The sequence below is a fragment of the Vicingus serpentipes genome (assembly GCF_007993035.1).
GTDB lineage: Bacteria > Bacteroidota > Bacteroidia > Flavobacteriales_E > Vicingaceae > Vicingus > Vicingus serpentipes.
Genome location: NZ_VOOS01000006.1, coordinates 1 through 221,077, shown reverse-complemented (window position 1 = coordinate 221,077; position 221,077 = coordinate 1). Strand labels below are relative to the sequence as shown.

Sequence of the window (221,077 nt, the reverse complement as noted above, 5' to 3'; positions counted from 1 at the left end):
GATATTACATGGAGCACAAGCCGTTCCGATAACAACAGAGTCTCTTGCTGGGCATCCATTTGCATCAATAATATCTAAAACATAAGTTCCTTGGCATAAGCCAGTAATATTTGGAGTACCTTGCCCTCCTCCAGGAGCAGGCAACCAGGTATAAGAAGCTATAGGAAGAGCTGCATTATTAAAAGTAGCAGACGCTGTTCCATCACATGCGCCACAGTTTTCAATTGTAGAATTGAAATTAATTGTTGGCTGATCTAAAATAGTCATTGGAAGCGTATCATGAACAAGCGTTCCACAAACATCATAAGATAAAATGATATTCATAGTTTCAGTTCCTTCAACCAAACCATCAGCAAATGGAGAAATTGTTATAGAAGTTGTTGATGGCCCAGCTGGTAAATTGTAACTACCTGGAGTAACAAAATCAACCCCATTAGTCGCCGAACCTGTTGTAGTGATATTAACGGTTGTAGCTACTGCAAAATTGGCTATTATCTCAAAACTGGCATCAATACAATTTTCGGCAGCTTCAACTACAATTGGATTTAAAGTCGCATCACTATTTGGACAAACCAATCCTTCAAAATCTAGGAAAACACCTGAATCATAATTACAATCTCCAGCATCAGCAATGATTAATTTCATATGATAGGTTTGACATTGAACAACAGGCATTGTTGCAGTAATTGCTGTTGTTAACCCATCATACTCAGTATTTGTTCCTCCAGTATTATCTACATAGTATCCTGCATTAGACCCATTATTAACGTTATCAATAGAAACAGGAGTAGTAGTACCAGGAATTAAAGCTACGTTCTCCGAATTATAATTTCCCCCTCCTGGATTAGGACCAGTAAGAAAAAAACCGAAAGCATCATTATATGAACCCCCAACAAATTCGGGGTACTCTTCTGAAGCAAAAACATAATCTAAAGTTAGAATATCACATTGTGGAATTACATCAAATTCCAACATACAAACATCTTGATTTGCCTGGGGCTCAATAGCTGTTAAATCAGGATCAGAAGCAGAAGTTCCTGGACAAGCACCAGTACCACTACCTATATTGGGACCAGTTGCCATAGTTGCATCACCTGTAGTTAATAATATACCCTCTGACAGCCCTAAACTTCCAGCTCCGCCGGTAAATGTAGCATAAGCCCCTGTTGGACAGGTTAATGTCGGATTTGAAATAATCACTCCAGGACCAGAAATAGCTGTTATTAAATCAGCTGCTGTTACAGCAGTATTAGCTACTACTTGAGCATTCATATTTATTGATATGAATAACGAGAAGAATAGAATATAATATCTTTTAAAAACCATGTTTTTTTTTTTGCTGAATAAAGTAAAATCTTTTATAAACTTAACAATTAAGACGACGAAGATAAACTTTAGTTGCCTTAGTTTTATTAAAATAATACTGTTAACTCTTTTTGGATTATAAGTGTAAAGTCAAACAAAGTCCTACTATTTTTATAAAAAAATTAAATCGAGGAAAAATGACTAAAAAAATTCTAATAGGCTTGTTTGTATTATTAGTAGGAGTTATCGTTATTCTCTCATACAATTTCTATAAAAATGTTAAAGCTCCAATTGCGACAAACACAATAAATGCAATCCCTCAAAATGCAGCCTTAATTATTCAGGAATCCAATTTTAAAAAATTTTTTAATCGATTAAGTTCTACTAGTATTATATGGGAAGAGCTAATACATAATACTCAAAATATTAATCAGCTTAATGAACAAATACAGTTTTTTGATTCCTTAATAAGCAATAATAAAATAGAACAACTTATTAAAAACAAACCAATAACAGCTTCTATCCATTTAGCAGGAGCAAAAAATTATAATTTTATTTTTTACACATCAACAATTACTAATATTAGTGAAGATAAATTTATTCAAGAACTAAAAACAATAACTAAATCAAATCCTGAAACAAGAATTTATGAAAATGTTACTATTTATAATTTCCCTGTTAAAGGAAAACAAAAAATATCATTGATTTACCAAAACAATATAATTGCTTTTAGTTATAGCACTATTTTAATAGAAGATGTGATAAGACAACTTTCTTCTGACAACTCTTTACTAGACAACTATTCTTTTAATAAAACAATAAGTACTTCAGGAAAAGTTGAAGATGGAAATGTATTTATAAACCATAAATATTTTCAAAAATTACCTAGCCTTATTTTAAATAAACAAATTAAAGATTACTCAAAAACTTTTGAGGACTATGCAATATGGAGTGCTTTCGATGTAACTCTTAAAAATAATTCTATTGCTTTAAATGGGTTTACATTAGCGACAGATACAAACAACAACTATTTAAATTTATTTAAACATCAAAAACCTCAAGAAATTGAAATTTTAGATGTAATTCCTAACAACACAGCTCTTTTATGCTATTATAGCTTTAGTAATGCTAAACAATTTTTTATTGATCGTAAAACTTTATTAAAAGCAAACAATCATTTTTTTAATTACCAAAAATATTTAGACCAACAGACAGAGACTTTCGGCATTGATTTAGAAGAAGAGTTTTTATCATACATTGGCAATGAAATTTCTTCTGTAATTATCGAGCCTATTAATGAAGATTTTACTGATGAAAAATACATTATAATTCATTTAAATGATACTGAGAAAGCATTAGGATCTCTAGAAAATATTGCAACAAAAACAAATGCGGATTATTCCATTACTGATTATAATGACTATAAAATAAATAAAATTGGAATTAAGAAGCTCTTTACCAACTTATTTGGCAAACCATTTCATGATATTAACCAACCATATTTCACATTAATTGGAGATTACCTTGTTTTTGGAAATTCAGAAAATGCCATTAAAAGTTATATTAATAAAATAGTTACCGAAAAAACACTCGGAAACGATGAAAACTTCATAGTTTTTAAAGATAATTTATCTTCTAGCTCAAGCATATTTATATACAACAATATAGCTCGTTCTGTAAATTTATACCCTCGCTTTTTAGCAGATGATTTTGCAAATAGTACTTTAGAAAAAACCGATCTTTTAAGAAAATTTGAAGCTGTTGCAATTCAAGTAAGCGCCAGTAAAAACGATTTATACTACAATAACATTTACCTAAAATACAATCCAGTATACAAACAAGACACAAGAACAGTTTGGGAAACAAAATTGGACACTATTGTTAAAGCTAAACCACAAATAATGGTAAACCATACAAACAATACTAAAGAAATTATTGTTCAAGATTTAAGCAATAAAATTTACCTAATCAGTAATACGGGAAAAACACTTTGGTCTAAACAATTATCAGAAAAAATTATTGGAAAAATTCATCAAGTTGATGTTTACAAAAACAATAAATTACAATACTTGTTTAATACCGAAACTAAAATTTACCTAATAGATAGAAATGGTAATAACGTAGAAAAATTCCCTGTAAAACTAAAAGCGAAAGCTACCAATGGAATAAGTCCATTAGATTATAGCAATAATAAAAACTATAGATTATTAATAGGCTGCGACAATAATATGATTTACAATTACGATATTAATGGAAGCCTTGTGTCAGGATGGGAATACCAACCAACCAATGGATATGCAAAAACTAATATCTGGCATTTTGCATTAAACAATAAAGACTACATCGTAATTCCTTTGAACAATGGCGAAGTAAAAATTGTAGAACGTTCAGGAAAAGATAGAATTAAACTAACGAATGTGCTACCTAAAAATTCTACTAATCTGAGCTTAACATTAAACAATGATTTAAAAAACTGCTACATTACAACCATTGATACTCTAGGCAATGTAATTAAGCTTAGGCTAAACGACAAATTAGAGAATACTAGTATTTCTGGTATTCCAAAAAATACATTTTTTAGTTATGCTAATATTAATAGCGATAACAAAAATGAATATATTTTCGCATATGAAAATACTCTTCAAATATTTGATTCAGAAAAAAACAAAATTGTTAACATAGAAACTGAAGATGTCATTACTGAAAACCCATTATTTTTTAAAATGCCCAATAAATCAAAAAAAATAGGCATTGTTACAGCAAATAATATATACTTATTTGATGAAACTGGAATTATTCAAAATAACTTCCCGCTTACAGGTTCAACTTTGTTTAGTATTAGCGATTTAAATAACGATAACACTTCAAACTTAGTTGTTGCTGATAAAGATATTTTATACATGTATAACCTTGAGTAATTATATATTTTTAACATTAAACAACACCCCTGTTTCATTTATGTTTTATTTTATGAGTTCCTTTGCTATGTTATTTTCTATTAAATGAAACCTAGCTCAGCGTTAAAGCATAACTTTTTATTTTTATTATTCGCTTTATTTTTTTTTAGTGATAGCTTTTCTCAAGTGAAAAAAGAAAACAAGTTACTAATTGGAAGACTTGAATTATCTGATAAAAATTACAAAGCTTCCATAGAACATTTTAATCTTTCTATACAAAATGAGCCATTAAATTATGAGCCTTATTACTATCGTGCTATTGCTAAAATAGAATTAGGCGATTTGCTTGGTGCAGAAAAGGATCTTAACAAAGCAATTGAATTAGAACCTCGAAACATCGATTTATACATTTTAAGAGGTGCTGTTCTAGATAGATTAGTTAAGCCTGAAGAAGCTTTCCAAAACTTTGAAAAAGCAATAGAAATCAACAATAAAAATCCAGACATCTATATTAATAGATCAATATTATATAGCAATTTACAAGAACACGAAAAGGCGATTGCTGATTGTGAATTAGCATTTAAATATAAATCAAAAAAAGAACTCATCTATATTATCAGAGGTATGTCATTAATTGGATTAAAAAAATACCGTGCTGCTATTAATGATTTTAATGTTGTTATTGAAAACAACCCTTACAATGCAACCAACTATGTAAGAAGAGCTACAGCAATGTTCTATCTAGAGAAATATGACTCTTCTTTAATTGACATCAACCATGCACTTCATATTGATCCAAAAAACTCATATGCCTATTTTCAGAGGGGCATCATTAACAAAAAACAAAACAATGAGGATAAAGCTATAGAAGATTTAACTAAAGTAATTGAACTACAACCAAACTCTTCTACTGCTTATTATAATCGAGCTTTGATTTATGGGGATAAAGAGAATCTAAAAGCCGCATTAAATGACTACAACAAAGTGTTAACCTTAAACAACAAAAATATTCTTGCTTATTTCAATAGAGCAATTACCCTCCAAAGGTTAAAACAAACAAAAGAAGCAAGAAAAGATATTGAAAAAACAATCGAACTTTACCCTGACTTTGTTGATGCATATAAAGTTAGAGCGTCAATTAAACAAGAAGCAGGGGATTATTATGGTGCTGAACAAGATTTACAAACTGCTGCAATAATTAATGAAAGTAAACTCAATTATTCTGACAGCTTAAAACAGGTTGAAGAACTTTTCATTGCCAGAGTCACCTCTTTTAGTAGTGGAAACTCAAATACTGCAAGTAACTCATCTTCAAAAATAAACGACATTTCTCTCTCTCCAGCTTATGGATTAAGCTTAATTCCTACTCAAAAAGAACGACACATTATAGATTCTTGGAATAAGATTAATAAATCTTTCACTTCTTACTACTTATATTATTTAGATGATGAAGATGTTGTATTAGCCAATACTCAAAATTCAGTTTTAGAAAATATTAATAAACAATTAACTAAAGCTCCAAACAATGCAGAGTTATATTTAAAAAGAGCAATTGTTTACACCTCATTAAACCAATTTGATAGAGCTATCTTAGATTTAAATAAATCGATTTCTTTAGACCCCACAAATTACATTACTTACTTTTCAAGAGCTACTATGATTTATAGCATTATTAAATCATTAAATGAAACTGAAAACTCAAATTATTCGCTTGACATGGTAATTAACGACTATGATAGATGCCTTAACGAAAACCCTAATTTTAGTTACGCCTATTTTAATCGAGGAAATCTAAGGTGCCAAAAAGAAGATTACATTGGAGCTATTGAAGATTATAGTGAAGCAATAAAAGTTTCAAATAGTTTTTCTGAAGCTTACCTAAATAGAGCTTTAATCCTATTAATATTAGACAATAAAGAGCAAGCCTGTATTGATTTAAGCAAGTCTGGAGAGCTAGGAAATATAAGTGTATATGAAGTTATTGCAAAGTATTGCAATCAATAATTATATTTTAATACACATTACCAATATATCATCAATTTGCTCGTGATCTCCCATCCATTTCAACAATTCATCTCTTAACCTCTCTTTCTGATAACTTGGTGTTTCTGTATAAATATCTATAAATACTTCTTTAAGTCTTTTGTTCATGTATTTTTTCCCTTTTGGACCTCCAAACTGATCTGGATATCCATCAGAGAACATATAAAACATATCCTCTTTCTTTATTTCAAAGCGATTTAATTCATAATCAAAATCTGTTGGAGCACTTCCCCCAATTGGCTGTCTACTACCTTTCAATTCATGCAATTCATTATCTCTAATGTAAATTAAAGGTCGAAAAGCACCAGCGTACTCAACTACATTTTCATCTAAATCAAAACAGCAAATTGAGATATCCATTCCATCGCGACTTTCACTATCTACATCTTCTTGCTTTAAAACTTTTTTAATGGCAATGTTCAGTTCTTGTAAAATACGATCTGGAGAAGTAATCTTATTTTCGATTATTATTTGATTTAAATTATTTACCCCAATCATACTCATAAAAGCACCCGGAACACCATGACCTGTACAATCTGCAGCAGCAAAAATCAATTTATTTCCAATACGTTCATACCAATAAAAATCACCAGAAACTACATCTTTTGGCATATACAATACTGAAACACTCTCTTTTAATTCCTCAAGTTTTGCTGCTTTAGGCAAAATAGCATCTTGTATTTTCTTAGCGTAATTAATACTATCAGTTATATTTTTGTTAGCAACCTCAATTACCGTCTTCTGATGTGCTAACTCTGTATTTACTGACTCTACCTTTTCTTTTTCTTCTCTTAACTCTTTTGTTCTTTCTTCAACTTTATTTGTAAGTATAATCTGAGTCTTCTTAAGGTTCCTAGTTCTAACAACAATAATTAAATAACCTACTAATAAAATAATTAAAATTGAAGAAGCATAAAACCAATTGGTCTTCCACCATGGTGGATTTATTTGAAATGAAAAATCAACTTCTGTTTCCACCCATACACCATCACTATTTTGGGCTTTTAATTTAAATACATAATCTCCATGAGGGATTGCCGTATAAACTGCTTTTCTATCTTTAGTTATTGGCAACCAATTTTCGTCTAAACCTTCAAGCTTATATTGATATTGAACCTCTTGAGGATTAGTAAGAGAGACTCCAACATATTCAAAAATTAAGTTATTATTATTGTAGGTCAACTCCAACTTTGATGGAATATTAGTTTCAACATTTAAACTATCGGTATAATTATCCCAACTAACACTTTCAAAATTTAATTTAATATTGTTTAACGATAAATTAGGAGGAATCTCATTGACTTTATCATTTTCTAAATGGTAAGTATAAAGACCATTTATTGTCCCAAATAGCATTTCATTTTTTCTATTTCTAAAAACAGTATTTAAATTACATTCTACACCGTTAAAGCCTTCGTTTTTACCATAGCTTCTAACTTCTATCTTGTTTAAATTATTATTCCAATGCTGATAAGCACTCTCCAAGCTAAGTCTATCTAATCCTTTGTTTGTACCTAACCACACGTTCCCCTTGCCATCTAACTCCATTAAATAAATATTCTCTGACGTCAATCCATCTTCCTCTGTTATCTTTTTAAAATCTTTACCATTATAGAGATAAGCTCCCTCACTAGTTCCTATCCATAAATTATTCTTTGAATCAATGGTAAAACTTCTTGCTTTATCACAATCTATACCTTCTTCTTTTGATAAAAATTTAAATCTATTGTTTTGATATTGATAAACTCCTTTATTTGACGCTAAAAACAAAGCTCCTCTATATTGTATTATATCATAAACAAATTCTTTAGGGGAATTTACAACAGATTTTAAAGAGTCGTTTTTTAAAACATAAAAACCCGTTTTACCTCCAACATACAACTTGTTTTTTAATCGATAAGTACAAAATATATCTTCATTTTTAATATTTTCATCAGAAAAAGGGATGAATTCAATTTTATCATTCATCATTGAATAAAGACCAATATTAGTCCCCAATAAAATTTTATTTTTAAATTCATTAAAATGATAAACAATGCTAAACCCTAAGTCTTTAGCTTTTAAAGTTTTTATCGTTTTATTTTTATCAATAATATTAATTCCACGGCCATAGCCAATATATAAATTGCTTTTTTCATCTTCATAAACAGCTCTTATATAGTTATCTATAATTCCATTATTTACATCATAATAAGTAAATACCGGATTAAATTTTACCATACCAGCACCTAATGAACCCATCCATAAATTTGATTCTGTATCTGTAAATACTGCCCAAATTTTTTGATAATCAAATCCATTTTCTTGACTTATCCATTCTGTTTTATGAGTTTCAATATCTAAAAGATATAATTGCTTATTTAAGGCCCCAAATATTAACTTATCTTTATATAAACTTGAAGATGTAAAAGTTAAATGAGAACCTTCAATTTTTGGGAGCTTAATAAATTGAACACTATCTTCAACAATTAGGTTAAGACCATCTAGAGAACCTACAAAAATCTCTCCTTCTTTTCCCTCTATAATGGTTTTAATATAATTTGAAGACAATCCATTTTTAGTTGAATAATTTTCAACGTTATTCTTTGTGTCAATTTTAAAAACACCATTATTTTTAGTTCCAACCCATAAATTTTCATTTACATCAGAAGAGATACAATTTATAAAAGAACCATTTAATATTTCATTAGGGGTGTTGTAAAATTCAATTGAATCTAGAGATAAATTATATTTATATAATCCTTGTGCTGAGCCAAACCAAACATCTCCATTTTTAGGATTAGCATATGTGTAATAAAATGATTTACCAATAAAATAATTCCTTTTAACATTGGTAACATATTCATTTAATTCTGAAATTCCATTTCGTGTTGCCGTCCAAACATTACCATCATTATCTTTAGTAACTGACATAACAACATTATTAGCCAATCCATGCTTCTCTTTTATTGATTTAAAAGAATAACCATCATAAACACCTAGGCCTCCTCCATTTGTTCCATATAATAAACAACCATTATTTGCCTGTGATATTGACAGCACATCTGATTGCTCCAGACCTTGAGCGACATTATAATTAGAAAAATTATAGGTCTGGGCAATAGAAGTTGATACTTGAAGCATCAACAATAAAAGAAAGCTTATAAAAAATAAAATCTTACGCATTAGATTGTAAATATAAAAAAAAAGCCCCAACAGAAACTGTTGGGGCTTTTATAATATCAATAATTTATTGTTTAATTACCTTCTTAATAATATAATCATTGCCTTGACTAATTCTTACAAAGTAAATACCCTGATTATAATTTGTTAAATCTATTGGATATTTATTAACTCCTGAAGAAGCTTTGTAAACATTATTAAAAATTGTTTCACCAATAACATTTGTTACAACTAAACTAACTTCAACTGCATCACTTGTTTCAACAACTAAATTAACCAACCCTCTTGTTGGGTTAGGAAGTAAGTTATAACTTAAGTTTTGGTTGTTTTTAATATCCACACTTGTAAAAATGTCTTCTAAAACAATATAAACTCCAACTGAATCTACATAAAAATTAAGTGAATCTAAAGCTCCATCTCCAGGATTAATTGTTAGGGTATAAATTGAATCATTTGGTAATCCAGGAATATCAGCTCTAACAATAAATGTAGCATTATTATTTAACCCTGTAAATTCGTAATAACCAGTTGGATCTGTTGTAGTTGAACTAATAGCTCCACCTGGCGATTGTTCAACTGTAATATCTATATCCCCAATTGGATCTCCAGGAGCAAGTTTATTTGTTGGATTGAACCCAAAATACTCATACACATAACCGTTACATGTCCAAGTTCCTGTTTGAGGAACTGCTTGATATAAACCAAAGTCAAAAGACGTAGAGTTATTACTGCAATCAATCATAACAACTTCTGCACTATCCCATTGAGCTTTACTTCCAAAGCTATTATAGTAAGTCTTAATTAAGTCAGGATATTTGGATTGCATTGGCTCAGCCTTTATAATATAATTACCTGCTGGAAGAAAATCAAAACGATAATAACCGAACACATCTGATAAGACTGTATCATATACAGAATATTGACCTGGAGCAGGATCGAATTTATAAAGGGTAACCAAAACACTATCAGCAGGATTAGATCCAACTGGATCCATTATGTATCCATCTACTTTTAATTCGCAACTACAATATTTACTACTTGTATAATCTACAATTGAGTCTGAGATTACTCCTAATGTTCCTGTTACTGGTGTAACATCTAAAACAGTGTCAATTATACTAAATGTTGTATAAGTTAAATTAACAATATCAGAAATTGTAGCCTCTCCTTCAAAACCACAATGAGAACTAATAGAATTATCAGTTTTAATTAAATTAACCCCTCCTTGAGCTCCATTTGGATAATATGACATTAAAAATCCACCATCATTATTCAAAACAACATCTTGAAAAGTTAAATCATTAAATCCATCATCAACAGACTTCCCTTGTATAAAATTACCTTGTAAATCTAACTCGTAAAAAATTCCTCTTTGAATTTCATAATTTTCCTCTTGATAAACAACAATAGTATTGTTCTTAGAAATAAAGGCTTTTTTTGGATTAAAATCAATAAAATCTGCATTATAACCTTTTACCCAATCAACATTACCAGTAGAAATATCTATACTAGCAACTCCAAGATCATTGTAAAAAGTTTTATTATTATAATATCTAAAGGTTATAATTGCAGTTTGATCATCAACAATATTTACAATAATATTTTGAAAAGCACTACCTAAGTCTGCAATACTATCAAAGTGAATAGCATTATTCCAAATTATATCACCATTTTGATCAAGGTTAGCAACAGTTACAAAATGATCCCATGTTTGAGGATCCCCTTTACCCTGACCGCTCATTTTATTATTAATTCCGTTTCCTGCTACAATGTAATTACCATTAGTAGTTTGAGAAATAGAACTAAAAGAGAATTCAGCAGTATCTTTATCTGCATACCATTTACTCCACTCTAAATTTCCTGAAAGGTCAGTTTTATAAATAAAGCCATATGCATTACTTAAACTATTACCATTAAAATCAAAAATTTCTCCAGATAAAACATAACCACCGTCATTAGTTTGAATTACGTTTTTTGTAGTAGTTCTAATTGAATCAATAGAATAGAATTGATTCCAATCTACTTGACCAATATTATTTACATGATAAATAAATGGCTGATCATTATTATTTAAATTCACTCCCGTAGCTTCAGCATATCCAACCATACCATCTGATGCTTCTACAACACCAAAATTGCTTGATAAAAAACCAGGAGAAAAAGGCTCTTGAAAATATAAAATAGTATCCCAAAGCATACCACCTTGAAAGTCTACTTTACTAATATAATGTTTCATTTCATAAGAAGAATCGTCATACAATGCACCTATAAAATATCCATCTGACACACTACTATTTGAATTAGCTAAATGATAGTAACCGTAAAAAACAGGACTTTCTGGCGGCATTAATGAATCTATAAACGTAATGTACTTTTCTTGAGAAAACCCCAGTAATTGACCAATTGCAAAAACTGTAAGAAGTAAACTTTTTTTCATAATGAATATTTTATTGATATAATTTAGCCGTAAAAATAGGTAAAATAAATTTAAATGATAAAATTTTATTCCCCAACTATTTTACCAATAATTTTTGGCTATACATTTGATTTTCAGAACTTGCCGTAACAAGATAAACTCCTGAATTTAATGAATAATCTATTGGAATTGCTGTCAAAACGCCATCTTCAATATTTAGTATTACTTTAGAAAAAAACTCTTGTCCTTTAGCATCCCTCAACACAACAAGTATCTTTTCTTCAAATATATCATCAAAGCTAATCTTAACTTCTTCTCCTCTTCTTACTGGATTTGGGAACAAACTAATGCTTCCATCTTTATAATTTTTCACATACTTAACGGGCACAATATCTGAGTATGAGTAGTTACCATCAAAATCAGTTTGCTTCAAACGATAATAGGACACACCTTTAAAAGGAGAATAATCGGAATCAAAATACTCTATAAAAACATTACTATTTCCTGCACCAGAAACAGCATTTAACACTTCCCAACTTTTAGCATCTTTACTTTTTTCAATTGTAAAAAAATCATTATTTACCTCAGCTGCTGTAATCCACTTTAAATCAACTTTATCATCATTAGTGTTAGCTTCAAAACTTACTAATCTTATTGGCAAAACACCTCCACTAGTATATGTTAGAGGCCCTTCTTTTGCTCCATCAGCAGCAGTCCAAACTTCATTACCTCCTATCTCCAAATAATTAGAACTACCTCCCCCACTTCCTGGATAAATGGTTGCATCAGGTTTAAGTTCGAATGAAGACCCATCAGCAAGCTTTAACTTTACTCCATTCTTAAATTGTACTTGGCCATACACAACTATAGTTATTGGCCCACAACTAACCAAATCTGTTTGTGAATCTATATAAATACTATCAGTTGCAAGTATGGTTATAGTTGTGGGGCAACTTGGATTTGTGGGTGGCGCAGATTCTGGACTACAACTCCAAGAAGAAGCATCGTCCCATTGACCACCTCCTGTACCATTAGAGGTGCAGTCAGAATAAGCGATTTGAAACGATAAAATGACTATTAAAAATGTAAATATTTTACTCATTAATTAACATATACGAAAAAGTAAAACAACAAGTTGCTTTAGTAACAAACAATAAATATATAAATTTCTTTATACAATTTGATTATAATTAATTTTGAAAATTAATGAGTCTGAATAATATCATAAAAAACTTACCCAACAAACCTGGTGTTTATCAGTATTATAATACAGAGGGTATTATTCTTTATGTAGGTAAAGCTAAAAACTTAAAAAAAAGAGTAACCTCTTATTTTACTAAAAACCATGAAAATGGTAAAACAGCTATTTTAGTTCGACAAATTGCTGACATAAAAATAATTGTTGTTGAAACAGAGATTGAAGCCCTACTTTTAGAAAATAACCTCATTAAAAAATATCAACCGAAGTACAACATTTTACTAAAAGATGATAAAACTTACCCATGGATTTGTATTAAAAATGAACGCTTTCCAAGAATTTTCTCTACCAGAAATATAATAAGAGATGGTTCCGAATATTTTGGTCCATATGCATCGGTTAGAATGATGAATACAATCTTGGATTTAATTAGACAACTTTATCCTATTCGAAATTGTAACTACAATTTATCGGAAGAAAATATTGCAAACGAAAAGTTTAAAGTTTGCTTAGAATATCATATTGGAAACTGTAAAGGTCCATGTATCGATGAGCAATCAGAAGATGACTACAACACCTCAATAAACGAAATTAAAAATATCATTAAAGGAAATATTAACAGTGTTACAAAACACCTTAAACCTTTAATGAAAGAATATGCTGACAAACTACAATTTGAAAAAGCGCAACAGATAAAAGAGAAAATTGAAACACTAGAAAATTACCAAAGCAAATCCGTTGTAGTAAGTCCAACAATTAATGATGTAGATGTTTTTTCTATTATTAGTGATGAAAAATATGGCTTCGTAAACTATTTAAAAGTAATAAATGGAGCAATTATTCAAGGGCACACCATTGAATTAAAAAAGAAATTGGATGAAACAGATGACGAATTACTTCAGATAGGAATTGCTGAATTAAGAGTCCGATTTGATAGTGAGTCGAAAGAAGTAATCGTACCTTTTAAACCCGACTTAGCTGATGAAAACATCAAGTTTACTGTACCTCAGCGAGGAGATAAAAAACAATTATTAGACCTCTCTGAGCGAAATGCCAAGTACTTCCGTTTAGAAAGAAACAAACAAAAAGCAAATGTAAATCCTACCAAACATTCTGACAGAATTTTGGAACGAATGCAAAAAGATTTACGAATGCCAGTTAAACCAGTTCATATTGAATGTTTTGACAACTCAAACATTCAAGGAACAAACCCGGTAGCAGCATGTGTGGTATTTAAAGATGCCAAACCTAGCAAACGAGATTATCGCCATTTTAACATAAAAACTGTTGAAGGACCAGATGATTTTGCGAGCATGGAAGAGGTTGTTTACCGAAGATATAAAAGATTGTTAGATGAGGATGAACCCTTACCTCAGCTAATAATAATTGATGGAGGAAAAGGACAATTGAGTTCTGCTTTAAAAAGCTTAGACAAACTAAATTTACGAGGAAAAATTACCATTATTGGTATTGCTAAAAAGCTAGAAGAAATCTATTTTCCTGGTGATTCTATTCCTTTGTATATTGATAAAAAATCGGAATCACTTAAAGTAATCCAATATTTAAGAAACGAAGCGCATCGTTTTGGAATTACTCACCACAGAAACAAAAGAAGTAAAGCTGCTATTACTTCTGAATTAGATAAAATTGAAGGCATAGGTTTTAAAACTGCACAACAATTACTCTGGAAATTTAAATCTGTTGCCCGCATAAAAAAAGCAACTTTAAAAGAATTAGAAACAGCAGTAAACAAGCAAAGAGCAAAAATTGTATTTGATCACTTTAGTAATGATTAAAGAAAATATTGAAGGTTTATTAAACCATTTTCATATTATCATTAAATAAAAAAGCCCAACTCAATGAGTTGGGCTTTTTTATTAGAATTAACTATACTTCAATTATTTTACCAGTTGCTTAGTAGATGGTTTAAACTTAGTTAATACTATTCCGTCTACAGCAGCTTCATATTCTTCCATAGTAGGCGTTCTACCTAAAATTGTTGATAAAACAACAACTGGAGTAGATGACAATAAAGACTCCCCTTTCTTCTCTCCAGAATCTTTAACGACTCTTCCTTGAAATAAACGAGTAGAAGTTGCCATTACAGTATCTCCTGGTTCAGCCTTTTCTTGGTTACCCATACAAAGGTTACAGCCAGGGCGCTCCAAGTACATCATGTTTTCATATTTTGTACGAGCAGATCCTTTTGGCGCATTGTCATCAAACTCAAATCCTGAATATTTTGCCAATACCTCCCAATCGCCTTCAGCTTTTAACTCATCAACAATATTATAAGTTGGAGGAGCTACCACTAATGGTGCTTTAAATTCAACTTTACCTTGTTGCTCTTCAATATTCTTTAGCATTTGAGCTAAAATTTGCATATCTCCTTTGTGTACCATACATGATCCAACAAAACCTAAATCAACTTTTTTAGTTCCCCCATAAAAAGATAAAGGTCTAATAGTGTCGTGTGTATAACGCTTAGAAACATCTTCATTATTTACATCTGGATCTGCAATCATTGGCTCTGCAATTTCATCTAAATCAATTACTACTTCAGCATGATATTTAGCATTAGCATCAGGTCTTAAAGCTGGGTTTTCGCCTGATTTAATTTCAGCAATTCTCTTATTTGCTTTATTAATTAATCCTTGTAAAACTTGCTTATCGTTATCCATGCCTTTATCAATCATTATTTGGATACGACCTTTTGCAATTTCTAATGATTCAATCAGTGTCTCGTCTTCCGAAATACAAATTGAAGCCTTAGCTTTCATCTCTGCAGTCCAATCAGTAAATGTAAATGCTTGGTCAGCCTCAAGTGTTCCAAGATGAACCTCAATAATTCTTCCTTGGAAAACATTTTCTCCACCAAACTGTTTTAACATCTGTTGTTGAGTTGCATGAACCACATCTCTAAAATCCATAAAGCTTCTCATATCTCCTTTAAAAGTAACTTTTACTGATTCAGGTATTGGCATAGTAGCCTCACCTGTTGCTAGTGCTAAAGCAACCGTTCCTGAATCTGCTCCAAAAGCAACTCCTTTAGACATACGTGTATGTGAATCTCCTCCGATGATAACATCCCAATCATCAACTGCTAAATCGTTTAATACCTTGTGAATAACATCTGTCATTGCGTGGTATTTACCTTTAGGGTCACGACCTGTAATCAAACCAAAGTCATTCATAAATTTCATCAACCTTGGAATATTAGCTTTAGACTTATCATCCCAAACCGAAGCAGTATGACATCCAGATTGGTAACCAGCATCAACAATTGGAGAAATAACAGTAGCAGCCATCATTTCTAGTTCTTGAGAAGTCATTAATCCTGTTGTATCTTGCGAACCTACAATATTAACTTCAACACGTACATCAGAACCTGAATGTAGCGTTTTCCCTGGAGTTGTTCCTACAGCATTTTTATTAAATATTTTTTCTACTGCTGTCAATCCTTGACCATCAACAGAAATCTCTTTTGAAGCAGCATAAACTTGAGGCACATCAATTCCTAAAGCTTTACATGCAAATGTTTGTACTTTTTTACCGAAAACAACAGCGTAAGAACCTCCAGCTTTCATAAACTCCATTTTCTGAGGAGTAAATGCAGCAGAAATATCTTTTAATTCTTTATCTCCGTTATAAAGTTTCTTAGTTTTTGTGTTGATTGTTAAAACAGTTCCTGTCTCAACAGAATATTCTTGTTTTAAAACTGGTTCGCCATCTTCATCAACAATAGTTTTCCCATCAGCATCTTTTTGCTTTACCCAGTTTTTAAGGTCTAAACCTATTCCTCCTGTCACACCAACTGTAGTTAAGAAAATTGGTGAAATCCCATTTGTTCCCGCAATTACAGGCGCAATATTTATAAATGGAACATAAGGACTAGCTTTAACACCTGTCCAAAGCGCTACATTATTTACTCCCGACATTCTTGAAGACCCAACCCCCATTGTTCCTTTTTCTGCAATTAACATTACACGTTTATCTGGATGTTTTTCCTTTAATGCCAATAATTCATTTTGCATATCTTTATTATGCTCAAATAAACATTGTCCGTGTAACTCTCTATCAGACCTTGAATGTGCATCACCTCCTGGAGAAAGTAAATCTGTTGAAATATCTCCGACTCCAGCAATATAAGTTACTACATCAATTTTCTCTTCAAGTTCTGGTAATTTTGTAAAGAACTCTGCATTTGCATAACTCTCAATAATATCTTTTGAAATAGGGCATCCTTGCTTATACGCACCCTCTAATCGCTCTAAATCTGCTTCGTATAAAAATACTTGTGTTTTTAACACTTTTGCTGCCTCTTGAGCAATAGCAATATCATTACCATCAATCACTAAGTCTAATAACACCTTAATTGATGGGCCTCCTTTCATATGTGACAACTGCTCAAAAGCAGATGCTGGAGTAATTTCTTCAACAACAGATTCTCCAAGAATAATTTCTTTTAAGAATTTAGCTTTCACTTCTGCAGCACTTGTAGTTCCTGGTAAAACGTTGTAAATAAAAAAGTTTAAAGATTCTGCTCTATATTCATTATTTACATCTTTAATTTGAGCAATAATTTCGCTTAATAATTCAGCAGCATCAACTGGTTTAGGTTGAAGTCCTTGTAGTTTCCGAAATTCAATTTCTTTTAGATAATCTTGATACATATTCATAATAATACGTTTAAGTGATTAATAAATAAATTTAATAAACACAGCTTATTATGGATAAATACTCTTACCAACTTCACATTATCCCAGATAGGATATCCCAACTTGCTGTTTCGAGACACGAAATTAAGAGTTCTTAAACTTTTTCACAAATTTAAAGCTTGTTAAAATTTAGCGCTTTGCTATCAATTTTATCATTTTTATCAAACCAATTCATTTTCAAATCTTTAAACTTATATTTGATTATTAATCAAAAACAATAAACATGAAATATTTTTCAATTATTTTAATTGCAGCAATTGGTTTTGTTAGCTGTAGTAAAGATGACTCTCCCTCTCCAACAGTTACTCCAACTACATCAACTCAAAGCGGGCCTAATTTGATATTTAAACTATATTTTGATTCAACACTCGCTCGATTAGATAATTTAGGTAACCCATCAACAATTCCTACAGGTAATTCAGCACAATCTCCTGTTTTCCATAAAATGAGTGCTCATTACATTGAATTTGCTCCAGATAGCTTAACAGCTTTAGGAAATGGAGAAATTGTTTATCATGGCGCTGAAACATCTATCGGAGGATCTGATGCAGTAGATTTTAGTCAAGCAAGAACAAAAGGTCAAGGAGAAGTGTTCTATACCATTCCTCTTTCTCAAGTATCTGCTGGAACATACAAATGGTTAAGGGTTTCTTTAACTTACCAGAACTACGACATCAAATTTTTAGTTCCTGGATTTGGATTACAAACTGGTAGGCTAGCTTCATTCGTTGGTTTTAATACTTATATTACTAGCTATGTAATAAATTCTGAAAACATAAGTGTAAATGGAAATAAGCTACAAGGATATTGGGGATTTGAAACAAATGTATTAGGCAATACTTATATTAGTGAAGGCCAATCTCTAGGAACAACTGTTCCAAATCCAATTTCAAACACTTCCCCTATTCCTTCAGGAAGCTGTGTTGTAACTGGTAATTTTCCGACTCCATTAACTATTTCGGGAAACGAAACAACAGACATTACCGTTAACATTAATTTATCTACCAATAATAGTTTTGAATGGAGAGACATCAATAATGATGGTTACTTTGAACCATCAGATGGAGTTAATCCTGGAGACACAGTTGTTGACATGGGGCTTAGAGGATTATTCCCAACTTATCAATAAAATAAAATCTAAAATATTATCGGCAAATGCCTGCTAAAATAGCAGGCATTTTTTATTACTTTTGCCCTTCAAAAAATTACTAAAATGTATAGATCGCATACTAACGGAGAGTTAAGAATAGAAGATATCAATAAAGAAGTTACACTTTGTGGATGGGTACAGAAATCAAGAGAAATGGGTGCTATGACCTTTGTTGATTTAAGAGACCGTTATGGAATAACTCAATTAGTATGTGGTGAAGAACTTTTAAAAATAGCTAAAGATTTAGGAAGAGAAGATGTAATTCAAGTTACAGGAAAAGTAATTGAACGTGAAAGTAAAAACAAAAACATCCCAACAGGTGAAATTGAAATAGCTGTTCAGTCTATAACTGTTTTAAACAAAAGTAAAACCCCTCCTTTTACGATTGAGGATAATACTGATGGTGGTGAAGAGTTGCGTATGCAATATCGCTATTTAGATTTAAGAAGAAAACCACTTCAAGAAGCTTTAAAATTAAGACATAAACTATCTATAGAAATTAGAAAATATTTAGATAGCATTAATTTTTTTGAAATTGAGACTCCTTATTTAATCAAATCTACACCTGAAGGAGCTAGAGATTTTGTGGTGCCTAGCAGAATGAATCCTAACCAGTTTTATGCTTTACCTCAATCTCCACAAACATTCAAACAACTTTTAATGGTTAGTGGTTATGACCGTTATTATCAAATAGTTCGTTGTTTTAGAGATGAAGATTTAAGAGCTGATCGTCAACCAGAGTTTACTCAAATTGACTGTGAAATGGCTTTTGTAGATCAGGAAGATATTTTGAACACTTTTGAGGCAATGATGGTTCATTTGTTTCAAATAACAAAAGGTATTGAATTTGATTCATTCCCACGAATGAGCTATGCTGATGCAATGGAAAATTATGGTTGCGACAAACCAGACATTCGATTTGGAATGACATTCAACTATATAAACGAAGTTGTTAAAAATAAAGGTTTCGCAATTTTTGATGACGCAGAAAGTGTTATAGCTATTGTTGCTGAAGATTGCTCAACATATACTCGAAAAGAGTTAGACAAATTAGTTGATTTTGTAAAACGTCCACAAATTGGTGCTAAAGGATTAATCTATGTAAAATGCAATGAAGATGGCACTTTCAAATCATCAGTAGATAAATTTTACAGTGAAGAAGATTTAAAAGCTTGGGCAGACAAGTGTGGTGCTAAAGCTGGTGATTTAATTTTAGTATTAAGTGGTGATAAAACAGCTACTCAAAACCAAATGAACACTTTACGTTTACACTTAGGAAATGAACTAGGATTACGTAACCCTAATATTTATGCTCCGTTATGGGTTTATGATTTCCCTCTTTTAGAATGGGATGAAGAAAGTGGTCGTTATCACGCAATGCACCACCCTTTTACCTCTCCTAAAAAAGAAGATATTGGACTACTAGATACTGACCCAGGAAAAGTAAGAGCTAATGCTTACGATTTAGTATTAAACGGAACTGAGATTGGTGGTGGCTCAATTCGTATTCATGATAGGGCTGTACAATCAAGAATGTTTGATTTATTAGGGTTTAGCAAAGATGAAGCACAAGCACAATTTGGCTTTTTAATGAATGCCTTTGAATATGGTGCTCCTCCTCATGGTGGAATTGCTTTAGGATTTGATAGACTTTGTGCTTTATTCGGTGGCCAAGAAACAATCAGAGATTTTATCGCATTTCCTAAAAACAATAATGGTAGAGATGTGATGATTGATTCTCCTTCTCCAATCAGTAAAGAACAATTAGAAGAATTAAATATTGATATTATAAAAAAAGAGGTAGTTTAAACACCTCTTTTTTACCAAAATGAGCTTTTACAAATAGCTATGAAAACTAAAAAACCTACTTTATTTAATAAATACGGAAGAGAAGAACTAGAAAAGGAAATTCAAAACGAATCGTTTAAAAGAATTACGGTTTCTCTTTATAGGTATGTTGACATAAAAAATCCTCAAATTTTTAGAGATGAACTTTTCACTAAGTGGATTGAGTTAAATGTAAGAGGAAGAATTTATATTGCTCACGAAGGTATAAACGCTCAGTTTTCAGTCCCCGAACCAAACTGGGAAAAATTTACACGCTCATTAGAAGATTACGATTACCTAAAAGATGTCCCTCTTAAAATTGCTGTTGAGGATGATGGAAAGTCATTTTTAAAGTTAACTATTAAAGTTAGAAAGAAGATTTTAGCAGACGGGATGGATGACAATAGTTACGACACATCCAATGTTGGCAAACATTTAACTGCATCTGAATGGAATAAATACATGGACGACCCTAACACTATTGTTGTTGACGTTAGAAATCATTATGAGCATGAAATTGGACATTTTAAAGGTGCCCTTTGTGCAGAATCAGATACATTTAGAGAGGATCTACCTAAAATTAAAGAAAAACTTAAAGGCAATGAAGACAAAAAAATTCTACTTTATTGTACTGGCGGAATTCGTTGCGAAAAAACAAGTGCATTTTTAAGACATGAAGGATTTCAAGATGTAAATCAATTACACGGAGGTATTATTGATTATGCGCGTCAAATAGATAAAGAAGGTCTAGAAAGTAAATTTATTGGGAAAAATTTTGTGTTTGATGAAAGAAGAGGAGAACGAATTTCTGATGATATTATTAGCTCTTGCCACCAATGTGGAGAACCTTGCGATGACCACACTAATTGCGAATATTTAGATTGCAACATGCTTTTCATACAATGTAGCAATTGTAAAGAAGAACATGAAGGATGTTGCTCTGAAGAATGTAAAACAATAATAAAACTACCTATAGAAGAACAGCAAAAAATTAGAGCTGAAAGAGAAAAGAAAGGGCTAATGGGGTACAAAAAGAGTTTAAGACCTAAAAAGATTACCAAAAACTAATCCGTCAGGATTTATCCAAACAAAAATCATATTTACTTTTATTGTTTTCCATTAATTTTGTCTTTTAATTTATTTAATTGATGAATAAAAAAATTGAATTAATGGCTCCTGCTGGAGGCTTTGAAGCCCTTCAAGCAGCTTTAGACAATGGTGCTGACTCTGTTTATTTTGGTGTGGACCAATTAAACATGCGTGCCAGAGCTACTATGAATTTTACTTTAGGTGACTTAGAAGAAATTTCAAAAAGATGTAGTGAAAGAGGTGTTAAAACTTACCTCACTTTAAACACGATTGTTTATGACCACGATCTATCTATCGTAAAAACAGTTGTAAATAGAGTTAAAGAAACAGGCATTACAGCAATTATCGCTTCAGACCAAGCAGTAATTGGCTATGCCCGTTCACAAAATGTTGAAGTACACATCTCTACTCAAGTAAACATAACCAACATTGAAACAGTTAGATTCTATTCTTTGTTTGCTGACGTTATGGTTCTTTCTAGAGAATTAAGTTTACGTCAAATAAAATCAATATGTGAAGGGGTTGAAAAAGATAATATTTGTGGCCCAAATGGTAAACAAGTAGAAATTGAAGTTTTTGGTCATGGAGCATTATGCATGGCTGTTTCTGGAAAGTGCTATTTGAGTTTACACACTCAAAATTCCTCTGCAAATAGAGGGGCATGCAATCAAAACTGTAGAAAACAATATAAAGTTATTGACTTAGAAGACGGACATGAATTAGAAATTGACAACGAATATATTATGTCTCCAAAAGATTTGTGCACAATCAACTTCTTAGATGAATTAATTAATTCTGGCATTTCTGTATTAAAAATTGAAGGACGAGGCCGAGCTCCTGAATACGTTGCAACGGTAATTAAATGCTACAGAGAAGCAATAGATGCAGTACAAGACAACTCTTACTCAGAAGAAAAAGTAGCAGAATGGATGGCAAGGCTTGGAACTGTTTACAACAGAGGTTTCTGGGGTGGTTATTATTTAGGTCAAGAATTAGGCGAATGGACCAATAAATCAGGTTCATCCGCAACACAAAAAAAAGTATATATTGGAAAAGGTGAGCATTATTTTCCTAAACCAAAAATTGGTCAATTTAAATTGGAATCGCATTCTTTGAAAATTGGAGATAAAATATTAGTTACAGGACCAACAACTGGGGCTGTAGAAACAGAAATAACTAGTTTAATGACCGACGACAAACAAGTTGAAGAAGCTTTTAAAGGTCAAGAAATTACTTTTCCAATAGATTATACTATTCGTTCATCTGATAAACTTTATAAACTTGTCGAGGCATAGTCCTAATCAAATAGTAGTAATTTCGCATCTCAGAAAAAGGTGTATTGGATGCAATTATTGTGTTGAATTTGCTCCAGAGAGATGGCGTATGTCTAAAAAAGACGGAAAAGTAACCATGATTGGAGGGGATGAAAAAAAAGGGATATTTACAGTTCGAGTTACTGAAGACGAATATGATAATAATGCAAAAGCAGCACATGCATGCCCTATGAATATTATTCAAATAAAAGTACTCTAACACTGTTAAAAGCTTTTAAATAGAAGTCAGTTATTCTCCCTATTTTATTATTTTTGCTGAAAATATAAAATTATGTCAGAAACCATTTTAGTAATTGGATCATCAGGTCAAATCGGTACAGAATTAGTAGAAGAACTTCGAAATCAATTTGGTAATGATAAAGTAATTGCATCAGACATAAAAGAACCCCAAAATGTTCAAAATGGTCCATTTGAAGTTTTAGACATATTAAACAAAGAACAACTTTTAAAAATTGTTGAAAAACACAATGTAAAAGAAATATACCTTCTTGCTGCTCTTTTATCAGCCACAGCCGAAAAAAATCCTGAATTTGCATGGGAGTTAAATATGAATAGCTTATTCAACGTCCTTAATCTAGCAAAAGATGGTATTATCAAAAAAATATTCTGGCCAAGTTCAATTGCCGTATTTGGACCAACTACTCCAAGAGAAAATACTCCTCAATACACAATAATGGAACCATCTACTGTTTATGGCATTAGTAAACAAGCTGGAGAAAGATGGTGTGAATACTACAACGAAAAATATGGAGTTGATGTTAGAAGCATTCGTTACCCAGGCTTAATTGGATATAAATCGCTTCCAGGAGGAGGAACTACAGATTATGCAGTAGATATTTTTCATCAAGCAATTAAGCATCAAAAATATGAGTGCTTTTTAAACAAAAGCACAAGATTACCAATGATGTATATGGCTGACGCAATTAAAGCTACTATCCAAATTATGCAAGCTCCTTCGGAAAACATTAAAATTCGGTCGAGTTATAACTTAGCTGGAATTAGTTTTAACCCTGAAGATATTTCAAGCGAAATAAAAAAATATATTCCTTCATTTTCTATCTCTTATAAAGAAGATTTTCGACAAAAAATTGCAGATTCATGGCCTCAATCTATTGATGATACTAATTCCAAAAAAGATTGGAATTGGTATCCAGAATATAATTTGGAATCCATGTCTGCAGACATGATAAAAAACTTAAAAAACATTGTAACCTAAAATAGTAAAGCAACGTAATATGTAATTAGTTCGTCTTTATCGAATATATATTACTATTTAGCTAAAACATATAAAACTTTAAAAGTTAATTTTTTATATTTATTTTTGTAAATTCAAGTTACCATTTAGAATGAAAAAATTAATATACATTATAATCCTAATTTTTATTTGCAGTATTAGCACTGCTCAATCTTTCGAGGTGAGTAACGGTGATACCATCAACATGATTGATGAGAACAATTTAAAACAAGGATTTTGGCGAATTTTCGGTAAAATGAAAAAATTACCTGGCTATGAACCTGACCAAGTAGTCGAAGAAGGAAATTATGAAAGCAGTAGAAAGCAAGGTATTTGGAAATTTTTCTTTGCTAATGGTAAAGTAAAAAGTGAAATTGCATATGTAAATAGTAGACCAAATGGTTATTATAAAACATATTACGAAAACGGTCAATTAGAAGAAGAAGGAGCTTGGAAAAACAACAGAAATACTGGTCAATTCAAGCGATTCCATGAAAACGGACAGCTTGCTCAAGCTTTTACTTTTAATGAAACGGGAAAAAGAGATGGTAAGCAAGAATATTACTATGAAAATGGCCAATTAATGATTGAAGGAAATTGGGCTGGGGGAAAAGAAGATGGTGTTATTACAGAATACTTTGAAAATGGAGATATTAAAGCCAAAAAAGCTTTTAATGGAGGTACTATTGACGTAGCAAACACTCAAACTTTCGAACCAAAAAATCCAATTAAAGATACTGAAGCTGAAGAATTAGCTAAAGCTCCGGTTGAAGTTGTTAAAGTATCTTCTGAAGATAAAGTAAATATGGGAATTTTTGATGGTAATGGTGAACACACTATGTATAACCAAAACAAACAAATTTCTAAATCTGGATTTTTCAAAAACTATAGATTAATGGAAGGACAATTATATCTTTATGATGAAAATGGAATTTTATTAAAAATTAAAAAATTCAAATCAGGAAGATATATTGGAGATGCTCCACTTCCTAAAGAATAAAAAAACATTAATAATAAATAAAAACCCAACAAGAAATCTTGTTGGGTTTTTTATTTTGATTAAAATGAAAAATCTATTTTTACAAAATAAATACGTTTAAAACATGTTATCATCAAATCTTCACTTATACAATAGCCTGACAGGAAAAAAAGAAAAATTTACACCTATCAATCCTCCTCACGTTGGAATGTATGTTTGTGGACCTACAGTTTATAGTGATGCTCACTTAGGAAATATCCGTACATTTTTAACTTTTGACATTGTTTATCGATATTTAATTCACTTGGGCTATAATGTTAGATATGTAAGAAATATAACAGATGTAGGACACCTAATTGATGATGCTGATGAAGGAGAAGATAAAATAGAAAAAAGAGCTAGATTGGAAAAAATTGAACCTATGGAGATAGTTCAAAAATATACAAATGGGTTTCATTCTACTACAAATTTATTCAATTTAATTCCGCCTAGTATAGAACCTACTGCAACTGCTCATATTATTGAACAAATAGAAATGATTCAACAAATTATTGACAATGGCTTTGGATATGAAGTTAATGGTTCTGTTTATTTTGATGTAAAAAAATACAGCTCAACTCATAATTACGGAGAACTTTCTGGAAGAAAAATAGATGAACTATTAGAACAAACCAGAGAAAATTTAGAAGGCGGAAATGAAAAACGTTTTTTTGCTGATTTTGCAATATGGAAAAAAGCAAGTAAAGAAACTATAATGAAATGGAATTCTCCATGGGGAATTGGAGTTCCTGGATGGCATTTAGAGTGTTCTGTAATGAGCACCAAATATTTGGGTAAAGAATTTGACATTCATGGCGGAGGTATGGATTTGAAATTTCCTCATCACGAATGTGAAATTGCACAATCTGTTGGAGCAGATGGAATTAACCCAGTAAAATATTGGATGCATGGAAATATGCTTACAGTTAATGGATCGAAAATGAGTAAATCATTAGGAAATTCTTTTCTCCCAATGGAACTTATTACCGGGAAGCACCCTTTATTAGACAAAGGTTATTCTCCAATGACTGTTCGCTTCTTCTTTCTTCAGGCTAACTATAGAAGCACTGTTGATTTTTCAAACGAAGCACTTCAAGCATCTGAAAAAGGATTAAAACGATTAATGATTGCTATTGAAAATCTTGATCGAATAAAAGCTTCAAACAACTCTTCTATAGAGATAGATACTATTATAGCAAATTGTAAAAAAAGTATGGATGATGATTTTAATACTCCAATTACAATTGCAAACATGTTTGATGGCGTAAAAACAATCAATCTGTTAATTGAAGAAAAAGAAACTATTACCAAAAGTGATTTAGAAAAATTAAAAAATCACTTTCACACTTTCGTTTTCGAAATTTTAGGTTTGAAAAATGAAGAAATAAATTCTAATTCAGATATAGCAGATAGTGTTATGGAAGTAGTATTAAATCTAAGAAAAAATGCTAAAGAAAATAAAGATTATGCTACAGCTGATTTTATTAGAGATGAATTAGGAAAAATTAACATCACCATAAAAGACAATCCTGAAGGTTCAATTTGGAATTATGAAAAATAAATTATTAATTATCATCTCGACTTCTATTATTTTATTTGGTTGTGAAGGAGATAAAAAGAAAAAAGAAACAATAGTAGAAACTGAAAAGCCTATTGAAAAAAAACCAATTATTGCTCCTGATTTCAACTCAGATTCAGCATACTTTTATGTTCAACAACAAGTAGATTTTGGCCCACGATTTCCAAATAATGAAGCTCATGGTAAATGTGCTGACTTTTTAAAAGACAAACTATCTAGTTTTGGGTTGAATTCATTTATTCAAACTGGAAAAGCAACTACATTTAATAAAAAAGCAATAACCATAAAAAATATTATTGGAGAATTTAAACCTGAATTAGAACGAAGAATTTTATTATTCGCTCATTGGGATAGTCGTCCTTTTGCAGATCAAGACTCTAAAGATATGACTAAACCTATTTTGGGAGCTAATGATGGAGCTAGTGGTGTTGGAATTTTACTTGAAGTTGCAAGACAATTAACCATACAAAATCCAAATATTGGAGTAGATATTATATTTTTTGATGCAGAAGATTACGGTGAACCATCATCTGGAATGACAACACAATACAATGGTGATTCTTGGTGTTTGGGCTCTCAATATTGGGCTAAAAACCCACATAAACCAAACTATAAAGCTGAATATGGAATCCTATTAGACATGGTTGGTTCAGCAAATGCTAACTTTACTCAAGAGGCAATATCTATGAATTATGCGCCAAATATTGTTAGAAAAGTTTGGGGCAAAGCTTCAGAACTAGGTCACGGAAATCATTTTGTAAGTCAGCAATTTGGTTTTCAAGTTACTGATGATCATAAATACATAAACGAAATCGCTAACATTCCGAGTATAGACATTATTCATTTCGATAGAAACACAGGAAGCTTTCATCATTCTTGGCATACACACAATGATAACATGGATGTAATAGACAAAAACACCCTTAAAGCAGTTGGTGAAACCCTTCTGGGCGTGATTTTAGATGAGAATAAATAATCCAATATTTAAAGTTGTAAGTATTAATATATTATAATATATTTGCATCAACCTAACTAATAAATAAAAAAAATGAAAAAATTACTTACAATGTTGATGGTAGCAGGTATCTTTAGTCTTGTTGCTTGTGGACCATCTGAAGAAGAAAAAGCTGCTGCTGAAGCAGAAGCTGCTGCAATGGTAGAAGAAATGATGGGTAGCATGGAAGAAGCAATAGAAGAAGTTGCTACTGAAGAAGTTGCTACTGAAGAAGTTGTTGAAGAAGAAGCTACTGAAGAAGAAGCTACTGAAGAAGAAGCTACTGAAGAAGAAGCTCACGAAGATCATGCACACTAATAAACAGTAATCAATAACCTAATAATAATAAACTTAATCAAAATGAAAAAGTTACTTACAATGTTAATGGTAGCAGGTATTTTTAGCCTTGTTGCTTGTGGACCATCTGAAGAAGAAAAAGCTGCTGCTGAAGCAGAAGCTGCTGCTGCTGTAAATGAGTTATTTGACTCAATGGAAGAAGCAATCGAAGAAGAAACTGCTGAAGTAGAAGCTACTGAAGAAGCTACTGAAGAAGTTGTTGCTGAAGAAGCTACTGAAGAAGCTGCTGCTGAGGAAACTCACGAAGAAGAAGCTCACTAATTTATATTAGTAGAAATAAAAAAGGGTAGAACTTAGTTCTACCCTTTTTTATTTCTTTAAATTTTACCTAAACGACCTCCGCAACAACAAAAGTACTACCTCCAACAAAAATTAAATCATTTTCAAGAGCTTCTTTTTTTGCAACATTTAACGCATTTATTACAGATTCACATTTTACATACTTTAGTTTTTTTGCTTTAAATAAAATTTCTAATTCATCAATAGCTAAGGCTCTTGGAATTTTAGCTTGACACAAATAGTAAGTAGCTGATTTTGGCAATAAATCTAATATGTTATCTACAGATTTGTCATTAACTACTCCAAAAACAAAGTGTAGGTTATTATAAGTTGTTTTATTCAATTGTAACACTATTTCTTTAACTCCTGCTTCATTATGTCCTGTATCGCAAATTATAAGTGGAGAATGGCTTATTGTTTGCCAGCGACCTAACAAGCCAGTATTTTTAACTACATTTTCTAAACCTCTCTCAATATTTTCAATAGCTATTTTCCACCCTATTTTCTTTAATTCAGCTAAGGTTGCTAAAACTGTTTTAACATTCTTTTTTTGATATTCCCCTTTTAAACTGGTTGCAATGCTATTCTTTATTTCATTATCAGCAAAATAGATAGGTGTAACTTTTTCTTTTGCTGTATCAACAAAAACATTTTTTACTTCATCTTGCGTCTCCCCTATAACTACGGGTATATTATTTTTAATAATCCCTGCTTTTTCGAATGCAATTTTAGGTAGAGTGTCTCCTAAAAATTGAGTATGATCAATTCCTATATTAGTAATTACTGAAACTTCAGGTTTAACTACATTCGTTGAATCCAATCTACCTCCTAGCCCTGTTTCTATAATTGCAATATCAACTTTATTTTTGGCAAAATAATAGAACGCTAAACCAACAGTCCATTCAAAAAATGAAAGGTTAATTTTTTCAAAACGAGACTTATATTCTTCTACAAAAAGAACTACATCCTCTTCACTAATCATTTCTCCATTAATCTTTATTCGCTCTCTAAAATCTTTTAAATGCGGAGAAGTATATAACCCAACCTTATAATCAGCTTCTTGCATAACTGAAGCCAACATATGTGAAGTAGATCCTTTACCGTTAGTCCCGGCAATATGAACACTTTTAAACTGATCTTGAGGGTTTCCTAGAAGAGCACAAAGCTTTATGGTGTTATCTAAGTCTACTTTATAAGCAGCATTACCAATTCTTTGATACATTGGCAACTGACTGAATAAATAATCGAGTGTTTCTTGATAGGTCATTAATTCAATATGAAAACAAATGTCATTTGCCCTTTTTGGTCTCCAATTAAATCTGGTTTTGCATTAAATTTTGTTTTTAATGCCGCATCTAATGCCTTTTTATACAACAAAGGACTTGTTGTTGTTGAACCTCTACCACCTGGAGTAGCTTTTATTACTTTTCCTGTTTTATCTACTACGATATCAACTACCACTTTGCCCTGCTCTTGAGAGTTATCATTAATTTTAGGTGTGCTTAACATACTTCTGCCTGCCAAAGAATAACTTACTCCATTACCAATTCCTCCACCTGTATGATTTGAACTATTTGGATCTCCATCTAAACTTCCTTGGTCTCCAGGATTTCCTGTTTCTCCTTCATTTGCATTACTTGATGAGCTATTGTTATTAAAGGCATTTAAGGCTTCTGATAAATTTTGAGATGTAGATTGCTCTTCAACTACCGTTTCAGATTCTTGAGTAGTATTCTCACTTGCATTTACATTTATTGTTTCTGTTGTATTTTGAGTAACCACTTGTTCTTCAGCAATATTAGAAGCAGTTGTTGTTTCAGCTTCAACATTTTCTTTTTCTATGTTTTCTGAAGTTTCAGTTGGGTTTTCTGGCTGAACATCTCCTGAACCTTCATCACTAGTCCCAAAGTTTATTGTTATTCCCTCCTCTGGAGGTGGAGGGTCTGGATAAGCCATTCCAACAAATAAAAATAACAAGAGTAATAGCGTATGAAACAAAATTGTTACAATTAAGCCTTTTCTACTATTATTATCTTGAATAACTTCCATTTAGTTTATAGATGCAGATATATTAGTTTTCCATAAAATTACTGTGGAGCAGTAGCTAATACTAACTTATATTTGTTTCTATTAGCAATATCCATTACTTTCACCGCTTCTTCTATAGGAACACTTTTCTCAACATGCAATATTATTCCTGGATCAACTTCGCCAACCAGCATTTGTTTTAAATTGGGCTCAATTTGATCAAAGCTTACTGCATCTTGATTAATGAAATATTGAAAATCTTTCGTTATTGAAACAGATACCGTTTGTTTACTTAGCGTTTTACTTGAACTTTTAGGCAAAAGTAACTTTAATGCATTTGGACTAATTAAGGTTGACGTAATAACAAAAAATATTAATAACAAAAACACTATGTCGGTCATACTCGACATATTAAAATTAGTACTTACTTTATTTTTTGATCGAATTGCCATTATACTGCAGGTTCATGTAAAATATCTAAAAATTCGGTTGTTCTAGCTTCCATAATGAAAACAATTTTTTCCATTTTAGCAACCAGTAAGTTATATCCTATATAGGCAACAATTCCAACTATAAGTCCTGCAACAGTTGTAACCATAGCAGTATAAATTCCTTCTGAAAGCATTTCTACGTCAATATTTCCACCAGCTGACGCCATTTTATGAAACACCATAATCATTCCTATTACAGTTCCTAAAAAACCTATCATAGGAGCTGCACCTGAAATTGTAGCAAGGGTTGATAAATTCTTTTCGAGTTTATTCAGTTCTAATTTTGCAGTATTTTCAACTGCAGTACCAATATCACTTAAGGGTTTTCCTATTCTACTAATTCCTTTTTCTATCATCTTTGCAACTGGAGAAGAATTGCTCTTGCATAAACTCTGTGCAGCATCTATCTTTCCATCCAAAATAAAGTCTTTGATTTGATTCATAAAATTTGCATCTTCTTTACTTGCTTTTTTAATTGACAAATAGCGCTCAACAATAATATAAACTGCTAATATCGAAAGAATTAATAGCGCAATCATAATAATTGCCCCTCCCACACCTCCTGAACTTACAAGCTGCCAAATAGTTAGTGTTTTTTCTTCTGAAACTACATTTTCTACTTCATTTAAAGCAGGAGTTCCAGCAACATTTATTTGTAATAAAAAGTTAGATAACATAATTATTTATTTAAATACTAAGCTAAAATACGATTATGGATGCTTTCGAAAATTGACCTCTCTTGAAATTGTAAACAGTAAAATGTTAGCTTTATTGTTTATTATACAAAGTAATTGAATTACTTGTTCTTATTTACATTAAAGCGCTTAGCTACAAAAAATTTAACATTACTAGTACTTGGACTAATATCGTATTGATTAAATTCAATATCAGCAGTTCTAATATATGAAGTAAATCCTGACAAGAAGTGCTTCCCCTCATACCCTGAAGCTACTCTTAAAGTTAAACGGGAAACTACTCCTGATTTTGTATCATTTTCACCATCACTATTAAATACTTTTAAATTTTTAGCCCCAAAACCTGGAGCTAATGATAGATTTATGAAGAATTTTTTCCAAAAAACTAAAGTATAAGTATAGCCAAAAGAAACCCCAAAGCTACTTGATGAAAAGGCCTTAATATCAAATGAATCAATAACATTTTTTGGTAAGTCCTTTGGAATAAAACTAGTTATAGAGTCCCTATCATAAGCTCCTTCTTCAAAACCTGCATAATCTAAACTATAATAGCCTCCAACCAAAAAACTACCTGCACTTTTCTTTTGCACAGTATTTCTAACATAAGCAGCTTTATACGAAAACTTTTTATGATTGAAAAAATAGTAACCTCCGACACCTAACGACGCAGATTGCATATATGGTAGTTGAGGAAACTCTTCTTTATCCCAAGTAGTAAATGCAGATGGATTTTCTAAATAAAACCCTTGATAATTTTGAAAAATAGCATCTACTCCAAACCTATTAGTATAAATATTAAATTGAGCATCAAACCTTCGGGTTTGACCATATTTTGAATTGCTCTCTGAACTACTAGGTAATCCAAAAGCTAAAGAAAGTCCAAACCATTTATAATTAACTCCTCCTCCCAAACTCGTTGTTGCTGCAGGAGCAAACTTTGCTTTTTGATTACTATTATTATTTATAATTTGAAGCTTATTAGATTTAATTGTAGTACCAAATTTCAACAATAATTTCTCAGGGTATTCTGTATAATAATCATTTATATCAGTTGAATCTGTAGTTAAAGTGAAATCGACTTGAGAATAACCCAAATTAATTAAACTAAAAATTAAAGTTAAAAGAAGAGTAATTCTTTTTATCATCTAAACAAGTACATTTTTCCAAGACCTTTCTTAAAGTAATTATCAGCACTTGTATCTCTATGATCAATATTATCTGAATCAATTTTTGTAAATACTTTATACAAGTATAATCCATTAGCTAATCTATCTCCATAAGTATCTGTTCCGTCCCAGGTAAATTCACTAATATTTCTACCTATTCTAATAGGACCAAATTCATCTTTATGAATTTCTCTTACTACTTTACCTGTAATGGTCATTATTTGTATTTTAAAAACTGTAGGAATTTCACTTCCTGTTAACGTAAAAACAAACTTAGTTGCAGTGGAAAAAGGATTTGGATAGTTTAAAATATTTGTAATGCTTGACTGATTAACAACTTCAAAATCGATAGTATAATCGACTCTTCCTGATTGATTGTCTGACTTATCATTTGCTTGTACTCTCAACTTATAAGTACCATCAACCGGAAAATCGCCTGGAAATATTATTTTAGATTTATTTTTAGGTAATGATGCTGGAATAAAACTCATTTTTTGAACACCTGACTGGTTAAAGTAAATTCGTTTTTCGCCATCACTTGGTCTTGTTAAATAAACAGAATAATCAGTTGTATCATCTAAGGCTAAATATTGATTTTCATCGGTTAGTTCTATTACTATTTCTGATTTTGGCGAAACAATATCTCCATTTAAAATATGAACACCATCGAAAGTAACATCTAAAATTGGATTAACATTATCCCTTCCCACATAAAAAGGAATTTCTGCAACATTATTAAAATGGTATTTTTCTAATTGATCATTATTTGGGTTTACATCTACCAATAACTTGTTCAAGCCTTGAAATCCAATTGTCGAAAACTGAATAGAAGCAATAATAACACTATCAACCAAAAGTGGTTTTTGTCTAGGATATGGTAAAGTATGAATATTATTATTTCTATCTAAAACGGAAAATGATATTAATAAACTATCCATATCAACATCACTAATATTTTTTATAACTATACTTAATTGTATATTTTCTCCTTCTTGAACAGTATCGTTATAAAACTGAAAATATATTTTAGGATCTAAAGCAGCTTCTGGAATATCGGCATAAGTAACTTGCCATCTATTTAATTGAGGAGCGGTATATAAAGAATCATCTGATAAAAATGCATTCAGTCTTAAATAAGGATAAACCGATGCATCTACATTGTCATTAATCAAAATATCTGAAGAGTCAGTTGGCAAGTTATTAATTAATAGTGTTTCATTACCTGCATTATCAACTCCAAAAACATTTAAAATAGAACTATCTTTTGATGGATATTCTAAATTATTTACTCTCCATGATAATGAGTCCCAACTTGTTGCTGGACCAAATGTTTCAGAATAAATATTAGCATAATTCGACGTGGTTGTTATTGTTTTATTTAACGTCATATAGTCTTGCTCTGTAGAGTCAGCTATTATTTCAATAGCTGAAGCTGGATTACCTTTTTGAGCAAATAAAATAAATGCCAAACTATCTTGTATTGCAGGCAAATTTATGGCTCCTAAATTCTGAAAGGCAGTTCTAACATCATTTGGTAAAGTAGCATAACTTGAAAATCCCGTTGAGTAAAAAGACCAAATAGCAACATAATTATTCTGAGGAATACTATCATTTAGCATATTAGCCAATGCCGTCATTTGAACAGGATCATTTTGTCTAAAAATAAAAAACCCAGGTTTTGTAATTCCATAATTCACATGCCCAAAATCCCTCTCATCTGATCGCCAATAATCAACAGACAAAGAATCCATAACAGCAACATGAATTGAACTGCTAGCCAACCACCCATTATTTCCAATTGTAAATCCATCAATTTTATAACCTATATCCCAAAATTCACTTAGTCCATTGGCCACCTTTGTTGTTACCTTTAATTCTTTAATATTGGGAACAAATTCAAATCTTCTTGTTGATCTATTATGTTTTAAAAATTGAAATTCGTCAGGTTCAAATTGAAAAAAATGTGCTTGCCCCCATCCAGATTTATCTTTAATATATTGAAATGACATCTTTCGCCAGCCATAACCAGTTGCATCAACAGAATCTTTTCCTACTCTCCAAAAATAAACTGTACTATCTGACATATTTTGCAATAAACTTGGCGACCATGATATTATACCCCCAGACTGATTTATGATTGTACTTTGCTTTAAAGGACTATTAAAATAATCTGTGGTATCAACTTCAAATCTATAATTCTTTGATGGTTCAAATGGTAATGCAGTAGATGCTGTTAATGTTAAGTTCTGGTTTGGAACAATTGCATATTTATAAGGAAAGATTGGAATAATTTCTCCTGACAAAATATTCAACTGTGTAGTTACTTGATTATTTGTTTCATGTATTTCATCAACTTGATTTAAAGCATCAACATAAACACTAAAAGTATTTGTTCCTAATCCCCTAATTACATCAACGGGCAATGTAAACGTAATGGTGTCTTTGTAATCTACACCAGGTATTGTCTTCAAATAAATAGTGTCATTAAATGATGAATTAGGAAATATTCGAGTTAACTCTACTATAATATTTGAGTTTGTTGATCTACCAAGGTTTGCAATAACAATATTGACTTCAAACGAATCTAAATCCGATGTTACAACTGACGGTGTAAAGTAAACCGAATTTTGATTAATCATGTAATCAGGTTTAGGAAAAGAATTAATTACCACAGAAGGGTCTCCATGTAAAGTCATTCCTAGAACAGTAGATGTAACATATATATTACTTCCAGCCCCCTGCACATACTCAATTGTATTTTTTATATGCTCGCCAACAGATCCTCCATAATTTTTATAACTTAAATTTTTATAAAACTCTGAAGAATAACTATTTAAATAAGAAGACAACCCAAAATCAACAGAAGCTAGAAAACCGATAACCCCCTTATCTTCAATTAACACATAGTCTTCGCTTATACTATTTGCCGTTGGCAAGTGAATATCTCCAGCCAAACAGGCATTCCCTAATAAAAATGGGTATTTCCCATTTTGTTCTGGCCAATTAGCAGCTTCATCAATATTTTGATCAAATCCTCCTGTTGCTGATGCATGACCAAAAAATGTCATTAGAGAGACCCCATTTGCAATAAATTGATTAATTGAATCCGTCATAGAGATTTGAATAGGCGCAGAAGTTGATTTTGCAAAAGAATAAACATCTCCCCCAAACAGCGTATCTTCAAGCGTGTTTTTAAATCCGTTTAAATAGGCCATAAATAAATTAGCATCAGAAATTGACTGTCCTCCAGCAAAATGTAATACCTTTTTCATCCAATCTGTTTCACCATTTGGCGAGGTAAGAGGGTTTGGAATGGGATTTTCATAATCTACAATTTTATTTAAATACCATTGCACTTCAGTTTCTGATAAAGCAGCTAACCTTCCCATAGGTATTGGTGATTGATGTATGGTTCCATTTAGGCCGGCAGTTAACATCATATCGGATGCAGGATGTCCAAATGAAGGCACTAAGTTTTTTTCAAAATTTAAACTACTATTTCTAGTACTAGTTGATTTTACTGATTTTCCTAATAAAAATAAATACTTAGGTGTTGAAGTCCAATTATCTAGAATAAAATCAACAAATCCTCTTATAGCATAAGGATGTTGTTCTATTCCATAAGCAAATTGATCATATAGTTCTTCAATATTAAAAACAACTGCATTTTCTGGATTATTAAAATTAGTTAACCTATATGCAGCATAGTTGTTTGCTTCATTTAACAGTTTTGGATGGGTAATGATAATAAATGCGGTATCTAGATTAATTGAATTATAATCTGTAAAAAACCCACTACCATTAACTGGCTCAATAAAAGAAACTGTATCTATCTCAGAAGCAAATCCGATTATACACTTTTTTTGATTTCCAGAGTTCGGAATTAAACAATTATAAGTTCCTCCGCTTTGGTTAACTTTAATTCGTTTTTGATTTGTTAAGTCATAAAAAACAATATTCCCTGAACCAGATAAATTAGAAAACTGATAATATGACTTAGGCTGACCTAAATCATCTTCAACAAAAAGGTTATCAAATAAATTCGCTCCATTTAAGTCGACTGAATGAGGATATTCAAACTTAACATATGCTATTGTTTGTCTATCTACAGTGCTCCCTAAATCATTTATACTTTTAAAACTTACATTGTTAGATAAATTAATTTCTGAAGTGGGAATACTAAACGAAATATCAATTTTCTCATACCCTTCATAAATCGTATCTAAAACCTGTGAGCCTAATTGAACTTGTAAATGATGGTCGTTTATTACCGGTGCATAATTTGATGCACCAAGCACAACTGCTGCTATATTTGCCGTTAATCCATTATCATAAATATTTGGCGTTGCAATCGTTTTAGTTCTAGTTTGCCCTAGACTAAAAACATTATCAAACCAACCTTCTGTAGGGTCGTAACCAAATAAATTTTCAGAAGCGCCTCCAATTACAAGTGTTTTACCTGTAAAATAAGACGAATGATAATCCTCTATATACTGCTTAGTGAAAAATTGTTTTGGTGTATAAGACAAATAATTTGTGTCATTTTCCAAAATTACCCTTGAATTTGTAATCGAATTATTCCAGGTAATAAAATAAGCAGCTGTATCATTAATTAAACTATAATAAGGGTTGGGATGATTTGATGATCCTCCATAAAAATCTTCATCAAACCAACCATCATTATGTTGAGCATAAAACTCTATAAAATCATTCACATCAAAAACACCATCATTTTCTCCTTCTATGTATAAAGGAATTTCTTGTCCTCTTCCAAAAATCTGAATATTTCTAGGGTCAATTGATGCTATTGGAATTCCAGCATTAATTAGCGAGGTTGCATCTATGCGAAACAGCCCGGTTTCAGCAATTTTAAACTTATAATATTGTTGAGAATAGTTAATCCAATTATTATAATAGGGTTGTGCAAAAAGCCCAAAAGAGCTTAGCATCAACAATAAAATAATATAATATGAATTGACTTTTTTCAAGTTAGATAGTTAAATAATTTTTAAATAGAAAATTACTTAATTATTCTGAGTTGATTTCTATTCAAAGCGAGCTTTAACATGGTTTGCTTTATTTATATCAAACCTCAACGAAAAAACATTAGAATATAAAGCTTCAGATTGATCTCCAATATCAGATAATGCATAATCAATAGCAATTCCCTTAAACTTAACTCCAACCCCAAAGTTTGGCTGGTAAGATATTTTTTCATTAGCATAAATATCCGTGACCTTTTGAAAGTTACCAACACCCAATCTTAGAAAGATTAAATCGTCGTAACCAACCTCTACACCCATATGAGGGTCAATACTAACAGGGTCTCCGGTTACTAGAACATTACGTTTACCATCAGTAGATAAATCAAAGTTGATTTCACTTAAAGCTTGGAACTTATTACTAATTTTTACCGTTTTGCTTACACCCAAAATAACTTTTGGCAATGTTACCTCCAAAGAATTTTGAGGTATTTCATTTCCTGTTGCTTCAAAAACATCAATAGTTTCTTCATCTAAAGAAAAACTCCATGCATTAAAAGTTGATGTAATATCTCTAGCCATAACACCAAAATCCCAACCTTTATAATGGTATTGAGCCCCTGCATCTAATCCAAACCCCCAAGCATTTGCAAAATCACCAACTTTACGGTAAATTATTTTAACATTAGCTCCATATCTTAATCCTGGTATTTTAGCTTTTCTCGCATACGAAAAAAGGAAAGCATAATCTGCTACTGAAAAAGAAGAAATTCTATCATAATCAATATTACCATCAGCATCAATTAACTGGGTTGTATTAGGAATATCATCAACTCCAAAACGAATTAAAGAAACACTAAAAGCACTAGAACTGTCAATTTTTGCAGCAAAAGCTCCATAATCATATTTTGCAATTCCAGCAAAATATTCAGAGTGCATTAAATCTACTTGAAAATCTTTATCAATTTTAGTTAATCCAGCAGGATTCCAATAACCAGAAGTAACATCATTTACACTTGTTACCTGGGCATTTGACATCCCTAAAGCTCTTGCTCCTACTCCTATTGATAAAAATTCATTACTAAATTTTGGAGCTGTAGTTTGAGCAACAACTTGCAACGAGCAAAACAAAATTAATATAGCTAAAAATCTATTTATCATTCATTAAAAATAAGCTGAAAATTAACAAAAATATGCCATAAATCGAATACAGCTATTTTATCAATCTTATTTGTTTTGTGATTAACTCAATTTTTGTGGTATTATTGTTTTTTATTAAAAGCAAATCTTATATTTTTAATTCTTAGCAACAAGTTTAATATCTTTACCCACAACTTAAGATTCACAATGAAAAAACACATTCCAAATGCAATTACAACGTTAAATTTACTTTGTGGCTGCTTAGCAATAACCTCTGCTTTTGAAGGTGAATTATATATTGCTGCATATTTTTTAATCTTTGCAAATTTTTTTGATTTTGCTGATGGTTTTGCAGCAAGAGCTTTAAAAGTTTCTAATGCATTAGGGGAACAACTGGATTCTTTATCTGATATGATTTCTTTTGGTGTTGCTCCGGGTGTTTTACTTTATCAATTTGCTAAACACTTAAATACCATTAATGAAGTTCAAATTTTAACTGACAACCCTTGGTTATTTTACATTGCTTTTATTATACCTGTTTTTTCTTCATTTCGACTTGCTAAATTCAACATAGACACTCGTCAAACTAGCTCTTTTATAGGACTCCCAACTCCAGCAAATGCTTCTTTTTTCTTATTTGTTGTTATCCTTTATTTTTACCCTGATTTACCAAAAGTTATTGACGTGAATAGTTTTTTAATACCAATTATTGGGAACCCTATAATTATGCTTTGTTTTGGTGTTGTTTTTTCTTTTTTACTAGTTGCCGAAATACCTATGTTTTCTCTAAAGTTTAAAAACATGAAATGGAAAGACAACAAACTTCCTTTTAGCTTTATTCTTATATGGTTTCTTCTTTTAATAACTACAAACATTTTTGCAATGCCTGCAATTGTTATTATTTATATTTTGTTTTCTGTATTTAAACATCTTACCTCAAAAGCTACTGCGTAATGCTTTCTATTTTTTCGGACGAACACTTTATGAAAGAAGCTTTTAAAGAAGCTCAAAAAGCATTTGATGAAGACGAAGTTCCTGTTGGAGCAATAATCGTTTGCGATAACAAAATAATTGCTCGTGCCCACAACATGACTGAGAGATTAAACGATGTTACAGCTCATGCCGAAATGCTGGCATTTACTTCTGCTACAGATTATTTAGGGGGTAAATATTTAAACGAATGTACACTTTACGTAACTCTTGAACCATGTGTAATGTGTGGAGGGGCAGCCTACTGGACTCAATTAAAAAAAGTAGTTTATGGTGCTAGTGACGAAAAAAGAGGTTTTAGCAAACTTTCAAAAAACATCTTACATCCAAAAACAGAAATTATAAGTGGAGTTCAAAGTGTAATTTGCGGTGAGATTTTAACTCAATTTTTCGAGCGAAAAAGAGGTTAAACTATAAGTTTAAATATTGCTTTAAATTTTGATACCTCGAACGACTTACATTTAATGCAATATTTCCTGATAAAATTACTTGATAATTATCTTTACCAAACTTTTCTAATTTTTGCATTTCATTTACATTAATAATAAATGATCGATGTATTCTAATAAATTTTGAGTCATCTAAATGCTCCTCTAAATACTTCATAGTATCGTATTTAAGAAATTTACCTGTTTTAGTATATATCATTACATAATCATCTTGAGCTTCAAAATATAAAATCTCGTTTAGCTGAATTATATCAATTTTATCGTTTGATTTTACAACAATCTTATCCAATTGTTTAGTTTCTGAAATATGCTTTTTTAACTCTCCTAAATCACTTTCTTTTTCGCGAACTTTATTTAATGCTTGATTAAATCGTTCTTTTGAAAATGGCTTCAGTAAATAATCGGCAGCATTTAGTTCAAATGCTTTTATTGCATATTCATCATAAGCAGTTGTGAAAATAATTTTAGGAAACTCATCTAATAATTCTAATAATTCAATCCCTGTTAGTTTCGGCATCTGAACATCTAAAAAAACCAAATCTGGTTTTAAATCATTTATTGCTTTTAACCCAGAAAATCCATTATCAAACTCACCTATCAATTCGATATCATTTTCACCATTTAAATAACTTTTAACCAAGTCTCTGGCTAAAGTTTCATCTTCAATAATAATTGCCTTAATTTTTTTCATCTTGAGGTATTTTTATTGTGACCATAAAAGTGTCTTGTATTTTTTCAGTTACTAACAAATCTCTTCTCCTATAAATTAAAAAAAGTCTTTCTTGAGTGTTTTTTAAGCCTATCCCTTCACCCTTTACTTGTCGGGCTGTTGCATCAAAATTATTCGTTAAAACCAACTCTAATTCATCATCTTTTTTTCTTCCGTCAAGTATTACATTAATAGTATCAATACTTTCATAAACACCATGTTTTATAGCATTTTCAAATAAAGGTTGTAATATCATAGCTGGAAGTTTAGCATTTAAGCACTCTTTATTACAATTTAGTTCAAAATTTAAACGATTACCAAACCGTATTTTTTCAATTTCTAAATACAATTTGATATTAGCTATTTCTCTAGCTAATGTTGTTACTTGTTCATTTTCATTACTTAAAGAGTATCTAAGATATTCTGATAACTTAATAATCATTTCTTGAGCTTTATCTGGGCTAGAAATAGTTAATGAACTAATTGAATTTAAGCTATTAAATAAAAAATGAGGATTAATTTGATTTTTTAAAGCATTTAACTCTACTTCTTTTATTAATGTTTTAAGATTAGCTTCTTCCTTAATTTTCTGTTGGTTTTCTTGATAAAAAACAACCACATAGTAAACTAAAATAAATACCAGATAATAAAATATTCCACTTATGATACGCCAAGGAAAAGAACCTTCCAGAAAGGATAAATAAACCAAATCATCAACACTATACTTTAAAATTAAATAGCCGCTAACCAACCAAAAGCCTATAATTATAAGCGATGAAACAAGGTGACTTGAAAATAAAGTGATAAACTTTTGACTCGATTTATTATAACGAACTACATACCATAAGCTTATGCCCAAAAAAGCAAAAAACACATTAAACAAAAAGCTATCTAACAAAGCTACACCAAGAGAAATATGATAATACCAATGCAAAACAGCAAAGTGCGCACCAATAATTATGGTCCACACTGCTGAATAATTTATCAAATAACTTTTATTGCTTGTTATTGGGTTTAGCATCTTTTTAAAAGTAAAAGAAATTAATAACTTTTTACTTCTCCTCCTCCAAAAATATTAACTCCCTTAATAATTAGTACATTTTTAACATCTCCCACAACCGGTCCTCTTTTATCATCAAATCCTCCGAATATTGAAGTTACGTCAACCCTAACATCCCAATCATTAGGAACTACTATTTCAGAGCCTCCAAACATAGTGAAAACATCAATTACACATTCTTGATTTTGTATTTTAGCACCTGTTAAATCTAATTCGCTACCTCCAAAAATGCTTGTTACTTTACCTCCCATAAAATTATCAGAAGTAATTTTTCGCTTACCTCCTCCCATAAATGTAAATAAGTCAATAAAATTGTCTGATACTCCTAAATTTTTAGGAAAATGATGCCTGTTTTTAATTGTTAACATTAAAACTCCTATTACAACAAATATGGCTGGCCAAAACATATTTCTCACTTCAAAAGGTATATCAAATATTTTAGGTAGAATAAAAAAAGTACCTATCGTAATTAAGATTAAACCTGACCGATAATTTTGTTTTGAAAGGATATTGGCTGTACCAATTGCGATTAACAACATTTGCCAAGAAATAATAATATGACTAACACTTGATGGAATAATATCAAGCTTTTTAGCAATTAAAACAGCCCCTACTATTATAAAGATAATTCCTACAATCGATCTTTTTTTGCTTTTAAATTCGTGTTCTTTTTCTTCTATGTTCATGATCTATATTTTTTAGTTTACAAATCAAATTTAGATGGTTCTCTTATATACTGAAATATGTTTTAGGTAGTTGGTAGTTATTTTTCGGTAAAATGCGCTTTTTTTATTTAGAACGATTCTATTTTAGTAACTTTGAAAATTGAAAAACCAATCTATTAATTAAAAAAAAATAAAATATGTACCCACCAGAATTAGTTGCACCGATGAAAGAAGAATTAACATCGGTAGGATTTGAAGACTTAACTACTGCTGCTCAAGTTGATGAAGCTATTACAAGTGAAGGAACTACTTTTGTGATAATTAACTCTGTATGTGGATGTGCTGCAGCAAATGCGAGACCAGCCGCAAAAATTGCAATCACAAACAGTAAAAAACCAAGTAAAATTGCTACTGTATTTGCAGGTGTTGATAGTGATGCTGTTGCTCAAGCTAGAAAATATACACTCCCTTACCCTCCATCATCTCCAAGTATGGCTTTATTTAAAAATGGTAAGCTAGTTCATTTCATAGAAAGACACCATATTGAAGGAAGACCTGCCGAAATGATAGCTGAGAATTTAGCTGAAGCTTTTAACGAATACTGTTAAGTTTAAATAAAAATTACTAAAGCCCGAATCATAAGTTCGGGCTTTTTTATTGATAACTTTTCCTTAAAAATATCGTTCTCATTATTATCTTTGAGTACAATAAAATAATACCATGGCATTAAAACAATCTTTAAGCTTTAAGCTTCAGCAAAAACTCTCTCCTCAGCAAATACAGTTGATGAAATTACTTCAACTGCCTACCATTGCTTTAGAACAAAGAATAAAAGAAGAAATGGAAAGTAACCCTGCACTAGACGAAGGCAAGGAAGAGGAAGAAGAAGATATTAGCTTTAGCAATGATGAAGATTATGATGACAAAGAGAAAAGTGAAGCTGAACAAGATTTTAACTTTGATGACTATATAAATGGTGATGAAACCCCATCATACAAATTAACAGCTAACAATCATAGCCAAGATGATGAAGATCATCAAGTTCCATTAAGCGGAGGAGATAGCTTTCAGGAGTTGCTAGAAAAACAACTCATCATGTTTGATTTAGATGATGACGATTATGAAATTGCTCACCATTTAATTGGTAGTTTGGATGAGTCAGGTTATTTAAGAAGAGATTTAACTTCAATTGTAGATGATTTAGCTTTTACTCAAAACATAATAACTGATGAAGCACATTTAAACTTAATCCTTAAATTAATTCAACAATTTGATCCTCCTGGTGTTGGAGCAAGAACTTTACAAGAATGTTTATTACTTCAAATCAATAAGAGTAAAGGACATTCTTTATTATTAATGAATGCTAAAGAAATTCTTGAAAACTACTTTGAAGAATTCACAAAAAAACATTACGATAAAATTATTGATCGATTAAACATTTCTGAAGAAGACTTAAAAGATGTTATTGCAGAAATACTAAAATTAAACCCAAAACCAGGAAACTCTTTAAGTGATTCAACAAAGGTAGTTCAAAACATTATACCTGATTTTATATTAACTATTGTTGATGATCAACTTGAATTACAATTAAACAGCAGAAATGCTCCCGAATTAAAAGTTAGTAAGGAGTATTCTGAAATGATGAAAGGATACAAAGAGGCAAAAGAAAAACCTTCTAAGTCTCAGAAAGATGCTTTAATGTTTGTGAAACAAAAATTAGATTCGGCAAAATGGTTTATTGATGCAATTAAACAACGTCAAATAACGCTAATAACAACTATGGAAGCGATTATTGAACGTCAAAAAGAATACTTTTTAGAAGGAGATGAGACGTTAATTGTTCCTATGATTTTAAAAGACATTGCAGATGAAGTTGATTTAGATATCTCAACCATTTCAAGAGTAGTTAATAGCAAATATGTTCAAACACCTTATGGTACTTTCTTACTTAAAACCTTCTTCTCTGAATCACTAAGTACAGATAGTGGTGAAGAAGTATCAAGCAGAGAAGTAAAAAAAATACTTCAAGATGCAATTGAAGATGAAGACAAGAAAAAACCACTAACAGATGAAAAGTTATCTAAACTTTTAAATGATAAAGGTTATAACATTGCAAGAAGAACCGTAGCTAAATATCGCGAACAGTTAAACATTCCTGTAGCAAGAATGAGAAAGGAATTGTAATGGAGAGAATAGCTAAAATTATTTCTTATTGTTTCCAACCACTAATAATGCCTTCATTAGGTTTATTAATTTTTTTCAATTCAAACTCCTACATAAACTTTGCAATACCAAAAGAATTAAAAGATGCAGCGCTTACTTTAGTTGCTATGAGCACCTTTGTTGTACCTGTAATAATTACCTTGTTACTTTTAAACAGAGGATATATTTCTAGTTTAGAAATGCCAACAAGAAAGGAACGTATTCTTCCTTATGGTTTTACGATTGCCTTTTATTTTTTTACAATATACATGCTCAAACAAGCACCTATACCTCCGCTAGTATTTGATTTTATGATTGGTGGCGTTGCATCTGTTATCTGCGCTTTTATTATCAATTTAAAGTGGAAAGTAAGTGCTCATATGACTGGTATTGGTGGATTGCTTGGCGCATTAATATCTACATCTATATTACTAGAAGTAGATTTAATTTCTTATGTAATACTTTCAATTTTTGTGTCAGGTCTAATTGCTAGTTCTCGATTAATATTAAACGCCCACACCCCATTACAGCTTATTGCTGGCTTCTTTCTTGGATTTGGATGTCAAGTGATTGCTATTTATTTTTAAGCAAAAAAAAGCCGTTACTTTTTAGCAACGGCTTTAGTTATAAAAATGCTATTTAATATTCATCTTCATTAAAAAAGAAATCATCTTTGGTTGGATAATCAGGCCAAATTTCTTCAATCGTGTCAAACGTTTCACCCTCATCTTCTAATTCTTGTAAATTTTCTACAACCTCAAGTGGTGATCCTGTTCTAATTGCAAAATCAATAAGCTCGTCTTTTGTTGCCGGCCAAGGAGCGTCTTCTAAGTGAGATGCTAATTCTAATGTCCAATACATAGTTAATTATTTTATTAAATTAATACCTTAATACTCTCTTTATCCGAGTTTTTAGATTTACGCAAAAATATATTTTTTGTTTAGATACACAACAAAAAAAAATGAACACTTGTTAACAACTCTTTCTCCCTCATTATCATTACATTCTAGCTACCCAAGGAATCTCATTTGCACCTAAATCTTGTGTTATTTTTCTTGACAACACAAACAAATAATCAGACAATCGATTTAAATACTTAAACACTAACTCATTTACTTCCTCTTCTTCTGACAAAAGAATAACTAATCGCTCAGCTCTTCTGCAAACGCATCGTGAAATATGACAATAAGAAACCGTTGTATGTCCACCAGGTAAAACAAACGAACGCATTTCTGGTAAAGTCTCATTCATTTTGTCGATTTCATTTTCTAAAAATTCAATATCACTTTCTTTTAATTGAGGCACTTTTACTTTATTATTTCCCGGTTCGGTAGCTAAAATTGATCCCAATGTAAATAACCTATCTTGTATTTCAATTAAAACATCAAAAGTTTGCTTATCAATTTCTTGATCACGAATAAGCCCTATGTATGAATTTAATTCATCTACGGTACCATAAGCTTCTATTCTATTATGGTGTTTAGGTACTCTTTTCCCTCCAAACAATGATGTTTGACCTTTATCTCCTGTTTTTGTATAAATCTTCATTTTATAGTTTTAACTATTTACAGCAAAAATATTCATTTAAATATTACTTATTAAGTGTTGAAACATTAGTTTTGCACTATGACTACACAAGAACAAATAAAAGATTTAGTTGATCGCCTGGCTGCGTTGAGGGGGTACCTTTGACGTGGATAATAAATTAATTCAACTAGAAGAAGAAGAACAAAAAACTCAAGACCCCGATTTTTGGGAAAATCCTAAAGAAGCAGAAAAACAACTTAAAGTAGTTCGAAACATAAAAGTTTGGACCGAAGGATTTGCTTCTGTAGCCGCTATAATTGACGATTTAGAAGTACTATTCGATTTCTATAAAGAAGGAGATGTTAGTGAAGAGGAAATGGATCAGCAATATGCTAAAGCTATAGAAAAAGTTGAAGACTTAGAGTTTAAAAATATGCTTAGCGCCGAAGAAGACAGCTTAAGCGCTGTTCTTCAAATTACTGCTGGAGCTGGAGGAACTGAGAGCTGTGACTGGTCTTCAATGTTATACAGAATGTATAATATGTGGGCTGAGAAAAATGGCTATAAAATTAAATTATTAGATTATCAAGATGGTGATGTTGCTGGAATTAAAACAGCTACTATTGAAATTGAAGGAGAGTTTGCTTTTGGCTACCTTAAAGGAGAAAATGGCGTTCATCGTTTAGTTCGTGTAAGCCCTTTTAATTCTCAAGGAAAAAGAATGACTTCTTTTTCTTCAGTTTACGTTTATCCTTTAGTTGATGATACGATTGATATTAATATCAACCCGGCAGATATTAAATGGGACACCTTTAGAAGTGGTGGTGCAGGTGGACAAAATGTGAATAAAGTAGAAACTGGTGTTCGACTTCATCATGCCCCTTCTGGAATTGTGATTGAAAACACAGAAACACGTTCGCAATTAGGAAACAAGGAAAAAGCCATGCAATTACTTAAATCTCAATTGTATGAAATTGAATTAAGAAAAAGACTTGAAGCTCGTTCTGAAATTGAGGCAGATAAAAAGAAAATTGAATGGGGCTCTCAAATTAGAAGCTATGTGCTTGACGACAGAAGAGTTAAAGACCATAGAACAAACTATACAGTTAACGATACAGATAAAGTTTTAAATGGAGATTTAGATGGCTTTTTAAAAGCTTATCTAATGGAATTTTAAATGAAAAAAAAATGAAAATTTACCATAATCCAAGATGCAGTAAAAGTCGTCAGACTTTACAAATAATAAAAGATGCTGGTGCCGAAGTTGAAATAATTGAATATTTAAACGAAGTGCCTACCCAAGATGAGCTTGCAGCTATTTTAATTAAATTAGGTATGAATGCAGAAGATATCTTAAGAAAAGGTGAAGACATCTTTAAACAAAATTACAAAGGGAAAACCTTTAGCAATGACGAATGGATTAAGATAATGATTGAAAATCCGAAGCTAATCGAAAGACCAATTATTATAAAAGGAAATAAAGCAGTTTTAGGAAGACCGCCTGAAAATGTAAATGAATTCTTATAAAAAAATTAATCCTCTTGATTATCCATAACGTCTCCAGCTAACTTATCTAAAAGTTTTGGAGCTACTTTGCTAAGAATTGCCAATTGAATTGAACCAGGAACAACAATAGTAAATAAGAAAAGTAAACACCACATTGCCATAAATAAGAAAATAAAGAATAATACAAATCCGAATGATACCATAACTTTTAGTTTTTGTTGTTATAAGTGTAAAAGTATAAAATTCTATTAAAAATACAATAACTTCTTTTAAAAAAGAGTCCCAATAAATTGGGACTCTTTTTATTACATTAAAGTAAATTTAATTGGTAGAGTATAATAAACGCTAACGGGTCTTCCATGTTGAGTTCCAGGTTTCCAGTCTGGCATAGATTTAACAACTCTTATTGCTTCATCATCTAATAATTTATTTACACCTTTAAGTATTTCAATATTTCTAATTTTTCCAGTTTTACCAATAACAAATTTAAGATGAACTGTTCCTTGTATTCCAGTTTCTTTAGCCAAAATTGGATACTCCAAATTACTCTTTAAATATTTGAAAATTCCTACATCTCCGCCTTTAAACTCAGGCATATGATCGGCTCCAATACTTGGTAAATCTGGCTCCTCAACAGACTCCTCAATCGTCATCATTGTTAGTTCAAAAACTAATGGCTCAGGGTCTGGTTCTGCAATTGGCTCAACAAAGGGCTCTTTAACGATTTTAATTATAGTAGGATTTTTCTTTACAAAATCATGTTTAACTTTTGGCTTTTCAATTTCCCTATAGGTTATAGGTGGTAAATCAAAATCTCCTTCAATTACAATGTCAGGCCTAGGTAATTCACTAATTATTACTGGTGTTGTCCATTCAAATGCTACAAGTGTTAAACCACACGCTACAATTAATCCTGATTGAAAAAAAATACCTCTCATTTTTTCGAGAGACGATTTTTGACTCTTTGAATTTTTCATACTTATTAGTTTTAAAGTTAGTAAGTAAAAAGAGCCATATTGTTTAAATTTAGATGAGTATATAACTAATAACTTAAAAAATAGCTACTTTAGTATTTAGATGAACAACTTTAACTTATTCCATAAAAAAACAGTACAATTATTTTCTAGTGTTGCTTTAATAATTGTTTTTAATGCTTGCGCATCGCTACCAGAAGCAGCTCCAATTGTTAAACGCTATTGTGTAGGCCAAGGTGGTGGTTTTACTGGCGACTATACAGAATTTTCTTTTAGTGATGACGGAAAAGTGTATAAACGCGATTTTGTTTATGATAGAGATGTTTATTACAAAGACTTAGCTCCAGCTGATCTTGAATATTTTGTTAATCAAATAACAGAATTAGGTCTCGAATATGAAGAAATAAATCAACCCGGTAACATCTCAAAATACATCGAAATTAGAGAAAAAGAATCCTCAAAAAATAAAATTACTTGGGGAGCACCAAACTTTAACCCTCCAGAACCAATAGAAAAGCTTTTTAAAGAACTTTACAAAAAGCTATCTGAACGACCTTAATTGAACAATGGGTTATTAAAAAGATTAACATCGAATTAACTTTTCACAATCTTTTTATACTTACTTTAGATATATGACAAAAAAGAACTCGCGAAGCCCAAAGGGAGGCTTTAAAACAAATTTAATACAACAAATTATTACGGTTTTTGATAAAAACCCAACAAAATCATTTAACTACAAACAACTAAGTACAGCCTTTGGTTTTAAGGATATTTCAAACAAGAAATTAGTTAATATAATATTAGAAGAATTAGCCGATCAAGGCAAATTAAAAGAAACAAAAAGAGGCACATTTAAACTAAAAAACTCTAAATCGTTTGTTGAAGGAGTAGTTGACATGACTAGCAGGGGGTCTGCTTATGTTATTGTTGAAGATAACGATAACGACATTTACATTTCAGCAAAAAATACTAATACAGCACTTCACAAAGACTTGGTTCAAGTAAATGTGTTTTCAAAGAAGAACAGCTCAAAATTAGAGGGCGAAATTGTAGAAGTAATTGAACGTAACAAAACGGAATTCGTTGGAATACTTGAAAAATCGAAAAACTTTTCGTTCGTTATAGTTAGCGACCAAAGAATGCCTGTAGATATTTTTATTGGTAATGATAAATTGAAAGGGGCTAATAATGGCGACAAAGTAATTGCCAAAATAACCGAGTGGCCAAAAAACAGAAATAGTCCTTACGGAACTATTGTTGAAGTGCTTGGAAGACCAGGTGAGAATGATACTGAAATGCATGCAATATTGGCTGAATTTGGATTACCTTATAAATTTCCAGAAAAAGTTGAACAAGATGCTAAAAATTTAGATCTTGAAATATCAGTTAAAGAGATAAAAAACCGTAGAGATTTTAGAGCTACAACTACGATAACTATTGACCCTGAAGATGCTAAAGATTTTGATGATGCCTTATCTTTAAAAAAATTACCAAACGGGAATTGGGAAGTAGGAGTTCATATTGCAGATGTTTCTCATTATGTAAAACCTGGAACTGATTTAGATAAAGAAGCTTTTAGCAGAGCTACTTCTGTTTACTTAGTAGACAGAGTTGTGCCAATGCTACCTGAAGTATTATCAAACCAAGCTTGTTCATTAAGACCGCAAGAAACAAAGCTCTGTTTTTCGGCTGTATTTGAATTAACGGAAGATGCTAAATTGGTAAACGAATGGTTTGGAAGAACTGTTATTTTCTCTGACAGGAGATTTACTTACGAAGAAGCTCAAGCAAGAATTGAAACTAGCGAAGGTGATTTTGCAGAAGAAGTATTAACTCTAGACAGATTGGCCAAAAAACTAAGAAAAGAACGTTTTAAACATGGTTCAATTGCTTTTGATAGAATTGAAGTGAAATTCAATTTAGATAATGAAGGAAACCCAACTGGAGTTTACTTTAAAGAAAGTAAAGATTCTAATAAATTAATTGAAGAGTTTATGCTTTTAGCCAACAAAAAAGTGGCTGAATTTATTGGTAAACCTGAAAAGAAAAAAGAAGTTAAAACTTTTGTATACAGAATACACGACGAACCAAATCAAGAAAAATTATTAACCCTTGCCAATTTCGTTAAAAAGTTTGGGTACGACTTTAAAGTAACAGAATCTGGAATGTCAGGATCTATCAACAAGTTAATTTCTGACGTGCAAGGTAAAAATGAAGAAAACCTAATTGAACAATTAGCCATTCGAACAATGGCAAAAGCTGTTTACTCATCAAACAACATTGGCCATTATGGCTTAGGGTTTGAATATTACTCACATTTCACATCTCCTATTCGTCGTTATCCTGATGTGATGGTGCACCGATTATTGCAGCATTATTTAGACGGTGGAACTTCAGCGAACCAAAAAGAAGTTGAAGCACAATGTAAACATTCATCAGAAATGGAAATGCTGTCTACCGAAGCAGAAAGAGCATCTATCAAATATAAACAAGTACAATTTTTACAAGATAAAATTGGTGAAGAGTTTGAAGGTATTATATCGGGAGTAAGTGAGTGGGGAATTTATGTGGAAATAATGAATGGATTGTGTGAAGGAATGGTTAAAATGCGTGATATAGATTATGACTACTATACTTTTGATCCTGAAAATTATGCTGCTGTAGGCAGAAGTTCTGGTAATGTATTTAGAATGGGAGATGGAGTAAATATTAGAATAATGCGTGCAGATTTACTCAAAAAACAATTAGACTTTAATTTAATTATAGAGGATTGAAAAAAATAACTACTTTATTGTTTACAGGCTTATTGTTTTTCTTAGTGAATTGCAATTCAACCCATCAGAACGTAATTTTTGAGCAAGATTTTTGCAATTCAATACATCGAGACACAGTTACAACTCTATCAGAACAATTGCTTCCATTTAAAAGTATAATGAAAGATAAAACAGGAGTTTATGTTTTAGAAGAAGGAGATATTTCAATGATTTCTAGAGCTTGGTTATCAGAATATGCGGAAAAAACTATCGATGTTCAATATTTTATTTTTTCAGCTGATAATGTAGGATTAATAGCTTGTGATTATTTATTGAGAGCAGCAGAACGTGGTGTTAAGGTTAGGTTACTTGTTGATGATTTATTGATAGAAAGTGATGCTGACGCTCTATTAACGTTAGATGCTCATCCAAACTTATCAATTAAAGTATATAATCCAAATGCTAATCTTGGAAAGAACATAGCTCAAAGAATAGGTTCTTTAATTACTGATTTTAGAGGATTTAACCAAAGAATGCACAATAAAACATTTACTGTTGATGGAAAAGTTGTAATAACTGGTGGAAGGAATATTGCTGACGAATACTTTGATTATGATCATGAATACAACTTTAGAGATAGGGATGTTTTACTTATAGGAGGTATATCAAATCAGGTTAAAAATTCATTTGATAATTTTTGGGACAATCCTCTAAGTGTTGACATAAATAGAATAGTTAAACCAAAAAATAGCCATCATACAATACAAACTCGATATAATAATTTACACAATTACGCTTGCAATCCCGAAAATTTCTGGCCTCAAATAAGAGATAATATTAAAAATATTCCAAAGGCATTTGAAAAAATTCAAAATACAGGAGAACTTATTTGGCTGGACAGCATTACTTTTGTTACTGATGAACCTGGCAAAAACGATGGTTCAAAAGGATTAAAAGGTGGGGGTATATGTACAGATGCATTAATCAATTTAGTGAAAAATGCAACTTCTTCCATCAATATCCAATCACCTTATTTAATTACTACTGAACTTGGACAAAATCTATTTTCTGATGCTATTAAAAGAGGTGTTAAAGTAAAAATTCTAACAAACAGCTTAGCCTCAACAGATAATTTAGAAGCATTTAATGGATATCAGCGAGATAGAAAATTATTATTGAAATTAGGAATAGAAATATATGAATTTAAACCAAACGCAGAAGTAAGATATAAAGTTATGACTGGTGCATTACAGGAAAAATTAAATTATACTCCAGTATTTGGATTACATGCAAAATCAATGGTTATAGATCAAGAAATAGCGGTAATAGGAACTTTTAACTTAGACCCTAGAAGTGCAAATTTAAATACAGAATGCGCTACTATCATGTACTCTTCAAAAATTGCTAAAAACCTTCATAAAATAATGGAAGAAGAAACGAAACCAGAAAATGCCTGGAAATCTACCTTAACATTTAATCCAGACTCTGCAGCTGGCATTATGAAGCGAATAAATGCAAGGACTAGATTCATTGTCCCAAAAAAAATACTTTGATAAATTATAGTTTAATTAAAAACAATCAAGTTAAGTGAAAAAACTATTTTCTCGAATCGGGAAATTTTTGCTAAAAATTTCCTTGTGGTTTATCGCCATAAGCATTACTCTAGTTATTTTGTTTCGATGGGTTCCTATTTACTTCACTCCATTAATGGTAAAAAGATGTATTGAGCAAAAGGCAGACGGAAAAGAAATGAAGCTTGAGAAAACTTGGAAACCTTTAACAGAAATTTCACCATCATTACAATTAGCTGTTGTCTGCTCTGAAGACCAAAACTATTTAAAGCACTATGGCTTTGATTTTGGAGCAATAAAAAAAGCCATAGAACACAACAAAAAAAGCAAACGAAAAAGAGGCGCAAGTACGATAAGCCAGCAAACAGCAAAAAATGTTTTTTTATGGGATGGCAGAAGCTGGGTAAGAAAAGGGTTTGAAGTTTATTTTACTTTTTTAATTGAGCTTTTTTGGAGTAAAGAACGCATTATGGAAGTTTACCTTAACGTAATAGAAATGGGGGATGGAATTTATGGTGCAGAAGCTGCTTCACAAGCTTATTTTAAAAAATCGGCCATTGATATTTCTAAACAACAAGCAGCAACTATTTCTGCTATTTTACCTAGTCCTTTAAAATACAACGCCAAAAAACCAAGCGCTTTTTTACAAGGAAGAATTAATTGGACCTTACAGCAAATGCGATTTTGGGGTGGAAAATTAGATTATGATAAGGAGGAAAAGAAAAAATAATTATTTCTTCTTATACAGCGGAACAGCCGAACAAGCTTCACCAAACATTATATTTTTAGCAACATCTTGTAATCTATTGGTAAAATCTACAAAAACAGATTCAGGAATTGGATGATGTCCACAACCTTTTACAATAACATTTTTATCTGCAAATTCAGTAAAATCAAGCGCATCAAAAATATCGTTAAAAATAGCTTTTTCTAAATCTTGCTGATTTCCCATTACCACTTTTTTAGCATAAGGTTTAATAGAGGAAACAATAAGCATAAATGCCCACAATGGAACAATAGCGTCAGCCGAGCAAATTACATTTACATATTGATTTTGATAGACAGACCAATCATTATTTTTTACAAAAGCACGAAAGTCTTTTTCAATTAAAACAAACTCATTTACAAGTATATTTTTCAAATCAAACGTTACTCGCTCACCTTTTGGATAATAATCATCTAAGTTAACTTGCAATAAGCCACTTTTTTCTACTCTATTTATAATCTCGTTTTCCATTGTAACCCCAAATTTACTCACATTTAATTACTAAATTTGTATATACATTTTAAAAACTTAAAAAAATTAGTGATTATGTCTGAAGTTTTAACAGCAAACACATTTGGAATTGAAGAAGCATTAAAGGCTTTAGGGTTAAAAGAAGTTAATGATGGAACATCTACAGGGTCGAACAACTTTGGTGGTGGAGAAACTATCTCTTCTTACTCGCCTACTGATGGTGCTTTAATAGGTAAAGTTACTACCACAACTAAAGCAGATTACGAAAAAGTAATGACTGCAGCTACTACAGCTTTTAAATCGTTTAGAACAATGCCTGCTCCACAAAGAGGAGAAATTGTTCGTCAGTTTGGAAACAAATTAAGAGAATTAAAAGAGCCTCTTGGAAAATTAGTTTCTTATGAAATGGGAAAATCTTTGCAAGAAGGTTATGGTGAAGTTCAAGAAATGATTGACATCTGCGACTTTGCTGTTGGATTATCAAGACAATTAAACGGACAAACAATTCCTTCAGAAAGACCAGGACACGTAATGAGAGAGCAATGGCATCCAATTGGAGTTGTTGGTATTATATCTGCATTTAACTTTCCTGTTGCTGTATGGGCTTGGAACACAGCTTTAGCATGGATTTGTGGCGATGTATGTGTATGGAAAGCTTCAGAAAAAGCACCTTTATGTTCAGTTGCTTGTCAAAACATTATAGCTGACATTTTAAAAGAAAATAATTTACCAGAAGGAATCTCTTGTATTATTAATGGAGATTACAAAGTAGGTGAAATGATGACTACTGACCACAGAATTCCTTTAGTATCTGCTACAGGTTCTACTCGTATGGGAAGAATTGTTGGTGCAACTGTTGCTGAACGTTTCGGAAAGTCTTTATTAGAGTTAGGAGGAAATAATGCAATTATTATTACTCCAACTGCTGATTTAAAAGTGGTTGTTCCTGGAGCTGTTTTTGGTGCTGTTGGTACTTGTGGGCAAAGATGTACTTCAACAAGAAGATTAATTATTCACGAATCGGTTTACGATAAAGTAAGAGATGCAATTGTTGGTGCTTACGGTCAAATAAAAATTGGTAACCCATTAGATGAAAATAACCATGTAGGGCCATTGATTGATAAAGATGCTGTAAACACTTATTTAGCTGCTATAGAAAAAGCAAAAGCTGAAGGTGGAAAAGTATTAGTAGAAGGTGGCGTATTAGAAGGTGAAGGATACGAAAGCGGATGCTATGTAAAACCTTGTATTATTGAAGCTGAAAACCATTTTGAAATTGTACAGCACGAAACTTTTGCTCCAATTTTATATTTAATGAAATACAGTGGAGAAGTTGAAAATGCTATTGAAACACAAAATGGTGTTGCTCAAGGTTTATCTTCTGCAATTATGACTAACGAAATGAAAGAAGCTGAAAAATTCTTATCATTTGCTGGTTCTGATTGTGGTATTGCTAACGTAAACATTGGAACTTCTGGTGCTGAAATTGGTGGTGCTTTTGGTGGTGAAAAAGAAACTGGTGGAGGACGTGAGTCTGGATCTGATGCATGGAAAGTTTACATGAGAAGACAAACAAATACAATTAACTATTCTGATGAGTTACCTTTAGCTCAAGGAATTAAGTTTGATTTGTAAGAACTAAAAATAACACTATAAAAAAGCCTCGCAATGCGAGGCTTTTTTATTAACAAACATTGACTTTATCATAAAAATACTCGAACTTCGTTTAACAACAGTTTTAAGAAACATTGAAACGTTTCCAAGAACAGCGTTAAACGAAACAACTACTCTCCTTTATTAAACGCAATGTGAAAAATAGCATCTCCTTGATGTACTATTGGTGAATGATTAGAACAAATAATTACACCATCGTGTTTTGAGATTACTCTTTTTTCAAAGTCACCAAATGGATCTGAAATAGAACCTAAAACAGTTCCTTTTTTTATTTTTGTTCCAATACTCACTGTTGTTCTAAACATTCCAGAGTGTCGAGCTCTCATCCAAGTAGAATCGGTTAAAGTTACTGTTTCAACAAAAGGGTCTGTGCTTAATTGCTTTCTAAAATCACGCATACCCAAATGCTGCATCACACGAAGTGCTCCATTTACACCTACTTTTGTTACTGCTCTATCTAAATCTAAGGACTTACCTCCTTCAAAAAGCAACACTCCTACACCTATTTTAGCTGCTTCGCTCCTAAACGATTTTGGTAGTTGCTTTGACAACAATATGTATGGAGCACCAAACACATTAGCTAACTCAATACTTTTAGGGTTTGTTCCTTCTATCCTTAAATGTGTGTAGTTAAATCGGCTACTTGCCCCTGTATGATAATCAATACAATAATCTACCTTAGGCACAACATCTTTCATTAAATAATAAGCAAATCGACTTGCTAACGACCCTTCTTTTGAACCTGGGAAAACACGATTTAAATCTCTTCCATCAGGAAATTCTCGAGTTTTATGTAAAAATCCAAATACATTTAATACTGGAATACATACTACTGTTCCACATTCGGGCTTATGGTATCCTTTGGAAATAATTTGACGAACAATTTCTACTCCATTAACCTCATCACCATGAATACCAGCATTTAATAAAATTACTGGTCCTGGCTTTAGCCCTCTCGAAACTATTATTGGAACTTCTACTGGGGTTCTCGTATGTAAACGAGCAATATCTAAATTAATTTGAACGGTTTTACCTCGTTCAATATTTTGCCCCAAAAAAGAAAATATGTCCTTATCCATGATTAAACGTGACGTTCAATATATCTTATAATTGTATTCGCAATATCTTTTCCTGTTGCTGCTTCAATTCCTTCTAATCCTGGAGAAGAATTTACTTCCATAATTAATGGTCCTCGCTCAGATTGTAACATATCAACCCCTGCAATACCTAAACCTAAAACTTTTGCTGCTTTTAATGCCGCATTTTCTTCTTCATCTGTAAGCTCAATAATACTTGCCGAACCACCTCTGTGCAAATTAGAACGAAACTCCCCTTCTTTTCCCTGTCTTTTCATAGCTCCAACTACAACTCCATCAACTACAAATGCACGAATATCTGCTCCTCCAGCTTCTTTGATAAACTCTTGTACTATTACTCTTGCTTTTAGTCCATTAAATGCTTCTAAAACTGATTCCGCTGCATTTTTATTTTCAGCCAATACAACACCAACACCTTGAGTTCCTTCTAATAATTTAATTACTAACGGAGCTCCTCCAACATTTTTAATTACCGATTTTACATCTTTTGAATAATTTGTAAAAGCTGTTTTTGGTAATCCAAGACCAGCTCTAGCTAATATCTGTAAACTTCTCAACTTATCTCTAGAACGAACTAAAGCTTGTGATTCAACAGCTGTAAATGATTTCATCATTTCGAACTGACGAACAACAGCTGTTCCGAAAAAAGTTACTGAAGCTCCAATTCTAGGAATAACAGCATCAACATCCTCCAAAGGTTTTCCTTTATAAAATATCTGAGGTTTCTTTTTTTCAATTACCAAGTCACATTTTGTATGGTCAACAACCAACATTTCATGCTTACGCTTTTCACCAGCTTCAATCAACCTTCGGGTAGAGTATAAATTTGGATTTCTTGATAGTACAATTATTTTCATTTAGGGGTAAAATTTTATTATTTTTTTAAACGATTGATCGGTTAATGCTGTATCTATTACAAATTTCTTTGATAAAAATTTCCGTCCTATTAATACGTGAAATCGCATACTGCCTCGCTCAGTTAGTGTTAATTCTATTGGTAATAACTGATTAAATATTTCGATTTTAGTAACTACACTGTATCTTTCTTCGGTAATTCCGTTCGAGCTTTTAACTTTTCTTATTTTATAATTCTCAAAAACAAATTCCTTTTCATGGTATTGTTCATGCTCAGGATCTAAAAAGTTACATTTTATCTTTTTAACTCCTTTCTCAATAAACTCTTCAATATTATGACAATGAAAACTAGACGTATAAGCTCCTGAATCTATTTTAATAGGAATTTCAACTAGCTTTAGGTCAGGAAAGTCAGCAATATCTTGCCGACCAATAACTATTTTCTTGTTCATTTTTCAAAAAAATCTACTAAGATTACTCTGCAAATATGCAGAATTATTTTAGAAATTAATGAAAACGAAATATTTATCAATAAATTAATTCTAATATGCTCTTTCGTTTCTTCCTTCGTAATAATAAATAAAAGCTTTATTTACTACCTTATTTCCTCCAGGTGTTGGATAATTCCCTGTAAAATACCAATCACCAGTATGATTAGGGCAAGCATCATGTAATCCTTCTATGGTTTGGTAAACAATATCTACTTCTGCATTAATATTTTCTGGTGTTAAAAGTTGAGATATTTTTTTAGAAATCTCTTCTGCTGTGAAAGCGTCATAAATTTCCTTAACATGATTTACAATCTGTTCTTTTGGTTCGTTTTCTTGAGCTTTACATTTATTGTAAACATCCTGAATTAATTGTGTTTTACCATTTTCTTTTAACAACTCAATAGCTGCTTGAAATGCAATAAAATCATTCAATTTAGCCATATCAATACCATAACAATCTGGATATCTAATTTGCGGTGCAGAAGAAACTACTACAATTTTTTTAGGGTTAAGTCTGTCCAAAATTCTTAAAATACTTTGCTTAAGAGTTGTTCCTCTTACAATAGAATCATCTATTACAACCAAGTTGTCGGTTGGGTAAACACTACCGTAAGTAATATCATAAACATGAGCAACTAAATCGTCTCTACTATTATCTTGAGTTATAAACGTTCTAAGTTTAGCGTCTTTTATTGCAATTTTTTCTATCCTATTTCTTAGTGCTAAAATTTCCTGAAGTTGTTCATCAGAAGGATTCTCACCTAATTCTTTTATCTTTCTTAACTTAATTTTATTCAATTCATCTTGCAGCCCTTTCATCATTCCATAAAATGAAACTTCTGCGGTATTTGGAATAAATGAGAATACCGAATTTTTTAAGTCATGATCAATTGATTTTAAAAGTTGATCACAAACGTTTCTACCTAGTTGTTTACGCTCAACATAAATATCTTTATCGCTTCCTCTTGAGAAATAAATACGCTCAAAAGAACAAGCCGTTTTTTCAAGTGGTTTTCTCACTTGTTTCATGCTGATGTCTCCATCTTTTTTAATGATTAACGCATGACCTGGAGTGATTTCCTGAACTGTTTCAATTGGAACATTAAACGCTGTTTGAATAACTGGTCGCTCTGAAGCAACAACTACAACCTCATCATCTTGGTAATAAAATGCTGGTCGTATACCAGATGGATCTCTCAACACAAAAGCATCTCCATGCCCTAACATTCCAGCCATAGCATAACCTCCATCCCATTCTAATGCAGAATTAACTAGCATTTTTTGCACATCTAATTCGGTAGCAATTTTTTTAGAAATTTCTATATGATTGTATCCTAATTCTTTGTATTTATCAAACAACTCTTGGTTTTCTACATCTAAAAAATGACCAATTTTTTCCATTACAGTAACCGTATCCGATTTTTCTTTAGGATGCTGTCCGATTGAAACTAATATATCAAAAAGCTCATCTACATTGGTTAAATTAAAGTTTCCTGCAACTACTAAATTTTTTGTCATCCAATTATTCTGACGCAAAAATGGATGGCATTGTTCAATACTATTCCCTCCAAAAGTTCCATAGCGAAGATGTCCTAAAGAAACTTCACCAGTAAAAGCTACATTTTTCTTCAACCACTCAGCATCTTTCATCAGTGCAGGGTCTTTGTCATAAACCTCTTGAAACTTATTATTTATCTTTCCAAAAATTTCTTTAATCGGTTGATCTGCATTCGAACGATACCTACTAATGTATCTTTGTCCTGGTTCTACATCAAACTTAATGTTAGCAATTCCGGCACCATCTTGCCCACGATTGTGTTGCTTTTCCATCATTAAGTACATCTTATCTAAACCATAAGTTGCTGTACCGTATTTTTTAATGTAATAATCAAGCGGTTTTAACAATCTTACCATTGCTATACCACATTCGTGCTTAATTGCGTCGCTCATTTTTTGTTTTTAGTAGTGAAATGCTTTTGCAAAAGTAACTCTTTTTTTAAGCTTGATAGCAAAAAAAAGAGGTGCATAATTTTCAATTTATGCACCTCTTTTTAACAAATTTAAGTTGTTTATTTCACAACTTCATTGCCTTCATCCATCCAAGCAGTAATTCCACCATCAAGATTATAAACTTTTGTAAACCCTTTTTCTTTTAAAACTTGGGCTGCACCGGCGCTTCTCCCTCCTCTTTTGCAATACACAAAAACTGGTTTTGTTTTATCTAATTTTTCAACTTGACTTGAAAAGTCATCCGCTTGATAATTCATTTTTTCGGCATTAGCAATTACTCCTTCCTCCCACTCTCCTGGAGTTCTTACATCTAAAACTGTACCTTCCGAAGCAATCAAATCTTTAAATTGGCTAGCAGTCACATCTACTATTACTTCTGCTTGTTGAACAACTTCTTCTGTTGTTGCTTCAGGGTTAGCATTACCCGAACAAGCATACATTGATACTAATAAAACACTACTTAATACAATTACTATTTTTTTCATAATTATCTATTTTTATTTTTCAATTTTAAGACCCTGCTCTTTCCATGCAGTAATACCACCTTTTAAATTAAATACTTTAGTAAAGCCTTTTTCTTCTAATATTTTTGCAGCACTAGAACTTCTCCCTCCTTTTTTGCAATAAACAAAAACAGGAATAGTTTTATCTAAAACATCAACTTGATCTGCAAAATCACTATCGTAATAATTAATCTTTGTAGCATTTAAAATCACCCCTTCTTCCCACTCCCCAGGAGTTCGTACATCTAAAACAATTCCTTTATCTGAGGTAGCTAATTTATTAAACTGTTCTACATTCACATCATAAATAACTGATTTTTGTTTTTCATCTACCTGTCCATTAACAACAAGTGATGCAAACAAAACAATAACTGTAATAATTAAAGATAGTTTCTTCATTTTAAATATGTTGATTAATTAAACTTACTAATTCATTAGCCTGAACAACTCCAGATTGTTTCCATATTTGTTTGCCGTTTTTAAATAAGATTAAAGTCGGAACGCCTCTTACCTGATAAGCAGCAGCGGCTTGTTGATTTTTATCAACATCAACTTTTATTACTTTAGCCTTACCTTGTACTTGCTTAGCCACATCATCTAAAATGGGCGACATCATTTTACATGGTCCGCACCAAGTAGCAAAAAAGTCTACTAGAACTGGAACATCCGAATTTATTAATTCATTAAATTTTGACATAATTTTATCAGTTAAACATTATACTCCAGACACCTCTTAAATCACCCTCACTATATCCTATTGCTTTATCTTCTGGGTACAATAATTTTATTTTTTCATTATTTTCAGACGACAAGATTTCGCCCTCTATTCCATGACAGTTTAAACATAACGCCTTAGCAACAATTGGAGCATAAAAAGTTATTTTACCATTTTCATTTTGCTCTAAAACTGGCTTTCTATTTTCTGTGCTAGCTAAATAATTATCAATAATTTTTTGCTCATTCTTAGAGGCTAAGTTTAATTGATTTCTAGCTTTATCACTCACTCTTTTTATGGCCACATTATAATGTTTAGATAATGAGTCAGTTAAAGGCATAGCATTTACATTACAATAACTTAAGGCATTTTCTATTCCTCCTTCAGCCATTGCTTGTTGTAAATTTGAACTCAACACTTTAAATGTACTTTCTGCAATCATTTTACCTTCTTCAAGATATTCTTTATCAGTCTTTACTATTATTCCTTGTACTTCTTCACCTATTTGTTGTTCACTTACATTATTACAAGCAAACAACCCTAGTATTAGTAACATGTAAAAAAACTTAGTTTTCATTTGATTTCTTTTTAAGTTTATCTTTAATCATATCGCCAACTAGCCACCCCATTATAGCTCCGTAAATTGTTGTCCGATACCATATCGAAGTAATTGCACAAGTACCACTTTCACAACCTACAAAATACCAATAACAGTAACCAAGTATAGCTCCAACAAAGGTAAGCATTATAGGAACATTCTTTTTAATAAACCAGCTTTTCATTTATTTAATCTTTCACACCACAACCACCTAAAATATCCCCTAATAAACACCATTTTGTAAATGATGTTTGTAATAAATTAAGGCCTACAAATGCATTGATTAAATAAAAATACTCATTTACAAAATATCCCAAAGCCAATCCTATTAGTATAATAGTTCCAGCTATTCCTTTTATCATTCTTTCTTTCATTTTCTTAATATTTTAAGTTTATATAAATTTTTCTACTGGTAATTGAAAAGCATGTAATGGCGCAATTCTATCTTCATTCGCATTAAATACTTCTACTTTTTGATATAATTCTTCTGCATTTCCATTGGCAATAAAAGCAAAAAACATAATAGACAAGTCTGTGTCTTCATCACTTCCAAACCAATTACTTAAATCGACTTGCTTGTGACCTGATTTAATGCCTTCAATATCTACCTTACTATAAATGGGAATGTTTGATTCTTTAAACATTTTGGCTATTTCTTTTTCATGTTCAACCATCCCTAAAACGATTATCAATTTCATAATTTTAAAGTTTAATGTTTATGTTTTTCTGTCATATAATACACTAAAGGCACTATAATTAAGGTTAAAAAGGTTGCCGTAATCGACCCTCCCATTAATGAGATGGCTAGCCCTTGAAAAATTGGATCAAAAAGAATAATGAAAGCTCCAATTACTACTGTTCCTGCAGTTAATAAAATTGGTGTAGTACGAACTGCTCCTGCTTCAATTACTGCTTGTTTTAATGGTATTCCTTCTTCCAATCTTAACTCAATAAAATCGACTAAGAGTATGGAGTTCCGAACCATAATTCCAGCTAAGGCAATTACCCCAATCATAGAAGTTGCAGTAAAAAATGCGCCTAACATCCAGTGACCTACCAAAACTCCAACCAACGAAAGTGGTATTGCAACCATCATCACAACAGGAGCTTTAAAGTCTTGAAACCAACCTACAATTAAGATGTAAATGATAACTAAAACAACTGCAAAAGCACTTCCTAAATCTCTAAATACTTCATAGGTAATTTGCCATTCCCCATCCCACTTCACACTATAATCTTGCTCCATAAATGGTTGGCCTGAAAAATATTCGTTTAACTCATAGCCTTCAGGAACTTTAATTTCTTTTAGTTTTTCGGAAGCATCCATAATTGCATATACTGGACTCTCTAGCTCACCTGCTATATCAGCTGTAACATAAACTACTCGTTTCTGATTTTTTCTGAAAATACTTTTATCTTTTAGTTTTTCTTCAACAATAACAATATCTCCAATCGCAACCATTTTTCCTGATTGAGATAGAATTGTTATTTTTTTCAAATCCTCTACAGATGATCGCTCTTCCTCATTTAATCTTAACGTAATTGGTGTTGCTTCAACCTCTTTTTCATTGCGTAAAAAAGAAACTGTTTTCCCTGCTAAAGCAGTATTTAAAATACTGTTTACTTTCTGAACTGAAATACCAGCCAACATTGCTTTTTCTTTATCTACATTGAAATTATATTCAATTTGGTCGTCTTCTGTCATCCAATCTACATCCACCACATCGTTTATCCCTTTTAACATTTCTTTGACTTCAAGAGCAATACGTTCTTGCTCCTTAATGTCATCACCATAAATTTCAGCAACCACTGTTGCTATAACTGGAGGTCCTGGCGGAACTTCAACCACCTTAACATTTGCATTGTATTTTGCTCCAATTTTTTGAACTTCTGGCCTTAATCGTTTAGCTATATCATGACTTTGAACACTCCTATCTCCTTTATCCAAAAGGTTAACCTGAATGTCAGCCATATTATTATCGCTACGCATATCGTAATGACGAACTAATCCGTTAAAATTAATTGGTGCTGCTGTTCCAATATATGATTGATAATTAACAACTTCAGGTTGCTTTTTAAGATAAGCTGCTATTTCTTTAGTTACTACTGCTGTTCTTTCTAGCGTAGTTCCTTCTGGCATATCTATTACAATTTGAAACTCATTTTTATTATCAAAAGGCAACATTTTTACCGCTACCAATTTGAAATAAACTAACGACATTGATGCCAATAACAAAACTGAAGTAATTCCAATAAAAGCCCATCTTTTTTTGGGATGTTCAATCATTGGCTGCATTAATTTGTTATATGATTTGTAAATCCATGTGTCTTCTAACACAAACTCTTTTTCCTCATGTTTATCGTTTTTTAATAAACGATAAGCCAACCAAGGAGTAATAGTAAGTGCCACAATTAAAGAAACAAACATAGCAACAGATGCTCCAATTGGCATCGGACTCATGTAAGGCCCCATTAAACCAGACACTGCTATCATTGGTAGAACAGATGCTATAACAGTAAATGTTGCTAAAATTGTTGGATTACCTACTTCATTAATAGAAGCTATTGCCGCCTGCATAAAAGGTTTCTTTTTCATTTTAAAATGGCGGTGCATATTTTCAGCAATAATAATAGAGTCATCAACTACTATACCCGTAACAAATACTAATGCAAAAAGGGTAATTCTATTTAGCGTATAGCCAAAAACATAATACACAAATAAGGTTAATGAAAATGTAATCGGCACAGATAAAAACACCACTAGTCCACCTCTCCAACCCATAGAAAGCATAACAATTATTGCTACAGATAAAATTGCCGTGGCTAAGTGTAAAATTAATTCTCCTACTTTATGCGATGCTGTTTCTCCATAATTTCTAGTTACCTCAACATGCACATCAGAAGGAATTAAATCTGTTTTTAACTTCTCTACTTTATCAATTACTTTATCTGCTATTTGCATAGCATCGGCTCCTTTTCTTTTTGCTACAGAAATTGTAACTGCTGGAAACTCTTTAGTTGAACCTTCAATTTTTTCAGCTTGCTGCTCACTTAATCCAAATGTCACATATTCTGTTGGTATTTCAGGGCCATCAATAACTTTAGCAATTTGCTTTAAATAAATTGGTGCCTGATTAACTATTCCAACAACCAAATTCTCTAAATCGTCAGCATTTTTTAAAAACTTACCTGTTTCCACTAAAAACTCTTGGTCATTTTGATTGAAAGCTCCAGATTGTTGTTGCTGATTTGCGACATAAATTGAACCCATCACCATTTCTGGATCAAGATGATAAGCCGACATTGCTTCTTGATTTAATACTACCTGTAACTCTCTACTTCTTCCTCCATACAATTTAGTTGCACTAACATCTCCTACTTTTTCTATTTCAGCTGTTAACTCTTCAGCAATTCTTTTAATCTCAAAATCGTTATATTTATCACTCCACAAGGTTAATCCTAAAGCTGGCACATCATCTATAGCTCTAGTTTTAACTAAAGGCATACTAACGCCTGCTGGCATTTTATCCATGTTTTTTTGAAGCTCATTGTATAATTTTACAATACTTTTCTCAATATCATCACCTACATAATATCGAACCACCAAAAAAGCTTGTCCTTCTAAAGATTGAGAATAAACATATTCAACCCCTTGTATGTCAGACAATATTTTTTCGATTGGTTTTACAACTCTCGATTCAACTTCGGTTGCACTTGCTCCCGGATATTGAAAAAAGATATCTGCTATAGGCACATCAATTTGAGGCTCTTCTTCTTTTGGAGTTAGTAAAGCACTATATATTCCTACAGCCATAAACACTATCATTAACAAAGGCGTAAGCTTTGAATTAATGAATTGTTTGGCAATATTTCCTGCTATTCCGCTCATAATTATTTCGTTTTAACGTTAATTCCGTCAGTTATTTTTGATTGCGATGATGTGATGATTTGTTCATTAATGGTTAAACCTGATAAAACCTCAACATTGTTGCCATATTCTTTTCCTAACCTTATCCATCTTAACATTGCCTCTCCTTGTTGATTTACTGTGTAAATACCTGTTAACTGCCCTTTATTGATAATGCTACTTTTAGGGATTAACAATTTATTCTCTTTGTTTTTTAACAAGTTAATTCTGGCAAACATCCCTGGTTTTAAGCTTTTGTTTTGTTGGCCTAAAGCTATTACCGCTTTATATTGTCCAGAAAAAGTAGCTGAAGGAATAATTCGTTCTACCACACCGTTCATTTCAGTTAAACCAGCATCAGCAACTGTTATTTTAATAGAATCGTTTACTTCAAACTGACCTATTTCAAAAGCAGGAATGTCTGCTTCAATTTTTAATTCTTCCATAGATTCTAAAGCTAAAATAGGCTGTCCTGGATTTGCCATATCACCAACATTTACCATTTTTTTAGCCACAAACCCATTAATTGGAGAGGTAAGATTAGCATAACTCAAATAGTCATTAATCTCCGCTAATTGATGTTGCGCTTCTTTATATTGAGCAATCGCAGCTTCTTTAGCGGCAGTCATATCCTCCATCTCTTTTTGAGTAGCGCTTCCTTTTTCAAGTAATGCTTTAATTCTGTCGTAGTTTTTAATGGTATTTTCCATATTTGTTTTAGCTGCTTGGACACCAGAGCTAGCAGTATTTTGTTTAGCTGCTAAATCGTTGCTTTTAATTTTAATCAACAACTGCCCTTTACTAATTTTTTCACCCTCTTTTACCAAAACAACATCAACTTGCCCAAATATTTTTGTACTAAGCATCAATTTATCATCTGCTTTTACAATGCCCGAAAAACGATGTTCTCCAACCATTTCGGTATATTTTATGGTTTCGGTTACAACATCCACCGATTGTTGTTTTGGTGTTACTTGTTCTTCATCACCACACGACCAAGCAAATAATGCAATTGCTGGTAAGATTAGATATAGCTTATTTTTTTTCATCGATTTGGATTTTATTTATTTTGAGATTTCTTTTTCTAACAAAAGTTCTAAATTGAAAACCAGTTGTTGATAGTTATTAATTATTTGTAATTCGTTTATTTTTTTTGAGAATAATACAGCTTCCGCTTTTAAAACATCTGCTGTTTTTTCTAGCCCTTGTTCATATCTATCCGATTTTAATCGAAATGATTCTTCGGCCTGAGCAACAGTTAGCGCTGCTAATTCCACTTGTTTTTTTGCTACTCTCAATTGATTTCTTACTTGTGTCAATTCTCTTTCGCTCTCCGAAAGTTTTTCATCATAATTCAACTGCATCATGTTTTTTTGATGTTTCATTTTTTGCCATTCGCCTAAATTTCTTCCTCCTTTAAAAATGTCCCATTCTAATCTTGCTCCAAGCATGTAATTATTTGCGTTTGTTCCAAATACTTTATCATCATTAAACTCATAACTACCAAAAGCATTTAAGCGAGGTAAAAATTTAAATTTTGCGCTATTTAGCATGCGATTGCTAGCTTGCAATTGCAACGACATCGCTTTCATATCTGAGCGATCTGCAATATTTGCAACACCTAGTTCAGTTAAATTAACTTCAGTAAAGCTTTGAACCTCATCAGAAAGTGATAACTGTGTTGCTGAGGGGTAGCCTAAAAAATGAGCGAACTGAGTGTTTACATTGCTTATTTGAGTTTCGGTTGCTAGCAAATGACTTTCTATTTCACTAATTCTCAACTGCATATCTAGCAAATCCACTTTTTGAATTAAGTTTTGCTCATAAAAGTTTTCTGTGATTGTTAATCCTTCTGCTAATGCTTTAGAAGAAAGTTGTAATACTTCTTTTTGCTTATTTGCTAGTTGTAACTGAAAGTATAAGTATTTTGCTTTTAGTGATATCAAGTTTTTAGTCCACTGTAAGTTTAACTCTGTTGCTTTTACATTTGCAGAAGCTGCACTTCTACCCACAAAAGCATCAAAATTTAATAGGGGTTGTTCTACCTGAATTCTAGTTGTAAAATTATCAAATGCATCAGGGTCATTTAATAACGCTGGATTAAAGTCAGCATTGGTTACAATTGCTTGTTTTAATCTAAAACCAAATACATTTAAAGGGTCAGTTGTATTAATGTAAGTTTCAGAAACATTAATATTTGGTAAAAATGCTCCATTTGCTTGCATTAATTCAGACTTAGCCATCCCTAATTTGGCTTCTGTCTTTTTAACTTGCCAATTGTTTTTTATAGCTTGATTTACGGCTTGTTCTAGTGTTAATTCAACCGCTTCTTGGGCAAAAGAATTACTACTAGATAAAACTAATGTAAAACCAATAGCTATATTTATATATGTTGTTATTTTCATATTTAATGATAAATAAAAAGTTTATAATTTACATTTTTCCATACACCCAATTACGGTCAGCACTTCTTCCAAAGCAACCGAATAATACCTACTTGTACCCTCCTTTGAGCAAGTTAAAATACCTTTAAGTTTCATTGTGTTTAAATGGTGTGACACCAAAGACTGTTCAAGATGAAGAGTTTCACAAATATCGTTTACAGACATTTGTTCATTAATAGCCAACCGATTGATAATAGCTAAACGAACAGGATGGCCTATCGTTTTAAGGATAAAAGCCACCTTTTCTAATTTTTCTGTTTCTATAATTTCTAGTGCCATAATTTAAAACAAAATTACATATAGTTTTTTATATATGAAATAAATTTCATATTTATTTTTTAGGCAAAATTATTCCACGGTCCTCCATTGTAAGCTTCAATTCCATTTCTTTTTAAAATAGCTGTAGCTTGGCCACTTCTCATTCCTGAACGACAAATCAATACAACAGGTTTTTTTAGTTGTTCAATTTTTTTCACTTTACTCCCTATTGTGTCTAAAGGAATATTTTTAGATCCTTTTGCATTGCCTGCTGAAAATTCAGCAGGAGTTCTAACATCAATTAAAACTGCTCCATTTGCAATTAACTCGTGATGATTAACTTTTGGCCCTAAGCCAAATAATTTTCTTAAAAAACTCATTTTTATTTTATAGTTTATTTTTACGGTTATTCAAATTTATAGTTAGAAGTCGAAAGATTTGCCTTCGACCTCTAACATCAATCTATTTTTTTAAATCATTCTCATTGCCACCATATTCCAACCACCACCGTTATATATATCATCCACTCCATTTGCTTCTAAAAACTGAACTGCCTGACCACTTCTTCCTCCAGAGGCACAACATAAAACTAAAGGTTTTTTCATGTTTTTAAATTCTTCAATTTTATGAGGAACTTGGTCTAAAGGAATATTAGTTGACCCTTCAACACAACCCATAGCAAACTCTCCTGGTGTTCTTACATCAATAATTGTTGCTTCTTTTAAATTTACATTTTCGTAACTCATTTGTTCTTGTTTTAATTTTTATAACATTGTTGTTGGGCAAACATATGCTGATGTTTGAATATTTTCACATTTTTTTATACCTGCAAAACCTTCATCAACATTTACTAAGCCTTTAAATCCTAAATTTTTTAATATTGAAATTGCAATAACTGAACGGTAACCACCAGCACAATGCACATAATACTCTTTATCTTTATCTAAGTTTTTATATCCAGTCATTATTCTATCTAAACAAGAGTTTACAACTTTATCATTTACAATGTGCTCAGAATAAAACTCAGATTCTTTTCTAACATCTAAAATATCTACATTATGATTTGTAATACTCTCAGCAAATTCTTGTGGTGTCATATTCATTAAAGCATCTACTTCTTCTCCAGCTTGTTCCCATGCTTTTATTCCTCCATTTAAAAATCCTTTTACATTATCATATCCTACCCTAGATAAACGTGTAATAGCTTCTTCTTCTCTACCTTCAGGAACAACCAATAAGATTGGAGTATTTAAATCTTCTATTAAAGTTCCAACCCAAGGAGCAAAACCACCATCTAATCCAAAAAACAATGACCCTTTAATGTGTTCTTTAATAAAATTATGATGATGACGAACATCCATTACCAACGCATTTTCAGACTCCCTAATTTGCTTAAATTCAGCAACCGTTAAAGGTCTGTTTGCGTCTTTTAGAATATTGTCATAACTTTTATTAACTCCTTTATTCATCCCCACATTTTTAGGGAAATATTGAGGAGGAGCAACCAAGCCAGTTGTAACTTCTTTAATAAATTCTTCTTTAGTCATGTTAGCTCTTAACGCATAATTGGTTTCTTTTTGATGACCTAGCGTATCATAAGTTTCTTTACTCATGTTTTTTCCACAAGCCGAGCCTGCCCCATGAGCTGGATAAACTATCGTTTCATCTGGCAATACCATTAATTTATTTCTTAATGAATCAAATAAATGACCTGCTAAATCTGCTTCTGTTAAATCAGATTTAACAGCTAAATCTGGTCTACCTACATCTCCAATAAATAAAGCATCACCTGTAAACACATAAGGAGTTTCTCCTGCAGCATCAACCAACAGATAAGATGAAGACTCCATTGTATGTCCTGGCGTGTGTAACAATCTTAACTTGATATCACCTAATTGAAATTCTTCTCCATCCTTTCCTGAATGTATTTCAAATTCAGTAGTAGCATTTGGACCAAAAACTATTGTTGCTCCTGTTTGTTTAGCTAAATCTAAATGACCCGAAACAAAATCTGCATGAAAATGCGTTAAAAAAACGTACTTAATTTTTGCCCCTCTTCTGTTAGCGATATCAGTATAAGGAGTTGTTTCTCTTAAAGGATCTATTATAGCTGCTTCGCCATTAGATTCAATATAATAAGCCATCTCAGCTAAACATCCTGTAAATAATTGTTCTACGTACATAATTTTCCTTTTTTATTAATTAAAAAATAATTCTTTTATAAATATATATGTTCCCATAATTAAGACAAACCAACCAAAACCTTTCTTTAATTGATTTCCATTAATTTTAGATGATAATAGTTGACCGATAAAAATTCCTAAAACAGCTAAACCTGTAAATGGTAATAATACTTTCCAATCTATTTCAATAGTGTTTATACTACCCAAAAAACCAAAAAAGGAATTCATTGCAATTATTGCTAAAGAAGTACCTACTGCTATTTTCATTTTAAGATTACTCAACCTTGTTAAAGCAGGTATTATTATAAATCCACCACCTGCTCCTACTATTCCTGTTAAAGAACCAATACCTAATCCTCCAATAAAATTTAAAACCCTATTCTTTTTCTGAACATTTAACTCCTCCATTTCCGTTCTTCCTTTTATCATAATTAAAGCTGAACCAATCATTACAATCGAAAAAACACCTAAAATCAATACACGATTAGTTACTTCAAAATTTCCTATAAAAAACAATGACTCAGGAATAAGAGGTACTAAATATTTTCTGGTTAAAAAGATTGAAATTATCGTTGGTATTCCAAAAAACAAAGCTGTTTTAAAATTAACTTGTTGCTTTCTTGATTTAATTACTGTTCCTATTAAACTAGAAAAACCTACAACAAAAAGTGAGTAAGCCGGAGCAGTAACTGCTGCCTCAACTCCCATAAAGTAAACCAATATAGGAATTGCTAGGATAGATCCTCCAGCACCAATCAATCCTGAGGAGACACCAATTAAAACTGCTAATATGTAACCTACTATTTCCATTAATTTATTGTTGGCACTTATCGATGCAACTTACAATTTGCGATAATCTTGGATGTTTAAGTTTGTAATAACTGTTTTTTCCATTGCGCTCACTAATTAAAACTCCTTTATTTTTCATAATGCTTAAATGATGAGAAGCTACAGCTTGCTCAATATTTAGTGCTTCGTGAATTTCAGTAACCGTTAAACTTTTATTATCAGCCAACATATCCACAATAGCTATTCGCATTGGGTGGGCAATTGCCTTAAGCATTTCCGATGCGTTTTCAAGTTTTTCTAATTGTATCATATATAGTTATCTATATTTATAAATGTAAAGTTACATATAATTTTCTATATATGTTTAAGAACTCCATTTTTATTTTAAAATTAGCTACTTTTATAGCTCAAAATAAAGCAATGGAAAAGATTAAAAATTACATTAATGGCGAATTGGTTGCTCCAATTGCTGGAAATTATATTGACAATTACAATCCTTCTACAGGAGCTATTTATTCGTTAATTCCTGATTCTGATAAGGATGATGTTGAATTAGCAACAAAAGCTGCTAAAGCTGCTTTTCCTGAATGGAGTAAAACACCAAAAGAAACTCGAGCTAGAATTTTACAAAAGTTAGCAAGTTTAATAGAAGATAATTTAGATCGATTGGCTTTAGCAGAATCGAAAGACAACGGAAAGCCTTTAAAATTGGCTAAAACAGTTGATATACCTAGAGCAGCAGCTAACTTTAATTTTTATGCAACAGGTATTTTACATTATGCTTCCCAATCACATTCGATGGAAGGAACAGCAATTAACTACACTTTAAGAGAACCTATAGGTGTTTGTGGATGTATTTCTCCTTGGAATTTACCCTTATATTTGTTTAGTTGGAAAATTGCACCAGCTTTGGCTGCTGGGAATACTGTTGTTGCAAAACCATCAGAAGTAACACCTTATACAGCTTATTTACTTTCTGAACTTTGTATTGAAGCAGGCTTGCCAAAAGGTGTTTTAAATATTGTACATGGGTTAGGACATAAGGTTGGTGCTGCCATTACGGAGCATGTTGACATTCCTGTAATATCGTTTACGGGTGGAACAGTAACCGGAAAGCAAATTATAAGCACTGCAGGCACAATGTTTAAAAAGTTATCGCTTGAATTGGGAGGTAAAAACCCGAACATAATTTTTGATGATTGTGATTTTGATAAAGCATTAAAAACTACCGTACTTTCTTCGTTTGCCAACCAAGGGCAAATATGCTTGTGCGGATCTAGAATTTTTGTGCAACGTGGTATTTACAATAAATTTAGAGATGCTTTTGTTGAGAAAACAAAACAGTTAAAGGTTGGAAACCCTTTGGCTGAAGACTCTAATTTAGGTGCAGTGGTTTCTAAACCACACATGGAAAAAGTATTGAGTTATATTGAATTAGCAAAAGAAGAAGGCGGAACAGTTTTAGTTGGTGGACACCAAGTAAAATTAGAAGGTGAATTTGAAAATGGCTACTATTTAGCTCCAACGATAATTGAAGGTTTAAGCTATAATTGCAGAACCAACCAAGAAGAAATATTTGGCCCAGTAACCACTATTATGCCTTTTGATACCGAAGAAGAAGTATTAATGATGGCTAACTCTACAGTTTATGGTTTAGCCTCTACTGTTTGGACACAAGATATAACCAAAGCACATAATATGGCAGCAAAAATACATGCTGGTATTGTTTGGATAAACTGTTGGCTATTGAGAGATTTAAGAACTCCTTTTGGAGGTGTAAAAAGCTCGGGTGTTGGACGTGAAGGTGGTTTTGAAGCCCTTGACTTCTTTACTGAACCAAAAAATGTTTGTGTAAAACTTTAACAAAAAAGGGAAGCAATAGCTTCCCTTTCCTTTTAAAATATAATGTTTTTCTATTTATTTAATTCTTCTTTTACCAAAGTAGAAATTAATTTACCATCAGCCTTACCGTTCAGTTTACCCATAACTGGGCCCATAACTTTACCCATGTCTTGAGGTCCGGCAGCTCCAACTTGTACAATTACTTCTTGCACTGCCTTACGAACTTCATCCTCGCTCATTTGAGCTGGTAAATACACACTTAACACTTCAATTTGAAACAATTCATCTTTAGCCAAATCTTCTCTTCCTTGCTCTACATAAATCGAAGATGAATCTTTACGTTGTTTTACTAATTTTTGAATGATTTTCAACGCTGTATCATCTGATACTTCAGTTTCTCCACCTTTAGTAGCTTCTAATAGTATTTCAGACTTAACTGCCCTTAAAGCGGCTAATTTATCCTTGTCTTTCGCCAACATGGCTTGCTTTATATCTGCGTTAATTTGATTTGCTAAACTCATAGTTTTTTATGGTATTATTTATTAAAAATAAAAAAGTCGTTTCAAAGATACTAAGAAACGACTTTTAAATTTGTTATATAGATAATCAATCTACATTATCATGTAAAAAAGAATTATCATCTTTTAATCTTGGTTTTCCATCTTCATCATCAGAAAGACTAAATCTTGATATTGTATTTTCTGAAGAGTGCGGAATAGAATCTAAAGAAATCTGACGTCTTTTATAAGCTGGTTCTTTTTCTAAATCATTAATTCCTGAAGGAGTTTTCATTTTCATGCCCAACTCTTTTATCTTTAAAATTCTTTCTTGAGAACGCTTTAATTGATCTTCATCTGGAATTCTATTAGTATAAACTGGTGCTTCAGACTCTGCAGTTTCTTCAACTTTGTTTTCAAAAACAAAAGGATCATTATTTTCTTCTGCTCTAGCATTTTCTGATTCTTCTATTTCATCATGTAAATTCCATACAATTGTTGATGCTGACTTTTCTTCTTCTTCAAAAGTATCTTGTGGAATTTCAAGCTCATTAATTTCACTAACAGTTTCTTCTAATTCATTAACAGTTTCTTCAACTTCCTCTTCTGTATTTAAAGAAAATGAAGTGATTTCATTCACAACCGTTTCTTCTTCAACTTCATTTACAAACTCTTCTCTTTTTTGTTCTATTTCAGTAATATCATCTTCTAAACTAAATACTACTTTTTGAACCGTTTCTTCAACTTCATTTGTAGGTTCATCTACCTCATCAAAACCTAAAGTTGGCTGAACTTCTGCTGGCTTTAAATAAGGTTCTTCAACTGAATTTTCTATTGTTGTTTCAGAAGTAGTTTCTTTCACTTCATTAACAACTGGTTTGTCGTTTTCTAGGCTGTGAACAATTTTCTCTGGTTTAACTCCAAATTCAACATTTGCATTTTGAGATATACCAAAACCAGTAGCTATTACCGTAACCGAAATGCTATTACCTAAAGATTCATCAGTTCCGTTACCCCAAATTAGCTCTGCAGTATAACCAGCTTCATTTTGAATGTAATCCGTTATTTCATCAATTTCATCCATTGTAATTTCATCCTCACCAGAAGTTACATTTAACAAGATGAAATTAGCCCCTTTAATTTCATTATCGTTAAGTAACGGCGATGCTAAAGCACTAGAAACAGCCTTAATTGCTCTCTCTTCTCCTTCAGCAGTAGCAGAACCCATAATTGCAGTTCCACCATCTTTCATTACGGTTTTAACATCTTCAAAATCCACGTTAATATAACCAGCAACTGTAATAATTTCTGCTATTCCTTTTGCAGCAATAGTTAAAATGTCATCCGCTTTAGAAAAAGCTTCTCCCATTTTTAAGTTACCATGCATCATTCTTAACTTATCATTATTAATAACAAGCATTGTATCCACATTGTCTCTTAAGGCTTGTAAACCTTCATCTGCTTGTTGCTTTCTTCTTCTTCCTTCAAAAGAAAAAGGAATAGTAACAATACCAACCGTTAAAATACCCATTTCTCTAGCAGTTTGAGCAATAACAGGAGCTGCACCAGTTCCAGTACCTCCACCCATACCAGCAGTAATGAATACCATTTTAGTGTTGTTTTCTAAAATAGCTTTTATATTCTCAATGTCTTCGATAGCCGCATTTTTACCAACCTCAGGGTTTGCTCCAGCTCCTAATCCTTCAGTTAAAGTTGTTCCTAACTGAATTTTATTAGGTATTGGACTTAACTCTAATGCTTGTGCATCGGTATTACAGATAACAAAATCTACACCTGTAATTCCTTGGTTATACATGTGATTTACGGCATTACTACCGCCACCACCTACACCTATCACTTTAATGATAGAAGCTTGGTCTTTTGGCAAATCAAATTTCATAATTTGGGGCTTTTATTTATTATTTAATTTATTCTTAATTATTTTCTCCGTCTTCAAAAAACTTTTGTGTTGCTCCTAACATTTTGTCAAAAAAGCTTCCTTTTTGTTTTTTCGAATGACTTACAACTTCGCCAGTATTACTAGCAGTTTTTTGCTTTAACGTTTCAAATCCTTTTATCACTAATCCAACACCTGTTGCATACATTGGACTTGTTAACGTCTCTTCGTTACCTTTAGCTAAATGCTCATTTGGATAACCAATTCTAGTATCCATTCCAGTAACATATTCCATTAATTGAGTAATGTGCTTCAACTGAGAACCACCTCCAGTTACCACAATACCACAAATCAATTTATTTTCATAACCAGAATTTTTAATCTCATAATAGATGTGTTCTATTATTTCTTCCATTCTGGCTTGTATAATATTTGCTAAGTTTTTCAACGAAATTTCTTTAGCAGGTCTTCCCCTTAATCCTGGTATAGATACTATTTCATTTTCTTGACTTTCGCTAGCCAAGGTAGAACCAAACTTCACTTTCAATAATTCTGCTTGGTTTTTAATAATACCACAACCTTCTTTTATATCTTCAGTAATAACGTTTCCTCCAAAAGGTATAACAGCCGTATGGCGAATTATTCCATCCTGAAAAATAGCGATATCTGTTGTCCCTCCACCTATGTCAACTAGCACAACTCCAGCTTCTTTTTCTTCATGACTTAAAACTGCTTCTGAAGAAGCTAACGGCTCAAGAATTAAATCTTCAACCTCTAAACCTGCTTTATGAACACATTTATAAATGTTTTTTGCAGCTGCTACTTGACCAGTAATAATATGGAAATTTGCTTCTAGGCGAACTCCCGCCATCCCTATTGGGTCTTTAATACCTTGTTCATTATCAATGATATACTCTTGAGGTAAAACATGTATAATTTCTTCACCTGGCAACATTACCAGTTTATACATATCGTCAATTAACATATTAATGTCATTCTGACTAATCTCATCATCAACACTATGTCTTACTCTAATTCCTCTGTGTTGTAAACTTTTAATGTGCTGACCTGCTATACCTACATTTACAACTCTTATTTCAACTCCAGATTTATTTTCAGCATCTTCTACAGCTAATCTGATAGATTGAACCGTTTTATCAATATTAGAAACCACTCCTCTAGATACACCAATAGATTCTGAACGACCCATTCCTAGTATATCAAGCTTACCATGCTCGTTTTTACGACCAACAATGGCAACTATTTTGGTTGTACCAATATCTAAACCAACTACTATTTCTGAAGCTTCGGATTCCATATTAATTATAAATTTTTGTGCACACTATTTGGTTTTTAAACTTTAAGTTTATTTCTGAATATTCATTCCAACCTGTTTTAGGAAGCGCTTTTTTATAAAAAACCATAAGTCTTGAAAACTTATTATCTAAATTATCTACGCCTCCTAATACAATTTTATGATTTCCTACCTTTGGTATTAACTCCAAATCCAAATCTTTATTAACATACACTTGTTCAATTTGGGCTTTCCAAAACGAGGATTTATCTATATAGTTAGTCAAAATAAACAAATCGTCAAGCAAGGTTTTTGATGATAAACTATCTGGCAAATTTTGGTAGTTAAATTTATACCTCGAAGCAAAAGGTTCATTTAATATCCCACTTATAACAACAACCCTAGAGGTATAATTATTTGATAAAGGCATCAAGCTGCCATATTCGTCAATGTAATAACTTTCATTTCGAGTAAAAACCCTTGCAATTGGTCTTCTTTGCTTAACATTTACAATTATTTTACCATCAATCGTTTTATAAACTTGTGCATCTTTAATTGCTGAATTCCCACTAATTTTTTGTTCTATATTCAACACATCAAAATCACCTAGAAGTTTATTCGTTGTATCTTTTACATTAAATACATAAGATTTTACGCCATCTTCATCTACAAATCTATTTTCTGTTTCATAATCAATATTAACTCGAACTTGCTCTGCATCAAAGACTCTACTTTTTTGACTTTTATTTACAAAACTTAATACAACCACAATAGCAACTATTGTAATTATCCAAAGTATTATTTGTAAAATTTTATTCATTATTTAAATTATGCTTTTGCCTTATTATAGGCTAATAGTTTTTCTTTAATCTGACTCACAAAAACATCTATATCACCAGCTCCAAGAGTTAATAAAACTTCTAAATCGCTATTAACTATATAATCTACCAAAGCAGATTTTTTAACCAATTTTTTCTTTTTACAAGTGGTTTTATCTAATAACAATTGTGAATTAATTCCTTCAATTGGCAACTCTCTAGCTGGGTAAATATCTAACAAAATCAACTCATCTAACATCGATAAACTTTCAGCAAACTCTTCTATAAAATCTCGTGTTCTAGAGTATAAATGAGGCTGAAAAACGGCCGTTATTTTTTTTGTTGGGTATAATTCTTTTGCTGATTGTATTGCAAATTTCAACTCTTCAGGGTGATGTGCATAATCATCAATATAAACAATGTCCTGCTTATTTACATGATATTCAAACCTCCGCTTAACTCCTCTGTATGAGTTTAACGCCTCTCGTATTTTATCATTTTCTATACCTAATTCATTTGCAATTGCAAAAGCTCCTAAAGCATTTTCAACATTATGAACTCCTGCCAATCCTAACTCAACTTTTTGTTGATTATTAATTCCTATATTATATTTCCCGTTTTCTATGGTAATACTATCTGTAAAATAATCTGCTTTCTGATTGATAGAATATGTTTTTGTATTTTGAAATACCAATTCCTTTTTTAATTCTGGCTTAGTAATCAAGATCCCTTCAGCATTAATCTTGTTTACAAAATCCTGATAGGTTTTACACATCTCGTTATGATCACCATAAATATCTAAATGATCTGCATCAACAGAAGTAATAAGCGCAATATTAGGCGATAAGGTTAAAAATGAACGATCAAATTCATCAGCTTCAACCACCACAATTTTTGCATTATCATTCAACACCAAATTAGAATTGAAGTTTAAACTTATCCCCCCTAAAAAAGCAACACAATCTACACCGCAAGAAGTTAACACATGAGCCACCATAGAAGATGTTGTTGTTTTACCATGAGTACCAGCAACAGCTATTGTAAAATAACTCTGAGTTATTAAACCTAACACTTCTGAACGCTTATAAAGCTTTATCTCATTTTGCTGAAAATAAACAAACTCTTTATTGTCTTTAGGTATTGCAGGAGTATATATTACAAGTGAATGATTATTTTCTGATTTAAATTGATTTGGAATGCAATCTACATCTTCTACATAATGCACTTCAACACCCTCTTTTACAAGCTCTATAGTTAATGCTGTTTCCGTTTTATCATATCCATAAACTTTACAGCCTTGCGCTAAAAAATAACGAGCCAAAGCGCTCATACCAATGCCGCCAACACCTAAAAAATAAACGTTATTTACATCACTAATTTTCACTTACCTCTTAATTAATTTCACAACCTCTGCAGCAATAATATTTGCAGCGTCTTTTTGTGCAATACGCGCAATATTTACTCTTAATTTATCTTGCATCACTTCATCCTTCATCAGCTTTTCAAGCTCAATAATCAATTGATTTTTAGCATCAACATCCTTCACCAAAATGGCAGCATTTTGATTAACCAATGCCATTGCATTTTTTGTTTGGTGATCTTCTGCAACATTAGGAGATGGAACCAAAATCGAAGGCTTTTCAGTTAAGCATAATTCAGAAACCGACAAAGCTCCCGCTCTTGAAATAACAACATCTGCAACAGCATATGCGTAATCCATTTTACTAATAAAAGGCATTGTATAAATTCCTTTCCCCTCATATTTCTTAACAGAAAGAGCTGCCTGATCAGCATACCACTTACCAGTTTGCCACACGAGTTGGATATTGTTTTCAGCAAAATAATTCAATCCAGCATTAATGCTTTCATTAATTGTTCTTGCTCCTAAGCTACCCCCAATAATTAAAACCGTTTTTTTCGAAGCATCTAATTTAAAATGCTCCAACCCTCTATCTCTTTTACTACTTAAGTTTTTAATATCTTGACGAACAGGATTACCCGTTAATATAATTTTTTCTTTTGGGAAAAATTGATCCATACCATCATAAGCCACGCAAATTGTTTTAACTTTTTTAGCTAAAATTTTATTTGTTATTCCTGGATATGAGTTTTGCTCTTGTAGCAAAGCTGGTATTCCCATTTTAGTAGCAACTTTTAATAATGGACCACTAGCATATCCTCCAACACCAACCACCACATCTGGCTTAAATTCTTTTATTATTTTTTTTGCTTTTGAAAGACTTGCCAACAGCTTAAAAGGAACTTTTAAATTTTGAAGAGTTAACCTTCGCTGTAATCCAACTATAGGCAATCCTATAATATTATACCCTGCAGCTGGCACCTTTTCCATTTCCATTTTTCCTTCAGCTCCTACAAATAAAATTTCGGTTTCTGGGTATCGTTCTTTTAATGCATTTGCAATTGCAATTGCAGGGAAAATATGCCCCCCGGTTCCTCCTCCACTTATGATAACTCTAAATTTCGACATTAGCGGTATTTTTTATTTTAAGATCTGAAGAATCAGAAGTTTTACTTACACTTAATATTATTCCTATTGCCAAACAAGTAAACCATATTGAGGTTCCTCCCATACTTACTAATGGTAAAGGCTGACCGGTTACTGGAAATAAATTAACAGCAACAGCCATATTTATCATTGCTTGAAAGACGAGACTAAAAGACAGACCTATGGCTAGCAAGGAGCCAAAAGTCTGTTCTGATTTTGATGCAATTTTAATACCCCTAAAAAATAAAATGAGATATAACATAATAACAAAAACCCCTCCTAACAGTCCGTATTCTTCAAGTATAATTGCATAAATAAAATCAGAATAAGGGTGTGGCAAGAAGTTTCGCTGAGTACTTCCTCCAGGCCCTTTTCCAAATGGATAACCTGTTGCGATTGCAATCTTCGCCTGCTCTGCTTGATAATTTGCATCTTTAGAACCTTCTCCAGTGAAAGTCTCTATCCGTTTTGCCCATGTACCCATTCTTGGTAATAAATCTGGATTTGATTTACCTATAAGCAATAAAATCATTAATGTTCCAACACCTATTCCTATTAAACTTAAAATATATTTTAAGTTAATTCTACCTATAAACATAATGATTAAACTAGTAGTAAAAAGCATTGCTGCTGTAGAAAAGTTTGCAGGTAAAATCAAACCACAAACTAACATTACTGGTATCATTATAGGAATAAAAGCTTCTTTAAAATCTTTAATTTGATCTTGTCGCTTTGATAACAAACGAGCTAAATACATAATCAAAGCCAACTTCGCTAAATCGGAAGTTTGAAACGTTTGATTAATAACAGGTATTACCAACCAACGACTAGCATCATTTATATTCGCTCCAGTAACTAATGTTAGCAATAGCAATGGAATTGATAAATAAAGTGCTACTTGGGAAATTCGGGAATAATATTTATAATTTACTTTGTGGGCTAAAATCATTAATCCAAAACCAACAACAAGAATAACAACATGTTTAAAGAGGTAATACATTGTATCACCTCCTTTATATTTGTATGCTAAGGTTACAATAGAACTATATACAGCTAACACCGATAAAATAGCCAGCAATAAAACTACTGACCAAATTACTTTATCACCCTTTATGTATTTATCTACAAAATTCATCTACTGCAACCTAACAAAGCTTAAACTATTACCATTTCAACCATTTCTGCAAAGCTTTTTGACGATTCAGTGCTTGAAACACATATTACATCTTTACACATGGCTGAACTATTTAATGCTATTTGAATTGCATCTTTTGTATTAATAGCAGAAATAACTAATAAATTTTTATCACTAGCTTTAGCAATTACATCATTTACATTTTCTGCAATTACAATAAGTTGACTAATACATGGATTTATTTTATCATTTAATTTTTCTATAAAATCATTTACATCAGCTTGGAAAATAATAACAGCACAATTATTATTTTCTTCACAATAATTCAATAATTCCTCTATAGAAGAATAATAAAATGTTTGGCCTGGGGTATTAATCAAAACTTCCATAATTATAATCCTTTTACAGCTGACTTAAACTGTTGTCCTCTGTCTTCATAATTTTCAAATAAATCAAAACTAGCGCAAGCTGGAGATAACAAAACAGTATCACCACTTTTACCTAATCCATAAGCTAATTTTACAGCTTCATAAGCCGAACCAGCATCTACAATTGTATCAATTACTCCTGCAAAAGCTTCATGAATTTTAGTATTGTCTTTTCCTAAACAAACAATAGCTTTTACTTTTTCACCAACCATTTCTTTAAGCATTTCATAGTCGTTTCCTTTATCAACGCCTCCAACAACCCAAATAATTGGATTTTGAAAAGATTCTAAAGCATACCAAGTTGAGTTGATATTTGTTGCTTTCGAATCATTGATAAAATCAATGCCATGAATTTTTGCTACAAATTCTAACCTATGTTCCACGTTTTGGAAATCGGTTAAACTTTCTCTTATTACTTCTTTTTTGAGTTCTAAAACTCTTCCTGTCATACCAGATGCCATAGAATTGTACAAGTTGTGCTTTCCTTGTAATGCTAAACTTTGAATCGTCATTTCAAATATGTTATTTATATTAATAATTAATTTTTCGTTTTCTATATAAGCACCTTTTTCGGTGATTGTTTTTATACTAAATGGGTGTTGAATTGCTTTTACCTTATTCTGGCTTAAGTAACCTTGAATTGCCTCATCATCTTTACAATAAATAAAATGACACTGCTCATCTTGATTTTGAAGAATTCTAAACTTTGAATTAACATAGTTTTCGAATTTATATTCATATCTATCTAAATGGTCGGGCGTGATGTTTAATAAAATGGCGATATCCACTTTAAAATCATACATCCCATCCAACTGAAAACTACTCAACTCTAAAACATAAATGTCTTTATCGTATTCAGCCACTTGCTTTGCTAAACTTTCTCCAACATTACCTGCCAAACCAACATTTAACCCTGCTTTTTTTAGCATGTGATAAGTCAACAATGTTGTTGTTGTTTTACCATTACTACCAGTTATCCCAATAAATTTTGCTTTTGTATATCTACCGGCAAATTCTATCTCAGAAATAACTTCTATTCCCTTTTCTTTTAATTGCAAAATCATCGCAACTGTATCAGGAATTCCAGGGCTTTTTACAACTGTTGTAGCATTAAATATTTTGCTTTCAGTATGTTCTCCTTCTTCAAATTCAACTCCAATATTTTTAAGAACGCTTTTGTATTTTTCTTTTATTTCTCCTTTATCAGAAACAAAAACTTCATACCCTTTATTTTTTGCCAATATTGCAGCACCAACACCACTTTCTCCTCCACCCAATATTGCAATTCTACTCACCTCTTTTATCTAATTTTAAGTGTAACAAATGTTAACAGTGCCAACATAATTCCTACAATCCAAAACCTTGAAACAATTTTTGCTTCATGCATATTTTTTTTCTGAAAATGATGATGCAATGGAGCCATTAAAAACACTCTTTTACCTTCTCCAAATCGTTTTTTTGTGTACTTGAAATAACCAACCTGTATCATTACTGATAGATTTTCAACTAAGAAAATACCACACAACAATGGAATTAATAATTCTTTTCTTACCGCAAACGAGAATACTGCTATTATACCACCCAAAGCCAAACTGCCCGTATCTCCCATAAAAACTTGAGCAGGATAAGAATTATACCACAAGAAGCCTACACATGCTCCAACAAACGCAGCTATATAAATTACCAACTCACCCGAGTTAGGTATGTACATAATATTTAAATAATCAGCAAAAACTGTATTACCCGAAACGTAGGCGAATACAGCCAGCGTTACTCCTATTATTGCTGAAGTACCAGTTGCCAAACCATCTAAACCATCAGTCATATTAGCTCCATTAGAAACAGCCGTAATAATCACAACAACTATTAATATGAACAAAATACCCCCAGCGACACCTGCGTAATCACCCATCCATGAGGTCAGCTTTGAATAGTTAAACTCATTATTTTTTACAAATGGGATTGTTGTAACTGTTGACTTTACCTCTTCCCATTTATAATTTTCTACTAATTGTTTTTCAACGTCGTTTTGAATTTCATAACTCACATGAGCAGGTGCATTTTCGTTATATATTTTTTGTTTTACAACTACATCTTGATTGAAATAAAGCACTGTTCCAACAACAATTCCGACTGCGATTTGCCCTAACACCTTAAATCTACCAGCTAATCCTTCTTTATTCTTTTTGAAAACCTTTATATAATCATCAATAAACCCTATTGCTCCCAGCATTATCGTTGAAACAATCATTAAAATAATATAGATATTATCTAGTTTGGCAAATAATAAGGTAGGTATTAGTATTGCCGCCAAAATAATTAGACCTCCCATTGTTGGTGTACCTTGCTTCTGAACTTGTCCTTCTAAACCTAAGTCTCTTACAATTTCTCCAACCTGCAAAAGCTGTAATCTTTGAATAATCTTTTTACCAATTATCATAGATATAATTAAAGAAGCTATTAAAGCAAAAGCTGCTCTAAATGTAATGTACTGGAAAACTCCAGCTCCAGGAATATCTAATTCATTTAAATATGTAAATAAGTAATACAGCATTATTTTTTTAGTATTTCGAAAGTTTGGTTAAGTACTTGCAAATCGTCAAAAGGTAATTTAACCCCATTTATTTCTTGGTATTTTTCGTGCCCTTTACCAGCCACTAATATTATATCTCCCGTTTCGGCTAATGAACAAGCTGTTTTTATAGCTTCTTCTCTATTTGAGATTGCCAACACTTTTTTAAAGTGTATTGCTTCAACTCCAGCTCGCATATCTTTAATAATTTCATCCGGATTTTCACTCCTAGGATTATCAGAAGTAAGAATTACTTTATCGCTCATTTCACAAGCAATACCAGCCATAACTGGTCGCTTTTCTTTATCTCTATCTCCACCACATCCTACAACAGTAATTACTTGTTCATTTCCTGTTCTAATGTCGTTTATCGTTTTAAGTACATTTTTCAACGCATCTGGTGTATGAGCATAATCAACTATTCCAGCAACTTCATTCTCAGATTTTATATATTGAAATCTACCATCAACTGAAACCAGCTTACTAATTGCTGTTAAGATTTCTAATTTTTCTATTCCCAACAAGTCTGCGACGCTATAAATTGCCAACATGTTATAAGCGTTAAACCCTCCAATTAACTTTGTCCAAACTTCATTTCCAGCTATATTTAACAACATACCTGAAAAATCATTTTCCATAATTTTACAGGTGTAATCTGCCATACTTTTTAAGGCATATGTGTATTGTTTTGCCTTAGTATTTTGCATCATTACTAATCCATTCTTATCATCTTTATTCACTAATGCAAAGGCAGAATCACTCAAACCGTCAAAAAATAATTTTTTCGCTTTTATGTATTCACTAAATGTTTTATGATAATCTAAATGATCATGCGTAATATTTGTAAAAACAGCACCTTTAAACTCAACTCCGGCAATTCTATTTTGATGAATAGCATGAGAACTAACTTCCATAAAGCAATATTTACAATCCTCTTCAACCATTTTCCTTAACAAGGCATTCAACTGAATTGCATCTGGAGTTGTATGAGTTGAAACTATCGGCTTAACCCCTATTTTATTTATTACTGTAGATAGAAGACCTGACTTCAACCCTAACTGAGTAAACAAATCATGTAACAATGTTGCGGTAGTTGTCTTACCGTTTGTTCCAGTAACACCAACAAGCTCAATTTCTAAAGATGGATTATCATAAAAATTGGACGCTATAACTCCTAAAGCCCTACTACTATCCTCAACTTCAACATAAGTAACTCCATCTATTAATTTCTCAGGCATTATCTGACATACAATTGCTTGAGCACCTTTTTCAATAGCCAAATCAATAAATTGATGACCATCCACTTGTGTACCAGAAACTGCAACAAATAAACTTAGCTTCTCTACTTCTCTAGAATCAAAACAAATCTTTTCTACTGCAACATTCGTAGAACCAACTACGTTTGCAATACCTGCTTTATATAATATGTCTTTTAATAGTTTCATTACACTAATTCCAATATAATTTTAGCTCCTTTTACTGCTTTTTCACCTGGGTTTATAGATTGTTTTTTAACTGTACCTGAGCCAGAAAACTTAACAACTAATCCTTGATTTTCAAGCAGGAAAACGGCATCCTTTACACTCAACCCTGTAACATCTGGAATATAAATTGGAGCTACTTTTTTATGATAAACCTGAACCTCATTTGCTCCAGTACTTACCTTAACCCATTCATTTACTTTTTGAGATGTTTTGGTTTTCACCCCTAACTCTTTATAAATTTTTGCCAAATCATCATAATACCCATCTTTAGCGTAAGGAATTTTTGAAGCTGCATAACTTTCTTTCTTCTTTAAAGCTGCATGAATAGATATACTGTTTGCATAAACCTTATCAGCCACCTCTTTAAAGATTGGTCCTGCAACTAAATTTCCATAGAACACATTTCTTGATGGAGCATTAACAACAACTATACAAGTGTATTTTGGGTTGTCAGCAGGAAAATAACCAACAAAAGAAGCTTGGTGACTAATTTTAGACTCATACTTATAGCCATACTTATCATTTGCTATTTGAGCAGTTCCAGTTTTACCAGCAATTTTATATGTTGAATTTTTTAAATTTCGAGCAGTCCCTTCTTCCACAACTCCAAGCAGCATTTCTTGAGCCATTTCAATCGTTTTCTTAGAGCATATAGAATTATTTATTACCTCCGTCTTAAAATCTTTCACAACTTTACCTCTATGCTTTATTTGCTTTACAAACATTGGCTTTACCATTTTACCATTATTAGCTACGGCATTATAAAAAGTTAGAATCTGTAATGGTGTTAAATGTGATTCGTACCCAATAGACATCCAAGGCAAAGAAACACCTGACCAACTCTCGTCATCAGTACTTTTAATTAAAGGCATGCCTTCTCCAGCAACCTCTATTCCCAATCTTTTATTTAAATTCATTTTATAAAGCCTATCAACAAACTGCTGAGGCTTATCTGCATAATTTTCATTTATTAATTTCGAAATAGCAACATTCGAAGAAACCTCAAATGCTCTCTTTACCGATATTATTCCAAACCCTCCTTTATGAGAATCTCTCATGGTTTTATCATAAAACTTAGTAGTTCCATCTTCAGTATTCACCATATCATCTAATGACACATAACCATCTTCAAAAGCAGCCATTAATGCTGGCAACTTAAATACAGAACCTGGCTCAGTACTCTCACCAATCATATAGTTATAGGTCTCATAATATGTTCCACTTTTCGTTAAACTTAAATTTGCAATTGCTTTAATTTGACCAGTAGAAACCTCCATCAACGCCACACAACCATGATCAGCAGCATGCATTTCCAATTGCTTTCTCAATGCGTTTTCAGCAACATCCTGAATATTAATATCGATAGTCGTATAAACATCACTTCCATCTTGTGGTTCAACCTCATTATCATCACTGATTGGCATCCAAACACCACCAGCAATTTTTTGCATTAACCGCTTCCCATTTACACCACTTAAATCTTTTGTGTATGCACCCTCCAAGCCAACAGGTTTTACCCCTTCTCTTTCATAACCAATTGTTCTTGCAGCCAAAACCTCAAAAGGTCTTACTCGTTTATTTTGCTGTGTATAAATCAACCCTCCTTTAAACTTTCCTCTATTAAAAATGTGAAACGTTTTCAACTCCTTTAATTCCGTGTATTTCACATTCCTTTTTACCAAATGATACCTAGAACCTTTTTTTCTAGCAGAAATAAATTCCGCTTTGTATTGCTTTTTAGTTTTAGAAGGAAATAACTCACTAAGCTGAATACACAAAGAATCAATCTCTCCATAAAATACCTCATCACTTAATGCCTCTGTATTCACATCAAATCGCACCTCATAAATAGGTACTGAAGTAGCCAAAAGACTTCCATCAGCAGCATATAAATTTCCTCTAACAGCTTCAATATTCTTAAATCCGGTTGTTAAATTCTCAGCCTTTTGCCTCCATTCTTCTCCTTGCACATACTGCACATTAATTGTTTGCCCAAGAATAATTATCGCAAAAAGCGCTATAAAAGCATACACTAAATAAACCCTAGATAATATGTCTTTTCTTAGGTTCTTCATTAATTAGGCTGTATTACACTTTTAGCTTCTGCTTTATTAACAACTATTTTACTTGGCGGAACAATCGACTCTTTAATCCCAAAATCCACAGTAGCCTCAGCCACTTGAGATTGCTTACTTTTAAAATTAAAATCTGATTTAATAGTTATATACTCCGAACGAAGCTCTTTTAACTCAGAACCAACACGATATAAATCTCTTACTGTTTTTTCCGAATAGTACCCATTAGCGATATAAAGAATACCCAACAAGGTTAAGAAAAACACATAAGGCAAAGAAGAAACTACATTATCCTTATTTAAAAAACTCCCTGAAAATATTGAAGACAACGACTTAACAACCTTTGAGGTCTCTTTTTTTGATTCTGTTTTTACGTCGTTTTTTTTAAAAGTATTCATTCATTAAAGCTTTTCAGCCACTCTTAATTTTGCACTTCTTGCTCTGTTATTTATTGCCAATTCCTCCACTGAAGAAACTATTGGCTTTTTATTAATTATCTTAAAATCCAGCAATGGATTACCAAAAAAATCTTTTTCTAATTCCCCAGAAAAGCTCCCCTTTCTCAAATAATTCTTCACTAACCTATCCTCTAGAGAATGATATGTCATTACAACTAATCTACCCCCCGGATTTAACACCTCTTTTGCCTGTAATAGCAAATCTTTCAACACAGCCATTTCATCATTCACTTCAATTCTTAACGCTTGAAAAACTTGCGCCAAATACTTATTTCTCATTTTTCCAACCGTACAAGAACTAGCTATATCAATTAATTCTGCTGTCGTTTTTATCCTCCCTCCCAATCTTGCCGAAACAATTTCAAACACTAATTTTTTAGCATTTTTAATTTCTCCATACTCACGGAACAATCGAACCAAAGCATCCTCATCATAGTCGTTAATTATTTTCTCAGCAGTTAAGTCAGTTTTTTGATTCATCCTCATATCCAGCGGACCATCAAATCGAATCGAAAAACCTCGTTCCCCAACATCAAACTGATGAGAAGAAACCCCTAAATCAGCCAACAAACCATCAACACCAGAAACTCCGTACATTTTTAAGTAATTTTTTAAATACTTAAAATTTTGAGGAACCAACACAAATCGATCATCATCTATCTTATTCTCCAAAGCATCTGCATCTTGATCAAAACCAATCAACCTACCACCCTTTAATCTTTTCAAAATTTCTTTCGAATGACCTCCACCACCAAAAGTTACATCCACATAAATCCCACCATCCTTAATAGCAAGCCCATCCATACACTCAAGCAGCATTACAGGATTATGATAACTCATCAGCCCCCTTATTTCCAGCATTACCCATAACCTCTTCCGCTAAATCTGCAAAATCATCTGGCTCATCAGTCAATAAACCATCATAAGTTGACTTATCCCAAACCTCAATTCTGTTAGAATAAGCAAACAAAACAACATCTTTCTCAACTGCCGCATAATCCAACATTCGCTTTGGAAACAAAATTCTTCCCGTCGAATCCAACCCTAACTCTGACGCGCCCCTGTAAAAATATCGCACAAACTCTCTATTCTTTTTCACATACTGATTAAGCTTATTCACTTCTGCACTAATATGCTCCCACTCATTTTTTGGATATAAAACCAAACACTTTTCAAACCCTCGATTTAAGACAAACTTCTCCTGAGCCGCTGGATCCAACTGCTTACGCAAACCAGAAGGAATCATCACCCTTCCTTTTGCATCCATTTTACACTCAAATTCTCCTATAAAGTTTGCCATTCAATCAACTAACAATCAACGCGTTATTTTTTGAATTGTAAATATAATTGAATTTTTACCACTTCTTACCACTTCCTACCACTTTGTTGATAACTTTTAAATAAATTGACCAGATATGAACCACTAAAAACCTCATAACTGTTTGATTTTTATAGCTTTTGAAAAAGTGGTAAGAATTAGATTGATTTCAACAAGGTTTTTTAACACTTAGGTGTTAAAACAAGGATGAAATGAGAGGTCCTTTATCTGCCAAAATGTTTACTTTTGAATAAATCATAACTAACTATATGAGCTTCGAAAACGAAATAATTAAAGAAGGTGAATTTCAATACTTCGAAAAAGGAGAAGGACACACAATTATAATTCTTCATGGTTTATTTGGTGCTCTAAGCAATTTTGAAGAATTGGTAGATGAGTTTTCTAAAAACTTCAGAGTAGTTGTACCTATCATGCCTATGTATGATTTACCAATACTCCAGACCAACATCAAAAATTTTACAAAATATATTGAAGATTTCATTAACTTCAAACAGCTTAACAATTTTACTGTCTTAGGAAATTCTTTGGGCGGCCATATTGCATTAGTCTACACAAAACAAAACCCAGAAAAAGTTCATTCGATGGTGCTTACTGGAAGTTCTGGACTCTACGAAAATGCTTTTGGAGGCTCTTTCCCAAGAAGAGAGGATAAAGAGTATTTGAGAAATAAAATTGCTTTAACATTTTACGATCCAGCAATAGTTACCGACGATTTAGTTGATATGCTTTACGACATTGTTATGGACAAAGGAAAATTAATCAGAGTGCTTTCTATAGCTAAATCAGCAATTAGGCACAATATGAGCAATGATATTCCAAACTATAAAATGCCTGTTTGTTTGATTTGGGGTAAAAATGACAATGTCACACCTCCTCATGTTGCAGATGAATTTCATGAGAAATTTCCTGATTCCGATTTATACTGGATAGACAAATGCGGACACGCACCAATGATGGAACACCCTAAAGAATTTAATGATATTTTAGGTAGTTGGCTTAAATCAAAATTTAACTTTTAATGAAAATAACTTCTGCTGAATTTGTTATCAGCAACACTAAGTTAGATTTATGCCCAAAACCAGATAAGGCAGAATATGCTTTTATTGGTAGATCTAATGTCGGAAAGTCATCTTTGATAAACTACATTGTAAACAACAAAAATTTAGCTAAAACTTCTGGAAGACCAGGAAAAACTCAACTAATCAACCATTTTATTATTAATGAAGAATGGTACCTAGTTGATCTTCCTGGATATGGATATGCTCAAACTTCAAAAAAGAATAGAGCTAAATGGGAACAGTTTATCTCAGACTACATTTTACAAAGAGAAAATTTACTCAATCTTTTTGTTCTAATCGATTCGAGACTACCTGCTCAAAAAATAGACTTAGACTTTATGGAGTGGCTTGGAGAAAAAGGAGTTCCTTTTTCTATCGTTTTCACCAAAATTGACAAGCTATCAAGTACTCAAAAACATAAAAATTTAATGGCTTATAAAAAAGAAATGCTAAAATACTGGGAAGAAATGCCAATAAATTTCTCTACTTCCTCTTCAGGTAAAACTGGAAAAGAAGCTATCTTAAACTATATCGAATCAATAAACATAGCTTATCAAAAATAAAAAAAGCCTCTAGAGGTTAACCTAGAGGCTTTTTAGTAAATTTTATAAAACTATTGAGCTCCCTTAGCTCTTGCTGCTCTTGCTGCTGAAGATTTTTTTTCGTTAGCTAAAATCTCTTTATACTTTGCGAATTGCTCTGAAGACAATATCTTTTTCAACTCTTCTTCAGCCTCTTGTTTGTATGCAATTTTTTGTTTTTGGTCAGTAGAATTAGACACTAAATCTTTATACTTAACACTAATCTCTCTTGCCTGATTCGCTTTAGTCTCATCCAAACCTAACTTAACTATCATACGCTCTGTTCTATCATTTGCTTTTACTTTTGATGCAGTTTGAGCGTTAGAAAAAGAAACAATTGCTAATAAAGAAAATAAACTAATTCCTATCTTTAAAGTTTTCATATTTATCTATTTAAGAATATTATTATGGATAAAGATACTAATTCTTCTTACTTTTTTTTCTGTTTTTCGCTTTTTGCAACTCTATTTTGTTTTTTTGTTCAGTATTTAAAATTTCTTTGACTTTACTATTTCGAATACTTTTAAGTTCTTTTTTCTGCTTCTCCAGCAGCTTAATTTTATTACTGAGTTCTTCTTTTTGAGTTAAATAATCAACATATATCAACTTAACTTTTAAAAATTGTTCATCAGACAACTTTAATTCTTTTTTCAATTCTTCAGCCATTTCAACACTTTTCTCTTCTATAGTCTTTTTAACCTCTTTCTTTTGTCCAAAACATAAAGAAGTTGAAACCAACATCAAAATAATAATCATATACTTCATTTTTCTCCCTTTTTTATACATTAGTTTAAAGTTAACTCTTTTTAACAAAAGATCTATTTTTATATGTGCAATAAACTGAAAAAGTAATAGTTTATGAATACAAAATATTAAGTAACTTCGTGATAACAACTTAATCATGATATTTTGTTTATATTTTTTTTAATATTATTAAACAAAAGATTACATTTGTATAGAACCTAAAAGAAATGGCAAACAATTTTATCACTGGTGATTTATTAAAATCAGTCAATTTACCTCAAGATTTAAGAAATAAAATTTCTGAAGATCAACTTCCGCAATTATGTGATGAATTAAGAGATTTTATTGTAGATATAGTTTCTCAAAAAGGAGGGCATTTTGGCGCTAGCCTTGGTGTTGTTGAATTAACCGTTGCTCTTCATTATGTTTTTAATACTCCTTATGATAAATTAGTTTGGGATGTCGGTCACCAAGCATATGGTCATAAAATATTGACTGGAAGAAGAGACGTTTTTCATACAAACAGAATCTACAAAGGAATTAGTGGTTTTCCAAAACCTTCTGAAAGTGAATATGACGCTTTTGCTGTGGGGCACTCATCAACTTCTATTTCTGCTGCATTAGGAATGGCTGTAGCTTCAAATTATTTAAAAGAAGAAAATAGACAACATGTAGCAATTATTGGAGATGGTTCGATGACTGCAGGTATGGCGTTTGAAGGATTGAATCATGGTGGGGTTGAGAATACAAATTTGCTGGTTATCTTAAATGATAATTGCATGGCAATTGACCCAAATGTAGGAGCCTTAAAAGAATATTTAACCGATATAACAACTTCTCATACTTACAATAAAGTTAAAGATGAAGTATGGAATTTACTAGGGTCAATTAGTAAATTTGGACCAAATGCTCAGGCAATAGTTCAAAAAATTGAAAACGGAATAAAATCTACCTTATTAAAACAAAGCAATTTATTTGAATCTCTTAATTTTAGGTATTTTGGACCTGTTGACGGGCATGATGTAAATTATTTAGCTAAAGTTTTAGCAGATTTAAAAGATATTCCTGGCCCAAAAATTTTGCACTGTATAACTGAAAAAGGCAAAGGTTACCAACCTGCTGAAGCTGGTGATACAACTAAATGGCATGCCCCTGGATTATTTAACAAAGACACTGGTGAGATTATAAAAATAACTCCCAAAAACCCAGAACCACCTAAATTTCAAGATGTTTTTGGACATACAATAGTTGAACTTGCTGAAAAAAATGATAAAATTGTTGGGGTAACTCCTGCGATGCCTTCTGGCTGTTCTCTAAATATTATGATGAAAGCAATGCCTGATAGAGCATTTGATGTTGGAATTGCTGAGCAACATGCTGTAACTTTTTCTGCTGGTATGGCAGCTCAAGGATTAGTTCCTTTTTGCAATATCTACTCTTCATTTATGCAACGTGCTTACGACCAAGTAATACATGATGTAGCTTTACAAAAATTACAAGTTGTATTTTGCTTAGACAGAGGAGGAGTTGTTGGTGCAGACGGTCCTACACATCACGGAGCTTATGATTTAGCTTATTTTAGATGTATCCCTAACATGATTGTTTCTGCGCCTCTAAACGAAGAGGAATTAAGAAATTTAATGTACACAGCCCAAGTCGAAAATAACGGCCCTTTCTCTATTCGATACCCTAGAGGAAATGGTTCTATGATTGAATGGAAAACTCCTTTCAAAAAAATAAAAATAGGGACAGGTCAACGCCTTAAAAATGGAGAAGATATTGCTATTTTATCTATAGGTGCAATTGGTGAAGAAGCTAAAAAGGCTATTAAAGAATTAGAAAAAGAAGGCCTAAGTGTTGCTCACTACGACATGAGGTTTATTAAACCAATTGACGAGTTATTGCTCCATGAAGTATTTGCTAAATTCAACAAAGTAGTAACGGTTGAAGATGGCTGTATTATGGGTGGCTTAGGTAGCGCTGTATTAGAATTTATGGCTGACAACAACTATTCTGCAACTGTAAAACGTTTGGGTATTCCTGATCAATTTATTGAACACGGAACACAACAAGAACTTTACAACGAATGTTTTTATGATGTTGCTGCAATTAAAGAAACCGTAAAATCTCTTGTTCAGAAACAAACCAACAAAGCTTTAGCTTAGCTTTTTGAAACTTAATCTAAACATAGCAAACAAAAAAGAATGGTTAGTTAAGGAGGTTCCTGTAATTATCTCAGGACCTTGTAGTGTTGAATCTGAAGAGCAAGTTTTAGATACGGTTCAACAAATTACATCTAATAACAGAATTGATATTATAAGAGGTGGAATATGGAAGCCTCGAACTCGGCCTAATTCATTTGAAGGAATTGGTGAAGTTGGTTTAAGCTGGTTAAAAAAAGCAGGTGAAGCTGTTAATTTGCCAGTTGCTACAGAAGTAGCTAACGCTGAACATGTTGAACTTTGCTTAAAAAACAACATCGATATTTTATGGATAGGTGCAAGAACTACAGTTAGTCCTTTTGCAGTGCAAGAAATTGCTGACGCCTTAAAAGGTGTTGATATACCCATTTTTGTAAAAAACCCAATTAATCCTGATTTAAACTTGTGGATAGGGGCTTTAGAGAGATTAAATGCTGCTGGAATAAATAGACTAGGAGCAATTCATCGTGGGTTTTCATCATTCGATAAATCGTCATATCGGAATGCTCCTATGTGGGAACTTCCTATAGAACTAAAAATACTTTGTCCTGATTTACCTATAATTTGCGACCCAAGCCATATTGCTGGCAGCAGGGATTTATTATATACAGTTTCTCAAAAAGCATTGGATTTAGAAATGGATGGCTTAATGATTGAAAGCCATTTTAATCCGAGTATTGCTAAAAGTGATGCAGAACAGCAAGTTAGCCCAGATGACCTAACAATAATTATCAACCAATTAAAAGTTAGAACTAGTGGCTCTTCTAATAAAGATTTTACGAATAAACTTGAAGAGCTAAGAGCTGTTATAGATGAGTTAGACCAAGAATTGATTAATAAGTTTGCCTCTAGAATGGACTTAATTGAAAAGATTGGGTCATTTAAAAAAGAAAATGGAGTTACTATTTTACAAATTGAACGTTGGGAAGAAATTATAAAAAACAGAACTTTTTTAGCTGAAAAAGCAGGACTAAGTAATGACTTCATAAAAAAATTATTAGAGATTGTTCATCAAGAATCTATTCGCTTGCAAACTAAAGTAATGAATAATTCGAGCATTTTGGGAGATAGTAAATAAAACTCATTGATGGAAAAGCGTTGGCAAATAAATGAGCAAGCAAATGAAAGTGAAACCAAAAAGCTTTCGGAATCGCTTAATAATTTAGATTTAACACTTACAAATATTTTGCTTCAAAGAGGAATTGACACATTTGACAAGGCAAAATCATTTTTTAGACCTAGCTTAGATGAAATTCATGACCCTTTTTTGATGAAGGATATGGATAAGGCTGTAAGTCGTTTGCAGCAAGCGATTGAAAACAATGAGAAAATTTTAGTTTTTGGTGATTATGATGTAGATGGAACAACCTCTGTTGCATTGGTTTACTCTTATCTTAAAAATTATTATCAAAATTTAGAATACTACATTCCTGATAGGTATACCGAAGGTTATGGGATTTCTTACCAAGGAATAGATTATGCTGCCGAAAATAATTTTAAGCTAATTATAGCATTAGATTGCGGAATTAAAGCAATCGAAAAAGTTGATTATGCTTCAGAAAAAGGAGTTGATTTTATTATTTGTGACCATCACCGACCTGGCGACACCATACCAAATGCTGTTGCTGTTTTAGACCAAAAAAGAGAAGATTGTAATTACCCTTATAAAGAATTATCGGGTTGTGGAGTTGGATTTAAGTTGATGCAAGCTTGGACTAAACAAACCAAAAAAGAAGAAGCTAAACTATTTGAATATTTAGACTTATTGGCAATAAGCACTTGTGCAGATATCGTTCCTATTACGGGTGAAAACAGAGTTTTTGTATACTATGGCTTAAAAGTTATTAATGAAAACCCAAGGCTTGGAGTTAAAACATTAATTGACTTAGCTAACAAAAAAAAGGACTTAACTTCTACTGATGTAGTGTTTACAATTGCCCCAAGAATTAATGCTGCTGGCAGAATAGAAACAGGAAATAAAGCAGTTGAAATGTTGGTAGAAGAAAACAAAACCTCAGCACTTGGTTTTGGCAAAAACATAAATGAGCTCAATACCGACAGAAAGGATTTAGACAGAGATATTACTGCTGAAGCATTGGCAATGATAGCAGAAAACACTTCGCTACAAACAAAAAAAACAACTGTTCTTTTTCAAGAAAATTGGCACAAAGGAGTAATAGGAATTGTGGCTTCTCGATTAATTGAAACGCACTACCGCCCAACCATTATTTTAACCGAATCGAACGGTAAAGCAACTGGATCTGCACGTTCGGTAAAAGATTTTGATGTGTACAATGCGATTGATGCTTGTAGCGATTTATTGGAGCAATTTGGTGGTCACAAATACGCTGCAGGCTTAACCATGAAGCTCGAAAACTTAGATGCTTTTATTGAAAAATTTGAAGAAGTAGTTAATGAACAAATCGATGATGAATTACTTATACCACAAGTAACTATTGATGCTAAATTAGAATTGAACCAGATTAACGATAAGTTTTACAGTATATTGAAACAATTTGCCCCAACTGGACCAAGCAATATGCGACCAGTTTTTATGAGTGAAAACGTTTTTAGTACACAAAACTCTAGAATTGTTGGTGAAAACCACTTAAAATTAGAGGTTTTTCAAGAAGAAAACCCTGATTTAAAATTTGCTTGTATTGGGTTTAATCTCGGGCATTTATTGGATGAAATTGCCGAAGGTGTGCCTTTTAGTATTGTTTACAATATTGAAGAAAATACTTGGAATGGAAACACTACTTTGCAGCTAAGTATTAAGGATTTGAAGGTTTAAGAAGTGTCCAAACACCAACAGGGTAAATAATAAGCTTTAGAAGTAAAGTTAATTTACTATTATTTATAGATTTTGATAAAAAATTATTATACAATAAATATAGATTTAGAATTAACGAAATCGGGTAAATAACAAGTGTTGTATAAATCGTTATTTCATAAACATGAAAAACCGCAAATAATAAACGCGCTCCAAAGGATAAAGATAAAAGCATAACAATACTATCTACAATTATAACTAATAAGGGAATTATAAAATTCAACCGAATTACAATCTTTAACTTATTATCTTCATTCAATAAAGTTCTTTTACTTAAAAAAGTAAGCCAAATCCATAGTGAAAAAAAGTACATGATTATAAAATCATCAATACCCCAATAAAAAATCAAAGCATTAAAAATGAAAATAATACTAAATATTATTTGACTTAATCGAGACATCAAACCTTCCTCTTTAACTCAAAGTGCTTACCTAAATAAACTCTACGTACTTGCTCATCGTTAGCTAGTTCTTCGGCAGTACCTGCTTTTAGTATTGCTCCTTCAAACAACAAATAAGCTCTATCAGTAATACTTAAGGTTTCTTGTACGTTGTGGTCGGTAATCAATATCCCAATATTTTTGTCTTTTAGCTTTGCTACAATGGTTTGGATATCTTCTACAGCAATTGGATCAACTCCAGCAAAAGGTTCATCTAATAAAATAAAGCTAGGGTTAGAAGCCAATGCTCTAGCTATTTCCGTTCTACGCTTTTCTCCACCACTTAAATTATGTCCTAAATTTTTACGCACATGCCCTAAACTAAACTCCTCAATCAATTCCTCTAAACGGCTTTTTTGCTCCTCTTTCGATAAAGGCATCATTTCTAAAATTGCCGAAATATTATCCTCCACACTCAACTTACGAAACACTGAAACCTCTTGAGGTAAATAACCAATACCCATTTGAGCCCTTTTATACATTGGTGCTTGAGTAATTTCTTTATCATCTAAAAAAACCTTACCATCGTTAGGTTTAATCAACCCAACAATCATGTAAAAAGAAGTTGTTTTCCCTGCTCCATTTGGACCTAATAACCCAACTATTTCTCCTTGCTTCACTTCAATAGAAACACCTTTTACAACATCTCTTTTACCGTATTTCTTTTTTATGTTTTCGGCTCTTAAAATCATAAGTTAAAAGTAAAGATTATTGCTAAACTAACTAGGTTACTGATTTTTTATTACTCGCTTAGCTATAAAAATACTAAACTCATATAAAATTAGTAGAGGTATTGCCATTAGCACTTGGCTAGAAATATCGGGAGGGGTAATAATTGCAGAAAGGATTAATACAACCACTATAGCATGCTTACGAAATTTGCGCATAAACTCTGGAGTAACCAAACCAACTTTTGCCAAGAAATAAACGATTAATGGCAACTGAAAAACCAATCCACATGCTAATGTAATTGTAGTTACCGTAGAAATAAAAGAGCTTAAACTAATTTGATTTTCTACCAAATCGCTCACCTTATAATTACCTAAAAATTGAACAGATAAAGGGGAAATTAAGTAGTAGCCAAACAAAATGCCTAAGGCAAATAAAAATGAACCTGAGAAAACTAGCCCTCTAGCATATTTACGTTCTTTAGCTTCTAAAGCTGGTGCAATAAAACGCCAAATCTCAAATAATATATAAGGGAATCCTAAAATTAAACCTCCAATTAAAGAAACGACTAAATGCATCGTAAACTGACCACTCATGGTTATATTAATTAAGCTAAAACTAATATCTTCCATGCAAAGTGCATCACCCTTTCCTAACCAATGTGAGATTTTACAAAATAGCTCATAAGTCCAAAAGCTAGAACTTTTTTGAGCAAGTATTATCTCATCAAATACAAAAGATTTAAATGAAAAAATACCAATCATAAAAACCAAAACTGCAATGCTTGAACGCACCAAATGCCACCTCAACACCTCTAAGTGTTCAAGAAATGACATATCAGCTCTATTTTTGGTTTCCTCACTCATTTAAAGTGCAAATGTAATAAAGTTAAGTAAGGGAATAAAAGGCTTAATAATACTTCGCGTCTTTACTCAATTTGATATCATTAACAAACTGCTTAATTTTTTGCTCGTCTTGTTTTTTACAAACCATTAAAACCTCGTTTGTATCTACAACTATAAAATCATCCAAGCCTTGAAGTACAACTAATTTATCTTTAGGAACATTTATAATATTCTTTTCAGAATCGTACAACATTACATTATCTCCTACAACAGCATTTTGTTGATCATCATGATCTAAATGTGTATAAATAGAACCCCAAGTACCTAAATCAGACCAACCAATATCTGCACTAATTACATGCACATTATTTGATTTTTCCATGATACCATAATCAATAGAAATGTTCTTACAAACAGAATATGATTTATTAATGAATTCTTTTTCGGCAGGAGTATTATAAAGGCCAACACCTTCTTTAAAAATTCCATCCATTGTTGGCAACAACGTTTCAAAAGCTTTATTAATACTCTTTAAGCTCCAAATAAACATTCCTGAATTCCAACAAAACTCTCCGCTTTCAACAAATTGTTTTGCCAATTCTAAATCAGGCTTTTCAGTAAACGTTTTAACCTTTTTTATTTCACCATTAGCAGATGCATTCGTATCAAATTGAATGTACCCATAACCAGTATCAGGTCTGCTTGGTGTAATTCCTAATGTAACTAAACAATCGTTGTTCTCAGTAAATGCTAAAGCCATGTTAACCACCTTAACAAATTCATCTTCTTTTAGAATAAGATGATCTGCTGGAGCTACAACGATATTTGCATTTGGGTTTTTCTCTGCAATTTTATAATTAGCATAAGCAATGCATGGAGCTGTATTTTTTCTACTTGGCTCACAAATTATTTGTTCTTTAGTAATTCCTGCTAATTGTTGGATAATAAGGTCTTCATACATTTCATTGGTAACAATGTAAATGTTTTCTTCTGGACAAATCTTTTTTAATCGGCTATAAGTTTGCTGAATTAAAGTTTGTCCTGTGCCTAATATATCTATAAACTGTTTAGGGTGAGAAGTTTTACTCATTGGCCAAAAGCGGCTTCCAATCCCGCCAGCCATTATCACACAATAGTTATTTGTATTCAAAAGTTTCTAGTTTAGTTTGCTTAGAGCAGCTTTAAGCTGTTCAAATAAAGTTGTTATTTCTTCGTAAACTGATGTTCCAACTGATAATCTATACCATGTTGAATCTTTATCAGCACCAAAAGCATTAAAAGGAACAATTGCTAATTTAGCCTCTTCTAATAAGTAACGAGTTACATCAGCAGTAGTTTCTAAAACAGAACCATCTTCTGTTTTCTTACCTACTAAGTTAAAATTCACTGTTAAATAAATAGCAGCCTCTGGTGCAATTGCATCAACATCAAATCCTTCAGATTTTAACTTAATCATGCCTTCATAAAAAGCATCAAGTCTTTTACTTATATCTCTTTTAAAAGATGCTAAATAAGTATCAATTGCATTATCGTTATTTAAATAATTTGCAGTTGCTACTTGTTCTGCTTTTGGCGACCATGCTCCAACATGACTCAGAATTGATTTCATTTTATCGATAATTTTCTGTGGCCCAAAAGCCCAACCAACACGAACTCCAGTTGCAGCAAATGCTTTAGAAATACCATCGATGTATATCGTGTAGTTCTTAATATCTGGACATAATGTTACTGGATCAACATGAAAAGTATCTCCATGAGTTAATGTCCAATATATTTGATCGTAAAGTAAATAAACAGGTTTTCTTGAACTACCTCTTTTTTTATTTTCTTCAATAATTAAATCACAAATTTCTTTTAATCCTTGCTCAGTAAAAGTAGTACCTGTAGGATTTAAAGGCGAACAAACAGCCACCAAATTAGCTTCGCTAATATGAGGTTTAATGTCTGCTGCTGTAGGCATAAATTTATTTTCTGCCGTAGTTTGAATAATTATTTGTTGCCCATGTGACAAATGAGTATAGTGATTATTATTCCAAGAAGGAACAGGAAACAATACTTTGTCTTGCGGGTCAATTAATGTTTGATATACTGCATATATTAATGGACGAGCTCCACCAGATATTAAAATTTGGCTTGCAGGATACTCTAACCCTTCTCTGGTGTGTAAAAAACGAGAAACAGCTTCTCTTAATTCTTGAATACCGTTTGCTGCAGGATAATTCGTCTCATCATTATTGTAAGCCTTAATAATTTCTTCCTTCAATTCAGATGGAATAGAAAATAGCTTAGGATTAAAATCTCCTATTGTAAGGTTATAGATTTTCTCACCTTGCTCCATTTTTGCTTTTACTTCTCCAGCTAGTTTTATAATTTCTGAACCTATAAGGTTTTCAGCCATTTTAGAAACTTTCTGATTTACAATTGGGTCGTGTAACGATGTATTCATTTTATAATATTTTTGACTTCGCACGAAGTTAATAATTCAATTTATTGAAAGGCTTTTTTTAGCTAAGTTAGTTATCAACAAGAACAACTTCTGCAGATCCATGAACTAAGTATTGTTTATTTGATGCTATTTCTTTGCACAAATACCTTGTCCTTCTTTTTTCGCCTTTAGCAAAAACTCTTTTATTGTGAATAGAAAAGTGTGCTCCTAAGGGAATTTCACTTAAATAAATAATTTCTTTTTCAGGGTTGTATTTATTTAACACAACAGTTAAAGCTACATCTCTAACTGAAGATGCTGCTGGATTTTTAGCATGTTCAATTAATACGTTTTTAATATCTTCTGGAAACACTTGATTAATAATCAATTCCATTAACAAAGCAGAAAATTGATTCTTCCATTCACTCCCATGCGGCTGCAATCTTTTTTTATAATTTTCCCAAACCAATAAATGAGCAAATTCATGGGTTAGGGTTATTAAAAAAGAATAAGGATTTAAATTACCATTAACCGTAATTTGATGCTTAACTGAACGATGTTTAACTCTAAAATCGCCCAATTTAGTTTGTCTTTTTTTAGTGATTTTTAGATTAAACGAATAATCAGCAAACCATTTTTCAATTATTGGTAGAGATGGTTCTGGTAGATAATTATGTAATTCTTGAAACACGAGAATTAAGAGAAAATAGTGTAAACTATTAAACTAGAAAAATACGCTAATGCACCCATATAAACCAACTGTATTAAAGGCCATTTTATAGAATTGGTCTCCCGATAAACGATAGCCAATGTTGCCATACACTGCATAGCAAAAGCGTAAAAAATAAGCAAGGAATAAGTGGTCGCTTTAGTGTACAATAATTTTCCTGTTCTAGAATTTTTTGCCACCAACATCTTTTGCCTTATTGTTGAAGTATTATCTTCATCACCTACACTATATAGAGTTGCCATTGTTCCAACGAAAACTTCTCTTGCTGCAAAAGAAGTAACCAATGCAATTCCTATTTTCCAATCAAATCCTAACGGTCTAATTACAGGTTCAATTGTCTTTCCAATCATTCCTGCGTAAGAAGCTTCCAGTTTGTCTGCAGACTTTAAAGATTCTAACTGTTCACTTGGATTTGTTTTTGATAATTCCGTGTACTTAGCATCAATTTTTTCATAAGCCTCAGAGGGTCCATAAGAAGATAATCCCCATAACACTATAGATATAGCTACAATAATTTTCCCTGCATCAAACAAAAACACTCTTACTTTTCCAAATATTTCAAACCCTACATTTTTCCATCTTGGCATTCTGTATATAGGCATTTCCAATATAAAAGTGCTTCGTTCTTTCGACTCAATAATTAATTTCATTACCCAAGCAGCAAGTAAAGCAGTAACAAATCCCACCAAATACAACCCCATCATTAATACACCTTGCATATTAAAGACTCCCCATACATTTTCTTTAGGCACGACCAACGCAATTAATAATGAATAAACAGGTATTCTAGCAGAGCAACTTATTAATGGTGAAACCATTATGGTGATAAGCCGCTCTTTATAATTAGTAATTGTTCTAGCTCCCATTATTGCAGGCACGGCACATGCAGTACTACTTAATAAAGGAATAATCGATTTTCCATTTAATCCAAAGTTTCTTAAAATTCTATCCATTAAAAAACTAACTCGAGCCATATAACCTGTATCTTCTAAAATAATTATAAAAGCAAAAAGCATTGTTATTTGAGGAATAAAAACAAAAATACCTCCTAGCCCTGCAATTATTCCCTCAACTATAAGATCGTTTATTGCTCCGTCAGGTAAAAGATTACTCAGACTATTTCCCAACAACATAAACCCATTTTCGATAAGCTCCATTGGATATGCTGACCAAGAAAAAATAGCTTGAAACATCAAAAAAAGTAAAACCAAGAAAATTAAATACCCATATACTTTGTGGGTAATAATGTTATCAATTTTACGAGTTAAAACAGATGACTTATCTTCGCCATTTATAACTAAACATTCATTTACTATTTGGTTAATTTTATTATACCTCAACATTGTTTCATCAATAACATTTGATGAAAAAGGTTGATCAATAAACTTCGTAGCTTTAAATTTATGATTGATTATCGTGTATTTTAAATCGTCAATTCCTTTTCCTATTCTTGCGTTAATTGCAACAACAGGAACCCCTAAAAGGAGCTCTAATTTTTGGATTTTAATTTCATGATTATTTTTTTGGAGCAAGTCCATCATGTTTAAAACCAAAATTGTTTTTTTCCCTTGATCTATTATTTGGGTAAGTAATAAAAGATTCCTTTTTAAATTCGTAGCATCAGCTACAAGAACAACAATATCATCTTTATCAGCATTGCAAACATATTCTTTTGTTACACGCTCATCTTCTGAATTTGGGGTTAAACTATAAGTTCCGGGTAAATCAACAATTTTTACCTTTTCATTTTTTACATTAAAAAATCCAGATTTCTTATCTACAGTTACCCCTGGGAAATTACCAACCTTTTGATTTAATCCTGTAAGCACATTAAACAATGTACTCTTTCCTGTATTAGGATTTCCAGCGAGTAAAATTTTCACTCTATTATGTTTATCGTTTTGCGACAGAATTAATTGATTTTTGAGATTTCTATTTGTTTTGCATCAGCTTTTCTAATGCTTATATAATTAATTCCAGAAGCAATTAATATCGGATCACGAAGCGGCGCTATTCTTTCTACTTTAATTTTTTCACCTAAAATAAAACCCATAGCTAACATCTGTAATGCCAACTCTTCATCTCCTATCCTAAGAATGGTTCCTTCTTCGTTTTCTTTTAATTGATCTAAAGTCATAATACTTATTTAGAATTAGTCTAAATAAAAACCAAATGTACCCGATTTTTTAATCTAATTCAATGATTTATATCAGAAAAATGATAAAAACTTAAACTTTCTCTTGAGAAACCTTCTCTGAATTACTCCAATGTGGACATGAATTACATCTATTCTTTTTTCTTAAAGAACAAGAAGAAATCAATAGTAATAGTAATAAGCTCGAAATAAAACATTTAAACCTCATAAATCAAAGATAAAAATTATATATCAAAGCCCGTTAATTAATATTAATAATAGAAATATTACTTTTATGAATTATTAAAAAAGAATGATTTCAGCATTGCATAATATAGGATCCTATTTTTTATTACTTGCAAGAGTATTTAAGAAGCCAGATAACTATAAGCTTTATTGGCGTCAAACCTTACATGAAATGGTAAGTTTAGGCCTTGGATCTCTGGGTTTAATAGCTATTATCTCTTTGTTTATGGGTGCGGTAGTAACCCTACAAACTGTTTCTGCAATCAACAGCCCTCTTATACCTCTTTATACTGTTGGATATGCTACTAGACAATCTTTTATTCTAGAACTTGCCCCGACTGTTATGTGCTTAATATTAGCAGGTAAAATTGGATCAAACATTTCATCTGAAATTGGATCTATGAGAATAACTGAGCAAATTGATGCACTTGAAATTATGGGTATTAACTCTGCTTCTTATTTAATTTTACCAAAAATTGTTGCTGCACTATTTACTATCCCAATCATCATCATTTACAGTATGTTTTTAGGAATTCTTGGTGGATGGATTGTAGGCGCTTATTCAAGCATGCTTTCTGTAAGTGAGTATATTTATGGATTGAGATGGGATTTTGAATTATTCCATGTTATATATGCCTTAGTAAAAACGTTATTTTTTGCTTTTATAATAACGAGTGTTCCTTCTTATTATGGCTACTATACAAGTGGAGGTGCTCTAGAAATTGGTAAATCAAGTACTAAATCTGTTGTTTATTCAAGTATCACTATTTTAATCATTAATTACATTCTTACTCAACTATTATTAATTTAAATGATAGAAGTAAAAAACATACGAAAATCCTTTGGCGAAAAGGAAATCTTAAAGGATATTTCTATACTATTTAAACGTGGTGAAATAAACCTAGTAATAGGTGCTAGTGGTTCGGGGAAATCTGTTTTAACGAAATGTATTGTTGGATTACACGAAGTTGATTCGGGTACTATTTCGTATGATGGAAGAGAATTTACTGCAATGAATTTTAACCAAAGAAAAGACATTCGTTCAGAAATAGGAATGCTTTTTCAAGGTGGTGCATTATTTGACTCGTTAACTGTTGAAGAAAATGTTCGTTTCCCTTTAGAGATGTATACTAAACAGAGCAAAGAAGAAATGCTTGATAGGGTTAATTTTTGTTTAAAACGAGTTAATCTTGAAAATGTAAATAATTTATACCCTGCCGAAATTAGTGGAGGAATGCAAAAAAGGGTTGGTATTGCGAGAGCTATCGCGCTTAATCCAAAGTATTTATTTTGTGATGAGCCTAACTCTGGTCTAGACCCTAAAACAGGAATAGTAATTGACAACCTAATTTATGACTTAACAAAAGAGTTTGATATTACTACAATTTGTGTAACACACGACATGAATTCGGTTATGGAAACAGGCGAAAATATTGTCTTTTTACATCAAGGCCAGAAATGGTGGGAAGGAGATAAAAAATCGATTTTAAAAACCGATGACGAAGTTTTATGTGATTTTGTTTATTCTTCTCGAATAATGAAGAAATTTAAAAATCTGTAATATTTTATCTTTTATATTTTCTAAACCAGCTTTCTACTTTCATTTGGATAATTCCAAAAACAGCTTCTTTAAAAATACCACCACTCATTTTTGAAACACCTTCTTGGCGGTCAGTAAAAATAATAGGCACTTCTTTTATTTTAAATCCAAATTTCCATGCTGTAAATTTCATTTCAATTTGAAAAGCATAGCCTTTGAATTTAATAGCGTCAAGATTTATTGTTTCAATAACTTTTCGAGTGTAACACTTAAAACCTGAAGTTGTATCCCGAATACTCATTCCAGTAATAAATCGAACATAAGCAGAAGCATAATAAGACATTAATACCCTACCCATTGGCCAATTCACAACATTTACACCCTTTATATATCTTGATCCTATTGATAAGTCTGCGCCTTCAACTGCACAAGCATTATACAATTTAATTAAATCGTCAGGATTATGTGAAAAATCACAATCCATTTCAAAAATATAATTGTAATTATTTTTTAAAGACCATTTAAACCCATGAATGTAAGCTGTTCCTAAACCCAACTTTCCTTTTCGTTGTTCTAAATGCAATTTTCCAGTAAATTCTTGTTGTAATTTTTTTACAACGCCTGCAGTTCCATCTGGAGAACCATCATCAATAATTAAAACATGAAATTCCTTCTCCAACGAAAACACTTTGCGAATCATCGCATCAACGTTTTCTATCTCGTTGTAAGTTGGTATTATAATTATTGAATCAGACATTTTATTTTTAAAATCAGTGTAAAGATATAAAAAAGGGGTTCAAAATATTTTTTGAAGCAACTTAATTAGCAATATTATATTTTTTTAACAACTTAAATATTCTCCGCTCCTTTTTGAATTTCTTTAACAATATCAGGATCTAGCAAAGTTGAAATATCACCTAAATTAGATGTGTCACCTTCAGCAATTTTTCGTAAAATTCTTCTCATAATTTTTCCTGAACGTGTTTTCGGCAAACCTTTTACTATCTGAATTTTATCCGGTTTAGCAATTGGTCCTATTTCTTTAGTTACAATTTCTAAAAGCTCCTTTCTTAGCTCATCTTCATTTACTTCTTTAACACAAATTACATAAGCGTAAATTCCTTGACCTTTAATATCGTGAGGATAACCAACAACTGCTGATTCAACAACATCAATGTGTTGATCTAAAGCATCTTCTACTTCTGCAGTCCCCATCCTATGCCCAGAAACATTTATCACATCATCAACTCTACCTGTTATTCGATACATTCCGTTTTCATCTCTTTTACATCCATCTCCTGTAAAATACTTTCCTTTATAAGTAGAGAAATAAGTTTGTTTACAACGTTCATGCTCCCCATAAATTGTTCTCAGCATTGATGGCCATGGAAATTTAACACACAAATTACCTTCTACATCATTCCCTTCAATTTCATTTCCATCTGAATCAACCAAACAAGGTTGAATTCCAGGTAATGGTAAGGTTGCAAAACTTGGTTTAAGCTTCGTTATACCTGCAAGTGGAGAAATCATTATTCCACCTGTTTCTGTTTGCCACCAAGTATCAACTATTGGACATTTTTCTTTCCCTATATTTTTATGGTACCATTCCCAAGCCTCTTCATTAATAGGTTCTCCTACACTTCCTAATACTTTTAAAGAACTTAAGCTATGCTTATTTACAAAATCTATATCGCAAGCTTCTAGAGCTCTAATTGCTGTTGGTGCAGTATAGAAAATATTCACTTGATGTTTATCTACAATTTCCCAAAATCGACCTGCATCTGGATAAGTTGGAACTCCTTCAAACATTAAAGTAGTTGCTCCTGAAAGTAAAGGACCGTAAACAATGTAAGAATGCCCTGTTATCCAGCCAATATCTGCTGTACACCAATAAACTTCATCATTACTATATTGAAATACATTTTGGAAACTATAAGCCGTATATACCATATACCCTCCTGTTGTATGCACAATTCCTTTTGGTTTTCCTGTTGAACCAGAAGTATACAACACAAATAATTCATCTTCAGCGTCCATTTCTTCAGCATTACAAGTCTCATCAACTTTTAGCATCTCTTCGTGCAACCAAACATCTCTTTTTGGCTGCATGCTAACATCTCCTCCAGTTCTTTTCAATACAATAGATTTCTGAATTGAATCACAACTCTCCAGAGCTTCATCAACAATACTTTTTATAGCTATTGTTTTACTCCCTCGATAACCTTCATCAGAAGTCAAAATAATATTACAAGTAGCATCATTAATTCTCTCTGCTAAAGCTTTTGCAGAAAATCCTGCAAAAACAACAGAGTGTATTGCTCCAATTCTAGCACAAGCTAAAGTTGCTATAGCAAGCTCAGGAACCATGGGCATATAAATACAAATTCTATCTCCCTTTTTAGCTCCATTGTTTTTTAACACATTAGCAAACTTGCAAACTTGCTCATGCAATTGTCTATAAGTTAATTTTACTACTTCCTCATTCGGATTATTAGGCTCCCAAATTATTGCAACTTTACCTCCTATAGTTTCTAAGTGTCTATCTAAACAGTTTTCTGTAATATTTAATTTCCCATTTACAAACCATTTTACGTTAGGTTCTTTAAAATCCCATTCTAAAACACTATCCCATTGTTCTCTCCAATAAAAGTGCTTAGCTTTTTCAGCCCAAAATTCATTTGGATTGTTAATGCTCCTGTTATATTCGGATTGATACTCCTCGAAAGATGAAATTTTTAACGACATATTTTCTAATTTTTCAAATCTAAAAATACCCATTTTTAAGTATAAAAAAAGCTCCGACTTTCGTCGGAGCTTTTTTTAAATCAATTAAACTAATTGTCTTATTTATTTACTACAAACTTGTTTGTAGTGATTAAATTACCTTTTTTAGTATAAACAGAATAAAAGTAAACTCCATTATTTAAATCAGAAGTAGATACTAATATTTTGCTTCCTAATGCATTTTCATTTTTCACTACTTTTCCAGTAATGTCAAATAATTTAACCTCAAAGTTGTTTACATTTAATTCAAAAGCTACAAATGTAGAGGCTGGATTAGGGTAAACATTTACGTTAATGTTATTAATTTCTTCAATAGAAGTATAAACTTGAACATCATTAATATCTCTTGGTAACAACTTAAAGTTACTGAAAGAAAAATCTACAACACCAGTTACATTATAAGCTGTAGATACAATTCCATTATAGTTAAGCATTTTATTATCTACAATCAAAGCACCAGAACCATCATCAACAGTCCACTCACCATTGCCATTTGTAAGGGTATCTATAGTACATGAAGCGTTAGTTACTTTGACTAAAACACCTTCATACATTTCATCATTTACAGCTAATGTAGATAAAGATACTGGTATTGGAAGAGTTCCTGTTCCAGTAACACTATAAACTATTGGGTTAGCAACTGTAGTATAATTAAAATACTCATCAACTGTAGCTGTAACTTGAACTAAATCACCAATAGCTGGTGTGTTATTATAATCTAATACAAAAACGCCATTATAAGCTCCATTTCCATCCTGTAAGTAATATCCGTTATATTGAACAGCAGTTACAACTCCTGATGTTTCAATTAATTGGCCATTGTATGGAGAATCAAAAGGAGGCGTTGTCGTATTTTGAATTTGATTAATCGTTACTGGAGTTCCACTTGGAGGAGCTGACAAGCTAATTGCAACAGAGTCTAAAACAATATCAGTTACACCATCTGTATTCTTTAAAGAAATAATAAATTCAGCTGAATCACAAGTAGCAGCCAAAGTAACCGTTTGTGATAACATAACTAAAGAACCATTTGATTCAGTAGCTAAATCAAAATAGCTATTATAAGTTCCATAATTATTGTCAGTTACATTATAAAAAGAAGTTCTCAAATCTCCTTGATTTGCTTTTACCCACATTTTAATTTCATAAGTTTCTCCTGCTGTAACTGCTAATCTTTGAGTTGTGAATCTTTTATGACTTGTTGCACTTGTGTTTGATAATTGAGCTGCACTTGTACCATAAGAATCAGCTGCAACTTCAGTTACATTCGAAGACACAATAGTTGTTTTTGACCCCATCCAATCTGTTGGGTCACCACTAGCCCATGAGCTAAGGTTACTTTGGAATATGGTTTGAGCATTAGCTGCAGTACCAACCAACATTAAACCAAAAAATAAATTGTAAAGTTTTTTCATAGTTATTTGTTTTTTAATGAATTATAAATTTATCGATTTTTATTTAATAATAGTAATATCGTCAATTTCCCACGTACCAACTCCTGAAGTATTAACTCCTACGTGTTTAAAAGCAACATAAGTAGCAGAAGAAATATAAGGAGTTAAATTTAAATCTCCAGAACTTGTCCAAGTATTCCATGAACTAATATCTGTATCCCATGTAGCTAAAGAAGTTAGGTCAGTCCATGTAGCTGTGTTTGGATTACTTGTTCCATCGTAATTAGTCGAAACCATAACTTGTAACTGAGGAGTAGTTCCATAACGAACAACATTTCTAAAATTAAAATTAGGTGTAGCAGAATTACTTAAATCTATTGCTGGAGAAATTAACCACGATTCACTAACCTCACCCATTGCTGTTGCAGAATTATAACAAGTAATTTTAGCTGCAGAATTTGTAGCTGCAAATATACCCCATGCTGTATAAGAAGGTCCTGCAAGATGTTGAGTAGTCCATCCTCCTGAAGTTAAACTTTGATCATTAAAATCTTTAACAAGTGGAGCGTCTCCATTCATATTTAATTCATTTGGATTACGTATTAATAATTGAGCTATATTGGTCGAACCAACCTTATATTGAGTCATTATTCCAATAAAAGTACCATAGCCAGAAGCAAGAGTGTCTGACGCGAAGTTTGCATAGCCACTTGTTCTAACATCTATTAACTCTGTCCCGTCACTAAGGGATCTACTAACACTTTCTAAATTAGCAGCATCTGCATACATCTTACCCTGCCCGCCTTCAATAAAGTAAACATTATTTATTTGTATTAATTCCCCTTGAAAACCTTCTAAATCATTATTAATCTCACTAATAGTTACAACCTGTGGAACTCTATTTTGTAATGTACCTATTTTAACAATACTATTATCGGGATGTAAAGAATCCACTTGCATCATTTGATTGTATCTTAATAATTTACTTCCCTTCAAATAAACTCTTACAGAATCACCTATATAAAGACCTGTAGAAGAAATGAATCTTAAATTAATCCCACCAGTTGCATCTTCTATATAAGACTCCTTATATAAATTTCCTGTTGATTCATCAGCAGTAATAATTCCAAAAACAGATAAATCTTCATTTATTTCAACGGTTGTGCCTGGAACATGCATTGCTCTTAAATCTGCTATAGAAACTACATTGCCTGTAGGAACAACTTTCAATTCAGGAGCATCAAATTCTTTTTCGCAAGACATCAAAAAGATTGAGGCTACACTAAATAATCCTATTATATATTTTAAATTTTTCATAAACATTGTTTTGAATAAGTTTTAGTCTTCAATTGTAAAATCATCTATTTCCCAAGTACTACCATCAGTATTAGTTCCCGTGTATTTAAATGCAAACCTTACTCCTGATGTATTGTAAGCTGAAATATTAATTAAACCAGAATATTGACCAGAAAAACCTCCAGTTGACCAGTTTGCCAAAGATGTTAAGTTAGTCCAAGTTGTTGTCGTTACATCTCCAGTATAGCTAGTGGTTACATATAATTCTAATGGAGCTCCTGAATAATTATAAGCCGACTGAAAAGATAATGTTGGACTATTAATTCCTGACAGATTAAACTCTTTAGAAATTAACCAAGTTTCGCATGCTGTATTACCTGAATTGAAGTTAGAAATTGCAGCGTAATTAGTACCTGTAAATCCTAAATCGTTTATGTACCAATTAACATTCCCAACAACATTTTGAGTAGACCAGCCTCCTGAAGTTATACTTTGATCCTCAAAATCTTTAATATAAAGAGGACAGTCAATAACACACGCGTCAAACCGAGCGCCACTTAAATTTACTTCTTGTAAGGACCTAACAACTAATTGAACAGTAGTATTAAACTGTGTAACAACAGCTATTACAGAGCCTTTACCTGTTGGTAATATTTGATTTGCAAAAGATGAGAAACCACTTGAACGAACTATTACGGGATTCCCACTAACATCTTCTAAAAGTCTATCTTCACTCCCTTGATTAATCGCGTCTGCCCATGTTTTACACATTTCAGAACACAAAAATTCAACATCATTCAATTGTATCAATTTACCTTGGTAACGAGAATAAATTCCACCTTCAAGATTAGTGGTTATATCTTCAATTGTTACAACTTCAGGAGCAATTGATTGTTTTGTGCCTTGTTTAATTATTTGTTTATCCGGGTCAATATTGTCAATTGACAACATATTCTTATACCTTGTTATTATGGCTCCCCTAAGAGATACTCTAACATATTCACCTTCATAAAAACTTCCTGAAGATGTTAACCTAAGTTTAATTCCACCCGTTCCATCCTGTATAAAAATTTCTTTATATAAATTTCCACTTACCTCATCAGCTGTAATGGTACCGAATACGGAAATATTAGAAGCTACATTTACATCAACATTTCCAGATTTATACCAGTTTTTAACCGAATCAATCGATATTATTTCATTTGCTTCAAGAACTTCTAATGGTGGAGTTATTGGATCTTTATTACAAGCTAAAAGGATAAAGGTTAACATTAAACCTAATAGTGATATATTCTTTATATTATTCATAATCATCTTAATTCTTTATTATTAAAAGTTAAAACTTACCATAGCAAAGTATGTTCTACCAAACATATAACCATATTTTGGTGGGAATTTCCCAGTATTTTGTGGATCAAATCTTAATTGTTCGTATCCACCAGTTTCAAAGTCTTTAGTATCTAAAACATTATTAATATTTACATTAACTCGTAAGAAATATTTGTTTTTAATTCTCCAAGATTTCCCTCCAAATAAATCTAAAGTAAATCCAGGATCAAGTTTAACTTGATCTAATACTTCTGCAACTTGAGGATCAGTATTAACATAACTGCTAGTAGCTTCAACAGTTCTAGTATCTGGATTAGCATCTAAATAAGTATCTCTAAAATAGTTAAAGTTAACTCCTGCAAACCAAAACTTTGGTGAATTGTATTTTAAACCAATAGAAGCTGCTGTTTGAGGTATTCCTCCTATCTTATAATTTTGCAAATAAATTCTTTTATTGCTAACCAATAGTTCGTTACTGTTATCTTGAGTAATATCAACTAAAGGATTTGATGTATAGCTATAATCTCCTATTGCTAATGCACCTGTAGCAACTATCGTAGAAGTAACATTAACTTCAGCACCCAACTCTGTTCCTAAAAAACGTTCGTTTACATTTCTCATTACATAATTACCAAAGGTGTTTAATTCATCATTATAAAAACCAATTACTCTTGTTTTGTCGCCTATTGTAGTATAAAACCCCGTTGCTCTTACTTTTACATTTGGATAACGAACTAAATAATTTACATCTGCTGAAGTAATTATCTCACTATTTAAGTTTTTATTTACTTGATTTCTTGTTCTAGGAGATAAAAACAAATTTCTTGTTTGAGGTGTTCTAGTTAAAAAAGCACCATTTACAGCAATTAAATGACGACCTGTAATTTTATAGACTAACCCACCTTTAAATCCTGGATTTAAAAACGTTAATTCCTCAGATTTACCTATAGATTCATCAAGATATAAGCCATTTTCAACATTCCCTTCTCTCCAAGTTGAAGTACGAGATAAAGAAACCCCTCCATAATAATCTATTTTTGAAGTTGTTCCTTCAATCTGAACAAAAGAATTATAGGTATTGATGTGAATATCGTAATCATAACCAAATCTATCTCCTTCTTTTACAATTCTGTTTGGTTCGTTAACATCGTTTTGTAATGCCACTTCTACAGAAGTTGATAAACCCCTAGCTGCTAACTGGTTTATGTTAACCCAATAATCTGCTCCAAGTAAATCATTAACAACTTGAAAGTTCATGCTTTTATAAAAACTACCATTTAAACCTAACGAAAGCTTTAAATTTTCATCTAATTGATGATTTAAAACAGTGTTAAATCCATAGTGTGATTGGTCACTTCTTTGTTCTTCAACGATATATTTTGCTCTGTTTCCAGTAACATTATTACCAATTACACCTCCAACATTTTGAACAGTGTGCAAGTTTTTGCTATTTGCAAAATACATTTGATCCCAGTTTACTTGCTGAGTATTTACGTCATTTTGCCAAGCATCAGTATAATAAGCAAATAAAGACTGATCTTCAGGATTATCGTAATAACTAGGTAAATTTTTATAATAATCTGGTCTTGGATCTGCAGCATCCTGCCAATTTAAACGAGTGTTTCCGCTCCTACCAAATGAGTAAAAAGCAGATGTATTTAATGTTGTTTTAGAGTTTATTGTAAAATAATGATTCAACATCATCATTGGAATATGGTTATTTCTAACTCTTGAATTTCTTTTTTCTCCATTTTGGTAACCCCAAAAAGAATTGTAATTATTATTCCCTGTTAAATCATAAGCTTCTTGAACAGATATACTTTGACGTCCCTGAATTGTAGGCGCTCCATAGCCAACAAAACCTATACTATGCTTTTCATTTATTTTTTTCTCTACAGACAAGAAATAACTTCCTCCACGAAAAAAAGTACCTTCAACATAACCTTCATTAGCATATCTCATCGATCCTGAAACTGTTACTGCTAATCCATTCTCCATTAATCCTGTAGAATGCGTAACCATTAAACGATGTTGATAGGTTCTGTTTGATGATGCATAAGAAACTCTAGATCCTTTACGTTGACTAGAAGCTCTTGCATCAATATTAGAAAACCCACCAATACCACCAAAGCTATATTGGTTTGAGCTAATACCATTTTTTGATTCTTGATAACGAGTAATATCATTTAATCCACCCCAAAATGCCCAAATTGCTCTTCCACTTTCTGGGTTATTTAAGGTAATCCCATTCATCATTACATTAAAGTTTTCAGAATCATACCCTCTTACACGATAACGACCTGCACTTAAATTATAACCAGCAATAGAAGTAAACACATCTCTTGAAGACTGTAATAAACCCGAAACATCTTGATTATCTGTTTCTTCGTCAATCACACCTAATGAAGTACTAAACAAAGGAACAAACTCTTCTTTTAAAACAGTATCAGGAACTACTTCTGTAGAAGTTTCTGTTTGAGCATATAAGCTAGCGCTGAATAAAAAAGAAATAACAACTAATAATTTGACACTCTTCATTTAAAATTTATTTATTTGTTTAAATTTCAAAAGCGGTTAGAAGTCTTATTGGGTTGCTCCTTAGGGTGTTCACTTTAATCGTTTATCGTAAAAGTTCAAAATTAGTGTTAAAAATTTATAATTATTTCATTCTCACTAATTTGTTAATAATTTATTAACCTAAAAACTTTCTTTTAAAAACTTTGCACGAAACTTGCACAATAATTATTACTTAGTTTTGTAAAAAAATAAATTATGAAAAAACTTTTCCTATTTCTATCTTTTTCAGTAATAGCTGGCGCATCAGCACTTTTTGCACAAACCGAAAAACCGACTGAATCAAAAAAAGAATACTATGTTGCAGGTATAGGATTCTACAATTTAGAAAACTTATTTGATACTATTGTTGATGCAGATACTAACAAAATACTGCAAGATGACTTTACTCCAAATGGAAATAAAGCATGGAACGGAGAGCGTTATCATCAAAAATTAGAAAACCTATCCAAAGTGATTTCTGAATTAGGTACAGACGTTCATCCAGATGGATTAGCCTGCTTAGGAGTTGCTGAAATTGAAAACAAATCCGTTTTGGAAGATTTAGTAAAAACAGAAAAATTAAAATCAAGAAATTATCAAATAGTCCATTACGAATCTCCAGACAAAAGAGGTATTGATGTAGGTTTTTTGTATAATCCTTCTCATTTTAAAGTAATTTCTAGCCAATCATACACTTTAAAAATAGAGAATAATAACTCGTTTAAAACTCGTGATCAATTGGTTGTAAATGGAGAATTGAATGGGGAATTAATTCATATAATAGTTGCTCATTGGCCATCAAGAAGTGGTGGACAAAAAAGAAGTGCTCCTAAAAGAAATGCAGCTGGCCAATTGGCAAGAGCTATCATCGATTCAATTCAAGCAATTGACGCAAAAGCAAAAATTTTATTTATGGGAGATTTAAATGATGATCCTACAAATGCAAGCGTTAAAAAATATTTAAATACTGTACCTAAAAAAGAAGATACACAAGCCAATCAGTTATTTAATCCAATGGAATCTTACTACAAAAAAGGAATTGGAACATTAGCTTATCGCGACACTTGGAATTTATTTGACCAAATTATTGTTTCTTCAGGCCTAGTTGACGAAGACTATTCTACCTACAAATATTATAGTACAAAAATTTATAATAAACCCTACATGAAACAAACTTCAGGCAGATACCAAGGTTATCCATTTAGAACTTATGCTGGTGGCGCTTACGCTGGCGGATATTCTGACCACTTTCCTGTTTATTTGTTTTTAATTAAAGAAAAGTAAATTCTTTTCCAGAACACCCAAAACTTTTTCACCATGAAATACATTTTCACCATACTATTCTTATGCATTTGTTTTTTTTCAAAAGCTCAAGACACATTAACTGTAATGTCTTATAACGTCTTAAGGTACCCTTTATCTAATCCAACCAAGGCAGATACATTAAAACCGATCATAAAAGCAGTAAACCCTGATATTTTTTTAATTACTGAACTTACAAGTTCAACTGGAGCTACAACTATTTTAAACGACGCTTTAAATGTTGATGGTGTTAGCCATTATCAAAAAGCGACATATCAAAACGGACCTGATACTGATAATATGCTATTTTATAATAGTGATAAATTAACTCTAAAATCTCAATACGAAATACCAACTGTGCTCCGAAATATTAGCGAATATGTTCTATTTGTAGATAATGGTTTTTTAACACCTCTTTCAGATACTATATTTATTCATTGCTACATGGCACATCTTAAAGCTAGTAATACTCCAGCCGATTCAATCCAACGGAATCAAGAAGCTGTAATTTTTAAAAACTATTTAGATTCCAAATCTCAACCAATTGAAAATATCTTTTTTGGAGGTGACTTTAATTTGTACACGAGTGAAGAAGCTGCATACAATACCATTTTAAATGGCGGGAATATATTACTTAAAGATCCTATAAACACCCCAGGAGAATGGCATAACAACTTTAATTTCAGAAGCATACATACCCAAAGCACCAGAAGTAGCTCTATTGGAGATGGAGGTTCAAGTGGAGGCATGGATGATAGATTTGATTTTATTATTGTTGGAGAAGACGTTATGAATGGAGCAAATCAAATTACTTATGTTCCAAACTCCTATATTGCTTTTGGAAATGATGGAAATCATTTTAATAAATCTATAAATGGAACACCTACAAATACAGCCGTTAGTTCTAATATTGCTGACGCTCTTTATTATATGTCTGACCACCTACCAGTTGTTATGAAAGTTTATCATGATGGACAAGTAAGTGTTGAAGAAGTTTCAAACAAGAATGATTGGAAGGGGTATTTTTATGAAAATGAATTTAAATTTAAAACCACAAAAAACGAAAGAACACTAAATTTTGAACTATATAATTTAGTGGGAAAGAAGATCCATTCGAAAGAGGTTTCTAATACAAAAACTTACAATTTCAATCTATCATCTTTTAGCCCCGGACTTTATTTTATGAATGTAAGTAATGGCTCTTCTCAAAAAACATACAGAATAGTTAACCACTAAATAGAATTTCATACAACTATTTCATAATTTCACACGTCTTAAAAATCTACTCTTAAGGTATAGTTTTGAATATATATTCTAAAAAACAACGTTGGAAATTATTATTAGCTGGAGCAGCAACTCTTATAGTTATTGCATCACTTTGGTACACAAACGTTTTAGTAAAAAAAATTGCCGACCAAGAACGTGAACAAGTTCAACTTTGGGCTGAAGCAATTAAAAATAAAGCGACTTTAGTTAATTATACAAGCGAACTTTTTGATAAAATTTCAAAAGAAGAACGAAACAGAATTGAAATTTGGGCTGAAGCAAGCAAGAGAGCAATTACGTCAACTAATGATAATGACATCTCTTTTTATATTGAAATAATTGCAGGGAATACGACTATACCTGTTATCGTTGTTGATGAAAAAGAAAATATTGTAAACCATAGAAATTTTGACCCCGAAAAAAGTAAAAATCCTGATTTCTTAAAAAATGAATTAGAGTTAATTAAAACAATTAACCCTCCTATTGAACTTGATATAAGAATTACAAAAGATTATACTTTACATCAAAAACTATATTACAAAGACTCTAAAATATTTTCTGAGTTAAAAACAGTTTTAGACAATTTAATTGAATCATTTATTTCTGAAGTTGTTATCAATTCTGCTTCTGTTCCAGTTATTTTTACAGATAGTACCCAAACTAAAATTATTGAATACGGAAATTTATCCCCAGATAAAGCAGACATTCCTAAATATCTTGAAACTACAATTCAAGAAATGAAAGAAGAAAACGAACCAATTTCGGTAGCAATAAATCACAACACAATTAATTATATTTTTTACAAAGATTCAGAACTACTTCAACAACTTAAATTCTATCCTTTTGTTCAATTCTTTATTATTGGCTTATTTCTAATCATTGCTTATTATCTTTTTAGCACTTCTCGTAAAGTAGAGCAAAATCAGGTATGGGTTGGTATGGCTAAAGAAACAGCACATCAACTAGGCACTCCCTTGTCTTCTTTAATAGCTTGGGTTGAATACTTAAAAATGAAAGATATTGATGAGAACACTATCACTGAACTTTCTAAAGACATTACACGACTAGAAATGATTACTGAACGTTTTTCTAAAATAGGGTCTATTCCAAAACTAGAAGATGAAAACATAACTGAAGTAATCAGTCAAACATTAGATTATTTAAAAGTCCGAATTTCTAAAAAAGTGAGTGTTCAATTCAATAAAGATCATCAAGTTTTTGCAAAGCTCAATCCATCTTTATTTAGTTGGGTTTTAGAAAATATCATTAAAAACGCTGTAGACGCCATGAAAGGAGAAGGTGTTATAATGATTAAAGTTACCGATCAATCACAGTATATTTACATTGACATTAGCAATACCGGAACACCTATTCCTAGAGCAAAGCAGAAAAATATTTTTGAACCAGGCTTCACAACCAAACAGCGTGGGTGGGGTTTAGGCTTGTCACTAGTAAAACGGATAATCGAAAATTATCATGCAGGTAAAATTTTTGTTAAACAATCTGATGAAGTTTCAACAACTTTTAGAATTGTATTGAATAAATAATACAATTGGCTGGCATCTACATTCATATTCCTTTTTGTAAACAAAAGTGTAGCTATTGCGATTTTCATTTTTCAACATCATTAAAATATAAAACATCATTAATTGAATGTTTGGTCAAAGAAATAGCATCTAAAAAAAACTTACTTAAGACCTCTATTTCTTCTATTTATTTTGGAGGAGGCACACCTTCATTATTAAGTTACGAAGAATTAAGTCTAATTTTTGAAGCGTTACACAAAAATTATAACCTAAATAGTAATACTGAAATTACCTTTGAGTGCAACCCCGACGACATAACAGCAAGTTTGTTAAACATGTTAAAAGATTTAGGAATTAATAGATTGAGTATTGGTATTCAATCTTTTTTTGAAGATGATTTACAATTGTTTAATCGCGCACACAACTCTAGTCAAGCAAAACAAAGTGTATTACTTAGCCAAGATGTTGGTTTTGAAAATATTACTGTAGATTTAATTTACGGCTCTCCTTTACTAACCCAAAAAAAATGGGAAGCAAACTTAAATTTAATTGATAAACTAAATATACCACACTTATCAGCCTATACGCTTACTGTAGAACCAAAAACAGCTCTTCACCACCAAGTAGAAACTAACAAAATTAAACTACCAACTGATGAGCAAGCTATCTCTCAATTTAAGACTCTGATTGAAACTACTGAAAACCTTGGGTTAACTCAATATGAAATTTCAAACTTTGGAAAAGAAGGTTTTTATTCTTTTCACAACAGTAATTATTGGAAAGGCATTGAATACTTAGGATTTGGACCCTCTGCCCATTCTTTTTATGAAAATAAACGCGTTTGGAACATTTCGAATAATATAAAATATATTAATGGAATAAATGAAAATAGCGTTTACTGGGAAGAAGAAATAATTGATGAAATTACTGCTTACAATGAATATATATTAACCCGATTAAGAACAATTTGGGGAATTGAAATAGATTACATTTCTGAAAATTTTAATCCTACAATTTTAAATCATTTTAATAAAGAGTTAGCTCCTTATTTAAAATCTTCTTACCTTCAAGTTTCAAACAACAAAATAACATTAACCAAAGAAGGAATTTTTATTGCAGACAAAATTTCATCAGATTTATTCTTTGTAAAATGAAAACAACTATTGAATATAGAAATACAACTTTTAATATTGATTTATCAAAGCCACTCGACATTTCAATCCCATTAAGAGGAACCAAAGAAAATGTTACTGCGTGGTATGTTAATCCTCCTGAATTTACTCCAGTAATGGAAAATGGATTTATAGGCGATGTTAATCTGGGCGGAGCCGTAAATTTTAGAAATATTTTTTTCAACCCACACGGACATGGTACACATACAGAATGTGTTGGCCATATTAGTAAAAAGCCTTACACCATTAATCAATGCTTAAAACAATTTACTTTTCATGCAAAACTTGTTACCATAACACCCTACAACGTAGATGGTGACAGTGTAATAATGTTAGAACAAGTTGAAAAAATATGGCAAAAAAATGAAGCTGATGCATTAGTTATTAGAACAATGCCAAATAGTGATAGCAAGTTGCATAAACAATACTCAAGCACAAACCCTACATATATTCATCATAAAGCGATGCAATTTTTAGTTGATAATGGTGTACAGCATTTATTAATCGACACCCCTTCTGTAGATCGAGAAGAAGATGAAGGCAAATTATTAGCTCATCATATTTTCTGGGATTACCCAAAAAATCCCCAATTATCTAAAACCATTACTGAACTGATTTTTGTTCCTAATACGATTATTGACGACTTCTATATACTACAATTTCAAATCGCAAGCTTTGAAAACGATGCTTCTCCTAGCAAACCAACACTTTATGAAATTTTAAACTAAAATCTTGCCATTTTTCATATTGCTACGAATTTAAATTTTGCTATTTTTACGCAAACAATAGATTATTCCAAAATGAAACTTGACAATATAGATTTAAAAATATTAAAACGCCTACAAGAAAACGGCAAAATCACAAATCTTCAACTTTCAAAAGACATCGGTCTTTCTCCAGCTCCTACATTGGAAAGAGTTAAGAAATTAGAATCGAATGGTTTTATTGAAAGCTACCATGCTTTAGTGAATGAAGCTAAATTAGATTTAGGAATTACTGCTTTCATGCAAATTTCTTTAATTCGCCAACGAGATAATGCTATCAATGACTTTATTGCACAAATTGATAAAATTGATGAAGTTTTAGAATGTTATAACGTAACAGGTCAGGCCGATTATTTATTAAAAATAATGGTTAGAGACATTAAACATTTTGATTATTTAGTAAAAGAAAAACTATCGCCAATAGAGCAAATATTAAATATGCACTCTATGATTGTTATCAATAAAGATAAATACTCTAAAGTACTACCTTATAGCTATAAGTAAATGAATATTGAGCAATATCGAGATTATTGTTTAGCAAAAAAAGGAGTTACTGAAAGCTTCCCGTTTGACAAAGACACGTTAGTTTTTAAAGTAATGGGTAAAATGTTTGCATTAACAAGTGTTGAATCTTTTGATTTTATAAATCTTAAATGTGACTCAGAAAAAGCAATTGAATTACGAGAAAAGTATGAAGCCGTTAAACCAGGCTATCATATGAATAAAACTTTATGGAATTCTGTTTATCCAAACCTTGATGTTGCTGACAAAATCATTTACCATTGGATAGATGATTCTTATAACTTAATAGTGTTATCATTAACAAAGAAATTACAAGCTGAATTAGAAAGCTTATAGTTACTTTTGCTGCATGAAAAAATTACTCGCATACTTTTTACAAGGGTTACTTTACACCATCCCTATTGCTGCTACAATATACGTAGTAATTGAAGCAATTGTACTAATTGATGGTATTATACCTGTTGAGGTTCCTGGTTTAGGTATTGTAATTTTATTAATTGCCATCACATTAATTGGAATGCTAGGAAGCACCATTATTGTTCAACAAATCTTTAGCTTAGAAAGATTACTCGACAGAATTCCACTGATTAAAATAATATACACTTCCGTAAAAGATTTATTATCTGCTTTTGTTGGCAAGAAAAAAAGATTTACAGAGCCAGTATTAGTTAAGATGGAAGGAAATGTTGAGCGACTTGGTTTTATAACTCAAACCGACTTAACTGACCTAGGGATTTCAGTAGACAAAATTGGTGTTTATATACCTTTCTCTTATGCTGTAACTGGTAATTTAATAATTGTTCCTAAAAACTGTGTTACCCCTATAAATGCAAATTCAGCTGATATTATGAAGTTTATAATATCTGGTGGAGTTACCGAATTAGATGAATTAGAAGAAGAGCAGGAAGAAACTATTCATTAGCAAAAACAGTAAAGGAAACCATTCCTTTATTTAAATTTTCATAATCTAATTCAATCGAGGCTAAACCATCAGTGCTTGACCATTCTATCAATTGATTTGTGTCAGTTTTCAATTTAAATTTATCAGAATTTTCAATCTCTTCTTTTATCTTTTCCATTACAAGCTGAGCATCAACCTCATTATTAAAATAGGTATCTAATCCAACCTCATAACATCCTGCAACATCAAAAAAATAAGTTACATTAAAAGTTTCATCAATCCCTATTTTATATTCATATTCCAAATAATCTTCTTCTTCTTTAACTAAAGCCGATTTGTTTTCAGTTTTTCTAATCTCGGTCAATGTTTTATTTAACTCTACAACTCTTTCTGTTATCGTTTTATCTTTTATTAATTGGTCAAAATACGTTTTTTCAGGATTACAACCAATAATTAGTAAAATTAAAAGGGTGCTAATAATGGAACTATTTTTCATCTCTATAGAATTGAATTGATATCAAATATAGGTCTTTTCATCTTTTCTTTTATGATGATTGATTTTTTGTATTTGATTTTCAATTACATTTGATGCCATGCTCGAAAAATACAAATATCATATTTGGCTACACATAACTGTTCTTATTTTTGGATTTACTGGTGTATTAGGTAAACTTATAGAAACAAGCTCATATTTGTTGGTATGGTATAGAGTTGGTATAGCCTTAATTGCTTTATTGGGCTATTTTTTACTTAAAAAGCATTCCTTAAAAGTAGATAAGAAACTTCTAGGGAAAATTTTATTAGTAGGTGTTATCATTGCAGTTCATTGGGTAACTTTCTTTGAAGCAATCAAACAATCAAATGTATCAGTCGCATTAGTTTGTTTTTCAAGTAGCACTCTATTTACTTCACTTATCGAACCATTGTACTTCAAACGAAAAATTAAACCCTACGAACTTATATTTGGCCTTTTAATAATTATTGGGCTTTATTTTATTTTTAGTTTCGAATTTAAATACATTACAGGAATGATTTTAAGCGTATTTTCTGCAGCTTTGGCTTCATGGTTTACAGTTCTTAATGGAATGCTTATAAAGAAATCTAATTCAAAAACAATTTCCTTTTATGAACTGCTCGGAGCTTTTAGCATTGTTACTATTTACCTTTTAATTTCAAATGGGGTTAACTTTTCTATTTCAGCTACTGATATAAAATGGCTACTTATTTTAGGTGTTATTTGTACTGCTTTTGCTTTTATGCTAAGTGTAGAAGTGATGAAAAAAATATCACCTTATACGGTTACTATATCTGTTAACCTTGAGCCCATTTACTCTATACTATTAGCTTTATTAATTTGGCCTGAAAGCGAAACCATGACTTTAGGTTTCTATCTTGGAACTTCAATTGTAATTGTTACGATATTTCTAAATGCTTATTTTAAAAAAGGATTAGAAAAAAGTGCTACTTAGCACTGTACATATCTTTTATAATCACTTTTTGCAACTCTCTTTTAATAATTAAATCAGCTATTACTTCATCAGTATCAGCCTGAGCATTTTCTTTTAATTTCCTGTTTAAAAAATCTTCTTCAATGTCTATTCTATATAATAATGACATTAGCTTAATGTAATCATCATTAAGCATTTCGTCTACTAGAGGTAAAATTTGCTGAAATAGTTCTTGATATGGAGTAACTTCTTCTTTGCCAGAAAAGGTAATTTCAAAACTAAACCAATTAAAATCTTTCTGAATTTGAGCAACTACTTTTTCTAATAAATCTGTACGATTATAATAAGTAGACAAGTCGTTTAAACCTGGAATTAATTGACTCATTTTTTATTGAATTTCAAACGTAATCTTTCTACCGGTTGGTTATTTAAAATATGCTGAGTAAAAATCTCTTCCACATCATTGGGGGTTACTTTTCCATAAAAAACACCTTCAGGATAAATTACCATTATGGGACCTTGTTCACAAATATCAAAACAACTAGCCCGTTGTGCTCTTACCTTCATTTTTAACTTATGCGATTGTATTAACTCTTTAAAACGAGCCACAATTTCAGTTCCATTTTCTTCACCACAACTGCATCTTACTGCATTTTCGTCACGTTGATTGATACAAACAAATATGTGTTTTTGATATTTCAAGGTGCTTAATTTTCTCTGTGCATTAATTGTTTTGCAAAGTCTTCAAAAACTTTCTTTTTATCTTCAGGAGCATCAATCGAATCTAAATGAGAAATAGCTGTATTATAAAACAAATTCATTTCATCTATTGCAGCTTTTTTAACACCTAATGCATTAAAAATTGTTTTAATACGTTCTACCTTATTTTCAGGTTTTATAGCGGTTGATGTTAAACAAAATTCTAATTCTTTTCTTGTTTCTCCTTTGGCCAACTCTTTAGCTTTTAACAACAAGTAAGTTTTTTTATTCGCAATAACATCTCCTCCTACTTGTTTTCCAAACTTTTCAGGGTCACCATAAAGATCTAATATATCATCCATTAGTTGAAATGCTATTCCTAAATTTCTTCCAAACTCATAAATATGGTTAGCGTCATCTTGCTTTGCATTTGCAATTAAAGCACCAATCTTTAAACTAGCTGCTAATAAAACAGCTGTTTTTAATTCAATCATTTTTAGGTAATCGTCAATGGAAACATTTTCCAAAGTTTCAAAATCCATATCGTATTGTTGTCCCTCACAGACCTCAACAGATGCTTTATTAAAAATGGCTAAAATATCTGCCAATTTATCGTTATTATCTTTTGCAAGTAATTGAATTGCATTTACAAACATTACATCACCAGACAATATTGCGGTATTTGTATCCCATTTTTTAAACACAGTAGTTTTACCCCTTCTTAATGGAGCGTCATCCATAATATCATCATGAACTAAGGTGAAATTATGAAATACTTCAATAGCTAATGCTGAGTTCATAGCTCTTACAGCTTTCCCACCAAATAAATCATTAGCCAACAATAATAATGCAGGTCTAATTCTTTTTCCACCTAAGGTTAAAGTATATTTTATTGGCTCATATAATTTTTTTGGTTCTTTATTATATGAAAGTTCATCAATTGCTTGATTAACGATAGAAATGTAATGGTTTATTTTTTCCATTAAGACAATATATAACTAGTATCCTTTAATATTTCTTTTATTCCTTGTTCTAAAGTCAATAAATCTTTATCACCTAATAATTCTTTCATTTTAGTAATATCAGGATGTCTTCTAGTCATATCTCCCTCTGGTAAAGGCGGCAAGAAAACTAATTTAGATTTCGAATTAGTTAGTTCTATAATTAACTTAGCCAAATCAAGAACAGTTGTTTCTTGATTATTTCCAATATTAATCGTTTGGTTTGCTTGTTCGTCAGAAAAAGCTGCTTTAATACATGCTTCAACATTATTTTTCATAAAACAAAACGTTCTGGTTTGACTTCCATCACCATAAATAGTTATGTCCTCGTTATTTAATGCAGCATTTATAAACTTAGATATTACAAAATCTTTACTTTGCTTTGGTCCATAAGTATTAAAAAAACGAAAAACAGTAAAGTCCAATCCAAATTCTTGTTTGTATGATTTTAGAAAAGCTTCTCCTACATTTTTTACAATAGCATAAGGTAGTCTTGAATTTAAAGGAGTTGTTTCTTCATTTTGAGGATATTCAACTGGTTCACCATAAACTTCAGAAGATGAAGCATACATTACTCGTTTTACCCCTGTGTTTTTTGATAAATCTAATATATTTTTTATCCCTGTAATATCATTTAAAACCTTAACAGGATTTTGCAATGTTCTTTGAACTCCAACTAATGCAGCATAATGAAATACATAATGAAAAGAAAAAGTATGAAAAACACTTGTAATTTCTCCAATATTATTTACATCACATTGAATAAACTTTAAGTTATTATGCTCTGCTATTGGTAATTTATTTTTAGAACCAGTTAGTAAATTATCTACTACTACTACAAAATTTGAAGCGTCTTTAATTAACTCTTCAACTAAACCACTACCAACAAATCCTGCACCACCAGTAACTAATATGTTCTTCTTAAATTCACTCATTTACAATTTCCATTAAATAAGTACCATATCCACTTTTAATTAAAGGCTTTGCTAAAGCTTCTAATTCTGTTTTGGTAATGAATCCTTTTCGGTAGGCTATTTCTTCTAAACAACCAATTTTCAATCCTTGTCTTTCTTCAATTACTTGAACATATTGCCCAGCTTGCATTAATGAAGCATGTGTTCCTGTATCAAGCCAAGCAGTTCCTCTATCCAAAATACCTACTTCTAATTTTTCTCTTTCTAAATATATTTTATTTACATCCGTAATTTCGTACTCTCCTCTAGAACTAGGTTCTAAGTTTTTAGCAATTTCTATAACCTCGTTATTGTAAAAATATAGTCCTGGTACAGCAAAATGAGATTTAGGGTTAGTAGGTTTTTCTTCAATAGATATAGCCTTCAAATTCTTATCAAACTCAACAACTCCATATCTTTCTGGATCTGATACGTGGTAGGCAAACACAACTCCTCCTTTAGGATTTGTCTTCTCCATTAATAATTGTTCTAATCCTGTTCCATAAAAGATATTATCCCCTAAAATTAAAGCTACATCTTCATCTCCAATAAAATCTTCTCCTATTACAAAAGCCTGAGCTAATCCATTTGGTACTTCTTGAATCGCATATTCAAACTTACAACCAAACTGAGAACCATCTCCAAGTAACGTTTTAAAACTTGGATTATCATGAGGAGTTGTTATTATTAATATTTCGTTAATACCGGCACTCATTAATACTGATATTGGGTAATAAATCATTGGCTTATCGTAAATAGGCATTAATTGTTTACTTACCGCTAAAGTTAATGGATGAAGCCTCGTTCCTGAGCCTCCTGCTAATACAATTCCTTTCATAATAACTAATTTTCTATACTCTCTTTTTCAATATATTTCACCTCTAATTCATCCAACTCTATATCTTCGTCTTCATCAAAAATTTCAATTAAAGGCTCTTTTTTAAATGCTTTTGTTGTTAATGCTTTATCTAAAGATAATAATAATGATGGTAAAAGGACAAGGTCAGCTAATATTGCCATAGTTAAAGTAAAAGAAACCAAATAACCTAAAGCTACGGTCCCTCCAAAACTTGACACAGTGAAAACTCCAAATCCAAAAAACAAAATTGTAGACGTGTAAATCATGCTTACTCCTGTTTCTCTTAATGCTAATATCACAGCTTTTTTAATGCCTATTTTATGGATCTTTAATTCTTGTCTATATTTTGCTAAAAAATGTATCGTGTCATCAACTGAAATACCAAAAGCAATACTAAAGATTAATATTGTTGAAGGTTTTATAGGAATACCTATATACCCCATTAGTGCTGCAGTGGTTAATAGCGGTAATAAATTAGGAATTAACGATACTAAAACCATTCTTACTGAAGAAAATAATACCGACATCAATGACGCTATTAGTAAAATTGCTAACGCAAGACTGGTAAATAAATTTTCTACTAAGTAATCTGTTCCTTTAAGAAAAACCACACTTGTTCCTGTTAAGGTAACATTATAATCTTTTGGAGAAAATATAGAGTCTATCTTCGGTCTGATTTCATCAAGTAATACATTCATTTCTTGAGTTCCTATATCAGCCATTTGAAAACTAACTCTTGTAATTTGATTTGTTGAATCGATGAAAGATGAAAAGTCTTTTTTCACACTATCTTGAGTCACATAATTTTTTAATTTTTTGAGCTCAGTAGCAGGTGGTAAAATATAAAATTTAGGTTTACCTTTTTTATACGCTTGATATGAAAATTGAATAGCCTCGACTATAGAAAGCGGCTTAGAGAATTCATCATATGAAGACAATTCCTTTTGAAGTTTTTTGATTTTATACAATGTTTTTCCATTATCCGCAAATACTCCACCTTTCTTTTTAGTATCAATAACAACTTCAAAAGGCATTACGCCTTTAAAACTCTTTTCAAAGAATTTTAAATCTTGAACAATAGGATCATCTTTTGGTAAATCATCAATTATATTCCCTGTTGTTGTAATTAATGAAATTCCATACAATCCTAAAATCAAAATAAGAACTGTAACTGCATAAACTTTTTTACGATGGTAGCTAACAATATTAACAAGCACCTCAACCATCTTTACCATCATCTTGTTTTCAAGATGCTTTGTATGACGTTGTTTTGGTGGTGCTAAAAAACTAAATATTATAGGTATTAATAAAATAGATAAAGTAAACACCATAAAAATATCTAGTGATGCAACGATTCCAAATTCAACTAATATTGAACTTTGTGTAAAAATAAATGTAGCAAACCCTAAAGCTGTTGTTGTATTTGTAAGAAATATAGCATTACCTGTTTTTTGGATTACTCTACTTAAAGATTTAGCTTGATTACCATGCTTTTTATACTCCGAATGATATTTATTTAAAAGGAATATACAATTAGGAATACCTATCACGATAATTAGTGGAGGAATTAATCCTGTCAAAATAGTTATTTCAAAACCAAAAATTGATAACAACCCCATTGCCCATATAACTCCAACACAAACAACTAACATTGAATACATTGTAACCTTAAAAGACCTAAAAAAGAGGTATAATATAAAAGAAGTAATAAGTATTGATAGAATTAAAAAGATTTTAATCTCACTTGCAACCTTTGTAGATGAATTAGCTCTAATGTAAGGCAACCCTGACTTATGAACTTTTATTCCTGTAATGCTTTCAAATTTTTCAACTTCCGCATTAATGGCTTCAAAAATTCCATTTCGATATTTTGAGTCTAATACTTCTCGATTAAGAGTAATTGCTATAAGTGAAGCATGTGTTGAATCTGAGTATAAAAAACCTTCATAAAAAGGATAATTATATAATTCTTTTTTTAATGAGTCTACTTCTGATTGAGTTGTCGGTTTTTTCTTTACGATTTGCTCAAAATCAAACCTTTTTTTAGCTGAATTTTTTTTAAGTGTGTAGGCACTTGCCACAGATAATGCTTGGGTTGTTCCGTCAACTATAATCTTTTTCCCATCTTTTTTAAAATCAACTCTGATTTCTTTAATGTTTTTAGTTAAATCATACCAAGCATTAAAGTTAGTTAGTTCATATAATCTTTCATTTTTTATTCCAATAACAACAACACTTCCATCTTGACCAAAATTTCTTTTAAAATTATCGTAGGATATAAATGTAGAATCAGTCTTTGGAAGCATTTGAGCCATTTGATAACTCATCTTTGCGAACTGAGCAAAATAGCCCATCACACAAGTTATCAATCCTAAAACAATTAAGATTGCAATTCTATTTTTTAATATGAGTTTTGAAATTTTAAACCACATAGACTTTACTCTAATTACATTTAAGAGTATGCAAATATCATAAAATTAAAAAGGAAAACTTGGGAATAAATGGTATTATTCCCAAAAATATTACAATGCATAATTATTATTTACTCTCCTCGTCTTGAGTATTTTCTGACTTAGGGGTTTTCTTAACATGTATTAAGTTTTGAATATGCATAATACTCGGTTGATAACCAGAAATATTTGATTGAAGTAATCTGTAGTTTTCGTTATACCAAAGTGGTACTATTGGCGCTTCATTAATCATCAATTGCTCTGCTTTAAGGCAAATTTCATTTCTTTGTCCTTCATCCATTGTCGATACTGCAAGTTCATAAAGCTTATCAAATTCTTTATTTGTATATCTAGATGCATTTGGGTAAGAACTTTCTTCCATAGAAGATGGAACTGTTGCTCCATAAGCAATACTTAAAAAATTATCAGGAGTTGGAAAATCTGCAAGCCAAGCTGCAATAGACATGTGGGCTTCACCTTTAGCTTCTGCAGCAATTTTTTCAGCAAATGATACTGAAACAATTTCTACATTTATATTTAAAGATGTTCTGAATTCTTTCTGAATTTCTAACCCGACTCTTAATGCCTGGCTTTCTTTTCCTGCATTATATAATTTTAATGTAGGAAACCCTTCTCCATTTTTATATCCAGCTTCAGCCAAAAGTTGTTTTGCTTTTTCAACATTATACTCTAATCCAACAATTGATTCATAATCATAACCTTTAATAGCTGGGGGAACAATACCGTTATTTGCAGGGCCATAAGCTTCTCCGTTTAAAACAACATCAACTATTTTGGTTTTATTAATACACATTGCTATTGCTTGTCTAACTTTTACGTTATTAAGCGGCTCAACCATTGTATTTAGTTGAAGATACGACGTAACCAATTCAGGGTATCTTCCTAAAACATATTTAGGAGGTTTTGCTTCAAAATCAGAAATTTGATTTTCAACAACAGTTTTAATTGAAGCTGAAGGTAAATCAACAATTACATCTAACTTCCCTTCTTGGAACATCTCAAGTTTTTCTTGACTATTACTTACATAATAAACAACAACTTTATCTAAATAAGGTAATTTTTTCCCTTCTTTATCCGTGATGTGATAGTTTTCATTCTTAACTAAAGTTGTTTTAAATTCTTTTTCATTATGACTCTCATATTTAAAAGGTCCCGTACCAATGAAACAGTCCGATTTATTTTCAAAAGCTTCTTTAGGTACAATAGCAGTATTAATAACTGCTAAGGTATTTAAAAAATTAGTCGAAGGCTTTACTAACGAAATTTCAATTGTATTATCATCAATAATCTTAATTCCTTCTATTTCATTAACATCTTCATTATCATGAAAAGCAATTGCACCAACCAAACTATTTTTAAAAAATGAATATCCATAATTCCCAGAAACATTTGAACAAGTTCTTTCAAGGCTGTATTTAACATCTGAGGCTACTAACTCTCTTCCTTTTCCATTTTCAAAACAAGGATTATCATGAAAGTAAACACCTTTTTTTAACTTAAAAATATATGTCAAACCATCTTCACTTACCTCCCATGATTCTGCAATTAATGGTTCTAAAGACAAATCTTTCTCATTAAATTTCAGTAGTCCTTCATAAATCTGCCCCAACACTTGAAAAGAAAATCCATCCACCACTTTTATAGGGTCAAACCCTTGAATATTTTCACTTAATGCTAAATTAAATGTAGCCCCTTGAGATTTCGAGTCTGAAACAACCCCATCTTCTTTTGATTCTTTTTCTTTATTCTCTCCTCCGCATGAGAATAACAATATTCCAGCGAATAACAAAGCGACTGTTCTTTTCAAATAAATCATATAGTATCTTCTTTAAAAACCAAATATACTAAAATCGCTATTCGAATTCAATAACTATGGCTTTTTACCTAAAAAAACTTCAATCAATTCATCTTTATTAAATAAAGATTCATCTATTAATTATATTAAAAAGTCTAAAAAATAAAGTAAATGGAAACGTTTTTTACTTAAATCGTTTCCAACGTGGAAGTAGTTTCCTAAGTTTGTTCTCTAAATTGAGAAAAAATGGATAAACATCATCATGTAATAGCCGAAATAACTAAGCTTTTTATGAAGTTAGGCATTAAAAGTCTTACCATGGAAGATATTGCTCGTCATGTAGGAATCTCTAAAAAAACACTTTATTTATTCGTTTCGGATAAAAACGATTTAGTAAAAAAAGGGATAAGCTTAATGATTGAGCACGAAAAACAAACCCTTAGTTCAGCAAGAGAGGAAAGTGTAAATGCAATAGATGAATTAATAGGTGTAACTAAATGTGTTAGTTCTGAAATTGGTGAGATACACCCATCAGTAATTTTTGATCTACAGAAATATCACCCTGAAGCATGGAAGTTATTAGAAAATCATAAAAAAGCATTTATTCATAGCATGATGCTTGATAACCTGAAAAGAGGAATTAAAGAAGGTTATTATCGAGAAAATATAAATCCGGAAATTATTGCAAACATCTATATAGGTATGGTTGACAATATTCTGAATCCTGAAAATCCGATTAACAAAACACTTAGTATTGACAAAATGCATACTGAAATAATTAGATATCACATTAGGGGTATTGCAAATGACAAAGGACTCACCTATTTAAAAGAAGCCCTTAAAAATGTTGAAAACAGCAAATTTGATTTTAATTAAATAAAAGAATAATGATAAAAACAATAACTACTATTTACTTATCAACTCTTGTTGCTTTAGCTCTTGCTCAAGAGACTCAGAGCTTTTCTTTAGCTCAAGCTCAAAGCTATGCACTAGAAAACAACTATGATAAGTTAAATGCTGAAAGCGATCTTTTAATTGCAAAAAAGAAAGTTTGGGAAACCACTGGAATTGGTTTACCTCAAGTAAATTTTGAGGCAAAACTTCAAAATTTTATTGATTTACCTACTAGCCTTATCCCTGCTAACGCATTTGATCCAAATGCTCCTGCAGGCGAATTTGCAGAATTAAGGTTTGGTACAAATTATAATAATTCAGCAACAATATCAGCCAATCAACTTTTATTTGATGGCTCTTATTTAGTTGGTTTAAAAGCAGCAAGAGTTTATAAAGAATTTTCTGAAAAAAATATTTCCAAAACTGAAATACAAGTTAAAGAAGATGTAGCTCAAGCTTATTACCTTGTTTTAGTTGCAGAAGAAAATAAGAGGATTTTAGAAGAAGTTGCAACAACAACTGAAAAGCTATTGAGTGAGACTACAAAAATTTACGAAGAAGGATTTGCTGAAGAACAAAATGTTGATCAGCTAAGACTTACACTAAATGATATAAATAACTCTTTAGCGTATGCAGAGCAACAATTATCTATTGCAAAGAATTTACTCAAGTTTCAACTAGGTTATGAAATCAAAAATGAGATTAACTTAACTGATAATATTGAATCACTTTTAAAATTATCTGACCCTGAAAATAGTATTAGCAAAGAATTTGATATTACGAATAATGTCGATTATCAAATGATTAAAGTTAATGAGGAATTAATGAAGCTAAATTTCAATAAAGAAAAATTTTCATTTGCTCCTTCTGTCGCTGCATTTTTTAGTCACTCACAACAAAATATGAGTAATGATTTTGATGCTTTTAGCGGAGGTAAATATTACCCACAAACATTATGGGGTATCTCTTTACAATTGCCTATTATTTCAGGAGGAATGAGATTAGCTAAAACTGGCCAAGCAAAAGTTGAGTATTTAAAAGCACAAACAACCTCAAAAAAAGTTGAACAAAGTTTGATATTGCAAGCTGAAAGAAGTAAAGCTGAGTATACATCTGCACTAAGCGTTTACAACAACCAAAAAGAAGGGGTAACTCTTGCTAAAAAAATTAATAACCATTCCATTATTAAATATAATGAAGGGATTATATCAAGTTTAGAATTATCTCAATCACAAAATCAATATTTAGATACTGAAGCAAAATACATAAAATCATTACTTGATGTATTTAATGCTAAATCGAATTTAAATAAAGCAATAGGAACTAATTAAAATAGAAAAAACTAACTCATAATAAAAATGAAAAAATCATTATCAATACTTGCAATAGTTGTTTTCTTGTTTTCTTGTGGAAGTAAAGAAAATAAAACCGTAGAAGAAATTGTAGCAGAAAATAATTTGGAAGAAATTAGAGCGAAAAGAGCTGAAATAGTTGACCAACAAACACTTTTTGCCGAACAATTAGAATTTATCGATACTAAAATAGCAGAATTAGATAGCAATAAAAAAATACCTCTTGTTACTTCTTTTGTTGTAGCAGAAGCTATATTCAATCATTATGTTGAACTACAAGGAAATGTAAGCACTAAAAACCTATTGGTTATATACCCTGAATTTGCTGGAATATTAACGAATGTTTATGTTAAAGAAGGAGATAAAGTAACAAAAGGGCAAACGCTTGCAAAAATTGATGATGGAGGGTTAAGTCAGCAATTAGCTCAGTTACAAATACAAGCAGATTTATCTAAAACCACTTTTGAAAGACAAGAGCGATTATGGAAACAAAAAATTGGTAGTGAAATGCAGTATTTACAAGCAAAATCTAGCTACGAAGCTCAAACAAAAGCAGTAAGTCAAATGCAAGAGCAAATAGAAAAAACGATAGTAAAAGCTCCTTTTTCTGGAATTATTGATGATGTTATTTCTGAACAAGGTAGTATGGTTTCTCCTGGTGGTTCTCAATTAATGAGAATATTGAATTTAGACAATATGTACATTGAAACGAATGTTCCAGAAAAACACTTAACATCCATTACCAAAAACAAAAATGTGGAAGTTGAATTTCCAATTTTAGGGAAAACCATCAAATCCACTATCCGAGAAACAGGAAACTACATCAATCCTGCTAACAGAACATTTAAAGTAGAAATTAGTTTACCAAACGACAACAACGAAATTAAACCAAACCTTACAGCTAAGGTTAAAATAAATGATTACACCAGCGAAAAAGCTTTACTAATTCCTCAAAGTATAATATCTGAAAATGCACAAGGAGAGCAGTATGTTTATGTAATTAAAAACCGAAAAGGTAAAGATGGTATTGCTGAAAAAGCAATCATTACAACGGGTAAAACACAAGGTGATGTTATAGAAGTTTTATCAGGAATAGAAAACGGAACAGAAATGATTATTGAAGGTGCAAGAAGCATTCAAGATGGTCAAACTGTTAAAATTTTAAACTTATAATAAGCTAAAAATGTCAGAAAAAAATCAAAATACAGAAAAGGAATTTGGCTTATCTGCATGGGCAATTCATAACAAAACCACAATATATGTGGCGATGATTATTATCTTGTTTCTGGGTGTTTCTGCATACTTTAGTATGCCTAGAGAAAGCTTTCCTGAAATTAAAGAAACTAAAATATATGTAAGCTCAATTTACCCAGGAAATACTGCTGAGGATATTGAAAAATTGATAACGGACCCGCTTGAAGACAGACTAAAAACTGTAAGTAATGTTACTAAAATTACATCTACTTCTCAAGAAGATTATTCAATGGTAATTGTTGAATTTGACGAACATATTTCAGTTGACCAAGCAAAGCAAAAAATAAAAGACAATATTGATACTGAAACAGCAAGTGAAGATTGGCCAACATTTAATGGGGCTAAAGTAGAGCCTAATGTTTTTGAATTAAGCATGTCGGAAGAAATCCCAATTCTTAATATTAATATTTCTGGAGATTACCCAGTTGATAGGTTAAAAGATTTTGGAGTTTATTTAGAGCGTAAAATTGAAAGCTTAAATGAAATCAAACAAGTTGATATTAGAGGTGCTCAAAATAGAGAAGTAGAAGTAGCTGTTGACATCTATAAAATGATGGCGGCAAAAGTGAGCTTTGATGATATTAAAAATGCTATTAATGGTGGCAACGTAACAATGTCGGCAGGCAACTTGGTTGCTAGTGGGCAAAGAAGAACCATCCGTATTATTGGAGAAATTGACGATCCAAACCAACTGAAAAATTTTGTAGTAAAAAACGAAAGAAGTAATCCGATTTATTTGGGAGATGTTGCTGAAGTGTTTTTTAAAGAAAAAGAAAGAACAACTTATGCAAGAGAGTTTGGCGATAGGGTTGTTATGCTTGATGTTAAAAAACGAGCAGGAAAAAATATGGTTGATGCTGCTGAAAAAATAGACATCATTGTTAAAGAAGCAAAAGAAAATGTTTTACCATCTGATTTAAAAGTTACGATTACAAATGATCAATCTTCTAAAACAATTGGACAAGTTGATGACTTAGTAAATAATATCATATTCGGAATTATACTTGTAGTTGGAGTTTTAATGTTCTTTTTAGGTTTTAAAAATGCATTGTTTGTTGGATTTGCAATACCTATGTCGATGTTAATGTCTTTAATGATATTGGAAGGACTTGGTTACACCATGAATACCATGATTTTATTTGGTTTAATTATGGGATTAGGTATGCTTGTTGACAACGGAATTGTAGTTGTTGAAAATGTTTATCGACTTATGGATGAGGAGGGCATGAGTAGAATTGAAGCTGCAAAAAAAGGGATTAGTGAAATTGCTTTCCCAATTATAATTTCAACTGCTACAACTGTTGCAGCATTCGTTCCGCTAGGAATGTGGCCTGGTGTAATGGGTGAATTTATGATTTACTTTCCTGTAACCTTATCAGTAGTTTTAGGTTCTTCACTATTTGTAGCTATATTCTTTAATTCAGTTTTAGTTTCTCAATTTATGACCACTGAAGACAAAGATATGCCTTTAAAGAAAATCATTTCAATTACTTCAATTGTTGGGGTTATAGGCCTATTAATTTTATTCCTTGGAGGAACTTATAAAGCTTTAGGGACAATAATGGTTTTTACAGCAATTATGTTGTGGGTTTACAGATTAGGGCTGCGTAAAATGGTTAATTATTTTCAAACTAAAATACTTACCCGATGGGAAGTTATGTATGAAAAAACTTTGCGTTTAGCTTTAAAAGGCTGGAGACCATATGCTGTTACTATTGGAACAGTATTGTTATTATTTGTTGCTTTTGGAGGTTTTGGAGGTTCAATTGCAAGTCAACGAACAAAAGTTGAGTTTTTCCCTGACAATACTCCAAATCAAATTATAGTATATATTGAGTACCCTGAGGGAACAGATATTGAAAAAACAAATGCTATTACAAAAGAAATTGAAGAGCGAGTTTATGCCATATTAAATGCTCCTGAAAATATGGATGGTGATTACAATTTTTTAGTTGAAAGTGCTGTTTCGCAAGTTGGTGCTGGTGCAGGAAATCCTCAAACAGATGGTGGTTCTGCTGCAGAAATGCCTCACAAAGGAAAAGTAACTGCTTCTATGCGAGAATACAAATACCGAAGAGGAGCTGATAGTAAAGAACTGCAAAGAAAAGTTCAAGAGGCTTTAAAAGATATCTATCCTGGTGTTGCAATATCGGTAGAAAAAGAAGCTGTTGGTCCTCCTGCTGGTTACCCAATAAACATCGAATTACAAGGGGAAGATTACGCTGAATTAATTGCTACAGCCGAGAAAATGAAAGATTTTATAAACGGTAAAAGTATACAGGGAATTGATGAATTAAAAATTGATGTAAACAAAGCAAAACCAAGTATGCAAGTTGAGATAGACAGAAAAAAAGCTGGTGAGCTTGGGGTAAACGCAGCTCAGGTTGGACAACAACTTCGTAATTCTATTTTTGGTGTAAAAGCTGGTGTTTACAAAGAAGATGGTGATGATTATGATATTTATGTTCGTTTTAACAAAGAAAATAAATACAACACTAGCGCTTTATTTGACCAAAAGATAACCTTTAGAGACATGTCTGATGGGCAAATTAAAGAAATACCGGTTTCAGTTGTTGCATCACAAAAAAACAACTCAGGCTTTAATGCAATTAAGCATAAAAATGCAAAAAGAGTAGTAACTGTTTACTCTGCATTAAGCCCTGGATTTACTGATGCAGGCGCTATTGTAAAAGAAGTTCAAGCTGAAATGAAAAATTTTACAGACAAACCAGAGTCTGTAAATATTGATTATACTGGACAAATTGAAGAACAAAATAAGCAAATGTCATTTTTAATGGGTGCTTTTTTTACTGGTCTTGGTTTAATCTTTTTAATCTTAATCTTTCAGTTCAATTCTATTTCTAAACCTGCTATTATTATGCTAGCTATCTTTTTAAGCTTAATTGGGGTTTTTGGTGGTTTAATTGTAACCGGAAAACCATTCGTTATTATGATGACCATGATGGGAATTATCTCATTAGCCGGAATTGTTGTAAACAACGGTGTGGTGCTTCTAGATTATGCTGATTTATTAATTAAAAGAAAAAAAGAAGATTTAGGATTAACTAAACATGAATTTGTTGGAAAAGATGATTTATACGAATTAATTGTAAGAGCAGGTAAAGCTCGTTTACGTCCGGTATTACTTACTGCTATTACAACCATTTTAGGCTTAATACCTTTAGCTACAGGTTTAAACATTAATTTTTATACTTTAGTCAGCGAATTTGATGCAAACATTTATTTTGGAGGTGACAACGTAATATTTTGGGGCCCATTAGCTTGGACTGTAATTTATGGTTTGTTTATTGCTACCTTCTTAACTTTAATAGTTGTACCAGTATTATTTTTGTTAGTTGAAAAACTAAAAATGAGGTTAAAAAAAGTGAGTGCATAACATGAGTGTTTTTTATAGGTTAGTTATATTATTTTTTATCAGTTTGGGCGTTTCATCTTGTTTCGCCCAAACTGATTTAGAAAAAGGGATTATTTATTTTGATAAAAGAGCCGAAATACATGAAGGACTTATTGTTGACTCTACCAATATTAACCTAGCCATTAGTTCGTTTACTAAAAGCATAGCTGAAAATAAAAATACAGAAAGAGCTTACGATTATTTACTATTAAGTTACTACTACAAAGGTGCTTTTGTGGTAAGAACTAAAGACGAGCAGAAAAAAAACTACTTGTTAGGATCAGAACTAGGCGAAAAAGCAATTGCACTTTACCCTAAAAACAGTGCTATTCTACTCTGGTATATTGCCAACTTTAGTAAATATGGCGAGGCAAAAGGAATTGTTTCTTCTGCTAAAGAAGGCTTAGCAGATAAAATTAAAACTTACACCGAAAAATTGATGGATTTAGATCCTGCTTTTGCTGATGGTGCACCTCATAAATTAATGGGCGTTATTAATTATAAAGTTCCAAACATTCCTTTTATACTTACTTGGCCTTCGAAAGAAATTGCTGAGAAACACCTTATTGAAGCGCTAAAAATAAACCCAAAGTCGATTTCTAACATTTACTTTTATGCTGAGTATTTAACTGAAGTTAAAAGAAATGCAGAAGCAAAAGTATTGTTAAACAAAATATTAAGCGCCTCCCCTAGGGAAGACGCTTTAATTGAAGATTTATATGACATTGATATGGCTAAAAAATTATTAACTAAAATCAATAAATAAAAACACCACATCATTCCGTGCTTGACACGGAATCTTTCATTTGCTACTGTTTCACCATTTTCTTGGTAATTCTAGTTGCTCCATCGGTAATTTGCACAAAATATATTCCGTTTGCTTCTGCAGATAAATCTACCATTGTGTTAGTTGTTGAAATAAGCTGATTGCTTACCAATTTACCATACATATTAAACACCATTAACTGCGCTGTTGCATTCTCCAATTTATAGTTTACCATAAATTGGTTGTTAAATGGGTTTGGATAAACCTGTAAGTTATTTTCTTGCTCTTCAACTTTGTTTACACTAGCTAAAACACCTCCACAAACCGATTGAAAATCGTTTAAATAATAACTACGTATAGAATCGATACGCTCTTGCATTACAACAATACCCGCAGTATTCGCTGTATTTTGGTAATCTCTACCAAAAACTAAGGCTAAATCTAACTCTTTCATATCACCTGGTTGCAACTCAAAAGGGCCTGTTGAGCCTATACTTCCACTTCTGTCTCCTGGCAAATTCCCTTCACTCATTTCCGACCAACTAGTTGGTGTTGCCGAAACACCTCCAGTACTCCATAATAAAGGGTCGCTATCTCCTGGATACAAATAACTCGAAGCTACTGCACCAACAACACCATCTGCTAATCCTGTTCCATCTCCACCCCATGACATCGGGAATCCTCCTGTTACTCCTCCCCATTTACCTTGCATGTAGTACCATTGTCGAACAGCACCATAAGGATAAGGAGGTTCGCCATTAATAGGGTTATTTTCAATATTAAAATTTATAAAATGCTCCATTCCTAAATACTCGTTATCAGGTATTCCGTCTCCATAACCAACTCCTAGCCCTGCATAAGGTATTCCATCTTGTGCTATTGCGGCTGATATATTTGTTGTTAAAGGGTTATCTATTCCATCATTATCTTTTTTAGGTCCTTTTAAAAACACTACTCCTTGCGCTGGTGGATGTGCTCCATAACCACCTACACCATTACGGCTTTCATTAAAGTCGTCTCCATTGTATACATAAAAAGCACCGCGTTCCACATCACAGGCTATATATTCCTCTTGCCCTGGTCCAATTTCAAAATCTACAAAAAAACCTGCATAATTATCCCACAGAACAAAGTTACCTCGATTATATATTTTGTAATTTATAAAAATGGTATTGTTAATTGCCGAATCTGATGGGCAATCATAAGCATAAGCCATACCATGTATTTCTAATCTATAACTAGAGATATTGGGGCTTCTACTATCATTTTTAATAAAATAAACAGCTTGTTGTCCTTTTATTTTTGGGTAATCTCCTTCCATTGGGTTATAGATTCCATCCATATCTGCATCTACAAAAGGTGCTAAATTGGCTGCTTGCCCTTTACTAATATCACCATGTGCAGGCCAATTTTCTATTTCATCTATTGGACTATAGCCTGCATTAGTATAATTAGCTAAATGATAATCAATTTCCGTTTGGCTTACTTTCCAAACCCTATCCCATTTTTCGCTATATGCTTCATAATATTCTTGATCCATTATTGGGCCAGAAGATCGGCCTTGCGTAGCATATCTTGGTGCCCAAGAATAAACATTTCCAGATGTATTTGAACCTGATATCCAAAAGTTTGCAGAGTGAATTGTGTTTAAATACGGGTCAATTCCAACTTCCCCTTTTGGCACTCTAAATTCTGAAACTGCAGGAGTAACTTCACGATTTGTAAATAAAGCTTCTTGGTCTATCCTAGCACTTATATTATTTAAATCTAAGTTAGAAGAACTTCTCATAACGTGAATATAAATTTTAGCCGTATCATAAAGTGATGGAATAACTTCATCCGTTAAAACATAAGTTATACTATCTAACCCAAAAAACCCTGCTTGAGGTGTAAACAAAAGACTTTTTAATCCCAACCAAGAAGTACTCCCTGTATAATATATAGGCGCGATTTGATTTGAACCAGAATAAATAACAGTATCAACTATTTTAAAAACTCCTGATACTGTATCATTTTGAATAATTTCATTTCTTAAAATGGATGTAGAGATTTCAGGATAAGTATAAAAGATATCATTAACCGCTATCGGGTTTTGTGCATTTACATTTAATGTAAATAATGCAACAAATAAAATAATTAGTAAGTTTTTCATAAGCTTTGTTTTTGTTGATTCTATTAATTCTACTCCAAAGAAATAAAATGGTTTGAAAATACAGACAAAAAAAAACGTAGAGTTTCTAAACGGTCGTTTTTGGAGCACGAACGGTCACTTTTTAAAAAAAGTTTAGTAAAATTTATTACTTAGTTTGATTTTCTCGTTGGTATAATAACCAATCTAAAGCCTCTTTTTCGTTATTAAAAACTTGCATTTTATGCTTGGGCTTTTGCACTTTAAGCACAAAATTGGCAATCAATTTATGAGGCATAGATTGTACTACAATAGCTTCAGCTATTTTAAATGACGATCTTTTTTGACTCGCAAATTGATTTCTTACTTCGAGCGAAGTATTTGAACCTTCATTAAAAACAATTAAAAAATATAACCTTTGGGCTTTAAAAAGTGTTTGGTAGGCATTATAATTTTCCTCTAAATCTTCTAACTCTGGCTCTACATTTTTTTTCACTTCAACACGAACCATATCATCATCCAACTTGGTGATGAATGATATTTTAGTTTCTATGTCGAAATTTTGAGCCTTCATATTAAAGCTAAAATTAACAAGTAAATGTATATGCTCCAAAAAAGAATTATGCCAGTATTTTGATTGAAAAAACAAAGCTATTGCTGCCCTATAAATAATTATATTTGCAAAAAAAATATAAGGTATGTATTGCAGCAGTCTAACAGAATATCAGCGATTTAAAACAAGAGAAGTTAAGGTGGGTAATATTGGTATAGGTGGTAATAATCCTATTCGTATACAATCCATGACAACTACTGATACTATGGACACAATGGCTACTGTAGAACAATCGATAAGAATGATTGATGCTGGTTGCGAAATTGTAAGAATTACTGCTCCAAGCAAAAAAGAAGCTGAGAATTTAGCCAACATAAAAGCCGAATTGGTAAAAAGAGGTTATAACACTCCACTTGTAGCAGACATTCATTTTACGCCAAATGCCGCGGAAATTGCCGCTAAAATTGTAGAAAAAGTTAGGGTTAACCCTGGTAACTATGCCGATAAAAAGAAATTTGAAGAAATTGAATATACTGATGAATCTTATAAAGATGAATTAGCAAGAATTAGAGAACGTTTTATCCCTTTGGTTAAAATATGTAAGGAGCACGGAACTGCTATGCGAATAGGAACTAACCATGGTTCTTTATCAGATAGAATTATGAGCCGCTATGGGGATTCTCCCCTTGGAATGGTAGAATCTGCAATGGAGTTTTTAAGAATTTGTAGAGAATTTGATTACCACAACATTGTACTTTCTATGAAAGCAAGTAACACCTTAGTGGTTGTTCAAGCTTACCGTCTTTTGGTTAGTAAAATGATAGCCGAAGATATGAATTACCCGCTTCATTTAGGAGTTACTGAAGCTGGTGATGGTGAAGATGGAAGAATAAAATCGGCAGTTGGAATTGGAACTTTATTAGAGGATGGTTTAGGTGATACCATTAGGGTTTCATTAACCGAAGAACCTGAATTTGAAATACCTGTTGCAAAAGATTTAGTTAAGCGATACAACAATAGAAGTGGACACGATAAAATTGAAGAAATAACTACAAACCCTCTAACTTCATTTGAATACAACAAAAGAAAAACAAACGAAGTATTAAACATTGGAGGCAAAAATGTACCCGTTGTTGTTCACGATTTTTGCGCAAAAGATAAAATTACTCCTGCATCTTTTTTTGCTTTAGGGTATAATTATTCTGTTCCATTAGACAAATGGAACCTAACCGACATGGCTTGTGACTTTGTTTTTTTAGGCAACAATGTTCTTGATTTTGAGGTTCCTGGCACTTTAGGATTAATTTACAATTATAAAACTTGGATAAGCCATCAAGATAAAGGATATCCATTTTTAAATGCTAAGGAATACACTGAAACTAATGAGTTATCAGCTAAAATGAACATGGTTTATGTTACCCTAGCAGATTTAAACTCAGCTTTAATCTCTAAACTAAAAAATGATCCTACAGCTGTTTTAATGATTGATACTTATAACAAACATGGAATGGCAGAACAACGTAAGTTGTTTACAGAATTAATGAATAACGAATGTTCTACTCCTGTTATAATAGGTAGAGCTTATGGCGATATTACTGCAAACGAAATGCAACTTCATTCCTCTACAGATATGGGTGCATTATTAGTTGATGGGCTTGGCGATGGCGTTTTTATTGCTGCCGAAAACTGTGGTAGCGACAAAATGATAAATGATACTGCTTTTGGTATTTTACAAGCTACAAGAACTCGAATTTCTAAAACGGAATATATTTCTTGCCCAAGTTGTGGCAGAACGTTGTTTGACTTACAAGAAACTACCGCTAAAATTAGAGCCGTTACATCTCATCTTAAAGGGGTTAAAATTGGAATTATGGGTTGTATTGTTAATGGCCCAGGAGAAATGGCAGATGCCGATTATGGATATGTTGGAACAGGCATTGGAAAAATCACTCTTTACAAGGAGAAAAATGTAGTTCAAAAAAATATTCCCGAAGCTGAGGCTGTTGAAGCTTTAATTAACTTAATTAAAGAACATGGTGATTGGGTTGAAGCTTAAAAATTATTTTCTAAGCCAAACAAAAAACTTTTTATTAATAAAAGGAATATAAAACCAAGCCATTACCACCACTAAAATTAAACTCATAATTAGCGTTTTTAATGCTGGGTGAAAATCGTTTATGTTTGGTAATAAAATTAAAGACAAGATAGTAACTGCTGGATAAATAAAAATCCAAACTAGTAAAGCAAACTTCCACTTTTTAGGCACAGAGTTTTGATTCATAATTTTCTAAAAATAAACTACTAACTATTAATAAAATTTAGCTATTTGATTAAAGTTGAATAAAATTAAATTTAACTCCCATCATGTCCTCAAATTCTTCTCCAGCTTCTTGCATATCTTCATCCATTTCTTCGTAGTACCAGTTTATATTTAGTGTTACTCCATTATCAAATTTGGATAGCATTGTTATAATATCCATTATATACTTTGCTGAAGATGAATTAAAATATTCAAACTTGAAATTACAGTCAATTTTAATAGAAGCGTTGTTTAAGTCTTTTAAAAAATAAAGATGCTTCCAATAATTATCTAACCATTCTATTACAGGGCTATAAAATTGTTGAACATTTTCTGGTCTTGAATCACCTTGAAACAACAATGTATGATTATTGTGATCTAATTCAATTAGTGGTGTATTTTCAGTTGCTTCTACTTTATAATTTTCCATTTTATTTATTTTTTACATGAACACTTAAGCTGAAAAAAAGCTCGTTTTCACTGAATTTATTAAAGGTATAATTTAATTTTGATCTAGATTTAAGAGCAATATCTGTCATACCTAAACCAGCTCCTCCTCTTTCTGATATGCTTCCATTTGTAATAATATTTCGATAATGAGCCTTTAACTCATCTCTACTCATATTATTTAACTCATCGATATTGTTTTTAAGGGATTCTTGCTCATTTGTTGGAATTAGATTTCCAACCGTAATCAAAAAGCCATCTTCAGGTTGAGATAAAATGAAAATAGCTTCATTTGTATTTTGATCTCCATGCTCTGAATGTTTATGAATATTTTCAAGGCATTCAACAAGTATGTTATACGTTTTCTTTGCAGATGTTCTATCGTGCTCTGGGCTACTTAAATTTATTTTAGCAGTCTTTAAAAGTCCATTTACAACATCATAATTGAAATTACCATGATAAGCACAGATAATGTTATCTGACTTCATGGTTTTATATAAATCAAAAATTGTACTTATCATATTTTTATGCCCATTATAAGAATATCATCTAACTGCTCTCTATCCCCTTTCCATCTTTTTAATTCTGCTTCTAACTGTATTTTTTGTTCAGCTAATGAAAGTTCTGAAATTTTTGTGAGAAGTTCTCTAAAAGGTCCATAAAAATATTTTTTTCCTTCCGATCCTCCTTTTTGATCAGGATAGCCATCAGAAAAAAGATAAAGCAAATCTCCAGTTTGCAAGTCGTAAGTCTGTAAAGATATTTTTTTAGTTGCCAAATGATCAGGATTTCCTAGTTGATATCGGTCTGTCTTAAATTGAACAAGTTCATTATCTCTAACTAAATACATTGGATTATATGCTCCAGCTAATTGGAGCTGTTTCGTTTCTAAATTAATAGAGCACATCACTAAATCCATTCCGTCTTTAACCTCTTCTTCTCCTTCAGATTGTAATCTATTATATAATTCTTTACTCAATTGCTCAAGTATTAAATCTGGTCTAATAATATTCAATTCTCCAACAATTTTATCTAAAATATTAGTTCCTATCAAACTCATAAACGCACCAGGGACTCCATGTCCTGTACAATCTGCTACTGTAAATAAAATTTCTTTATCTGTTTTATATCCCCAATAAAAATCACCCGAAACAATATCTTTTGGTTGATAAAAAATAAATACATCTTGAAAAAATGCTTTAAATGGTTCTTCAGAAGGCAATATTGCTTTCTGAATTTTTTTAGCATAATAAATGCTATCTGTAATCATCTCATTTTTTGTACTTAACTCACTGTTAATATCCACAAGAGCTAATCTTTGCTCATCAACAACATTTTTTTGCTCTTCAATAAGTTTCTTTTGTTTTTTAATAATAAGGAATCGATTATAGAGAAAAAGAATAAAAACAATAAGTCCAATAAGCCCAATTGAAATAAAAATGATAATTAGATTTTTTTTCTCCTTCTCTTGTTCGGTAATAATTTTTCTTTTCTCTTCTTCAAGTATTAATTCTTGCTCTTTTTGTTGAAAAGCATAATCTAATTGTTGTTTGTAAACCGACTTTTGATTATCCATGTTTACAATACTATCACGCATTTCATAGCTTAAACCATTCATTTTCAAAGCTTGTTCAAACATTCCTAGTTTTTCATACACTTCGCTTAATAAATTTGATGTATTTCTAATCGATTCAGGAAACCCCAATTTCAATGCATCTTGATGAGCAGATTCGGCAAGTTTAAGTGCTTTTTGAGTTTCTCCTTTTTCCATTAAAAGAGGAGAAATCCCTACTTTAGAAGCAATTTTTCCATCCAAATAATCGGCATCTTCTGATATTTTAAGTGATTCCATAAAAACAGATAAAGCCTTATCTTCTTGGTAGTTTTTTGCATATAATTCACCAATGCTCTGTAAAGATTCAGCCATTCCTGCTTTAAACCCTATTTCTTTTCTAAGTTGATAGGAGATATCATAATATACTATTGCTGAATCAAACTCTTGCTTTTGAAAAAATAATTTCCCTATCTGTTGATGTGCAATAGCTTGAACGTGTTTATTATTGTATTTTAAACTGCTTTTTAAGGCTTTTCTATAATAAAATTCGGCTATAGAATCTTCTCCTTGTTGTTGATAAATGGTTGCAATATTATTGTTTACAACAATTGTTCGTTCTTCATCACCAATATCTTCTCGAATTTTTAACGCCCTTAAATTATAATTCAGTGCTTTTTCTACATCACCAATATTGTAATAAGCTTTACCTAGATTATTTAAAGTTGAAGACAAGCCTATTTTGTCATTTGTATTTTCAAACAAATCCATAGCTGCCTTATAATTTTCTATTGCTAAAACTGTTTTCCCTTGAGAATCGAATAAAAACCCGATATTATTAATAGCTGATGCCTTATATGAAAAAAAGTGCTCACTATAGCCATCAATTAAGTTCCTATCTGCTATTTCAATTAGTTTTCTATTATATTTTGGCCATAGTTTTTCATCCCAACAATTCTCTGCTAAATGTGCAACATATTCAATTAATAATGAGTCGTTAGCCGCTTTATTCGCTAAAGGAAGAATAGAATCTAAAAGGTGCTTATCATTATCATCTAAATTAGCAATGCCTATTCCTGTTGTATCAATGATATAATAATCAGACTGAGCAGAAACTTCTACTGCAATAAAAATTAATATGTAAAACAGAATTTGTTTCATTACTGCAATTCGTTTCAAATTAAATAGAGAATAATCAAAGATAAATAAATTAAAAAGACATACCGGGGCTGTTCAATTAAATAAAAAACGCCCCGTTTAATAACTAAGGGCGCTTTTTGAAGAAGGTATCTTTTTGTAGTTATCCACTACACATTTCACAATTATCTGGATTATCTAAAGAACATGCCAAAGCAGCTTCTGCTTCTTCTTTTAACTGCTGAGCAGTCGGTTGAGCAATAGCATCTTTTGTTACTGTAAATTTAACAGCATCACGAGCAGCTTTGGTTCTTAAATAATACATTCCCGTTTTCAATCCTTTTTTCCATGCATAAAAATGCATTGATGTAAGTTTTGCAAAATTTGGATTTTCCATAAATAAGTTCAACGACTGAGACTGACAAACAAATGCCCCTCTATCTGCAGCCATATCAAGAACTGTTTTTTGTTTTATCTCCCAAACTGTCTTGTATAATTCTTTTAAATTTTCTGGTATTTCTGGTATGTTTTGGATAGAACCATTTTCAGCCATAATTCTATTTTTCAACTCATCATTCCAAATACCTAATTTATTTAAGTCTCTTAATAAATGTTTATTCACTACAATAAATTCTCCAGACAACACTCTACGTGTGTATATGTTCGAAGTATAAGGTTCAAAACATTCGTTATTTCCTAAAATTTGAGAAGTAGATGCTGTTGGCATTGGAGCTAACAATAAAGAGTTTCTAACTCCGTATTTAGCTACTTCCTCCTTCAATACATCCCATTCCCATCTGTCAGATGGTGTAACTCCCCACATATCATATTGGAAAATTCCTTGCGAAACTGGAGAACCTTTATAGGATTCATAAGCGCCATCAACTTTTGCTAGATCTTTAGAAGCAGTCATTGCTGCATAATAAATAGTTTCAAAAATTTCTGAATTCAATTTTTTAGCTTCCTCCGATTCGAAAGGCATTCTTAACAAAATAAATGCATCAGCTAATCCTTGAACACCTAATCCTATCGGTCGGTGACGGAAGTTAGAATTACGTGCTTCTTCAACTGGATAGTAATTATTATCAATAATTCTATTTAAGTTTTTAGTTGCAACATAAGTAATGTCAAATAATTTTTGGTGATCAAATTTACCTTCAATTACAAATTTAGGCAATGCTAAAGAAGCTAAATTACATACTGCAACCTCATCTTTAGAAGTGTATTCCATAATTTCAGTACACAAATTAGAAGAACGAATTGTTCCTAAATTCTTTTGATTAGACTTCTCATTACATGCATCTTTATAAAGCATATATGGAGTTCCTGTTTCAATTTGCGATTCTAATATTGTATTCCATAATTCACGCGCAGAAATAGTTTTTCTTCCTTTACCTTCTTGCTCATACTTTGTATATAATTTTTCAAATTCTTCTCCATAAGTATCATAAAGTCCTGGGCACTCATGTGGGCACATTAAAGTCCAATCAGCATTAGCTTCAACACGCTTCATAAATAAATCAGGAGTCCACATTGCATAAAATAAATCTCTAGCTCTGTTTTCTTCTTTACCATGATTTTTCTTCAAGTCAAGAAAATCGATAATATCTGCATGCCAAGGTTCTAAATAGATAGCGAAAGAACCTTTTCTCTTTCCTCCACCTTGATCAACATATCTAGCAGTATCATTAAATACCCTAAGCATTGGTACAATCCCATTTGATTCACCATTTGTTCCTTTTATATATGAACCTGTAGCTCTAACGTTATGTATGCTTAAGCCTATTCCTCCAGCAGATTGAGAAATCTTAGCAGTTTGCTTTAATGTATCATAAATACCTTCTATACTATCGTCTTGCATACTTAACAAGAAGCAAGATGACATTTGAGGCTTAGGTGTTCCTGCATTAAATAAAGTTGGTGTAGCGTGTGTAAACCATTTTTCAGACATTAAATTATAAGTCTCAATTGCAGCTTCTATATCTTCTTTGTGAATTCCAATTGCAACACGCATTAACATGTGTTGTGGGCGTTCTGCAATTTTGCCATCAAGCTTTAACAAGTAAGCTCTTTCTAATGTTTTAAAACCGAAATAATCGTAATTAAAATCTCTATCGTAAATAATCGCAGAATCTAAAGCTTCGGCATTATCTCTAATTACTTCATAAACATCTTTAGCAATCAATGGAGCTTCCTCTCCTGTTTTTGGATCAATATAGTTGAAAAGCATTTCCATTGTTTCAGAAAAACTTTTCTCAGTATTCTTATGAAGATTAGACACTGATATTCTAGAGGCTAACAATGCAAAATCAGGATGTTGGACAGTCATTGTTGCTGCAACTTCAGCTGCTAAATTATCAAGTTCCGAAGTTGTAACACCATCATAAAGTCCTTCAATAACTTTCATTGCAACTTTAGTAGGGTCTACAAGGCTATTTAATCCATAGCAAAGTTTTTTTACTCTAGCAGTAATTTTGTCAAACTGTACAGCTTCTTTTTTTCCGTCTCTTTTTTGTACAAACATTTTGTATCAGGTATATTAAGGGTTGTTTATAATTTAAAAATCTTCGTCAAGGCTAAAAGCATCATTTTGTTCACTTCCAGAAGAAACTCCTGCTTTTTGGTATTCAGCAACTCTTTTTTCAAAGAAATTTGTTTTACCTTGTAATGAAATCATATCCATAAAATCGAATGGGTTTGTTGTGTTATATACTTTTTCACAACCTAATTCATTCAATAATCTGTCAGCAACAAACTGAATATATTGATTCATTAAATCAGAGTTCATTCCAATTAAACGAACTGGTAAAGATTCAGTAACAAATTCCGCTTCTATATCAACTGCATCAGTAATAATTTTTGTTATTTTTTCTTTACTAAGTTTATTTACTAAATGGTTGTTATATAAAAGACAAGCAAAATCCATATGCATTCCCTCATCTCTAGAGATCAACTCATTTGAAAAAGTAAGTCCTGGCATAAGGCCTCTTTTTTTCAGCCAAAATATAGAGCAAAAGCTTCCTGAAAAGAAAATTCCTTCAACAGCTGCAAAAGCAACTAATCTTTCAGCAAAGCTTCCATTATCAATCCATCTTAAAGCCCAATCAGCTTTTTTTCTTACTGGAGGAAAAGTGTCTATTGCATTTAATAGATAATCTTTTTCTTTGTTATCTTTAATATAAGTATCAATTAAAAGCGAATAAGTTTCAGAATGAATATTCTCCATCATTACTTGAAAGCCATAGAAAAATTTAGCTTCAGTATATTGTACTTCACTTAAAAAGTTTTCAGCTAAGTTCTCATTTACAATACCATCGCTAGCTGCAAAAAACGCAAGAATATGTTTAATAAAGTAACGCTCATCTTCAGTTAGTTTATTATCCCAATCATTTAAATCTTGAGATAAATCAATTTCTTCTGCAGTCCAAAAACTTGCTTGTTGATCTTTATAAAATTTCCAGATATCATCATGCTGAATTGGAAACAAAACAAACCTATCTGGATTTTCCTTTAAAATAGGTTCTTCATTTGCAATAATTGTATTTTTTGGTAATACAGCTTCAATACTTAATTCTTCTTTTGTTTTTGTAGTTTCTTCCATAGTTTGGCCCTGTCATATTATTCAGCTAATCATTTGAAAAACAAAGAATTAACTGATGTTTAAAATAAATAAATCCGGAAAGTTTCAATTGAGAAACAAATCAGTTTACAAAAGTTCATAAAAAAGATACGCTGGACAACATAAAAGAATTCACAATTATTTGAAGTTTTCAACATTGTAAATCAACAAATTTTTGTGGATAAAATAATATAAAAAGACATAGCCTTAGTTATGATTGATATCTTAATTAATGGAAAGGATGTTTTAGTTGGTCAAATAAAAAAAAGGTTTTGTCGAACCAATATTTTTTTATATTTTATTAAAGTTGTGATCAACCAATTCTAATTCATTAAACCATTTTTCTCCAAATCTTCTAATAAGAGGTTCTTTTAAAAATTGATATACTTTAACACCTAGCTGTTCTCCTAATACACAAGCATCATCACAAATATCCCAATAAGCATAATTAACAGCTGTGAATGTTTCATACTCATTCAATCTAACAGGAAATAAATGACAAGATATTGGTTTTTTCCAATCAGTTTTCCCGTCTAAGTATGCTTGCTCTATTCCACACTTACTTGTTCCATCTTCTTCAAAAACAACATAAGCACATTCTTTATTGTTTATTAAAGTAGTAACATAATCACCATCAGTGTCTACAGTATATAAATTTTCTTCTAATGCTTTAATAGATTGGTCTGATAAATATTCCTTTACTATAGGATAAACCTCTTCTAATTTTTTTAACTCGTCTTCATCTAATGGTGCACCAGCATCACCTTCAACACAACAAGCACCTTTACAAGCTTTTAAATTACAAACAAATTTTTTCTCTAAAAGAACTTCTGAAATTATAGTATCGTTAATATGAATCATCTTAAAATTTTATATTTCGCAATATTTTTATTGTTTCACTTAGCATTTCATCAGTAAAATCGAGATGAGTTACTATTCTAATTAATTGAGAACCGAAAGCTGATACTTTCAAATTGTGTTCTGCTAGTCCTGAAATTAAATTATTTAAATCAACATTATCATTTATTTCAAAAATCAAAATATTGGTATAAACTGGCCAGATGGTTTTTATAAACGACAATCCTTCAATATTATTTGCTATTTCTCTAGCTCGAGAATGATCATCTTTTAATCTATCTACATTATTATCAAGGGCAAAAATTCCGGCCGCAGCTAGATACCCTGCTTGTCTCATGCCTCCCCCTAAAATCTTACGTATTCTTCTTGCTTTAATAATATCTTTTTTAGATCCTACAAGTAAAGAACCTACTGGGGCTCCTAGTCCTTTTGACAGACAAACAGAAATTGTATCAAAATATTTACCTAAATCTTTTTCAGAATAATCTGATTCTACAATTGCATTAAAAACTCTAGCACCATCCAAATGAAACTTTAAACCTTTCTCTTCGCATAATTGTTTAATTCTAATAATATCATCAAGTGTATATATTGTTCCTCCTCCTTTATTACAAGTATTCTCTAATACTACTAGTTGTGATTCAGGAAAATGAATATCATTAGGGTTAATAGCTTCTTCAACCATCTTAACATTTAATCTACCTCTATCTCCTTTTAATAATTTAGTAGCTAAACCAGAATTAAAACCAATACCTCCTCCTTCATATTTATAAACATGTGATAATTCATCACAAATTAATTCACCTGGAGAATTTGTATGAATTTTAATTGCTATCTGATTAGTCATAGTCCCAGACGGACAAAACAAAGCATCTTCCATTCCAAATAAATTAGCAACTTTTTGCTCTAATTCCTTAACAGTTGGGTCATCACCCAATACATCATCTCCAACTTTAGCTTGCCACATAGCATTTAGCATAGCATCAGATGGTCTTGTAACTGTATCACTTCTTAAATCAATAATCATAAACTAAAATTATAAGTTATAAAGTTCGAAATTTAAATCGAGCATAATAAAAATTATTGTTAAATTTGTATTCCTTTTAGAAGGGTCGCGTGGCCGAGTGGCTAGGCAGAGCTCTGCAAAAGCTTCTACGGCGGTTCGAATCCGTCCGCGACCTCAAACAAAAAAGCCTTATAGTTAACTATAAGGCTTTTTTGTTTATTATGATAACACTAAAAGTGCCATAAATCATGCTCATAATTAAAGATATCTTCTTTGATTTTATCTCCTTCTAACAAAAGATCTAATCCCTTCAAATAACTCTTATTATTTCTATCATAAACATTTGAACGCTTAACAATATAACTGTTAAACATTCTTTTCCAGAAAATATCTTCAAATGTTCTTCTTTCGGCATCATTTTGACGATTAAAAACATCATAATTAGCAAATACATAACGAGCTTCTGGAAAATAAACCCAAAACATTGGCATTTTACCTTTCGACTCCCCTGTATTTTCATCAATGTTGTTTCTAACTGGTGCAATACCTAAAATACGAACATCCATAATTGATCTTTCTCTATCAAAAAACCATTCTTCTTTTAAACGATATTCAACTATATCTTGAGCAGAAAAATCATTATAAACAGAATCTGAAGCACCTAATATCTCTTCTCCCCATTCATCATATTGCTTATTTTCTTTCCACTCACCCATCTGAGTCTTAGCTTCAGCTTTTGTTAATTGAATTGTAAATTCATCATCATTAACATCATAAGCAGTAATAGTTCCTTCTAGAATTCCTTCTTTAAGTACGTCATATAAACATTTTCTATCTTGAATAGGAGTAATAGGATAATAAAGAGGGTGATTTATTTTTTCACGCAAATCTATAGTTCGCCAAACTCTTCTTTGCCACATAACATCGGCTTCTCTAACATGAGTATATGGTATAACTCGTCTTGTTGGAGTATTTTCCTTTATCCAAGGCTTATCCAATACTTTGTTCTGAGCATAAATGCTAAACGAACAAAATACAAGTAAACATAATATTAAAGACTTTCGTAACATAATAAACCTCCTTCTTACTAATTTTAACTATTAAATTATTTTAATGTTAATGTTTGCTAATTCTCTGGTACTTCCATCAGGCATTTTAACTTTCATAGATTCTAAGTAAAATCTTTGACCTCTAGAAGCTTTTTTCACCATGCTTTGCGCTTTAGAATCTAATCTATTACCAACGCATTTAGCTTCAGTATAATCCCCATTCGAAGTTGTTCCTAAAGTAAATGAACCAACAGCAACTTTCAAATCAAATTCAAACCCTTCCATTTTAGCTTGAATAACACCTCTACCTAAATCACCTTTAGACATAACACATGTACCTGTTTTACCAGCTATATATGGAGTAGGGTTAGGAATTTTCTTAACTCTAAATTCACTCTTACCTAGATTAACAGTTTTACCTGATTCATCAGTTCCAGTAACATTTATAGTTACCTTTCCAGCTTTTGTAGGTCTCATAATATACTGACCTTGCCCTTTCCCTTGCTTTAATCCAGGTGCTGAAGCTTTAAAGTTAGGCATTGGTGCAGATACTGATACAGGATTATCAATTCCCATGTAGAATACATTCATTGCAGATGCAGCAACAGTTGTAGATGGTTTACCAACTTCAAAAGTATTTGCAAAAGGAAATACTTTAGGTCCTTTTTTAGTTTTAACCTTAATTATTCCTCCCCATTCATGAACTCCCATTCCTTGCTTTACAGCTAAATAACCTTTCCCACCTTTAATGTCTTCTAGTTTATACCATCCATCAGTACCAGCAGAAGTTGCTTCCCAACTATCTTTCTTAGTTCCTTGCATGATCTTATTCTCATCAGTTTCACCTTTAAGAATTAGAGAACTATCAACTTGACCAATGAAAATTTCTGGTTCAACTCTATCATCATAAGCTGCAGTGAATATTTCAGCTTTAAAAGTATCTCCATCCATTACATAAGCTTTCTTAGTGTAAGCAAAACCGTCAACTTTATTAAATGATACTCCTCCGGCATCAATATTTTCATAAAGTTTAGCAATAACTTCAGCTTCAGCTGTTCTAACATCAGATTGTAATTTAGAAAGCATAGTAATTGTAGCAGCTAATGGAATATGGTAGAAAACACCTACTTCCCATGGATCTTCTCCTCCACTACTATTTTTAACAGGTAATGTTTTTAAATATGCAATTTTAGATGCTATATCTTCTTTTATTGCTTTATCTTCAAAAACAGATAGAGCTCCTGTTTCAAAAGCATTCATTTTTTCTCTTAAAACAACACCACTAAACTCTTCCAATCCAGGTACTTTAGTTGGTTTTTGAGGATCTGCAATACCCATAACAAATGTTGGCTGATCATAATTATCTTTAGCACTAACATTTCTTACATTAATAGTATCAGCAACCTCTTTAGGAATACCATCAGTTAACTCAATTATTTTACTTTTTAGCTTTTTAATATGGTCATCCATATCATCTGCTAATTTTTTCACCTTATATGCTTTATCAGCAAATCCTTTTGCAGCAGGGCTTTCATTAGCTGCTCTATCGAAAGCTTCATAATAAAAAGCATTTTTTTCTGCAAATGTTGTTTTTGTAGACTCAATACCGTCATTAATTACTAAAAATGAATCCAAAATTGATTTAGAAACGTTCATCGCAAGAAGCGCAAGTAATACAAGGTACATAAGACCTATCATTTTCTGCCTTGGTGGCAATTTTCCTCCAGCCATAATTTAATCGATTTTAAATATTAATAAATTAATTTAATTAAATTATGCTCCAGCTGGAACACTCATTGCAGTTAACATATTACCATAAACAGTATTCAATTTAGATAAGTTAACCGATAATTCAGAAATATTTTCTTTATAACGCTTAGTATCTTCAACTGAATCAGATAAATTAGTCATTAATGTATTGATACCTTCATACATTGCTGTCATTGTCTCAGCTTGTTGTTGAGAGCCTGTCAGTTGAACTTCATATGATTTATTTAAAGCTTCTAAAGTAGATGCCATTTTTTGTAATTCTTCTCCAGTAGATGAACCAGATTGAGCTGCATCAGATAAACCTGTTAAAGCTTGTGAAGCTTGAGCATAAGTATCAGCTAAGTCAGAAACTTTTGTTGATGCATTTTTCAAACTATCTGTATAATCATTAGTTGCAACAGATGCGTCAGAAATTTGAGATAATTTATTTGCATTATCACTTAAACTTCTTAATCCTTGACCTAAACTTTCAATTAATTCAGGACCAATTTTTGCTTCTGATAACATATCATCTAATTGTTCAGTTACAGGTTTATTAGAGATTGAATGACCTCCATGACCATGTCCTTCATCCATCCCAGCTAATTCAGGATATACTAATGTCCAATCCAAATCCATATGAGGTGGCTCAAATGCTGAAATAGCGAAAATTGCAGCCTCAATTCCTAATCCTGCAATTAAGAAAAAAGAAGATCCAGGCCAGTGCATAATCTTAAAAAGTGCACCAATAATTACAATTGCGCCTCCCCAACCGTAAATAATACCCATTACGGTTTTACCTTTTTTTGTTTCAAATAAAAATTCTACAAATCCCATAAGTTTTAGTTTTTAAAAGTTAATTATATAGATAGGTTAATAAATTACTAATTATAAATTGTCGTCTTTGGCTCTTCCTAAATACGTCATCACGCATCTAAATCCAATATAACACTTAGCAGTATCTTGATACTCGTAAGTTCTTGTTGATGTTTGTAAATAATACCCAACATCTTTCCATGAACCTCCTCTAATTACTTTTCTTTTTAATGAAGGAGGATCATTTTCTTTAGCGTCATACATGTAATCTGGATTTAAATCATGTGCAAAATTATATGCAGACTCATCAAATGCGTTACTTGTCCACTCTGCAACATTTCCAGCCATACAATATAATCCAAAATCATTGGGATTGTAAGAATTAATTTTTACAGTATGGAATCCACCATCATCTATGTAGTTCCCTCTCATAGGCTTGAAGTTACCTAAGAAACAACCTCTACTATTTCTAATATAAGGCCCACCCCAAGGGTAAGGACTTAAGTCTAAGCCACCTCTTGCAGCCCATTCCCACTCCGATTCAGTAGGTAGTCTAAAGTCATTAACTATGGCTGAGCCATTACCAATTAAAAAACTTTCTAATAATTGAGTTCTCCAGATACAAAACGCAGTAGCCTGTTTCCATGAAACACCTACAACAGGATAATCATCATATGCCGGGTGCCAAAAATAATTTTTAGTCATTGGCTCGTTAAATGAGTATGTTAAATCATGTATCCAAGCAAGTGTGTCAGGGTAAACATTTATAACATCTCTCATAATAAACTTAGATCTATCCATACTAAACGCATGATCTTCTGAATCACGGCTTTCTCTTTTAGCAGCTCTTCTATAATCTATCCAATAGTACTCGTAGTTTAGTTTACGAGCATCTAACTCTCTTCTTCTATAAAATCTTTCAGCAGGAGAATAAAACATAGGTTCTAAAGCTTCTCTTGCTTCAGGTTCATCCCATTTTAGTTTAGTATACCAATCTAATAATGGGGGATCAATTTCTTCTCCATAATCATTTTCTGCTATAGAAAATGCTTCTTCATCAACTTCTTCAGCCATAATTCTTCTAGCCATAGAATCTCTTACCCAATAAACAAACTGTCTATATTCGTTATTAGAAATTTCTGTCTGATCCATATAAAATGCTTGAACCGATACAGTTCTTGTTTGTGCTGTTAAAGAATATGGTACATCTTGATCTGATGGACCCATATTATAACTACCCATTGGTATGAATAACATCCCAAATGGATCTGGTTGATACCACTCCTCTCTTCCTTGCACACCAATCAACTCTCCATTCCCTTTGCTACAAGCATAAAGAACAACTACTGCTAATAATATTAATATTCGTTTCATGTTACCTCCTTCTTTAATTCTACTTAATATAAAGTAGTGAAATCGTTTTTAAAGTTAACGACAAACTGAGTTTTAACGTATAGTTTTAATTAAGGTTACGTATTTTTATAAAAATCTTACTGAATGATAAACCTCTCTTTTAGCTGGCTTAGATATATTAGTACAATATTTAACCATAAATTCTAAACTTCCGCTACTATGATCACCTAAACTAGACATTGTAATATCATAAGACGCTCCAATTTTAAGCCCAGGTAACTGTGGAATATTTACACCTGCAAGCACTGCTATTGCATCTTCGATTCTATAAGAAACGCCTCCCCAAACTAATTTATTGTACATCACAAGTGCATTTATATCTAATTGAGTTGAAGCTGCATCAGTTTTTGCTAATATAGATGGTTTTAAAACCCACTTTTGAGCTCCTCCTGACATATCCCAATCATAACCTGCCATAATATAATAATGTCTAGATTGAGCAAAGTTTAATGCACCTGTACCTGTGCCACCATCAGCAACATCTTGCAATTCAGATGCAGTTAAGTGCAACGTTGAAATACCAACATACATTTTATTAGGTATGTTATAATACAATCCCATTCCTAAATCAAATGTTCCAGCTGAAGTCCCTCCATTTGGAATTGATGGATCAAAGTTTGGATCATCAACAGCTATAAAGTCAGAACCAAAAGACTTACTTAAATATCCACCTTCAACACCAATCCCTAAAGATCCTGGCCCTAAAGTTAAATGATAAGAATATGCTAGTTTAGCGACTAAAGAAGTCTCAATACCTAGCTTATCTTGAAAAACAGTCAACCCAACACCATGCTTACTAAATAATAGAGCATCAACACTGAACAAATTTGTTGATGGATGGCCATCAAACCCTGTCCATTGTGTTCTACTTAAAAAAGTTCCACAAATACCTCCGTTAGCACCAGCATAACCAGGATTTACACTCAATTTATTAAACATATTCTGAGTGAACTGAGCATCTTGCTGAGCAAAAGCAACCATTCCTGTAAAGAATAAAGCAGCAGAAACAATATATTTCTTCATAATTGTGACTAGTTTTCTAGTTAATTAATAATAGTTATAACACATCTTAGTCGGCTAAGATAAATAAAAAAATATTTTTACCAAAAACTTTTTCAACTTTTAATTGTTAATTACATGTTAATAAGTTGATTTTAAAGTAATTTTTGAAAAGTTTGCCACCATCTATCTGGCATTTCATTATTGCAAGCTGTTTGATAATCTTTATAAGAGCATGGAACTAAAAGATGTCGTTCGTATTTTATTTTTTGGTGAGCAGGATAAGGCACGTCCATCCACCAGCGCTCACTTTTATCACTCTTATAGAAAACCAATTCATTTTCTCCTTCCTGAATATTGACTATATATTTGGTATATGTTTTTCTTGAACCAATAGGAAAATCTTTTTTTCTATTTACTACACCATCTACCACATACCAAATCATCTGAGCCACCAAATGTGAAGTTTGGCCATTTACATCCATCTCTGAATTTACTTCATGAAATCCAATAGAGGTTAACTTATCACTAAGTCCTGCATATCTTGCAATTTGACAAGCCTGCTCTCCATAGAATCCATTTGGAGATGCATTATTATTCCCTGGGGCTTCGGACTGACGAATAGATGAGACATCAAAGCTAAGCATATCTGCATTTCTTACAATAGGCTCTACTTCTTCAATACTACTCTGAACTTGGCCCAATCTATAAACATCGAAGTATAGCTTATTCATTAAATCAATTTCAGATTTATCTACAAAATAACTCTGATAACCAATATTGCTATAATTAAATAAAAAGTTTGGTTGATGAAGAATGATTTTTGTTAAAAAGTTGTTAGAATTTATTTCTTCATCAGGTTCCCCTAAATTTAATTTAGAATCTACAGAAACTAGATTAACAGTTTGTTCTAAATTTTTGTATGCCAAAAAATTAGCATAGGTTAAATCCTGCCCTCCACCTATAGTGATTGGGATAACATTATTTTTTATCAATTCTTCTAAAATTGAACTTAATGCAAAATAAGTATCATTTAGAGTAGCTCCACTTTTTAGATTACCTAAATCAACTATCTTTAAGTCATTAGAAACACGAACTAACCGATATAAATATTTACGGATTTCATTTGCTGCCAACCCACACCCTTTATTATTATCTGAAGCCCTATCATCATCAACTCCAATAATTGCAATTTTATATTGACTTAAATCCGGATCAGTTTCAGTTGAAATTGAATTTAAGAAGCAATTATCAGTATAATTAAACTTTAAATCGCCTTGTGCAAGACTAACTGGCTCTAAGTATTCCGAAAAATTCATCTGAGAATTTATTAATAAACGGTAATTAAATTACTTCTTTTTTGCTTTCTTTTTCTTGGGTGTTTTTTCTTCTATTAATTTTTTAGCTTGCTCTAAAGTAAAATTTTCAACATCTGTATCTTTTCCTAGTTCTACCTTAATTTTACCTTTAACGAGATTAAATCTTCCCCATCTTGCTTTTTGAAGTGAAATCCCCTCTTCTTCCCAATTGTGTATGTACTTTTCTATTTCTTTTTGTTTTTTATCTTCAATCAATTGAGCAATATCTTGATTTGATAAATTATCAAAGTCATACTTCTTATTAACGTTAATAAACATTCCGTTCCATTTAATAAAAGGACCAAACCTTCCTACTCCTTTTTGAACAGGCATATTTTCATAGCTAGCAATTGGAGCTTCTGCTTTACGTTTTTCTTCTATCAATTCAATTGCTCTTTGTAAATTAACCGATGACAAGTCTTCATCCTTGGGAATTGAAACAAAACTATCAGCAAATTTTACATAAGGTCCAAATCTTCCCTGAGAAACAACAATCTCTTCTCCTTCAAAATTTCCTAAGGCTTTTGGAAACTTAAATAGCTCAAGAGCTTCTTCAAGCGTAATAGTTTCTATTGTTTGGGTTCCTTGTAAGCTTGCAAACTTTGGCTTTTCCTCATCTTCTGTTTTTCCTATTTGAATCATTGCTCCAAACTTTCCAATTCTTGCAATAACTTCCTTTCCAGATTCTGGATCTATCCCTAAAGCTCTTTCACCTGAAGCTCTATCAGCATGTTCTAGTGTATATTCTATATTTTTATGGAAAGGAGTATAAAACTCCTCAATCATTTTGTTCCATTTTTTTTGACCAATAGCTATTTCATCAAATTGTTCTTCTACCCTAGCTGTAAATCCATAGTCCAATACTTTATTAAAATTCTCAACTAAAAAGTCTGTAACTATTGTTCCAATATCAGATGGAAACATTTTCTTTTTCTCAGCACCAAATATTTCAGACTTAACTTCATCAGAAATATTGCTGTTTTTAAGGGTAAGAACTGTATAATTTCTTTTTTCCCCATCTCTATTCTCCTTTACAATATATCCTCTTTTTTGAATTGTTGAAATTGTTGGCGCATAAGTAGATGGTCTTCCTATTCCTAACTCTTCCAATTTACGAACTAAGCTTGCTTCAGTATATCTTGCTGGGTGATGTGTATATCGCTCAGAAGCAACAATTTCATCTAACAATAAATTTTCTCCTTCTTTTAACGGAGGTAACATTCCGCTATCCTCATCCACATTTTCATCATCTGTAGATTCTAAATAAACTTTTAAAAACCCTTCAAACAATAAAACCTCTCCTCTTGCAACAAATTTTTCATCTGCTGAAGAAATAGCTATATTTACAGTTGTTTTTTCAAGTTGTGCATCACTCATTTGAGATGCAATTGCTCTTTTCCAAATTAAATCATACAATTTAACTTGTTGAGATTCTCCTGAAATGGAACTTGCATTAAAATAAGTTGGTCGAATTGCTTCGTGTGCTTCTTGTGCTCCTTTTGATTTTGTAGCATATTTTCTCACCTGAGAAAATTCACTTCCGTAAGCTTTAGTAATTTCAGCTTTAGCTGCCCCTATTGCTTCATTAGAAAGATTAACAGAATCTGTTCTCATATATGTTATCTTCCCAGATTCATACAAACGCTGAGCAACTGACATTGTTTGAGAAACTGAAAACCCTAATTTTCTACTTGCTTCTTGTTGTAAAGTAGATGTTGTAAAAGGAGCTGCAGGTGATTTTTTAGAAGGTTTTGTTTCTAAACTTTCAACACTAAAATTTGCCGACTTACATTTTTCTAAAAATGTTTCTGCTTCTTTTTTTGTTTTAAATCGTTTTGGAAGTTCAGCTTTTAATACAACTTTATTTTCTAATATAAAATTAGCAACAACTCTAAAAGATGATTCGTAGTTAAAATTTTGAATCTCTCTTTCTCTTTCTACGATTAATCGAACAGAAACAGACTGAACTCTACCAGCAGATAATGATGGTTTTACTTTTTTCCATAAAACTGGAGAAAGTTCATAGCCTACCAATCTATCTAGAATTCGTCTAGCCTGCTGAGCATCAACTAAATCTTTATTTATTTTTCGAGGATTCTCTACCGCCTTAGTAATAGCAGATTTTGTTATCTCATGAAAAACTATCCTTTTTGTTTTATCTTCTTTTAATCCTAAAGCTTCTAATAAATGCCATGAAATTGCTTCCCCCTCACGATCCTCATCGGATGCTAGCCATACCATATCAGCAGCTTTAGCTAATTTCTTTAATTCAGATACAAGTTTTTTCTTGTCTGTTGGTATTTCGTATTGAGGTTCAAATCCATTTTCAATATCTATTGAAATATTTTTACCTGGCAAATCGCGAATATGACCAAAACTGGACATCACAGTAAAATCTTTTCCTAAAAACTTTTCAATAGTTTTTGCCTTTGCGGGTGACTCAACAATTACAAGATTCTTTGCCATATATGTAGAAGATAATCTATTTTTAACTTAAAAATTTTACAAAGAAATAGAATAATATCTGTCATTTCCAAATTATTGCCCTTACATCTTCTACTTATATTATATATAATATAAAAGAATTTTCAAAAGGTGTTATGTCATTTTGTCATTAAACTTAATTTTTAACTAACTTTGCATCCTATTATTTTAATAAGATATGGAGGGAGTAAATAAAGTAATTGATGAAGCTGCTCAAGGCTCGTTAACGATTATAGAAAGTAAAAATAAAGATGGAAGGAAAGTATACATTGAGAGCTATGGCTGTCAGATGAACTTTTCTGATAGTGAAATAGTCGCATCTATATTAACAGACAAAGGATTTACAACTACTCGAAACCTAGAAGAAGCTGATGTTGTATTTGTAAACACTTGCTCGATAAGGGAAAAAGCAGAAACTACTGTAAGAAATCGTTTAAAATCGTTTAACAAAGCAAAAAAGCAAAAGCCGGAAATGATTATCGGTGTTTTAGGATGTATGGCTGAACGATTAAAATCAAAGCTACTAGAAGAAGAAAAATTAGTTGATATTGTAGTTGGTCCTGATGCATATCGAGATTTACCAAACCTTGTTAATCAAGTTGATGATGGAAAAAAGGCTGTAAATGTTATCCTTTCGAAAGAAGAAACTTATGCTGACATAAATCCAGTTCGATTATTAAGTAATGGCGTGACAGCTTTTATTTCAATTACTCGTGGCTGTGACAACATGTGTACATTCTGTGTTGTTCCTTTTACAAGAGGTAGAGAAAGAAGTAGAAATCCTGAAAGTATAATTAATGAGGCAAAATCTCTATTTAACGAAGGATATAAAGAAGTGACATTACTAGGCCAAAACGTTGACTCCTATTTATGGTACGGTGAAGAAGGACTGAAAAAAAATTATGAAAACCTAAGTGAAGAAGAAAAAAGCAAGAGTACAACATTTGCACAGTTGATGGAGAAAGTTGCGCTAATCAGTCCAAAACTTAGGGTAAGATTTTCAACTTCTCATCCAAAAGATATTAGTGATGAATTTTTGCATATTATGGCTAAATATGAAAACATATGCAACTACATTCATTTACCTGTTCAAAGTGGAAGCTCTAGGGTTTTAGATATAATGAATAGAGGATATACTCGCGAATGGTATTTAAGTAGAATAGATACGATTAAAAAAATCATTCCTGACACTTCAATTTCATCTGATATTATTGCTGGGTTTTGCTCTGAAACAGAAGATGAGCATGAAGAAACTTTATCAATGATGGAGTATGTAAAATATGATTTTGCATATATGTTTTCTTATTCAGAACGTCCAAACACATTGGCTCAACGTAAATTCGAGGATGATGTTGATGAGCAAATAAAAAAAAGAAGATTGAGTGAAATTATTGAACTTCAAAACCAACATTCTTTATACCGAAACCAACAACATGTCGGAAAAACGTATGAAGTGTTAATTGAAAGTTATTCAAAAAAATCTAAAGAAGATTTATATGGGCGAACTCCACAGAACAGTGGAGTTGTTTTTCCAAAAGGGAATCATAAAATTGGTGATTACATAAATGTACACATTGATAGCTGCACAGGCGGAACATTAATAGGAACAGTAGTATAGGATATAAATCATGGATATACAGCAAATAAAACAACGTTTTGGAATAATAGGTAGTTCTCCAGCTTTAGATAGAGGACTAAATATTGCAGCACAAGTTGCATTAACAGATTTAGCTGTTTTAATTAGTGGTGAAAGTGGAACTGGCAAAGAGGTTATGCCTCAAATTATTCATCAACTAAGCTCTAGAAAACATAATAAATACATCGCTGTTAACTGTGGTGCAATTCCTGAAGGAACAATTGACTCTGAATTATTTGGTCATGAAAAAGGAGCTTTTACTGGAGCTCATGATTCGCGTAAAGGGTACTTTGAAGTTGTTGATGGAGGAACTATTTTTTTAGATGAAGTTGGAGAGTTACCAATTACAACCCAAGCAAGATTATTAAGAGTTTTAGAAACTGGAGAATTCATTAAAGTTGGTTCTTCAAAGGTTTTAAAAACAAACGTGAGAATTGTTGCTGCTACTAATGTTAATATTCCAGAAGCAATAAAGAAAGGAAAGTTTAGAGAAGATTTATTTTACAGACTAAACACTGTTCCTATTCAACTTCCACCATTAAGGGAGCGTAAAGAAGATATACATTTATTATTTAGAAAATTTGCTGCTGATTTATCTGCAAAATACAGGATGCCTTCAATTTCACTAGATAATGAAGCGATCGAACTTCTAATTAATTATAAATGGCCTGGAAATATTAGACAACTTAAAAATGTTGCCGAACAACTATCTGTTATTGAAAGCTCTAGAAATATTACTGCAGAAATAATTTCAAAATACTTACCAAAAGATAACTCTACTAATTTACCTGCTATTTATCAGGGTAGTGATAAAGCCGATTTATCAGAAAGAGATATATTATATAAAGTGTTATTTGACTTGAAAAGTGATGTTACTGAATTAAAAAAATTAGTTTTTAGCATTATGAATAATCAGGACAGTAAAACCATAGATAACGAAAAAAATACTGCTTTAATTAAAAGCATTCAACATCTTTATACAAATACAGAGAGTTCTCAAATTACTAAAGAGGAAGAGTCAGAAATTTACAAACCACAAATTATTTCACCTGACTCTGGAATTACTCAACATGAAGAAGTTGAAGAAGAATCTTTATCTTTAGCTGATAAAGAAAAAGAAATGATTTTAAAAGCTTTAGAGAAGTATAATGGAAGACGTAAAAATGCTGCAACCGAATTAGGAATATCTGAAAGAACACTTTACAGAAAAATAAAAGAATATAAAATTGACAATTGAAATTTTCTAAAAAACATATAATTCTAGTTGTATTAATAGCTTTTAATGGTTTTGCTTGTAAAGTAAATTATTCTTTTACTGGAGCTTCTATCCCAGAAGATGTTAAAACTGTTTCTGTTAAAACTTTTGAAAATTTTGCTCCCTTAACAAATCCAAACTACCCACAATTATTTACAGAAGCATTAAAAGATATATTCCTTTCTCAAACAAACCTGAGCTTAATTTCAACAAATGGAGATTTACAATTTGAAGGATCTGTAACAGATTATAAAATTACATCTGTTGCAATACAAGGAAATGAAACCGCTGCTCTAAATAGACTTTCAATTACAATAAATGCTAAGTTTACAAATACTAAAGATAAGATTCAGAGTTATGAATCAAAATTTACTCGATTTGCTGATTTTAGTAGCTCTTCCAGTCTTTCTTCAGTTGAAGATGAATTAATGAAAGAAATAAACACACAAATTACACAAGACATTTTTAATCAAGCAGTAAGTAACTGGTAATGCAAACCAACCACTTCATATCCTATCTTACAAATCCTGAAAGTATTAATGAACTTACAGAAAATAGTGTAAATACATTAACTAATCAATTTCCATTTTGTCAAATAGGTCAAACTTTAAACACGATTTATCTAAATAATAATAACAGCCTACTTTTTGAACAACAATTAAAAAAAGCTGCTATCTATTCAAGCGACAGAAAACGTTTGTTTGAACACATTAACACGAAAACATCAAGCATTGAAGAAAAGCCAGTAACTGATGAAAGTCAAGAAATAGAAGATATTGAAATTAGTAACCCAATAGAGTCAACTGTATTTCAAATTGAACCTGAAATTAAAGTTGCTGAAGAAATTGATCCACTTGAGAAAAATTACATTTCTGCTGCAGTTTCTTCAAGCTACCTTCTAGAAGCTGAAAACGTAATTTCTGAAGAAAAAGTAGAAAAAGAAAAACCTATAGAAGAACCAAAAGAAATTAAACCTGCATTTAACGAAGATGTAGCACATTCATTTAAAGATTGGTTAATACACCTAAAAGGGGACGAGATTTCAAATGATGAAATTAAAACTACTACTACTAAAAAGAAAATACATTTAGACGTAATTGATAAGTTTATTCAAGAAGATCCACAAATTAAGCCTAAAAAATCCGAATTCTACTCTTCTATTAATATGGCAAGACTGAGTGTAGTTGATGATTCGGATATGGTAAGTGAGACGCTAGCCCTTATATATGTTGAGCAAGGCAATTATAGCAACGCAATTAACACTTATCAAAAATTAAGTTTGAAAAATCCAGAAAAAAGAAGTTATTTTGCCAACCAAATTAAAATTTTGAAACAAAAAATTAAGTAGATGTTTACATTAATCACCGTTTTAGTAATAATTGTATGTGTATTGTTATTACTTATTGTACTAATTCAAAACCCTAAAGGTGGTTTAGATTCAGCTTTTTCTACTAATAACCAAGTAATGGGTGTTAGAAAAACAGCTGACTTTTTAGAAAAAGCAACTTGGACTTTAGGTATTGCTCTTGTTGTATTAAGTATTGCTTCTGCTGCTGTTAACCCAGCAAGAACAGTTGATACTGAAACAGGTAGTCAATCGATTATCCAAGAACAAATTGACGAAAAAGCTCTTCCTGCTCAAAATGTTCCTCAGAACATTAATGGTGCTCCTCTTCCTGCTGAACAGCAACCTGCTAGTTCAGAAGAAGATGCAACTGAAGAATAGGAAACTATAATGATATGTAAGAAATGTCAGTTAGGTTAATTCTAACTGACATTTTTTTTGTCCAAAAACTGCAAATATGTCTTGATTAACCTATTGGCACAAATTATGACTAATCAGAAAACTGATAATATAAATTTATAAATCATAAAAAATAAAACAATGTCGATTAACATTAAACCACTTGCAGACAGAGTTATTGTAGAACCTGCTGCAGCAGAAGAAAAAACAGCGGGAGGAATTATTATTCCTGACACTGCAAAAGAAAAACCACAGCGTGGAATTGTTAAAGCTGTTGGAAATGGAAAACCTGATGAGCCAATGACAGTTAAAGTTGGCGACACTGTTCTTTACGGTAAGTATGCTGGAACTGAAATAAGTGTTGAAGGTGGAGATTATTTAATAATGAGAGAAGCGGATATTTTCGCAATTGTTTAATTTTTTAAATTAAAGTAAAATGGCAAAAGATATAAAATTTGATATTGAAGCTAGAGATAGCTTAAAAAATGGCGTTGATAAATTAGCAAATGCTGTAAAAGTTACATTAGGTCCAAAAGGGAGAAATGTAATTATTGACAAAAAATTTGGTGCACCTCATGTAACAAAAGATGGTGTTACTGTAGCTAAAGAAATTGAGTTAAAAGACCCTATTGAAAATATGGGAGCTCAAATGATTAAAGAAGTAGCAAGTAAAACAGCAGATGATGCTGGTGATGGAACAACTACTGCTACAATATTAGCACAAGCAATTGTAACTGCTGGTTTAAAAAATGTTGCTGCAGGTGCTAATCCAATGGATTTAAAAAGAGGTATTGACAAAGCTGTAATTGCAGTTGTTAATGAATTGAAAAAAATATCAAAAGAAGTTGGAACAGACAATGAAAAAATAAGACAAGTTGCTACTATTTCTGCAAACAATGATGAAGCTATCGGAGCATTAATAGCTGAAGCAATGGAAAAAGTAAAAACAGAAGGTGTAATTACTGTTGAAGAGGCTAAAGGAACAGAAACTACTGTTGATGTTGTTGAAGGGATGCAGTTTGATAGAGGTTATTTATCTCCATATTTTGTTACTGATGCAGAGAAAATGATTGTTGAAATGGAACAACCTTACGTGTTGATTTACGACAAGAAAATCTCTAACATGAAAGATTTACTACCTGTCTTAGAGCCAGTTGCTCAATCTGGCAAACCATTATTGATTATTGCTGAAGATGTTGATGGTGAAGCATTAGCCACATTAGTTGTAAACAAAATTAGAGGTGGTTTAAAAATAGCTACAGTTAAAGCTCCTGGTTTTGGAGATAGAAGAAAAGCAATGTTAGAAGATATTGCAATATTAACTGGTGGAACTGTAGTTTCTGAGGAAAGAGGTTTTAAATTAGAAAACGCTACCTTAGATATGCTTGGTACAGCAGAAAAAATTAGCATAGATAAAGATAACACTACGATTGTAAATGGAGCTGGAGAGAAAGATGCAATTTTGGGTAGAGTAAACCAAATTAAAGCCCAAATTGAAACAACTACTTCCGATTACGATAGAGAAAAATTACAAGAACGTTTAGCTAAATTAGCTGGTGGTGTAGCTGTATTATATGTTGGAGCTGCTACTGAAGTAGAGATGAAAGAGAAAAAAGACAGGGTTGACGACGCACTTGCTGCAACTAGAGCTGCTGTAGAAGAGGGAATTGTTCCTGGTGGAGGTGTAGCATTAATTAGAGCTGAAAGTGCCTTAGACGGAATGAAGGGTGTAAACGACGATGAAACTACAGGTATTGCAATTGTAAGAAGAGCTATCGAAGAACCTTTAAGACAAATTATTATCAACGCAGGAGGAGAAGGTGCTGTTGTGGTTCAAAAAATTAGAGAAGGCAAAGGTGACTTTGGATATAATGCAAGAACAGAAGAATATACAAACATGTATGAAGCTGGTGTTATTGACCCAACTAAAGTAACTAGAGTCGCTCTAGAAAATGCTGCATCTATTGCTGCATTATTACTAACTACAGACTGTGTGATTACTGACGAACCAAGTGAAGATGGTGCAGGAGGAAATCCAATGGCAGGAATGGGTGGCGGAATGCCAGGCATGATGTAAAATTTTATAACCAAAAAAAATCCCGGTCATTTATGCCGGGATTTTTTTTGCTCAAACAATATATATTCACATAATACCGTTATGTAAATATTATCAAAAACTAGCCTATAAATAAATTCTACTTTATTAATATTTAATTTTTTAAACTTATGAAAAAAGTAGTTTTGTTAACACTAACCTCAGTATTTATATCAAGTTTTTATGGGCAAACTGAAACTAATTTAACCAATACTGAAAAATTGAAGTTTGGCTTTAGTGCTGGCGGTAATTATTCTCATTTAATTGCAAAAGGTTCATCTAAGGACCTAAATAAAGATATTAGCAATAAAGCTGGATTAAGGTTAGGACTATTGATGGATTATAATATTTCTGACAAGTTATTTATTTCGCCTAAAGCGGAACTTTCATTTAATAATTCCCAACTTCATTTTTATTCAATAGACAGTAAAAATTTGTCTTTTTCTTTAATGCCTGTTAGTCTTGAATTTATGACACATATTGCCCTTCGAATAGGGAAGCCTTACATTTATTTTGGCCCAAATATTAGAATCCCAATCTCATTTCAGGAAAGTTCTGAAACAACGATAAAGACAGTTACAAATTTCGGGGTAGACCTAGGATTAGGAATTGAAAAAATTACTAAGTTTTTCACTTTTGCTCCAGAGCTAAGATATTCATTTGGTTTATCAAAGATCCATCAATATATGGATCATTTATATTTCAATAATATCTCTTTAATATTAAATTTCAAATAAAAAAAAGGAGCTTTAACATTGTTAAAGCTCCTTTTTTAATAGACGATATAATAATATTAATAGTATTTATGTCTGTTATCTTTAACTCCAAACTTTTCCTTTAATGACTCTAAAGTTCTGTTACTATTATTACTATAAAGCTGCTCTAACTGCATTTTAGCAGCACTATAATCTGTAATTTCTTCAGCAGAAACAACATCATCAACCATAATTACAAATACTCCTGTTTGCCCTTCTAAAGGAATACTCATCTGCCCTTTTTGTAAAGTCGGAACCATACCAATAATTCTAGGTTCTTGTCCCATACCAGGAACTGAATAACTTGCAAAAGTTACATTTTTAGCATTTTCAACTTGTCCTCCAACTTTAGTTGCTAAATCTTGTAAACTTGTAGCTCCTGACATTTCAGTCATGAATTGTTGTGCTTTTTTAGCTTTTTTAGCTCCCAATTCAATTTGTATCTCTACTTGAGCCATTGGTGCAACACCCTCTTCCTTAACCTCAGATAAGTGAGCAACTACAAACGATTTTTCAAACTGAAATGGAGCAGAAACTGATCCTTTTTCATTATTAAATGCCCAACGAATCAATTCTCTTGGAGAATCTAATCCTGCTATAGTTTTATCATTTACTTTTATTTCAGCAACTCTTTTAAGAAGATCTCCACTTTCTGTCGCTTTAGTAAAGTTAGCTGAAGAGTTGTTTTCTGAATAAAAAGCACTAGCTTGTGCAAAAACAGCATCATAAGTTTCATTACTAGGCTCAATATTTCTTACAATTGTACCAACTTGTACTTTTCTTACTTTTTCACCTTGATCTTGTATTTCAATTAAGTGAAATCCAAATTGAGTTTGAACAATTGTTAAATCGCCTTTCTTACCGTTAAAACAAGCGTCATTAAATTGAGGAACCATTTGCCCTTCCTTAAACCATCCTAAATCACCACCTTCAATAGCTGATCCAACATCTTCAGAAACTTCTTTTGCAATTTCAGCGAAATTTCCACCTTTCTCAATCACATTTTTGATGCTATCTAATTTTGCTTCTAACAATGTATCTGTAGGTTGCTGAGTTGTTTTTAATAATATGTGTCTGGCTTTTACTGAATCAGGAACCATTTTAACGTTAGATAACTTAGCTATAACAAAAGCATTTCCTTCTTCATAAGGACCAACCATTGTTCCGACTTCAGCAAAAAAGAAACCTGAATCATTTACACTTGGCATATTAGCTTCTGAATAATAATTTGCATCAAAAGGCACATCAGAATTAAACATTACATAAGCTGAATCATTTGTTGAAGCTTTGTATTCAGTATATGTTTCGTCAATCCATTTTTTTGTTTCTGCAATATCAGATTCTGAAGCAACTACATCGTACTTAATGTATTCGATTTCTCTAGAAGCATCTTGTTTAAATTCATTTTTGTGTTCTGCATAATACGCTTTCTTCTCATCTTCAGTTACTGTAATAGAACTATCTGCAACTGTAAAATATCTTTTTGCAACAAACTGAATGTTTCTTTTTTCATTTTGTTCAATGTAAGTTCTTTTTGATAATACTGCTGGAGCATACATTCCTTTTTTAACCATATTAAAATACTTTGAAGATACTCTCTCTTTCTGAATCCCTTCTTCAAATAACAACCACTGGTTTTTGTTTTCAACTGGCATAGTTTCTAAACTCTTTAAAAACTGTAATACTTGTGCAGAACTAAACTCTCCAGTTTGAGGATTTGAAAATGCTTGTTTAACTTGTGGGTGAGGATCATTACCTTGAACCATATCAAACAACTCTTGTGGACTTACTGACAAACCTAATTCAGAAATTTGACTTCCTAAAACTCTATCTTGAACAATTTCATTCCAAACTTGTTCACGAATAGACTCACGAATTTGCTCAGTAGCTGTAGTTTTATTTTGAGACTCCCAACGAGCAATCCCTTCTTCATATTTTGAATTAAACTCTATTCCTGATATTTGAACATCACCAATTTCACCAATACTATTATTATCGCCAAAAAAAGTTTGACCTGATTTAAACAAGTCTCCTAATATAAATGCAAGCATTGCTACACCTATAATAATCAACAACAACGATGACTTCTCTCTAATTTTACCTATTACTGCCATTTTATAAAAATTATTTGGGTTGCGAATATACGATTGTTGGTTGAAATAAAAAAGAAGAATTTATCTAATTAACAATTAGTTGTTCAGGAAGTTAAGATAAGAAATAAAATTAGCTAATTAAAAGGCCATATCTAATTAATTTTCAGACACTTCTATTGTGATTAATTCAATTTTATTTTCACTCACTTCATTAATAGTTAAAGAATAATTTTTAAATAAAATCACCTCGTCTTTTTCTGGAATACTTTCATGTATATTAATTACAAATCCTCCCAAAGTTTCATAATCCTCAGATTCAGGTAGAGATAGTTTATATTTTTCATTAATATAATCAATCTCTGTTTTAGCAGAAAATTGAAATGTTGTTTCATTTATTTGAATATCAACCAATTCTTCAATATCATATTCATCTTCAATTTCGCCAAATATCTCTTCGACAATATCTTCCATAGTTATTAATCCCGAAGTTCCTCCAAACTCATCTACCACTACCGCCATACTTCTTCTAAGCTTAATAAATTGCTTTAAAATCTCATTAGCTGGCATAGATTCTGGGATAATTGCTACTGGCAACAAAATTGATTTTATTGTTTCTGGCTTTTTAAATAACTCTAAAGAATGAGTATACCCAATAATATGATCAATATTATCTCTATAAATTAATATTTTAGACAACCCTGTTTCCAAAAATTTTTCTCGTAAATTTTCAATCGACTCTTCAACATTCATAGCAATTATTTCGGTACGATGAATCATACATTCTCTTGCTTTTACTTCTGAAAAATCTAATGCATTTTTAAAAATTTGTATTTCGTGTTCAATCTCTTCTCCTTCTTCTTGACGCTCTTGAATGTCCATTACGAAATGTTCTAAATCAATTTTAGAAAATGCCATATTACTATCTGAAGTATCTATTTTAAATAATCTAAGAATAAAATTTGAAAGCCCTATTGTTAGATAATTGAAAGGGTAAATTATTATATAAACTATTTTTAGCGGAACAGCAGCAATAGTTAAAGTTCTATTTGGGTTAATTCGTAATAAAGCCTTTGGTAAAAACTCAGCAAAAAACAAAACAAACAAAGTAGATAATAGAGTTTGTATTAACAGGACAACAACCTCGCTATTGGTAAATTGAAAAATGATTGGCTCTAAAATTTTAGCCATTAGCATACCGTAAATAACCAAAGCAATGTTATTTCCTAATAGCATAGCACTAATAAACTTTGCTGGATTTTGTATGAAACTAGAAAGTATTTTTGCAGGTAAACCTCCTTGCTTTTTATCTAGCTCAATCTTCAATTTGTTGGCTGAAACAAAAGCAATTTCCATTCCTGAAAAAAAGGCTGAAAAAAACACTGCTAAAAAAAGGAAAAAAAGAGTTAGCGTCATATTTGAATTATCAACTTTTTAAAGCTAAAGATAAGATATAATTTAATTTTCTGACTCATGCTTTTCAATGTTTCTTCGTTGTCTTCTTCTTAAAAGAAAAAGAAATACAGCTAAGATACAAAACACATAAAAAAACAACGCATCCATAAATCCAAGTGTAATTAATTTAAATGTTCCAATAATTATACAGCAAGCTGCAATTACTATCCACATTAACTCTAAAAATCGAATTACTTTATACATATTTTATTTTTTTTGAATGGTATCGTTTTCTTCTTTTATGTTTATTATTCCTTTAATTTTTAAGATCTTATACTTTGTAAAATCTTCATTCGCAACAAGTCCTTCTCCCATTAAAATTTCATCAGCAGTAGTAATTTTAACAAACTCGTTGGTATAAATCTTTGCAGAATCTTGTCTCCATATAAGGTGCTCTGTATTCAATCGCTCACCTTTTTCATTAACAACTACTACATCATTTTTGGCTTCCATTATATTTTTATCAAGCCTGTTTATGGCGTAATTAGAAGTTAACGTTGTTGTTACTTTTTGAAGGGAATCATAGAATAATACTTCTATCCCCTTTATCATTTCCATATAGCTTTCTTCGCCTTCATATTCTTCCATTTCGGGCGCTTTAACTTTAATTTTTGTATTCCCTTTTTCGGAATAAATTAATTCAATATTCTTTCCTGTTCGAATTGGCTGATTAGCATTTGAAGTTAGTGCGTTAACCTCATTAATATCATTTTTACAGGAACAAACAATCCCGATTATAAAAATAATCGGGATTGTTTTGACTATACTAGAAAATGATAATATCACTTTTTAATCGTTAACTCTAATTGTTGTAGTTTCTCCAATCCAACATTTACAAGTGTAGCTATCACCTTTTTGCTTTCCATAAAAGAATAAATCTTTTGTAGAAGGATAACTAGCAGACGCTCTTGCAATTTTTTTGTTAGCTTCACTTGCTGCATTTCCATCAACAGATTTAGCTTTTTGATATTGGTCAACTGCAGCCCAGTATGCTCCAAATCTTCCTAACTCACCATCATCACAACTTTTTGAGCTATACATGTAAGCATCACCTATCAAAATGTAAGGCTCTCCCCATCCACTTTTTAAACCAGCAGCTTTTTGAGCGTATGATTTAGCAGATGAATAATTTTTAGCATACAAATAAGCTTCTGCAATACTAAATGTAAATGATGCTTTATCTTCATTTGTTTCAGCCATACCTAAAGCTTTTTCAAACCATTCTATTGCTTGAGTATAATCTTTTTTACCCAAGAATAATTTACCCATATTTTCAGCCGATTCTGCAGAAGGATCTAATGGAAATAATGCTTCAGCAGTTTTAGCAAAAATTGGAGCTTCATAACATTTTTTGTACTTCAATAATTTAACAGTGTTAGTTAACCAAGTAACATCTGCTTTATTTGCTTCAAAGTTTTTCTCAGCCAATGGCACTAGTACTTCACAATCTAAATACGGTGCTGCAACACTTTGTATTTTAGCATCTGCATCTGTATATTTCGAATCACCTTTATGGCTAGCACAAATTGTAATCAATCTATCGTATTCTACAACAACTTCTTCTTTAGTTTTTTTATCTGCTTTTTCAAGATTAACAATAGCAAACATTGTTGCTACTAATGTACCTGCAGCGGTTTTATTCCCTCCTAATTCTACTGCTTCATTTAAAGTTGCATAAATTTTATCTAACTCCTTTTTACTATACACTAGCATTGTTTGTCCTTTGTAACCTAATACTTTTGCTCTATCTCCAAACACTTCAATACGTTGATCAAAAATAGAATACATTGTATCTTTATATGCTTTTTGAGATGCAGCATCCTTAGCACTTTTAACCAAACCTTGGTATAACTTTACACCATTGATGTATAAACTTACTTGAGATGCTGGACAAGCTTTGTATGCTTTTTTCCATAAACTTAAAGCCAATTTAGGATCACTTTTCATGTAATCTTTATAAATTAAACTTTCAATACATACAATACTATCTTCTGGAGTCGCACCATATTTACCTTGAGCAAAACTTAGTGTGCTTATTGTTAATGCTAATATTGCTAATCCTAATTTTTTCATTTTACTTATTTTTTAATTCTTAATCGTATTTTCTTTTTATAAACCATCTATCATTAATGGTTATTCCAAAATTAAAGTTTACAAATTTTTCTTCAACTAATCCTGCATCTGTTGTTCCGCGTTTTCCATATTCTAAACCAAAATTTAACCCAGGTATTGCAGAGTCAGTTCTCTTCATTGGTAGAGATAAACCAAAAGTTATGCCATATTCATTTATATTTTTATCGTTAATCGTTAAATAAGATGTTTTATACCTTGCTCCGATTCGATATTTAATTCTTTTAAAGTAGTTATTAAAAGCATCATACTTAGGAATAAACTCAAAACCACCATTAATAGAGTGGCTCATTTTATATTGATATAAATTAGGCTCCGAATTTTGAACCTTATCCCATGCTGTAGTTTTATAGTCTACTAAAACTGTCCATTTATTTTGCTTTTCGAAAGCAATTCCTGCGCCAATCTGAGATGGTAATTCAATAATTCCAGCTTGTTCGTCAACATTTAATATTGTATCTTTTGCTGTACCAAACTCAATATTCCCTGCAAATGTTCTGATAAGATCAGAATCTTTAGATTTTAATTCTCTACCCAAAGTATAAGTTGCCCCTATTGTTAAATTATACTTTTCGTCTTTAGCATTAATAAATGTTTTTTGGTATTGAATTCCAGCATCAAAATTAAAATCTGCTACTGATGATTTTGTTATTTGCCAAGTATTGTATGAACTTGGTAAATTACCATATACTACCTTTTTATCTGCATTTATAGATCCAAATATTAACGAAGCATTAACTCCAAAAGAAACATTTGAAGTTGAATCAATTCTAAATTTAAGAGCATTACCAAAATACACCTTATTTAATCCTCCATCACCTTTGTAATAATAATTAAGGTCAATAGTATCTCCTTCAACTAATGATACACGGTCTGTATTTTGATAATCATAACCAACATTTGAGTAAGGTAACATACCAAATGACATTCCCCATTTATTATTTATTACAGGAAAACCAAAAGCAATATGATCGATGTAAGCGTTGTTTTGAAATTGAGATTGTGTTCCATCACTTAACCAAAGTGCATTATTTGTTACTCCAAACTCAACTGTAGTTATGCTAATTTCAGAATATGATGCTGGATTTAATAAGTTTAATGAGCTATTTGACCTAAAACCTAACCCAGCTCCACCTAAAGCAAAATTCTGATTAAAACTTTCGGAACGAAGCACCCCTATTCCATACTTAGAATAAGGTGAATTTGTTGTAGCTTGACCAAAACCATGAAGCGTTAAAGCCACAATAAATGTTCCTAGAATTAAGTTTTTAAATTTTTGCATTCTCATTTAAAATTTCATTTAGCCCTTTCAGCACAAAAAATTTGTCTGCAAAGATGCGATTTTTTGGCGCTAATTCAAACCTTTCAGCATTTCCTCCTGTTAAAACAATTTTTAAGTCGTCATATTGCCCATCATAAGCATTTATTACTCCTTCTATTTCATGTTTTATACCGTAAAATACACCAGATTTTATTGAGTTTATAGTAGAATCTCCAATAAATTTTGGAGTGTCCTCTTCTTCTAACTCTACTAAAGGAAGTTTGCCTGTAAAATGTTGTAATGCTTTTAATCTCATATTTAATCCTGGAGATATTGCTCCTCCCGAATAATTATTGTTAACATCAATTAAATCAAAAGTTATACAAGTACCTATATCTATAACTAAAACATTGGTGCCCGGAAACAATTTACTTGCAGCGCTAATTACTGCAACTCTATCTTTACCTAATGTAGTTGGAGTAGCGTATAAATTATTAAAAGGCAAATTTGTGTTTCCGTTTAGTGTAAAGAAGTTTGTTTTTTCGGTTAACATTAATTGCAAGGCAGCATCAAAATTTTTAACCTCAGCTATTATTGAATTGACAATATTATATTTATTCAGAAGATTTTGGATATGGTTTGCCGTTAAAGAATCATAATTATTGTTAAAAATAATTTGATTATTAGAGAAAATTGCAACTTTGGTAAGTGTGTTACCTATATCTATGACTAAGTTCATGAAAAAATATTGACCAAAAGTACAAATTGTGCGAATTTTATTTCTCAAAATAAAAATAATTTCTACATTTGCCGACCATTTAATTGGTGCCTTAGCTCAGTTGGTAGAGCAATGGACTGAAAATCCATGTGTCCCTGGTTCGATTCCTGGAGGCACCACTTAAACAAAAACCCTGACTACTTGGTAGTTAGGGTTTTTTTGTGGATTTCTTTCATATTTTCAACCTATTTTAATTCACAAAGGCAACTTAATAAGTTGTAATTCGTCTGAAATAAAAATTAAACGATTAATCGGATTTTTAGATAAAATTTTAACAAATGAAAATATTACTTAGCATAATAACCATATTCGGATTTACTTATTTAAGCTCTGCCCAAGAAAACTCTTTACAAGAATCGTTAAACAAAGCTTTAGCGAAAACAGAAAGCAACAACTCACTAACTAGTTTCGAAGCTTATTTTGATGGTAAACAACAAATCGTTCAGTTAAATTGGTCGAAACAAAACGGACAGCAAATAGCTAATTACACAATTGAAAAAAGTACTGATAAAACTAGCTGGCAAGAATTAGCAAAAATATACGGTGCTGAACATAATAGCGAACCTGTAGATTATTTTCAAACTGACAATCAACCAATGGCTGGTGTTTCTTATTATCGTTTAAAACAAATTAACAACGAAGGTCAAGAAATGTTTTCGAACATTGTGCCTGTTAAATCTAACTTTACAGAAGAAAAGGTTAGCTTATTTCCAGCTGAAGAAAGCAATGAAAAAGTAATTAACCTTTCATTTGACAACATAAAAAAAGAAGGGCAATTATTAGTTGTGCTAAGAGACATTAAAGGACAGGAATTTTACTCTAAAATATTAATGAATGTGCAAGCAGACACAGTGGTTGCCATTCCAATTGAATCATACATTCCTAAAGGTGATTATTTAATAATCGCTTCATCTGAAGATCAGATGTATAGCCAGAATGTGAAGATTCAGTAATACCTAAAGAATACCGTATCAAAAAAGCCTTCAAAAATTAAAGGCTTTTTTTGTTTCTATAGCTAAAATTCTACAATAAATCATTCGCCAAATTCGCCAGTTCGCTTCGCTCTCCTTTTTCTAAGGTGATATGTGCAAATAATTCATGTCCTTTTAAACGGTCTATTAAATAAGAAAGTCCATTACTTTGCTCATCTAAATAAGGGGAATCTATTTGATTAACGTCACCCGTAAATATTATTTTAGTATTCTCACCTGCTCTGGTAATAATTGTTTTTACCTCATGTGGTGTTAAGTTTTGTGCTTCATCTACAATAAAATAAACATCACTTAAGCTTCTTCCTCTAATATAAGCTAATGGTGTAATTTTTATTCGTTCATCATTTTCCATGTCATCAATCAACTTGCGTTTTTTCTCGTTTTCGCCAAATTGATTTTTTATAAATTTTAAATTATCCCAAAGAGGCTCCATGTAAGGCCCAATTTTCTCATTTGCATCTCCTGGCAAATAACCAATATCTCTGTTACTTAATGGCACTATTGGTCGAGCTAAAATTATTTGACTGTATTGGTTTTTTTGAGCAATAGAACTTGCTAATGCTAATAAAGTTTTTCCAGTTCCCGCAACTCCTTGCAAGGCTACTAGTTTTATATTATCATTCAGTAAAGCATGTATTGCAAAGGCTTGTTCAGCATTTTTTGGTTTAATGCCATATACATATTCTTTTTCCACTCTTTCTAATGAAAGTGTCAACGGATTATAAAAAGCTAAAGCGGAGCTTTTTCCATTTTTTAAAATGTAAAAACAATTCTTCTTAAACTCAACTCCTTTTATTTCAGGGTTTTCTATTGTTCCCCCATTAAATATTTTTTTTATCATTTCAGCATCAACGTCTTCTATCACGTTTTTGCCAGTCTCAACCAGCCCTTTAATATCTTGTATTTTCCCTGTTAAATAATCTTCCGATGGCAAATCTAATGCCTTCGCTTTAAGCCTTAAGTTTATGTCTTTAGTAACCATTACAACTTCTCTTTCTGGATATTCTTCTTGCAAAGAGATGGCTGCATTTAAAATTTTATGATCTGCTTTATTATCATCAAAAATAAACGTAGCATCACGGTTTGTTTTTTCGTGATGCATAATGACTTTAAACTTCCCTTTTCCAGGCCCATTTAAGTTTACCCATTTTTGAAGTGTATTATGCCCACTAATTTTATCTAAAAAACGAATAAACTCTCTTGCCGAAAAGTTTTTGGTATCATTCCCTTTTTTAAAATTGTCTAGCTCTTCTAACACCGTAATTGGTATTGCTATATCATTATCATCAAAATTATTAATTGCATTATGGTCGTATAAGATAACTGAAGTATCTAACACATAAATTCTTGTAGATTTTTTCTTTGCCATATTTTCTGTTTTAATAAAAAGTGAATATGATATTTTATTTCCCAATTATTTGATATAGGAAGTTAACTAATTATTAAACAAATATTAATACCCATAATCATTATTAATTAACATTATTAAAACTGAGAAATAACAAAGCTCAACCAGAAGGTTACAGTCTTTTACTAACAGTTAAAAACTTGAATAACATTTCTTACCATTTTCAGCAGTGTTAAAATTTTGAATAGTTAACTTTGTATTCTAAATTTTTTGAAAATGAGTACTAAAAAAGTTGCCCTTTTAATTCTTGATGGTTGGGGATGCGGAAACAAAACTAAATCTGACGCTATTTTTAATGCAAACACGCCTTTTTATGATAGCTGTTTGCAGAATTACCCAAACTCATTTTTAAAAACTTTTGGAGAGCATGTTGGCTTACCTGAAGGTCAAATGGGAAATTCTGAGGTTGGCCATTTAAATATTGGCGCAGGACGGGTAGTTTATCAAGACTTTGCAAAAATTAATAAAGCAGTAAAAGAAAACACCATTAACGACAACCCAACTTTGATTGCAGCTCTTAAACATGCTGAACAAAATAATGTTAATGTACATTTTATAGGGTTGGTTTCTAACGGAGGGATTCACTCTCATCAAAAGCATTTATACCGTTTATGTGAAATAACAAATAATTACGATGTAAATGGTTATGTTCATGCTTTTACTGATGGTAGAGATTGTGATCCAAAAAGCGGATTAGACTTTATTAAGATTTTAGAAAAAAAACTATCTGGAACTAATTGTGAAGTTGCTTCGGTGGTTGGTCGTTACTATGCAATGGATAGAGATAATCGTTGGGAAAGAATTAAATATGCTTACGATTTAATGGTAAATGGAATAGGAGAACATTCAAATAATCTTACCCAAAGTATTGAAAAATCTTATGCTAACAATGTAACGGATGAATTTATAAAGCCAATAGTTAAAGTTGACGAAACTGGAAATGCAATTTCTATCATTCAGCCAAATGATGTAGTAATCTGTTTTAATTTTAGAACAGATAGATGTAGAGAAATTTCAATTGCTTTAACACAAAAAGATATGCATGAACAAAACATGCACACACTTCCTTTGTATTACGTTACCATGACTAATTATGATAAAACGTTTAAAAACGTTCATGTAATTTATGATAAAGACAATTTAGCAAATACACTTGGTGAAGTTTTAGAACAAAACAATAAAACCCAAATTCGTATTGCTGAAACAGAAAAATACCCACATGTAACCTTTTTCTTCTCTGGTGGAAGAGAAAAACCATTTGAAGGTGAACAAAGAATTTTGGTGAATTCTCCAAAAGTTGCAACCTACGATTTACAACCAGAAATGAGTGCTGAAGAAGTTACTACGTCTATTATCGAAGCAATACATAAAAGCGATACTGACTTTATTTGCCTAAACTTTGCAAATCCTGATATGGTAGGGCACACAGGGGTTTATTCTGCTATTGTAAAAGCAGTAGAAAAAATTGATAATTGTGCCCAACGTGTTGTTGAAGCTGGATTAGAAAATGATTACTCATTTATTATTATTGCTGATCATGGAAACGCTGATTTTGCAATAAATGATGATGGCACTCCAAATACTGCACATAGCACTAATCTTGTTCCTTGTATTTTAATTGATAAGGATTATAAGACATTGAAAGATGGGAAACTTGGTGATATTGCGCCAACAATATTAAAATTAATGAACATTAATGCTCCTAAAGAAATGGATGGAGTAAGTTTAATTTAAAACTACCTCATTACATTTACAATTCCTCTTTGTTCAATTTCTTCTCCATCAAAGTTAATTGCTTTGATGAGATAAACATAGGTGTCATTTTTTACAAATTCCCCTTTATAACTTCCATCCCATGAAATTTCTATATCATCAGAATAGAATATTTCATTTCCCCAACGATTAAAAATGTAAATCTCAAATTGGTCTATACCCATTCCTTTAATAAAAAACACATCATTAATTCCATCAATATTTGGGGTAAATGCATTTGGAACATAAAAATAAATATCCGGTTTTATCGTTTTCGTAATTTCATCAGTACAACCAGTTATATCCCTTACAAATAATGAAACAGTCTGTTCTCCTTGTGTTAGGTATGTATAAATTGGATTTAAAGCATTTGATGTATCCTGAAATTCAAATGTCCATAAATGATAAACAATATCGGTAAACGAAGAATCATGAAATTCTACTGTATAATCTGATAAATATTCATAGTTAAAGTTTGCTGTAGGATGCATTTCGTCAAGCGTAATATTTGCTGTTAAATAGTTATTACATCTATCATAAACTACAACATCGTAAGTGGATAACTCATTTACTTTTACTGTTATTGAGTCTGTTGTTCCTAATCCTTTCCAATCATAAATATAGTGGCCTGCACCTCCTTGTGCTTCAACTCCAATTTTAATTTCATCACCTCTACATACTAATGTGTCATTAGTTACTTGTATCGAAAATGGAGGATAAGAAGGTAATGCAACAGTTACTGAAATTGAATCAGTCATTAATGCACAAGTATCTGTTACAACAAAACTATAAACAGTTGTTGAATTAGGATAAACATTGATATTGTTACCTACATAAGTGCTTAGTCCATCAGACCAATTAAAAAATTGAGCAGCAGTATCTCCACCTTTAACAATAGCAGACAAAACTGCTAAATCACCAGGGCAAGCAATCATTAATGTTCCTGTATTTATTACATCTAATGAATCGAAAGGAGGAACTGAAACTAAAATAGTATCAACTATGGTTTTACACAAATCTTGTATTTCAACCCAATAAGTTGAATTTACCAAAGGGCTTACAACTATAGTATCTGTAATTTCTCCAGTACTCCAATCATAAGTAACTGGTCCAATATTGTTTGAGACTGTTGCACTTAAAACTACAATTTCATTAAAACAATTAATAGATTCATCAGGTATATCAACATCTATCCCTGAAACATCAACTGTAATAACAATCGAATCTTGTTGATAAGAACCACAACTATCTTCAGCAGTAATAAAATAAGTTGTTGTTGTTAATGGTGTAGCATCTATTGAAAGAGCGTTTGTAATTCCATTACTCCAAGAATAGTATGAACCAACACCTCCACTTATTTGTCCTGCCACATTTACTGTTAATCCCGAGCATATTGTTGTGTCAAGAGTTAGTATTTCAACAAAAAGTGAATCAAAGTTTGGAACAAACACTTTTACTGAGTCTGTTGCAGTATTTCCACATACATCAGTAGCCAATACATAGTACATTTGCGTTGAGTCTGGACTAACAGCTAGTGAATCACTTTGAACACCTAATGGCATCCAATCAAAAGTAAATCCTCCAATACCAGCTCCACCAATAGCTGAAGCATAAAGTATTAATGAGTCTTGAGGACAATACTTCCCTAAACTGTCTGGTGTCGTAGTTATTATCGGAGAAGGATCAATATATGTTACTTCTGCACTATCAGTTACTGAGTAAATACCACATGTATCAGATGCTGTTACACTATAATGAGTTGTTAAAGTAGGGCTAACCCATATTGTATCAGAGGTTTCACCTGTTTCCCAAAGAATATTAACTCCAGCAATAGGGTCAACCCAAACAGGGACAGAATCCGACAAACAACTAATTGAAGTGTCTGATACAACTAAATTAAATTGTGGATAATCTGCGATATAAAAAGTAATAACAGATGTATCTGTAATCCCACAAATTGTTTGTATTAGCTCAACATTTACTTGTTCATATGGTTCTGCAATTCCATCGTTAATTGCATTGAATGATAAAGTAAGGGTATCTTCCCCTGGAAGAAAAACTATACTATCAGCACTTACAGAATAATCTGCACCTGTAACACTTCCATAAATATTATAATAAAAAATAGAAGTGTCAGTATCGTCACTACGAACAAAATCGATAAATGCTGTACCACAACCCTCATATAAGAGCGAATCACCATTTGCAACATCAACATTTGAACTTAAAGTCACTGTATTACTTGAAAAACTTCCGGCCTCTAAAAAAACACCTGAATCCCATGAAGTATCTGATGCATCTGCTATAGCAATTTTTATATGATATAATTCACCACACTGAACAGCAGATACAGCAGTTAAAACTGTTGTATATCCATCAAACTGAATAGTTTGCGCCGATGTAAAAGGGGTATTGTCAAAATAATATGAAGAATTTACATTTTCATTTACCGAATTTATAGATATAGGTGTTGTTGTTCCTGGTATCAATGCAATATTTGCAGCGCCTCCAGAAAATCCTCCAACAACTCCAGGACCACTTAAAAAAAAGCCAAAAACATCATTAATTGAATTAACATATTCAGGATATTCTTCCGATCCAAAAACATATTTAAACTTTACTGTATCACCAGTAGGAATAAAATCGAACTCTAAAATTGCAGCATCATTTGTTCCAATTCCTGAGCCTTCTAAAATATCTAAATCAGAATCACCCAAACCAAAATTACCCCCACCTAGCTCCTCACTACCAGAATTATTAGGTCCTAAAGCTACATTAACATCTCCAGTAGAAAGAATAATACCATTAGTCAAACCTAAATAAGGTGTTGTTCCTGTAGCATCAAACTCGCCTATTTGATTAAAATCTCCTGAAAAAGTAACATTTGATACAGTAACTCCCGAACCAACTAATATGTTTTGTACATATTGTGTAGGTGTCATAAGTCCTGTATTAACAACTAGTTGAGCCTTTGTGAATACAAAACTAAACAAGATGAATATTGATATTAAAATCCTTTTAATCATGAAGTTACAAAAGTATTGTTAATAGATACTTAAAACAAAAAAAGAAGCCGAAAGGTTGGATTATTATAATTTTTATTAAATCTTAAATTGGATTCCTATTTATTTAAATATTCAGCCAAATATTAACTATTTGTTATTTTATTTAAATCAATTAAAAAGAACATTTGATTCTTATTAAAATAAATATTGAATGTATATTTGTTTTTAGACATAAAACTAAGATCTAGATGAAAAACTATATACAAGAAAACAAGAAAAGGTTTATTGATGAATTAATTGAATTACTAAAAATACCTTCAATTAGTGCCGATTCAAACTATAGTGAACAGACTTTTAAAACTGCCGAAGAAGTAAAAAATAGCTTAATCGCTGCTGGTGCAGATAACGCAGAAGTATGTCAGACAGCTGGCTATCCTATTGTATATGCAGATAAAATTATAGACGCTAATTTGCCTACTGTTTTAGTTTACGGTCATTATGATGTTCAACCTGCTGACCCAATTAATTTATGGGACAGTCCTCCCTTTGAGCCAGTTATTAAAGCAACGGAACTACATCCTGAAGGAGCAATATTTGCTCGTGGAGCTTGTGACGATAAGGGGCAAATGTATATGCATGTTAAAGCATTTGAAACTATGATACAGACAAATTCTCTTCCTTGTAATGTTAAATTTATGATTGAAGGAGAAGAAGAAGTTGGTTCTGAAAATTTAGGAACTTTTGTAAAAAACAATAAAGAAAAATTAAAAGCTGATGTGATTTTAATTTCCGACACAGGCATTATTGCTAATGATGTACCTTCAATCACAACAGGATTAAGAGGGTTAAGTTATCTTGAAGTTGAAGTAACTGGTCCGAATAGAGATCTACATTCAGGATTATATGGAGGAACAGTTGCAAATCCAATAAACGTGCTTTCTAAAATGATTGCTTCATTAACCGATGAAAATAATCATATAACTATTCCTGGATTTTATGATAAAGTTGAAGAATTAAGTGCTACTGAAAGAGCAGAAATGGCAAAAGCACCAATATCTGACGAAACTTATATTAATTCATTGGATATAGCTGCAGTTGAAGGAGAAAAAGGTTATTCTAGCCTTGAAAGAGTTTCTATACGACCAACTTTGGATGTTAATGGAATATGGGGAGGGTATACTGGAGAAGGTGCAAAAACTGTTCTTCCTTCAAAAGCTTACGCTAAAATTTCTATGCGTTTAGTTCCTCATCAAATTTCTGATGAAATAACAGAGCTATTCTCAAAACATTTTGAAAGCATAGCTCCAAAGTCAGTTAAAGTAAAAGTAACTCCTCACCACGGAGGGACTCCATATGTTACTCCAATAGATTTTGCCGGATATAAAGCTGCTAAAAGCGCAATGGCTGAAACTTTTGGAATTGACCCAATACCAGTTAGAAGTGGAGGAAGTATTCCTATCGTTGCACTTTTCGAGGAAGAATTAGGATTAAAATCTGTTTTAATGGGGTTTGGCTTAGATTCTGATGCTATACATTCTCCAAACGAGCATTATGGTATTTTTAATTACATCAAAGGAATTGAAACAATTCCTTTATTTTACAAATACTTCACTGAAGAATTCAAAAATTAATGAATAAAATATTTTCTTTTTTAATTCTTCTTACACTATGCTTTTCGCTTTATTCTTGTATTGAATACAAAGAGGTGGAAGTTATTGATGTTTCTGATATAAGAGTAAAATCATTAACTACTTCTGCTGTAGAAATTGAATTCAAAATGCAGGTTAACAATCCGAACAACTATAAAATAAGTGTAGTTGATTCTGATTTAGAACTTTTTATTAAGAATGAAAAAATTGGATCCGCTAAAATTCAAGATAAAATAGTTTTACCTAAAAAATCGAATAAAAAACACACTATTGTTGTTGAAACTGGATTAAGCGATATGCTTTCAGGAGCAATTCCTGTTTTAATTGGTTTAATGTTCGATAAGAATATAGAACTTCAAGTAAAAGGTGATATAAAAGCACGAGCAAAACAATTAAGCAAATCGTTTCCTGTTGATTTTAAAGAGCGAGTTGAATTGTAATTGATAATTATTATATTTTTTAAAGAAAGTAATTTACCTTTACTCAAAAGAAAAGCAGGTAAACGGAAATACTCTGATATTCGTATTAAAAATATGAATCGTAAAAAGGATAATTTTTTTTGCTTAAGTATTCTAGCTGCTTGATTACAAAATGAATAAAAAATTAATACTCATAATATTTCTAATTATTGGCTTTGTTGGTTTTTCGCAACAACAAAACCTACCTTTAAATAGGGAGTTTAATTTAAGTAATTATAAAGCTTTTGATGATTTTAAATCATCGACTCATACTTCATCACAACCAATTATAGAATCATTTATTAATGTTGACGATTCATTAACTTGGCTATCAGATTCAGAAAAAAATAACTACTTAATTAATGTTTCTAAATCAGCAAAAAAGCCTCGAAACTTTTTTAAATGGATGGGACAATCATTGTTACATCAAAACTTTTTGGTTTTAGACACAGGTAATTTTTATTTAACTGTTGACCCACTTTTAAATGCTGAATTTGGAGTTGACCAAGCAGACAAATCAGCCAATAAACAAAACATTTACACAAACACAAGAGGATTATTAATTAAAGGAAACATCGGGACTAAATTTTCATTTTTAACTGCTGTTTATGAAAATCAATCTTTTTATCCTAATTACATCTCTGATTATGTAAGAGAAACTGGAGTTGCTCCAGGGCAAGGTAGAGTTAAAAATTTCAAACAAAACGGATTTGATTATGCTTATTCTTCATCTTATATTTCTTACACTCCCTCAAAGTTTTTAAATTTACAGTTAGGTAACGGTAAAAACTTTATTGGCGATGGGTATCGTTCATTGTTACTTTCAGATGTTGCAACTAATTACCCTTACTTAAAAGCTACTGTTTTATTTGGAAAAGATAAATTTCAGTTTACTAAACTTCATGCTTCACTAACAAACCTTAACAGAAGACCTATTGGTTCTGTTCCTGAAAGTTTATTTCAACGTAAAAGCATGTCCACTCATTATTTAAATTGGCTGACAACAAAATGGTTAAACGTAGGTTTATTTGAATCAACTATATGGCAAACTGAAGACTCCACTGGAACTTTACCTTTTGAATACAGACAGTTAAACCCAATTCCTTTTGTAAATACCATATCTACTGGATTCAATAAAGCTGACCATTCTATTGTTGGGTTAAATGTTAAAATTAAATTACCTTTTAAAACTGTTCTTTATCACCAAACCGTTTATGATGGTAAGCAAGATGAAACACAGATTGGGCTACAAGCAGGATTAAAATTCTATGCCGTTAAAAATTTAACATTACAAGCTGAATATAACACTGTATCGCCTTCTACTTACCAAGTAAATAGTAATACACTACAAAATTACGATCATTACAATCAAGCCCTTGCTCACCCATTAGGAACTAATTTTAATGAAATTGTTGGAATTGCGAATTACAAATACAAAAGATTATTTACTCAAGCGAAGATTAATTTAGCAGAATATAACACTACTGTTTCTGGTTCTTTGTCAGAATATGATGCAACATTAACAATTCTTCAAGCACATTTGGGTTACGTTATTAACCCTAAAACTAATTTATCTTTTATTATTGGAGCAACAAACAGAATAGAAAAAACAGCTATTTCTGAAGATAAAACAAACTATATTTATTTCTCAATTAAAACATCATTACGAAATTTATATTACGATTTTTAATATACAAATGAATCATGGCAATATTATTATTACCCATACTAACCTCTTTTATGATTGTGCTTTTAGCAACACCATCTTTTATTACGGTTGCTAAAAAGAAACATCTATTTGACGAGCCTTCAGAGGCAAGAAAACTTCACACAGAAAGTACCCCTTCTATGGGTGGGATGATGATTTTTGCTGGCACCTTATTTTCCTTTTTGTTATGGTTACCTTCTAAAGAAATTGGTGTAATTAAATTTTTAGTACCAGCAATGCTAATCATGTTTTTTGTAGGGATGAAAGATGATATAATCGGAACAGCTCCAGTAAAAAAATTAGCCGCAAACCTTTTTGTTGCATTTATTATGGTTTTAATGGCAGATGTTAGATTAACAAGTTTACATGGCTTATTTGGAGTTAGAGAGATTCCAGATTGGGCAGGTATAATGCTTTCTGTTTTTACTTACATTGTAGTTATCAATGCTTTCAATTTAATCGATGGTGTAGATGGTCTTGCTTCTGGTGTTGGGTTAATTGCTTCTACTCTATTTGGGTTTTGGTTCTATTTTGCTGGCGACTTAAATTATGCCGTAATATCTTTTGCATTAGCTGGAGGATTATTAGGATTTTTAATTTTCAATTTTAATCCTGCTAAAATATTCATGGGCGATTCAGGTTCGCTTACAATTGGATTTTTAATTGCTGTTTTAGCAATTGAGTTAGTCGAATTTGATTCAACATTGGTTTTACCAGAAGCAATAAACCATATTTCTAAACCAATTTTAGCAATGTGTATATTAGTTTATCCTTTAACAGATACTATTAGAGTGTTTACACTTAGAGCAATGAAAGGTATCTCTCCATTTACCGCTGATAGAAATCACATTCATCATAGATTAATCGACCTAGGTTTATCACACAAACAAACTGTAATAATAATTTACATATTCAACTTATTAGTAGTTGGAGCTTGTGTTGCAGCTCAAGAATTTAATCCAAGTTATTCCTTTTTTGTAATAATTTCAGCAGTACTAATAACTGTTCAAATTCCATTTTTCTTAACCCTAAAAAAAGCATCATCAAAAAAATAATATACATATTTCCCCTATTAACATTTCTTTGCTTTACCGATTCAGTAAAGTCTCAGAATTACAATGTTTCTAATAATAGAACTTTAGAACTTTTGTTTAAAAAACAGATCGATACTGCTCCAAATTCTCATCCAAGTATACAACCTTATTCAGCAAATGAGTTAAATCAAAATTTCAATTATGATTCAACCATTTACAATTTAAATGTAAACACCAATTCTGGATTTGTTAAGGTATTAATGAATTCTGACAAGCCTAACACATCTATTGAAAAAGAGCTAGCAATCTTAGCTTCACCAATTATTAACCTTGGAGCTGGTATAGAAAAATCACAAACTACATCTAGAAGTTTAAATGAATTAGCTTTTGGATTAAATTTTAAAACTTACATAGGCAAAAAGTGGAGTGGCCAATTTGCTTTTATTGCTGATAAATCGAACTATCCAAGCCATATTGATTTGCTTTTAAAAACACAAAATACTGGTCAAGGTTATGGTTATACAAAAGATAACCAAGCTATGTATTACCAGGGAAACTTAACTTTTACGCCGAACGATATTTTCACAATACAAGCAGGTGTAGGAAAACATTTTATTGGTGATGGATATCGTTCATTATTATTAAGCGACTATGCCAATAGCTACCCTTATTTAAAAGTTACTGCCAACATTTGGAAAATTAAATACATGGCCTTGTATACTAACTTTCAAGATATAAATTACTCTAGTGGTAATTATTCAGACTACCGACAAAAATTTGCTACCATTCATTACTTAAGTTATAATGCAACAAAGTGGTTAAATATCGGCTTTTTCGAAAGTATAATTTTTCAAGCACAAGAAGATAATTATTACAGAGGTTATGACTTAAACTACTTAAATCCGGTTTTGTTTTTACGTCCAGCTGAGTACCATCAAGGCTCAGCTGACAATGCCTTGCTTGGTGGAAGCTTAAAAGTCAGAATCAAAAAGAAAAATATTCTTTATAGCCAATTACTGTTAGATGAGTTTTTATTAAAAGAATTAAGAGATAATAATGGATGGTGGGCCAACAAATATGCGATTCAATTAGGATTTAAATCTTACGATTTTTTAGGTATTAACAATTTAAAAGTACAAGCCGAATATAATGTTGTTCGTCCTTTTACTTATAGTTATTACCAAGATGCAAGCACGTTAAATACATTGCAAAATTATGGACATTTTAACTCTCCATTGGCTCATCCTTTAGGAGCTAATTTTAATGAAGTTGTTGGAGGTATTACTTACAATAATAAGCGTTGGATTTTTGAAGCTATGACTTCTTTAGCATCAGTTGGGTTGGATAGCAATAACTTTAGTGTTGGCCAAAATATTTATCAACCTTACAACAATAGAGAACAAGATTATGGATATAACACAGGAGGAGGAATTAACACTAAAATCATGAACAACTCACTAAAAGTGTCGTTCGTATTAAATCCTGAAATGCAAACAATTATACAGCTTGGAGTAAATAATAGAACTGTTAAAAATGATTATTCAAATAGCTCTACAAATTGGATTTCTTTTGGAATAAAAACAGCGCTAATTAATCAGTACTTCGATAACTAAAATTACCTAAACAAGTAATAGTAAGCAAGACCGGTTAAAATCACAATATAAAATAACACGCGGTAATTAAATCCTGTTTTTTGTCCTCTATTATACCCCCAACTTTCTCTTAAATTAGATCGAAAAACTTCTCTGTCTGTCTGTGCTGATTTTTCAGAACTTACTTCTCTCGAAATTCTATCGTAACGCTCCTTCATTTTTTCTTTTCGAGCATCGTAATAACGTGGCTCAAAATAAAATTGATCTGGTTTTTTTGATTTAAAAAAAGAAGGGATTTTAGGCGTTTGCATAATTCGTTATTTTATTAAACTAACGGTGTTTGAGCTTTTGTATTGCGCTATAATTTTATACAAAGTTACTAAAGTTTTAAAATATTAATTGAAGTAAAATCCTAACTTTAAACCATGAATTTTAAGTCCTTGTTAGAAAGCGAGCATTCAAAAACTACAACAAATTTAATTGTAAATGAAATTTGTGAGCATCCAGAAAAAATGGATGAACTAATGAAAATTTTTGTAGAAGGACCCATTAGAACAACTCAACGAGCAGCTTGGCCTCTTGGTTTTATTGCAGAAAAAAAGCCTAATTTATTGGCTAAATATTATGACATTTTTATAAATGAACTGCATAAACCAAATAACCATGATGCTGTTACCAGAAACATTCTAAGAGCTTTGCAATACACAAAAATCCCTGAAAAACACCAAGGAATAATTTTAAATCGGTGTTTTGAATTTTTAAACGATGTTAATCAACCTATAGCAATTAAAGCATTTAGTATGACTGTTGCCTACAATTTAAGTAAACAGTATCCTGACATAAAAAACGAATTAAAAATAAGCATTGAAAACCTTATACCACATGGCAGTGCTGGTATAAAAAGTAGAGGCAATAAAATATTAAAACAAATAAATAAATGAATATAGGAATAGTGTGTTACCCAACATTTGGAGGTAGTGGAGTTGTTGCAACAGAGTTAGGAAAAGCTTTAGCTAGCAAAGGTCATAATGTTCATTTTATAACTTATCAACAGCCGGTTCGATTAGATATTTTTTCTGAAAACATATTTTACCACGAGGTAAAAGTATCTGACTACCCTTTGTTTGATTACCAGCCTTATGAACTGGTTTTAACCAGTAAACTAGTTGATGTAGTTAAATTTGAGAAATTAGATATTTTACACGTGCATTATGCAATACCTCATGCTTCTGCAGCATATATGGCACAACACATTTTAGCAAATGAAGGCATAAACATTCCTTTTATTACTACCCTTCACGGAACAGATATAACCTTAGTGGGTAAAGACGCCTCTTTTGAACCGGTAATTACCTTTGCCATAAACGAATCTAATGCTGTAACTGCTGTTTCAGAAAGCTTAAAGCAAGATACCTATGAGCATTTTGATATTAAAAGAGATATACACGTTATTCCCAACTTTATTTGTTTAGAAGAGCAAGTTTTCAAAGGTTGTGTAGATAATTTAAAAAAATCGTTTGCTCCTAATGACGAAAAAGTACTGATGCATATTTCCAATTTTAGAGAGGTAAAGCGAGTACAAGATGTTATTAAAATTTTTGATATTGTAAGAAAGCAAATTCCTGCTAAATTAATAATGGTTGGTGATGGTCCTGAACGACATAAAATGGAAGAACTTTGCCGCGAATTGCACGCTTGCGATGCCATCAAATTTTTAGGAAAAGTAAAAGATACCGAACGTATTTTAGCTGCTTCCGATTTATTTTTATTGCCTTCACAAACAGAAAGTTTTGGATTGGCAGCTCTTGAAGCCATGGCAGCTAAAGTACCTGTAATTTCTACCAATACTGGTGGATTGCCTGAAGTAAACAAGCAAGGTTTTTCTGGTTTTTTAAGTAATGTTGGTGATGTAGAAGATATGGCTAAAAATGCTTTATCAATTTTAAAAGATGAAAATACCTTAACCACTTTTAAAAACAACGCTTTTGCTCAAGCTCAATTGTTCGACATTAAAAAAGTATTACCAATGTATGAAGAATTATATTTGAGTTTAATTAATGAGAATAATTAAAACTCTTCAAAAAAAACCTTATTGGTCTTCACCTCATTTTGGGTTAAAAATTGGGTTAGCAATAATAGATTAGCATTAGTATAAAAATAATTTTCAGTTATTTTTGGTTGAGCCAATAACAACCCATTTTGTTCTAAAATGTTTTTAGTTTGCTTGGCAACTGCAATACCTGAATCAATAATATTTATATGCTCGGGTATTATTTTTTTAATAATAGGTATTAAAAAAGGGTAATGCGAGCAACCTAAAACAATGTTATCTACATCAGCTTTAATCATTGGAGCTAAATAGTTTCGTAAAAGCTCTTCTGTTTCGTTTATTCGCCCTTCTTCTATTAATTGCACCAATCCTGTTCCTACAACTTCAACAAAGTCTTTAGAGTCTCTAAATTGGTTAGAAGTAGAAATAAACAGTTCACTACTTAATGTTCCTTTGGTTGCTAACACTCCAATTTTATGTGTTTTACTTTGTAAAGCTGCTGGTTTTATTGCTGGCTCAATTCCTATAAAAGGCACATCGTAATTTTCTCTTAATATTTTTATTGCATTGGTAGTCGCCGTATTACATGCTACTACAATAATTTTACACCCTTTAGTAATTAAATATTCCGTATTCTTTATGCTAAAAGAAATTATTTCATCTTTTGATTTTTCACCATAAGGTGCATTTTTGTTGTCGGCCAAATAAATGGTTTGTTCATTTGGTAATAAGGCATGTAATTCCTTCCAAATAGACAATCCTCCCAAACCAGAATCAAAAAGTCCAATTGGCGATTGCGAATTAATATTTAGATTACTTGTATTCAAAATATAAGACAAAAAAAAATCCCGACTAGTTAGCCGGGATTAATTTAATCAAATTTTCTTATTGAATGCTCAATTTTTTCTTAACCAAAGGTAAAATGTCATCACTCTCTACAGAATATAACACAACACCTACACTACTATCCAAAACGTAAGTAAAGTTTCCTTCTTTAGCTACAGCATCAATTGCTTCTTTAGCTTTATCAATAATTGGTTGTAATAAATCTTGTTCTTTTTTCTGTAAATCCGCTTCAGCAGTTTGTTGAAACTCAGTAATTCTTCCTTCTAAATCAGTAATTTCTTTAATTTTAGATTTCTTAATCACTTCAGTCATCACATCTTGTTTTGTCTGAAATTCAGCAACTTTAGTTTCGTATTCTTTACGCATTGCTTCTAAAGTAGCTCTTAACTGGTTTGCGTGGTCTTCTAATTCTTTTTGAATTGTAGCTCTTTCAGGCATTGCTGATAATAAGTCGTTTGAGTTAATGTGACCAATTTTAGTTGTTTTTTGACCAAACGCTGCTGTAGATAAAGCTACAACTGCTACTAATACTATTAATTTTATTGCTTTCATATCTGTTATTCTTTTTAAATTCAAGTTTGTAAATATATATTATTATTTAGATTCTCCCGGTTTGTATCCCATCTTTTTTAGCACGGCATCACTCTTGTTGTATTTTGCATTCGAAAATAAAACTGTTAACCCGCTAGACTTATCAAAAACGATATCTAAGCTACTAATGTTAGCTACATCTTGCACCGCTTGATAAACTTTGTCCTGAACTGGTTTAACCAACTCTTGGCGCTTTTGAAAAAGTTCGCCTTCAACACCAAATTTTAATTTTTGATATTCTTTTGCTTCTTTCTCTTTTTTGATAATCTCGTCTTCTCTCTTAATTTTCATGTCTTCTGTAAGCAAAATTTGCTCAGCCTGATAGTTTTTATACATCTTATCAATTTCAGAATACCTTCTTTCTAACTGCTTTTGCCACTCAATAGATAGTTTATCTAACTCTTCTTGTGCTTCTTTGTATTCTGGAATATTACTCAATATGTATTCAGTATCAACATAAGCAAACTTTTGAGCTGATGCTGATGTTGCTGAAATAAATAATAATGCTATTGCTAATGTTTTTACTACTTTTTTTACGTTTTTCATAACTTGTTCCTCCTAATTTTAAACTCAATTTACATGAGTCGATTTAACTTAAAATTACCAGCCGTTAATATTTCCACCTATACTAAAGTGTATTTCTGTACGACTGTTAGGGTCAGTTCTTCCAGGTATTTGATCAAATCTATACCCCCAATCTAATCCAAGCATTCCGAAGAAAGGCATGTAAATTCTTACACCAAAACCTGCCGACTTATTAACTTGAAATGGATTAGCTTTACTAAACTCACTCCATGAGTTACCAGCCTCTCCAAAAACCAGACCATAAATTGTAGCTGAGGGATTTAAGGTAACTGGATAACGCAATTCTGCTGTATATTTTGAAACAACTCTAGCTCCTGTAGTTGGAGATAAATCACCACTTCCAAACCCTCTTAAAGCTATAATCTCTCTACCATCAATTGCAAATCCAGATAAACCATCACCACCTAAATAAAAACGCTCAAAAGGCGATTCTAAATCAGCATTATAACTACCTAAATAACCAAATCCAGCTTTTGTATTTAAAACCAAGTTACCTACAAGTTTAGAAAACCATGAAGTTTGGAATTTCCATTTATGATACTCTGTAAACTTATATTTCTCTTGAGCACTCATGTTTTCATAATCAGTATCCTTTGATCTAAACATCGAGTAAGGAGGCGTTAATTGTAATGTTAAGGTAGTTTGAGAACCCGTTCTTGGATAAATTGGATTATCTACCGAATTTCTAGATAAAACTGTCTTAAAGCTCAAGTTATTTGCAAAACCATCAGAGAATGCAAAAGTTGAAAAATATTGATTTAGGACATAATATTGGTAAGAAACTTCGTTGTAAAGCGTAAAAAAATCATCCGGAAATTTAAGTCTTCTCCCTAAACCAAGTGAAGCACCATAAATCTTAATTCGTTGCAAATCTTCAGCATTAGTTGCCCCATTAGATTGAACTTGATGAAATAAACTAAAACTCAATGAATTTGGTTTTCTTCCTCCTAGCCAAGGCTCAGTAAATGAGAAACTATATGACTGGTATGATCTACCACTTGTTTGAGCTCTTAAACTTAATTTCTGACCATCACCAGCAGGTAAAGGTCTCCATGCATTTCCTTTAAAAATATTTCTTGCAGAGAAATTATTAAATGAAACTCCTAATGTACCGATTACTCGGCCACCACCCCATCCACCAGAAAGTTCAACTTGATCAGATGGTTTTTCTTCCACAACATACTCAATATCAACCGTACCATTTTCAGCATCAGGCTTAGGGTTTACACCTAAAGTTTCTGGGTTAAAATAACCTAATTGAGCTAATTCACGTTGAGTTCTAATAATATCTGAACGACTAAACAATTGACCTGGTCGGGTTCTAATCTCTCTTCTAATAACATGGTCGTTAGTTTTAGAATTTCCAATTATTGTAACATTATTAATTCGAGCTTGTTTACCCTCGTAAATTCGCATTTCTAGATCAATAGAATCATTATCTATTTTCACTTCAACTGGACTAATATTAAAGAATAAATACCCATCATCTAAATAAAGAGAGCTAACATCTCTTCCATTTTGATTCATAAACAAACGATCATCCAATATTTTTTTATTGTAAACATCTCCTGATTTAATATCCAATATTCTATTCAATTCTGTAGAAGAATGAATTGTGTTTCCAACCCATTTTACATCTCTAAAATAATATTGACGCCCTTCATCTAAAGTAATATCAATACTAACTAACTTGCTATTTATTTTATAAACCGAATCTATTGAAATTTTAGCATCTCGATAACCTTTTTCATTATATTTTTCAATAACATTATTTTTTTCAGACTCGTAAGAGTTTGGTATATACTTTGATACTGAAAAAATATTATAAAATCTTCTTCTTTTTGTATCTTTAAATCCCTTCCTTAGTTTTTTAGATTTTATTGAAGGATTATTGTAAAAATTTATATCCTTAATCTTCGTTCTTTTATTAATTTTTACTTTAATATTTAGGGTAATATTATTTGCAAAAGAGGTATCTTTCTCTTGTGTAATTTCAACTTGAGTATTTAAGTATCCTTTATTTAAAAAGTAATTTTTTACTTTATTTTGAGTAGATAAGATAAGATTTTCCGTTACAACTTTACCCCTAATTAAACCAATCTCTTCTCTTAAATCTTTTTGCTTCCCTTTTTTAACTCCTTCAAACTTATACTTTGATAATCTAGGCAATTCGGTAATACGTATTTCTAAAAATATTTTATTCCCTTCAACCTTATTTACAACGAGCTTTACATCAGAAAAAAGTTTTTGCTCCCAAAGATTTTTAATTGCTTTAGAAATTTTATCACCTGGCACTTTCAATTGATCTCCAACTGTCAACCCCGACAATGAAATTATTGCGTCAGTATCAAAAAATTGTGTTCCTGAAACAATAACACCGCCTATTTCATATTCCTTTGGATTAGCATAGCTAATATCTTCTAAATCAGAGTTAATAGAAAACTGTGCAGAAGAGTAAAAAGGTATAAGGAGTAATATTGTATATAAAATATATTTCATCTATTAATTTGATAGTTGATCGCTAGTAAGTCCGAATCTTCTCTCTCGCTTTTGAAAATTAACAATTGCCTCAAAAAGATCTTCTTTTCTGTAGTCAGGCCACAATTTATTTGAAAAAAAGAATTCTGCGTAAGCAATTTGCCAAAGTAAAAAATTACTAATTCGGTGCTCTCCACTAGTTCTTATTAATAGTTCAGGATCTGGAATCGTTTTAGTTTCTAGATAAGAATCAAAAACAGCTTCATCAATTTCATCAATATTAAGATTATTATCAACTGCATCTTTAGCTATAGACTTGACAGCTTTCAGTATTTCCCATTTAGAACTATAACTTAAAGCTAAAATTAAATTTAAACCAGTGTTATTTTTAGTTAATTCAGTAGCTCGTTCTAATTCTTTATTGCAATTATTAGGTAAACTATTTAAATCTCCAATAGTTGTAAGTTTTACACCATTTTTATGAAGTGTATCCACCTCTTTGCTAATTGTATTAACCAATAATTGCATTAATGCTGTTACTTCAAATTTAGGCCTATTCCAATTTTCAGTTGAAAAGGCATAAAGTGTTAAGTGCTTCAATCCAATTTCGCCAGCTCCTTCAACAATATTTCTAACTGAAATAACTCCATGCTTATGCCCATAAACTCTAGGTTTATTATGCTCTTTAGCCCATCTTCCATTCCCATCCATAATTATTGCTACATGCTGAGGAAGCTTAGTTCTATCTATTAAATCTTTGAAACTCATTTACTTTAAACCACACATTTTTTCAAAAGACGCAAAGATGGTATTAATAAGCCTATTTTGCAACTGGACATCTATCTCTTTTTGTTAAAATTTTATAATTTAAAGAAATACCAACAAAAGAGTACCAGTCGTTATTTTGAGAATTACTTAACTGATAACCGTTCAAGTAAGTTTCATCAAGTCCATCCAACTTATCTGTAAATGTTTTTCGTATACCCCAATCTATTGCAAGACCTAAGTTTCTAAAAAAATCAAATTTTAATCCAAACCCAAAAGGTATTGAAGGAGCTATTAACGAACTTCCTTTTGTTTCTATTCCTGAAGTCATATTTTTAACACTTGGTTTTACCTGAAAGGCAGCTATACCAATATAAACAAAAGGGGTAAACGGAGAGGTATTGTAATTGTTAATTTGATAGGGTAAAAAGTTAAACTCTAAAACACCTGAAGCCTCAAGAATAGAAGAAGAAAAAGACAACTCTCGAAAACCACTCCAGTCAGAACTATTCATTTTATCTTCAGCTGCTAACTTCCCGTAATTTGCACTTAATCTTAAAGCATATCGCTTACTCCAATTTTTACGATATAAAACACCAATAACTGGTCTAGGTTTATTAACAAATGGAACTCCAGGGTTTAATTCTCCTAGGTAATAAGTTGTACCACCAAACATGCCTATTTCCACATGCTGACTTTTAACAAACCCTCCAAATAAAATAAAAAATAGAAATAAAAATGATATCCGCATAACTGTTTAGCAGTTAATAACGCTTAAAAAGACAATTAATTGCACAGATTTTTTAGAATTTAGGAAGATTTCTTCTTCTTCTTCCAATCTTGTAGTTTAAAGAAATTATCCCCATCATATAAGCATCGTTATCACTTTTATCACCTCTTTGCTGAGGCTCTGTATAACCTCCTTCGTTATACAGCCCTGAAGGATCATGAAAATACAAAGCTTCTTCGCCATAAGCTTCTGCTATGGCTAGAGGAGATTTGTCTCCATCAGAATAATAAACATCACTAACATCATCTATATAATCAGAAAATGTTTTTCTCATACTCAATTCCAATCCAATAGTCCACATTCCTTGTCTAGTGTTGCCCCCAAGATTTCTTCTTATCCCTATACCATATGGTACAACCACAGTAAATCCGCTATAATCTTTTGGTCCACCAGGTAGTCCTTGACCTTCTGTATTTAAGTTTTTTAACGAAACCCAATCACCTGCTTGGTTTCTTGATTGTGGATTGAACCAAATTCCACCAAGACCTCCAAAAACATAAACTTCGAATCTAAACCAAGATTTTCCTCTAACCCCTCTTAAACGATATAAATGTCCACTTTTTTGTTTTACAAGCATGTATTCTAACTGCCCTGAAAGCTCTAATATATGGGATCTAAAACTCAATTGACGTGCGTTTCTTGCTGGTTCTTCCGTTAATGCATCATCACCACTAACCATTACGTAATTAAAGTTACCTCTTGCAAACCAACTTTCTCCTAATTGGTAACGATAACCTAATACAGCTCCCATCCTTGTTGCTCTAAGCTCAAAATCCTGAATTCCGTTCGTTCCAACTTGATCTCTACCTCCTAAATCTCCCAAAAAGTTAGTTGCTCCTAAACCAAAAGAATATTCAACACGATTACGCTTCCATTTTTGAGCGTTCGTCAAGACTGGTGTAAGTAAAATTGTTATTAGTATAATAAAAATTCTTTGCATTTCTTTTCTTAATTCATTATAAATAAGACCAATGGCAAATATATTACTTTATTTGCTAAACATCCAAAATTATTCTGTTGAAACATGAAATTTAACGTGAATTTAATTTCTTTTGTCAACACCCCACATTAACTTATTACGGAGGGTACTTAAATAATCGTGGCCCGTTAATCTAATTAAAGAAATTTGGTTTTTTGACTTTTTAATTTTTAACTCTGAAGAAACAGCTACTGATTCAGATCTAGAATCTAAGGCAACCAAAAAATTATCAGTTCGCCCTTCAACTTTAAGTGTTAATTCAATATTATCTGGAATTACTAAAGGTCTCACATTTAAATTATGAGGAGCAATTGGAGTTATTATAATATTACCAGAATTTGGCAATACTATTGGTCCATTACAACTGAGCGAATATGCAGTTGATCCAGTTGGTGTAGCAATTATTAATCCATCAGCCCAGTATGTATTTAAAAAGTTGCCATCTAAAAAAGTATGTATTGTAATCATTGATGATGTATCTTTTTTTTGCAATGTAACTTCATTCAAAGCTAAATTATATTCAAAAAAAGGATTTTCATCCATCTCTAAGCTGAGTAATGTTCGAGTATCAAGATAAAACTCTCCTTTTTTAAGGCTGTCTATTGCAAAATCTATTTCATTTGTCGCTATGGTAGATAAAAACCCCAAACGTCCTGTATTAATACCCATTACAGGAATTTCTTTTTCGCGAACTAAAGTTGTTGTTTCTAATAAAGTTCCATCTCCTCCTATGCTAAATAAGAAATCAATACCAACTAAATCGAAATGAGAACTAAATTGCTGAACAGAACTATGTAAATCTATTTTATTTGTTAGAAAATTATAAAAATGACTAAATACAAAAACTTCGATATTACTAATCAATAGTTTATTCAATAATTCTTGAACAAAATCAAAATGTTTTTCAGGTAGTTCTCTACTGTATATTGCTACTCTCACGTTAAATTGCTTTGTAATTTGAAAATTAATGAAATGTTTTTACAAAGGAGCTATAAAGTGTATAAACAACCCTTTTTCATTTAATCTATTAATTGAATACTCTAATCTAAAAACCATATCGTAATAACTCACAAAATCTATTGAAGCTCCTCCACCATAAAGCCAAGCATCATTTAAAAAATTAGGGTTGGTTGTGGTTTCATTTTCACTAACATAACCTGCATCAAAATAGGCTCCAATATAAATTGAAATTGGTACTTTATTAAACTTATCAAAAGGCAAAGGCTTTATTTTAAATATTTTATCTTCAATTAAACCATACCTCATTTGAGTTTTAAACAATCCAAAATGATTTCCATTTACTACATAATATTCGTACCCTCTAACCAATTGATTTTGATAACCCAATCCACCTAACAAGCCATAAGGCACTTCCGTAAATGAAACTTTACCTTTAACTAATCCTGCCCAGTAAGTTTTATGCGCAAGTTTTATAAATTTTCGATATCCAATCTTTAAGTAAGAGTTATTAATTTCTTTATCTAAAACTCCTAATCCATTTTGAGTTAATTGAAAATCATAAAAATAACCCTGAGTTGGATAAGCTTTGTTATTTCTCTTATCTCTTTTAAGATAGTAAGTTGCACTAAAAAAATCGGATTGATTGTTATTTCTTGATAAAAGCTCACTGTTAAAAAACAAGACAGAATCTACCAAATCTACACTTGTGTAAGAAATTTGAAAACTATGACTATTGTAAAGTTTTGGTCTTAGTACATAAGATAAACTTGTGTTGATTTGCTTTTTCACATAACCGTTTTCATCCTTGTAAAAGAGGCGTAAATTATTTAACGTGTTGTAGTTTATCTCTCTATTTCTACTGTAACTGAATGAAACATCTAATCCTTGTGTTTGCTTTTTATTTACATAAGGCACACTATAATTAAAACCTATTTTTTCCGTGTATCCCCCTTGCAACTTAAATGTCAGCCGTTCTTTTCGTCCTCTAAAATTTTCTTTTGCAACATACATCCCGTAGTTTACCCGATCCATATCTTTATCAATCCACCAGGTATTAAAGTTAGTTTCTTGAATTTCGAAAATAGGAAGTGGCCACCAATACCAGCGTTCTTCAACTGTGATGTAAAATGATAAAAACGTATCATGAAAATAAGCAGTTTCAATCGTAACGAAGTTGAATAAAGAAGTAATAAAAAGATTACTCCTAGTTCGCTCTATTATTTCCGTTAAATTTTCAGGATTAATAGTATCCCCAACACTAAAGGGTAATTCTCTTAATATAATATGCTCTTTGGTTGTTTTGTTCCCAATAATTTTTATTTCGGAAACAATATTTAAGGCAGGTAAATTTTCTTGAGCAATACTTATATGGCAAGCAAAAACAAGTAAGACAAAAATAATTTTCCTGTAAAACGAACTCAAGACTAAGATTTTTAAGGATTTAAAAATCTCATGAACTCATCATATCTATTTTTTAAATCTTCGTGATATTCACTTTCGTTATAAGAAGCCGTAACAGTATAGCTAAATCTATCAAAAGTGTGAAGTATTCGTGTAATATCAGTTTTATTAATCTTTAAAGTAACCTCCATTTTAGTCGATTCTTTATGTGAAGTAATAAAAGAAGCCAATATTTTAGCATCATCAGATTCTACAATTTTAGCGATTTCAGCCAATGAATAATCTTTAATATTTAACTCCAAAGTTATTATACTTCCTGCATTATCTATCGAAACTGTTTGCGCAAAAAATTCAATAATTGCTTTAATAGTAATTAAACCTAAAAATTCATCATCACTATTTAAAACGGGTAATACATCAACATCATTTTCTACCAACTGAGAAATAGCTTCAAACAAATGTTGATGCTGATAAATAAAAGGTTTTCTAAAATTAAGATTGTAAGTACTTATCTTATCTTCTAAGTTATTTCTGTCCAACACATCCGACTCTTCTATAATACCAACATATTTTCTATCATGAATTACTGGCAAATCTTTCACCTTAAATTCTTCCATCCATTCTAATGTCTTTTCTCCACTATCTGAAAGTTTTAATGGAGGTATGTCAAATGATATTAATTCTGATGCAGTCATATTTTTTATTCAATAAGTTTTACCTTTGTTTGTAAAACGTACAATCTTACTCAAAAGTACAAATTATACTATGACAAAATTAAGTGTAAACATTAATAAAATAGCAACTATAAGAAATGCGAGGGGAGGAAACCTTCCTAATCTAGTTCAAGTTGCTAAAGATTGTGAAAAATTTGGCGCTCAAGGAATTACTATTCATCCTAGACCAGACGAAAGGCATATTCGATATCAAGATGTTTATGACTTAAAAAAAGTAGTAACCACTGAGTTTAATATTGAGGGGTTCCCTAACACTCAATTTATTAATTTGGTGTTAGAAAACAAACCAGAACAAGTAACTCTTGTGCCAGACCCTCCAGGAGTTTTAACATCTAATGCTGGTTGGGATACACTTAAGCAAAAAGACTTTTTAAAAGAAGTGATTAAAGAATTTAAACAGAACAACATTAGAACTTCAATTTTTGTTGATACGCAACTAGTTAATATTGAAAATGCAATTGAAACTGGAACTGATAGAATTGAATTTTACACAGGTCCTTATGCCGAAGATTTTCCAAAAAATAATGAGATAGCTATTGCTGAGTATGTTAAAGCAGCTGACTTAGCAAATAGTTTAGGTCTTGAAATTAATGCTGGCCATGATTTAAATCTGGAGAATCTAAATTACTTTAAAAACAATATTATTAACCTTAAAGAAGTTTCAATTGGACATGCTTTAATTTGTGATGCATTGTATTTTGGGTTAGAAGAAACCATAAAAAAATACTTATCTTGTTTGAAATAATTTTTTAAATATGAAAACCTTAACCAAACTGGCATTGATTTTGTTTTTAATTGGACTAATCACATCTTGCTCATCTCCAAGAAAGTGCGGAAACAAAAAAGGAATAAGAACGCCTATGGGTGTAATGTAATAAATTAACTATGAAATATTTGACTATAATTTTATCCATAATACTTTTTTCGTGTGCAAACACTAAAAACACAACTTCTAACATCATAGAAATTCCTTTTAAAAGTATTGAAAAGAGTACTAATGGTGGTTTCGAAAATCCAACAACAAAAGTAATTACAAGCCAAGCTGGCTTTGAAGATATCTGGCAAAAAATATGGAGTAGAACTTCTGACACTCCTCAAATTCCAAAAATTGATTTCGCTAAAAACCAATTACTTTTAGTTGCAATAGGAGCAAAAAACAATGGTGGTTATGGATTAGAAATAGAAAAAATTACTGAAACAAAAAATGAAATTATTGTAAATTATTTTGAAACTAAAGCTGGTGAAAAATGTTTAACTACCCAAGCTATTGTTTTCCCTTTTGAGTTAATTGAAATTAAAAAATCAATAAAAAAAATAAACTTTAACAGTTCTGAAAAAACTATTGATTGCAATTAGAGTAATTTCTTAGGCGTTGTAGCTATAAAATCTTTTAAATAAAAAGGCTCGAAGTAAGCTACATCTTCAAATTCTTTTCTTTTAAATTTTTCAAACGCTAATTCGTTAACAAATTTTGCCGAAGGATGAACCCCTTGAACAAAAATAGCATTTGGATGATTTCCAAATGTTGCCTTACATTTTTCTGCTCCATCTCCAAAGAAAACAATCTTACCATGTTCTAATTCTTTTTTATAAGAATTTTCATCGATTATTTTAGCTTCAATAGCTGAAACCTCATCATTATTAGCTGTATAAAGAGCAGTATAAACCTCCATTCTCCGAGCATCTATCATTGGGCAAAAAAGTGAATTTTGATGATTTTGGCTCTTAGCCATAGCTTTTAGAGTATCAACACTGATTAAAGGTATATCTAGAGCAATGCAAAACCCTTTGGCAGCAGAAACTCCAATTCGCAAACCGGTGTAAGAACCAGGTCCTTTACTAACTGCTATTGCGTCAATATCTTTCAATTCTTTACCAGCTTGTTTACAAACTTCAGCTACAAATAAATTTAAATTTTCAGCATGAGAATATTCTCCCCCAACTTCTTTAAGAGCTAATAAACCATTGCCATCGCTCAATGCAACACTACACATTTTTGTAGCTGTTTCAATTCCTAATATTATACTCATTTTGAAATAATTTTTACTTCTACTCTTCTGTTTGCTGAATGCTCTTCCTCTTTCATAGGATAAGGAAAAAGCATTTGTGAATTTCCATAACCAATATATTGAATTCGATTACTATCAATACCATTTTCAACCAAATAATCTTTTACTGCCAATGCTCTAGCAAATGACAACTTTTTAAAAGCACTTGTATTAGGTTTTTCAGGACCATTTACATGCCCCTCTATCTCTATTTTAATTGTTGAGTTTTGCTCTAAAAATTTTAATAATGAATTCAAAGAGCCTTCTGCAGTTGGTAAAAAATCTGCCCGCTCACCATAAAACTGAATGTTTTTTAAGTTTACTTTTTTTCCTTCCTCTATAGGTTCTAAATAAATAATTTCTCTATCGCTCCCTTTTGTTTTGGATAATTTATAATCAAACGAAGAAAGCATAAAGTCTTTTGCGTATGCAATCACGTTGACTTCATAGTTTTGCTTAGTTACTTCAGTTTCATAAATTGTTAAATTAGACAGCTCTATAGCATCATTTCTTAACCCATTGATGCTTACGTTGGCAGGAATTTTTTCTTTTGTTAATTTATTTTTTATTTCGAGTGTAAACTTTTTTCTGTTAAGATCTGGTTTTGATTCAATTATTACCTCTTCTGGTTTAGTTATTTTTTCTTTTTGAGGAAGATGCAGAACTAACTGATGTGTTGCGTTTGCTTTTTTTGGATTATTAACTACCAACACAAACTCATCACCTTCTTGCACATTAACGAACTTGCTAAAATTATCGTTCAACCCTGCAGCACTATATTCTTGAGTTGATGTTAATGACAAACCTGTTACTGCACTTCTGGATAAGTTACTTCTAATAGGTTTAATTTTATTGGAATCTATTCTTTTGCAGAACATACTTTTATATTCATACAATAAAAAATCCCAATCATCTTGTTTATTTTGCGCTATAATTTCAAATGTAAACTTTCCGTTTGCTGGCATTTTTATTAAATACCATATTGAATTTGCTTCTTCTTCAAACCCTAGTTTATTTTCTAAATCATTACCTGAAAATTCTTTCTTATTACCAAAACCAGTAACATTTTTAGCTACATAAATAGTATCTGTTAATTCTAATAAATTATCGCAATCTGCATTTTGGCTTTTTACTTGAATAGAAAGTAAAAAGAAAAACGTTGAAATTATTATAACTATTTTTTGAATCATTGGCACAAAGATAAATTTTATCTTCTTATGCTAAAATTGTGCCTCAATCAATAATTCAAACTAGCACTAACCCATTTTTCAGCTTCTTCAAAAGAAAAATCGCTAGCATTAGCATAAGCTTGTACTTGGTCTTTTTCTATCTTACCAACTCCAAAATATTTAGCTTCTTCGTTACCAAAATACATTCCGCTTACTGCAGCAGTTGGGTACATTGCCAAACTTTCTGTTAACGTTACACCCGTTAATTCTTCTGCATTTAAAATTTTAAACAACTCCGTTTTCAATGTATGATTTGGGCAAGCCGGATAACCTGGCGCTGGTCGTATTCCTTTATAACTTTCATTTATTAAATCTTCGTTACTAAGGTTTTCATTATTTGCATACCCCCAATATTCTTTACGCACTTTTTGGTGCATCAACTCTGCAAAAGCTTCTGCTAATCTATCAGCCAAAGCTTTTATCATTATCGAATTATAATCATCGTGGTCAGCTTCAAAACGTGCAATGTGCTCTTCAATTCCATGTCCGGTTGTAACTACAAAACCACCAATATAATCGATTTTTCCAGTTTCTTTTGGTGCAATAAAATCAGCTAGGCTAATATTTACAGCCTCTTTAGCTTTTTTGCCTTGCTGTCTTAATTGATGTAGTTGAGTTATTTTATTTCCATTTTCATACACTTCAATGGTATCGTCGTTAATTGTATTTGCTTCCCAAATTCCGATTACTGCTTTAGCAGTTAGCCAATTTTCGTCGATTATTTGTTTCAGCATTTTTTGCGCATCGTTAAATACTTTTGTTGCTTCAACACCTACTACTTCATCAGTTAAAATGTTTGGGTATTTTCCTGCTAATTCCCATGTTCTAAAGAAAGGAGTCCAATCGATGTATTCAGAAATTTCTTCTAAACTATAATTCTCAAACTGTTTTGTTCCTAATAGTTGTGGCTTAACAATTTTACTTGTATTCCAATCAATTTTATATTTGTTAGCTCTTGCTTCAACTAACGAAAGCATTTCTTTCCTAACCTGTTTATTATTATAATGTGTTCTTACGGTTTCGTATTCAGCTTTAATCGCTTTAACATATTCAGTTTTTTTGTCGCTTAACAAACTATCTGCTACAGTTACAGAACGAGAAGCATCCAATACATAAACTGCTTGTCCTTTTGTATAATGCTCTTCAATTTTTACAGCAGTATGCACTTTAGAAGTAGTTGCTCCTCCAATTAATAATGGGATTGTAAATCCTTCTCGCTCCATTTCTTTGGCTACATTAACCATTTCATCTAACGAAGGCGTAATTAAACCAGAAAGTCCAATTAAATCAACATTTTGTTCTTTAGCTACTTGTAAAATTTTCTCGCAAGGAACCATTACACCCAAATCTATTACCTCATAATTATTGCAGCCTAAAACTACTCCAACAATGTTTTTACCAATATCATGAACATCGCCTTTTACTGTTGCTAACAAAACTTTACCAGCATTAGAACCTTCTTCTTTAGAAGCTTCTATGTATGGGAGTAGATGAGCAACGGCTTTTTTCATTACTCTAGCAGACTTTACAACTTGTGGTAAAAACATTTTTCCTGAACCAAACAAATCTCCAACCACTCCCATTCCATTCATCAAGTATTCTTCAATAACTTGCAACGGTCTATCAACAATCAAACGAGCTTCTTCAGCATCTTCTTCAATAAAATCAGCATTTCCTTTTACCAACCCATGTGTAATTCTTTCTTGTAAAGAACCTTCACGCCATTCTAAATCTAACTTTTGTTCTTTAACTGTTCCTTTTACATTATCGGCATAATCCAACAAACGTTCGGTTGCATCATCAGTTCTATCCAATAATACATCTTCTACTTTGTCTAATAACTCTTTCGGAATATCACTGTAAACCTCTAACATTTCTGGATTTACTATCCCCATATCCATTCCTTCCTTTATAGCATGATACAAAAATGCAGAATGCATTGCTTCACGAACGGTGTTATTCCCTCTGAATGAAAAAGAAGCATTACTTACACCTCCACTAACGTGAGCTCCAGGTAAATTTTCTCTAATCCAACGAGTAGCCAAAAAGAAATCTAATGCATTTCTTCGGTGTTCTTCCATTCCTGTTGCTACTGGAAAAATATTAGGATCAAATATGATATCTTGAGGAGGGAAGTCTACTTTATCCACTAAAATTCGATATGATTTTTCACAAATTTCTATCCTTCTTTCATAACTATCTGCTTGTCCTTGCTCATCAAAAGCCATTACAATAACAGCAGCACCATATCTTAAAATAGTTTTTGCTTGCTCAATAAATTGTGTTTCTCCTTCTTTTAAGCTAATTGAATTTACTACACATTTTCCTTGTGCATTTTTTAACCCAGCTTCAATAATTTCCCATTTACTGGAATCAATCATAATTGGTACTCGACAAATATCAGGTTCGGCAGCTACTAACTTTAAAAAGTTAACCATCGCTTCTTTTCCATCTATCAAACCATCGTCCATATTAATATCGATGATTTGAGCCCCACCCTCTACTTGTTGACGAGCGATACTTAATGCTTCTTCAAATTGCTTCTCGTTAATTAATCTTAAAAACTTCTTTGACCCGGCAACATTTGTACGCTCACCAATATTGATAAAATTAACTTCTGGAGTAACAATTAATGGTTCTAAACCGCTTAGTTTTAGGTAAGGTAAGTTTGTCCATTTGTATTTGTAATCTCCTTTGTAGTCTGGATGTAAACTCATGCTTAATTATTTTTTGGAGAATAAGTTGAAGCTAAATCGGCAATTGCTTTAATGTGTGCAGGTGTTGTTCCGCAGCAACCACCAACTATATTAACCAACCCTTCATCTAAAAAGACTTTAATTTGTTTTGCCATAAATTCTGGTGATTCATCATAAGCTCCCATTTCATTTGGTAAGCCTGCATTTGGATGAGCACTAACTAAACTATCAGATTTTTCTCTAATAGTTTTTAAATATGGTCTTAATGCTTCTGCACCTAAAGCACAATTTAAACCAATAGTCATTGGTTTAGCATGTTCTACAGATATAACAAAAGCTTCTGTATTTTGACCTGAAAGGGTTCGACCACTAGCATCAGTAATTGTTCCTGATATCATTATTGGTAAATCAGTTCCTTTTTCTTCTTGAATTTCATTAATTGCAAACAACGCTGCTTTTGCGTTTAAGGTATCAGTAATAGTTTCTACCAATAATAAATCTGCGCCACCATCAATTAATCCACTTGCCTGTTCTTTAAAAGCATCCACCAACTCATCAAAACTAATGTTTCTAAATCCTGGGTCATTTACATCTGGAGACATAGATGCAAGCTTAGTAGTAGGTCCCATTGAACCTGCAACAAATCGAGGTTTATTAGGCTCTTTTGCTGTAAACTCGTTTGCTACTTCTTTTGCTAGCTTAGCTGATTGATAATTAATATCGTAAACCGCTGAAGCTAATTCGTAATCATCTTGAGCAACCCATGTCGCTCCAAAAGAATTCGTTTCAGCTATATCAGCACCAGCTGCATAATATTCGGCATGGATACTTTTAATTATATCTGGTCTAGTAATAGAAAGTAAATCATTATTTCCTTTTAAAGAACAAGAATGATCTTTAAATCTTTCACCACGAAAATCTTCTTCAGTTAGTTGATGCCTTTGAATCATTGTTCCCATAGCACCATCCAACACCAAAATTCTTTCTTTTAATATTTCTCTAATATTTGCCATAAAACAAAAAAACCCTTCTATTATTTTAAATAAGCAGAAGGGTTATAATATATTTCTCTACTTATCTTTTTCCGAATAAACGGAATAGGATTTAGCACCGGTTTTCCAATTTCGAATATTCGAAACTTATAGTTGGTTGCCAAAGCTTCACAGGGCCTAATCCCTCCACTTTTCTTGATAAGCACGGAGTCCGTGCAGACAATTTTTCTTTAAAAGAACAAAGCACAAAAGTATTTACACTTTTATCAATTTCCTAATTAAATTCGGAAATTATCAACAGAATTGACTTTTATCCAAATTATATTCTTTCTTAACAAAACAAAACACCTTTAAAATTATAAAACTTTAAAGGTGCTATTATATATTTTTTATTTTTCTATTAAAATTCTGCGTTCTTTGGTGTTCTTGGAAAGGGAATTACATCTCTAATATTAGTCATTCCAGTTACAAATAACATTAAACGTTCAAATCCTAAACCAAAACCAGCATGAGGAACTGTTCCAAATTTACGAGTATCTAAATACCACCAAACATGATCTTCAGGTATATTAAAGTCAGCTATTTTTTGTTTTAGCACATCTAATCTTTCCTCTCTTTGCGACCCACCGACAATTTCTCCAATTCCAGGAAATAAAATATCCATTGCACTTACTGTTGTTCCAACTTCCATTCCTGGTTTAGCTTCTGGCAATTCATCATCCTGACGCATATAAAATGCCTTAATGTTTGCTGGATAATTAGTTAAGATTACAGGCTTTTTAAATTCTTTTTCTACCAAATACCTTTCATGCTCTGATTGTAAATCAGCTCCCCAACCTTCAATTTTATATTGAAATTTTCCTTTTTTATTTGGTTTACAGTTCCTTAAAATATCAATCGCTTCAGTATAAGTTAAACGAACAAAATCATTATCAACTACCATTTTTAATTTCTCAATCAATTCCATTGATTGTTGGTCTTGCGGCTTTCCTTTTTCTTCTTCAATTAAACGACTACTTAAAAAATCTAAATCTTCTTTACAATTATCTAAAGCATATTGTACACAGTATTTTAACATTTCTTCTGCCAAATCCATATTGTCATTTAAATCATTAAATGCAACTTCAGGTTCAATCATCCAAAATTCAGCTAAATGACGCGTAGTGTTTGAATTTTCAGCTCTAAAAGTTGGTCCAAAAGTATAAACCTGACCTAGTGCTAAAGCAGCTAATTCAGCCTCAAGCTGACCAGAAACAGTAAGATTAGCTTCTTTTCCAAAAAAATCTTGCTTTGTATCTATATTTCCTTCATCTGTTTTCGGAACATTATTTAAATCTAACGTAGTTACTCTAAACATTTCTCCTGCACCTTCAGCATCTGAGCCCGTAATTATTGGAGTATGCACATTATAAAACCCTTTATCGTTAAAGAATTTATGTACTGCAAAAATCATATTATGACGAATTCTAGAAACTGCACTAAACGTATTCGTTCTAAAACGTAAATGAGCATTTTCTCTTAAAAATTCAAGTGAATGTTTTTTTGGTTGTAGAGGATATTCATCAGGATGAGCATCACCAATAACATCAAATGACTTTACAACAATTTCTATATCTTGACCTTTACCTTGCGACTCAACCACTTCTCCTACTATAGATATAGCAGATCCCGTTGTTATTCTTTTTAATTGACTTTCATCTTCTTTTTCAAAATCAACAACTGCTTGAATATTATTTATAGTAGACCCGTCATTAAGAGCAATAAAACGGTTACTTCTAAACGTTCTTACCCAGCCTTTTACCAATACTTCTTCACCAATTTTTGCCGAGGCAAACAAGTCACTAATTTTAATTCTCTTCATTTTATCAATAAAATAATTTTACGGCGAAATTAATTTTTTTACGTTAAGATTATAAATAATTTTGATTTAAGCTTTTATCTTTTTAATTTTAAACCAATTAATTGCGCTATTAATTATTTAACAATATCGACTAATTAAGTTTTATTACTGATAAAACTTGAAAAAAATTTTTAATATTTTAAATAAAGCTTTAATATTGCACACTAAACTAAACCTATAATAGTTATTTTTATAGCAATGAAACAAATTTTAACCACACTACTTGTAGCTCTATTCGCATTTCAAGTTAATGCAGGAGTAATAGTTCTTGAAGGTCATTACCAAGGTAAAAACCTTTATGTACAAAACCCATTTGCAGGAAGCGGCGTTGGTTTCTGTACTTTTGAAGTAACCATAAACGGTGAAGTAACTACTGATGAAGTTAACTCTAGTGCTTTTGAAATTGACTTTGCAAATTTCCAATTAAAAGTTGGTGATCCTGTAATTGTTAAAATCAAACATAAAGATGATTGTAAGCCAAAAGTTTTAAATCCAGAGGTTTTAAAACCAAAAAGTACTTTCGAAATTGTTTCTATGGATGTATCTAAGGACGGAAGTTTTACCTGGGTAACTAAAAATGAAACTGGAAAATTAGCTTACATTGTTGAGCAATACAGATGGAACAAATGGATAAAGGTTGGTGAAGTTGATGGAAATGGTTCTGCTGAAGACAATAAGTATGAATTTAAAATTACTCCTCATTCAGGAGAAAATAAATTTAGAGTAAAACAAGTTGACTATTCTAGCAAGCCAAGGTATTCTCAAGCTTCAAGATACATTTCTACTTTAGGTGAAGTATCATTTAGCCCAATTAAAGCGAAAGATTTTGTAACCTTTACAGGTGAAACTTTATTTGAAGTTTACGATAGCTTTGGTAACATTGTTAAAAAAGGATTTGGAGAGAAAGTAGATGTAACTAACCTTAAAAAAGGTATTTACTACTTAAACTACGATAACAAAACTGATACTTTTGTAAAAAAATAATATTGAATTTAATTCAATTTAAAGTCCCGCTAAAACGGGACTTTTTTTATATCTAATAATTATGGAAAAGATTGAGCACTTAGGTATTGCTGTAAAAGATTTACAAAAAGCTAATGAAATTTATTCAAAACTTTTTAATCAAGAGCCATACAAAACAGAGATTGTAGAAAGCGAAGGTGTGTCGACTTCATTTTTTAAAGTAGGAGAAAACAAAATTGAATTATTAGAAGCTACAAATCCAGATAGTGCTATTGCCAAATTTATTGATAAAAAAGGTGAAGGGATTCATCACGTTGCTTTTGATGTAGAAGATATTTATGCTGAAATGGAAAGACTTAGAAAAGAGGGTTTTACTATTTTAAATGAAACACCAAAAAAAGGTGCTGATAATAAATTAGTTTGTTTTATTCACCCTAAAAGCACTAATGGAGTTCTAATTGAACTTTGCCAAGAAATTAAGTAAGATTTCTCCTGCTTCTTCTAAATCTTTACCAAATGAGATAATTCCTTCGTCGTGGCCAGCCATAACAATTATTTTTTCTTGTTGAACTGCTGTTTCTTTAAATAAACGGAAAATTTCATTCGCCATTTCTGGAGTACCATAAGGTACTTCCTTTTTTGTTGTTGGCACATTATCCATTAATTTCTCCCATAACTTTTGATTATGAATATGAATAATGGCATTAATAGCTTCATCAGCTTCATAAACTGCTGCATGGGTCATAGATTCTGATGATGCTTTTATTTCGCCTTTACATGTAACACTATTTGCTTCTATATCATAATCAGTAACCAAGGTAAAATGTTCTGGCTGGATAGGATAGACATCTCCAGTTTGAGTACCTGAAATTAAAAACCCTTTAGTTGTTTTTACACTTATATTACCATATCCAATATTAATATCAGCATAATGCCCTATTTGTTTTAATTCGTGCATTTTATCTCTCCAATGCATCAATTGATTGGGAACAGCTATGGGTAATACTTCATTAATCCAGTTAATATTATACTTAATATAACCTTCATCTATAAATTGATCCTGATTACTCATCTTAAAATTTTTCTGGAAATAATTGTTGTATACCTTTTTCTGAAGCTTCACAAATTCCTCTTTCAGTTATTAATCCTGTAACATATTTTGCAGGAGTAACATCAAAACCATAATTTGCTGCGGGTGTTGTTTCTGGACAAATCAAAACTGATTTAATCTCACCGTCAACTTTCCCTTGAATATATTTTACCTCATTCTCATCTCGAGTTTCTATTGGAATATTTTTCACCCCATCAACCATATCAAAATCTAAGGTAGAAGAAGGTAACCCCACATAAAAAGGAACATTGTTATCGTGTGCTGCAAGCGCCTTTAAATAAGTCCCAATTTTGTTAGCTACATCGCCATTTCGGGTTGTTCTATCCGTTCCCACAATTACCATATCAACCATGCCGTGTTGCATTAAGTGACCTCCGGTGTTATCATTAATTAATGTATGTTGAACTCCTTGCTGATTCAACTCAAAAGCTGTTAGATTAGCGCCTTGATTTCTAGGTCTTGTTTCATCCACCCACACATGTACATCTATACCTGCTTGTTGTGCTTGATAAATTGGGGAAGTAGCTGTTCCCCAGTCTATTGTTGCTAACCAACCAGCATTACAATGAGTTAAAATATTTACACGTTTTCCATTTTTCTTTTTTGAAATTTCTTGAATCAATTTTAAGCCATACTGACCAATATTAAAACAAATATCAATATCCTCTTGTTTTATTTCATGTGCTCTTTTTAAAGCAACCCTAACCCTTTCATCCGTATCAGATGCATTTTTTAAAGCTAATTCCATTTCATTAACCGCCCATGACAAATTAACGGCTGTTGGTCGAGTAGCATTTAATTTACTAGCAACTTGTTTTAAATATTCATCTGGATTACTTTGCGTTAAAGCCTCTATGCAACCTAAGTACATTCCATAAGCAGCAGTAACTCCAATTAATGGAGCTCCCCTAACTACCATTTCTTTAATTGCAAAAGCAGCTTCGTCTGTAGTAGAAATATCAAACACTTCTACTTTATGTGGAAAATAACGTTGGTCAAAAACTTGAATTAATTTTTCATTGATTTCGCTAACCCATATGGTATGATGATGTTTTCCGTTAATGTTCATTGAATAATTGTATTAATGATTGATTCTCTTGCAAATTTAAGTGATGAGTTCGAATTCCTAATTGTTTGGCTGAATTAATATGTTCTAGTGTATCATCAATAAATAAAGTTTCATTAGGCAAAAAGTTTGCTTCTTTCAACACATATTCAAAAATTGAAGTATTGGGTTTTCTTAAGCTTATTTTATGAGATAAAAATGTATGATTAAATAAACTATCAAAACTTTTTATTTTATGCTTTTGAATAACATACTCATCAATAAATTGATAATGAATTTCGTTTGTATTACTTAACAAACTTACATTATACTTTTTAGCTAAAGAATTTATTAATGCAATTCGATTTTCAGGAATATCTAACAACATACTATTCCATGCGCTAATTATATTTTCTTCAGAAATTGAAATATCAAATTTTTGAAAAAAATCAATAAACTCTTTTGATGTGATTTCTGATGTCTCAAACTTTTCTAAATAATGATTACTGTCCAACTCAAGAAGTATTGCCTCAAAATTAGAAGGAAAAAGTTCCTTAAATGCAGCATAGGTTAAATCTTGATTCAAGTTTATAATTACTCCACCTAGGTCGAATATAATATTTTTGACGTTTTCTAACATAGAAGCAACAAAAATAGCAAAATAGTAATCGGAATTATTGGTAATTAAAATACATTTACGTAAAATTGCAGCCTGTTTCTAATGAATATTAGAACGGGCCTATAACTCAGCTGGTTAGAGTATCTGACTCATAATCAGAAAGTCCCTGGTTCGAGCCCAGGTGGGCCCACACTCAAAACGCTAAACCCCGCACAAATAGCTAGTCTATTTTGCGGGGTTTGTTTTTGGTCACGATTTCGTTACCGGTTTTTACAATTCTGCTATAGGTTACCTTCAAAAACTTTAAAAAAGTTTCAGAATTTTGCTACCCTTAATTACACAAGATATTGGGCACTCCAAAAACTAATCGACAGAATATTCCAATACAACTTAATAAGTTTTTTTAAAAATAGCTTCAACTTTTACTGCTTCAAAAATTTCTTAATTATCGTTTGTTCTTTTCCTATTATCCTAATAGAATAAATACCTCTTGATAAATTGCTTACATTTACAGTGTTACCCTTCCCTTGCACTAACAATGAGCCTTGCATTGAATATATACTAAAAACATCACTAGCCTCTACCCCTGATATATTTAAGACATTATTTACTGGTGAAGGATAAATAATAATATTTGATAAATTTATATCTGATGATATATTTGTTACTGTTCCATATATTCGATAATTCCAAAGATCAGAGAAATTGTCATAAAATATATCGTTAGAACTACAAGTAAATACTGCAGAAGCTGTATCATTAACACCTGCATTAATTCCAGGGGATAAGTATACTCGTTGAGGCGTATTATAGTTCTGAGGGGTAAATATTAATTGTGTATTATCAAAACTTATTACATTAGGCACACTTGAACTCACATTAACAAAAACAGAATCAGTTGGAGGATTAAGAAAGTGTACATCTATATATTTAGTGCTTACACCATCAATTAATGTATCCTGTTTATTTCCTTTCAACACTCTAAAACCTGGAGCTTTACTTTTTAAATGCATCATTGTCCATGCCATTTCATAACCTACTTTAACCCCTGTAAAATAACTCCCATCAGCAGAAGTGTTTGGATCGTTTGATTCTTGCCCACATCTTCCTGTTAACAATGTATACATATATGAACCTCCTCCTGCATTAACGTTTGGATGTAAATGCCAACTATCGCTATACATTTCCTGAGTAGAATCTTGATCGACCATCTCAGCGACAATACTACGCATTGGTAAAACCCTTCCATTGCTAGCTGAATCTATATTTAAAAAATATCGTCCAACACTCAAGTCTGCTCCATTATTATTAACTGAACCCCAATGATCAATCCCATATAAATTTGGATTAATACCTGTGCTTGAATGAAATTGCATTGGGTGTCCAAATGAATATGAATAAGTCTCGGGATCAATTTTATAACGCTTTGCTGCCTCCCAATTATAATTTGCACGTCCATAGTTTAGATGGAATTTTCTATTAAAATTATTCTCTTCAAATGCTTGCTCATTTTGCATTACCCATCTAAACCCAGCTTCAATACCATTTTCAGTACTTGAGCCTGTATGATTAAAGTTTACAACATTTGGTTTAACAGTACATCTAGAAAATGGACTAACAAAAGTAAATTCTCCAGAGTAATGTTGCTCATTACTTGCTTGTTGACTTACAAGATGAGTATGGTTTGCAATATCATCATCATAAGTATAATTAGATATTGCGGCTGATTGATTAAATATATGACTAAAAATTGATGCTGCAGCCAAGTATGAACCATTTGGAGAAGGAAATTCTGCTGATGAATCCTCATCATTAAAACTAGACTGAATAGTTGCCCATGCTAGTCCAGCAGGAATAACTGGAAGCGAATCAAGTGCACCGTCACTAATCCTATATGTTACTTCTTCAAAATGATCAATAGATGCTTGATTGTTTTTATCTGGCCATTGCAAAAATAGATGAGGTTGTGCTCCTCCTTCTTTTATTTTAGATAGAACTTTATTAACCCCTAACGCGTGATAACCAGGAGCATTCGTAATAATATAAGGATCTTCAAGAAGAATAATATGGTCCCAATCATAATTTAAATCGCCCATCAAATCATTATGATTGTTAACTTTGTCATCAGGCCAAAAATAATGTTGAAATAAAGAATGACTATAGTAGCTAAAACTTGTTAAGGCCCCTGAACCTCCAAATGCGGTTTGAACTACTTTATTTTTATAAATATCTTTTACAACTACATTATAGGAACTAATTGAAGAAGTATTGGCCAAGATAGAATCTAATTGTTCTGCAATACTATATGGGTCCATTGTTTTATATTCTAATTGAACAGAATTTGTACTCCCTAATATTAGAATGTTTAATGATTGACAATGTCCTTTTAATGAAATAATGCTCATAAAAAGAAACAAGGAATATTTAATAATAGTTTTCATAATAAAATTGTTTTAGTTGTTTTTAATTAAAATGTTGTTATTGCGTTTTGCTTCTTCATTAATAAAAAAATCTTTAATTCAAAAGTATATCCATTTCCATATGGTTGTATGATTTTGAGTGTGACAAAATCTTTACATCAGACTAAATACACCGTAAATAAAGCTTTAAAATTGTTTTTTTGTTATTTAATAATTCTAGAAGAATATTTTACTCCTTCTACATTAATAATAATTACCTCATAAATTCCTTTTTTCCAATTAGAAGCATTTATTGAATTAGTATTACCTGAAAAAACTAATTGCCCAGTTGAAGAATAAATATTTACAATACATTCTTCGCATAAATTAGAAATGAATAGATTTTCTCTTACAGGGTTAGGATATACGGCAATTTTTACTTCTGAATTTAAAGTAACAACTTGGACATCACTATAAGAATAATCACCATTATAATCAGTTTGCTTTAAACGGTAATATGAAATTCCACTTAAAGGATTTGAATCTGATACTTCATAGTTTATCTGAGAACTACTATTACCAGCACCTTTTATCCTCTCTAATTCAATCCAGCTAGAAGCGTCTGCAGAACGTTCAACAGTGTAATAATCGTTGTTAATTTCACTTGCTGAAATCCAATTTAAAGTTACTTCACCGCTCTTTTTAATAGTTGCATCAAAACTGAGCAACTCAATAGGGAGTGGGCAATTCATTCCAAAATCTGAAATTACCCATCCATCATTATTAATCATATTATCTCTTTCTAAAGCGGCTGAACAGTATGATAGACCTGTTGCTCCAAAAACTACTC

195 protein-coding genes, 3 tRNA genes and 1 riboswitch are annotated in these 221,077 nt (G+C 31.6%); of the genes, 73 read left to right on the top strand and 125 right to left on the bottom strand.

Annotated features, from left to right (window positions below; all coding sequences use genetic code 11):
• Positions 1 to 1,272 (bottom strand): choice-of-anchor L domain-containing protein (locus FRY74_RS12385; protein WP_189765271.1); only part of this gene is annotated, 1,272 nt, incomplete at its 3' end.
• A 230-nt stretch (positions 1,273 to 1,502) separates the two neighbouring features.
• Between FRY74_RS12385 and FRY74_RS12380 the strand changes: the two genes are divergently transcribed.
• Together FRY74_RS12380 and FRY74_RS12375 are read left to right on the top strand one after the other, a co-directional pair.
• The gene (locus tag FRY74_RS12380) at positions 1,503 to 4,223 is read left to right on the top strand and encodes a hypothetical protein (protein ID WP_147102070.1); all 2,721 of its coding nucleotides are present in this window, start codon (positions 1,503 to 1,505) and stop codon (positions 4,221 to 4,223) included.
• Between the two features lie 165 nt (positions 4,224 to 4,388).
• Positions 4,389 to 6,206 (top strand): tetratricopeptide repeat protein, encoded by a 1,818-nt coding sequence (locus tag FRY74_RS12375; RefSeq protein ID WP_170228031.1) that lies wholly within the window; start codon positions 4,389 to 4,391, stop codon positions 6,204 to 6,206.
• On the opposite strand, the gene FRY74_RS12370 is transcribed toward FRY74_RS12375, so the two are convergent.
• The 3 genes from FRY74_RS12370 to FRY74_RS12360 all read right to left on the bottom strand — a co-directional run bounded on the left by FRY74_RS12370 (position 6,207) and on the right by FRY74_RS12360 (position 12,925).
• Complete coding sequence (locus FRY74_RS12370) at positions 6,207 to 9,368, bottom strand: two-component regulator propeller domain-containing protein (protein WP_170228030.1); 3,162 nt, start codon at positions 9,366 to 9,368, stop codon at positions 6,207 to 6,209. It lies immediately after the preceding gene.
• A 106-nt stretch (positions 9,369 to 9,474) separates the two neighbouring features.
• Positions 9,475 to 11,844, bottom strand: coding sequence for a T9SS type A sorting domain-containing protein (locus tag FRY74_RS12365; protein ID WP_147102063.1), 2,370 nt, complete (start codon positions 11,842 to 11,844; stop codon positions 9,475 to 9,477).
• A gap of 76 nt (positions 11,845 to 11,920) precedes the next feature.
• Positions 11,921 to 12,925, bottom strand: a complete 1,005-nt coding sequence (locus tag FRY74_RS12360; protein ID WP_147102061.1) for a T9SS type A sorting domain-containing protein — start codon at positions 12,923 to 12,925, stop codon at positions 11,921 to 11,923.
• A 104-nt stretch (positions 12,926 to 13,029) separates the two neighbouring features.
• On the opposite strand from FRY74_RS12360, the gene uvrC reads away from it, so the two are divergent.
• Positions 13,030 to 14,817, top strand: a complete 1,788-nt coding sequence (uvrC, locus tag FRY74_RS12355) for an excinuclease ABC subunit UvrC (protein WP_147102059.1) — start codon at positions 13,030 to 13,032, stop codon at positions 14,815 to 14,817.
• 102 nt (positions 14,818 to 14,919) lie between these two features.
• On the opposite strand, the gene FRY74_RS12350 is transcribed toward uvrC, so the two are convergent.
• Positions 14,920 to 17,700, bottom strand: coding sequence for a bifunctional aconitate hydratase 2/2-methylisocitrate dehydratase (locus FRY74_RS12350; RefSeq protein ID WP_147102057.1), 2,781 nt, complete (start codon positions 17,698 to 17,700; stop codon positions 14,920 to 14,922).
• 262 nt (positions 17,701 to 17,962) lie between these two features.
• Here FRY74_RS12350 and FRY74_RS12345 point away from each other — a divergent pair, with 262 nt between their 5' ends.
• The 11 genes from FRY74_RS12345 to FRY74_RS12295 all read left to right on the top strand — a co-directional run bounded on the left by FRY74_RS12345 (position 17,963) and on the right by FRY74_RS12295 (position 28,582).
• Positions 17,963 to 18,868, top strand: coding sequence for a hypothetical protein (locus FRY74_RS12345; RefSeq protein WP_147102055.1), 906 nt, complete (start codon positions 17,963 to 17,965; stop codon positions 18,866 to 18,868).
• Positions 18,869 to 18,952: 84 nt separating this feature from the next.
• Positions 18,953 to 20,698, top strand: coding sequence for an aspartate--tRNA ligase (gene aspS / locus FRY74_RS12340; RefSeq protein ID WP_147102053.1), 1,746 nt, complete (start codon positions 18,953 to 18,955; stop codon positions 20,696 to 20,698).
• A gap of 39 nt (positions 20,699 to 20,737) precedes the next feature.
• Positions 20,738 to 21,784 (top strand): oxygen-dependent tRNA uridine(34) hydroxylase TrhO, encoded by a 1,047-nt coding sequence (gene trhO / locus FRY74_RS12335; RefSeq protein WP_147102051.1) that lies wholly within the window; start codon positions 20,738 to 20,740, stop codon positions 21,782 to 21,784.
• 80 nt (positions 21,785 to 21,864) lie between these two features.
• Positions 21,865 to 23,100, top strand: coding sequence for a peptidase U32 family protein (locus tag FRY74_RS12330; RefSeq protein WP_147102049.1), 1,236 nt, complete (start codon positions 21,865 to 21,867; stop codon positions 23,098 to 23,100).
• Positions 23,101 to 23,110: 10 nt separating this feature from the next.
• The gene (locus FRY74_RS12325; protein WP_147102082.1) at positions 23,111 to 23,338 is read left to right on the top strand and encodes a ferredoxin; all 228 of its coding nucleotides are present in this window, start codon (positions 23,111 to 23,113) and stop codon (positions 23,336 to 23,338) included.
• A gap of 72 nt (positions 23,339 to 23,410) precedes the next feature.
• Positions 23,411 to 24,355: an NAD-dependent epimerase/dehydratase family protein gene (locus tag FRY74_RS12320; protein ID WP_147102047.1), complete on the top strand. Its 945-nt coding sequence runs from the start codon at positions 23,411 to 23,413 to the stop codon at positions 24,353 to 24,355.
• Between the two features lie 130 nt (positions 24,356 to 24,485).
• Complete coding sequence (locus FRY74_RS12315; RefSeq protein ID WP_147102045.1) at positions 24,486 to 25,373, top strand: toxin-antitoxin system YwqK family antitoxin; 888 nt, start codon at positions 24,486 to 24,488, stop codon at positions 25,371 to 25,373.
• Positions 25,374 to 25,476: 103 nt separating this feature from the next.
• Positions 25,477 to 26,952, top strand: a complete 1,476-nt coding sequence (gene cysS / locus FRY74_RS12310; protein WP_147102043.1) for a cysteine--tRNA ligase — start codon at positions 25,477 to 25,479, stop codon at positions 26,950 to 26,952.
• Positions 26,942 to 27,946 (top strand): M28 family peptidase, encoded by a 1,005-nt coding sequence (locus FRY74_RS12305; protein ID WP_147102041.1) that lies wholly within the window; start codon positions 26,942 to 26,944, stop codon positions 27,944 to 27,946. The genes cysS and FRY74_RS12305 overlap by 11 nt, the downstream gene beginning before the upstream one ends.
• 72 nt (positions 27,947 to 28,018) lie before the next feature.
• Complete coding sequence (locus FRY74_RS12300) at positions 28,019 to 28,282, top strand: hypothetical protein (protein ID WP_147102039.1); 264 nt, start codon at positions 28,019 to 28,021, stop codon at positions 28,280 to 28,282.
• Between the two features lie 42 nt (positions 28,283 to 28,324).
• Positions 28,325 to 28,582 (top strand): hypothetical protein, encoded by a 258-nt coding sequence (locus FRY74_RS12295; protein ID WP_147102037.1) that lies wholly within the window; start codon positions 28,325 to 28,327, stop codon positions 28,580 to 28,582.
• A gap of 67 nt (positions 28,583 to 28,649) precedes the next feature.
• On the opposite strand, the gene FRY74_RS12290 is transcribed toward FRY74_RS12295, so the two are convergent.
• The 7 genes from FRY74_RS12290 to FRY74_RS12260 form a co-directional block, all read right to left on the bottom strand.
• Positions 28,650 to 29,867 carry a bifunctional folylpolyglutamate synthase/dihydrofolate synthase gene (locus tag FRY74_RS12290; RefSeq protein ID WP_147102035.1) on the bottom strand — a complete coding sequence of 406 codons (1,218 nt, stop codon included), beginning with the start codon at positions 29,865 to 29,867 and terminating at the stop codon, positions 28,650 to 28,652.
• Complete coding sequence (locus FRY74_RS12285) at positions 29,867 to 30,649, bottom strand: hypothetical protein (RefSeq protein ID WP_147102033.1); 783 nt, start codon at positions 30,647 to 30,649, stop codon at positions 29,867 to 29,869. The genes FRY74_RS12290 and FRY74_RS12285 overlap by 1 nt, the downstream gene beginning before the upstream one ends.
• Before the next feature lie 38 nt (positions 30,650 to 30,687).
• Complete coding sequence (locus FRY74_RS12280) at positions 30,688 to 31,080, bottom strand: ExbD/TolR family protein (RefSeq protein WP_147102031.1); 393 nt, start codon at positions 31,078 to 31,080, stop codon at positions 30,688 to 30,690.
• A complete protein-coding gene (locus tag FRY74_RS12275; protein ID WP_147102028.1) occupies positions 31,080 to 31,796 on the bottom strand; it encodes a MotA/TolQ/ExbB proton channel family protein in 717 nt (238 codons plus the stop codon). The genes FRY74_RS12280 and FRY74_RS12275 overlap by 1 nt, the downstream gene beginning before the upstream one ends.
• A gap of 119 nt (positions 31,797 to 31,915) precedes the next feature.
• Entirely contained in the window at positions 31,916 to 32,959 is a 1,044-nt protein-coding gene (locus tag FRY74_RS12270; RefSeq protein ID WP_147102026.1) for a DUF4421 family protein, read from the bottom strand.
• Positions 32,956 to 37,968, bottom strand: coding sequence for a putative type IX secretion system sortase PorU2 (porU2, locus tag FRY74_RS12265; RefSeq protein ID WP_147102024.1), 5,013 nt, complete (start codon positions 37,966 to 37,968; stop codon positions 32,956 to 32,958). Before porU2 ends, FRY74_RS12270 begins: the two co-directional genes overlap by 4 nt.
• A gap of 57 nt (positions 37,969 to 38,025) precedes the next feature.
• The gene (locus FRY74_RS12260) at positions 38,026 to 39,120 is read right to left on the bottom strand and encodes a putative type IX sorting system protein PorV2 (RefSeq protein ID WP_449441493.1); all 1,095 of its coding nucleotides are present in this window, start codon (positions 39,118 to 39,120) and stop codon (positions 38,026 to 38,028) included.
• A 189-nt stretch (positions 39,121 to 39,309) separates the two neighbouring features.
• On the opposite strand from FRY74_RS12260, the gene FRY74_RS12255 reads away from it, so the two are divergent.
• Together FRY74_RS12255 and FRY74_RS12250 are read left to right on the top strand one after the other, a co-directional pair.
• Complete coding sequence (locus FRY74_RS12255; protein ID WP_147102020.1) at positions 39,310 to 40,056, top strand: CDP-alcohol phosphatidyltransferase family protein; 747 nt, start codon at positions 39,310 to 39,312, stop codon at positions 40,054 to 40,056.
• Positions 40,056 to 40,502 (top strand): nucleoside deaminase, encoded by a 447-nt coding sequence (locus tag FRY74_RS12250; RefSeq protein WP_147102018.1) that lies wholly within the window; start codon positions 40,056 to 40,058, stop codon positions 40,500 to 40,502. The genes FRY74_RS12255 and FRY74_RS12250 overlap by 1 nt, the downstream gene beginning before the upstream one ends.
• 1 nt (position 40,503) lies before the next feature.
• Here FRY74_RS12250 and FRY74_RS12245 read toward each other — a convergent pair whose 3' ends face one another.
• The 3 genes from FRY74_RS12245 to FRY74_RS12235 are packed head-to-tail and all read right to left on the bottom strand — an operon-like array spanning position 40,504 to position 42,996.
• Positions 40,504 to 41,232 (bottom strand): LytR/AlgR family response regulator transcription factor, encoded by a 729-nt coding sequence (locus tag FRY74_RS12245; protein ID WP_147102016.1) that lies wholly within the window; start codon positions 41,230 to 41,232, stop codon positions 40,504 to 40,506.
• Complete coding sequence (locus FRY74_RS12240) at positions 41,219 to 42,271, bottom strand: sensor histidine kinase (protein WP_147102014.1); 1,053 nt, start codon at positions 42,269 to 42,271, stop codon at positions 41,219 to 41,221. The genes FRY74_RS12245 and FRY74_RS12240 overlap by 14 nt, the downstream gene beginning before the upstream one ends.
• A gap of 20 nt (positions 42,272 to 42,291) precedes the next feature.
• Complete coding sequence (locus FRY74_RS12235) at positions 42,292 to 42,996, bottom strand: LiaF transmembrane domain-containing protein (protein ID WP_147102011.1); 705 nt, start codon at positions 42,994 to 42,996, stop codon at positions 42,292 to 42,294.
• Between the two features lie 176 nt (positions 42,997 to 43,172).
• Between FRY74_RS12235 and FRY74_RS12230 the strand changes: the two genes are divergently transcribed.
• The 3 genes from FRY74_RS12230 to FRY74_RS12220 all read left to right on the top strand — a co-directional run bounded on the left by FRY74_RS12230 (position 43,173) and on the right by FRY74_RS12220 (position 45,764).
• Positions 43,173 to 43,583 (top strand): BrxA/BrxB family bacilliredoxin, encoded by a 411-nt coding sequence (locus tag FRY74_RS12230; protein WP_147102008.1) that lies wholly within the window; start codon positions 43,173 to 43,175, stop codon positions 43,581 to 43,583.
• 112 nt (positions 43,584 to 43,695) lie between these two features.
• On the top strand, positions 43,696 to 45,159 hold the full coding sequence (gene rpoN / locus FRY74_RS12225) for an RNA polymerase factor sigma-54 (RefSeq protein WP_147102006.1): 1,464 nt from the start codon (positions 43,696 to 43,698) through the stop codon (positions 45,157 to 45,159).
• Entirely contained in the window at positions 45,159 to 45,764 is a 606-nt protein-coding gene (locus FRY74_RS12220) for a hypothetical protein (RefSeq protein WP_147102004.1), read from the top strand. The genes rpoN and FRY74_RS12220 overlap by 1 nt, the downstream gene beginning before the upstream one ends.
• 52 nt (positions 45,765 to 45,816) lie before the next feature.
• Here FRY74_RS12220 and FRY74_RS12215 read toward each other — a convergent pair whose 3' ends face one another.
• Positions 45,817 to 46,038: a DUF2795 domain-containing protein gene (locus FRY74_RS12215; protein WP_147102002.1), complete on the bottom strand. Its 222-nt coding sequence runs from the start codon at positions 46,036 to 46,038 to the stop codon at positions 45,817 to 45,819.
• Positions 46,039 to 46,177: 139 nt separating this feature from the next.
• A complete protein-coding gene (locus FRY74_RS12210; protein ID WP_147102000.1) occupies positions 46,178 to 46,726 on the bottom strand; it encodes a cob(I)yrinic acid a,c-diamide adenosyltransferase in 549 nt (182 codons plus the stop codon).
• 78 nt (positions 46,727 to 46,804) lie between these two features.
• Here FRY74_RS12210 and prfB point away from each other — a divergent pair.
• Both prfB and arsC read left to right on the top strand, forming a co-directional pair.
• Positions 46,805 to 47,882 (top strand): peptide chain release factor 2 gene (prfB, locus tag FRY74_RS12205; protein ID WP_147101998.1). Its coding sequence is split into 2 segments (ribosomal slippage): positions 46,805 to 46,867 and positions 46,869 to 47,882, totalling 1,077 coding nucleotides; the frame shifts between segments, so codons are not numbered across the junction.
• 11 nt (positions 47,883 to 47,893) lie between these two features.
• Entirely contained in the window at positions 47,894 to 48,232 is a 339-nt protein-coding gene (gene arsC, locus FRY74_RS12200; RefSeq protein ID WP_147101997.1) for an arsenate reductase (glutaredoxin), read from the top strand.
• A 5-nt stretch (positions 48,233 to 48,237) separates the two neighbouring features.
• Here arsC and FRY74_RS12925 read toward each other — a convergent pair whose 3' ends face one another.
• Together FRY74_RS12925 and FRY74_RS12195 are read right to left on the bottom strand one after the other, a co-directional pair.
• Positions 48,238 to 48,414 carry a hypothetical protein gene (locus tag FRY74_RS12925; protein WP_170228029.1) on the bottom strand — a complete coding sequence of 59 codons (177 nt, stop codon included), beginning with the start codon at positions 48,412 to 48,414 and terminating at the stop codon, positions 48,238 to 48,240.
• A gap of 102 nt (positions 48,415 to 48,516) precedes the next feature.
• Positions 48,517 to 49,188 carry an energy transducer TonB gene (locus FRY74_RS12195; RefSeq protein ID WP_147101995.1) on the bottom strand — a complete coding sequence of 224 codons (672 nt, stop codon included), beginning with the start codon at positions 49,186 to 49,188 and terminating at the stop codon, positions 48,517 to 48,519.
• 100 nt (positions 49,189 to 49,288) lie between these two features.
• On the opposite strand from FRY74_RS12195, the gene FRY74_RS12190 reads away from it, so the two are divergent.
• The 4 genes from FRY74_RS12190 to mtgA all read left to right on the top strand — a co-directional run bounded on the left by FRY74_RS12190 (position 49,289) and on the right by mtgA (position 54,239).
• Positions 49,289 to 49,744, top strand: coding sequence for a hypothetical protein (locus FRY74_RS12190; protein ID WP_147101993.1), 456 nt, complete (start codon positions 49,289 to 49,291; stop codon positions 49,742 to 49,744).
• Between the two features lie 73 nt (positions 49,745 to 49,817).
• Positions 49,818 to 51,959, top strand: a complete 2,142-nt coding sequence (gene rnr / locus FRY74_RS12185; RefSeq protein ID WP_147101991.1) for a ribonuclease R — start codon at positions 49,818 to 49,820, stop codon at positions 51,957 to 51,959.
• Positions 51,956 to 53,491, top strand: a complete 1,536-nt coding sequence (locus tag FRY74_RS12180; protein WP_147101989.1) for a phospholipase D family protein — start codon at positions 51,956 to 51,958, stop codon at positions 53,489 to 53,491. The genes rnr and FRY74_RS12180 overlap by 4 nt, the downstream gene beginning before the upstream one ends.
• Positions 53,492 to 53,525: 34 nt before the next feature.
• Entirely contained in the window at positions 53,526 to 54,239 is a 714-nt protein-coding gene (gene mtgA, locus FRY74_RS12175; RefSeq protein ID WP_147101987.1) for a monofunctional biosynthetic peptidoglycan transglycosylase, read from the top strand.
• Here the strand turns inward: mtgA and FRY74_RS12170 are convergent, their stop codons facing one another.
• The gene (locus FRY74_RS12170) at positions 54,240 to 54,746 is read right to left on the bottom strand and encodes a DUF2480 family protein (protein ID WP_147101985.1); all 507 of its coding nucleotides are present in this window, start codon (positions 54,744 to 54,746) and stop codon (positions 54,240 to 54,242) included.
• 75 nt (positions 54,747 to 54,821) lie between these two features.
• Here FRY74_RS12170 and amaB point away from each other — a divergent pair, with 75 nt between their 5' ends.
• Positions 54,822 to 56,381, top strand: a complete 1,560-nt coding sequence (amaB, locus tag FRY74_RS12165) for an L-piperidine-6-carboxylate dehydrogenase (RefSeq protein ID WP_147101983.1) — start codon at positions 54,822 to 54,824, stop codon at positions 56,379 to 56,381.
• Positions 56,382 to 56,530: 149 nt separating this feature from the next.
• Here amaB and FRY74_RS12160 read toward each other — a convergent pair whose 3' ends face one another.
• The 20 genes from FRY74_RS12160 to FRY74_RS12065 form a co-directional block, all read right to left on the bottom strand.
• Complete coding sequence (locus FRY74_RS12160; protein ID WP_147101981.1) at positions 56,531 to 57,499, bottom strand: succinylglutamate desuccinylase/aspartoacylase family protein; 969 nt, start codon at positions 57,497 to 57,499, stop codon at positions 56,531 to 56,533.
• A 2-nt stretch (positions 57,500 to 57,501) separates the two neighbouring features.
• Positions 57,502 to 58,374, bottom strand: a complete 873-nt coding sequence (gene rimK / locus FRY74_RS12155) for a 30S ribosomal protein S6--L-glutamate ligase (RefSeq protein ID WP_147101979.1) — start codon at positions 58,372 to 58,374, stop codon at positions 57,502 to 57,504.
• Complete coding sequence (locus FRY74_RS12150) at positions 58,375 to 58,824, bottom strand: ATP-dependent zinc protease family protein (protein WP_147101976.1); 450 nt, start codon at positions 58,822 to 58,824, stop codon at positions 58,375 to 58,377.
• A 90-nt stretch (positions 58,825 to 58,914) separates the two neighbouring features.
• Positions 58,915 to 60,813, bottom strand: a complete 1,899-nt coding sequence (locus FRY74_RS12145) for an amidophosphoribosyltransferase (RefSeq protein WP_147101975.1) — start codon at positions 60,811 to 60,813, stop codon at positions 58,915 to 58,917.
• A gap of 119 nt (positions 60,814 to 60,932) precedes the next feature.
• Positions 60,933 to 61,358, bottom strand: a complete 426-nt coding sequence (locus tag FRY74_RS12140; RefSeq protein WP_223265881.1) for a rhodanese-like domain-containing protein — start codon at positions 61,356 to 61,358, stop codon at positions 60,933 to 60,935.
• A 12-nt stretch (positions 61,359 to 61,370) separates the two neighbouring features.
• Entirely contained in the window at positions 61,371 to 61,775 is a 405-nt protein-coding gene (locus tag FRY74_RS12135) for a rhodanese-like domain-containing protein (RefSeq protein ID WP_147101973.1), read from the bottom strand.
• A gap of 1 nt (position 61,776) precedes the next feature.
• Positions 61,777 to 62,073 carry a thioredoxin gene (trxA, locus tag FRY74_RS12130; protein WP_147101971.1) on the bottom strand — a complete coding sequence of 99 codons (297 nt, stop codon included), beginning with the start codon at positions 62,071 to 62,073 and terminating at the stop codon, positions 61,777 to 61,779.
• 7 nt (positions 62,074 to 62,080) lie between these two features.
• Positions 62,081 to 62,668 (bottom strand): Tll0287-like domain-containing protein, encoded by a 588-nt coding sequence (locus tag FRY74_RS12125; RefSeq protein ID WP_147101969.1) that lies wholly within the window; start codon positions 62,666 to 62,668, stop codon positions 62,081 to 62,083.
• Positions 62,658 to 62,873, bottom strand: a complete 216-nt coding sequence (locus FRY74_RS12120) for a DUF6132 family protein (protein WP_147101967.1) — start codon at positions 62,871 to 62,873, stop codon at positions 62,658 to 62,660. The genes FRY74_RS12125 and FRY74_RS12120 overlap by 11 nt, the downstream gene beginning before the upstream one ends.
• A 4-nt stretch (positions 62,874 to 62,877) precedes the next feature.
• On the bottom strand, positions 62,878 to 63,063 hold the full coding sequence (locus tag FRY74_RS12115; protein WP_147101965.1) for a YgaP family membrane protein: 186 nt from the start codon (positions 63,061 to 63,063) through the stop codon (positions 62,878 to 62,880).
• A gap of 18 nt (positions 63,064 to 63,081) precedes the next feature.
• Entirely contained in the window at positions 63,082 to 63,387 is a 306-nt protein-coding gene (locus FRY74_RS12110) for a hypothetical protein (protein ID WP_147101963.1), read from the bottom strand.
• An 11-nt stretch (positions 63,388 to 63,398) separates the two neighbouring features.
• Positions 63,399 to 66,581: an efflux RND transporter permease subunit gene (locus tag FRY74_RS12105; RefSeq protein WP_147101961.1), complete on the bottom strand. Its 3,183-nt coding sequence runs from the start codon at positions 66,579 to 66,581 to the stop codon at positions 63,399 to 63,401.
• Positions 66,581 to 67,645, bottom strand: a complete 1,065-nt coding sequence (locus FRY74_RS12100) for an efflux RND transporter periplasmic adaptor subunit (protein WP_147101960.1) — start codon at positions 67,643 to 67,645, stop codon at positions 66,581 to 66,583. Before FRY74_RS12100 ends, FRY74_RS12105 begins: the two co-directional genes overlap by 1 nt.
• A 15-nt stretch (positions 67,646 to 67,660) precedes the next feature.
• Complete coding sequence (locus tag FRY74_RS12095) at positions 67,661 to 69,001, bottom strand: TolC family protein (RefSeq protein ID WP_147101958.1); 1,341 nt, start codon at positions 68,999 to 69,001, stop codon at positions 67,661 to 67,663.
• Between the two features lie 21 nt (positions 69,002 to 69,022).
• On the bottom strand, positions 69,023 to 69,319 hold the full coding sequence (locus FRY74_RS12090) for an ArsR/SmtB family transcription factor (protein ID WP_147101957.1): 297 nt from the start codon (positions 69,317 to 69,319) through the stop codon (positions 69,023 to 69,025).
• A 59-nt stretch (positions 69,320 to 69,378) separates the two neighbouring features.
• A complete protein-coding gene (locus tag FRY74_RS12085) occupies positions 69,379 to 69,678 on the bottom strand; it encodes a rhodanese-like domain-containing protein (protein WP_147101955.1) in 300 nt (99 codons plus the stop codon).
• A 90-nt stretch (positions 69,679 to 69,768) separates the two neighbouring features.
• Positions 69,769 to 70,044: a rhodanese-like domain-containing protein gene (locus FRY74_RS12080; protein WP_147101954.1), complete on the bottom strand. Its 276-nt coding sequence runs from the start codon at positions 70,042 to 70,044 to the stop codon at positions 69,769 to 69,771.
• A gap of 18 nt (positions 70,045 to 70,062) precedes the next feature.
• The gene (locus tag FRY74_RS12075; RefSeq protein WP_147101952.1) at positions 70,063 to 71,481 is read right to left on the bottom strand and encodes an MBL fold metallo-hydrolase; all 1,419 of its coding nucleotides are present in this window, start codon (positions 71,479 to 71,481) and stop codon (positions 70,063 to 70,065) included.
• Positions 71,482 to 71,496: 15 nt separating this feature from the next.
• Entirely contained in the window at positions 71,497 to 72,291 is a 795-nt protein-coding gene (locus FRY74_RS12070; protein WP_147101950.1) for a sulfite exporter TauE/SafE family protein, read from the bottom strand.
• 4 nt (positions 72,292 to 72,295) lie between these two features.
• Complete coding sequence (locus FRY74_RS12065) at positions 72,296 to 72,580, bottom strand: ArsR/SmtB family transcription factor (RefSeq protein WP_147101949.1); 285 nt, start codon at positions 72,578 to 72,580, stop codon at positions 72,296 to 72,298.
• 110 nt (positions 72,581 to 72,690) lie between these two features.
• On the opposite strand from FRY74_RS12065, the gene FRY74_RS12060 reads away from it, so the two are divergent.
• A complete protein-coding gene (locus FRY74_RS12060; protein WP_147101947.1) occupies positions 72,691 to 74,133 on the top strand; it encodes an aldehyde dehydrogenase in 1,443 nt (480 codons plus the stop codon).
• Between the two features lie 50 nt (positions 74,134 to 74,183).
• On the opposite strand, the gene FRY74_RS12055 is transcribed toward FRY74_RS12060, so the two are convergent.
• The 15 genes from FRY74_RS12055 to mraZ form a co-directional block, all read right to left on the bottom strand.
• On the bottom strand, positions 74,184 to 74,633 hold the full coding sequence (locus FRY74_RS12055; protein ID WP_147101946.1) for a GatB/YqeY domain-containing protein: 450 nt from the start codon (positions 74,631 to 74,633) through the stop codon (positions 74,184 to 74,186).
• A gap of 85 nt (positions 74,634 to 74,718) precedes the next feature.
• Positions 74,719 to 76,509 (bottom strand): cell division protein FtsZ, encoded by a 1,791-nt coding sequence (ftsZ, locus tag FRY74_RS12050; RefSeq protein ID WP_147101945.1) that lies wholly within the window; start codon positions 76,507 to 76,509, stop codon positions 74,719 to 74,721.
• Between the two features lie 34 nt (positions 76,510 to 76,543).
• Entirely contained in the window at positions 76,544 to 77,824 is a 1,281-nt protein-coding gene (gene ftsA / locus FRY74_RS12045; protein WP_147101942.1) for a cell division protein FtsA, read from the bottom strand.
• Position 77,825: 1 nt separating this feature from the next.
• On the bottom strand, positions 77,826 to 78,620 hold the full coding sequence (locus FRY74_RS12040; RefSeq protein WP_147101940.1) for a cell division protein FtsQ/DivIB: 795 nt from the start codon (positions 78,618 to 78,620) through the stop codon (positions 77,826 to 77,828).
• Positions 78,621 to 78,628: 8 nt separating this feature from the next.
• Complete coding sequence (murC, locus tag FRY74_RS12035) at positions 78,629 to 80,002, bottom strand: UDP-N-acetylmuramate--L-alanine ligase (RefSeq protein ID WP_147101938.1); 1,374 nt, start codon at positions 80,000 to 80,002, stop codon at positions 78,629 to 78,631.
• Positions 80,003 to 81,106 (bottom strand): undecaprenyldiphospho-muramoylpentapeptide beta-N-acetylglucosaminyltransferase, encoded by a 1,104-nt coding sequence (murG, locus tag FRY74_RS12030; RefSeq protein ID WP_147101936.1) that lies wholly within the window; start codon positions 81,104 to 81,106, stop codon positions 80,003 to 80,005.
• Positions 81,093 to 82,259: an FtsW/RodA/SpoVE family cell cycle protein gene (locus FRY74_RS12025; RefSeq protein WP_147101934.1), complete on the bottom strand. Its 1,167-nt coding sequence runs from the start codon at positions 82,257 to 82,259 to the stop codon at positions 81,093 to 81,095. The genes murG and FRY74_RS12025 overlap by 14 nt, the downstream gene beginning before the upstream one ends.
• A gap of 20 nt (positions 82,260 to 82,279) precedes the next feature.
• A complete protein-coding gene (locus FRY74_RS12020; protein WP_147101932.1) occupies positions 82,280 to 82,648 on the bottom strand; it encodes a hypothetical protein in 369 nt (122 codons plus the stop codon).
• Between the two features lie 2 nt (positions 82,649 to 82,650).
• Positions 82,651 to 83,982, bottom strand: coding sequence for a UDP-N-acetylmuramoyl-L-alanine--D-glutamate ligase (gene murD / locus FRY74_RS12015; protein ID WP_223265880.1), 1,332 nt, complete (start codon positions 83,980 to 83,982; stop codon positions 82,651 to 82,653).
• A 5-nt stretch (positions 83,983 to 83,987) separates the two neighbouring features.
• Complete coding sequence (mraY, locus tag FRY74_RS12010; protein ID WP_147101929.1) at positions 83,988 to 85,241, bottom strand: phospho-N-acetylmuramoyl-pentapeptide-transferase; 1,254 nt, start codon at positions 85,239 to 85,241, stop codon at positions 83,988 to 83,990.
• A complete protein-coding gene (locus FRY74_RS12005) occupies positions 85,241 to 86,704 on the bottom strand; it encodes a UDP-N-acetylmuramoyl-L-alanyl-D-glutamate--2,6-diaminopimelate ligase (RefSeq protein WP_147101927.1) in 1,464 nt (487 codons plus the stop codon). The genes mraY and FRY74_RS12005 overlap by 1 nt, the downstream gene beginning before the upstream one ends.
• Positions 86,704 to 88,818: a penicillin-binding protein gene (locus FRY74_RS12000; RefSeq protein ID WP_147101925.1), complete on the bottom strand. Its 2,115-nt coding sequence runs from the start codon at positions 88,816 to 88,818 to the stop codon at positions 86,704 to 86,706. The genes FRY74_RS12005 and FRY74_RS12000 overlap by 1 nt, the downstream gene beginning before the upstream one ends.
• On the bottom strand, positions 88,818 to 89,216 hold the full coding sequence (locus tag FRY74_RS11995) for an FtsL-like putative cell division protein (RefSeq protein ID WP_147101923.1): 399 nt from the start codon (positions 89,214 to 89,216) through the stop codon (positions 88,818 to 88,820). The genes FRY74_RS12000 and FRY74_RS11995 overlap by 1 nt, the downstream gene beginning before the upstream one ends.
• A 3-nt stretch (positions 89,217 to 89,219) precedes the next feature.
• Positions 89,220 to 90,128, bottom strand: coding sequence for a 16S rRNA (cytosine(1402)-N(4))-methyltransferase RsmH (gene rsmH / locus FRY74_RS11990; RefSeq protein WP_223265885.1), 909 nt, complete (start codon positions 90,126 to 90,128; stop codon positions 89,220 to 89,222).
• Entirely contained in the window at positions 90,103 to 90,576 is a 474-nt protein-coding gene (gene mraZ / locus FRY74_RS11985) for a division/cell wall cluster transcriptional repressor MraZ (protein WP_147101919.1), read from the bottom strand. Before mraZ ends, rsmH begins: the two co-directional genes overlap by 26 nt.
• Before the next feature lie 287 nt (positions 90,577 to 90,863).
• Here mraZ and FRY74_RS11980 point away from each other — a divergent pair, with 287 nt between their 5' ends.
• Together FRY74_RS11980 and yihA are read left to right on the top strand one after the other, a co-directional pair.
• The gene (locus FRY74_RS11980) at positions 90,864 to 91,634 is read left to right on the top strand and encodes an alpha/beta fold hydrolase (protein WP_147101918.1); all 771 of its coding nucleotides are present in this window, start codon (positions 90,864 to 90,866) and stop codon (positions 91,632 to 91,634) included.
• Positions 91,634 to 92,236 (top strand): ribosome biogenesis GTP-binding protein YihA/YsxC, encoded by a 603-nt coding sequence (gene yihA / locus FRY74_RS11975; protein ID WP_147101916.1) that lies wholly within the window; start codon positions 91,634 to 91,636, stop codon positions 92,234 to 92,236. Before FRY74_RS11980 ends, yihA begins: the two co-directional genes overlap by 1 nt.
• 50 nt (positions 92,237 to 92,286) lie before the next feature.
• On the opposite strand, the gene FRY74_RS11970 is transcribed toward yihA, so the two are convergent.
• Together FRY74_RS11970 and FRY74_RS11965 are read right to left on the bottom strand one after the other, a co-directional pair.
• Positions 92,287 to 92,637 carry a hypothetical protein gene (locus FRY74_RS11970; protein WP_147101913.1) on the bottom strand — a complete coding sequence of 117 codons (351 nt, stop codon included), beginning with the start codon at positions 92,635 to 92,637 and terminating at the stop codon, positions 92,287 to 92,289.
• 37 nt (positions 92,638 to 92,674) lie between these two features.
• Positions 92,675 to 93,040, bottom strand: coding sequence for a hypothetical protein (locus tag FRY74_RS11965; protein ID WP_147101912.1), 366 nt, complete (start codon positions 93,038 to 93,040; stop codon positions 92,675 to 92,677).
• A gap of 185 nt (positions 93,041 to 93,225) precedes the next feature.
• On the opposite strand from FRY74_RS11965, the gene dxs reads away from it, so the two are divergent.
• Genes dxs through recJ form a run of 3 tightly spaced genes read left to right on the top strand, consistent with a single transcriptional unit; the run spans position 93,226 to position 97,993 of the window.
• Positions 93,226 to 95,163, top strand: a complete 1,938-nt coding sequence (gene dxs / locus FRY74_RS11960; RefSeq protein WP_147101910.1) for a 1-deoxy-D-xylulose-5-phosphate synthase — start codon at positions 93,226 to 93,228, stop codon at positions 95,161 to 95,163.
• 4 nt (positions 95,164 to 95,167) lie between these two features.
• On the top strand, positions 95,168 to 96,277 hold the full coding sequence (locus FRY74_RS11955) for a chorismate mutase (protein WP_147101909.1): 1,110 nt from the start codon (positions 95,168 to 95,170) through the stop codon (positions 96,275 to 96,277).
• A gap of 9 nt (positions 96,278 to 96,286) precedes the next feature.
• Complete coding sequence (gene recJ / locus FRY74_RS11950; protein ID WP_147101908.1) at positions 96,287 to 97,993, top strand: single-stranded-DNA-specific exonuclease RecJ; 1,707 nt, start codon at positions 96,287 to 96,289, stop codon at positions 97,991 to 97,993.
• Positions 97,994 to 98,431: 438 nt separating this feature from the next.
• Here recJ and lptB read toward each other — a convergent pair whose 3' ends face one another.
• From lptB to FRY74_RS11915, 7 genes are all read right to left on the bottom strand, one after another.
• Positions 98,432 to 99,163: an LPS export ABC transporter ATP-binding protein gene (lptB, locus tag FRY74_RS11945; protein ID WP_147101907.1), complete on the bottom strand. Its 732-nt coding sequence runs from the start codon at positions 99,161 to 99,163 to the stop codon at positions 98,432 to 98,434.
• Between the two features lie 36 nt (positions 99,164 to 99,199).
• Positions 99,200 to 100,006 (bottom strand): twin-arginine translocase subunit TatC, encoded by an 807-nt coding sequence (gene tatC / locus FRY74_RS11940; RefSeq protein WP_147101906.1) that lies wholly within the window; start codon positions 100,004 to 100,006, stop codon positions 99,200 to 99,202.
• Between the two features lie 43 nt (positions 100,007 to 100,049).
• Positions 100,050 to 101,135: a mannose-1-phosphate guanylyltransferase gene (locus tag FRY74_RS11935; protein ID WP_147101905.1), complete on the bottom strand. Its 1,086-nt coding sequence runs from the start codon at positions 101,133 to 101,135 to the stop codon at positions 100,050 to 100,052.
• Between the two features lie 6 nt (positions 101,136 to 101,141).
• Positions 101,142 to 102,431 carry a pyridoxal phosphate-dependent aminotransferase gene (locus FRY74_RS11930; RefSeq protein ID WP_223265879.1) on the bottom strand — a complete coding sequence of 430 codons (1,290 nt, stop codon included), beginning with the start codon at positions 102,429 to 102,431 and terminating at the stop codon, positions 101,142 to 101,144.
• Positions 102,432 to 102,498: 67 nt separating this feature from the next.
• Positions 102,499 to 103,101: a SprT-like domain-containing protein gene (locus FRY74_RS11925; RefSeq protein WP_170228028.1), complete on the bottom strand. Its 603-nt coding sequence runs from the start codon at positions 103,099 to 103,101 to the stop codon at positions 102,499 to 102,501.
• 5 nt (positions 103,102 to 103,106) lie between these two features.
• Positions 103,107 to 105,023, bottom strand: a complete 1,917-nt coding sequence (gene feoB, locus FRY74_RS11920) for a ferrous iron transport protein B (RefSeq protein ID WP_147101903.1) — start codon at positions 105,021 to 105,023, stop codon at positions 103,107 to 103,109.
• Between the two features lie 29 nt (positions 105,024 to 105,052).
• Positions 105,053 to 105,277, bottom strand: coding sequence for a FeoA family protein (locus FRY74_RS11915; protein WP_147101902.1), 225 nt, complete (start codon positions 105,275 to 105,277; stop codon positions 105,053 to 105,055).
• Between the two features lie 310 nt (positions 105,278 to 105,587).
• Between FRY74_RS11915 and FRY74_RS11910 the strand changes: the two genes are divergently transcribed.
• Positions 105,588 to 106,331 (top strand): MlaE family ABC transporter permease, encoded by a 744-nt coding sequence (locus FRY74_RS11910; RefSeq protein ID WP_189765269.1) that lies wholly within the window; start codon positions 105,588 to 105,590, stop codon positions 106,329 to 106,331.
• On the top strand, positions 106,332 to 107,081 hold the full coding sequence (locus FRY74_RS11905; RefSeq protein WP_147101901.1) for an ABC transporter ATP-binding protein: 750 nt from the start codon (positions 106,332 to 106,334) through the stop codon (positions 107,079 to 107,081). It abuts the gene before it with no gap.
• Positions 107,082 to 107,085: 4 nt separating this feature from the next.
• On the opposite strand, the gene FRY74_RS11900 is transcribed toward FRY74_RS11905, so the two are convergent.
• The 6 genes from FRY74_RS11900 to FRY74_RS11875 form a co-directional block, all read right to left on the bottom strand.
• Positions 107,086 to 107,817 carry a polyprenol monophosphomannose synthase gene (locus FRY74_RS11900; protein ID WP_147101899.1) on the bottom strand — a complete coding sequence of 244 codons (732 nt, stop codon included), beginning with the start codon at positions 107,815 to 107,817 and terminating at the stop codon, positions 107,086 to 107,088.
• 92 nt (positions 107,818 to 107,909) lie between these two features.
• Complete coding sequence (gene acs, locus FRY74_RS11895) at positions 107,910 to 109,841, bottom strand: acetate--CoA ligase (RefSeq protein WP_223265878.1); 1,932 nt, start codon at positions 109,839 to 109,841, stop codon at positions 107,910 to 107,912.
• 65 nt (positions 109,842 to 109,906) lie between these two features.
• Positions 109,907 to 111,262, bottom strand: coding sequence for a T9SS type A sorting domain-containing protein (locus tag FRY74_RS11890; RefSeq protein ID WP_147101896.1), 1,356 nt, complete (start codon positions 111,260 to 111,262; stop codon positions 109,907 to 109,909).
• Between the two features lie 39 nt (positions 111,263 to 111,301).
• Complete coding sequence (locus FRY74_RS11885) at positions 111,302 to 112,558, bottom strand: DUF5689 domain-containing protein (RefSeq protein ID WP_170228027.1); 1,257 nt, start codon at positions 112,556 to 112,558, stop codon at positions 111,302 to 111,304.
• A 21-nt stretch (positions 112,559 to 112,579) separates the two neighbouring features.
• Positions 112,580 to 113,845: a DUF5689 domain-containing protein gene (locus tag FRY74_RS11880; protein WP_170228026.1), complete on the bottom strand. Its 1,266-nt coding sequence runs from the start codon at positions 113,843 to 113,845 to the stop codon at positions 112,580 to 112,582.
• A gap of 21 nt (positions 113,846 to 113,866) precedes the next feature.
• The gene (locus FRY74_RS11875; RefSeq protein WP_147101892.1) at positions 113,867 to 116,404 is read right to left on the bottom strand and encodes a TonB-dependent receptor; all 2,538 of its coding nucleotides are present in this window, start codon (positions 116,402 to 116,404) and stop codon (positions 113,867 to 113,869) included.
• Between the two features lie 234 nt (positions 116,405 to 116,638).
• Here FRY74_RS11875 and FRY74_RS11870 point away from each other — a divergent pair, with 234 nt between their 5' ends.
• The 8 genes from FRY74_RS11870 (at position 116,639) to FRY74_RS11835 (ending at position 123,896) form a co-directional block, all read left to right on the top strand.
• Positions 116,639 to 117,706, top strand: a complete 1,068-nt coding sequence (locus FRY74_RS11870) for an endonuclease/exonuclease/phosphatase family protein (RefSeq protein WP_147101890.1) — start codon at positions 116,639 to 116,641, stop codon at positions 117,704 to 117,706.
• 33 nt (positions 117,707 to 117,739) lie between these two features.
• On the top strand, positions 117,740 to 118,960 hold the full coding sequence (locus tag FRY74_RS11865) for a T9SS type A sorting domain-containing protein (protein WP_147101888.1): 1,221 nt from the start codon (positions 117,740 to 117,742) through the stop codon (positions 118,958 to 118,960).
• A 65-nt stretch (positions 118,961 to 119,025) separates the two neighbouring features.
• Positions 119,026 to 120,537, top strand: a complete 1,512-nt coding sequence (locus FRY74_RS11860; RefSeq protein ID WP_147101886.1) for a sensor histidine kinase — start codon at positions 119,026 to 119,028, stop codon at positions 120,535 to 120,537.
• A gap of 5 nt (positions 120,538 to 120,542) precedes the next feature.
• Positions 120,543 to 121,670 carry a radical SAM family heme chaperone HemW gene (hemW, locus tag FRY74_RS11855; protein WP_147101884.1) on the top strand — a complete coding sequence of 376 codons (1,128 nt, stop codon included), beginning with the start codon at positions 120,543 to 120,545 and terminating at the stop codon, positions 121,668 to 121,670.
• Entirely contained in the window at positions 121,667 to 122,416 is a 750-nt protein-coding gene (locus FRY74_RS11850) for a cyclase family protein (protein WP_147101882.1), read from the top strand. The genes hemW and FRY74_RS11850 overlap by 4 nt, the downstream gene beginning before the upstream one ends.
• 72 nt (positions 122,417 to 122,488) lie before the next feature.
• Positions 122,489 to 122,956 (top strand): Lrp/AsnC family transcriptional regulator, encoded by a 468-nt coding sequence (locus FRY74_RS11845; RefSeq protein WP_147101880.1) that lies wholly within the window; start codon positions 122,489 to 122,491, stop codon positions 122,954 to 122,956.
• On the top strand, positions 122,957 to 123,310 hold the full coding sequence (locus FRY74_RS11840; RefSeq protein WP_147101878.1) for an MmcQ/YjbR family DNA-binding protein: 354 nt from the start codon (positions 122,957 to 122,959) through the stop codon (positions 123,308 to 123,310).
• Between the two features lie 13 nt (positions 123,311 to 123,323).
• A complete protein-coding gene (locus FRY74_RS11835; RefSeq protein ID WP_147101876.1) occupies positions 123,324 to 123,896 on the top strand; it encodes a DUF502 domain-containing protein in 573 nt (190 codons plus the stop codon).
• Here the strand turns inward: FRY74_RS11835 and FRY74_RS11830 are convergent.
• Positions 123,886 to 124,371, bottom strand: a complete 486-nt coding sequence (locus tag FRY74_RS11830; RefSeq protein WP_147101874.1) for a hypothetical protein — start codon at positions 124,369 to 124,371, stop codon at positions 123,886 to 123,888. The genes FRY74_RS11835 and FRY74_RS11830 overlap by 11 nt on opposite strands.
• 97 nt (positions 124,372 to 124,468) lie before the next feature.
• Here FRY74_RS11830 and FRY74_RS11825 point away from each other — a divergent pair, with 97 nt between their 5' ends.
• Positions 124,469 to 125,344 carry a DMT family transporter gene (locus FRY74_RS11825; RefSeq protein ID WP_147101872.1) on the top strand — a complete coding sequence of 292 codons (876 nt, stop codon included), beginning with the start codon at positions 124,469 to 124,471 and terminating at the stop codon, positions 125,342 to 125,344.
• Here FRY74_RS11825 and FRY74_RS11820 read toward each other — a convergent pair.
• The 7 genes from FRY74_RS11820 to FRY74_RS11790 form a co-directional block, all read right to left on the bottom strand.
• Complete coding sequence (locus FRY74_RS11820; RefSeq protein ID WP_147101871.1) at positions 125,337 to 125,708, bottom strand: hypothetical protein; 372 nt, start codon at positions 125,706 to 125,708, stop codon at positions 125,337 to 125,339. The genes FRY74_RS11825 and FRY74_RS11820 overlap by 8 nt on opposite strands.
• Positions 125,705 to 126,025, bottom strand: a complete 321-nt coding sequence (locus tag FRY74_RS11815; RefSeq protein WP_147101868.1) for a (2Fe-2S) ferredoxin domain-containing protein — start codon at positions 126,023 to 126,025, stop codon at positions 125,705 to 125,707. Before FRY74_RS11815 ends, FRY74_RS11820 begins: the two co-directional genes overlap by 4 nt.
• 5 nt (positions 126,026 to 126,030) lie before the next feature.
• Positions 126,031 to 127,005: a polyprenyl synthetase family protein gene (locus FRY74_RS11810; RefSeq protein WP_147101865.1), complete on the bottom strand. Its 975-nt coding sequence runs from the start codon at positions 127,003 to 127,005 to the stop codon at positions 126,031 to 126,033.
• Positions 127,005 to 127,958, bottom strand: a complete 954-nt coding sequence (locus tag FRY74_RS11805; protein WP_147101863.1) for an NAD-dependent epimerase/dehydratase family protein — start codon at positions 127,956 to 127,958, stop codon at positions 127,005 to 127,007. The genes FRY74_RS11810 and FRY74_RS11805 overlap by 1 nt, the downstream gene beginning before the upstream one ends.
• The gene (rfbA, locus tag FRY74_RS11800) at positions 127,951 to 128,814 is read right to left on the bottom strand and encodes a glucose-1-phosphate thymidylyltransferase RfbA (protein WP_147101862.1); all 864 of its coding nucleotides are present in this window, start codon (positions 128,812 to 128,814) and stop codon (positions 127,951 to 127,953) included. The genes FRY74_RS11805 and rfbA overlap by 8 nt, the downstream gene beginning before the upstream one ends.
• A gap of 5 nt (positions 128,815 to 128,819) precedes the next feature.
• Complete coding sequence (locus tag FRY74_RS11795; protein WP_147101860.1) at positions 128,820 to 131,267, bottom strand: efflux RND transporter permease subunit; 2,448 nt, start codon at positions 131,265 to 131,267, stop codon at positions 128,820 to 128,822.
• Between the two features lie 106 nt (positions 131,268 to 131,373).
• Entirely contained in the window at positions 131,374 to 133,122 is a 1,749-nt protein-coding gene (locus FRY74_RS11790; protein WP_147101858.1) for an ABC transporter substrate-binding protein, read from the bottom strand.
• A 225-nt stretch (positions 133,123 to 133,347) separates the two neighbouring features.
• Here FRY74_RS11790 and FRY74_RS11785 point away from each other — a divergent pair, with 225 nt between their 5' ends.
• The 5 genes from FRY74_RS11785 to FRY74_RS11765 are packed head-to-tail and all read left to right on the top strand — an operon-like array spanning position 133,348 to position 140,782.
• Positions 133,348 to 133,977 (top strand): TetR/AcrR family transcriptional regulator, encoded by a 630-nt coding sequence (locus tag FRY74_RS11785; protein WP_147101857.1) that lies wholly within the window; start codon positions 133,348 to 133,350, stop codon positions 133,975 to 133,977.
• Positions 133,978 to 133,988: 11 nt separating this feature from the next.
• Complete coding sequence (locus FRY74_RS11780) at positions 133,989 to 135,326, top strand: TolC family protein (protein WP_147101855.1); 1,338 nt, start codon at positions 133,989 to 133,991, stop codon at positions 135,324 to 135,326.
• 27 nt (positions 135,327 to 135,353) lie between these two features.
• The gene (locus FRY74_RS11775) at positions 135,354 to 136,520 is read left to right on the top strand and encodes an efflux RND transporter periplasmic adaptor subunit (protein WP_147101853.1); all 1,167 of its coding nucleotides are present in this window, start codon (positions 135,354 to 135,356) and stop codon (positions 136,518 to 136,520) included.
• 10 nt (positions 136,521 to 136,530) lie between these two features.
• Positions 136,531 to 139,998 carry an efflux RND transporter permease subunit gene (locus tag FRY74_RS11770; protein ID WP_147101852.1) on the top strand — a complete coding sequence of 1,156 codons (3,468 nt, stop codon included), beginning with the start codon at positions 136,531 to 136,533 and terminating at the stop codon, positions 139,996 to 139,998.
• 1 nt (position 139,999) lies between these two features.
• Entirely contained in the window at positions 140,000 to 140,782 is a 783-nt protein-coding gene (locus tag FRY74_RS11765) for a TRAP transporter TatT component family protein (protein WP_147101850.1), read from the top strand.
• Positions 140,783 to 140,825: 43 nt separating this feature from the next.
• On the opposite strand, the gene FRY74_RS11760 is transcribed toward FRY74_RS11765, so the two are convergent.
• Both FRY74_RS11760 and FRY74_RS11755 read right to left on the bottom strand, forming a co-directional pair.
• Entirely contained in the window at positions 140,826 to 142,934 is a 2,109-nt protein-coding gene (locus FRY74_RS11760) for a T9SS type A sorting domain-containing protein (protein WP_147101848.1), read from the bottom strand.
• A gap of 145 nt (positions 142,935 to 143,079) precedes the next feature.
• Positions 143,080 to 143,484, bottom strand: a complete 405-nt coding sequence (locus FRY74_RS11755) for a DUF7793 family protein (protein ID WP_147101847.1) — start codon at positions 143,482 to 143,484, stop codon at positions 143,080 to 143,082.
• Between the two features lie 124 nt (positions 143,485 to 143,608).
• On the opposite strand from FRY74_RS11755, the gene ispG reads away from it, so the two are divergent.
• Entirely contained in the window at positions 143,609 to 145,519 is a 1,911-nt protein-coding gene (gene ispG, locus FRY74_RS11750) for a (E)-4-hydroxy-3-methylbut-2-enyl-diphosphate synthase (protein ID WP_147101845.1), read from the top strand.
• A 3-nt stretch (positions 145,520 to 145,522) separates the two neighbouring features.
• On the opposite strand, the gene FRY74_RS11745 is transcribed toward ispG, so the two are convergent.
• The 8 genes from FRY74_RS11745 to FRY74_RS11710 form a co-directional block, all read right to left on the bottom strand.
• Positions 145,523 to 145,744, bottom strand: coding sequence for a hypothetical protein (locus tag FRY74_RS11745; RefSeq protein ID WP_147101844.1), 222 nt, complete (start codon positions 145,742 to 145,744; stop codon positions 145,523 to 145,525).
• Between the two features lie 49 nt (positions 145,745 to 145,793).
• On the bottom strand, positions 145,794 to 146,192 hold the full coding sequence (locus FRY74_RS11740) for a DUF1987 domain-containing protein (protein ID WP_147101842.1): 399 nt from the start codon (positions 146,190 to 146,192) through the stop codon (positions 145,794 to 145,796).
• A 1-nt stretch (position 146,193) separates the two neighbouring features.
• Positions 146,194 to 146,730 carry a SiaB family protein kinase gene (locus tag FRY74_RS11735; protein ID WP_147101840.1) on the bottom strand — a complete coding sequence of 179 codons (537 nt, stop codon included), beginning with the start codon at positions 146,728 to 146,730 and terminating at the stop codon, positions 146,194 to 146,196.
• A complete protein-coding gene (locus FRY74_RS11730; RefSeq protein ID WP_147101839.1) occupies positions 146,727 to 148,940 on the bottom strand; it encodes a tetratricopeptide repeat protein in 2,214 nt (737 codons plus the stop codon). Before FRY74_RS11730 ends, FRY74_RS11735 begins: the two co-directional genes overlap by 4 nt.
• Before the next feature lie 121 nt (positions 148,941 to 149,061).
• Complete coding sequence (locus tag FRY74_RS11725) at positions 149,062 to 151,422, bottom strand: ribonucleoside-diphosphate reductase subunit alpha (protein WP_147101837.1); 2,361 nt, start codon at positions 151,420 to 151,422, stop codon at positions 149,062 to 149,064.
• Positions 151,423 to 151,455: 33 nt separating this feature from the next.
• Positions 151,456 to 152,433, bottom strand: coding sequence for a ribonucleotide-diphosphate reductase subunit beta (locus tag FRY74_RS11720; protein WP_223265883.1), 978 nt, complete (start codon positions 152,431 to 152,433; stop codon positions 151,456 to 151,458).
• Positions 152,434 to 152,808: 375 nt separating this feature from the next.
• Positions 152,809 to 153,378 (bottom strand): DUF3109 family protein, encoded by a 570-nt coding sequence (locus FRY74_RS11715; protein ID WP_147101834.1) that lies wholly within the window; start codon positions 153,376 to 153,378, stop codon positions 152,809 to 152,811.
• 1 nt (position 153,379) lies between these two features.
• Complete coding sequence (locus FRY74_RS11710; RefSeq protein WP_147101833.1) at positions 153,380 to 154,402, bottom strand: threonine aldolase family protein; 1,023 nt, start codon at positions 154,400 to 154,402, stop codon at positions 153,380 to 153,382.
• A gap of 83 nt (positions 154,403 to 154,485) precedes the next feature.
• Here FRY74_RS11710 and FRY74_RS11705 point away from each other — a divergent pair.
• Positions 154,486 to 154,556, top strand: a tRNA-Cys gene (locus tag FRY74_RS11705).
• Between the two features lie 55 nt (positions 154,557 to 154,611).
• Here FRY74_RS11705 and porN read toward each other — a convergent pair.
• From porN to topA, 7 genes are all read right to left on the bottom strand, one after another.
• Positions 154,612 to 155,451: a type IX secretion system ring subunit PorN/GldN gene (gene porN, locus FRY74_RS11700; RefSeq protein WP_147101831.1), complete on the bottom strand. Its 840-nt coding sequence runs from the start codon at positions 155,449 to 155,451 to the stop codon at positions 154,612 to 154,614.
• Between the two features lie 30 nt (positions 155,452 to 155,481).
• Positions 155,482 to 157,161, bottom strand: coding sequence for a type IX secretion system motor protein PorM/GldM (gene porM / locus FRY74_RS11695; RefSeq protein ID WP_147101829.1), 1,680 nt, complete (start codon positions 157,159 to 157,161; stop codon positions 155,482 to 155,484).
• A gap of 42 nt (positions 157,162 to 157,203) precedes the next feature.
• Positions 157,204 to 158,016 (bottom strand): type IX secretion system motor protein PorL/GldL, encoded by an 813-nt coding sequence (gene porL, locus FRY74_RS11690; RefSeq protein ID WP_147101827.1) that lies wholly within the window; start codon positions 158,014 to 158,016, stop codon positions 157,204 to 157,206.
• Positions 158,017 to 158,067: 51 nt separating this feature from the next.
• Positions 158,068 to 159,369: a T9SS ring complex lipoprotein PorK/GldK gene (gene porK, locus FRY74_RS11685; RefSeq protein WP_147101825.1), complete on the bottom strand. Its 1,302-nt coding sequence runs from the start codon at positions 159,367 to 159,369 to the stop codon at positions 158,068 to 158,070.
• A 105-nt stretch (positions 159,370 to 159,474) separates the two neighbouring features.
• Positions 159,475 to 160,431 carry a PorP/SprF family type IX secretion system membrane protein gene (locus FRY74_RS11680; protein WP_147101823.1) on the bottom strand — a complete coding sequence of 319 codons (957 nt, stop codon included), beginning with the start codon at positions 160,429 to 160,431 and terminating at the stop codon, positions 159,475 to 159,477.
• A gap of 131 nt (positions 160,432 to 160,562) precedes the next feature.
• Entirely contained in the window at positions 160,563 to 161,726 is a 1,164-nt protein-coding gene (locus FRY74_RS11675; RefSeq protein ID WP_147101821.1) for a formimidoylglutamase, read from the bottom strand.
• A 30-nt stretch (positions 161,727 to 161,756) separates the two neighbouring features.
• Positions 161,757 to 164,231: a type I DNA topoisomerase gene (topA, locus tag FRY74_RS11670; RefSeq protein ID WP_147101819.1), complete on the bottom strand. Its 2,475-nt coding sequence runs from the start codon at positions 164,229 to 164,231 to the stop codon at positions 161,757 to 161,759.
• A 196-nt stretch (positions 164,232 to 164,427) separates the two neighbouring features.
• On the opposite strand from topA, the gene miaB reads away from it, so the two are divergent.
• From miaB to FRY74_RS11630, 8 genes are all read left to right on the top strand, one after another.
• Positions 164,428 to 165,867: a tRNA (N6-isopentenyl adenosine(37)-C2)-methylthiotransferase MiaB gene (gene miaB / locus FRY74_RS11665; RefSeq protein ID WP_147101817.1), complete on the top strand. Its 1,440-nt coding sequence runs from the start codon at positions 164,428 to 164,430 to the stop codon at positions 165,865 to 165,867.
• Positions 165,868 to 165,874: 7 nt separating this feature from the next.
• A complete protein-coding gene (locus FRY74_RS11660) occupies positions 165,875 to 167,122 on the top strand; it encodes a sigma-54 interaction domain-containing protein (RefSeq protein ID WP_223265882.1) in 1,248 nt (415 codons plus the stop codon).
• On the top strand, positions 167,119 to 167,631 hold the full coding sequence (lptE, locus tag FRY74_RS11655) for an LPS assembly lipoprotein LptE (protein WP_223265877.1): 513 nt from the start codon (positions 167,119 to 167,121) through the stop codon (positions 167,629 to 167,631). The genes FRY74_RS11660 and lptE overlap by 4 nt, the downstream gene beginning before the upstream one ends.
• Positions 167,631 to 168,488: a hypothetical protein gene (locus tag FRY74_RS11650; RefSeq protein WP_147101813.1), complete on the top strand. Its 858-nt coding sequence runs from the start codon at positions 167,631 to 167,633 to the stop codon at positions 168,486 to 168,488. The genes lptE and FRY74_RS11650 overlap by 1 nt, the downstream gene beginning before the upstream one ends.
• Positions 168,489 to 168,866: a preprotein translocase subunit SecG gene (secG, locus tag FRY74_RS11645; protein WP_147101811.1), complete on the top strand. Its 378-nt coding sequence runs from the start codon at positions 168,489 to 168,491 to the stop codon at positions 168,864 to 168,866.
• A gap of 159 nt (positions 168,867 to 169,025) precedes the next feature.
• Positions 169,026 to 169,301 (top strand): co-chaperone GroES, encoded by a 276-nt coding sequence (locus tag FRY74_RS11640; protein ID WP_147101809.1) that lies wholly within the window; start codon positions 169,026 to 169,028, stop codon positions 169,299 to 169,301.
• Between the two features lie 19 nt (positions 169,302 to 169,320).
• The gene (gene groL, locus FRY74_RS11635) at positions 169,321 to 170,961 is read left to right on the top strand and encodes a chaperonin GroEL (protein WP_147101807.1); all 1,641 of its coding nucleotides are present in this window, start codon (positions 169,321 to 169,323) and stop codon (positions 170,959 to 170,961) included.
• Positions 170,962 to 171,110: 149 nt separating this feature from the next.
• Complete coding sequence (locus FRY74_RS11630) at positions 171,111 to 171,716, top strand: outer membrane beta-barrel protein (protein WP_147101805.1); 606 nt, start codon at positions 171,111 to 171,113, stop codon at positions 171,714 to 171,716.
• A 56-nt stretch (positions 171,717 to 171,772) separates the two neighbouring features.
• Here the strand turns inward: FRY74_RS11630 and FRY74_RS11625 are convergent, their stop codons facing one another.
• The 7 genes from FRY74_RS11625 to FRY74_RS11595 form a co-directional block, all read right to left on the bottom strand.
• Complete coding sequence (locus FRY74_RS11625; RefSeq protein ID WP_147101803.1) at positions 171,773 to 173,848, bottom strand: peptidylprolyl isomerase; 2,076 nt, start codon at positions 173,846 to 173,848, stop codon at positions 171,773 to 171,775.
• A 135-nt stretch (positions 173,849 to 173,983) separates the two neighbouring features.
• A complete protein-coding gene (locus tag FRY74_RS11620) occupies positions 173,984 to 175,240 on the bottom strand; it encodes a hemolysin family protein (protein ID WP_147101801.1) in 1,257 nt (418 codons plus the stop codon).
• Between the two features lie 42 nt (positions 175,241 to 175,282).
• Positions 175,283 to 175,483, bottom strand: coding sequence for a hypothetical protein (locus FRY74_RS11615; protein WP_147101799.1), 201 nt, complete (start codon positions 175,481 to 175,483; stop codon positions 175,283 to 175,285).
• Positions 175,484 to 175,486: 3 nt separating this feature from the next.
• Complete coding sequence (gene lptC, locus FRY74_RS11610; RefSeq protein WP_147101796.1) at positions 175,487 to 176,065, bottom strand: LPS export ABC transporter periplasmic protein LptC; 579 nt, start codon at positions 176,063 to 176,065, stop codon at positions 175,487 to 175,489.
• 3 nt (positions 176,066 to 176,068) lie between these two features.
• Positions 176,069 to 177,352: a tetratricopeptide repeat protein gene (locus tag FRY74_RS11605; RefSeq protein WP_147101794.1), complete on the bottom strand. Its 1,284-nt coding sequence runs from the start codon at positions 177,350 to 177,352 to the stop codon at positions 176,069 to 176,071.
• A gap of 19 nt (positions 177,353 to 177,371) precedes the next feature.
• Entirely contained in the window at positions 177,372 to 178,691 is a 1,320-nt protein-coding gene (locus tag FRY74_RS11600; protein WP_170228025.1) for a hypothetical protein, read from the bottom strand.
• Positions 178,678 to 179,409 carry a type III pantothenate kinase gene (locus tag FRY74_RS11595; RefSeq protein WP_147101790.1) on the bottom strand — a complete coding sequence of 244 codons (732 nt, stop codon included), beginning with the start codon at positions 179,407 to 179,409 and terminating at the stop codon, positions 178,678 to 178,680. The genes FRY74_RS11600 and FRY74_RS11595 overlap by 14 nt, the downstream gene beginning before the upstream one ends.
• Positions 179,410 to 179,494: 85 nt before the next feature.
• On the opposite strand from FRY74_RS11595, the gene FRY74_RS11590 reads away from it, so the two are divergent.
• Both FRY74_RS11590 and FRY74_RS11585 read left to right on the top strand, forming a co-directional pair.
• Positions 179,495 to 179,567, top strand: a tRNA-Phe gene (locus FRY74_RS11590).
• 159 nt (positions 179,568 to 179,726) lie between these two features.
• Entirely contained in the window at positions 179,727 to 180,401 is a 675-nt protein-coding gene (locus tag FRY74_RS11585; protein WP_147101788.1) for a hypothetical protein, read from the top strand.
• Positions 180,402 to 180,471: 70 nt separating this feature from the next.
• On the opposite strand, the gene FRY74_RS11580 is transcribed toward FRY74_RS11585, so the two are convergent.
• Positions 180,472 to 181,809, bottom strand: a complete 1,338-nt coding sequence (locus tag FRY74_RS11580; RefSeq protein WP_147101786.1) for a PhoH family protein — start codon at positions 181,807 to 181,809, stop codon at positions 180,472 to 180,474.
• Between the two features lie 255 nt (positions 181,810 to 182,064).
• Here FRY74_RS11580 and gpmI point away from each other — a divergent pair, with 255 nt between their 5' ends.
• Positions 182,065 to 183,582 (top strand): 2,3-bisphosphoglycerate-independent phosphoglycerate mutase, encoded by a 1,518-nt coding sequence (gene gpmI, locus FRY74_RS11575; RefSeq protein WP_147101785.1) that lies wholly within the window; start codon positions 182,065 to 182,067, stop codon positions 183,580 to 183,582.
• A gap of 2 nt (positions 183,583 to 183,584) precedes the next feature.
• Here gpmI and FRY74_RS11570 read toward each other — a convergent pair whose 3' ends face one another.
• The gene (locus FRY74_RS11570; RefSeq protein WP_170228024.1) at positions 183,585 to 186,542 is read right to left on the bottom strand and encodes a choice-of-anchor L domain-containing protein; all 2,958 of its coding nucleotides are present in this window, start codon (positions 186,540 to 186,542) and stop codon (positions 183,585 to 183,587) included.
• Positions 186,543 to 186,853: 311 nt separating this feature from the next.
• Between FRY74_RS11570 and FRY74_RS11565 the strand changes: the two genes are divergently transcribed.
• From FRY74_RS11565 to FRY74_RS11545, 5 genes are all read left to right on the top strand, one after another.
• Entirely contained in the window at positions 186,854 to 188,236 is a 1,383-nt protein-coding gene (locus FRY74_RS11565) for a dipeptidase (RefSeq protein ID WP_147101781.1), read from the top strand.
• Complete coding sequence (locus tag FRY74_RS11560) at positions 188,236 to 188,694, top strand: LEA type 2 family protein (RefSeq protein ID WP_147101780.1); 459 nt, start codon at positions 188,236 to 188,238, stop codon at positions 188,692 to 188,694. The genes FRY74_RS11565 and FRY74_RS11560 overlap by 1 nt, the downstream gene beginning before the upstream one ends.
• Before the next feature lie 151 nt (positions 188,695 to 188,845).
• Entirely contained in the window at positions 188,846 to 190,402 is a 1,557-nt protein-coding gene (locus FRY74_RS11555; protein ID WP_147101778.1) for a hypothetical protein, read from the top strand.
• Between the two features lie 14 nt (positions 190,403 to 190,416).
• The gene (locus FRY74_RS11550) at positions 190,417 to 191,475 is read left to right on the top strand and encodes a glycosyltransferase family 4 protein (RefSeq protein WP_147101776.1); all 1,059 of its coding nucleotides are present in this window, start codon (positions 190,417 to 190,419) and stop codon (positions 191,473 to 191,475) included.
• 92 nt (positions 191,476 to 191,567) lie between these two features.
• A complete protein-coding gene (locus tag FRY74_RS11545) occupies positions 191,568 to 193,067 on the top strand; it encodes a hypothetical protein (protein ID WP_147101774.1) in 1,500 nt (499 codons plus the stop codon).
• Between the two features lie 2 nt (positions 193,068 to 193,069).
• Here FRY74_RS11545 and FRY74_RS11540 read toward each other — a convergent pair whose 3' ends face one another.
• A complete protein-coding gene (locus tag FRY74_RS11540) occupies positions 193,070 to 193,357 on the bottom strand; it encodes a hypothetical protein (RefSeq protein WP_147101772.1) in 288 nt (95 codons plus the stop codon).
• A 114-nt stretch (positions 193,358 to 193,471) separates the two neighbouring features.
• Between FRY74_RS11540 and FRY74_RS11535 the strand changes: the two genes are divergently transcribed.
• Positions 193,472 to 193,987, top strand: a complete 516-nt coding sequence (locus tag FRY74_RS11535) for a hypothetical protein (protein WP_147101770.1) — start codon at positions 193,472 to 193,474, stop codon at positions 193,985 to 193,987.
• The gene (gene bshA / locus FRY74_RS11530) at positions 193,984 to 195,117 is read left to right on the top strand and encodes an N-acetyl-alpha-D-glucosaminyl L-malate synthase BshA (protein ID WP_147101768.1); all 1,134 of its coding nucleotides are present in this window, start codon (positions 193,984 to 193,986) and stop codon (positions 195,115 to 195,117) included. Before FRY74_RS11535 ends, bshA begins: the two co-directional genes overlap by 4 nt.
• Here bshA and murI read toward each other — a convergent pair.
• The 10 genes from murI to FRY74_RS11480 all read right to left on the bottom strand — a co-directional run bounded on the left by murI (position 195,114) and on the right by FRY74_RS11480 (position 205,186).
• Entirely contained in the window at positions 195,114 to 195,923 is an 810-nt protein-coding gene (murI, locus tag FRY74_RS11525; protein WP_394344903.1) for a glutamate racemase, read from the bottom strand. The genes bshA and murI overlap by 4 nt on opposite strands.
• 58 nt (positions 195,924 to 195,981) lie before the next feature.
• Positions 195,982 to 196,494, bottom strand: a complete 513-nt coding sequence (locus FRY74_RS11520; protein ID WP_147101766.1) for an OmpH family outer membrane protein — start codon at positions 196,492 to 196,494, stop codon at positions 195,982 to 195,984.
• 42 nt (positions 196,495 to 196,536) lie between these two features.
• Positions 196,537 to 197,079, bottom strand: coding sequence for an OmpH family outer membrane protein (locus FRY74_RS11515; RefSeq protein WP_147101764.1), 543 nt, complete (start codon positions 197,077 to 197,079; stop codon positions 196,537 to 196,539).
• Between the two features lie 54 nt (positions 197,080 to 197,133).
• Positions 197,134 to 199,617 carry an outer membrane protein assembly factor BamA gene (gene bamA / locus FRY74_RS11510; RefSeq protein WP_147101762.1) on the bottom strand — a complete coding sequence of 828 codons (2,484 nt, stop codon included), beginning with the start codon at positions 199,615 to 199,617 and terminating at the stop codon, positions 197,134 to 197,136.
• Positions 199,618 to 199,620: 3 nt separating this feature from the next.
• Positions 199,621 to 200,364 (bottom strand): isoprenyl transferase, encoded by a 744-nt coding sequence (locus FRY74_RS11505; RefSeq protein ID WP_147101761.1) that lies wholly within the window; start codon positions 200,362 to 200,364, stop codon positions 199,621 to 199,623.
• Between the two features lie 52 nt (positions 200,365 to 200,416).
• Entirely contained in the window at positions 200,417 to 201,112 is a 696-nt protein-coding gene (gene porG, locus FRY74_RS11500) for a type IX secretion system protein PorG (RefSeq protein WP_170228023.1), read from the bottom strand.
• Positions 201,113 to 201,164: 52 nt separating this feature from the next.
• Positions 201,165 to 202,091: a DUF6089 family protein gene (locus FRY74_RS11495; protein WP_147101757.1), complete on the bottom strand. Its 927-nt coding sequence runs from the start codon at positions 202,089 to 202,091 to the stop codon at positions 201,165 to 201,167.
• Positions 202,092 to 202,193: 102 nt separating this feature from the next.
• Positions 202,194 to 203,069, bottom strand: a complete 876-nt coding sequence (locus FRY74_RS11490; RefSeq protein ID WP_147101755.1) for an NAD kinase — start codon at positions 203,067 to 203,069, stop codon at positions 202,194 to 202,196.
• A 39-nt stretch (positions 203,070 to 203,108) separates the two neighbouring features.
• A complete protein-coding gene (locus FRY74_RS11485; protein WP_147101753.1) occupies positions 203,109 to 204,512 on the bottom strand; it encodes a BamA/TamA family outer membrane protein in 1,404 nt (467 codons plus the stop codon).
• 11 nt (positions 204,513 to 204,523) lie between these two features.
• The gene (locus tag FRY74_RS11480) at positions 204,524 to 205,186 is read right to left on the bottom strand and encodes a CBS domain-containing protein (RefSeq protein ID WP_147101751.1); all 663 of its coding nucleotides are present in this window, start codon (positions 205,184 to 205,186) and stop codon (positions 204,524 to 204,526) included.
• A gap of 70 nt (positions 205,187 to 205,256) precedes the next feature.
• On the opposite strand from FRY74_RS11480, the gene FRY74_RS11475 reads away from it, so the two are divergent.
• On the top strand, positions 205,257 to 205,970 hold the full coding sequence (locus FRY74_RS11475; RefSeq protein ID WP_147101749.1) for a pyridoxine 5'-phosphate synthase: 714 nt from the start codon (positions 205,257 to 205,259) through the stop codon (positions 205,968 to 205,970).
• Between the two features lie 140 nt (positions 205,971 to 206,110).
• Positions 206,111 to 206,581: a protease complex subunit PrcB family protein gene (locus FRY74_RS11470; RefSeq protein WP_147101747.1), complete on the top strand. Its 471-nt coding sequence runs from the start codon at positions 206,111 to 206,113 to the stop codon at positions 206,579 to 206,581.
• On the opposite strand, the gene tsaB is transcribed toward FRY74_RS11470, so the two are convergent.
• From tsaB to asnS, 5 genes are all read right to left on the bottom strand, one after another.
• Positions 206,578 to 207,255, bottom strand: a complete 678-nt coding sequence (gene tsaB, locus FRY74_RS11465) for a tRNA (adenosine(37)-N6)-threonylcarbamoyltransferase complex dimerization subunit type 1 TsaB (protein ID WP_147101746.1) — start codon at positions 207,253 to 207,255, stop codon at positions 206,578 to 206,580. The two genes, FRY74_RS11470 and tsaB, sit on opposite strands and share 4 nt — an antisense overlap.
• Entirely contained in the window at positions 207,252 to 208,463 is a 1,212-nt protein-coding gene (locus FRY74_RS11460) for an OmpA family protein (protein WP_147101744.1), read from the bottom strand. The genes tsaB and FRY74_RS11460 overlap by 4 nt, the downstream gene beginning before the upstream one ends.
• Positions 208,464 to 208,510: 47 nt before the next feature.
• A complete protein-coding gene (gene metH, locus FRY74_RS11455) occupies positions 208,511 to 211,219 on the bottom strand; it encodes a methionine synthase (protein WP_147101742.1) in 2,709 nt (902 codons plus the stop codon).
• A gap of 2 nt (positions 211,220 to 211,221) precedes the next feature.
• On the bottom strand, positions 211,222 to 212,211 hold the full coding sequence (locus FRY74_RS11450) for a homocysteine S-methyltransferase family protein (RefSeq protein WP_147101740.1): 990 nt from the start codon (positions 212,209 to 212,211) through the stop codon (positions 211,222 to 211,224).
• 58 nt (positions 212,212 to 212,269) lie between these two features.
• A riboswitch (SAM riboswitch) is annotated at positions 212,270 to 212,395 on the bottom strand.
• Positions 212,396 to 212,590: 195 nt separating this feature from the next.
• Entirely contained in the window at positions 212,591 to 214,051 is a 1,461-nt protein-coding gene (asnS, locus tag FRY74_RS11445; RefSeq protein ID WP_147101738.1) for an asparagine--tRNA ligase, read from the bottom strand.
• Between the two features lie 237 nt (positions 214,052 to 214,288).
• Here asnS and FRY74_RS11440 point away from each other — a divergent pair, with 237 nt between their 5' ends.
• Positions 214,289 to 215,074, top strand: coding sequence for a T9SS type A sorting domain-containing protein (locus tag FRY74_RS11440; protein WP_147101736.1), 786 nt, complete (start codon positions 214,289 to 214,291; stop codon positions 215,072 to 215,074).
• A gap of 61 nt (positions 215,075 to 215,135) precedes the next feature.
• Positions 215,136 to 215,537, top strand: coding sequence for a methylmalonyl-CoA epimerase (mce, locus tag FRY74_RS11435; protein ID WP_147101734.1), 402 nt, complete (start codon positions 215,136 to 215,138; stop codon positions 215,535 to 215,537).
• On the opposite strand, the gene FRY74_RS11430 is transcribed toward mce, so the two are convergent.
• Genes FRY74_RS11430 through FRY74_RS11420 form a run of 3 tightly spaced genes read right to left on the bottom strand, consistent with a single transcriptional unit; the run spans position 215,508 to position 217,849 of the window.
• Positions 215,508 to 216,125 (bottom strand): class II aldolase/adducin family protein, encoded by a 618-nt coding sequence (locus tag FRY74_RS11430; RefSeq protein ID WP_147101733.1) that lies wholly within the window; start codon positions 216,123 to 216,125, stop codon positions 215,508 to 215,510. The genes mce and FRY74_RS11430 overlap by 30 nt on opposite strands.
• A 1-nt stretch (position 216,126) precedes the next feature.
• A complete protein-coding gene (gene mtnA, locus FRY74_RS11425) occupies positions 216,127 to 217,233 on the bottom strand; it encodes an S-methyl-5-thioribose-1-phosphate isomerase (RefSeq protein ID WP_147101731.1) in 1,107 nt (368 codons plus the stop codon).
• Entirely contained in the window at positions 217,223 to 217,849 is a 627-nt protein-coding gene (locus tag FRY74_RS11420; protein WP_147101729.1) for an HAD family hydrolase, read from the bottom strand. Before FRY74_RS11420 ends, mtnA begins: the two co-directional genes overlap by 11 nt.
• A gap of 95 nt (positions 217,850 to 217,944) precedes the next feature.
• Here FRY74_RS11420 and FRY74_RS11415 point away from each other — a divergent pair.
• A tRNA-Ile gene (locus tag FRY74_RS11415) sits at positions 217,945 to 218,018 on the top strand.
• Positions 218,019 to 218,250: 232 nt separating this feature from the next.
• Here the strand turns inward: FRY74_RS11415 and FRY74_RS11410 are convergent.
• Positions 218,251 to 220,269: a T9SS type A sorting domain-containing protein gene (locus tag FRY74_RS11410; protein ID WP_147101728.1), complete on the bottom strand. Its 2,019-nt coding sequence runs from the start codon at positions 220,267 to 220,269 to the stop codon at positions 218,251 to 218,253.
• 182 nt (positions 220,270 to 220,451) lie between these two features.
• The coding region (locus FRY74_RS11405; protein WP_147101726.1) for a T9SS type A sorting domain-containing protein at positions 220,452 to 221,077 on the bottom strand (626 nt) is incomplete at its 5' end.

What these genes read in the sequence shown, in the direction of transcription:
- FRY74_RS12065 (WP_147101949.1), bottom strand. Translation starts at nt 72,580, where the DNA reads ATGATACAATTAGAAAAACTTGAAAACGCATCGGAAATGCTTAAGGCA.
- FRY74_RS11540 (WP_147101772.1), bottom strand. Translation starts at nt 193,357, where the DNA reads ATGCAAACGCCTAAAATCCCTTCTTTTTTTAAATCAAAAAAACCAGAT.
- FRY74_RS11475 (WP_147101749.1), top strand. Translation starts at nt 205,257, where the DNA reads ATGACAAAATTAAGTGTAAACATTAATAAAATAGCAACTATAAGAAAT.
- FRY74_RS12150 (WP_147101976.1), bottom strand. Translation starts at nt 58,824, where the DNA reads ATGAACAAGAAAATAGTTATTGGTCGGCAAGATATTGCTGACTTTCCT.
- FRY74_RS12295 (WP_147102037.1), top strand. Translation starts at nt 28,325, where the DNA reads ATGAAAAAGTTACTTACAATGTTAATGGTAGCAGGTATTTTTAGCCTT.
- FRY74_RS11865 (WP_147101888.1), top strand. Translation starts at nt 117,740, where the DNA reads ATGAAATACATTTTCACCATACTATTCTTATGCATTTGTTTTTTTTCA.
- rimK (WP_147101979.1), bottom strand. Translation starts at nt 58,374, where the DNA reads ATGAAAATAATTGTACTATCAAGAAATCCAAATTTATACTCTACCCGA.
- FRY74_RS12095 (WP_147101958.1), bottom strand. Translation starts at nt 69,001, where the DNA reads ATGAAAATAACAACATATATAAATATAGCTATTGGTTTTACATTAGTT.
- FRY74_RS11505 (WP_147101761.1), bottom strand. Translation starts at nt 200,364, where the DNA reads ATGAGTTTCAAAGATTTAATAGATAGAACTAAGCTTCCTCAGCATGTA.
- FRY74_RS12255 (WP_147102020.1), top strand. Translation starts at nt 39,310, where the DNA reads ATGAAAAAACACATTCCAAATGCAATTACAACGTTAAATTTACTTTGT.
- lptB (WP_147101907.1), bottom strand. Translation starts at nt 99,163, where the DNA reads ATGATTTTAAGAGCCGAAAACATAAAAAAGAAATACGGTAAAAGAGAT.
- FRY74_RS12110 (WP_147101963.1), bottom strand. Translation starts at nt 63,387, where the DNA reads ATGAAATTGATAATCGTTTTAGGGATGGTTGAACATGAAAAAGAAATA.
- FRY74_RS11715 (WP_147101834.1), bottom strand. Translation starts at nt 153,378, where the DNA reads ATGATTCATATTAACGATACTATAATTTCAGAAGTTCTTTTAGAGAAA.
- FRY74_RS11640 (WP_147101809.1), top strand. Translation starts at nt 169,026, where the DNA reads ATGTCGATTAACATTAAACCACTTGCAGACAGAGTTATTGTAGAACCT.
- FRY74_RS11535 (WP_147101770.1), top strand. Translation starts at nt 193,472, where the DNA reads ATGAATTTTAAGTCCTTGTTAGAAAGCGAGCATTCAAAAACTACAACA.
- asnS (WP_147101738.1), bottom strand. Translation starts at nt 214,051, where the DNA reads ATGAAGAGAATTAAAATTAGTGACTTGTTTGCCTCGGCAAAAATTGGT.
- FRY74_RS11840 (WP_147101878.1), top strand. Translation starts at nt 122,957, where the DNA reads ATGAATATTGAGCAATATCGAGATTATTGTTTAGCAAAAAAAGGAGTT.
- FRY74_RS11605 (WP_147101794.1), bottom strand. Translation starts at nt 177,352, where the DNA reads ATGAAAAAATTAGGATTAGCAATATTAGCATTAACAATAAGCACACTA.
- FRY74_RS11480 (WP_147101751.1), bottom strand. Translation starts at nt 205,186, where the DNA reads ATGACTGCATCAGAATTAATATCATTTGACATACCTCCATTAAAACTT.
- FRY74_RS11470 (WP_147101747.1), top strand. Translation starts at nt 206,111, where the DNA reads ATGAAATATTTGACTATAATTTTATCCATAATACTTTTTTCGTGTGCA.
- tatC (WP_147101906.1), bottom strand. Translation starts at nt 100,006, where the DNA reads ATGAGTGAGGAAACCAAAAATAGAGCTGATATGTCATTTCTTGAACAC.
- FRY74_RS11555 (WP_147101778.1), top strand. Translation starts at nt 188,846, where the DNA reads ATGAATAAAAAATTAATACTCATAATATTTCTAATTATTGGCTTTGTT.
- FRY74_RS11580 (WP_147101786.1), bottom strand. Translation starts at nt 181,809, where the DNA reads ATGGCAAAGAAAAAATCTACAAGAATTTATGTGTTAGATACTTCAGTT.
- murG (WP_147101936.1), bottom strand. Translation starts at nt 81,106, where the DNA reads ATGTCGAAATTTAGAGTTATCATAAGTGGAGGAGGAACCGGGGGGCAT.
- FRY74_RS12070 (WP_147101950.1), bottom strand. Translation starts at nt 72,291, where the DNA reads ATGGAAATAGTAGGTTACATATTAGCAGTTTTAATTGGTGTCTCCTCA.
- FRY74_RS12240 (WP_147102014.1), bottom strand. Translation starts at nt 42,271, where the DNA reads ATGCTAAACCCAATAACAAGCAATAAAAGTTATTTGATAAATTATTCA.
- FRY74_RS11910 (WP_189765269.1), top strand. Translation starts at nt 105,588, where the DNA reads ATGATTTCAGCATTGCATAATATAGGATCCTATTTTTTATTACTTGCA.
- porN (WP_147101831.1), bottom strand. Translation starts at nt 155,451, where the DNA reads ATGTTACGAAAGTCTTTAATATTATGTTTACTTGTATTTTGTTCGTTT.
- FRY74_RS12115 (WP_147101965.1), bottom strand. Translation starts at nt 63,063, where the DNA reads ATGAAAGAAAGAATGATAAAAGGAATAGCTGGAACTATTATACTAATA.
- FRY74_RS12160 (WP_147101981.1), bottom strand. Translation starts at nt 57,499, where the DNA reads ATGGATAAGGACATATTTTCTTTTTTGGGGCAAAATATTGAACGAGGT.
- FRY74_RS11795 (WP_147101860.1), bottom strand. Translation starts at nt 131,267, where the DNA reads ATGTGGTTTAAAATTTCAAAACTCATATTAAAAAATAGAATTGCAATC.
- FRY74_RS12925 (WP_170228029.1), bottom strand. Translation starts at nt 48,414, where the DNA reads ATGGTATCATTCGGATTTGTATTATTCTTTATTTTCTTATTTATGGCA.
- topA (WP_147101819.1), bottom strand. Translation starts at nt 164,231, where the DNA reads ATGGCAAAGAATCTTGTAATTGTTGAGTCACCCGCAAAGGCAAAAACT.
- FRY74_RS11570 (WP_170228024.1), bottom strand. Translation starts at nt 186,542, where the DNA reads ATGACACCTACACAATATGTACAAAACATATTAGTTGGTTCGGGAGTT.
- FRY74_RS12275 (WP_147102028.1), bottom strand. Translation starts at nt 31,796, where the DNA reads ATGTTATCTAACTTTTTATTACAAATAAATGTTGCTGGAACTCCTGCT.
- FRY74_RS12140 (WP_223265881.1), bottom strand. Translation starts at nt 61,358, where the DNA reads ATGAAAAAAATAGTAATTGTATTAAGTAGTGTTTTATTAGTATCAATG.
- uvrC (WP_147102059.1), top strand. Translation starts at nt 13,030, where the DNA reads ATGAGTCTGAATAATATCATAAAAAACTTACCCAACAAACCTGGTGTT.
- FRY74_RS11595 (WP_147101790.1), bottom strand. Translation starts at nt 179,409, where the DNA reads ATGAACTTAGTCATAGATATAGGTAACACACTTACCAAAGTTGCAATT.
- FRY74_RS12230 (WP_147102008.1), top strand. Translation starts at nt 43,173, where the DNA reads ATGTACCCACCAGAATTAGTTGCACCGATGAAAGAAGAATTAACATCG.
- FRY74_RS11675 (WP_147101821.1), bottom strand. Translation starts at nt 161,726, where the DNA reads ATGAATTTTTCGGAATACTTAGAGCCAGTTAGTCTTGCACAAGGCGAT.
- FRY74_RS12365 (WP_147102063.1), bottom strand. Translation starts at nt 11,844, where the DNA reads ATGAAAAAAAGTTTACTTCTTACAGTTTTTGCAATTGGTCAATTACTG.
- FRY74_RS11850 (WP_147101882.1), top strand. Translation starts at nt 121,667, where the DNA reads ATGAAAACAACTATTGAATATAGAAATACAACTTTTAATATTGATTTA.
- FRY74_RS11900 (WP_147101899.1), bottom strand. Translation starts at nt 107,817, where the DNA reads ATGTCTGATTCAATAATTATAATACCAACTTACAACGAGATAGAAAAC.
- FRY74_RS11780 (WP_147101855.1), top strand. Translation starts at nt 133,989, where the DNA reads ATGATAAAAACAATAACTACTATTTACTTATCAACTCTTGTTGCTTTA.
- FRY74_RS11650 (WP_147101813.1), top strand. Translation starts at nt 167,631, where the DNA reads ATGCAAACCAACCACTTCATATCCTATCTTACAAATCCTGAAAGTATT.
- FRY74_RS12040 (WP_147101940.1), bottom strand. Translation starts at nt 78,620, where the DNA reads ATGAATAAAATTTTACAAATAATACTTTGGATAATTACAATAGTTGCT.
- rnr (WP_147101991.1), top strand. Translation starts at nt 49,818, where the DNA reads ATGACAAAAAAGAACTCGCGAAGCCCAAAGGGAGGCTTTAAAACAAAT.
- rpoN (WP_147102006.1), top strand. Translation starts at nt 43,696, where the DNA reads ATGGCATTAAAACAATCTTTAAGCTTTAAGCTTCAGCAAAAACTCTCT.
- amaB (WP_147101983.1), top strand. Translation starts at nt 54,822, where the DNA reads ATGTCTGAAGTTTTAACAGCAAACACATTTGGAATTGAAGAAGCATTA.
- FRY74_RS11620 (WP_147101801.1), bottom strand. Translation starts at nt 175,240, where the DNA reads ATGACGCTAACTCTTTTTTTCCTTTTTTTAGCAGTGTTTTTTTCAGCC.
- FRY74_RS12080 (WP_147101954.1), bottom strand. Translation starts at nt 70,044, where the DNA reads ATGAGTTACGAAAATGTAAATTTAAAAGAAGCAACAATTATTGATGTA.
- FRY74_RS11875 (WP_147101892.1), bottom strand. Translation starts at nt 116,404, where the DNA reads ATGAAGAGTGTCAAATTATTAGTTGTTATTTCTTTTTTATTCAGCGCT.
- FRY74_RS12005 (WP_147101927.1), bottom strand. Translation starts at nt 86,704, where the DNA reads ATGAAACTATTAAAAGACATATTATATAAAGCAGGTATTGCAAACGTA.
- FRY74_RS11890 (WP_147101896.1), bottom strand. Translation starts at nt 111,262, where the DNA reads ATGAAAAAACTTTACAATTTATTTTTTGGTTTAATGTTGGTTGGTACT.
- FRY74_RS11880 (WP_170228026.1), bottom strand. Translation starts at nt 113,845, where the DNA reads ATGAATAATATAAAGAATATATCACTATTAGGTTTAATGTTAACCTTT.
- secG (WP_147101811.1), top strand. Translation starts at nt 168,489, where the DNA reads ATGTTTACATTAATCACCGTTTTAGTAATAATTGTATGTGTATTGTTA.
- FRY74_RS11560 (WP_147101780.1), top strand. Translation starts at nt 188,236, where the DNA reads ATGAATAAAATATTTTCTTTTTTAATTCTTCTTACACTATGCTTTTCG.
- FRY74_RS11835 (WP_147101876.1), top strand. Translation starts at nt 123,324, where the DNA reads ATGAAAAAATTACTCGCATACTTTTTACAAGGGTTACTTTACACCATC.
- FRY74_RS12245 (WP_147102016.1), bottom strand. Translation starts at nt 41,232, where the DNA reads ATGAAAAAAATTAAGGCAATTATTATTGAAGATGAAACTTTAGCCAGA.
- FRY74_RS12190 (WP_147101993.1), top strand. Translation starts at nt 49,289, where the DNA reads ATGAACAACTTTAACTTATTCCATAAAAAAACAGTACAATTATTTTCT.
- FRY74_RS12345 (WP_147102055.1), top strand. Translation starts at nt 17,963, where the DNA reads ATGAAATATTTTTCAATTATTTTAATTGCAGCAATTGGTTTTGTTAGC.
- miaB (WP_147101817.1), top strand. Translation starts at nt 164,428, where the DNA reads ATGGAGGGAGTAAATAAAGTAATTGATGAAGCTGCTCAAGGCTCGTTA.
- FRY74_RS12380 (WP_147102070.1), top strand. Translation starts at nt 1,503, where the DNA reads ATGACTAAAAAAATTCTAATAGGCTTGTTTGTATTATTAGTAGGAGTT.
- FRY74_RS12300 (WP_147102039.1), top strand. Translation starts at nt 28,019, where the DNA reads ATGAAAAAATTACTTACAATGTTGATGGTAGCAGGTATCTTTAGTCTT.
- porG (WP_170228023.1), bottom strand. Translation starts at nt 201,112, where the DNA reads ATGCGGATATCATTTTTATTTCTATTTTTTATTTTATTTGGAGGGTTT.
- FRY74_RS11845 (WP_147101880.1), top strand. Translation starts at nt 122,489, where the DNA reads ATGAAACTTGACAATATAGATTTAAAAATATTAAAACGCCTACAAGAA.
- FRY74_RS11970 (WP_147101913.1), bottom strand. Translation starts at nt 92,637, where the DNA reads ATGAAAACTTTAAAGATAGGAATTAGTTTATTTTCTTTATTAGCAATT.
- arsC (WP_147101997.1), top strand. Translation starts at nt 47,894, where the DNA reads ATGAAAATTTACCATAATCCAAGATGCAGTAAAAGTCGTCAGACTTTA.
- metH (WP_147101742.1), bottom strand. Translation starts at nt 211,219, where the DNA reads ATGAGTTTACATCCAGACTACAAAGGAGATTACAAATACAAATGGACA.
- FRY74_RS11805 (WP_147101863.1), bottom strand. Translation starts at nt 127,958, where the DNA reads ATGAGTGAATTTAAGAAGAACATATTAGTTACTGGTGGTGCAGGATTT.
- FRY74_RS11905 (WP_147101901.1), top strand. Translation starts at nt 106,332, where the DNA reads ATGATAGAAGTAAAAAACATACGAAAATCCTTTGGCGAAAAGGAAATC.
- FRY74_RS12195 (WP_147101995.1), bottom strand. Translation starts at nt 49,188, where the DNA reads ATGAAAAATTCAAAGAGTCAAAAATCGTCTCTCGAAAAAATGAGAGGT.
- FRY74_RS12330 (WP_147102049.1), top strand. Translation starts at nt 21,865, where the DNA reads ATGAATAAAAAAATTGAATTAATGGCTCCTGCTGGAGGCTTTGAAGCC.
- FRY74_RS11870 (WP_147101890.1), top strand. Translation starts at nt 116,639, where the DNA reads ATGAAAAAACTTTTCCTATTTCTATCTTTTTCAGTAATAGCTGGCGCA.
- trhO (WP_147102051.1), top strand. Translation starts at nt 20,738, where the DNA reads ATGAAAACTAAAAAACCTACTTTATTTAATAAATACGGAAGAGAAGAA.
- mtnA (WP_147101731.1), bottom strand. Translation starts at nt 217,233, where the DNA reads ATGAACATTAACGGAAAACATCATCATACCATATGGGTTAGCGAAATC.
- FRY74_RS12170 (WP_147101985.1), bottom strand. Translation starts at nt 54,746, where the DNA reads ATGGAAAACGAGATTATAAATAGAGTAGAAAAAAGTGGCTTATTGCAA.
- trxA (WP_147101971.1), bottom strand. Translation starts at nt 62,073, where the DNA reads ATGTCAAAATTTAATGAATTAATAAATTCGGATGTTCCAGTTCTAGTA.
- FRY74_RS11790 (WP_147101858.1), bottom strand. Translation starts at nt 133,122, where the DNA reads ATGATTTATTTGAAAAGAACAGTCGCTTTGTTATTCGCTGGAATATTG.
- FRY74_RS11600 (WP_170228025.1), bottom strand. Translation starts at nt 178,691, where the DNA reads ATGCAAAAATTTAAAAACTTAATTCTAGGAACATTTATTGTGGCTTTA.
- FRY74_RS11770 (WP_147101852.1), top strand. Translation starts at nt 136,531, where the DNA reads ATGTCAGAAAAAAATCAAAATACAGAAAAGGAATTTGGCTTATCTGCA.
- FRY74_RS11785 (WP_147101857.1), top strand. Translation starts at nt 133,348, where the DNA reads ATGGATAAACATCATCATGTAATAGCCGAAATAACTAAGCTTTTTATG.
- FRY74_RS12280 (WP_147102031.1), bottom strand. Translation starts at nt 31,080, where the DNA reads ATGGCAATTCGATCAAAAAATAAAGTAAGTACTAATTTTAATATGTCG.
- porL (WP_147101827.1), bottom strand. Translation starts at nt 158,016, where the DNA reads ATGGGATTTGTAGAATTTTTATTTGAAACAAAAAAAGGTAAAACCGTA.
- FRY74_RS12370 (WP_170228030.1), bottom strand. Translation starts at nt 9,368, where the DNA reads ATGCTTCAAGTATCAACTTCTATTGCCCAGACCTATAATTTTTCTAAT.
- FRY74_RS11830 (WP_147101874.1), bottom strand. Translation starts at nt 124,371, where the DNA reads ATGAAAAATAGTTCCATTATTAGCACCCTTTTAATTTTACTAATTATT.
- FRY74_RS11995 (WP_147101923.1), bottom strand. Translation starts at nt 89,216, where the DNA reads ATGAATACTTTTAAAAAAAACGACGTAAAAACAGAATCAAAAAAAGAG.
- FRY74_RS11440 (WP_147101736.1), top strand. Translation starts at nt 214,289, where the DNA reads ATGAAACAAATTTTAACCACACTACTTGTAGCTCTATTCGCATTTCAA.
- FRY74_RS12125 (WP_147101969.1), bottom strand. Translation starts at nt 62,668, where the DNA reads ATGAAAACTAAGTTTTTTTACATGTTACTAATACTAGGGTTGTTTGCT.
- FRY74_RS11585 (WP_147101788.1), top strand. Translation starts at nt 179,727, where the DNA reads ATGAAAATATTACTTAGCATAATAACCATATTCGGATTTACTTATTTA.
- FRY74_RS12025 (WP_147101934.1), bottom strand. Translation starts at nt 82,259, where the DNA reads ATGAATTTTGTAGATAAATACATAAAGGGTGATAAAGTAATTTGGTCA.
- FRY74_RS12290 (WP_147102035.1), bottom strand. Translation starts at nt 29,867, where the DNA reads ATGACCTATCAAGAAACACTCGATTATTTATTCAGTCAGTTGCCAATG.
- FRY74_RS12270 (WP_147102026.1), bottom strand. Translation starts at nt 32,959, where the DNA reads ATGATAAAAAGAATTACTCTTCTTTTAACTTTAATTTTTAGTTTAATT.
- FRY74_RS12075 (WP_147101952.1), bottom strand. Translation starts at nt 71,481, where the DNA reads ATGTACGTAGAACAATTATTTACAGGATGTTTAGCTGAGATGGCTTAT.
- FRY74_RS11825 (WP_147101872.1), top strand. Translation starts at nt 124,469, where the DNA reads ATGCTCGAAAAATACAAATATCATATTTGGCTACACATAACTGTTCTT.
- FRY74_RS12285 (WP_147102033.1), bottom strand. Translation starts at nt 30,649, where the DNA reads ATGGAAGTTATTCAAGATAATAATAGTAGAAAAGGCTTAATTGTAACA.
- FRY74_RS12350 (WP_147102057.1), bottom strand. Translation starts at nt 17,700, where the DNA reads ATGAATATGTATCAAGATTATCTAAAAGAAATTGAATTTCGGAAACTA.
- cysS (WP_147102043.1), top strand. Translation starts at nt 25,477, where the DNA reads ATGTTATCATCAAATCTTCACTTATACAATAGCCTGACAGGAAAAAAA.
- groL (WP_147101807.1), top strand. Translation starts at nt 169,321, where the DNA reads ATGGCAAAAGATATAAAATTTGATATTGAAGCTAGAGATAGCTTAAAA.
- ftsZ (WP_147101945.1), bottom strand. Translation starts at nt 76,509, where the DNA reads ATGAAATTTGATTTGCCAAAAGACCAAGCTTCTATCATTAAAGTGATA.
- FRY74_RS11775 (WP_147101853.1), top strand. Translation starts at nt 135,354, where the DNA reads ATGAAAAAATCATTATCAATACTTGCAATAGTTGTTTTCTTGTTTTCT.
- FRY74_RS12100 (WP_147101960.1), bottom strand. Translation starts at nt 67,645, where the DNA reads ATGAAAAAAAATAAGCTATATCTAATCTTACCAGCAATTGCATTATTT.
- mraY (WP_147101929.1), bottom strand. Translation starts at nt 85,241, where the DNA reads ATGCTGTATTACTTATTTACATATTTAAATGAATTAGATATTCCTGGA.
- FRY74_RS12135 (WP_147101973.1), bottom strand. Translation starts at nt 61,775, where the DNA reads ATGAAGAAACTATCTTTAATTATTACAGTTATTGTTTTGTTTGCATCA.
- FRY74_RS11450 (WP_147101740.1), bottom strand. Translation starts at nt 212,211, where the DNA reads ATGGCAAATATTAGAGAAATATTAAAAGAAAGAATTTTGGTGTTGGAT.
- bshA (WP_147101768.1), top strand. Translation starts at nt 193,984, where the DNA reads ATGAATATAGGAATAGTGTGTTACCCAACATTTGGAGGTAGTGGAGTT.
- FRY74_RS12090 (WP_147101957.1), bottom strand. Translation starts at nt 69,319, where the DNA reads ATGGCACTAGAAATTATAGAAACAGAAAAATTAGAAAAGGTGGCTTTT.
- FRY74_RS12250 (WP_147102018.1), top strand. Translation starts at nt 40,056, where the DNA reads ATGCTTTCTATTTTTTCGGACGAACACTTTATGAAAGAAGCTTTTAAA.
- FRY74_RS12020 (WP_147101932.1), bottom strand. Translation starts at nt 82,648, where the DNA reads ATGGAAGTTTTGATTAATACCCCAGGCCAAACATTTTATTATTCTTCT.
- FRY74_RS11680 (WP_147101823.1), bottom strand. Translation starts at nt 160,431, where the DNA reads ATGAAGAAATATATTGTTTCTGCTGCTTTATTCTTTACAGGAATGGTT.
- FRY74_RS12145 (WP_147101975.1), bottom strand. Translation starts at nt 60,813, where the DNA reads ATGAGCGACGCAATTAAGCACGAATGTGGTATAGCAATGGTAAGATTG.
- recJ (WP_147101908.1), top strand. Translation starts at nt 96,287, where the DNA reads ATGGAAAAGCGTTGGCAAATAAATGAGCAAGCAAATGAAAGTGAAACC.
- FRY74_RS12120 (WP_147101967.1), bottom strand. Translation starts at nt 62,873, where the DNA reads ATGAAAAGCTGGTTTATTAAAAAGAATGTTCCTATAATGCTTACCTTT.
- FRY74_RS11625 (WP_147101803.1), bottom strand. Translation starts at nt 173,848, where the DNA reads ATGGCAGTAATAGGTAAAATTAGAGAGAAGTCATCGTTGTTGTTGATT.
- ftsA (WP_147101942.1), bottom strand. Translation starts at nt 77,824, where the DNA reads ATGGAATCCGAAGCTTCAGAAATAGTAGTTGGTTTAGATATTGGTACA.
- FRY74_RS11755 (WP_147101847.1), bottom strand. Translation starts at nt 143,484, where the DNA reads ATGAAGGCTCAAAATTTCGACATAGAAACTAAAATATCATTCATCACC.
- porK (WP_147101825.1), bottom strand. Translation starts at nt 159,369, where the DNA reads ATGAAACGAATATTAATATTATTAGCAGTAGTTGTTCTTTATGCTTGT.
- FRY74_RS11765 (WP_147101850.1), top strand. Translation starts at nt 140,000, where the DNA reads ATGAGTGTTTTTTATAGGTTAGTTATATTATTTTTTATCAGTTTGGGC.
- mce (WP_147101734.1), top strand. Translation starts at nt 215,136, where the DNA reads ATGGAAAAGATTGAGCACTTAGGTATTGCTGTAAAAGATTTACAAAAA.
- mraZ (WP_147101919.1), bottom strand. Translation starts at nt 90,576, where the DNA reads ATGGCAAACTTTATAGGAGAATTTGAGTGTAAAATGGATGCAAAAGGA.
- FRY74_RS11760 (WP_147101848.1), bottom strand. Translation starts at nt 142,934, where the DNA reads ATGAAAAACTTACTAATTATTTTATTTGTTGCATTATTTACATTAAAT.
- FRY74_RS12220 (WP_147102004.1), top strand. Translation starts at nt 45,159, where the DNA reads ATGGAGAGAATAGCTAAAATTATTTCTTATTGTTTCCAACCACTAATA.
- FRY74_RS12315 (WP_147102045.1), top strand. Translation starts at nt 24,486, where the DNA reads ATGAAAAAATTAATATACATTATAATCCTAATTTTTATTTGCAGTATT.
- FRY74_RS11915 (WP_147101902.1), bottom strand. Translation starts at nt 105,277, where the DNA reads ATGACTTTAGATCAATTAAAAGAAAACGAAGAAGGAACCATTCTTAGG.
- FRY74_RS12305 (WP_147102041.1), top strand. Translation starts at nt 26,942, where the DNA reads ATGAAAAATAAATTATTAATTATCATCTCGACTTCTATTATTTTATTT.
- FRY74_RS11615 (WP_147101799.1), bottom strand. Translation starts at nt 175,483, where the DNA reads ATGTATAAAGTAATTCGATTTTTAGAGTTAATGTGGATAGTAATTGCA.
- aspS (WP_147102053.1), top strand. Translation starts at nt 18,953, where the DNA reads ATGTATAGATCGCATACTAACGGAGAGTTAAGAATAGAAGATATCAAT.
- FRY74_RS11820 (WP_147101871.1), bottom strand. Translation starts at nt 125,708, where the DNA reads ATGAGTCAATTAATTCCAGGTTTAAACGACTTGTCTACTTATTATAAT.
- FRY74_RS12085 (WP_147101955.1), bottom strand. Translation starts at nt 69,678, where the DNA reads ATGAGTTTTTTAAGAAAATTATTTGGCTTAGGGCCAAAAGTTAATCAT.
- FRY74_RS11735 (WP_147101840.1), bottom strand. Translation starts at nt 146,730, where the DNA reads ATGATAAGTACAATTTTTGATTTATATAAAACCATGAAGTCAGATAAC.
- FRY74_RS11965 (WP_147101912.1), bottom strand. Translation starts at nt 93,040, where the DNA reads ATGTATAAAAAAGGGAGAAAAATGAAGTATATGATTATTATTTTGATG.
- acs (WP_223265878.1), bottom strand. Translation starts at nt 109,841, where the DNA reads ATGGGTATTTTTAGATTTGAAAAATTAGAAAATATGTCGTTAAAAATT.
- FRY74_RS11725 (WP_147101837.1), bottom strand. Translation starts at nt 151,422, where the DNA reads ATGTTTGTACAAAAAAGAGACGGAAAAAAAGAAGCTGTACAGTTTGAC.
- tsaB (WP_147101746.1), bottom strand. Translation starts at nt 207,255, where the DNA reads ATGAGTATAATATTAGGAATTGAAACAGCTACAAAAATGTGTAGTGTT.
- FRY74_RS12360 (WP_147102061.1), bottom strand. Translation starts at nt 12,925, where the DNA reads ATGAGTAAAATATTTACATTTTTAATAGTCATTTTATCGTTTCAAATC.
- rfbA (WP_147101862.1), bottom strand. Translation starts at nt 128,814, where the DNA reads ATGAAAGGAATTGTATTAGCAGGAGGCTCAGGAACGAGGCTTCATCCA.
- bamA (WP_147101762.1), bottom strand. Translation starts at nt 199,617, where the DNA reads ATGAAATATATTTTATATACAATATTACTCCTTATACCTTTTTACTCT.
- FRY74_RS11410 (WP_147101728.1), bottom strand. Translation starts at nt 220,269, where the DNA reads ATGAAAACTATTATTAAATATTCCTTGTTTCTTTTTATGAGCATTATT.
- FRY74_RS12055 (WP_147101946.1), bottom strand. Translation starts at nt 74,633, where the DNA reads ATGAGTTTAGCAAATCAAATTAACGCAGATATAAAGCAAGCCATGTTG.
- FRY74_RS12320 (WP_147102047.1), top strand. Translation starts at nt 23,411, where the DNA reads ATGTCAGAAACCATTTTAGTAATTGGATCATCAGGTCAAATCGGTACA.
- porM (WP_147101829.1), bottom strand. Translation starts at nt 157,161, where the DNA reads ATGGCTGGAGGAAAATTGCCACCAAGGCAGAAAATGATAGGTCTTATG.
- FRY74_RS12210 (WP_147102000.1), bottom strand. Translation starts at nt 46,726, where the DNA reads ATGAAGATTTATACAAAAACAGGAGATAAAGGTCAAACATCATTGTTT.
- FRY74_RS11520 (WP_147101766.1), bottom strand. Translation starts at nt 196,494, where the DNA reads ATGAAAGCAATAAAATTAATAGTATTAGTAGCAGTTGTAGCTTTATCT.
- FRY74_RS12000 (WP_147101925.1), bottom strand. Translation starts at nt 88,818, where the DNA reads ATGAAGAACCTAAGAAAAGACATATTATCTAGGGTTTATTTAGTGTAT.
- FRY74_RS11430 (WP_147101733.1), bottom strand. Translation starts at nt 216,125, where the DNA reads ATGAGTAATCAGGATCAATTTATAGATGAAGGTTATATTAAGTATAAT.
- FRY74_RS12060 (WP_147101947.1), top strand. Translation starts at nt 72,691, where the DNA reads ATGGAAAAGATTAAAAATTACATTAATGGCGAATTGGTTGCTCCAATT.
- FRY74_RS11980 (WP_147101918.1), top strand. Translation starts at nt 90,864, where the DNA reads ATGAGCTTCGAAAACGAAATAATTAAAGAAGGTGAATTTCAATACTTC.
- FRY74_RS11885 (WP_170228027.1), bottom strand. Translation starts at nt 112,558, where the DNA reads ATGAAAAATTTAAAATATATAATAGGATTATTTAGTGTAGCCTCAATC.
- FRY74_RS11550 (WP_147101776.1), top strand. Translation starts at nt 190,417, where the DNA reads ATGGCAATATTATTATTACCCATACTAACCTCTTTTATGATTGTGCTT.
- FRY74_RS11740 (WP_147101842.1), bottom strand. Translation starts at nt 146,192, where the DNA reads ATGGAAAATTATAAAGTAGAAGCAACTGAAAATACACCACTAATTGAA.
- FRY74_RS11460 (WP_147101744.1), bottom strand. Translation starts at nt 208,463, where the DNA reads ATGATTCAAAAAATAGTTATAATAATTTCAACGTTTTTCTTTTTACTT.
- FRY74_RS11930 (WP_223265879.1), bottom strand. Translation starts at nt 102,431, where the DNA reads ATGAATACATCGTTACACGACCCAATTGTAAATCAGAAAGTTTCTAAA.
- ispG (WP_147101845.1), top strand. Translation starts at nt 143,609, where the DNA reads ATGTATTGCAGCAGTCTAACAGAATATCAGCGATTTAAAACAAGAGAA.
- FRY74_RS11495 (WP_147101757.1), bottom strand. Translation starts at nt 202,091, where the DNA reads ATGCAAAGAATTTTTATTATACTAATAACAATTTTACTTACACCAGTC.
- FRY74_RS12235 (WP_147102011.1), bottom strand. Translation starts at nt 42,996, where the DNA reads ATGAACATAGAAGAAAAAGAACACGAATTTAAAAGCAAAAAAAGATCG.
- FRY74_RS11420 (WP_147101729.1), bottom strand. Translation starts at nt 217,849, where the DNA reads ATGTTAGAAAACGTCAAAAATATTATATTCGACCTAGGTGGAGTAATT.
- FRY74_RS11565 (WP_147101781.1), top strand. Translation starts at nt 186,854, where the DNA reads ATGAAAAACTATATACAAGAAAACAAGAAAAGGTTTATTGATGAATTA.
- dxs (WP_147101910.1), top strand. Translation starts at nt 93,226, where the DNA reads ATGGCAAACAATTTTATCACTGGTGATTTATTAAAATCAGTCAATTTA.
- FRY74_RS11810 (WP_147101865.1), bottom strand. Translation starts at nt 127,005, where the DNA reads ATGGAAAAAATAAACCATTACATTTCTATCGTTAATCAAGCAATTGAT.
- FRY74_RS11515 (WP_147101764.1), bottom strand. Translation starts at nt 197,079, where the DNA reads ATGAAAAACGTAAAAAAAGTAGTAAAAACATTAGCAATAGCATTATTA.
- FRY74_RS11630 (WP_147101805.1), top strand. Translation starts at nt 171,111, where the DNA reads ATGAAAAAAGTAGTTTTGTTAACACTAACCTCAGTATTTATATCAAGT.
- yihA (WP_147101916.1), top strand. Translation starts at nt 91,634, where the DNA reads ATGAAAATAACTTCTGCTGAATTTGTTATCAGCAACACTAAGTTAGAT.
- gpmI (WP_147101785.1), top strand. Translation starts at nt 182,065, where the DNA reads ATGAGTACTAAAAAAGTTGCCCTTTTAATTCTTGATGGTTGGGGATGC.
- FRY74_RS12215 (WP_147102002.1), bottom strand. Translation starts at nt 46,038, where the DNA reads ATGTATTGGACATTAGAATTAGCATCTCACTTAGAAGACGCTCCTTGG.
- FRY74_RS11745 (WP_147101844.1), bottom strand. Translation starts at nt 145,744, where the DNA reads ATGAATCAAAACTCTGTGCCTAAAAAGTGGAAGTTTGCTTTACTAGTT.
- FRY74_RS11710 (WP_147101833.1), bottom strand. Translation starts at nt 154,402, where the DNA reads ATGATTATTGATTTAAGAAGTGATACAGTTACAAGACCATCTGATGCT.